The following is a 230,686-nucleotide window of genomic DNA, read 5'->3' as shown; positions in this document are numbered from 1 at the left end:
AATCGCCACCCAGCGGGGTGTCTACCGAGGTAATACGCTCGTTGAGTCGGAGCATACGGCTGACGTCATCAACCGGTTTGTCCAGTTGTTCAGCAATCTCTTCTGCGCTCGGTTCGTGGTCCAGTTTATGCGACAACTCACGCGCGGTACGCAGATAGACGTTCAGCTCTTTTACAATGTGAATTGGCAGTCGGATCGTACGGGTTTGGTTCATAATCGCCCGTTCGATCGTCTGGCGGATCCACCAGGTTGCGTATGTTGAGAAGCGGAACCCGCGTTCCGGGTCAAACTTCTCGACTGCACGGATCAGTCCCAGATTGCCCTCTTCAATCAGGTCCAGCAATGCCAGACCACGATTGCCATAACGACGAGCAATTTTCACCACCAGACGCAGGTTACTTTCAATCATGCGACGGCGGGATGCGACATCCCCACGCAGTGCGCGACGCGCAAAATAAACTTCTTCTTCGGCTGTTAACAGTGGTGAATAACCAATCTCACCAAGGTAAAGCTGAGTCGCGTCCAACACACGCTGTGTGGCCCCCTGCGATAACAGCTCTTCTTCAGCCAGGTCGTTATCACTGGGTTCCTCTTCACTCAAGGCTTTTTCATCAAAAGCCTCTACTCCGTTCTCATCAAATTCCGCATCTTCATTTAAATCATGAACTTTCAGCGTATTCTGACTCATAAAGGTGGCTCCTACCCGTGATCCCTAACGGAACTAGCACGTGAAAGCCTGGTTCCGCCGAATTATCGCTGCGGTAAATAACGCAGCGGGTTTACGGATTTCCCCTTGTAACGAATTTCAAAATGCAAGCGTGTTGAACTGGTTCCGGTACTACCCATGGTAGCTATTTTCTGCCCCGCCTTGATTTCTTGTTGTTCCCGGACCAGCATTGTATCGTTATGGGCGTAGGCACTCAGGTAATCATCGTTATGTTTGATGATAATAAGATTACCGTAACCACGCAGCGCGTTACCGGCATAGACGACGCGTCCATCTGCGGTCGCGACAATAGCCTGTCCCTTGCTGCCTGCAATGTCGATCCCTTTATTGCCACCTTCGGTAGCCGCAAAGTTTTCGATCACTTTGCCGTCGGTCGGCCAGCGCCAGGTAGAGATTGGCGAGCTGGTTGACGTTGAGCTTGCAGTTGATTCGGTTGCGCTAACTGCTGGAGCCGTTACGGGCGCTGTGACCACAGTCCCAGCAGGCTTGTTGTTCGGCAACATTTTATTAGCACTTTGTTCACCTGAATCCTCAGAATACGTAATTGTTGGTTTCGAAGCAACAGCAACGGTGGAATTTTGTGCAGGGTTGGTCACAACTCCTTGCTGTGCTGCATCCGCCTGGGTGATGGCATTTCCACCGGTAATCGGTGCGCCAGACGCATTGCCCACTTGCAGAGTTTGACCGACATTCAGGCCATACGGGGCCGGAACGTTATTGCGTTGTGCGAGATCACGGAAATCGTTCCCGGTAATCCAGGCAATATAGAAAAGGGTATCGCCTTTCTTAACAGTATAGGTACTGCCGCCCGTATAGCTACCTTTCGGAATGTTCCCATACTGACGGTTGTACACAATACGACCGTTTTCCATCTGCACAGGTTGTTCCGCAACAGGCTGGATCTGTGTTGACTGTGTGGTCGGACGCTGCACCGGCTGGATCTGCGGCGTTTGCTGTACTGTCGACGTCGAGCCCATTTTTGGTGGAGGCGTAATCAGCATACCGGAATTGGTGTTCGTTGATGCACCGCCATCAACGGAACTGACCGGTGCAGGTGGATTCGAGGTATTTGAACAACCTGCCAGCCATAATGAAACCAGTGACAATGCCGCAATGCGGCGAACGGTAAATTTGTGGCTTCCCGCGCTCATTTATCCCCCAGGAAAATTTGGTTAAAACCAGTGACGTAATCACCGTGCAAGGCATCGGACTGGGCACTGGAAACATGACCACGATACGCTTACTAATTCCAGAATATCCAGGAAAACTCCAGGTATTCAGAGCCTGTATCTACGCAAGCTCCCCTTTTACTAAGGGAACGAAGCGTACGGCCTCCACGGTATCGATAATAAATTCGCCTCCCCGACGACGCACCCGTTTCAGAAACTGGTGCTCGTCACCCACGGGTAAGACGAGAATGCCGCCTTCATCCAACTGCATCATCAATGCGGTTGGGATCTCAGGCGGCGCTGCCGTAACAATGATAGCGTCAAAAGGGGCTCGCGCTTGCCAGCCTTGCCATCCATCACCATGACGGGTAGAAACATTATGTAAATCAAGCTGTTTAAGTCGACGACGCGCCTGCCACTGCAAACCTTTAATGCGCTCAACAGAGCACACATGGTGCACCAGGTGCGCCAGAATTGCCGTTTGGTAGCCAGAGCCGGTACCAATTTCCAGCACCCGGGACTGTGGCGTTAACTCCAGCAGCTCGGTCATCCGTGCAACCATATAGGGCTGCGAAATCGTCTGCCCCTGACCAATCGGCAGGGCAATATTGTCCCAGGCCTTATGTTCAAACGCCTCATCAATGAATTTTTCACGCGGCACGGCGGCGAGTGCATCGAGAACAAGCTCATCTCTGATGCCCTGCGCACGTAATTGTTCAAGAAGAGTGTGTACGCGTCTGCTTACCATTGCGTGTCGGCTCCCACGCTGTCTAACCAGTCAGAAACAACTTCATGCGCGCCGTATGCGGTTAAATCGACATGCAGCGGCGTGATGGAAACATAGCCTTCATCGACGGCGGCAAAATCAGTATCCGGTCCGGCGTCGCACTTTTCGCCCGGTGGCCCGATCCAGTACAGCGTATTACCGCGCGGGTCCTGCTGTGGTATCACCTGATCCGCAGGATGGCGACTACCGCAGCGGGTGACGCGGATACCTTTAATCTGATCCAGCGGTAAATCCGGCACGTTGATATTCAAAATGCGCCCGGTGCGCAGCGGTTCACGACTCAGCGCCCGTAAGATACGGCAGGTTACTGCGGCAGCAGTATCGTAGTGTTTATGCCCATCAAGTGAGACAGCCAGCGCAGGGAAGCCCAAGTGACGACCTTCCATCGCTGCCGCAACGGTACCGGAATAGATAACATCATCGCCGAGATTAGGACCTGCGTTAATACCAGACACGACAATGTCCGGACGCGGACGCATTAATGCGTTAACGCCCAGATAGACGCAATCGGTAGGTGTACCCATTTGTACGGCGATATCACCGTTATCATAGGTGAACGTGCGAAGTGAGGATTCCAGCGTCAGCGAGTTGGACGCGCCACTGCGGTTACGATCCGGGGCAACCACCTGTACGTCAGCAAACTCACGCAGCGCTTTCGCCAGCGTTTGTATACCGGGTGCGTGAACCCCATCATCGTTACTCAGCAATATACGCATAATCACCCATTGTGTTAATAAGTTCCCTTACAACACTGGTGGCGAAGCTACCTGCCGGTAGCCAGAAACGTAACTCAACGGTTACGTCATCCCACCAGTTCCAGCTTAATTGTTGTGGATACAGCAACATAGCGCGACGCGACGCGTCGACTTTCTCGCGCAATAACAGAGACTGCAGCGCGGTTTCATCAGCAACAGCGGCTTCTTCAAACGCCAGCGCGTCGCGTTGAGTTCCCCACTCACCGCTGCCCGGCAATGCCGCTGTAATCATCAATTCTTTCTCATCGACGCGACGCTGTAATTCAGTTTGTTCTTCCTGTGCGGCGACAAACCAGCTTCCGCGCCCCGATAATTGTAGCGCATCGCCGTCAACAACTTGATTAAAGTCTGTTTTTTTCAGGCGTTCACTGACTATCTGATTAAACAACGCGCTACGGGCCGCCGACAACCAAAAACTGCGTTTATTGCGATCGCGCACCGGCGCATCGCTTTGCGCCCAGCGCAGCGCCCCTTGCAGGTTGCTGCCGCCGATACCAAAACGCTGAGCGCCAAAATAGTTCGGAACGCCGCGCTCGTTAATTGCCTGCAAACGCGCTTCAACATCATTTCGCTCGCTCACTTCACGCAACACCAGCGTAAATTCGTTGCCTTTCAGCGCCCCTAAACGCAGCTTACGCTTGTGGCGCGCGTACTCCAGCACTTTACAGCCTTCAAGCTCAAATTTGCTTAAATCAGGCATCGCATTGCCCGGCACACGCGCACACAGCCACTGTTCCGTGACCGCATGCTTGTCTTTCTGACCAGCAAAGCTCACTTCGCGGGCATGAATTTTCAGGAATTTCGCCAGCGCGTCAGCCACAAAACGGGTGTTACAACCGTTTTTCAGGATACGCACCAAAATGTGCTCGCCTTCGCCATCGGGTTCGAAGCCTAAATCTTCGACGACGACAAAGTCTTCCGGATTCGCTTTCAGAACGCCATGGCCTTGTGGTTTGCCATGGAGATACGTCAGATCTTCAAACGCAGTCATTTCGTTGCCTTAATGAGTAACGCCACCGCTTCACAGGCAATCCCTTCCCCACGCCCGGTAAAACCGAGTTTTTCCGTGGTGGTCGCTTTCACGTTAACATCATCCATATGGCAGCCGAGGTCTTCGGCAATAAACACTCGCATTTGTGGAATGTGCGGCAGCATCTTCGGCGCCTGGGCAATAATTGTCACATCCACATTACCAAGCGTATAGCCTTTGGCCTGAATACGCCGCCAGGCTTCACGCAATAATTCACGACTATCTGCACCTTTAAAGGCTGGGTCGGTGTCCGGGAATAGCTTACCGATATCCCCCAGCGCAGCCGCGCCCAGCAGAGCATCGGTTAACGCGTGTAACGCCACGTCACCATCAGAATGCGCCAGCAATCCTTTTTCATACGGGATGCGCACACCACCAATGATAATTGGGCCAACTCCTCCAAAAGCGTGTACGTCGAAACCGTGTCCAATTCGCATTATGCCTTCTCCTGATATACACAGCGTCCTCCAGGCAGCCTGAAGGATGATGTATCTAGATAGTTCGGGTCAGATAAAATTCCGCCAGCGCCAGATCTTCCGGGCGGGTGACTTTGATGTTGTCAGCACGCCCTTCGACCAGCTGCGGATGAAAGCCGCAATATTCCAGCGCCGAAGCTTCGTCTGTAATAGTTGCACCTTCGTTGAGTGCACGCGTCAGGCAATCGTGCAATAACTCGCGCGGGAAAAACTGCGGCGTCAACGCATGCCATAAATCGGTACGATCGACCGTATGGGCGATGTCTGTTCGCCCCGGCTCCGCGCGCTTCATTGTGTCACGTACCGGTGCGGCAAGGATCCCGCCGGTACGGCTGCACTCGCTAATTGCCAGCAAACGGGCCAAATCATCCTGGTGCAGGCACGGACGCGCGGCGTCATGCACCAGCACCCAACGGGCCTCCCCTGCGGCTTGCAAACCGGCAAGGACAGAATCGGCACGCTCGTTGCCGCCATCCACCACCGTAATTTGCGGGTGCGCAGCAAGTGGAAGTTGGGCAAAGCGACTGTCGCCTGGGCTGATAGCGATGACGACTCGCGTCACCCGGGGATGAGCCAGCAGCGCATCAACCGAGTGTTCAAGAATGGTTTTATTGCCAATAGAGAGGTACTGCTTAGGACACTCTGTTTGCATTCGGCGGCCAAACCCGGCAGCCGGCACCACGGCGCAAACGTCCAATAAAGTGGCTGCCATGTTAAATCCCTGGACGGTTTATCGATTGTTTTGCCCTGCAGTCTGAGCGCGTTTAGACGCGTCAGGCACCAGACGATAAAAAGTTTCGCCCGGCTTAGTCATACTGAGTTCGTTGCGCGCACGCTCCTCAATAGCCTCTTGTCCGCCATTGAGATCGTCAATTTCGGCAAAGAGCTGATCGTTACGCGCTTTAAGTTTCGCGTTTGTAGCTTGCTGCGCAGCAACATCATCGTTGACGCGACTATAGTCATGTATGCCGTTCTTACCGAACCACAGCGAATACTGCAGCCAGACTAATAAAGCCAGCAACAGCAGCGTTAGTTTACCCATCCTGCCCCCTGAAAAACGGCATTAATATCCCATAACTTCCGCAGACAACTTTACATCAACGGTCGGGAATGCCGCGACAACGCGGGCAAATGTACCACATTTGCCCGTTGTTACGTATACCCCGTGTAAGGAGAACATAATCTCATTGTTGGTTACGGTTTGAATTATGACCAGAGAGTGAACAACGTCGGCGATTGTTAAAAAAAAGCGTTTGCCTAACCCAATAACCATAAAAATAGGGCGCCAAACATCGCCCCAACCACCAGCAGGGTACAGGTAATGCTCAGCAGCAACCTTCCCTTCAATAGCGAGTGTAAGGCAATACCCGCGACAATCGCCACGGGCAGCAACGCGAGGAAAAAGGGCCAGGTATAAATGAAGAAAAACAGTGTATTAGGGCCATACATCAGACACGGGAATCCCAGCGCCAACAACCACGCGATAAAACCGACCACGGCCCCCGGTAGTGACCAGGTGGTTTCGTCGTCGGCGGCGAAGGTATCTGACTCTGTAATAGTAATGTTATGGCTGTTACGCATATCTAATCCTGTGACCGTGACTGACCGGGCATGTGAGCTCGGGTGTCTCAGGATCTGATAATATCTTCCTGCCTCAGCAGGTCTAATAATTGGGGTACCAAATTTGTTACCAATTGTTCACCATCAAGATGAATCTCTGGCGATTCAGGCGCTTCGTATACCGAATCAATTCCGGTGAAATTGCGTAACTCACCCGCCCGCGCTTTTTTATACAACCCTTTTGGATCGCGTGCTTCACACGTTGCTAATGGCGTATCGACAAAAACTTCAATAAAACGCCCTTCGCCAACCCGCTCACGAACCATTTTGCGCTCAGCGCGATGCGGTGAGATAAAGGCGGTCAACACCACAAGCCCCGCATCCACCATCAGGTTAGCCACTTCACCAACCCGGCGAATATTCTCCTTACGATCGGCATCACTAAATCCAAGATCGCTGCACAGACCGTGACGCACGTTATCGCCATCCAAGAGATAAGTACTCACCCCCTGCTTATGCAACGCTTCTTCAAGCGCCCCTGCTACCGTGGATTTACCGGAGCCTGACAGCCCGGTAAACCACAGCACAACACCACGATGACCGTGGCGTTGTTCCCGCTGTTGCGGTGTAACAGGATGGGCATGCCAGACGACGTTTTCGTCATGCAGCGCCATTATTTTCCTCCCAGCAGATCGCGCGCACCCCAGTGTGGGAAGTGGCGACGCACCAGTGCATTAAGCTCCAGCTCAAACGCGCTGAACTGGGAAGCCGCGGCGTGCTCCTGAACAAGTGGCTCACGCACCAGTCCCGCGCCAACGGTAACGTTGGTCAGGCGGTCAATAATTATCAGCCCGCCCGTCACCGGGTTCTGCTGATAGGTATCCAGCACCAGCGGTTCATCAAAAGTCAGATTAACCAGACCGATGCCGTTCAGCGGTAGCGCTTCAACGTCACGTTGGGTCAGGTTGTTTATATCGACCTGATATTGCACGCTATCAACGCGTGCGCGGGTCTTCTTGCCTGCGATTTTTATGTCGTAGCTCTGCCCTGGCGACAACGGTTGTTCCGCCATCCACACCACATCAACGGCAGCGCTTTGTACTGTCGGCAGCGTTTCACCGGCATCAAGTAACAGGTCGCCCCGGCTGATATCGATCTCATCTTTTAGCACCAGGGTGATCGCTTCACCTGCATGCGCTTCCTGTAAATCGCCATCAAAGGTCACGATCCGCGCTACGCTCGACTCAACGCCGGACGGCAGAACTTTGACGCGCTGCCCGACCTTCACGCTACCGGAAGCCAGCGTTCCGGCATAACCACGAAAATCCAGATTCGGTCGGTTCACATACTGCACCGGGAAGCGCATCGGCTGAGTATCAATACTGCGCTGGATCTCAACGGTTTCCAGCACTTCCAGCAGCGTCGGACCGCTGTACCACGGCATACTGGCGCTTTGCGAAGCCACGTTATCGCCTTCCAGCGCAGAGAGCGGCACAAACCGGATATCCAGGTTACCCGGAAGTTGTTCAGCAAAAGTAAGATAGTCTTCGCGAATGCGATTAAATGTCTCTTCGCTAAAGTCCACCAGATCCATTTTGTTGATCGCCACCACCAGGTGTTTGATCCCAAGCAACGTGGAGATAAAGCTGTGACGACGAGTCTGATCCAGCACACCTTTACGCGCATCGATCAATAGGATCGCCAGGTCGCAGGTCGACGCACCGGTCGCCATGTTACGGGTGTACTGTTCATGCCCGGGAGTGTCCGCAATAATAAATTTACGCTTCTCGGTAGAGAAATAACGGTAAGCCACGTCGATGGTGATGCCCTGCTCGCGCTCGGCCTGCAAGCCGTCAACCAATAACGCCAGATCAAGCTTTTCGCCCTGAGTGCCGTGACGTTTACTGTCATTGTGCAGCGATGAAAGCTGGTCTTCATAAATCTGACGCGTGTCGTGCAGCAGGCGACCAATCAGGGTGCTTTTCCCGTCATCCACGCTACCGCAGGTTAAAAAGCGCAGCAGACTTTTGTGTTGCTGGGCAACCATCCAGGCTTCAACGCCGCCTTCATTAGCAATTTGTTGTGCAAGTGTCGTATTCATGGCGGCTCCTTAGAAATACCCCTGACGTTTCTTCAGCTCCATGGAGCCCGCCTGGTCGCGGTCAATCACGCGGCCCTGACGTTCACTGGTGGTTGAGACCAGCATCTCTTCGATAATTTCCGGCAGCGTCTGCGCATTCGACTCCACCGCGCCTGTCAGTGGCCAACAGCCGAGCGTACGGAAACGCACCATGCGTTTTTTAATCACTTCCCCGGGTTGCAGATCGATTCTGTCGTCATCAATCATCATCAACATGCCGTCGCGTTCAAGCACCGGACGCTCCGCCGCCAGGTACAGTGGCACGATGTCGATGTTTTCCAGCCAGATGTACTGCCAGATATCCTGTTCGGTCCAGTTGGAGAGCGGGAAGACGCGAATACTTTCGCCTTTGTTAATTTGTCCGTTGTAGTTGTGCCACAGCTCCGGGCGCTGATTTTTAGGATCCCAGCGATGAAAACGATCGCGGAAAGAGTAAATACGCTCTTTGGCACGTGATTTCTCTTCGTCACGACGAGCACCGCCAAACGCGGCATCAAAACCGTATTTATTGAGCGCCTGCTTCAGCCCTTCGGTTTTCATAATGTCGGTATGCTTGGCGCTGCCGTGGACGAACGGGTTGATGCCCATCGCCACCCCTTCCGGGTTTTTATGCACCAGCAGTTCGCAGCCGTAGGCTTTCGCCGTACGGTCACGAAACTCGTACATTTCGCTGAATTTCCAACCGGTATCAACGTGCAGTAATGGGAACGGCAGCGTGCCAGGATAAAACGCTTTACGCGCCAGATGCAGCATTACGCTGGAATCTTTGCCGATGGAATACATCATCACCGGATTAGAAAACTCGGCGGCCACCTCACGAATGATATGGATGCTTTCCGCTTCCAGTTGCCGCAGGTGGGTAAGTCGTTTTTGATCCATAACCGTTCCTATGTAATGCCGTTATTTTGCTAACGATGCTCAGATAACCTGACTATAGGGAGGGCAAGAGGGCGAATGAAATTACGAATTGGAATGAGTAGTTCCTCAAAGGAATAACGATCCGGAAAAGCAAATATCAAAAAGTGCTTAAGCTACCGGATTTCGGGCATTTAGGAGCAAATGAAATTGTTTTACCTCGATCACAGTTTCATACTAGCGGCTGAAAATTTCTGCTTGGTATTTAAGGACTCATTATGTTTTCCGCAACGCGCCACCTTATTGCTGCCATGGCGCTCGGCGCGTGTTTTATCCTTCCTGCACAGGCAACATCCTCCAAACCTGGCGATATCGCAAATACCCAGGCTCGATATATCGCAACGTTTTTCCCGGGCCGCGTGACGGGATCTCCGGCTGAAATGTTATCCGCTGATTATATACGTCAGCAATTTCAGCAGATGGGCTACAGCAGTGATATTCGGACGTTTAATAGCCGTTATGTTTATACCGCCAAAAATAACCGTAAAAACTGGCATAACGTAACGGGAAGCACCGTTATTGCAGCACATGAAGGCAAAGCGCCGCAGCAGATTATTATTATGGCGCACCTCGACACCTACGCCGCACAAAGCGATGCCGATTCAGATGCCAATCTGGGTGGATTAACCCTGCAAGGGATCGACGACAACGCTGCAGGTGTTGGCGTGATGCTGGAACTGGCGGAAAAACTCAAAGACGTGCCGACGCAGTACGGCATCCGATTTATCGCCACCAGCGGCGAGGAAGAAGGCAAACTGGGCGCGGAGAACATCCTGAAGCGAATGAGCGCCGCCGAGAAGAAAAACACGCTGCTGGTTATCAACCTCGATAACCTGATTGTCGGTGATAAGCTCTATTTCAACAGCGGTAAGAAAACCCCGGAAGCGGTGCGAAAACTGACGCGCGACCGGGCACTGGCTATCGCGCATAGTCGCGGCATTGTAGCCAGCACCAATCCAGGCCTGAACAAAGACTATCCGAAGGGAACAGGATGTTGTAACGATGCGGAGGTCTTCGACGACGCGGGTATTGCTGTGCTCTCCGTTGAAGCGACCAACTGGAACCTGGGCAAGAAAGATGGCTACCAACAGCGCGCCAAAAGCGCCTCGTTCCCGTCTGGCAACAGCTGGCATGATGTGCGACTGGATAACCAGCAGCATATCGATAAAGCCTTACCGGGCCGGATAGAGCGCCGTAGCCGCGACGTAGTACGCATTATGCTGCCGCTGGTAAAAGAACTGGCGAAAGCAGGTAAATCCTGAAGAAGAAGCCCGGTAATAAGTAAACGTTACCGGGCTTTTAACAGTTAGCCTTCGTGCAGCCCGCACTCTCTTTTCAGCCCAAAAAACCGCGTCTCTTCTTCCGCCATTCCCGGCTCCCATTTGCGGGTGGTATGGGTATCGCCGACTGACAGATAGCCCTGATCCCACAGTGGATGGTACTTCAGACCATGCTTTTGCAGATACTGGTAAACCGTACGGTTGTCCCAGTCGATGATCGGCAGAACTTTAAACACACCACGCTGAATAGCCAGCACCGGTAAATGCGCACGACTGCCCGATTGCTCACGGCGCAGACCGGCAAACCAGGTCTGCGCTTTCAGCTCCTGCAATGCCCGGTTCATCGGCTCGACTTTGTTGATGTCATTGTATTTTTCAATGCCCTCAACGCCCTGCTCCCACAGTTTGCCATAGCGCGCTTCCTGCCAGGCCGCACTTTCCTTCGCCCGGTAGACTTGCAGATTAAGCTTGAGCTTGTCCGTTAACTCGTCAATAAATTGGTAGGTTTCCGGGAACAGATAACCGGTATCGGTGAGGATCACCGGGATATCCGGGCGAACCTGATTTACCAGGTGCAGGCTCACTGCCGCCTGAATACCAAAACTTGATGACAGTACATATTCGCCAGGCAGGTTTTCCAGCGCCCACGCCACGCGATCCTCGGCGCTCAATTTTTCCAGTTGGTCGTTGGTTTGCGCCAACGCCATAACGCGTTCAACTTTCGGCAGTTCGTTCAACGCGTTGAGATCGAGTTTGGACATAAGTTCCTCACTGTTTGCCTTGCCTGATGGCGCTGCGCTTATCAGGTCTGCCGATTCAGCAGACCCGATAAGTCAATTTCACATTATTCCCAGAAATCCCGGGCAGGATCGAGCACCGGGCGAATAATGCCCGCACGCACCGTAAAGTCACCGAAGCCTTCACCCGCTTCGCGCTCTTTCGCCCAGCGCCCAATCAGTTCATCCAGCGATGCCAGAATTTCCGGCTCGGTGATGTTCTCTTTAAACATCCGGGGAATGCGAGTTCCAATACGGTTGCCCCCTAAATGGAGGTTGTAACGTCCGGGCGCTTTCCCCACCAGACCAACTTCCGCCAGCATCGCGCGGCCGCAACCGTTCGGGCAGCCAGTCACACGCATGACAATATTTTCATCACTCAGGCTGTGCTTCGCCATCAGAGTGTCGATGTTGTCGATAAACGTTGGCAGGAAGCGCTCGGCCTCAGCCATCGCCAGCGGGCAGGTTGGGAACGACACGCAGGCCATCGAGTTTTCACGCTGCGGAGTGACCGCATTCATTAAGCCACTCTTCTGCGCAATCTTCTCGATCTTCGCCTTTTCACTCTCAGGAACACCTGCAATGATCAGGTTCTGGTTCGCGGTAATACGGAACTCACCTTTGTGGATCTTCGCGATCTCAAGCAGACCGGTTTTCAATGGACGGCCCGGATAATCCAGGATACGGCCGTTTTCAATAAACAGCGTCAGATGCCATTTATTGTCGATCCCTTTCACCCAGCCGATACGATCGCCGCGACCGGTGAACTCGTACGGGCGGATAGGCTCAAACTTGATCCCCGCGCGGCGCTCAACTTCAGCTTTAAAGGTCTCAACGCCTACGCGTTCCAGCGTGTATTTGGTTTTGGCGTTTTTACGATCGGTACGGTTACCCCAGTCACGCTGAGTCGTCACCACCGCTTCCGCCACGGCCAGTGTATGCTCAAGCGGCAGATAACCAAATTCGCTTGCCGTCCGGGCGTAAGTTTTCTTATTGCCATGCTCAATGGACAAACCGCCGCCCACCAGCAGGTTAAAGCCCACCAGCTTGCCGTTTTCCGCAATCGCCACGAAGTTCATGTCGTTGGCATGCAGATCGATGTCGTTCTGCGGTGGGATCACCACCGTGGTTTTAAACTTACGCGGCAGATAGGTTTGACCGAGGATCGGCTCCTCGTCAGTGGTCGCAACTTTTTCCTGATCAAGCCAGATCTCTGCATAGGCGCGGGTGCGCGGCAGCAGATGTTCGGAGATCTTTTTCGCCCACTCGTAGGCTTCGGCGTGCAGCTCAGATTCATACGGGTTGGAGGTACACAGCACGTTACGGTTCATATCGTTGGCGGTCGCCAGTGCGTCCAGGCCGACGGAGTGCAGCATCTGGTGTACCGGTTTAACGTTCTTCTTCAGAATGCCGTGAAACTGGAAGGTCTGACGGTTGGTCAGACGAATGCTGCCGTAAATAGTGTTGTCATGGGCGAACTTGTCGATCGCCTGCCACTGTTTGGTGGTGATCACTCCACCCGGCAGACGACAGCGCAGCAGCATCGCGTGACGCGGCTCCAGCTTTTGCTCGGCACGTTCAGCGCGGATATCGCGGTCGTCCTGCTGGTACATACCGTGAAAACGGATCAGCAGGAAGTTGTCGCCTTTAAACCCGCCGGTCAGGCCGTCGTTTAAATCTTCGGCAATGGTACCGCGCAGATAGTTGCTTTCCAGCTTCATACGCTCAGCGTCGGACAGTTTGCCTTCGACCACCAATGGTCCTGGATGTTTTTCGCTCATTAGTAGACATCTCGCTGATAACGGCGCTCAATGCGCAGCTCACTTAAAAATTCATCCGCCGCTTCGATATCCATACCACCGAATTCGGCAATCACTTCCAACAACGCCTGCTCAACGTCTTTCGCCATACGATTGGCATCGCCGCAGACATAAATGTGGGCACCGTCGTTAATCCAGCGCCACAGTTCCGCGCCCTGTTGGCGCAGTTTATCTTGTACGTAGACTTTTTCTTTTTGATCGCGGGACCAGGCGAGATCGATACGGCTCAGTACGCCCTCTTTGACGTAACGCTGCCATTCCACCTGATACAGGAAATCTTCGGTAAAGTGCGGGTTACCGAAAAACAGCCAGTTTTTGCCTTCGGCTCCATCAGCCGCACGCTGCTGCATGAAGGCACGGAACGGTGCAATTCCCGTACCCGGGCCAATCATAATCACCGGCGTCTGCGGGTTTGACGGCAGGCGGAAATTGTCGTTGTGTTCAATGAACACGCGAACTTCACCTTCTTCTTCCACGCGGTCGGCGAGGAAACTGGAAGCACCACCAGCACGGGCGCGACCTTCTATCTCATAACGCACCACACCCACGGTGACGTGCACTTCGCTTTCCACTTCCGCCTGAGAAGAGGCAATGGAGTACAAACGCGGCGTCAACGGACGCAGAAGATCAACTAACGCCTGAGCATCCAGTTGCGCCGGGGAAAAGCGCACCATATCGACGATAGGCGTGGTGGCGGCATAATGCTGCAACTGTGCTTTGTCACCCACTAACGGCAGCAATGTTTCGCTGCGGGTTAAGGTGGCATAGTTCTCCACGATATTGCCGGTATTCACCGTCAGCTCGAAATGCCACTGCAACGCTTCAGCGAGCGACAAGGTTTTGCCTTCAACCGTCACCGGTTCATCACCTTTCAGCCACAGCAGTTCAACCAGTTCTTTAACCAGATCCGGGTCATTCTGATACCAGACGCCCAAGGCATCGCCCGGCTGATAACGCAGGCCGGAATCGCCTAAATCAATTTCAATATGGCGTACGTCTTTTTCAGAGTCACGGCCGGTAATTTTCTGATTCACCGCAAGCGACGCCGTCAGCGGCGCTTCTTTGGTGTACGGGCTGGTGTGTACTTCATTTACCGCACCGCTCGCGGCAACTTGCACAGACGGTACTGCAGGCGTACGTGCTTTCAGGACATCAATCAAACGGGCACGCCACTGCGCGGCGGCGGCCTGATATTCGACGTCGGCATCTACACGATCGAGCAGACGTTCACCGCCCAGCTCAGCCAGTTTCGCATCGAAGTCTTTTCCTGACTGACAGAAAAACTCATAGGAGGTGTCGCCAAGACCAAACACGGCAAAAGCGGTGTTATCGAGCTTTGGCGCTTTTTTCGAGAACAGGAATTTATGCAACGCCACGGCTTCTTCCGCCGGTTCACCTTCCCCTTGCGTCGACGCCACCACGATCAGCAGTTTTTCATTGGCGATTTGTTTGAATTTATAGTCGCCAGCGTTGATCAGAGTGACGTTGAGCTTCGCAGCGATCAGATCATCGCGCAGGGCTTCCGCCACACGACGCGCATTACCGGTTTGCGAGGCGGAGATAAGCGTAATGCCTGGTATTTCAGCGACAGGCGCAAGCGCCGCTGCATTGCTACCAGGCTGCTGATTCAGCACGCCCCAAAAATAGCCAGAAACCCACGCAAGCTGTGCGGGAGTGAAATCGGTCGTGGCTGCCTGAAGGCGTGCCAGTTGCTCCGGGTTTAGCGGTAGCAGAGCGGAAGGTGGGGCCTGTGTCGTCATGCGTTGTCATGTTCCAGTAAGCAAAGCGGATTTCAGCAATAAAACCCAAACTGAAGATAAGGTTAACGGCGGGGATAGTAACAATTAAAGAAGGGATAGAAATAACAAATAACCAAATGGACTAACCTGTTTTAGTTATAGTCATTAACGACAAAAACGATTTAATAACTATATGATATATAAATAGTTATTAAACATTAACAGCGTAAATATGACGTTCTGATGCTTAGCGCCCTTTTAACTAATGATAAAAATTGTGCTTTACGGTACCCTACGGCGGTTTTTCGCATTCTTGAGAGTAAATAATGTCCACCACCTTGTTTAAAGATTTCACCTTCGAAGCCGCTCACCGCCTGCCGCACGTACCGGAAGGGCATAAGTGTGGCCGCCTGCATGGTCACTCATTTATGGTGCGTCTTGAAATTACCGGTGAAGTCGATCCGCATACCGGTTGGATCATGGATTTTGCTGAGTTAAAAGCCGCGTTTAAGCCGACTTACGACAGACTCGATCACTACTATTTGAACGATATTCCTGGCTTAGAAAATCCAACCAGTGAAGTGCTGGCCAAATGGATTTGGGATCAGATTAAACCTGTGGTCCCTCTGCTAAGTGCTGTAATGGTGAAAGAAACCTGCACAGCAGGCTGCGTGTACCGCGGCGAGTGATTGTAGGCTTGCCGGATGACAATGCGTCTTATCCGGCCTGCAACAAGCAACAAACTCTGGCCGGGTAAGCGAAACGCTCCCGGCACAGTTATCAGGCAATATTCAGATATTTATGGGTTTGCATCGACAGACGCCAGTTGCGCGCAATACAGGTATCAATACACAAACGCGTCGCATCTTCTTTCTGGCTGATTGGCTGTAAGGCGATGATTCGTGGTTTGTCGTCGCTCAACGTCGCCAGCAGTTCATCCAGCGCTTCAATATCGCGAACGCGACCAACCGGATGTTTGATTTCATTCGCGCGCTCCAGCGCCTGCGACAGCACATCATAACCGCCACGCATATTTACCTTCGGCGATACGGTCACCCAGGTATTCGGCGTACAGCGTACTTCGTGGGTACCACTAGTTTCAATCTGGCAGCTAAAGCCGTTCTTTTCCAGCAGGTCAGTCAGCGGCATCAGGTCATGAATGCAGGGCTCGCCGCCGGTGATCACCACATGACGGGCGGTATACCCCTGACGCGAAATGACCGCCAGCAGATCCTCACTGCTCGCCGCCCCCCATTTGTCGCTTTCTTTGGTCTTGGCCAGGATGCTGTACAGGGAGACTTCCCGATCCTCAAGCTTATCCCAGGTGTGTTTGGTATCGCACCAGGCACAGCCAACCGGGCATCCCTGTAAACGAATAAAAATGGCGGGGACGCCGGTAAAGTAACCCTCACCTTGCAGGGTCTGGAACATCTCGTTAATCGGGTACTGCATAGCGCTCTCAATATGGGGATAAACGATAATTATCGCAGATCCCCGCCAAAGTATCATGCCCCATCGATGCTTTACGAGGCGATCGCCGCGACAAAGCGTGCCGTTATCTGCTGCGGACGCGTGATAGCGCCACCAACCACCACGGTATGGGCACCTAATTCCAGGCATCGTGCGGCACGTTCCGGAGTATCGACGTTTCCTTCTGCCACGATAGGTACGCTGACCGCCGCCAATACCTCGCGTAAAAAACCGCAGTCGTTTTCCGCCAGCACATGCCCGGCAGTGTCAGCGGTATAGCCGTAGAGCGTGGTGCCCACGCAGTCAAAACCCAGACGCTCAGCTGTCACCGCTTCGTCTATGGTGGCGATATCTGCCATCAGCAGCACAGACGGGTAGCGAGCGCGGATTTGCATAACTAATTCTTCCAGCGTTTGTCCTCCTGGGCGCGGGCGCGCTGTCGCATCCAGAGCAATAATCTCCGGCTCAACGGTCATTAGCTCATCCACTTCCTTGAGGGTGGCCGTGATAAACACATCGCTACCCGGATAATCGCGCTTGATAATCCCAATCACCGGCAGGGAGACGCTCTCTTTGATCGCGCGAATGTCCACCACGCTGTTCGCACGAATACCTACAGCACCTCCCTGCGCTGCCGCCAGCGCCATACGCGACATAATAAACGGACTGTGCAGGGGCTCATTTTCCAGCGCCTGGCAGGAGACGATTAATTTACCTTTCAGGGAATCCAGTACAGTTTTCATTACGATAAGATCTCTTCGACTTCGTTTTTGATGATGGTGACATGCGGTCCATAAATCACCTGAACCCCGTTGCCGCGAATAATTACGCCACGCGCTCCGGTCGCTTTCAGCGCCGCTTCATCGACCTTGCTACTCTCTTTTACCGTCACGCGCAGACGTGTGGCGCAACAGTCCACCTCTTCCAGATTCTCTTTACCTCCCAGTCCGGCAATCACAGCCGCAGCACGCTCACTTTGCGGCAGGCCGGATTCAGTCGGTGCTGCGTTTTCACGACCAGGCGTCAACCAGTTAAAGCGGTTAATCAAATAGCGGAAGGTGAAGTAGTAAAGGAAGAACCACGGGATCCCCACCATAGGTACGTACATCCAGTTGGTTTTAGCTTCCCCCTGTAGCACACCGAAGAGGAGGAAATCGATAAGCCCCCCCGAAAAGGTTTGCCCGATGGTGATATGTAAAATATGCGCCATCATAAACGCCAGACCATCGAAGAAGGCGTGAATGACGTATAACACAGGTGCGACAAACAGGAAGGAGAACTCGATAGGCTCAGTGATCCCCGTCAGGAAAGAGGTCAGGGCCGCAGACAACAGCAGTCCGGCGACAAGCTTTCTGTTCTCTGGTTTTGCAGTATGGTACATCGCAAGACATGCGCCAAGCAGGCCAAACATCATGGTGATAAAGCGCCCGGACATAAAGCGCGAGGTGCCCGCATAGAACTGCTGCGTATTCGGATCGGCAAGTTGCGCGAAGAAAATACGCTGCGTACCTTCAACCAACTGGCCGTTGACGATTTCACTCCCGCCAAGCGCTGTGGTCCAGAACGGTAAATAAAAGATATGGTGTAACCCCAGTGGGCCAAGCATACGCAGGATGAAGCCGTACAACAGCGTACCCAGATAACCGGTCGCATCCACCAGACCACCCAGTCCAAAAATGAGTTTCTGGAAATGCGGCCAAACCACCGTCATGACCGCACCCACTACAATCGCGGCAAGGGAGCTAATAATCGGCACAAAGCGCGAACCGCTGAAGAAACCAAGGAACTGAGGCAGCGAGACTTTATTGAAACGGCTATGCAGCGCGCAGGTGACAAGCCCAATCACCACCCCACCAAATACGCCTGTTTCCAGCGTCTGAATACCCAGCGTCATCCCCTGGCCTACGGCACCGGGATTCTCGTGCGCCAGCGTTCCGTTGAGTGTCAATAAAGCGTTGATGGTGGCGTTCATCACCAGAAATGCCAGCAATGCAGCAAGCCCGGCGGTGCCTTTGTCCGTTTTCGCCAATCCTACTGCCACACCCACCGCAAAAAGCACCGACAGGTTGGCAAACACAATAGAACCTGCGCTGGTCATGATCGTGAAGATTGCCTGTAACCAGTCAACGTCCAAAAACGGATACGCCGTCAATGTGTTTGGATTCGACAGCGCACCGCCAATCCCTAACAACAGCCCCGCAGCGGGCAGTACCGCAATCGGCAGCATGAACGATTTGCCAAACCGCTGTGCCTTTTCAAACCATGCGCCCGATGAGGCGCCGCTAAACATTTGCATCATTTTTTCATCTCCCCGATTAATGATGAAAATTTTTACCATAATTAATTTCATAAATGAAAATTATCATCAAAAACCAGGAAGCCGATCATACTTTTTTAAAATGACTGGCATCTCTCCCCTGCTTTCCGCCACACTATCAGCAGAGAAACGCATTAAGGATTTTGCATGTCAGAAAATGAAAACCTGCTGCTGAGATTGCGCCAGGGCGTTGACGGATATAGCCGAACACAGCAGAAGCTGGGAGAGTTTGTGCTTAGTGATCCGGCAAAAGTTGTCTACCTGACGATTACCGAACTGGCGCGTGAAAGCGACACCAGCGAGGCGAGCGTCACACGTCTGTGCCGCACGCTTGGGTGTAAGGGTTATAACGAATTCAAAATGGCGCTGGCACTCGATCTCCAGCAAGGACAGCCGGTAGAGCACAGCGGGGATGAAATTGACAATGTGGTCAATGAATCCGTGCAAGCGCTGCAGGACACAGCAAAGTTACTCGACAGGACATTACTGGAATCCGCCGCTCTGGCGCTACATCAGGCTCAGTCGGTACAGATTTATGGCGTAGCGGCCAGCGCTATTCTGGGGGAGTATTTACATTACAAACTCCTGCGCCTCGGCAAACCCGCGCAACTGTTCAGCGACATGCACCGCGCAGCCATGAATGCCACTACGCTTAGCAAAAATACGCTCGTGGTAGCGATCTCCAGTTCAGGCTCCACGCGCGATCTGCTGCATGTCGTGAAACTGGCGCGTAAGCAAGGCGTGCGCGTACTGGCGCTGAGTAATACGCCGCGCAGTCCGCTGGCCTCGCTGAGCGATATTCAACTGGTCGCAGCCAAACCAGAAGGTCCGTTGAGTGCTGGTGCGCTAAACGCCAAGGTGGGTGTGATGCTGTTGGTAGAACTTCTCACCACGTCGCTGATTGCGCTGGATGAAAAGTACAGTGATGTGAGCCAGCAAACCGCCAGCGCAACACTTCCTCTACTGCTTTAAAAGCATAAAAAAACCCGCCGCAGCGGGTTTTTACGTTAAGAGTTAAAGAACAGGATTACGCCTGACCTTTGATCTCTTTACGACCGTTGTACGGTGCTTGTTCACCCAGAGCTTCTTCGATACGAATCAGCTGGTTGTACTTAGCAACGCGGTCAGAACGGCTCATAGAACCAGTTTTGATCTGGCCTGCAGCGGTACCAACAGCCAGGTCAGCGATGGTAGCATCTTCAGTTTCGCCAGAACGGTGAGAGATGACAGCGGTGTAGCCAGCGTCTTTCGCCATTTTGATCGCAGCCAGAGTTTCGGTCAGAGAACCGATCTGGTTGAATTTGATCAGGATGGAGTTAACGATGCCTTTTTCGATGCCTTCTTTCAGGATCTTGGTGTTGGTTACGAACAGATCGTCACCAACCAGCTGGATTTTGTCGCCCAGTACTTTAGTCTGGTATGCGAAACCGTCCCAGTCAGACTCGTCCAGACCATCTTCGATGGACACGATCGGGTACTGTTTGGTCAGTTCTTCCAGGAAGTGAGTGAATTCTTCGGAGGTGAATGCTTTGTTGCCTTCGCCAGCCAGAACGTATTTACCGTCTTTGTAGAATTCAGAAGCTGCACAGTCCATCGCCAGAGTGATGTCTTTGCCCAGCTCGTAGCCAGCTGCTTTAACCGCTTCAGCGATTACAGCCAGAGCTTCAGCGTTGGAACCCAGGTTCGGCGCGTAGCCACCTTCGTCACCAACTGCAGTGTTCATACCTTTAGCTTTCAGAACTTTAGCCAGGTTGTGGAACACTTCAGAACCCATACGAACGGCTTCTTTCAGAGTCTTAGCGCCAACCGGCTGAATCATGAATTCCTGGATGTCGACGTTGTTGTCAGCGTGCTCACCACCGTTGATGATGTTCATCATCGGAACCGGCATGGAGTATTTACCCGGAGTACCGTTCAGTTCAGCGATGTGTGCATACAGCGGCAGGCCTTTAGCAGCTGCTGCTGCTTTGGCGTTCGCCAGGGACACAGCCAGGATGGCGTTTGCACCGAAGTTGGATTTGTTTTCAGTACCGTCCAGATCGATCATGATCTTGTCGATGCCAGCCTGATCTTTAGCATCTTTACCCAGCAGAGCCTGAGCAATTGGGCCGTTAACAGCTGCAACAGCTTTCAGTACGCCTTTACCCATGAAACGGGATTTGTCGCCATCGCGCAGTTCCAGTGCTTCGCGGGAACCAGTAGAAGCACCTGACGGAGCTGCTGCCATACCAACGAAACCACCTTCCAGGTGTACTTCGGCTTCAACAGTCGGGTTACCACGGGAGTCGATGATTTCACGACCGATGATTTTAACGATTTTGGACATTAGATTTTCCTCAGTACAAGTTAAACTAAAACTCCAGACAAACAATGCACCCTGATGGGTGCATTGCCGTTCTAACTTATTTACTTCTTACTTCGCCTGACGCTTCTGATGTTCACTGGCGGCTTTCACAAAGCCGGCAAACAGCGGGTGCCCATCACGTGGCGTGGAAGTAAATTCCGGGTGGAACTGACAGGCCACGAACCACGGATGATTCGGTACCTCAATGATCTCGACCAACTGATCATCACCGGAACGGCCTGCAATACGCAGACCCGCAGCTTCAATCTGTTTCAACAGCATATTGTTGACTTCGTAACGGTGGCGGTGGCGTTCAACAATTGTCGGCGCGCCGTACAGTTGACGAACCAGGCTATCGTCGCTCAACTGACACTGCTGCGCACCAAGACGCATAGTGCCGCCCAGATCGCTCTTCTCGGTACGGACTTCGACGTTGCCGTCTTCATCGCGCCATTCGGTAATCAGGGCCACCACCGGGTACTTACAGTCTGGCACAAATTCCGTGGAGTTGGCGTTGTCCATACCCACTACGTTACGTGCAAACTCAATCAACGCAACCTGCATACCCAGGCAAATGCCCAGATAAGGAATATTGTTCTCACGCGCAAAGCGCGCCGTCGCGATTTTACCTTCAACACCACGGTAGCCGAAGCCGCCAGGGATCAGGATGGCATCAAGACCTTTCAGGATCTCAACGCCACGCGTTTCGACATCTTGTGAATCGATCAGCTTGATATTGACGGTGACACGATTCTTCAGACCACCATGCTTCAGCGCTTCGATAACTGACTTATAGGCATCCGGCAGTTCAATGTACTTGCCGACCATACCGATAGTCACTTCGCCTGCCGGATTCGCTTCTTCGTAGATAACCTGTTCCCATTCTGACAGATTAGCTTCCGGACAGTTCAAGCTGAATCGTTTACAAATATAATCGTCAAGGCCCTGAGATTTCAACAGGCCCGGGATTTTATAGATGGAATCGACATCTTTCAGAGAAATCACCGCTTTTTCCGGAACGTTACAGAACAATGCAATTTTTGCACGTTCATTAGCCGGAACTGCGCGATCGGAGCGGCAAATCAGGATATCTGGCTGAATACCGATAGAAAGCAGCTCTTTTACAGAGTGCTGAGTCGGTTTAGTTTTGACTTCACCTGCCGCCGCCATGTACGGAACCAGCGTCAGATGCATAAACAGCGTGTGCTCGCGGCCAATTTCTACGGCCATCTGGCGAATCGCTTCAAGGAACGGCAGAGATTCGATATCCCCAACGGTTCCGCCGATTTCAACCAGAACAACATCATGACCTTCACCGCCTTCCAGAACACGCTCTTTAATGGCATTCGTGATGTGCGGGATAACCTGAACGGTCGCGCCCAGGTAGTCGCCACGGCGTTCTTTACGCAGAACGTCGGAGTAGATACGACCCGTAGTGAAGTTGTTGCGGCGGCTCATTTTGGTACGAATGAAGCGCTCATAGTGACCCAGGTCCAGGTCGGTTTCAGCGCCGTCTTCGGTAACGAACACTTCCCCGTGTTGGATTGGGCTCATAGTACCTGGATCGACGTTGATGTACGGATCCAGTTTCATCATGGTTACATTGAGGCCACGGGCTTCAAGAATGGCTGCCAGGGAGGCTGCGGCAATGCCTTTTCCCAGAGAGGATACGACCCCGCCGGTCACAAAAATATAGTTCGTTGTCATGCTGGACCTGAGAAGTTAGGGTGAAACGATGGAATTACCAAGACGGGAAAGTAGTATACCCGAACATGACGAGCGCCACAAACTTTCATTATTCCTCCTCTTCACCAGGCTCACATTAACATCGGGAGTGAGAAAATAGCCCCTTTGGGGTAAATGTTTTTGACGTAAATCAAGCGCTTGTTATTTAAAAAATCACACAAATCGCCCTTGACCGACGAAATCCCTTAGAGATCAATTTCCTGCCGTTTTACCTGTTGCCAGACTTCTTCCATAGTTTCCAGATCAACACCAGTCATTTCCAGACCGCGAGCAGCCACAATTCGCTCAACCTCACGAAAACGTCGCTCAAATTTCTCGTTCGCTTTTTGCAAAGCAGTCTCTGCTTTAGTGCCTAAATGCCGGGCCATATTGACCGTGGCAAACAGCAGATCGCCCATTTCCTCCTCCAGTTTAGCCTGGTCGACAACAGCCTGCTTCGCCTCAAACATGACTTCGTCGATCTCTTCGTAAACCTTGTCGACAACCGGTCCTAATGTTTTCCAGTCGAAGCCAACATTTGAGCAGCGTTTCTGGATTTTTTGGGCGCGCATTAATGCCGGTAAACTACGGGGAATATCGTCGAGCGCGGAATGCTGTGCCTTCTCAGCACGTTCTTCGGTTTTGATTTGCTCCCAACGGGTAAGCACCTCGGTGCTGTTACTGGCAGAAACGTCAGCAAAAACATGCGGGTGGCGGCGTTCAAGCTTATCGCTTATCGCTGCGCAGATATCATCAAAGTTGAAGCGCCCTTCTTCCTGAGCCATCTGGGCGTAAAACACCACCTGGAACAGCAGATCCCCCAACTCTCCACGCAGGTCGTCGAAGTCTTCTCGCGCAATCGCGTCCAGCACTTCATAAGTCTCTTCGAGGGTGTAAGGAGCAATAGTGGCGAATGTCTGCTCTTTGTCCCACGGACAGCCGTTCTCCGGGTCGCGCAAGCGCTGCATAATACCGAGCAGTCGGTCGATTTGATTCATTGGAATATCCTGAAATTTCAATACAGTAGGCCGGATAAGGCAACATCCGGCAACATAGCAATGCCTGATGGCAACGCTAACGCGTCTTATCAGGCCTACAAGGTTATCCGGCCTACATAATGATTAATTACCGTGCAGACGACGTGCGTCGATCACATCCGGTACCTGGTTCAGCTTGCCGAGCACGCGCCCGAGCACCTGCAGGTTGTAGATTTCGATGGTCATATCAATGGTGGCAAGCTGTTGTTTGGTATCACTCCGGCTGGCAACTCCCAGCACGTTTACCTTCTCGTTGGCGAGAATCGTGGTGATATCACGTAACAAGCCACTGCGATCGTTGGCCTGGACGCGAACCACCAGCGAATACCCTGCAGAGTAACTTTCGCCCCAGACCGCATCAACAATACGTTCCGGCGCATGGGAGCGCAGCTCAGTCAGCTGTTCACAATCCGCCCGGTGCACAGAAATACCGCGTCCCTGGGTAATAAACCCGACAATCTCATCGCCTGGAATCGGCTGGCAGCAGCGAGCGATGTGGTGCATCAGGTTACCTACCCCTTCCACCACGACACGACCGTCGTCTTTACGGCGACTCTGCGGTGCGTGCGTTTTCTGCTGAAGCTGTTTCAGCGCGGCGGCATCCTGTTCGGCAGCGCTTGGCTTATTAAACTGCGCCTGCAGGAAATTCACCATCTGGTTGAGGCGGATGTCTCCTCCGCCAATCGCCGCCAGCAGTTCATCCAGCTCATTGAAACTGTAGCGCGGCAGCAGATGTTTTTCCGCTTCTTTCAGGCTGATGCCTAAATGCGCCAGTTCATCGTCGAGGATCTGGCGACCTGCAAGAATGTTCTTATCACGGTCCTGTTTACGGAACCAGGCGTGGATCTTCGAACGCCCACGACTGGTGGTTACGTAGCCAAGGTTAGGGTTCAACCAGTCGCGGCTTGGGTTTGGCTGTTTCTGGGTGATAATTTCAATTTGATCGCCCATCTGTAGTTGGTAGGTAAACGGTACGATGCGTCCACCAATTTTCGCGCCAATGCAACGATGCCCCACATCACTATGAATGTGGTAAGCAAAATCGAGCGGCGTGGAGCCTGCAGGCAGATCCACAACGTCGCCTTTCGGCGTAAAGACATACACGCGGTCATCAAAGACCTGGCTACGAACTTCATCCAGCATTTCACCGGAATCTGCCATCTCTTCCTGCCAGGCGATCAGCTTACGCAGCCATGCAATGCGATCTTCATGACCAGAGCGCGCCGCGCCTGAAGCGGTGCCCTCTTTGTACTTCCAGTGCGCCGCGACGCCCAGTTCGGCATCTTCGTGCATCTGTTTGGTACGGATCTGAATTTCAATGGTTTTCCCGCCCGGCCCCAGCACAACCGTATGGATTGACTGGTAGCCATTGGGTTTCGGGTTCGCGACGTAGTCATCAAACTCATCCGGCAGATGGCGATAGTGAGTATGTACTATCCCGAGCGCGGCATAGCAGTCCTGTAAACGCTCTGCCACGATACGCACTGCGCGCACATCGAACAGTTCATCGAAGGCCAACTGCTTTTTCTGCATTTTGCGCCAGATGCTGTAGATATGCTTCGGACGTCCGTACACTTCAGCTTTGACGCCTTCCGTTTTCATCTCTGAGCGCAAATGACTAACGAACTCATCAATGTAATGCTCTCTGTCGATACGACGTTCATGCAGCAGCTTGGCAATGCGTTTGTATTCAGCCGGGTGCAGATAACGGAAGCAATAATCTTCCAGCTCCCATTTTAATTGCCCGATTCCCAAACGGTTGGCCAGCGGTGCATAGATATTGGTGCACTCTTTTGCCGCCAGAACGCGTTCATCTTCCGGCGCGTCTTTCACTTCACGCAGATGGGCAATCCGCTCTGCCAGCTTGATGACCACACAGCGAAAGTCATCCACCATTGCCAGCAGCATGCGGCGGACGTTATCGACCTGCTCGGAAGAAACTGAATCGGTATGCGTGGCTTTAAGCTGGCGTATCGCCGCCATATCACGCACGCCGTGGATAAGATGAACAATGGATTTGCCCACGCTCTCGCGCAGGATGTCTTCACTTACCACGTTGGCATCAGCCAGAGGGAACAGCATTGCTGCACGCAGCGTGTCGATATCCATGCTCAACATGGAGAGAATTTCTACCATCTCCACGCCACGCCACAGCAGCAGATCCGCATCCGGATGCCCCTGTGTCTGCTGGAGGCAGTACGCCCAGGTTTCGGCTAAGCGTTCACACGACTGCTGGCTGGAGATCCCCAGACTCGCGATCCATTTCTTGGGATCAAACTCACCAGCTTTATTTAAATGTGCACTTCTTACCGCAACCATCGTCCTCTCCTTAAGGGGCATGGCCTGTCGAAGTCGACAAGCCGAACCCATTGTCTTTCACACAGCATTACAAGGCGAAATCCAATGGGTATTAAGTTCATTACAAACGCTCAAACAGGACCATTGATTCCAGGTGTCCAGTGTGCGGGAACATATCAAGCATCGCCAGCCGCCGGATGGCATATCCCGCATTGAGCAAAGCATCGCTGTCACGAGCCAGCGTTGCCGGGTTACAGGATACATAAACAACGCGTATAGGTTCTAATTTTATAATATGTTGCATCACACCAGCAGCCCCCGCACGCGCAGGATCGAGCAAAACTTTGTCGAATCCGTTTTTCGCCCACGGCTGCCGGGTAACATCTTCCTCAAGGTTCTCATGAAAGAATGTCACATTGTGTAATCCGTTATTCAGTGCATTTTCCCGACCTTTTCCAACCAGCGCCGGAACACCTTCCACGCCAACCACGCTTGCTGCTCGAGTTGCCAGCGGCAGGGTAAAATTCCCCATTCCACAGAACAGATCGAGTACGCGATCTTCAGGTTGCACATCGAGCCATTCCAGCGCACGGGCCACCATTTGTTGGTTTACCCCTTCGTTAACCTGAATAAAATCGCGCGGGCTGAAGGTTAACCGTAGTCCATTTGAGTCATACCAGGGCGATTCTTCTGATATTGATTCCAGTATCTCGCTTTGCGGGGCCAGAAACAAAGACAGCCCCTGAGAATGCGAAAAGCATTCCAGTTTTTCTTTATCCGCTGCACTTAATGGCGCCGTGTGGCGCAAAATCATCAGGGTTCCGCTCCCTGCCTGCACCAGTTCAACATGTCCAAGGTGGCGTAACCCTTGAAGACTTTCCAGACACGCCCTGAGATGGGGCAATAACGCTTCAAGCTGGGGCACCAAAACAGGGCATTGTTTGACATCGATAATGTCGCTGGAGCCTGATTTGCGAAACCCCATCTGCAATTTGTGTTCTTTTGGCCGATAGTTCAGGCTCAATCGGGCACGACGACGATAGCCCCACGGCGTATCAGCGATAACATCTGACACGTCACATTTCATTAAACGCGACAACGCCGCGCTTTTACTACGCTGCTGTAACGAGATGCTGGCATGCTGCTGCTGGCAACCGCCGCATACGCCAAAATGCGGGCAACGTGGCACTTCACGCTCATGGCTGTTGTTCAAACGTCGTTTTACTTGCGCGCGGGCGAACTGTTTTTTATCTTCGGTAATCACCACCTCGGCGCTTTCCTGGGGTAGCAATTCCGGTATAAACAACGCTTTTCCGTTATGGCGAGCGACGCCCTGACCAAAAGGATCGAGGTCATTGACGGTAACGGTTATGATCTGACGCGTCGTCACGCGTCGTTTTGCAGAGTAGAATTGCGCCATCGACGAGATATTTCTCTATTTAACAGTGTGACCCTAATTGTCCCATAACGGAACTCCATGACCAACTACAGCCTGCGCGCACGCATGATGATTCTGATCCTGGCCCCGACCGTCCTGATAGGTTTGTTGCTCAGTATCTTTTTTGTTGTGCATCGCTATAACGACTTGCAGCGTCAACTGGAAGATGCTGGTGCCAGCATCATAGAACCACTCGCGGTCTCCAGCGAATATGGCATGAACCTGCAAAACAGGGAATCTATCGGCCAGCTTATCAGCGTGCTGCATCGTCGCCATTCCGATATCGTGCGGGCAATTTCTGTTTATGACGAAAATAACCGACTGTTCGTCACCTCTAATTTTCATCTCGATCCGTCTGAAATGCAGTTGGCGACAGGTTCACCGTTTCCCCGTAAGCTGAGCGTCACCCGGCACGGGGATATCATGATCCTGCGTACCCCGATTATATCGGAAAGCTATTCACCAGATGAGTCCGCCGTAAGCGATGCGAAAAACACCAAAAATATGCTGGGGTATGTGGCGCTTGAGCTGGATCTTAAGTCCGTGCGATTGCAGCAGTACAAAGAGATCTTTATCTCCAGCGTAATGATGCTGTTTTGTATTGGTATTGCGTTAATTTTTGGCTGGCGTCTGATGCGCGACGTAACCGGCCCGATTCGCAATATGGTGAATACCGTTGACCGAATACGTAGAGGACAGCTCGACAGCCGCGTGGAAGGTTTCATGCTGGGCGAGCTGGATATGCTCAAAAATGGTATCAACTCGATGGCGATGTCACTTGCGGCTTACCATGAAGAGATGCAGCACAACATCGATCAGGCCACCTCTGACCTGCGTGAAACGCTGGAGCAGATGGAAATCCAGAACGTCGAACTGGATCTGGCGAAGAAACGCGCCCAGGAAGCGGCGCGTATTAAGTCTGAGTTTCTGGCTAACATGTCGCACGAACTGCGAACACCGCTGAATGGCGTGATTGGCTTCACCCGTCTTACGCTAAAAACCGAGCTCAACACCACGCAGCGCGATCACCTGAATACCATTGAACGCTCGGCTAACAATCTGCTGGCTATCATCAATGATGTACTCGACTTCTCCAAACTTGAGGCGGGCAAGCTGATTCTGGAAAGCATTCCCTTCCCGCTGCGCAGCACGCTGGATGACGTCGTTACGCTGTTAGCGCATTCATCCCATGATAAAGGGCTTGAGCTGACGCTAAATATTAAGAATGACGTGCCGGACAACGTCATCGGCGATCCGCTGCGCTTACAGCAGGTAATCACTAATCTGGTTGGCAATGCCATCAAATTTACCGAAGGCGGCAATATCGACATTCTGGTCGAGAAGCGCGCCCTTAGTAACACGAAAGTGCAGATTGAAGTACAAATCCGCGATACCGGAATTGGTATTCCTGAGCGCGATCAGTCACGCTTGTTCCAGGCCTTCCGCCAGGCGGATGCCAGTATTTCCCGCCGCCACGGCGGTACCGGGCTGGGTCTGGTCATTACGCAAAAACTGGTCAACGAAATGGGCGGGGATATCTCCTTCCATAGTCAACCGAACCGGGGTTCCACGTTCTGGTTCCATATCAGCCTCGATCTTAACCCTAACGTTCTCGTTGACCGCTCAACCACGCTCTGCCTGGCCGGTAAACGACTGGCCTACGTCGAACCGAACGCCACTGCCGCACAGTGCACGTTAGATATCTTGAGCGAAACGCCGTTGGAGGTGATTTACAGCCCTTCATTCTCTGGGCTGCCGAAGGATCACTACGATATTCTGCTGCTCGGCATTCCGGTCACTTTACGCGAACCGCTCACCATGCAGCATGAGCGGCTGGCAAACGCTGCGGCGATGACCGACTTTTTGTTACTGGCCCTGCCTTGCCATGCGCAGATTAACGCCGAAAAGTTAAAACAGGGCGGCGCGGCGGCGTGTCTGTTGAAACCTCTCACCTCAACTCGCTTACTGCCTGCGCTGACAGTGTATTGTCAGTTGAATCACAGCGCGGATCCGCTGCTGTTAGACGATAGCAAAATCGCGATGACCGTTATGGCGGTAGACGACAACCCTGCGAACCTCAAGCTGATTGGCGCACTGTTGGAAGATAAGGTTCAGCACGTCGTGCTCTGCGACAGTGGGCATCAAGCGGTGGATCGCGCCAGACAAATGCAATTTGATCTGATCCTGATGGATATTCAGATGCCAGACATGGACGGCATTCGCGCTTGTGAACTAATCCACCAGCTTCCTCATCAACAGCAGACACCGGTCATTGCGGTCACCGCACACGCCATGGCCGGGCAGAAAGAGAAGCTGCTCAGCGCCGGGATGAACGATTACCTGGCGAAGCCTATCGAGGAAGATAAGCTGCATAATCTGCTGTTACGTTATAAACCTGGCGCAAGCACAGCGCTTAGGGCGATCGCCGTTGAACCCGTTGAGCCGGTAGTCAATCCGAATACCACACTCGACTGGCAGTTAGCATTAAGACAAGCCGCAGGTAAAAACGATTTGGCGCGGGATATGCTGCAAATGCTGCTCGATTTTCTGCCCGAAGTACGTAACAAAATTGAAGAACAGCTGGTCGGTGAAAACCCTGAAGGGCTGGTGGATATGATCCACAAGCTGCACGGCAGCTGCGGTTATAGCGGCGTTCCCCGCATGAAAAACCTGTGTCAGCTTATTGAGCAGCAATTACGTAGCGGGACCAAGGAAGAAGAGCTGGAGCCTGAGTTTTTAGAGCTTCTGGATGAAATGGACAACGTTGCGCGCGAAGCGAAGAAGTTGTTGGGGTAATATTCGCAGGAAGGCGGCGTGACCGCCTTATCCAACCTACAACTCAGCGTAATTGCTGCCCGGCTTTAAGCGTTGCGGCCACGTTTCGCGCCGTCATTCGTACGTTGTCGCTCGCGTTCTTTAGCGCCTCATCCAGGGTACAGATGGTATAGATGACGCTGAAAACCGCATCCAGCCCATGCTCGTGGACCACACCGACATCCGCCGTCAGGCTACCGGCAATGCCGATAACCGGTTTGTTGTAACGCTTTGCGACCTTCGCCACGCCAACCGGAACCTTACCGTGAATGGTCTGACTATCAATGCGCCCTTCACCCGTGACCACTAAATCCGCATCCGCAACGCAGGCGTCAAGGTGCAACGCATCCGTTACTATCTCAATACCGCAGCGCAACTGTGCGCCGCAAAACGCATATAGCGCCGCCCCCATACCACCAGCGGCGCCACCGCCGGCCAGATCCAGCACGTTGACGTCCAGATCGCGGGCTATGAGTTGCGCATAGTGCGTGAGTGCCCGATCCAAGCGGGTAATCATCTCCGGCGTCGCCCCTTTTTGCGGGCCAAAAACCGCAGAAGCGCCCTCTTCACCGGTCAACGGATTAGTCACGTCGCAAGCCACTTCAATACGACACGCAGCAAGTCGCTGGTCTAACTGAGAAATATCAATCCGAGCGAGCGATTCGAGGCCAGCCCCGCCATGGGCAATATCGTTATTTTGCGTATCCAGCAATTTTGCTCCCAGCGCTTGCACCATCCCGGCACCGCCATCATTGGTGGCGCTTCCGCCAATTCCAATGATGATATGCTCAACGCCAGCGTCCAACGCATGACGGATTAACTCCCCGGTTCCCCAGGATGTCGTTTTCAGCGGATCGCGTAACCCCGCAGGAACCTGTTCCAGTCCGCTGGCAGCCGCCATTTCGATAAACGCCGAGCGCTCATCACCGGATAAACCATAAAATGCCTGAATTGTGTTGCCCAAAGGGCCGGTAACATCAACATGCACAAGGTGACCTTGCGTTGCGGCAACCATCGCTTCGACCGTTCCTTCACCGCCATCTGCAACCGGAATCTTCACGTAATCCGCATCGGGCCAGATCTCACGAAACCCCTGCTCAATAGCCGTTGCCACTTCAAGCGCACTCAAACTTTCCTTATAGGAATCCGGTGCGATTACTATTTTCATAAAGCATCCTTACGCATGTTGACTGTGTTAAGCATATACCAGGATAAAAACCGCCCCTCAATGGGAGCGGTCCCAGCTCACTTAGCGTACCATGCACGGACGCTTATTATCAAACGTCCAGTTCGGGATCAGATACTGCATTCCCATCGCATCATCACGCGCCCCCAGCCCATGTTGCTGGTACAGCTCATGCGCTTTCATGACCTGATCCATATCCAGCTCCACGCCCAGACCCGGTTTTGCCGGAACCTGCACCATGCCGCCTTTGATTTCAAATGGCTCTTTGGTCAGGCGTTGATTGCCTTCCTGCCAGATCCAGTGGGTGTCAATCGCGGTAATTTTGCCCGGAGCCGCTGCCGCGACATGCGTAAACATCGCCAGCGAAATATCAAAGTGGTTGTTGGAGTGCGATCCCCAGGTCAACCCAAACTCATGGCACATTTGCGCCACGCGGACAGAACCCTGCATGGTCCAGAAGTGCGGGTCCGCCAGTGGGATATCCACGGACTGCAGCGACAGCGTATGCCCCATCTGACGCCAGTCGGTAGCGATCATGTTGGTGGCGGTCGGCAGACCGGTAGCGCGGCGGAATTCCGCCATCACTTCACGACCAGAGAAGCCCTGCTCGGCGCCGCACGGATCTTCCGCATAGGCCAGAGAACCCTTCAGATATTTGCCGATCTTAATCGCTTCATTTAGCGACCACGCGCCGTTCGGATCCAGCGTGACGCGGGCCTGCGGGAAACGCTTCGCCAGCGCAACGATAGATTCTGCTTCCTCTTCCCCGGCCAGCACGCCGCCTTTCAGTTTAAAGTCGTTGAAACCATACTTCTCATACGCAGCTTCCGCCAGGCGCACTACCGCATCCGGGGTCATCGCCTCTTCATGACGCAGACGATACCAGTCGCATTTCTCATCCGGCTGACTCTGGTACGGCAGCGGCGTTGCCTTACGGTTACCTACGAAGAACAGATAACCCAGCATTTCTACTTCGCTACGCTGCTGACCATCGCCCAGCAAGGAAGCCACGTTCACGCCCAGATGCTGGCCGAGCAAATCCAACATGGCCGCTTCGATCCCAGTAACCACATGAATGGTGGTACGTAAATCAAAGGTCTGCAAACCGCGACCGCCCGCATCACGATCGGCAAAAGTATTGCGTACCGCATTCAGCACGTTTTTGTATTCACCTAACGTTTTGCCTACCACCAGCGGGATCGCATCTTCCAGCGTTTTACGGATTTTTTCTCCGCCGGGAATTTCACCCACGCCAGTATGACCGGAGTTATCTTTAATAATCACAATATTGCGCGTGAAGAACGGAGCATGTGCGCCGCTCAGGTTCATCAGCATACTGTCATGACCCGCAACCGGAATAACCTGCATAGAGGTAACCAATGGGGTAGAAAATTGTGCGCTCATAATTAAGTCCTTATTCAAAATTAGTGGCGGCCGAAAACGGGACGTTTACGGTCAAAAGTCCATCCGGGGATCAGATACTGCATTGGGCCTGCGTCATTACGCGCGCCGCCGGGCAGCGCCTTATAAGCCTCATGCGCTTTCTGTATCTGATCCCAGTCCAGTTCCACGCCCAGACCGGGCGCATCGGGTACCGCAATTTTTCCGTTTTTAATCTCCAGCGGATTTTTGGTCAGGCGGCAATCACCCTCCTGCCAGATCCAGTGGGTATCAATAGCCGTTGGATTACCCGGTGCAGCCGCACCGACGTGGGTAAACATCGCCAGCGAAATATCAAAATGATTATTAGAATGGCAGCCCCAGGTCAGGCCCCAGTCATCGCATAACTGTGCCACGCGCACCGCGCCGGAAAGGGTCCAGAAGTGCGGATCGGCCAGCGGAATATCTACTGAGTTCAGCATCACCGCATGGCCCATTTCACGCCAGTTGGTGGCTATCATGTTCGTTGCTACCGGCAGACCGGTTGCACGGCGGAACTCGGCCATCACTTCGCGGCCAGAAAAACCCTGTTCAGCGCCACATGGATCTTCGGCGTAGGTCAGAACATCGTTCAGCCCTTTACACAGGGAGATGGCTTCATCCAGTAACCAGGCTCCGTTGGGATCAACCGTAATACGCGCATCCGGGAAGCATTTTTTCAGCGCACGAGCGGTGTCGATTTCCTGCTCGCCAGGCAGTACACCACCTTTGAGTTTGAAATCTTTAAAGCCGTAGCGATCCTGCGAAGCCTGAGCCAGACGTACCACCGCCTCACTGTTCATCGCTTGCTGGTGACGCAGGTGATACCACTCATGGTTTCCCGGCGTGCTTTCCAGATACGGTAAATCGGTCTTTGTGCGATCGCCCACGTAGAACAGATAGCCGAGTACGGTGACCGCATCGCGCTGCTTGCCCGGCCCTAACAGTTCACAGACAGGTACGTTGAGCGCCTTGCCCAACAGGTCAAGCAGCGCCGCTTCCAGCGCCGCTACCGCATTGACCCGCAGTTCAAAGGTCCAGGCGCCTTTGCCGAAGGTGTCAAAATCAGCGGCCTGGTTGCCTTTATGCACCTGCTGTACCACCTTATTCAGGCGCGCAACCTCCTGACCCAATACCATCGGGATAGCGTCAACCAGCGTCTGATAAATCACTTCGCCGCCCGGCGCTTCACCGACGCCGGTATTGCCGGCGTTATCGGTAAGAACCACAATATTGCGGGTGAAATATGCATTGTGCGCACCGCCAATATTGAGCAGCATGCTGTCATGACCGGCCACCGGGATGACCTTCATATCGGTAATAACGGGACTCGATTGTGTTGTCATCATCATTGTCCTGCGACAGGTTTCAGTTCGATACGTTTAATATCGCCCACCAGTACCAGATAGCTCACCACCGCAATCAACGCATGCACCCCGACGTAAATCAACGCGCCGTTAAACGAGCCGGTGGTCCCTACGATGTAGCCGATAGCAATTGGCGTGACGATGCCGGAGATGTTGCCAAACATGTTGAACAAACCGCCGCTCAGACCGCTGATCTCTTTAGGTGCAGTATCAGCCATCACCGCCCATCCCAACGCACCGATACCTTTGCCGAAGAAGGCCAGCGCCATAAAGCCGATGATCATCCACTCCACGTTGACGTAGTTACAGAACACCATCACCATCGACAGCAGCATGCCGAGTACGATTGGCGTTTTACGGGCGATATTTAGCGAACCGGTACGGCGCATCAGCCAGTCGGAAATAATGCCGCCAAGCACGCCGCCGGCGAATCCGCAAATGGCCGGGACCGAAGCGACAAAACCTGCTTTCAAAATCGACATACCGCGAGCCTGCACCAGATAAACCGGGAACCAGGTGATAAAGAAGTAGGTCAGCGCGTTAATGCAGTATTGCCCGATGTAAATACCGATCATCATCCGTGAGCCCAGCAGCTGTTTGATTTGCCCCCACTTCACGCTGAACGGCACTTTAGCTTTGGCGGCCGCCTGATCCATATTGATCAGCGCCCCGCCTTCAGCAATGTACTCCAGCTCTTTTTGGTTTACGCCCGGGTGCTGGTTTGGTTCATGAATCACCTTCAGCCAGATAAAGCTGATAACAATCCCGAGGCCGCCCATAAAGAAGAACACATGCGACCAGCCCACTTCGTGGGTCAGCCACCCCATGATTGGCGCAAAAATAACGGTGGCAAAGTACTGCGCAGAGTTAAAGATTGCGACCGCCGTGCCCCTCTCCTGTGCCGGGAACCATGCCGCAACTATACGACTATTGCCGGGGAAGGAAGGAGCTTCAGCTAAACCGACAAGGAATCGCAACGTAAACAGCGCAACGATAATGCCGAAGCCGCTAAAGATATCGACGAAGCCCTGCAGCAGGGTAAACATGGACCAAATAAAGATGGACCAGAAATAAACACGTTTTGAACCGAAGCGGTCGAGCAACCAGCCGCCAGGGATCTGGCCGATAACATAGGCCCATGAGAAAGCGGAGAATACATAACCCATCCCTACCGCATCCAGACCAATGTCTTTGGCCATCTCCGAACCGGCAATGGATAAGGTGGCGCGATCGCCGTAGTTGAAGGATGTGACGATAAACAACATCACCACTATCCAGTAGCGAGCGTTAGTGCGTTTTTCCGCGCTGCTCGCCGCCTGACTTAATGAACTCATTGTTGCACTCCTGAATCTTGGCTGTCGCCAGTTCATTCTGTACAGCACCTGTAGGGTGATCAGAATGAGAGGTTAGTGTGTGGCAGTTTTGGTACAGCTCAGGGCCGTTTTATTCTGACTCGCTGCCTTTTCGGGAACTGACGGGAAAAGTATATGAAGGAGTGCCACTTACCCTCACCGTGCAAAAACACAACATTGCGAGAGGTGAATGAGGTTGTTTATGGCATAAGCCTAATGGAATGGAAGATGCTTCACGAAATTGGCGTTTGGTGGGCGTTTTGTTGCCGCGTGGCGGCAACATCTAACCGGCGGTACCCATCTGGGTTTAAGGCGCTACTGCTTATGATGACTAACAGTTTGGGAAGCTGATCTCTTAGATTGCGCGCCAACTCCTAACGTGAACTCAAATTTTTTTAGTGGGTTATCACCTGCCACTACTTATGATGAGATTGTTGTTCAGGAATATGGAGCATTGAAATAAAAAAGGACTCTAGTTTATTCGTGCCACTATTAACATTCAGTTTCTCAGAAAAAATAATAAAGGATCGCCAAAAAAGCCAGAACAATAAATTCAACAAACCAGAACGCCGCTTCAACTTTAAACCCCGTGGTTAACTCTTTGGGTAAGGAACGAATAAAATGATATACCTCAATACTCATATCATTATTAAAAACCCTATTATAGGGAAAAATCAGACTAGACATAATGAAACCTATCTTTGCAAAGTAGATACCGGGAGTACCAATTAAACTTGCTGTTCTCGCCAAACTTGCAGTGATAGGAAGACGACCAAGTTTGCCCTCGTATAATATTACTATTTTTTTATACTTCTCATCATTTATCACATAAGACATAAGTATTAAAATCAACGTTATAATAACCAGCATTATGCCAAGGCTAATATTAATGACATCTAGATTATCTGTTAAAAACTTTTTCATATATTAGAATATCTGCTGCTTCATTAAATGAATCTGGGTCATATAGTTTGAATTCTGAATTATCAAGTTCGTCATTCACTAATCCACCAAACCTATCACCTAGTTTCTCACCCACTTTTTCAAAATATATACCTCCTGCAATACTTGAAGCAATGCCACTTACCAGACATACACTTGCGCCAATACCTCCAGCTTCTGATGTAATCAATCCCAAAACCCATGTACAAGCGGCTCTTCCCATAATTCCCCTGGCAGCTCCGCCAGCAATACTTGCTGTTTGTTTGAGGCCGAATTTACTGTACTCCGTTATTGCTGCCTTTCTACATTCGCTTTCACGTCCTTTTGCGCAAGCCTCATAAACGTTAGTGGTATAACTCGTAAAATCAAGACCAATACCTATATAGCCTGTTGTTCTCATTATTTTTATCAGTTTCGCTGATGTTTCTATGTAGCTTGCATACCCCTCAATATCCTTTACACCTGTTTGATCCCAGTTATGCATAATCGATTTGGTTGATAAACCTAATGCCTTCTTTTATCTCACTTATTCATCTCATTAATTCATTCACAAAATCCAGTTTTTTGAGCCTGTTTTTTATTAAAACATGATAACTGGGTTATTTGTTTGTGCTTTTGATCTCATAAATGATAAAAAACCAGAATTTAATTTTTATAAATTAGTGTTACAAATAAGACCATGCAATTATATTTATAATACAGATAAATTAAAGCAAATTTTCCTTATTGATCACTTCATGTCCATCATTTGTTACAGGTCCGTACAAGCAAAACACCACCAGGCGAGAGATTATTTAAGCAAGGTTCCCTAGTTTATACCGAAGTCGCCAAAGACATTGACGAAGCCCTGCAGTAGGGTAGATCATAGCCAGATAATGTGTAGCAGTTTTGGTACACCTGGATTGTTGATTAAATACATGGCGAATTGAAATAAAAGTAAAGAAGGAACTCTACAAGAATCCCTTCTTTATTTTTACACTATATTCTCCATGAAAATCAAGCAAGATATTAAGATAATCAATATGAACCAAACAACCGCTTCCACCCTAAATCCTGTAATCAGATAACCAGGTAAACTCCGGATAAAATTATACCCTTCGACACTCATATCATTATTTGTAATGCGATTATATGGAAATATGAGGCTACCCATTATAAACCCAATTTTCGCATGATATGCAGCCGGCGAACTAATTAAACTTGCCCCCTTTGCCATACGTGCTGTTTGCGGTAGACGATCAAATTTCTTCTCATATAATTTTACTATTTGTTCATAATTGCATTTATTAATCACATATGAAATAAAAATCAAGATAACAAATCCAAACATAATAGCTATTATTAATAAAAATTTTAAATCATGGTAATTTTCTATCAAAAAGTTTTTCATAAATTAATAGACCTGATTCTTCATTAAACGTATCGGGATAATGGGTTAATTTATCTGGATTATTTTCAATAACATCATTAATAGCTTCTCCTAAGAATCCCCCCCATCCTTCACCTTCTTTCTCGGCTACTTTTCCCGCTACAATTCCTGTACTGATTCCAGTTGCCAGGCACAACCCCGCTCCAACTGCACCAATCTCTGATGTGAGAAGACCCAAAGCCCACATGCAAACTGCTCTTGCTGCTGGTCCAGCGACACCTCCCACAGTAATACCCACTGCTTGTTTACCACCAAATTTACTGTACTCCGTTATCGCTGCCTTTCTACATTCGCTTTCACGTCCTTTTGCGCAAGCCTCATAAACGTTAGTGGTATAACTCGTAAAATCAAGACCAATACCTATATAGCCTGTTGTTCTCATTATTTTTATCAGTTTCGCTGATGTTTCTATGTAGCTTGCATACCCCTCAATATCCTTTACACCTGTTTGATCCCACTTATGCATAATCGATTTGGTTGATAAACCTAATGCCTGCTTTATATCTTCATATTGTTTTAAATTTAGCCGTTCTTTTGAGAATTTATTCAAAATACCGTCTAATTTTTTAAATAGCCGTTCTCGTTGACCAAAAAACTCCTCTCCAGAAATACGACCAGAATTACTACTATATGTTTTCTTATAAAGCTCCTGTATTTCATTGAGTGTTTTATTTATTTCTTCATAATATCCACCACCAGCATCCTTTATGTAACCTAAGATATCCCCACTTTGTCCTAAAGCATCACTGTATAGTTGTGAAGAAAAAATATCCACGGAAGCTCTGTTTTCGTGTAACACACGGGCTTCTGGCAGTGTTAATGGTGCAAGCGCTTTATCAATTCTATCACGCGCTTTTTGCAATGTTTCAATCTGTTGCTGATCTTGCTTTTCAGGATCAACTACAAGCAGAATTGAACCCGGTTGTTTTTTTATATCTGGATTGAGCTTGTGATATAACTCACGTGTACCATCCGGAGGATTAATAAAAAACCTGGATTCGAAAGATGACGGTGTGGCCTCATAGGGCAGTACGCAAAATCCCGCATCTACAGGTTCACGGGACGATTTATCCTCTTCAACCGGACATGAAGGCCCTGGTACTACGGTAAGAGGTTTTAGTGTGGGTGCAATATAACCTGGTGCGCCATACTCAATCTTTTGAGTAGGTCTGGGTTTTCTCCCCTGCTCCCTGTCGAGCGTTTCCTGATAAGCTCTCCTTACGCTCTCTTCGAAGATGCTGTCGAATATATCGGGCATAAATGGTTCATAAACTAACTCTCCGTCCTCATCAAAATAAAAAGGATTTCTGTCCCAGGACCAATGCTCACCACAATCAATCGCTATTATCCCGCCCACATATAATTTGTGTTGTATCTCATCATAAATGGGATTACATCTACCAATGGGGGGTCTTTCATACGCAACGGAAGAATATCGGTTTACATTCCATTTTCTCTGTGGCAGGCCAACTATAGCTGAGCGCTGATTTTTATTATCATCAAGTTCATAATATATCCTTGCTAACCTAAGACCTTCTTTAGGTGACACTATTTTTTCAAAGACCTCTAATCTGGCACTTTGGCTAAAATCCCGAGTGTTATATAAAGTAAACAAGTTCCCCTCCTTAGCTTAATAATTTCCGTTATTATCATTTTATCTCATTTATTCATCTCATTAATTCATTCATAACTCTCAGTTGTTTGAGTCTGCTTTTTATTAAAACATGATGACTGGGTTACTTGTTTGTGCTTTTGATCTCATAAATAATAAAAAACCCGAATTTAATTTATATAAATTCGGGTTACAAATAAAACCATGCGATTGTATTTATAATACAGATAAATTAAAGCAATTTTTCCTTATTTATAATCAGATTGTTCTCTCCATGTCCATCATTTGTTACAGGCCCGTGCTAGCAAATCGCCGCCGGGCGAGAGATTATTTGAGCAAGGTTCCCCAGTTTTCTACCCAGGGGTTGGATTCGCTTTCCGGTTCAGGATGTTCGCTGGCATCAATCAGCAACATTTCACCCACGCGCTGTGCGCTTTGCTCCTGTAACAGCGCATCAAACTGTTTGCCACCATTGCAGAAATTAACGTAGCTGCTGTCGCCCAGCGCAATGACTCCGTAATGCAGATTTGGCTGGAAACCGAGATTATCTTTGATCCCCTGAAACAGCGGCACGATGCTATCGGGCAGATCGCCCTGCCCGGTCGTTGAGGTCACCACCAGCACATATTTATCCTGATATGCCTGCCAGTCGCTGAGCTCCGGATCTTCAAACACCGTGGCTTTATGACCCTGTGCCGTCAAAATGGCCTCGGCCTCTTCAGCAACCAGCAGCGCGTTTCCGTACATTGTGCCGACAAAAATTCCAATTTCCGCCATAACCGTAATCTCCTGGGACTTAAGAATCTATCTGCTCATCCTGACCTGACCGCTCGACGAACTCAACCCTTTCATTCTCAGGGAGAAGTCCACGCCAGCCAAATTGTGACAATGCCTGCATCCAGACGTCATCCAGCCCGGCGCGAATAACCAGCGGCTCACCGGTGAATGGATGCGTCAGCGCAAGCTGGCTGGCATGCAGCATTAATCGCTGACAACCGAAATGCTCCGCGGCGCTGCGGTTTTGCCGTAAATCACCGTGCTTGCTGTCGCCAATTATCGGATGACGTAAGTGGGCCAGATGGCGCCTGAGCTGGTGTTTCCGACCGGTTTTAGGATCCAGCTCCACCAGTCCATAACGGGTAGTCGGATAACGTCCGGTCGCTACCGGCATTTCTACCGTTGCCAGACCGCGATAATGGGTGACGGCAGGCTGCGGGCCTTTATCATCGCGGGCAAACTTATCGGCAATCTTATCCAGCTCTTCGACCAACGGGTAATCCAGCACGGTATCATCCATCAGCCAGCCACGCACAATCGCATGATAGCGTTTCTGAATTTGATGATGTTCAAACTGCTGAGACAACAAACGCCCGGCTTCGCTGGACAGTCCCATCAGCAGCACACCGGAGGTTGGTCTGTCGAGTCGATGGGCGGTAAAAACGTGCTGTCCAATTTGGTCTCGCACCGTTTGCATCACCACCACTTTCTCATCCCGGTCGAGCCAACTGCGGTGAACCAACCAGCCCGAAGGTTTATTGACGGCAACCAGCCATTCGTCCTGATAAAGAATTTCCAGCATCAGGCGTTATCACTGGTAAACAGCGCATCCAGCTCCTGCAATGCCGCCAGGAGAATGTCGCGTTGCGGATGATCGGCTGCTAGCGCCATTTCGTAATACGGTGCAACGGCAAAAGCCTGCGGAAGCGGCTGCGCGTTATCGAGTAGCGTATGCATGCGGGGAATCAACACCCACTGCAGCCACTCGACCGGCTCCATGGTATCCATACAAAAAGGCTGCGTACTGGTAAACAGATGCTCTGCTGGCTCATCCATCCGCCAGTGATTATGTTCACGCAGTAGCGCTTCAAGTGCGTGTAACTGCTGGCGCACACGGTCATGAGTCGTCATGAAATAAACCTCAATGATGAAAAATCTGGCGCGAAGAATAGCACTAGTGGAAGGAAATAAAAAAAGGGAGCACTGTAAAAAAAACAGTGCTCCCGGTTCGTTTCGCAGCATTCCAGCTACTTTTAGTGCTCCCTGCTCATCCGTGACAACTTTTCCTGTGGTCTTGCGACCGTGTTCATCCTGAACTTTTGCATCCTGCTCACATCACCCCGATGTGAAAACTTCATCCTGAAGTACCCTGGCCATCCAGACCCGCCGAACATCCTGACCGGCTCTCATTCTCCGTCCTGGAGGTGTCCTTTAACGCATCCAGCGTCTTCCTCTTTGCTTCGTCCTGAAGCCTGTCCTTGCAACACCATCCTGGTGTGTCCAGGTGAAGAGCCATCATCCTGATGTTCTCTTCGTTGTGCGACTCCTTGTCGACAGATATAGAATCGCCTGTTTCGCTTTGTCTTACAAGATGCTTACAGGCTTACCCTTACGATTATTTTCGTATGAAAGTTGACAATAAAATACTAACCAATTGAATAATAATAAATTATTATTTTATCAATTCATTAAGTCTTTACTTATCACCTGGCAATGTCCTACAGGGTATGTAAGAGATCTCTCACAAGATTCAGGGCAAACAGGATTACAGAACTGGCTTAAGTTGAGTGAGGAATTCCGCAAGTGAGGCCGCCAGCACCGTTCGTTTACGGGTTCCCAGCGTTTCTTTGCACACTTCACCGGACAGATTGCACACCGAAATGACGTCAAGCTCATTATCTTGTGTGGCAATAAAAAGCGTAGGCGAAAGCTTAAGTCGCTTTTGCGTAACCAAGTGACCAATCAGGTTTTCCTGAACGCGCCTGAAGTCATCTTCACTCCAGGTCTGCAGCAGCGTCAGCTTTTCATCCGCAAACTGCGCGTGCATATCCCCGGCAAACTGGGTGGTGTAAAAAGCGTGAACGGCAGGTTGTATCACAATATCAAATGCCCGTTCAACCGCATTGAGGTTTTTTTCGCCGACAAAAGGTTGAGGCTGCCAAAATACCGCATCGTCTGTGGAAGAAATGATGCACGGAGAAGGTACGCCATACAGCTCTTCACTGAGTGGCCAACTGTTGTTTTTTTCATGCCATGCGTCGCAATAACGCGTCGTAAAGGCTACCAACGCCTGCGCTGTCAATTCGTCCACTGATTTCTCTCTTCACAAAAGCCAGGATACACTTGTCGCATAGTGTATCTGGTTTATGACGGTGAAACATGTCCTCTTATGAAAATCATCAGGCGCTTGACGGCCTGACTCTAGGTAAATCAACGGATTACCGAGACAATTACGATGCAAGTCTGTTGCAGGGTGTTCCGCGCAGCCTGAACCGCGATCCGCTGGATTTAAAGGCCGATACCCTGCCTTTTCACGGTGCAGATATCTGGACGCTGTATGAACTGTCGTGGCTGAATACCAACGGCTTACCGCAGGTCGCAGTCGGTCACGTGGAACTGGATTACACCAGCGTAAATCTGATTGAATCGAAAAGCTTTAAGCTTTACCTGAACAGTTTTAATCAGACGCGTTTTGATTCCTGGGATGCGGTACGTCAGACACTGGAAAACGATCTTCGCGCCTGCGCTCAGGGCGATGTCAGCGTGGCGCTGTACCGCCTTGACGAACTGGAAGGGCAGCCGATAGCCCACTTTAACGGCACCTGTATCGACAATCAGGATATCGTCATCGATAACTACCAGTTCAGCACTGCGTATCTGGAAAATGCCGTGAGCGGTGAAAAGGCAGTGGAAGAGACACTGGTCAGTCATCTACTGAAATCCAACTGTCTGATTACCCATCAGCCCGACTGGGGCTCCATACAAATTCAGTATCGCGGACGGAAAATCGACAGGGAGAAGCTGCTACGTTATCTGGTCTCCTTCCGCCACCATAATGAATTTCACGAGCAGTGTGTGGAACGCATTTTCAATGACATTCTGCGCTTCTGCCAGCCGGAGAAACTGAGCGTTTACGCACGCTACACGCGACGTGGTGGCCTGGACATTAACCCATGGCGCACCAACACCGATTTCACTCCGGCAACCGGTCGTCTGGTGCGTCAGTAATCTTTTTTCTCAATTTTGCGTGTCGGATTCCGCGCACAAGGTTGTGAAAGGTCATAAGCCAGGGCTATTGTAATCACAGGGAATGACGTGTTGCGTCCCATAAGGAGTTTACTTGATTACACATATTAGCCCGCTTGGCTCAATGGACATGTTGTCGCAGCTGGAAGTCGATATGCTTAAACGCACGGCCAGCAGCGACCTGTATCAACTGTTTCGTAACTGTTCGCTTGCCGTTCTGAACTCCGGCAGTTTGACCGACAACAGTAAAGAACTGCTGTCACGCTTTGAAAGTTTCGATATTAACGTACTGCGCCGCGAACGGGGCGTGAAGCTGGAACTGATCAACCCACCTGAAGATGCGTTTGTTGATGGACGCATTATTCGTGCGCTACAGGCTAACCTGTTTGCCGTGCTGCGCGACATTCTGTTCGTCAATGGCCAGATCCATAACGCCGGTCGTTTTCAGCATCTGGATCTCGAAAGCTCGGTCCATATCACCAACCTCGTATTCTCGATCCTGCGTAATGCCCGGGCGCTGCACGTCGGTGAAGCGCCGAACATGGTCGTCTGCTGGGGCGGTCACTCAATCAACGAAAATGAGTACCTGTACGCCCGTCGCGTCGGCACCCAGTTGGGCCTGCGCGAACTGAACATCTGTACCGGCTGCGGTCCAGGGGCGATGGAAGCGCCAATGAAAGGCGCTGCGGTAGGCCACGCCCAGCAGCGATACAAAGACAGCCGCTTTATTGGCATGACCGAACCGTCAATCATCGCCGCTGAACCGCCTAACCCGCTGGTAAACGAACTGATCATCATGCCGGACATTGAAAAACGTCTTGAAGCGTTCGTGCGTATCGCCCACGGTATTATCATCTTCCCGGGTGGCGTAGGGACAGCAGAAGAGCTGCTGTATCTGCTGGGGATCCTGATGAATCCGGCCAACAAAGATCAGGTTCTACCACTGATCCTGACCGGACCAAAAGAGAGTGCGGATTACTTCCGCGTGCTTGACGAATTTATCGTGCACACGCTGGGAGAAGATGCGCGTCGCCACTATCGCATTATCATTGACGATGCAGCGGAAGTGGCGCGCCTGATGAAAAAAGCGATGCCGCTGGTGAAAGAAAACCGTCGCGACACAGGTGATGCTTACAGCTTTAACTGGTCGATTCGTATCGCGCCCGATCTGCAGATGCCGTTCGAACCGTCCCATGAAAACATGGCCAACCTGAAGCTGTACCCGGATCAGCCCGTTGAAGTACTGGCGGCCGATCTACGTCGCGCATTCTCCGGTATTGTGGCTGGTAACGTGAAGGAAGTCGGCATCCGCGCTATTGAAGAGTTTGGCCCGTACAAAATCCACGGTGACCGCGAAATGATGCGCCGCATGGACGATCTCCTGCAGGGCTTTGTTGCACAACATCGTATGAAGTTACCGGGCACTGCGTATATCCCTTGTTACGAGATCTGCGCCTAACCTTCTACACCCGCTAGCAGCACTATAGCGATGACAGTTTTGTCCATATCAAAGCCGGGTTTGGCGCATTTGCCTCCCGGCTTTTTTTAGTGATACCAGTCACATAGCTCTGACAATCACATAAATACCAGTGATGATTCATTAAAAACAGCGCGCCACGCAAACGATTACCTTGAAAAACCAACCGTGATTTATCTTAGTAAATTATTATTAGTCGCCGAAATCATCTAAAAACAACAGTTTTTACAGCTGAACACGCCTATCTTCGCGCCTTCGCTTTCATGAGATATGTCGTTAATGTTAGCCTTCGCGCCCGTAAATTCGCTTTGACTATTTTTTAACAGATTAATGGCCCAAATTTATCCACATAAAAGGTGGATTATTGCATTTGGGATCCCGATCACTGATACATTCATTACTAAAATGTATCTTTCCGCCCGAAAATTATTACGGCGAAAAATTATATAAAAATCGCTCAACGAATTTCGATTTACAGCCGGGTACTTTCTCATTGGATTGACCTCAAACCCGGCTTTTTAAGCTTCCTCCAGGAGAAATAGATGGAAAACACTCAAACCAGCACTATCGTTACGGGCCAGACCCGCAGCGCATGGCGCAAGACAGACACCATGTGGATGCTGGGCCTTTACGGCACGGCGATTGGCGCGGGTGTATTGTTCCTGCCGATCAACGCAGGCGTAGGCGGTATGATCCCGCTGATCATCATGGCAATCCTTGCCTTCCCAATGACCTTCTTTGCACACCGCGGTCTGACTCGCTTTGTGCTGTCCGGTAAAAATCCGGGTGAAGACATCACCGAAGTTGTAGAAGAACACTTCGGCGTTGGCGCAGGTAAACTGATTACCCTGCTCTACTTCTTCGCTATCTACCCGATTCTGTTGGTTTACAGCGTAGCAATCACCAATACCGTTGAAAGCTTCCTGACCCATCAGCTGGCGATTACTCCTCCGCCGCGTGCAATCCTGTCTCTGATCCTGATTGTCGGCATGATGACCATCGTGCGCTTCGGTGAGCAGATGATCGTTAAGGCGATGAGCATCCTGGTATTCCCGTTCGTTGCGGCTCTGATGCTGCTGGCGCTGTATCTGATCCCTCAGTGGAGCGGTGCGATTCTGGAAACCATGTCTTTTGACTCTGCGGCAACCACCGGGAACGGCCTGCTGTTGACCCTGTGGCTGGCGATTCCGGTAATGGTGTTCTCCTTCAACCACTCCCCGATCATCTCCTCCTTCGCCGTGGCGAAGCGTGAAGAGTACGGTGATGAAGCTGAGAAGAAATGCTCCAAGATTCTGGCATTCGCTCACATCATGATGGTACTGACCGTTATGTTCTTCGTCTTCAGCTGTGTATTCAGCCTGACCCCGGCGGACCTGGCAGCAGCAAAAGAGCAGAACATCTCGATTCTGTCTTACCTGGCGAACCACTTTAACGCGCCGATTATTGCCTGGATGGCACCGATCATCGCGATTATCGCTATCACCAAATCCTTCCTCGGCCACTACCTGGGCGCACGTGAAGGCTTCAACGGGATGGTGATTAAGTCTCTGCGCGGCAAAGGCAAATCCATCGAAATCAACAAACTGAACAAAATCACTGCACTGTTCATGCTGGTAACCACCTGGATTGTGGCGACACTGAACCCGAGCATCCTCGGTATGATTGAGACCCTGGGTGGCCCAATCATCGCGATGATTCTGTTCCTGATGCCGATGTATGCCATCCAGAAAGTACCGGCAATGCGTAAGTACAGCGGCCATATCAGCAACGTCTTCGTTGTGATTATGGGCCTGATCGCTATCTCCGCTATTTTCTACTCTCTGTTCAGTTAATTCCCCTGCGCCGCTCTTCGGGGCGGCGCATCTCGATACACAATGGACGCCTCATGATTAGCGTATTCGATATTTTCAAAATCGGCATTGGCCCTTCCAGCTCCCACACTGTTGGCCCGATGAAAGCAGGCAAACAATTCACGGATGACCTGATTGCACGCGGAATTCTCACTGACGTAACCCGCGTAGTGGTTGATGTCTATGGCTCCTTGTCTCTGACGGGGAAAGGCCACCATACCGACATCGCGATTATTATGGGCCTGGCGGGTAATCTGCCGGATACCGTAGACATTGATGCCATCCCTTCCTTTATCCAGGATGTGAATACTCACGGGCGTTTGCTGCTGGCAGACGGTCAACATGAGGTCGAGTTCCCGGTCGACAAGTGCATGAATTTCCATGCGGACAATCTGTCCCTGCACGAAAACGGGATGCGTATTACCGCACTGGCGGGCGAAAAAGCCATTTACAGCCAGACTTACTATTCCATTGGCGGTGGGTTCATCGTTGATGAAGAACATTTTGGTTTACCGAACAACTCTCCGGTAAACGTGCCGTATCCGTATAAATCCGCAGCTGATTTGCAACGTCATTGCCAGGAAACCGGCCTGTCACTTTCCGGTCTGATGATGCAAAACGAACTGGCCCTGCACAGTAAAGAAGAGCTGGAACAGCACTTTGCTAACGTCTGGGAAGTGATGCGTAGCGGGATTGAGCGCGGCATCACCACCGAAGGTGTATTGCCGGGCAAACTGCGCGTTCCGCGTCGTGCTGCTGCGCTGCGTCGCATGCTGGTCAGCAGCGACAAAACCACCACTGACCCGATGGCGGTTGTTGACTGGATCAACATGTTCGCGCTGGCCGTGAACGAAGAAAACGCTGCTGGTGGACGTGTGGTTACCGCGCCAACCAACGGTGCATGCGGGATTGTTCCTGCCGTACTGGCGTATTACGACAAGTTTATCCGTGAAGTGAACGCTAACTCTCTGGCACGCTATATGTTGGTCGCGAGCGCCATTGGTTCACTGTATAAGATGAACGCCTCTATCTCTGGTGCCGAAGTCGGCTGTCAGGGTGAAGTTGGCGTGGCCTGCTCCATGGCAGCGGCTGGTCTGGCTGAACTGCTGGGTGGTAGTCCAATGCAGGTGTGCATCGCAGCGGAAATCGGTATGGAACATAACCTGGGTCTGACCTGCGATCCGGTTGCCGGCCAGGTACAAGTACCGTGCATTGAACGTAACGCGATCGCGTCCGTGAAAGCGGTGAACGCCGCACGTATGGCGCTGCGCCGTACCAGTGAGCCACGCGTGTGCCTCGATAAAGTTATCGAGACCATGTACGAAACCGGTAAAGACATGAATGCCAAATACCGCGAAACATCTCGCGGCGGTTTGGCAATGAAAATTGTCACCTGCGATTAAGTCCCACCCCATTGCCGGATGGCGCAAGCTTATCCGGCCTACAGTGCCGTATTCATTTGTAGGCCGGATAAGGCTTCAGCCGCCATCCGGCAAAATGTTGTATCAGATCTTCGCCTCCACTCGCCGTGAATGTTACCCTACAGACTGATTTGTTAGGGAGAACACCGTGGCCGTCCATCTGCTCATTGTCGATGCACTGAATCTTATCCGCCGAATTCACGCCGTACAGGGCTCACCCTGCGTGGAGACGTGCCAGCACGCGCTCAATCAGTTGATTGTGCACAGTCAGCCCACACACGCCGTGGCGGTATTTGATGACGAAGCGCGCAACAGCGGCTGGCGTCACCAACGCTTACCTGACTACAAAGCCGGTCGCCCGCCAATGCCTGACGATTTACACAAGGAAATGCCCGCCTTACGCGCCGCTTTTGAACAGCGCGGTGTCTGCTGCTGGGAATCCAGCGGGAATGAAGCCGATGATTTAGCCGCAACTCTGGCGGTGAAAGTTAGCCAGGCCGGACATCAGGCAACCATCGTCTCAACCGATAAAGGCTATTGTCAGCTACTCTCCCCAACGCTGCGTATTCGCGATTATTTCCAGAAACGCTGGCTGGATGCGCCGTTTATCGAGAAAGAGTTCGGCGTACTGCCGCAACAGTTGCCTGATTACTGGGGACTGGCAGGGATCAGCAGTTCTAAGATACCTGGGGTTGCCGGTATTGGTCCTAAAAGCGCCACACAATTGCTGACGCAGTTTCCAACGCTGGAAGCACTGTATGAACATCTGGATGACGTACCGGAGAAATGGCGTAAGAAACTCGAAGAACATCGGGAGATGGCGTTTTTGTGCCGCGATATCGCGCGGCTGCAAACGGACTTACATATCGACGGAAACCTACAGCAGCTACGGCTGGCACGGTAGTCTTATTTTCGGATGGCGCTGCGCTTATCCGGCCTACTTAACGTATAACCCTGTAGGCCAGATAAACGCCAGGTGATTACCAGGCAGTATGGTACAGCTCGACGATATCCCCAAGGCTCGCTTCACGCGGATTTCCCCCGGTACAAACATCGTCAAATGCGGCTTGCGCCAATGCAGGAATATCCTCTTTACGGACGCCAACATCGCGTAAGTGCAGTGGGATCCCTACATCGCGATTAAGGGCGAAGACAGCATCCACTGCCGCTTTGCGTGCTTGCGCCAACGTCAGTCCTTCAACCTTAACCCCCATTACCCGGGCAATATCGCGGAATTTTTCCCCAGTGAATTCGGCGTTATAGTGCATCACGTGCGGCAGCAAAATGGCATTCGCGATGCCGTGCGGCGTGTTGTAGAACGCGCCTAACGGGTGTGCCATGCCATGCACTAATCCCAGACCAACGTTGGAGAAGCCCATCCCGGCAACGTACTGGCCCAGGGCCATCGCTTCACCCGCCTGGCTGTCACCCGCAACGGAACCGCGCAATGACCCGGCAATAATTTCGATGGCTTTAATGTGCAGCGCATCGGTAAGCGCCCACGCTGCCCGGGTGATGTAACCTTCAATGGCATGAGTCAGTGCATCTACCCCAGTAGCCGCTTTTAATGCAGCAGGCATGCCGTCCATCATATCCGCATCGATGAACGCCACCTGCGGGATGTCATGTGGATCGACACAAACAAACTTACGCCGATTCTCTTCGTCAGTGATCACGTAGTTAATGGTCACTTCCGCCGCTGTTCCCGCGGTGGTTGGGATAGCCATAACCGGCACGCTCGGGAAGCGTGTCGGCGATAACCCTTCAAGGCTACGTACATCCGCAAACTCCGGGTTATTATTGATAATGCCAATCGCTTTACAGGTATCCTGCGGGGAGCCTCCGCCGATGGCTATCAGATAGTCTGCGCCGCTTTGCTGAAAGACACTCAATCCCTCCTGCACTACCGCAATGGTTGGATTAGGAATAACGCCTGAATAGATTTCCCATGCCAGACCTGCAGCATCCATTCGGGAAGTCACTTTCTCAACAACGCCGCACTGCACCAGATTTTTATCAGTCACAATCAACGCCTTGCGATAACCGCGACGAATAACTTCATCGGTTAATGCGCCAACAGCCCCCCGGCCAAACCATGCCGTTTCATTCAGAATCATTCTGTTCGCCATTGTATTTCTCCTTTTCGCTATGCGAAATTACTCTTCAATGCGTAATCCGTAAGATTTGAATTTCTCCAGCACAATAGCGATCTCCTCGTCATCCAGCACCGGCACCGGGTCAACAATCGCCAGCGTGCTCAGGTACAGACGGGCCAGAACTTCCACTTCATGCGCCAACCACAGTGCTTTTTCCAAATTCGCTTCGCAAGCAATCAACCCATGGTGCTGTAAAAGCGTTGCCTTACGGTTTTTCAGGGCGACGCTCACATGCTCTGACAGCTCTCGTGTACCAAACGTCGCATAAGGCGCACACGGAATAGAGTTCCCCCCCGCCGCTGCAATCATGTAGTGAATTGCCGGGATAGGGCGATTAAGAATTGAAACGGCCGTGCAGTGTACGGCATGGTTATGGACAACCGCATTGGCATCCGGACGCGTCTGGTATGCCGCCAGGTGAAAACGCCATTCACTGGAGGGTAATTGTCCTTTATCATATTTCCCGTCGTTATCTACATACACGATCATGTTTTCAGTAAGTCTTTCGTAAGGAATACCGCTGGGCGTGATCAGCATCCCGTTTTCATAACGCGCACTCACATTTCCCGCCGTCCCCTGATTCAATCCAAGGCTGGTCATTTCCAGACAGGTTTCAATGATTTCTCGCGACAAACGCATTCTTTCCATAATGATTCTCCGGGTACAGTTTCCCCTCGTCTTTATTGCGAAAAATGCAGCCGCAGAATAAGACGGGTCAGGTTTCAGGTACAGGCAGCCACTGAACGTATTTATTCAGATTCAGTTGGCCGATTTATTTATAGCGACATATTAAGGTTGTCTTACGCGCTTAATAAGTTTCATCTCAACTTTTACAGTTTCTTTAATTGGGTGATCATCAATAGCACTCATCATCATATCGAATGCTTTTTCCGCCCAGACATTTTCATCCTGTTGCATTGACCAGACATTATTGGCGAGGAATCCCAGCATTGGGTGTTCATCGAATGTCCCAATATTAATTTCCGGTGGAATTGTGCCCAAACGATTACGAATAGCGTTAATGGCCCCCTCCAGTACCGGTAATGATGAGGCGATAAACGCCTGCGGACAGCCCTGTTCGCCGATCAACTCATCCATCAGTCGATAACCACCTTCAGGTGTGTTGTCCGGACCTTCACGCACCCAATCTCTATGTGAAATACCATTATTGTTCAATGCATTAAGATAACCTTGCAAACGATCACCAATGCTGGGTAATCCGGTATCCCCCACTAAAAACCAGATTGGCGACTTTCCAGCGTCAAACAGACTCTGCGTCAATTTCTCGCCGCCCAAGATGTTATGACTTTCTACCAGTGCGTTATCGGTATACTTAAAATCACGGTCAAGTAACACCATCGGTTTTCTGACCTGACGTAAATGGTGTTGCTGATTCTCTAACGTTGAGGGAACAATAAAAAGGCCATCGACATTACGGGCGATTAACGCTTTGGTCAGTTTATTTTCGTAATCAACATCGTCATAGGTACAGCTAATCGTTAACTGATAACCTGAACGACGACAGCGTTGCTCAAGTTTTTCTGCGAGTGTGGCAAAAAAGACGTTGGAAATATTGGGTACAATCAATCCCAAAGTATCCGTTTTATTTAATTTCAGGCTACGTGCTGAATGGTTAATGACGTAACCATAGCGCTCGACATATTCATTAATACGCGTTTGGGTTTTGACACTGATTCGATATTGCTCTGCTTTCCCGTTCAGCACCAGTCGTACGGTCGTAACCGATAAATTCAGATCGCTGGCTATCTGTTCTACTGTTTTAGCCATCTATATGCCCCAGTCCACATCCAAAAACGTCAATCTACAATCATAAAAGTATTTTAAACTTTTGTCTTACTGCATAAGTTGGTTAATCGCCTGCTGCTGCTCCCACAACATCAGATAAGCCTGGTATTTGCGATCATAGAAGTTCCGCCGCGCCGGGTTCGCCTTAATCACCTCGCCCGAACGAACCATCGCCCGGCATGCGGACGGTATAGTTGCCCACGCGCCGCATGCTACCGCGCCAGTGATAGCCGCACCTAACGTCACCGCATCCTCTTCCTGCATAAGATGAATATCGCATCCGGTAGCATCGGCATATTCCCTCATCCACAGTGGGTTATGCGTTGCGCCGCCGCACAGCGTCAGTCGGGAAATGGTGTGACCGTTTTCACGCATCACTTCCATAATATGCCGCGTACCGCAGGCGATCGCCTGTAATGTCGCCAGGTACAGACGAGCTACCTGCATCTCACCTCGTTCCAGCGTCAAACCACAGATGCTGCCTCGAGCATCGGGCCGTGCGCGCGGCGAACGATTACCGTGGTGATCGGCAAGCACATGCAGATAACGACCAGGCTCAGACTCCTGCTCCTCAAGTGCGGCAACCCATTCATTAACTAAAACAATGGGATGGCAGCCCCGGGCCTCAGCTTTGTGAAACAGCTCAGCACTGGCTCCTGATTCCTGAAGCGTCCAGTCGACTAACGCCCCAGCAGCACTCTGCCCTCCTTCCGTCAGCCAGTAGCCTGGCAGCATGGCTGACCAATAAGGCCCCCAAACACCTGGCGTATGAATTTCCTGCTCGCTGCACAGCATATGGCAATTTGACGTTCCGCTAATCAGCGCCAACGTCCCCTCAGGCTCAACCCCGGCAAGCGCAACTCCGCCGGCATGGGCATCAATCATACCGCTGGCGACGACCACTGCAGTCGTCAGCCCCAGCGCCTGGGCCGAATCGCTGCTAAGCGTTCCAACGCCAGCGCCTGGCGGAAGAATACGCGACGGGATTTTGCCCAACAAATCCGTTAATTCAACGGCGTCGAGCAGGGAGTGGCTAAAGCGTTGTTCATGTGCCAGATAGTTCCATTTACAAGTCAACGTGCACAAACCGGCAACATCAGTGGCGGTAGCTTTAGAGACCAGAAAGTCCGCAAGATCATAGAAACGATGTGCACTCTGCCACGTTGCGGGAAAATGATTTTTCAGCCACAGCACCTTGGGAAGTTCCATCTCTACGCTGACTTCGCCGCCGACATAGCGCAGAGCCGGATCTTGCGTGGCATTAATGCGTTTGGCCTCATCTACCGCGCGATGATCCATCCACATGATGATGTTATGGTCTGGCGATTCACCAGGTGAAACCGCCAGTCCCTGCCCGTGTTCATCGAGGGCAACTAAGGAGCAGGTGGCATCAAATCCCAGTGAACGAATCTTCTCGACGGGAACCCCCGCTGACGACACCGCTCCTCTCACCGCATGGCAAACCTGCTGCCAGATTTCTGCAGATGACTGCTCAACCCGCTCAGGACCGGGTCGAAACTGCGAGATGGGGCGTGTCGCAAAAGCCAGCCGTGTGCCACTGGCATCAAAGACACCAGCCCTGACGCTGGCGGAACCGACATCCACACCGAGGAAATATCCACTGCCCATAGTAACTCCCTGACGCTGGCTAATGATGGGGCGAGCACCTCGCCCCAACGGTCTTATTTTTTACCGAATGGGTGTAACAATTTGTCAATTTCTGGGGTATCAATGTTCTTCGCACTGACAAATTTCACCGGAATATCAATCTCTTTCGGTACAGACTGACCCGATACCGCTGCATTCAGCGTCTTGATACCCTGGTAGCCAATCTGATAAGCGTCCTGCACCACAAATCCCTGAATCACTCCGGACTTCAGGAAGGCAATGATTGCCTCTGTGCTATCAAAACCAATCACCTTCACTTTGCCTTTCAGATTTTGGCTATCAATAGCGTTTGCTACGCCAAGCGTTGAGCCTTCATTTGTGCCATAAATTCCTGCAATATCCGGGTTGGCCTGGATCATATCGATGGTTTTATCCATCGCTTTTTGCGGATCGCCATCGCTGTACTGGACCGGTAGCACCTGAATATCCGGATATTTCTCCTTCATACGGGCAATAAACCCTTCCGAACGTTCAATCGCAGAAGAGGTCCCTGCTACGTGCGCAATAATGCCCACTTTCCCTTTACTGCCCACTTCCGCTGCCAGCGCGTCTGCGGCTTCTGCACCGGCTTTACGGTTATTCGTGGCGACAAAGCTCACCGGAATATCGGAATTCACGCCGGAGTCAAACGTCACAACTTTAATACCGCGTGAATTTGCGGTCTCAACTAATGGCGCAAGCGCATTGGCATCTAACGCGGCCAGTAATAGCCCATTAGGTTTTTGCGCCATCGCGTTTTCAACTAGCTGAATCTGCTCGGCAATCTGAGTTTCATCCGCCGGGCCAACATAGCTGGTTTTATCGCCCAACTCTTTTGCTGCTGCTTCCGTCCCCATTTTTACGGTTTGCCAGAATTCATGCTGGAAACCTTTACTGACCACCGGAAGGTTCATATCTTTAGCCAATACGCTGGATGTCATACAGGCCAGCAGGGATAACGCATAGACAAAATTCCTGGTTCTCATTGTTTTACTCCGTTCTGAGTGAGTCACCCTAAACGTCAGGGTTATGATGCCCCGTGACTTCCGGGAGCGTAAATCAACGAATTTTTTTGCGTAATGTATCGAGATAAACCGCGGCAATGACCACCACGCCCATGGCTACCATTTGCCAGAACTGGGAAACGCCCATCAGGTTCAGACCATTCTTCAGCACGCTCATAATGAATGCGCCGATGATCGTGCCGCCGATGGTACCAATTCCGCCCATCAAGCTTGTACCGCCAATAACAACCGCTGCAATGGCTTCCAGCTCATACCCCACGCCGACCGTTGGTTGTCCTGAGTTCAAGCGAGAGGCCAGAATCACCCCGGCAATCCCAGTCAGCAGACCACAAAAGGCGTAGACGAAAATTTTGACGCGCTGAACTTTAATACCGGAAAGATGTGCGGCTACCTCATTGCTACCCACGGCGTAAACATAGCGACCAATCACCGTTTTCTTCAGGATGTAGGCGGCAATTAACGCCACCACCACCAGGTAAAAAACGGGATAAGGCAGCACATCAAACAAACGTCCCTGGGCCAGCATTTTGAAGGTGGGGTAATCAGCGAAATAAATCGCACGACCATCGGTCATCACCATATTGATGCCTCTGACTGACATCATCAGGCCCAGCGTGGCGATAAAAGGCGGGATAGTCATTTTGGTGACCAGAAGGCCGTTGATATAGCCGCATAATCCCCCGGCCAGCACCCCCGCCAGAATACATACAGGCAGAGGCAATCCCAGCGTGGCGCTGATGCCTACCGCAACACCAGAAAAGGCCACTACCGAGCCAAGAGAAAGATCGATTCCTGAAGTGATAATGACAAAGGTAACGCCAATTGCCATGATGCCAATCACTGACGTTTGCAAGGCAATTGTCATGATGTTTTCAGTGTTAAAGAAAAATGGCGAACCAAAACTAAAAAATATTACTAAAATAATCAGACTCAAAAGCGGCGCAAGGCGCATTAAAAGTTCTTTGTTAATTTTTATTTTCTTATTATTGCTGTCTGAAGAGGTTACAGAGATAGTCATAAATTAGTCCTCTAACGTCGCATATTGCATGATTTTTTCTTGTGTGGCGTCATCAGAAGCTAACTCCCCGGTAATACGTCCATTACGCATAACCAAAATGCGATCGCACATACCCAGCACTTCCGGTAATTCAGAGGAAATCATGATAATTGACTTCCCTTTTGCCACCAGTCGATTCATTAATTCATAAATTTCAAGTTTGGCCCCCACATCAATACCGCGAGTGGGTTCGTCAAAGATGAGAATATCGGTATCTTTACATACCCATCTGGCAATAATAATTTTCTGCTGATTACCGCCACTTAAATTCAGTGCCGCCTGCTCTAAATGTGGTGTTTTAATCCGTAGGGCTTTAACCTGTTCCTCGCTGGTTTTCTGACAACGTTTGCTGTCCACATTGCCATAGCGGTCGGAATATTCAGGATAATTGCCCAACATAATATTACGCTCAACGGACAGTCCTAATGCCAGCCCCTCTTTTTTTCTGTCCTCGGTTAAATAGCTGATACCCTGTTGGATAGCATCAGGAATATCTTTAATTACCGTCACTTTTCCGTTTAGCTTGAGGGTACCGCCATCAATGGGATCCGCGCCAAAAATCGCCCGCGCCAGCTCGGTACGCCCTGCGCCCATCAGACCGGCAAAGCCCAATATTTCGCCCTGATACAGGGTGAAATCAATGTTGTTCAGTACACCATTGCGAGTCAGACCGCTGACTTCCAACACCGGCTTACGTTGAGCCAAAGGTCCACGACGAGGATAGATATTGCCGAGGTCCCGCCCAACCATCATGGCAATCAGGTCGCTAATTTTAACCGCATCATAATCTACAGTGGCAATAAACTGACCATCACGCATCACCGTCGCACGATCGGCTATCAGCGCCAGTTCCTCCAGCCTGTGCGAGATATAAACAATGCCCGTCCCCTGTTCTTTCAGCAAACGGGTTACCTGAAATAAACTGTCGATTTCCGTTTCCGTCAGTGCCGCCGTCGGTTCATCCATAATAAGGATCTTAGCATTCACCGATATCGCTTTAGCAATCTCAACCATTTGTTGTTGCGCGACGGTCAGATCGGCCACCAGCGTTTCTGGGGAGATATTCAGGTTTAATTTTTGCAAAATATCGATAGCAGCCTGTCGCTGTTGTTTTTCATCCAGACGCCAGCGGTTATTTTTGCAAAACTCCCTGCCAATAAAAATATTTTCTTCTACCGTGAGTTCAGGGAAAAGATTAAATTCCTGGTGAATAATCGTGATACCTGCGCTTTGTGCGCTCAACGGGTTCGCAAAAGAAACAGGTTGCCCTTCAAAAATAATATCTCCTTCATCAGGCTGATAAACACCGGATAAAATCTTCATCAACGTAGACTTTCCTGCGCCATTCTCACCCAGCAGCGCATGAACCTCGCCTTTGCGTAAAGCAAAATCCACATTACTCAACGCTAATACGCCGGGAAAACGTTTCGTAATATGACTCATCTGTAAAAATGTTTCAGACATTGCTGCTTTCCTCAATATACAGAAACTGCAATCAGTGAATCAGGCGAAAAAACGTTGCCAGGAAGCCATCGTCACCGTTAATGCGAATACTACCTATACGTTCATATGCGTTTTATCAATTATGCTAACTCGAGTTAGCGAAGTGCCTTTTAAAGCTATTTTAGCTACTCAAATTAGCCAAATCATTTGGTTTAAATCTGTGACGCTGAACAAACATTTTATTGCAAATACTTAATTTAAAAGGATTTATACAAAAATATGCGTTCTGGTTTATTTGACGCAGATCGAATTTTAACCACTTCTCGTGAAGCCTCTCACAGTTCCACAACAAAAAAGTTGTGCAAAAAACTCTCTAATACCTAAGCTAACTCGAGTTAGCAAAAATGAGTTATTCAGCCAACTGCGACGGTGGTGTTCAACATCCGCTTTTGCAGCACGGCATAAAGTGAGATGAGGAACCTCGAATGAAAAAAAATAGCTTACCGAAGATTGGCATTCGTCCGGTGATAGATGGGCGCCGTATGGGTGTTCGTGAATCGCTCGAAGAGCAAACCATGAATATGGCTAAAGCCACCGCTGCGCTGATCGCTGAGAAACTTCGTCACGCCTGCGGAGCGAAAATTGAATGTGTCATTGCCGACACCTGTATCGCCGGGATGGCGGAATCTGCCGCCTGCGAAGAAAAATTCAGCAGCCTGAATGTGGGCGTGACCATCACCGTGACCCCATGCTGGTGCTACGGTAGCGAAACCATCGACATGGATCCAATGCGGCCGAAAGCTATCTGGGGTTTCAACGGTACAGAACGTCCGGGGGCCGTTTATCTGGCTGCCGCGCTGGCTGCGCATAATCAAAAAGGACTTCCTGCCTTCTCTATTTACGGCCATGACGTACAGGACGCCGGCGACACCACGATCCCTGCCGATGTGGAAGAAAAATTGCTGCGCTTTGCCCGCGCGGGCTTAGCCGTCGCCGGTATGAAAGGCAAAACCTACCTGTCCGTAGGCGGCGTTTCAATGGGCATTGCTGGCTCTATTGTCGATCATAACTTCTTTGAATCCTGGCTGGGAATGAAAGTTCAACCCGTTGATATGACCGAACTGCGTCGTCGCATCGACCAAAAAATCTATGACGAAGCTGAGCTGGAAATGGCGCTGGCGTGGGCGGACAAAAACTTCCGCTACGGCGAGGATCAGAACGCGCAGCAATATAAGCGCAACGCAGAGCAAAGCCGTGCGGTGCTGAAAGAGAGCCTGCTGATGGCCATGTGCATTCGCGACATGATGCAGGGTAACCAGAAGCTGGCCGACAAAGGTCGGGTTGAAGAGTCGCTGGGATACAACGCGATTGCCGCAGGCTTCCAGGGCCAGCGTCACTGGACCGATCAATATCCGAATGGTGATACCGCCGAAGCGCTGCTCAACAGCTCCTTTGACTGGAATGGCATACGCGAACCGTTCGTTGTCGCCACCGAAAACGACAGCCTGAACGGCGTGGCGATGCTGTTTGGTCATCAACTTACCGGCACGGCGCAGGTCTTTGCCGATGTGCGCACCTACTGGTCGCCAAAGGCGGTGGAGCGTGTCACGGGTAAACCGCTGACCGGGCTTGCTGAGCACGGCATTATTCACCTGATCAACTCGGGATCGGCTGCACTGGATGGTTCCTGCAAACAGCGCGACGACGCAGGGAAACCGACCATGAAACCGCACTGGGAAATCTCGCAAAAAGAGGTCGATGATTGCCTGGCGGCAACCGAATGGTGTCCGGCTATTCACGAATACTTCCGCGGCGGCGGCTACTCCTCTCGCTTCCTGACCGAGGGCGGCGTGCCGTTCACCATGACTCGCATCAACATCATCAAGGGCCTGGGGCCGGTACTGCAAATCGCAGAAGGCTGGAGCGTGGAATTACCGGAAGATATGCATGACCAGCTCGATGCGCGCACCAACTCTACCTGGCCGACTACCTGGTTTGCCCCGCGCTTAACCGGTAAAGGCCCGTTCAGCGATGTCTATTCGGTTATGGCTAACTGGGGTGCAAACCACGGAGTGCTGACGATTGGTCACGTGGGCGCAGACTTTATCACTCTGGCCGCCATGCTGCGTATCCCGGTTTGCATGCACAACGTGGAAGACGAGAAAATTTACCGTCCTTCAGCCTGGGCAGCCCACGGTATGGATAGCGAAGGCCAGGATTATCGAGCCTGCCAGAACTACGGTCCGCTGTATAAGCGTTAAACATCGAGCAATTGCCTGATAGCAACGCAGACGCGTTTTATCAGGCCTACGAAGCGCACGGTTTTGTAGGCTGGATAAGGCGAAGCCGCCATCCGGCAATAGGTAATCTCCCAGGAGCAATTATGAAACAAGAGGTTATCCTGGTCCTCGACTGTGGCGCGACCAACGTGCGGGCCATAGCCGTTGACCGTCAGGGAAAAATTATCGCCCGCGCCTCTACGCCCAACGCCAGCGATATTGCCGCGGAGAACGGTACCTGGCATCAGTGGTCGCTGGAAGCCATTTTGCAACGCTTTGCCGGCTGCTGTCAGCGGCTCTCCACGCAACTGGCCAATTGCCGTATCTGCGGGATCGCCGTCACCACCTTCGGCGTAGACGGTGCGCTGGTCGATCAACACGGCAGGCAGTTATATCCGGTAATCAGTTGGAAGTGCCCGCGAACCGCAGCAGTAATGGAAAATATCCATCGCTACATGTCACCGCAGCAGTTGCAGGAAATCTCCGGCGTCGGCGCGTTTAGCTTTAACACGCTGTATAAACTGGTGTGGCTAAAAGAAAACCATCCACAATTACTGGAACAGGCGCACGCCTGGCTGTTTATCTCATCGCTTATCAACCACCGTTTAACCGGCGAGTTCACCACAGATATCACCATGGCGGGCACCAGCCAGATGCTGAACATCCAGCAGCGCGATTTCAGTGATGACATTTTGCAGGCGACCGGCATACCGCGCCGACTGTTTCCACGTCTGGTGGAAGCGGGCGAACAAATTGGGGTACTGCAACACGAGGCCGCCAGCCTGCTCGGGCTACCAGTGGGTATTCCTGTGATATCTGCCGGGCACGACACGCAGTTTGCGCTCTTTGGCGCGGGAGCTCAGCCAGACGAACCGGTGCTCTCTTCCGGTACATGGGAAATTCTGATGGTACGCAGCGCACAGGTGGACACCTCTCTGCTCAGCCATTATGCGGGTTCCACTTGTGAATTAGACAGTCATGCCGGGCTGTATAATCCCGGCATGCAGTGGCTGGCTTCCGGCGTGCTTGAATGGGTGCGTAAGCTGTTTTGGACTGCCGAATCGCCCTGGCAAACGCTGATTGACGAAGCCCGGTCCATTCCTGCTGGCGCAGAAGGCGTCAAGATGCACTGCGACCTGCTGACCTCTCAGAATGCGGGCTGGCAAGGGGTTACGCTCAATACCACCCGCGGGCATTTTTATCGCGCCGCACTGGAAGGACTGACAGAACAGTTGCAGCGGAATTTACACACGCTGGAAAAAATCGGTCATTTCCAGGCCACTGAATTGTTATTGGTTGGCGGGGGAAGCCGTAACGCATTGTGGAACCAGATTAAAGCTAATGTTCTCGGGATCCCTGTCAAAGTGCTGGATGACGCCGAAACCACCGTCGCAGGCGCCGCGATGTTTGCCTGGTCAGGCATTAGAGAATTTACCTCACCGGAACAGGCCCGTGCACAGGTGCGCTACCAGTACCGTTACTTCTATCCGCAAACCGAATCCGAACTGACAGGAGTCGAGTAACATGCTCAAAACAATATCCCCCTTAATTTCCCCCGACCTGCTGAAGGTGCTGGCTGAAATGGGTCACGGCGATGAGATTATCTTTTCTGATGCTCATTTTCCGGCTCATAGCATGGGACCGCAGGTGATTCGCGCCGACGGTCTGCTGGTCAGCGACCTGCTGCAGGCGATTATTCCGCTTTTTGAACTGGACAGCTACGCCCCACCGCTGGTGATGATGGCCGCAGTAGAAGGCGACGCTCTCGATCCTGACGTCGAGGCTCGCTATCGACAGGCGCTTTCATTGCAGGTCCCCTGTCCAGACATCACGCGTATTGACCGTTATGCCTTTTACGAACGAGCGCAAAAGGCGTTTGCGATTGTTATCACAGGAGAGCGGGCAAAGTACGGGAATATTCTTTTAAAAAAAGGGGTAACGCCGTAATCTCTGGTCAGAATGCCCGTCTGGTACGGGCATTTATCATCAGATGAGGATCTGAACATGAAAGCGGCGCGCCAGCAGGCAATCGTAGATCTGCTTACCCACCACAAAAGCCTGACAACTGAAGCCCTGTCTTTGCAGCTAAACGTTAGCAAAGAGACCATCCGCCGCGATCTCAGTGAATTACAAACCCAGGGCAAGGTGCTACGCAATCATGGGCGGGCCAAGGCTATTCATCGGGAAAATCAGGACAGTGGCGACCCGTTCCATATACGACTAAAAAGCCACTATGCCCACAAAGCAAATATTGCCCGCGAAGCGCTGGCATGGATCGAAGAAGGTATGGTGATAGCTTTAGACGCCAGCTCAACCTGCTGGTACCTGGCGCGACAGCTACCGGACATCAACATTCACGTTTTTACCAACAGCCAGCCCATCTGCCAGGAATTGGCTAAACGTGAACACATTCAGCTTATCAGCTCCGGCGGTCGCCTTGAGCGCAAATACGGTTGCTACGTTAATCCCTCGCTTATCTCGCAGCTTAAATCCCTCGATATTGACCTGTTTATTTTTTCCTGCGAAGGGATCAATAGCGACGGCGCGCTCTGGGACTCAAATGCAACCAACGCAGACTTCAAATCCATTCTGCTTAAGCGCGCATCGCAATCTTTATTGTTGATCGATAAAAGTAAATTTAATCGTTCGGGAGAGGCCAGAATTGGGCATCTGGATGATGTGACGCATATTGTTTCAGATACACAGCTGATTGAATCAATCCAGGCCGAATAGGGCAATTTCGCCGCCATCCGACCTGGATTGTAGCCTTATCGCTCGTCGCGACGACCGCCGACGGCCGCCCACAGACGACGTACGTGAACGGTTACTTCTTCACGGTCATGATACAGCTGACGCGCCTGAATTTGGGCATTTACGCCATGTTCATCAAGCTGGGCCTGAATGTAAGCCAGGTTCTGTGATACCTCTTCGTAGCGTTTTTTCATCGGCAGCTTGAGGTTGAATATTGTCTCACGACACCAGCCGTTGACCAGCCATTGTGCCATCAGCGCGGCGACCTTCGCCGGCTTCTCCACCATATCGCAGACCATCCACGAAATATTGTTGCGATTCGGACGGTATTTAAATCCGTCTTCACGCAGCCAGGTGACCTGTCCGGTATCCATCAGGCTTTGTGCCATTGGACCGTTATCCACGGAGTAAACCCACATGTTGCGTTTAACCAGCTGATAGGTCCATCCGCCCGGGCAGGCCCCTAAATCCACCGCATACATTCCGTTCGCCAGACGCTCATCCCATTCATCGGCAGGGATAAACACGTGCAGCGCTTCTTCCAGTTTCAGCGTTGAGCGGCTCGGCGCATCGGCCGGGAATTTCAGTCGCGGAATACCCATGTAGAACGGTGAGTTATTGTCAGGCCAGGAATAACCGGTATAACAACAGCCAGGGGCGATAAAGAAAACATGAACCACCGGACGTTTCGGCGTTTCATATTTTGCCAGTACGCCCGCTTCACGCAGCGCCGCGCGCAGCGGTACGGTAAATTTACGGCAGAACTTAACCAGCTCTTTGCTTTCATTGGTGTCGGCGACTTCGACACGCAGATCTCCACCCTTTTCCACCACGCCCTGCAGCATGCCAACGATCGGCGTAATGCGGTCTTCCGGCGGTAAATATTGCAGCAGTTCGCCCACCACAAACATTTGACGGGCAAAAATCAGTGAGCTAAACGGCAGCTCTTTCACTAGCTTTTCGGCATCATCCTGCTGATAGCATTCGAAGATGACGTAACCCGCATTGTCTTTCACACGGGCAAAACCGAAGATTTCCCGGCGCCCTGCTTTATCCGTAATTTCTGCGGCGCACTCTTTTTCAAAACCCGGGCGACACAACAACACAACCTTATTCATGGCTAACGCCCTTACGTTTCAATCTAATAGCACCCACTAACATCAGCGCCCAGCCCACAAGGAAGCTGAAACCGCCGACGGGGGTAACAAACGCCCACAGGCGTAAATGAGAGAGTGCAAGGCAATACAGGCTGCCGCTAAACAGCACCGTTCCTAATGCCAGAAACACGCTACTCCAGTAAAACCAAATGCTAATGCGTCGCTGCATGGCGACGGCCAGGCCAAAGATAGCCAACGTATGGAACGCTTGATACTCAAGGCCAGTCTGGATCCACCCCATCTCAACGACACCGAGGGTTTTACTCAGAACATGTGCCCCAAAGGCACCCAACGCCACAAAGATAAAGCCACTTACGGCGGCAAAAATCAGCATAAAACGGCTGGTCATGTGAATACCCTACGTAAATTATTGTTCATAACGAAAGCGGAATTTTTCTTGTTCCGTGGCCGCTTTAGCCAAAATCCACTGACGGAAGGCGGCTATTTTACCCAGTTCTGCCTGACTGTCATGACAAACCAGATAAAATGCGTTTTTGCTGACCAGAACATCGTTAAACGGACAGACCAGACGTCCGGCTTCTATTTCGGACTGCGCCATGACGTTATTCGCCAGCGCAATCCCCTGTCCGTGGATAGCAGCCTGTAGCACCATGGCGCTATGGCTGAAGATAGGTCCCTGCTGTACGTTGATATGATTCAGGCCAAGCTGGCGCGTATAGGCTTGCCAGTCACGGCGCGACGCATCGTGCAATAATGTGTGTTTAGCCAGATCGTCGGGCGTCTTCAACGGTTTATCACCGGTGAGTAATAGCGGCGAGCAGACCGGCAATAAATATTCTGCGTACAATTTTTCAACGCGCAGACCCGGCCAGTTGCCGCGTCCGTAGAAAATCGCCACATCTACATCGTCCGCCAGTTTGTCTTCCTGACGGTCCACCGCCTGGATCCTGACATCGATTCCCGGATAAGCTGAGTTAAAGCTAGAGAGTCTGGGCACCAGCCATTGGATCGCAAAACTGGGCAATAAACTGACGGTAAGTGCACCTTTTGCACTACGTGCCTGAAGTTTACGCGTCGCGTCGGTTAATTGCGAAAAAATCTCTTTGATGTCGAGGAAGTAGCTTTGACCTTCTTCCGTTAACAGCAAAGATCGATTGCGTCGACGAAACAGCTTCAGCCCCAGGAAATCCTCAAGAGACTTGATTTGATGACTTACTGCGGCCTGCGTCACAAAAAGCTCTTCTGCTGCGCGAGTAAAGCTCAAATGACGCGCTGCAGCATCAAAAACACGCAACGCATTTAAGGGTGGTAATCGTTTTGACATGACTTTTAGGCTTTGATGTTAAATGAATTTAACAATTGACTAACAGGCTGTAACCTATTAGTTTTTTTTATCTGAGCCATTATAAATTGTCCGTTGAGGTTCTACCAGCAAATACCTATAGTGGCGGCACTTCCTGAAGCCGGAACGAAAAGTTTTATCGGAATGCGTGTTCTGGTGGGCTTTTGGCTTACGGTTGTGATGTTGTGTTGTTGTGTTTGCAATTGGTCTGCGATTCAGACCATGGTAGCAAAGCTACCCTTTTTCACTTCCTGTACATTTACCCTGTCTGTCCATAGTGATTAATGTAGCACCGCCAAATTGCGGTGCTTTTTTTTGTCCGACTCTTTGTCGATGGATGACCGGTTAGTTATCCAGTTCTACCATCTCTTTCACGTCAGTGCGGTTAATCTGCTGTTTGTTGCCGTTAGCGTCTTTATACGAAATCATCCCCGTTTCACTATCGGTCTGTGGCTTACCGTCAGCTACGATTGATCGACCATCGTTGGTGTGCATCACGTAATTCGAACCGGAACAAGCGCTCAGGGCAAAAGTCAGCATACAGGCAGAAATTATGGCGGCAGTCTTTTTCATCTTCTTCTCCTTAAAGCGATTTATGCTATTAAAAACATACTCCGTAACAGGCAAAATTGTTCGCCTAACGCTATTTAGCATAAGACACTGAGCGGGCTTTGCCAGGATATCCAGAGTATTCCGATGATTAGCGCAACCCTTGTATCAATGCCCTTTTTGCGCCACGATCGGTTTACTGAACTGAGGAATACCATGAACGCTTTTAACCCCGCGCAGTTTCGCGCACAATTTCCCGCACTCAACGATGCTGGCGTCTATCTCGACAGCGCTGCTACGGCGCTGAAGCCACAGGCGGTGATTGAGGCTACCCACCAGTTTTATAGCCTGAGCGCCGGAAACGTCCATCGCAGCCAGTTTGCTGAAGCCCAGCGCCTGACCGCACGCTATGAAGCCGCGCGGGAAAAAGTCGCAAGCCTGATTAATGCGCCGGATGACAAAACCATCGTCTGGACCCGCGGCACAACGGAAGCGATCAACATGGTTGCTCAAAGCTATGCGCGTCCACGCCTTCAGCCGGGTGATGAGATTATCGTTAGCGCAGCGGAACATCACGCCAACCTCGTGCCCTGGCTGATGGTCGCGGAGCAAACGGGGGCTAAGGTCGTCAAACTCCCACTCACCCCCGATTTATTGCCAGACGTTGAGCGCCTTACGCAACTCATTACCCCGCGCAGCCGCATTCTGGCACTCGGGCAAATGTCGAACGTCACCGGTGGCTGCCCGGATCTGGCCCGCGCCATCACGCTCGCCCATGCGGCTGGCATGGTGGTGATGGTTGATGGTGCCCAGGGGATTGTCCATTTTCCTGCCGACGTACAACAGTTAGATATTGATTTCTATGCGTTCTCGGGCCACAAGCTGTATGGCCCAACCGGTATTGGCGTGCTGTACGGTAAGCCTGAATTACTGGAAGCTATGTCACCGTGGCTCGGCGGCGGAAAGATGATTAGCGAAGTCAGCTTCGACGGTTTCACCACCCAGGCAGCCCCATGGAAGCTGGAGGCCGGTACGCCTAACGTTGCTGGCGTTATCGGGCTAAGCGCAGCGCTCGAATGGCTGGCGGACGTCGACGTTGCACAGGCCGAAAACTGGAGCCGGGGTCTGGCGACGCTGGCAGAAGATGCGCTGGCGAAACGCCCCGGCTTTCGGTCCTTCCGCAGCCAGGATTCCAGTCTGTTAGCCTTTGATTTCTCGGGTGTTCATCACAGCGATATGGTTACGCTATTGGCCGAATATGGCATTGCGCTGCGCGCGGGGCAACACTGCGCGCAACCGCTACTGGCAGAACTGGGCGTATCCGGGACACTACGCGCCTCATTTGCCCCTTATAATACACAAAGCGATGTGGATGCGTTGGTCGCAGCCGTCGACCGCGCGCTGGAAATATTGGTGGATTAATGACAAGCCCTTTGTTCGCCGGACACCCGTTTGGCACAACCGTAACCGAAGAGACGTTACGCAATACCTTTATCCCGCTCACTCAGTGGGAAGATAAATATCGTCAGCTGATACTGCTGGGTAAGCAGTTGCCGGCGCTTCCGGATGCGCTAAAAGCACGGGCCAAAGAAATCGCGGGCTGTGAAAACCGCGTCTGGCTGGGGCATACTCTTCATGAGAATGGCACTCTGCATTTCTTTGGTGACAGCGAAGGTCGAATAGTACGCGGGCTGTTGGCGGTATTACTCACCGCGGTCGAAGGTAAAACGGCCGCCGAGTTACTGGCGCATTCACCAATGGAATTATTTGACGAGCTGGGTTTACGCGCGCAGCTCAGCGCCTCGCGTAGCCAGGGGCTACATGCTCTTAACGAGGCGATTCTTGAGGTTGCTCAGAAAGCCGGATGACGGCGCTGATACGTCTTATCCGGCTTACAACACCGCACAAACCGTAGGTCGGATAAGCATAGCGCCATCCGACACAATCAGAGCTGGCGCGCCGCTTTGGCCATCATCTTCTTCAGCGCATGGGAGACGGCAACAAAACCAAAGGTGGCGGTCACCATCGTGGCCGCGCCAAACCCGGATGCGCAATCCATACGTTTCGGCCCTTCCGCCGTCGCTTTCATCGCACATACCGAGCCATCTGCCTGCGGGTACACCAGCGCTTCGGTCGAGAACACACAGTCCACGCCCAGCTTGCCTTTGCTGTTTTTCACCACGCCAAAATCGCTTTTCAGCCGCTCACGTAGCTTGGCCGCCAACGGATCCTGGATGGTTTTTGCCAAATCAACGACCTGAATCTGCGTAGGATCGATCTGTCCGCCCGCACCACCGGTGGTCACCAGCGGAATTTTGTTACGCCGACAGTACGCGATCAGTGCCGCTTTTGGGCGCACGCTATCAATCGCATCAATGACATACGAAAATCCCGCACTCATATATTCAGCAACGTTATCCGGCGTGACAAAATCATCGACCACGTTCACCCGGCACTCCGGGTTAATCTGGCGGATACGTTCAGCCATCACTTCAGCTTTTGCCAGGCCGACGTTATCGCGTAAAGCATGGATCTGGCGGTTAGTATTGGTGACACACACATCATCCATATCGATGAGCGTGATGGCGCCAATGCCGGTTCGCGCCAGCGCTTCCGCCGCCCATGACCCCACTCCGCCAATCCCAACCACGCAAACGTGCGATTGAGCAAACAGTTGCAGCGCATTTTCGCCATACAGACGCGCCGTACCGCCAAAACGCTGACGCCAGGCATCACTTATAACCACAGACATAGAACCTCAGATATAGAAAACAAAAAGGGCGGACAAATACCGCCCTTGATGACTGCATCACTGCCTGATGGTGGCTACGCCTTATCAGGCCTACTCAATAATTCAGGCTTGATAAGCGAAGCGCCATCCGGCAATTAACCGCTGAACACGTTACCCGCACCCGGCGCTGTTTTTAGTACCCATACGCGACCGTAATGATTATACCACCCGGCACGGTGTCCGGCGTCTGCGCCAATACCCTGATAGATGTCGAAGTGCTGTCCTTTTATCGCCCCGCCCACATCCAACGCCACCATCAGACGCAGTTCGTACTGGCCGGTAAACTTGCCGTTATTGTCCAGTAACGGGACTTCCGCCAGTAACGTTGTGCCCGCAGGAATGATACTGCGGTCAGAAGCCACGGATGCGCGGCCAATCAACGGTACCGCGCTGGCCCCTTTCACCGGAGCAAAAGATTGTGGTTTAAAGAAGACAAACGATGGGTTCTGCTCCAGCAGCTCACGCACTTCGGCTTCGCTGTGTGTTTCACCCCAATGACGAATAGCCTGCATCGACATATCTTCTTTTTTCACTTCGCCACGGTCGATAAGCACTTTACCGATACTGCGATAGGCGTGGCCGTTTTTCCCGGAATAGCTAAAGAAGTTGAGCGGGCTGCCATCGCCAAAATCGATGTAACCACTGCCCTGAACATCCATAATGAAGTTATCCATCAGGGAGTTACTGTATGCCAGAATATAATTGTCGCTTAGCGCGCCCGCGTAGATCTCGGCACGGGATGGTAAGCGCCCACGTTTTGGCGGCATACGATAGATAGGATACTGAAACTCGCCCTGGCGCGTATGCCGCGCCTGGATAACCGGCGTGTAGTAACCGGTAAACTGGACGTTACCGTAGTTATCAGCCCCTTCCATTTGCCATGCATCAATACCAAACTGACGCATACTGCGCGTATCACCGCCCGCGCGTAACCATTGCTGGATAGCGTTGTAGACGTTGCTCTGGTTACCGTACAAACGTGGCGAAGCGCTACGAATTTGATTAACCTGCTCGGCGAAATCACCGGCATTGATTGGTGCGCCAACCGCATCAGGCTGGTTCACCAGTGAGAAAGGCTGGGTAAATTTCCCGTCTTTATACTGCTGCCCACGATCGGTGGGTTTTGAGGAACACGCGGCGAGCATCGCAACTACTGCTCCCGCCAGAAGATATTTTGCCCAACGTCCTTTCATTGTTCTCGTCTTATGTTGCCTGAATGCGAGACGAAGATAACAAACCCCCGAACCTAATGAAATGCGTATACATACCCGAACGCAAATTTTGAGCAAAAAATAATCCAGAATGCGTTGTTTTTGTTCATTTTCACCCTAAAAACGTGATCAAGGTGAAAAAAGGGTTGCATGAAAATGCGAGCAGAGTATAGTGCGCATCCACGGACGCGGGGTGGAGCAGCCTGGTAGCTCGTCGGGCTCATAACCCGAAGGTCGTCAGTTCAAATCTGGCCCCCGCAACCAATTAAAATCAGAAGCAGTAACGTTACTCGATGGAAGAGTAATGACGGACGCGGGGTGGAGCAGCCTGGTAGCTCGTCGGGCTCATAACCCGAAGGTCGTCGGTTCAAATCCGGCCCCCGCAACCAATATAATCTGATACAAGTTTACTCGATGAAGAGTAAAGACGGACGCGGGGTGGAGCAGCCTGGTAGCTCGTCGGGCTCATAACCCGAAGGTCGTCGGTTCAAATCCGGCCCCCGCAACCAACATTATGAACACCCTGACGGGTGTTTTTTTGTATCTGCGGTCCGTAAAAAAAGCGCTTTTCAGCGCTTTTTTGTTATCCCCTTCTCGCCAGTGTCGCCCCATCGGCAAAATAGGCTTTAATCCCTGCCAGAATCGACTCTGCAACTTCCTGCTGGAAGGTCGCCGTTTTGAGTTTGCGCTCTTCCTCAACGTTACTGATAAATGCCGTTTCGACCAGAATGGACGGGATATCCGGCGCTTTTAGTACCGCAAACCCGGCCTGTTCAACCTGATTCTTATGCAGGTTGTTGATTTTACCAAGCTTATTCAATACCGCTTTACCAAACTTCAGGCTGTCGGCGATGGTCAGCGACTGCACCATGTCAAACATGGTGTGGTCGACGTAACGGTCACCGCTCTTACTGACGCCACCGATGAGATCCGAGGCGTTCTGGGTCTGCGCCAGATATTTCGCTGCGGTACTGGTCGCACCTTTGGTCGAGAGCGCAAACACCGAAGAACCGCTGGGTTGTCGACTGGTAAAGGCATCAGCGTGAATAGAAACAAACAGGTCTGCACGCTGCTTCTGCGCTTTCGCCACGCGGACTTTAAGCGGAATGAAGATATCTTCATTTCGTGTCATAAAGACCTTCATGTTGCCCTCTTTCTCTATGAGGGCTCGCAGGCGGCGGGCAATCTGCAGCACCACATCCTTTTCACGCGTCTTGTATTTCCCCACCGCACCGGAGTCTTCTCCGCCGTGGCCCGGATCCAACATAATGACAATGGGACGATCGCGCCCCGCTTTACCCGGCTGCGGGCCACTTTGTGCAGGTGGCACCTGTTTATCCAGATCGCCCTTGTTGTAATCTTCCAGCAATGCCAGCAGCGGGTCCTGAACGTCCTGGGCATTCGCGGGATAGAGATCCATCACCAGACGTTCTTTAAAGCCTGCCACCGGAGCCAGCGCAAAAAGTTGCGGCTTCACATTCTGTTTCAGCTCGAACACCATCCGCACGGTCTTTGGATCAAACTGGCCAACGCGCGCCGACTTAATATACGGATCGTCAGGACGAATCTGCGTCCCAATGCCCTTGAGCACCGAGTTCAAATTAACGTCTTCAATATCCACAACCACACGCTCAGGATTACTCAGGGCAAACTGTTTGTATTTCAGCAGACGGTTAGATTCTACCGTGACGCGAGTGTAGCTGGACGCAGGCCAGATACGTACGGCAACGACCTGACTCACGGCCGCCAGACCCACCTGGCTGACGCTCAAAAGCCACATAGCACCCGCACCTTTCAATAAACGGCGGCGACTGATTGCTGAATTGGATCCCGACATGCTTCTCCCGAGCAAAAGAAATCTTTTTAGAGGTAATACGTAAAACGTCCGAATTGACCGGAAACTTTAGCGAATGACGCATAATCTGTCATCTATAAAAGGGTAAACATTCTTTTTATATTCACGGTATTACTGATAAAAATCTTCAGCATGGGTAAAAATTACGCTTGCGCACAGAACCAAAACAGAATAAAAATACACAAATTACGAATAATCATGCAATGAGGGTGTGCCGTGGTGAAGGAGCGTAGAACCGAACTGGTACAGGGATTCCGCCATTCTGTTCCCTATATTAATACCCATCGGGGAAAAACGTTTGTCATTATGCTGGGCGGCGAAGCCATAGAGCATGAAAACTTTTCCAGTATCGTCAATGACATTGGTCTTCTTCATAGCCTCGGCATCCGCCTGGTCGTAGTCTATGGCGCACGACCGCAGATTGATGCCAATCTTGCGGCGCATCATCATGAGCCGGTGTACCACAAAAATACGCGCGTCACCGATGCGAAAACTCTGGAGCTGGTCAAACAGGCTGCGGGGCTACTTCAGCTTGATATTACCGCCCGCCTGTCGATGAGCCTGAATAATACGCCATTGCAGGGTGCACACATCAATGTGGTCAGCGGTAATTTTATTATCTCCCAGCCGCTGGGCGTTGATGACGGCGTAGATTACTGCCATAGCGGGCGTATTCGTCGCATCGATGAAGATGCCATTCACCGCCAGTTAGATAGCGGCGCGATTGTGCTGATGGGCCCAGTCGCCGTTTCCGTCACTGGTGAGAGCTTTAATCTGACGTCAGAAGAGGTCGCCACGCAGCTGGCTATCAAACTGAAGGCAGAGAAAATGATCGGTTTTTGCTCGTCTCAGGGTGTCACCAACGATGATGGCGATATTATTTCCGAGTTGTTTCCTAACGAAGCTCAGGCTCGCGTTGAGTTGCAGGAAGAGAAAGGCGATTACAGCTCCGGTACGGTGCGCTTCCTGCGCGGAGCAGTGAAAGCCTGTCGCAGTGGTGTACGCCGCTGCCATCTGATCAGCTATCAGGAAGATGGTGCATTGCTGCAAGAACTGTTCTCCCGTGACGGCATCGGTACGCAGATCGTGATGGAAAGCGCCGAGCAGATCCGTCGCGCTACCATTAACGATATCGGCGGGATTCTGGAGCTTATCCGCCCGCTGGAACAGCAAGGTATTCTGGTCCGCCGCTCGCGCGAGCAGTTGGAAATGGAGATCGACAAATTCACGATTATTCAGCGTGATAACCTGACTATCGCCTGTGCCGCTCTGTACCCTTTCCCGGAAGAGAGAATTGGCGAAATGGCATGCGTAGCGGTACATCCGGACTACCGTAGCTCGTCGCGCGGGGAAGTGTTGCTGGAACGGATCGCCGCGCAGGCCCGGCAAATGGGGCTGAGCAAGCTGTTCGTGCTGACCACGCGCAGCATTCACTGGTTTCAGGAGCGAGGCTTCACGCCGGTAGATATCGACCTGCTGCCGGAAAGCAAAAAAGAGATGTACAACTATCAGCGGCGGTCAAAAGTGCTGATGGCGGATTTGGCATAGGCGTGGTTGCCGGATGCGGCATAAAGTTCGCTGGCACATCTTTGGTATGCAGATCGTAGGCCTGATCAGACGCGATAGCGTCGCCATCAGGCACACAGCCGGATGGCGCTGACGCTTATCCGGCCTACATCATGCCATCATTAAACAACGCCGACAATCCGCTGCGGCGTTCGGTTCGGGTGGCAATGGCGCCACTCAATATCCGCTCATCGGCATACAGCGACAAACGACGGCGCGCGCGGGTAACGGCGGTATAGACCAGCTCGCGAGTCACCACAGGTGAATGCTGGTTGGGTAAAATCAACGCCGCGTGGTCAAACTCAGATCCCTGCGATTTGTGCACCGTCATTGCCCAGGTGGTTTCATGTTCAGGCAAGCGGCTGGGCTGGACCGATTTGATAGAACCGCCCGGCAGCGCAAACCACACCCTCAGACCCTGCCCACGATCCAGGGCAATGCCAATATCACCGTTAAATAATCCCAGCGAACTGTCATTGCGCGCGATCATCACTGGCCTTCCCTCATACCAGCGGCTATGCGTCGAACGGTGAATTTTGCGTTTTTGCGCCATCACCTGCTCAATGCGTTCATTCAAACCACCCACGCCAAACGGACCTTCCCGCAGGGCACACAATAGCTGATACTCATTGAAGGCCTGAATGACAGCATCCGGCTCGGCGCGCTCGCGCAGTAAATCCAGATAGTGACCATAACCCGCCAGCGCTTCCTCCAGCATCGCAGCGTAATCTTCGCTGCTGTGCAGAGCGCGTTTTTCGATGTCGCCAAATCCCTGCTGGAAGACCGTTTTTATCGCGGCTTTGTCACCACGATTAATCGCCGCAGCCAACTGACCGATTCCGGAATCGCTACCGAAACGGTAGCTCTTTTGCAGCAGGCACAAACTGTCGCGCAGAGCAGCCGCCTGAGTTCCCGAACCAGCCGGAATAGTGGTTTCAGTCAGGCGACTAAGCTGGCGGGCACGCTCCGGGGTAAAACCATCACCGACGAAAGCACAGATATCCCCCAGTACCGCCCCCGCTTCAACAGAAGCGAGCTGGTCGCGATCGCCCAGAAAAATCACCCGCCCGTGTGGCGGTAGCGCATCGATAAGGCGCGACATCATCGGCAAATCGATCATCGAGGCTTCATCCACTACCAGCACGTCAAGATGCAGCGGGTTTCCTGCATGATGCCGCAAGCGTTGGCTACCAGGCTGAGCGCCTAATAATCGATGCAGCGTACTGGCATCATCGGGAATGCGCTTCTTTTGCTCATCGGTCAGCGGCAGTTCACGCAACGCCGCGCCCAGCGAGGCGGTCAGACGTGCTGCTGCTTTTCCCGTGGGCGCCGCCAGGCGAATACGACAGCGTTCACCGTCCGCCATCTGAATCAACGCCGCCAGAAGCCTCGCCACCGTTGTTGTTTTTCCGGTCCCCGGTCCGCCGGAGATCACCGATATACGACGGGTCAGCGCGACAGCAGCGGCCACTTTTTGCCAGTTAACGCCTTCAACGGGCGGAAACAGCGCTGCCAGCGTGTGGGTCAGCCGTTGTTCATCCACCTCAATGGCGTAGTTAACTTCACCGAAAAAGCGCGCCACCGCGCGTTCGTTATGCCACATCCGGTTCAGATACAAACGATCGCCGTACAGCACCAGCGGTGTGGGCTGCTCGCCACGGCTTACCGCCCCGGAGGCCAGCAGGCATTCCGCCCAGTCTTCGGGCTCTCCCGCTTCAGCGAGCCAGGCGCTTAACAGAGGATGGGCGTCCTCACTTCGGGATAGACGCGAAAGCGGTAAGCAGACGTGCCCTTCTCCTGCTTCACGGCTGAGCAACGCCGCTGCCAGCGCAACGGCAGGGTTATCATTTCCGGCAACCGCCAGCGCGAACTGGGCATCCAGAGGGCGGAGCTGCTTTTGCTCAACGGCTTCCAGTAATCGTTTCTGGATTGTCATGACATCTCCTCCAGCGGCACACCGGCAAACAACTCGTCCATCAAAGCGATCAACTCTCCGTCAGGTCGGGTCGCATAAATTCCCTGCTGCGGATTTTCACGGTCAACGCCACGCAGGAAGAGATAGATAACGCCGCCAAAATGGCGTTCATAATCGTAATCAGCAATGCGATGGCGCAAGTAGCGATGCAGCGCCAGGGTATAAAGTTGATATTGCAGGTCGTAGCGATGCGCCTGCATGGCAGAGGCCATCGCCTGCTGCGTATAGGCGGAGCTGTCTTCACCCAGCCAGTTCGATTTGTAATCGAGCAGGTAATAGCGCCCCTGGTGGCGGAATACCAGGTCAATAAAGCCTTTTAGCATGCCGCGCACCTGCATAAAGTCCAACGCAGGGCACCCCGCCGAGAGCGGATCGTACTGACGAATCAACGCATCAAGTTGACTGGCCATCAGCGGCTGCGAAATCGGCAGATAAAACTCCATCTCCACCTGTTTTTCTCGCGCGGAAAGCTGACTCAAACTCACGCCCGTCTCGTTGAGAGGTGCCTGCAAAATGGCGTCCAGCCATTCGGTCAAAACCGGCGTCCAGTGCGCGTCATAACCGCCCAACGCCAGTTGCTCCTCGACCCAATGCGGATCCACCGGTTGCGTAAAATCGAGATTTTCAAACAGGCTATGCAAGAACGTACCCGGCGAAGCACCGCGCGGGAACTGATGCGGTGTGAGTCCTGATTCTTCAATAACCTCACCGACGCCTGCGGCATCGATATCCAGTCGTGGGATCAGATCCTGCGCAATACCATGTCCACGCTGTTGCAGACCGGAATAACTGGTCACGCGCCAGCTATCGCCGGGCGTACGCTGCAGTATTTTTGCACTCAGTTCACTGCTAACAGACTGCGCAACCTGCCAGGGTTCGCCGTCAGGCTGCCCGGGAGTCTGGCAGGCAATATCGTTGCTGCAAAGCGCTTCAATCGCGCCACGCAGACCCGCGGCATCCATCGGCTCACCTTTTTGTAACAGGCGACCAAGGGCGCTCTGATGCACATCGGTATCCCCTTTTTTATCGCCCCGACGTCGTACCAACGGCGCAACGCCAAGGCTGCAGTGCCATACCGAACGGGTTAGCGCGACATACAGCAAACGCAGGTCTTCCGCCAGACGTTCCGCTTCTGCCAGCTCAACGCTCTCCTCGGCATCGCTGAGATCCAGCACCGCTTCAAAGGAGCTGCGATCGTGGTAGAAAGCCTGATCCTGGACGCGGAAATTGGTGATAAATGGCAGCCAGACCAGCGGATATTCCAGCCCTTTCGATTTATGGATGGTGACGATTTTAACCAAATGCTTGTCGCTTTCGAGCCTGAGCTGCTGACTGGACGCATTGCTGTCGGGTTCAAGAATATGCTGGGACAACCAGCGCACCAGCGCATGCTCGCTTTCCAGCTGCGAGCCCGCTTCCTGCAACAGTTCGCTGATATGTAAAATGTCGGTCAGTCGACGTTCGCCCCCCGCCGTCGCCAGCAGGTTCTCCGCAATCTGGCGGGCAGCCATCAGCGCGCGCAGCATCGGCATCACGCCGCGTTTATGCCAGATCTGACGATAACCATCGAACTCCTCGACCACCGCATCCCAGGCATTTTCGTCGTTATTTAACGCTTCAAGATCCTGCGCATTCAGCCCCATCATTGAGGTCGCCAGCGCGCTACGCAGCGTGTTCTCACGCTCCGGCGTCATCACCGCCTGCAGCACCCACAGCAACTCCTGCGCTTCCAGCGTTTCAAATACGCTGTCACGGTTAGAGAGGTAGACGGAGGGAATGGCCAGTTGCGTCAGCGCATCGCGGACCAGCGCCGCTTCCTGGCGGCTACGTACCAGTACGCTGATGTCCGACGCGCGTACCGGGCTGGATGCTTTGCCACTGACCAGTTGCGCAGCGCCAGAATGTCCGGCCTTAAGCCAGTCGCGAATTTGCGTGGCGCACACCTGCGCCATGTAGTTCTGATAGTCGCCTACGCCACAGCTTTCCCCTTCCATCAGCCACATACTCATGGCTGGCTGCGTTTCACCGTGTAAAACAAACTGAAGCGACTGGTTTTTTTCTGCGAATTTTACCGGGCTGAAGGGGATTTCGCGGAACATAAAGGCGTCGTCCATCTGGCTGAAAAGCGTATTCACGCTATTGACCATGCCAGGGGCCGAACGCCAGTTGGTATCAAGCGTATAGTGTGCGCTGACTTCGCTGCGCGCCTTCATATAGGTGAAGATATCCGCACCGCGAAACGCGTAAATCGCCTGTTTTGGATCGCCAATCAGCAGAAGTGCGGTATCCGGCTGATGCTGCCAGATCCGACGAAAAATACGGTACTGCTGCGGATCGGTATCCTGGAATTCATCGATCATGGCAACCGGAAAACGGGTGCGAATAGCCGTCGCCAGCGCATCGCCGCTTTCACTGCGCAACGCTGCATCCAGACGGCTGAGCATATCGTCAAAACCCAGCTCGCCGCGGCGGCGTTTCTCCTCGGCAACCGCCGCGCGGATCTCCGCCAGCGCCCGGGTGATCACCAGATCGCGCAGGGTTAACGGTTCGCTAAGCAGTTCATCAATAGCGACGAAAAGCGGGTGCTGAGGAGTTATCCCGCCCGCTTTGGTTCGCTCTTCTAAAAAGCGCTGGGAGAATTTCTCCAACGCATCAGGCAACTGATAGCTTTGGGTTTCTTCCTGCGCCCATGCGCTGATCTTTTCGATCCACTTACCCTGGTTAGCGCGATTAAATTTACGCCGATCGATCCCGGAGGCTTCCAGCAGACCATCCAGCTCATCAACAGAATCACGCCATTGCTGCTTGATCTGGTTAATGCGTGCAAGAATTTGTTCATGCCGGGAGGCCAGCGTTTCGTCATCGGGCGGAGGAGCCTTGATAACCGGTGCTTCCCCTTGCAGATAGCGATCGATATCTCTCAGCAGCGCCTGCGGCCCTTTCCACGTTTCAAAAACCACCTGCGCAATGTCGCGGGGCAACGGGTAGCAGTGCCGACGCCAGAAGTCCGCGCAGGCCTGATAGCGCAGCAGCGATTCATCCTCTATCAGCTGCTGTTCGAACAACATGCCAGACTCAAAGGCGTTAAGGCTGAGCATACGCTGACAAAAACCGTGGATGGTAAACACCGCCGCTTCATCCATCTGTCTTTCAGCCAATAACAGCCACTGAGCAGCCTGTTTTTTATCGGCAATTTCATCTAACAAACGGGCATATAGCGGGTTGTCGGTGGTTTCACGCAGGCAGGCAATTCGCAGTTCATGAATGTTGCTACGAATTCGACCGCGCAACTCTTCGGTAGCCGCCTCAGTGAAGGTGACTACCAGCAGTTCTTCGACGGTCAGAGGACGAGGAAAGGCGGCAGAGCCGCCCAGTCCAAGCAGTAAACGTAAATACAGGGCGGCGATGGTAAAGGTTTTACCGGTGCCCGCAGAGGCTTCAATCAGACGCTCGCCCGTCAGGGGCAAACGCAGTGGATCAAGGGACTCAGCGGCATCATTCATTCTTATCACTCATCAGGGGTAAGGTTTGCTGCAACGCGCTGACGGTCTGCCACACTTTCCAGCCTTCCGGGTGCACATATTCTGCTTGCCCGTTCTGACTGCCGGAAACCTGTGACAATATCGCCATGCCTTGCGGCTCAACCACCGCCTGATGGAAGAAGTCGGCAAGTTTTTGCGGCGTCAGCAGTTTAATCTGAGCCACTATTTTATCACGTGAATCGAAGCGCATATTGCCGCGATCAAAATCTTTGCTTAACTGTGAGGCTTCTGCCCCCAGCGTTTGCGGCGCCTGCAGCATTTGCGCAATAATCGCCTGCTGAATTTGCGCGAACTCTTCAGGTTTCATCGCCCGCAGCTTCGCTTCCGCCGTCGGGAAGAACGCTTTATAACGCTCCCAGAGGTAAGACGGCTGCTTATCACTGCTTTGCAGCAAGAACCCCATTCCCCACTGACGGCCAACGCTCATCGGGAAAGCAAATACGGCGTAACCTAACTGTTCTTCAGTACGCAGCTGATTGTAGAACCACGGCTGAACAATCTGCCCCAACATGGCGCTGTAGGCTGAACTGGTGTATTCATCGTATCCGGTTGGCACAAATACCGCCGCCAGTGCTGAATCCGTGCTGCTGCCTGCTTTTTCAAAGATGACGGACTGCTTCTTGTCCACCACCACATCTTTGTTACGACACCACTGTGACCCGTTCGCACCAAGCTGTTTTTGGATATCCCGCGCCATGCTCGTTGTCTGAGCTTCGCTCATATTTCCAATGACCAGGAATTCAGGTCGCGCACCGGTTTTTAAGGCGTCGCGGTAGGTCATCACCTCTTTCAGGGTGATGGAAGGCAGCAACTGACGGCGCTCATCACGTGAAAAATAAGGCACCTGAGAAAGCATCTGCACCGGCATAATAGCCTGATCGTAGGCTTTACCCTTTTCTGCGGAATCCATCATCTGGGCATACCAGGATTTCGCCTGTTCCAGTTGTTCATCCGTTGAGGTATAGCTGAAATAGCCGCTCAGCAGCGCCTGAAAAAGCTGCGGCAAACGTTGGGTGTAGCCGTTGGCGTTAAGCATCAACCCATTGTTAGCGTTGGTAGAGAAACCAATTCCACCTACCGATGCCTGGTTACTTAACTGATCGAGCGCAATCCCCGCCAGGTAATCGTTAAGTGCGAATAAGACCTGGTTGCGGGCGCTGTCCATGGCTTTCGGGTTACGCAGGATCACGCTGACGTCAGCCTTCGGCTCGCTGGCAAAATACTGGCTCGGGGCATACACCACGCGTAAATCCGGCTCATCAACAATCAGCTCCGGATGAGCGTATTTTTTATCCGTCTTAATCAGCGTGAAATCATCCGGAATGTAGGGGTTCACCTCCGGTAACGACAGCGCAATGCCCTGTGCTTTTTGCTGCCAGTCGGCAAAGGTTTTGTCACTGATTTTATCCACCTGGTAAGGCGCATCGACAAAATAAGCGGTTTTATTATGCGGCTCTTTCGCGCTGATATACCAGATACGCGCATTCTGCGGCGTCATCATTGCCAGACGTTGCTCAACAGCTTTCGCATCGTACTGGTCAGCAATATTCACCGCATCCAGCGTATGCTCGACGGGAACGCGGATCATGGTATCAGCCAGCCATTCCACGTAGTCCATATCACGGGTGATGGAGGGATAACGGAAATCGAGATCCAGCACATGCGCCAGCTCGTCAAAATAGCGTTTATCGACGCCTTTCTCGCGTAACAAATTGAGGTAGCTAAAGATTGCCGCGACAACTTCATTGCGATTCGCCAGCCCCTTGTCGGTTAACGTCGCGGAAATGGCTAACACGCCGCTGTTCCCGTTGACCACCGGATCGGAGTCTGCGCGAATACCTTCAACCAGGCCCTGCTTTTGCAGCCAGTCAGACAATGTGCCCGGACTACGATTGCCAATCAGGTAGGTCACCAGCTCATCGGTTTTACTGCGGAACTGCGCGCTGTTGTTATCGATACGAAACTCGACGCGCAATACTTTACGCGGCATTGCCGGAACATAGTGGATGATGATGCCCTTTTGCGCATCAGTGACGACCGGTACGGTAATTTCAGGCTTTTCGATATTTCTGTTCGGCACGCGCCCAAAGGTGTCAGCCGCTATACGCGCCAGCTCTGGCAGCGGTTTATTGCTATAAATCACCGCCTTCATCAGGTTCGCGGAGTAGTACTTTTCATGAAATTTTTGTAACGCCTGTACCACCGGGTTGCCCGGTTTGTCGCTTAATGTCTCTAGATTCCCGCCAGAGAAACGAGAGCCAGGGTGCGCCGGGTTGATAGTCTCAGCGCTCACCTGCGCCATACGCATCCCGTCTCGGGTACGCGCCAGCGTCAGCTCGGAGTTAACCGCGTTACGCTCACGGTCGGCATATTTTTTATCCAACAATGGATCGGCAATAGCATCCGCCAGGCGATCCACCGCCCCCACCAACGCGTCGTTTTCGACTTCAAGATAGAAGGCCGTACGATAAGGCGCAGTGCTGGCATTGTGGCTACCGCCGTGCATTTTCAGAAATTCAGCCAGGCTGTCCGGCTGCGGGTATTTTTTCGAGCCCATCAGGCACATGTGTTCGAGATAGTGTGCCAGCCCCTGATGATCGTCCGGATCTTCCAGCGAGCCCACGGGGACTACCAGTGCAGAAAGGGATTTCACGGCCTGAGGATCGGATACCAGCAGCACAACCATGCCGTTATCAAGGCGCACGGCCTGATACTGACGGGTATCTTTATCGCTTTTACGGATGGTTTCAGCTAAAGGCTGCCAACCGGTATCTGCCTGACTTACGGGAACCCAAAGGGCGACGAACAACAGTAATGCGCTGAACCAGGTGCTGCGGGGCATTCACAAACCTCATCATTAACGTATTCACCTGTTCACTACAAACCACGCATAAATACATGGTCTGAACAGGGCAAGACTATGTGCTGAACGAGCCAGCATCTTCTCTTTGTAAGAATCAGTCCGTGACAGAATGCGCATCATAGTGGAAGCTATCGAATTGCGCAATTTTTATACAGCCATCATGACTGATTGAAGCGAAAAATCGGTAACAGGTAGCGTTGAGACTGTAAAACAATAGTCTCCAGCGTATCAGCATCCAGTTGACGCCAAAGACGTTGATACCAGATATCATCACCTTCGCCACGTACTATCATGTTGCCTTCATAGGCTTGCAGAAACTTACTGCGCGCTTTTTGCAACGTTGCATCGTCATCTAACATGGCATCATTTGCGGCGTCATAACAGGTTTTTATCCATGCACCGCCGCTTTCGGGCAATACCAGCAATGGTGACGACATGCCTTCCCGATACCCCTCAATGAGTTGCGACAGATACAGCAACGCCTGTTCTGCATCCAGCGGCGGAAAACGCCATTCCCCGTCTTTACGCAGGAATAATCGGCTCTCTCCCGTACCGCCACTCGCACAATAGACAAGATGTTCCAGCCAAAGTTGCACGCCCTGCGCAATGCTGATCAAAGATGGGCGCCAGCGCAACAAACCGTCCTCTTGAACCTGCGGCAACCAACCGGTGATTTGTACGCCGTTACAGTTAAGATCGATTTCCATGCTCTGACAGGGCTGACGACAGGCGATAATACGCTCAGCCAGCGACTGCATCTCCTGACGCTGCGTATCCCACAGAATTTCGCCAAACGGCCCATAGGGTAGCGTGCCCGCCGCACGAAAACGACGAAACAGTCGTTCAACGTCGTTCTCTTCAACCAGTGTATTAAGTAATTGCTGATTAAGCTGATAGCGGGTTAATCCTTCAAGGGTGAAAGGCTCCGTGTCCGGGATCTCACTCTCTTCAGAGCGGAAGTTGACCCTCAAACGCATCTGGAAAAAGGCCCGCACCGGGTGAGCCCAAAATCGCTGCAGCGTTTCCAGAGTCAGTGTTTCTGGCATTTCAAAAGGAAGAGGCTGCACAAAATCCGTGTGCGCTTTTCCTGACAGACTCGCCGCAGGCAGCCATTCCCGGGCATAGCTTTGCTGTTCGCCCGGCAAATAGTTTTGTGCATCAAAGGGCATACGGGTATGCAAACGGGTAATGTGCGCTTTTACCCTTGCCTCGCTTTGATCGCAGGTCAACAATTCGTCACCCGGCAGATAATGGCTTTGCCCGATGTAGTCCATCAGTTCTTGCACCAGCACCGACGGGAAGCGCTCGCTGTTATCCTGGATAGAGCGGCCAATGTAGCTGATGTAGAGCGTCTGCTGTGCCGAAATCAATGCTTCGAGGAACAGATAGCGGTCATCATCACGACGGCTGCGATCGCCCCGCATCGGTTTTTGACTCATTAAATCAAAGCCCAGCGGCGCAAGCTGGCGTGGATAAACCCCATCGTTCATACCCAGCAGGCACACCACTTTGAACGGAATGGAGCGCATCGGCATCAGCGTACAAATGTTAACGGGACCCGCCAGGAAGCGCTGGCTGATGCGTTCCTGATCAAGGCGCTGGGCCAGCTCATCACGTAACAGAGAGAGCGGTATAGCATCGCCGTACTCGGCCCCTAAACCTTCGGTGATAATAGCCTGCCACTGCTGTTCAATCAGCGTCATCGCCGCTTCGGTATCCGCGTCCGGCAGGAAGAAATCATTAAGCATTTCCCGACAAACAGGTAGCCACTCTTCCAGCGGTCGTTCCTGCGCTAAGCCTCTACGCCAGAGATTAAGCTGCATCAGCAACGAGGCCAGATGCCCTACCAGCTCGGCAATCAAACCGCTGGACTCATCGTAAGGCAATACCGATTGCCACTCGCCCTGCGCACTTTCCATCGCGTAGCCGAGCAGCATACGCGTTAAACCAAATTGCCAGGTATGCTGACCTGTAGGCGGAAGTTCCAGTTCACGCACGTTATCGTCGTCAATTCCCCAACGAATCCCGGATTCATTGACCCATAAGCGAAGATAGCGCAACCCTTCTTCATCAATGTTGAAACGCGCCGCCAGCACGGGGACATCCAGTAACGCCAGAACATCCTCTGAGACAAAACGGCTATCCGGTAGAGACAGCAGACTAATAAAAGCCTGTAAGACGGGATGAGACTGACGTGCCCGACGGTCGGAAATCGCATAAGGTAAGTAACGCTCGGCTGGTGCACTGCCAAAGACCGACTGAATGAATGGGCTGTAGCTGTCGATGTCCGCCACCATCACGATAATATCGCGCGGCGTCAGCGTTGGGTCCGCTTCCAGCATGGCCAACAGCCGGTCATGCAGAATTTCCACCTCGCGCTGTGGGCTATGGCAGACATGGAAAGTCACGCTGGTATCGTTCAGATCAAGCCGGCGTTTATTGTCACTACGGGAATATTCTTTCAGCGTGACGCCCGCCACGGCATGACTTTCGAGTTCCAGAATATCTGATTGAATATTATGCAAAAGGTTGTCAGGCGTAATGTCGACAAACGCATCCAGTTCCTGACTATTTTCCAGCTCCGAAAGCAAATAAATGTAATCACGCCCCAGTTTGCCCCACGAGGCCAGCATCGGGTTGCCCACATCCTGTTCGCCATCGCTGTTAAATAATCCTTCGGCTTTCTGGTTATCACGAAACAGCGGCAGGTGCCGTTCTTCAAAGCTGTGCCGACGCTGACGCGCCATCAGCTTCGCCAGCCAGGCAGGATCTTTAATATCTCCCCAGTAGTAGCGACAAGGGTTGGTAAACAACAGATGAATATCGATGTGCTTACCCAGAGCCTGCAATGCCTGCAAATAAACCGGCGGCAGCGCCGAAATGCCGCAAATAAAGACGCGAGAAGGCAGTCCCTGCGGGCACTCGGACGCGTTTTCCAACGTCTGAATAAATCGTTGGTATAAATTGGCACGATGCCAACGCGGCTGGCCCAACTCCGCGGTGTATTCCACCAGCGCTTTCCACAACGGTGCCTGCCAGGCCTGAGACTCGCCGAGTCCCTCAACCAGTCGCCCCGCTTCCCACTGGGTCAACCAGTCAGGGCGGTAGACTAAATACTGGTCGAAAAGGTCAGCCGCGCGCGAGGAAAGCTGAAAAAGCTTACGTTTATCGGTGTCGTCCGTCAGATAGTGGCGCAGCAATGCAAAGTCATCGCCATCCAGCAATTGCGGCAACAGCGTCATCAACTTCCAGCTCATGCTCTGTTTGCTGAACGCGCTCTCTTTCGGGATATCCGGCAGCACACGCACAAACATATCCCAGATAAAACTCGCGGGCAGCGGAAAATCGATATTGGCGGCAATACTAAACTTCTGTGCAAGAGTCATTTGTAACCACTGCGCCATACCGGTACTTTGAACCAGGATCATCTCAGGCTCAAAGGGGTCGTCCAGCCGCTCGCGCTCAACGATAAACTCCATTAACGCTTCCAGCACATCCAGACGGTTGGAGTGGTAGACCCTTAACATAGCGACTCCTGACTACTGACGATTCGGGCAATGCAGACGCGTCATCTGACCCTGCCTGCCGAGGGGTGAAGAAATTATGACGTTGATGCTGACACATCCCGCTCTCGTTGTCTGCATTCGGTTAACCTGCCAGTTCACAGGCGATGAAAACTGGTACAGCTGGCTTTGCTGCCAGGCGTGACGCCAGAGTTGTTGATACTGGTTTCTGATAATAAAGCTGTTCATTAGCACCCGCTGGTATCCTGACAACGCGGTCACAATCATGATCATCAGTACCATTGCCAGCATAACTTCCGGCAGACTAAAGCCACGCTGACTGTTCAGGGGATCTGGCATAACGTCTGCTCCTTAAGCGGACAAAAATCGCTCCAGCCATGCGCCGAGAATTCTATGTTGCCATCAATAACCGCCCCCTGACGCCATAAAAATACTCCTTCATAGTGGGCGATTAGCAGCACGAAATTATTGGTAAGCAGGCGCAGGCAAACCGCGGCATTCTGCGTGGGATCGCGCCGACACTGTACGACGGGTTGTAAGCGCCAGGGTTGTATACGCCCCCATTCCATCGCGGATTGCACTACCGCCTGACGCTGCAGCGCCTGACTTTGTGTGACCACACGCGCAGCAAAACTAGCCTCCTGTCTGATAACGCCTTGCAGCAGCAGACTACCGAGCACCAGTAGCAACAGGACCATTGCCAGAGAGGATACGCCTCGCTCACGGTTCACAGGTTAAATCCCGTAACGCTGTAGACCGCTTCAACAACTTTTTGTGGTTCGTCATTGCTCACTCCACGCAAACGCAGCGTAAGAAGCGGGGAATATCCGCTAAAATTCAGCCGTTCAACCTGGAATGCCTCAATCTGGATGGTAGTCTGATCGGTCATTTTCTCCCATCCTTTTCCAGTGCAGCCGGTGGCTCCACGCAGGGTTTCCAATACCTTGTCCTGTAAACGAAACCCGATAGAATCAGCCTCTTTCGCGGAACTGCTCTCCCAAACGCCGTTGCCGTTGGCATCCCAGCGTGCAATGACACAGTCCCCCTTAGCCGATATCACCAGTCCCTCTCCGACACAGTTTCCCCGGCAATACCCCGCCCGTTGAAGATGCTTCGCCACGGTGTAGGCTCGCTGCCATATTTCATCTTCCAGCGCTAACTGGCGCGTGTTACGCAGAATCTCTCGCTGTAGCGCCGGTAAAAATCGTGCTGAGCTAAGTAATAAAATACTGCTAATCGCCATGGCAATGAGCACCTCCAGCAGTGAAAATCCCCGTTCGTTTACTGACATAATCTGGCCTCATCGCGCTCACAAAGCCTGATTCGCCCCCAGCCAGACACCACCACGCGCCATTCCCCTGCCGCATTTTTCAGGCGTATATGTCCGGCCCATGCCGTATTGCGCAGTCCAAAAAAAGCCAGTGAAGGCGTGATATCTGCCATTTCGACATCAGCCCAAAGTGGCGCAAATATCAACGGTGAAACAGGCTGACACGAAGCTTGTGATGTCGCTGAGCTTGCCAGACACCATGTCCCCCCTTCGCGGAGTACGTTGATGACGTGATCACGATTGCGCCAGTTAGCATCTTCACGCAGTTGCAGCAGGTAGTCCCGCACCTGGCAGGCGGTCTGCCACAGCCGCTGTTGCTGCTGCCAGCGCTGCCAACCATACAGCCCAGATGCACCAAGCGCCGCGACGATCAGCATCGCAATCAGGGTTTCGAGAAGCGTGTAACCTTGTTGTTTTTTCATGTCGCCAGTATGGCGCGAGGAAAATGAATAACGAGCGGGAAATTCGGTTTCTACGGCGAGCTACGGGAAATATTTGTCGCGTTGCAGACCGTTGCACTATTTCAGGAATGTTCGCCGAAGAACGTGATTTTAGACAAAAAAAACCGACGCGCACGGGCGTCGGTTGTGTCAGCATGAAGCTGGTTAGATAGCCACCGGCGCTTTAATACCCGGGTGCGGATCGTAGCCTTCAATTTCAAAGTCTTCGAAGCGATAGTCAAAGATAGATTCAGGCTTACGTTTAATAACCAGTTTCGGCAACGCGCGAGGTTCACGGCTAAGCTGCAGATGCGTTTGATCCATATGATTGCTGTACAGGTGCGTGTCGCCACCGGTCCAGACAAAATCACCCACTTCCAGATCACACTGCTGCGCCATCATGTGTACCAGCAAAGCGTAGCTGGCAATGTTAAACGGCAGGCCGAGGAACACATCGCACGAACGCTGATACAGCTGACAGGAGAGCTTGCCATCCGCGACGTAAAACTGGAAGAACGCATGGCACGGTGCCAGCGCCATTTTATCCAGCTCACCGACGTTCCATGCAGAAACGATAATGCGGCGAGAGTCCGGGTCATTTTTAAGCTGGTTTAACACGGTGGTGATCTGGTCAATATGGCGACCATCTGGCGTAGGCCACGCGCGCCACTGTTTACCATAAACCGGGCCTAAATTACCGTTTTCATCCGCCCATTCGTCCCAGATTGAGACGTTGTTTTCATGCAGGTAGGCAACGTTAGTGTCGCCCTGCAAAAACCACAGCAGCTCATGAATGATCGAGCGTAAATGGCAGCGTTTCGTCGTAACCAGCGGGAACCCTTCCTGCAGATTAAAACGCATCTGATGACCAAAAATGGAAAGCGTTCCGGTTCCGGTACGGTCGTTTTTCTGTGTGCCTTCATCCAGCACTTTTTGCATCAGTTCTAAATACTGTTTCATGGTTCCTCAGGAAACGTGTTGCTGTGGGCTGCGGCGGTACGCCCAAACCATCATAATAATGCCTGCGACAATCATCGGGATAGAGAGGATCTGCCCCATGCTGATGTACTGTACCCAGGTGCCAGTAAACTGCGCATCCGGCTGGCGGAAGAATTCAACGATAATACGAAACGCGCCATAACCAATCAGGAACAGACCGGATACCGAGCCCATTGGACGCGGCTTACGAATGTACAGGTTGAGAATGATAAACAGCACAACACCCTCGAGCGCCATCTCATAAAGCTGTGAGGCGTGGCGCGGCAGCGAGCCGTAGGTATCAAAAATAGACTGCCATTGCGGGTTAGTTTGCAGTAGTAAAATATCTTCGGTACGAGAGCCCGGGAACAGCATGGCGTACTTGAAGTTCGGGTCAACGCGTCCCCACAGCTCACCATTGATAAAGTTACCCAGACGCCCTGCACCCAGACCAAACGGAATCAGCGGGGCAATGAAATCAGAAACCTGGAAGAACGAACGTTTGGTGCGTTTGGCGAAGATAATCATCACCAGGATCACACCGATAAGTCCACCGTGGAAGGACATACCGCCGTCCCAGACGCGGAACAGATACAGGGGATTATCGAGGAATAACTCGAAGTTATAGAACAGTACGTAACCAATACGCCCACCGAGGAAAACCCCGAGGAAGCCCGCATACAGTAAGTTTTCTACTTCATTTTTGGTCCAGCCACTGCCCGGGCGATTCGCTCGGCGCGTCGCCAGCCACATCGCAAAAATAAACCCCACCAAATACATTAAGCCGTACCAGTGAAGCGCGACGGGTCCGATTGAGAAAATGACCGGATCGAAATCCGGAAAATGCAGATAGCTACTGGTCATCTGTCACCACAAGTTCTTGTTATTTCGCTGAAGTCAGACAGCAATTGATAAGCGCGCCTGCATAATGCAGGCGCTCCAAAGGTGCGAATGATAGCACAAGGGGTTAGAAGCGGATGCCGGGAAGATGTAAAAGATCTGTATAAGTAATCTTTACCCCGTAATGCCTGATGACGCTACGCTTATCAGGCCTACAATCCCCCGCGAATCAACCCCCCCATGCCGCGGCGCTCCATAAAGGCCGCTACCTGATGGCGTACCTCTGCTGCCATCTGCGCTTCCAGGCTGCGCTGCGCCAGCGTTTGCGCCTCATCAAAATCGATATGACGCAGCAGATATTTAACGCGAGCGACAGAACGACCGTTCATCGACAAATGACGGAAACCCAGGCCGATCAGAATAGCCACGCACATCGGGTCGCCCGCCATTTCACCGCACAGGCGTAAATCGATACCGCTTCTTTCGGCTTCCTGCGCAATCATCGCCAGCGCACGTAACATCCCCGGATGCAGACTGTCATAAATGCTGGCTACCCGTGTGTTGTTACGATCGACGGCCAGTATGTACTGGGTAAGATCGTTGGTTCCGACCGAGATAAAGTCAATCCGGTTTGTCAGATGCGGCAGCATGAACACCATCGACGGAACTTCCAGCATGATGCCAATGCGCGGTTTCGGGATCTCGTAACCGATCATCTCCTCCACTTCGCGTCCGGCGCGTTCAATCAAACGTCGCGCTTCGTCCACTTCATCAATGCTGGTTACCATCGGCAGCAAAATGCTGAGGTTACCGGTTGCCGCGTTGGCACGCAGCATGGCGCGAACCTGGATCAAAAAGATCTCTGGTTGATCGAGCGTTATGCGGATCCCTCGCCAGCCAAGGCACGGGTTCTCTTCACTGATCGGCATGTAGGGCAGCTGTTTATCGGCACCAACATCCAGCGTACGTAGGGTCACCGGCTTGTCGTTAAACATTTGCAGCATGCCCTGATACTGCGCAACCTGTTCTTCTTCCGAAGGAAAACCGCTTTGCAGCATGAACGGGATTTCGGTGCGATACAGGCCAATACCGTCGATCCTGCTACCCAGCTTTTCTTCATGTTCCGGGCTGAGACCCGCATTGAGCATCACCTTCACGCGCTCGCCGCTTTTCAACTGTGCTGGCTGGTTGACGTCATCTTCCGCCAGGCGGCTCAGCTCAATTTCTTCACTGATAAGACGCTGGTATTCCTGAATCAATACCGGTTCCGGATCGACCAGCAGTTCACCGCGATAACCGTCCACCACCAGCGTGCGGCGATGCAGCACCGACGGCTGGATATCGGCCCCCATAACGGTAGGGATACCCAGCGCACGAACCATAATTGCCGCATGAGAGTTGGCTGCGCCGTCCCGGACAACCACGCCGACTAACCGGTCCTGAGGAAGCTCCGCCAGCGTGGTCGCCGAAAGTTCATCCGCCACCAGTACGAAGCGTTCCGGCCAGGCATTCGGCCCCTGGATAGAGTCGTCAAGGTGGAACAGCAGACGCTGGCCGAGCGCGCGTAAATCTCCGGCCCGCTCTTTGAGGTAGTTATCGCTCAGCGCGGCAAATTGTTCGGCAAACTTTTCAATGATCGTTTTAACCGCCCACTCGGCCACTGAACCGTTATCCACTTCCGCAAACAGCTCGCGGCGCAGACGGGTATCGGAAAGCAAGTGCGAGTAAAGATCAAAGATCGCCGCCGTTTCTTTCTGCGCCCCAGCGGTAAAACGCTTGCTGTAGCGGCGGAATTCGTTCGCCGCCTCTTCCAACGCACCGGTCAGTCGCTCGCGCTCAAGCACCGGATCCAGCGTTGAAGCCTGATAGACCTGCTCCATCAGCGGTAGCGTCGCATCCTGCCAGCCTTCAGCTATTGCCACGCCGGGGGCGGCAGGCAATGCACGGATGCGCGTTTGCCGGTATTGACCGAACAGCGCGTTTAGTTGCGACTGCGAAAGTATGGCCGCCATTTGCGTGGCGAGCGTGACGAGGAAAGACTCTTCACTTTCATCGTACTGACGCAGTTCACGCTGCTGCACCACCAGCACACCTAAAAGCTGGCGACGCTGAATGATCGGTACGCCTAAGAATGCACGAAAACGCTCTTCTTTTACCGAAGGTATGTATTTAAAGCTGGGATGTTTTTGCGCATCGGCGAGGTTGATAGGTTCCGCCAGCCTGCCAACCAGGCCAACGATACCTTCATCAAACGCGAGTGCGACAGTGCGACCACGTGGTTTTTTCAGTCCCCGGGTCGCCATGAGGTAATAACAACGTCGATCGTGATCGGCCAGATAAACCGAACAGACCTCTGTATCCATCGCAAGACAGATGTCGGTAACCAGTATATTGAGCGCTTCATTCAGACGCGGAGCACTGGCCACCTTTTCGACTATTTCGCGCAGGCGGGTGAGCATAATTTGCGTAGCTTAACCTCTTTTACGTCTGTACGCAGGTGTGCTTTGCGGCTTAGGAGTGCTCTCCTGAAGCGCCATGACAACACTTGCGAATTCTTTCATCACCCTGCGATAGACATCGCGTTTAAATGACACCACCTGTCGAACCGGATACCAGTAACTCACCCAGCGCCAGCCGTCGAACTCAGGTGTACTGCTGGTTTGCATATTGATTTCAGCATCGCTGCTGACCAATTGCAGAAGAAACCACTTTTGTTTCTGGCCGATACAAACCGGCTTCGTGTCCCAACGCACCAAACGTTTCGGTAACTTGTAACGCAACCAGTTACGAGTAGAAGCAAGGATCCGTACATCTTTACGACTGAGACCCACTTCTTCAAAGAGTTCCCGGTACATCGCCTGCTCTGCTGTCTCTCCTGCGTTGATCCCACCTTGTGGAAATTGCCAGGAGTGCTGACCAAATCGCCGGGCCCACATGACCTGCCCCTGGCGGTTACAAATTACTATCCCTACATTCGGGCGGTAGCCATCGTCATCAATCACCGGACTACCTCAACATAAACCTTATATACAAACGATTGTTTCACACTCCTGAGGGGCGGTAAACCACTCTGTTAAGGGTGCGATATTCTAATAACAATTGAATAACTCACAGTTAAAGGCCGAGTTATAAACAGAAGAAGGGCAAGCAAGGCGATTTTATTCACCTTTTCTGTGGATATAGTTGTGAAGAAGTACGGAATTACTATGGGAAAACCCAGAACAGTCCGAATAAGACATTCGTCACAGAGTAAAAATAGTCTTATACATTCATAAAGTTAAAACTGATCCACGCAGATAAACACACAGAAATGTGATGTACATCACTCATACGATCTTCACGCTGATGAAAGATCGACCAGCGTCGGTTTTATCCACAGATTATGCCAATAAGTTAGGCACAATTTGTGTGAAAATTCGATTTTCGTCGCACGTCAAGGCTGTAAATTGAAACAGTAGTGGGGGTTTTTCACAGTTATCCCATCTTTCTGTGGATAACATGGTGTAAGATCCTGTTCATTGTCAGTGACCAGAATTGGAAAACCCGCTTCGCTGTTGCGCAACTCTGCAAACGTGAATCTAAAAACCAATATAAATCATATAATTGAATAAAGCATGTGGAAAAAGATAAACTCTGTCCACACGGTATAAAATCATTGCTTATTTTTTCACCTAAGGGTTAACCCGATGCCAGAACTCCGTCCATTGCTTTCTCCCCCTGAATCTGAAACCCAGTTGCTGAGCCAGGCACGACAGCTTTCGGGCTACGCGTTAGGAGAATTAGCGGCAATGGCGGGAATCGTTACGCCGAAGGACCTTAAGCGCGATAAAGGCTGGATTGGCGTGCTACTGGAAATCTGGCTCGGTGCCAGCGCGGGCAGTAAACCAGAGCAGGATTTTGCGGCGCTGGGCGTGGAGCTGAAAACGATCCCTGTGGACAGTCTTGGCAGACCGCTGGAAACCACTTTTGTGTGCGTGGCACCGTTAACCGGCAATACCGGCGTCACCTGGGAAACCAGCCATGTACGGCACAAACTCAAACGCGTTCTGTGGATCCCGGTAGAAGGCGAACGCAGCATCCCGCTGGCTGAGCGCCGCGTCGGCTCTCCCCTGCTGTGGAGCCCGAATGAAGAAGAGGACCGGCAATTGCGTCTGGACTGGGAAGAATTAATGGACATGATTGTGTTAGGTCATGTCGAACGCATCACCGCTCGCCATGGGGAAGTACTGCAACTGCGTCCTAAAGCCGCCAACGCCCGCGCGCTTACCGAGGCCATTGGCGCCAACGGCGAGCCCATCCTGACCCTGCCACGCGGCTTTTACCTGAAAAAGAACTTCACCCGCGCATTGCTTGAGCGACATTTCTTGTTCCAGGCGCAATAGGCACCGCCCGGCCTTTCACCCGCCGCGTTACGGGCCTATAATTACCGCTTCTTTTTTTTGGCAGGACTTTGTTCGATGTTATTTGCATGGATAACCGATCCTAACGCCTGGCTTGCGCTCGGTACACTGACGCTGCTGGAGATCGTTCTTGGGATCGACAATATTATTTTCCTTTCTCTGGTTGTAGCCAAACTCCCGACAGCGCAACGCAATCATGCCCGACGTATTGGGCTGGCGGCGGCGATGATCATGCGTCTGGCTCTGCTGGCTTCTATCGCCTGGGTAACGCGACTGACAAACCCGCTATTCGAGTTGTTTGGCGAGGCAATATCAGCACGCGACCTGATCCTTCTGCTGGGGGGATTGTTCCTGATCTGGAAAGCCAGCAAGGAGATCCACGAATCCATTGAAGGTGAGGAAGAGGGGTTAAAAACCCGCGTATCTTCTTTCCTGGGCGCGATTGTGCAGATCATGTTGTTAGACATTATCTTCAGTCTGGATTCCGTGATTACTGCGGTTGGTTTGTCCGATCATCTGTTTATCATGATGGCGGCAGTAGTGATTGCCGTAGGCGTGATGATGTTTGCTGCTCGCCCAATTGGTGAGTTTGTCGATCGCCACCCTTCAGTAAAAATGCTGGCGCTCTCGTTCCTGATTCTGGTCGGTTTTACGCTGATTCTGGAAAGTTTCGACGTCCACGTTCCGAAAGGATATATCTATTTCGCCATGTTCTTCTCTATCGCGGTAGAGACCCTGAACCTGTGGCGTAATAAAAAAAATCCGCTCTGATGAAATCCATCGCTCCCTGCAAGGGGAGCGAATGCCCACCACACCTACCCCTTCTCACAGTTTAAGATTTTACTGCTTTCACCCTGCACAACTTCGCGTTATTACTAAACTATTGTCAGACGCAGGCCATGTGAGGATAAGCAGATGAAAAAATGGGCAGTTTTGATTTCCGCCGTAGGACTGGCTTTTGCCGTTTCCGGATGCAGCAGCGATTATGTAATGGCAACAAAAGATGGTCGAATGATCCTGACCGATGGAAAACCAGAAATTGACGATGATACCGGTCTTGTGAGCTATCACGACCAGCAGGGCAATGCGATGCAGATTAACCGCGATGATGTGTCCCAAATCATTGAACGCTGATGGTTGAGGTCAGCAGCGCGCTGGCCTTAACAATTTTACTTTCCTTTTTCGCTTCCCTCAGCCATTTTTATAATCCTTATGTCGTGATTATAAAAAGGAAACGGCTATGCAATATCACCGTATACCCCACAGCTCGCTGGAAGTCAGTACACTGGGGCTGGGCACAATGACGTTTGGTGAACAAAACAGCGAAGCCGACGCACATGCACAGCTCGATTATGCCGTAGCACAGGGCATTAATTTGATCGACGTTGCCGAGATGTATCCGGTACCGCCGCGTCCTGAAACCCAGGGTCTCACCGAAACCTACGTAGGTAACTGGCTCGCCAAACACGGCAGCCGCGAAAAGCTGATCGTCGCTTCTAAGGTCAGTGGACCATCACGCAACAACGACAGCGGCATCCGCCCGAATCAGGCGCTGGATCGTAAAAATATCCGTGAAGCGCTGCACGACAGCCTGAAAAGACTGCAAACCGATTACCTGGATCTGTATCAGGTTCACTGGCCGCAGCGCCCGACCAACTGCTTTGGTAAGTTAGGCTACAGCTGGACAGACTCCGCGCCGGTCGTTTCCCTGCTGGACACGCTGGACGCATTGGCAGAGTTTCAGCGCGCCGGGAAAATTCGCTACATCGGCGTTTCTAATGAAACCGCTTTTGGCGTGATGCGCTATCTGCACCTGGCGGACAAACACGATCTGCCACGCATCGCCACCATCCAGAACCCCTACAGCCTGCTGAACCGCAGCTTTGAGGTTGGACTGGCAGAAGTGAGCCAGTATGAAGGCGTTGAGCTGCTGGCCTACTCTTGCCTGGGCTTCGGTACATTAACCGGGAAATACCTGAACGGCGCGAAACCTGCCGGTGCACGCAATACGCTGTTTAGCCGTTTCACGCGCTACAGCGGCGAGCAGACGCAGAAAGCCGTTGCGGCCTATGTGGATATCGCGAAACGCCATAATCTGGATCCTGCGCAAATGGCGCTGGCATTCGTGCGTCGTCAGCCGTTTGTCGCCAGCACTTTGCTGGGCGCCACGACCATGGAGCAGCTAAAAACCAACGTTGAAAGTCTGCATCTGGAGTTGAGCGAGGAAGTGCTGGCAGAGATTGAAGCGGTGCATCAGGTGTATACCTATCCTGCACCTTAACAGTTAGCGCCTGATGGCGCTGCGCTTATCAGGCCTACAGACAGCGTTCCCTGTAGGCCTGGTTGCAACAGCATATAACAGACTAATGGCGGCGCTGCCAAATCCACAGCGCCGCAATCGCCAGCGCAAACAGCGCACCGAACCCAATACCAATCGCTACCGCCGGAATCCCCACCAGCACCGCCAGTGAGTAAATACCCAACATCAACAGCATCGCGCTGTTTTCACCCAGGTTTTGCACCGCAATCGCATTACCTGCGCCGACGCTTTTCTTACCCCGCTCCTGCAGTAACGCATTCAGCGGCACCACAAAGAACCCACCACACACGCCGATAAGCATCAGCAATGCGTAGGCCGGAAGCAGCGAATGTTGAAGAGAAAAAATCAGCACCACGACGCCGATCAGGATCCCCGCAGGCATACAGCGCGACACAGTTTCCAGCGTCACCAGCTTCGCAGCCGCCCCCGCGCCGACGACAATCCCGATCGCTACCATGGCATTGAGATAGGTCGGCGTGGCGTTATCGGTGATGCCGAGCGCCACCGGAACCCACAGTACCAGCAGAAAACGCAGCGTAACGCCCGCCCCCCAAAAAAGGCTGGTTCCCACCAACGAGAAGCGTGTTTCACCGTTGCGCCACAGCGAAGAGGCGGCACAGAAGAAACTGCGCGTCATTTTCCCCAGATGCCAGGACTGGCCAGGGCGAGCCGCGGCCAGTTTCGGGATATACAGGTTAGCGACCACTGCGCCAGCATAGGCCAGCGCACAGGCAGAAAGCGCGGCAATCACGTGCCAGTCGGCCAGAACGCCGCCGGCGACAGAACCGAGCAAAATCGCGGCAATGGTGGAAGCTTCCATCAGGCCGTTGGCTTTCACCAGTTTGTCGCCGGTGGTCAGTTCACCGAGAATGCCATACTTGGCCGGTGAATACGCCGCCGCGCCAATCCCCACTAGCGTATACCCGAGAAACGGATTAATGCCGAAGCAAATACTTGCCGCACCCAGCAGTTTCAGGGAGTTCGCGAACATCATCACTCTGCCTTTGGCAAAGCTATCCGCCACCTGTCCAACAAACGGCGCAAACAGAATGTAAGCACCCACAAACACCATTTGCAGGATAGGCTGGCTCCAGTCCGGATAAAATTGCTCCTTCAGCAACGCCAGCGTAGCAAACAGCAACGCGTTATCGCCAAACGCCGACAGAAACTGCGCGGCGATAACGGACATCATCCCTTTGGACCAGATTGACGTGTTAGTGTGCACTGACTCACTCATGTTGTTTTTCCGGCTCATCGACCCAGCTTTTCAGCGTAACAAAATCCGGCTTACCGCTGCCGAGTAATGGGAGTTGCTTCAGGTGGCGTATATCACGCGGTACGGCGAGTTCAGGTACGCCGTGCGCCCGCGCATACTGCTGTAGTTTTTCACGCGTGAGTTCGCTATCGGTGGTAAACAGCACCAGCGCCTCACCTTTGCTGGCATCGCTCTTGATCGCCGTGGCGTGCATTTTGTCTGCTGATACCGCCAACGCCAGTTGCTCAACCATTTCCAGCGACACCATCTCTCCGGCAATTTTAGCAAAACGCTTAGCACGCCCCTGAATCTGTACAAAGCCGTTTTCATCAAAGCGCACGATGTCTCCGGTGTCATACCAGCCGCGCTCAATCTCACCTTGCGCATTCTCTGCCGTCGGCACTTCCAGCACCCCAGGTTTTTCGACGCGCAAATAGCCGCTCATAATATTAGGGCCTTTCAGCTGTAAACGCCCACCGTCCTCAATTCCCGGAACGGCCAACAGTCGAGCATCCATACCAGGCAAGATGCGCCCTACCGTTCCCGATTTTGCCGCCATCGGTACGTTAATCGACACCACCGGCGCACATTCCGTCACCCCATAGCCCTCAAGGACACGCAGGCCAAATTTCTCCTGCCACAGTTGCTTTGTGCTGTCCTGCAGTTTTTCCGCTCCCGCAACCACATAGCGCAGGCGATGGAAATCGTATGGATGCGCGAAACGCGCGTAGTTGCCGAGGAACGTTGACGTACCAAACAACACGGTGCAGTTCCGGTCGTATACCAGCTCTGGCACAATGCGGTAATGCAGCGGGCTGGGATAAAGAAACACTTCTGCGCCAGTTAGTAGCGGCGTGAATAATCCCACCGTTAGCCCAAAGGAGTGGAACAGCGGCAGCGCCGACATAAAGCGGTCATCGGCGGTGAAATCGGCAATCGTTTTAATCTGCTCAACGTTCGCCAGAATGCTTTTATGACTGTGAACCACGCCTTTCGGATGGCCTTCTGAACCGGAGGTAAAGAGGATCACCGCAGCGTCTTCCGGCTGCTGCTTCACCTGCGCCAGATGCGGTGCCAGCAGATGTGAGAAAATCCACAGCTTATCGCTAAAGGTCACATCAGCTTTCAAGTCTTCCAGATACACCCAACGCACCTGGGTGAGCTGTTCCGGTAAATGCCAGAGTTTGCCTTTATCGAGAAACTGTCGGGATGTGAAGATCGTCTTTATTTCAGACGCAGTAATGGCGCTGGTTAATCCTTTTACACCCGCGGTGTAGTTCATCATGGCTGGAATGCGTCGACGCGCAATGGCGCCAAAAATGACCGCCGCGCTGATTCCCGCATTTGGCAGCATCAGGCCGATTCTTTCACCCTCGGTGCTGTATTTTTCCAGAATACGCGCGACAAACAGCGTTTTCGTCAGCAGTTTACGGTAGCTGTCCGGAGTGAAATTAATATCTTCAATGCAGTTTTTGCCTGCGCCAAAACGGTATTTCGCCGCCAGCAGCGACTCGTAGAGCGTCTCACGCGGACGAACCGCCATGCGTGCTTCCATCATAATTTGATGCAGCATCTCTCCGGCGATTTTACGGCGATCGCGAGCTCGCGGTGCTTCCGGCATCGGCAGTTGTGTCGGCGGTAGGATGTGTAAGCGGATGCACGGGAAGAATCGCTGTTTAACCAAACCTTTCAGGCGGCTAAAGCGGGAAAGCTCCGCGCCCTCAATGCGCACAGGTACGACCGTCGCTCCCGACTTAGCGGCGACAAACCCGGCACCGTCATAGATTTTCATCAACGAACCGGTGGTCGAAATACGCCCTTCCGGGAAGATAACCACCGGGCGGCCCTGTTCGACCAGACGAACCAGATGTTTAATCGACATCGGTTTGGTTGGATCTAACGGTACGAAATCAATCAGCGGGGTTAGCCAGCGCATATACCATTGCTGGCTGATCGAGGTGTAAACAGCGAAGACGGGACGAATCGGTAAAAAGAGCGCCAACAGGATGCCGTCTATAAATGAGACGTGGTTGGGAGTGATTAGAACGCGTTCTCCCTGTAGCGCGCTGACATTGCCCGTGACGCGAACGCGGAAAAGCACGCGAAACAGATTACGAAAAAAGCCAAATAGCATCTCAACTCCCTGTGCCATTAATTATATAAACATCAATGGTGGGAGAGTATACGAGTTGGGGAGTGGACGCGACAGGAAAGGGGTAAATTGAATCCGAAAAAAAACCTGCGCATCCGCGCAGGTTGGTGCAAGAGACAGGTACGAAGTGCGTACCGAATAATCTCACCAATCAATACCTCTGGGATCTTGATTGTGGTCGTCAGCAGCCAGATACGCCAGTGCGAAAACGCAAAGGAATGAACCCAAATGCAACGAGTTGTGTAAATTATCGGTTACTGTTACAGATAGGCTGAAGGTAAAAAAAAACCTGCGCATCTGCGCAGGCTGGTGTAATTCTAGTGATCAACCCGAAAGTTGATTTCACCTATCAATACCTCTGGGATCTCAACTCTAGCAATCTGCTCAGTTCCCTCACCAGCGAACAATCGCAACAGCACATCGCAAAGTGTAAGCAAAAATTAGCATTTTCTATTTTCTGTCTTACTTCGCTCGTGTGCGCTCACATTTGCGACGTTCTGACGGGCAATCTGCTTGAACAGCCAGCCATTTTCCGTAACACTGACGGAATGTAAGCGTTTACCCACAACAGGTACTATCATGGCGACCATAAAGGATGTAGCCCGACTAGCAGGTGTATCAGTCGCCACCGTTTCTCGAGTGATTAATGATTCCCCTAAAGCCAGCGAAGCATCGCGCCTGGCTGTAACGAGTGCAATGGAATCACTCAGCTACCACCCCAACGCCAACGCGCGTGCGCTGGCACAACAATCCACAGAGACCATCGGTCTGGTAGTTGGTGATGTGTCCGATCCATTCTTTGGGGCAATGGTTAAAGCTGTCGAGCAGGTGGCCTATAACACCGGTAATTTTTTGCTGATTGGCAACGGCTACCATAACGAACAGAAGGAACGACAGGCGATTGAACAGCTCATTCGCCACCGCTGCGCAGCCCTTGTTGTCCACGCAAAAATCATCCCGGATGCTGAGCTGGCATCACTAATGAAGCAAATCCCCGGCATGGTATTAATTAACCGAATTCTGCCAGGATTCGAACAACGCTGCGTTGCCCTTGATGACCGTTTCGGCGCATGGCTGGCGACCCGCCACCTCATTCAACAGGGCCATACGCGCATTGGCTATCTGTGCTCCAATCACACAATCTCAGATGCGGAAGATCGTCTGCAAGGCTATTACGACGCGCTGGCAGAGAGCAATATACCGGTCAGCGATCGCCTGGTAACGTTTGGTGAACCGGATGAAAGCGGCGGTGAACAGGCGATGACCGAGTTACTTGGTCGTGGCAAAAACTTCACTGCGGTAGCCTGCTACAACGACTCAATGGCGGCTGGTGCCATGGGCGTATTAAATGATAACGGCATTGATGTACCGGGAGAAATCTCGCTGATTGGTTTTGATGATGTGCTGGTTTCCCGCTACGTGCGCCCGCGTCTGACCACGGTGCGCTATCCGATCGTGACGATGGCAACCCAGGCTGCCGAACTGGCGCTCGCGCTGGCGGAGAAGCGCCCCGTGCCTGAAATTACCCACGTTTTTAACCCAACTCTGGTGCGTCGCCATTCCGTTTCGACGCTGACAGAGCCGGGGAATTCATCGTCAAACGATTAACCAGGATAGCGTTATGACTACGATGTTGGACGTTTCACGACACGCAGGCGTCTCAAAAGCGACCGTTTCGCGCGTACTGAATGGCACGGGTCAGGTAAAAGAGAGCACGCGCCAGAAAGTGTTTAAGGCCATGCAGGCACTTGATTATCGGCCTAATTTTTTAGCGCGATCTTTGGCAAACCGCACCAGCAACAGCATTGGTCTGGTGGTTTCTACATTTGATGGATTCTACTTTGGCCGGCTGTTGCAACAGGCTTCACGCCAGACGGAATCTCACGGCAAGCAGTTGATCGTCACTGACGGACACGACACACCAGAGCGTGAGCAGGAAGCCGTGCAAATGCTGGCGGACAGGCAGTGCGACGCTATTATTCTCTATACCCGCTATATGAGTGAAAAAGAGATAATGTCGCTGATGAACAGCATCGCTATGCCCTTGCTGGTCATCAACCGTGATGTCAGCCAGGCCCGCGATCGCGCGATTTTCTTTGAACAGGAAGACGCGGCCTATCAGGCGGTCAATTATCTTATCTCCCAGGGCCATAGAGATATTGCTTGTATCACTGTGCCAGGCCATACCCCGACCGGTAAATCCCGCCTGATGGGGTATCGTAAAGCGCTGGAAAAAAACGGTATTCCCTGGAATCCCGACAAGGTCAAATACGGCGATTCCACGATGACACGAGGCTATGAAGCCTGTCGTGAACTGCTGGAGGAAGGGGTTAAATTCAGCGCACTGTTCGCCTGTAACGATGACATGGCATTAGGCGCATCAAAAGCGTTACATCAGGCCGGGCTGAGGATCCCAACGGACGTCTCACTGTTTGGTTTTGATGATGCACCCAGCGCCAAATGGCTGGAGCCGGGGCTGTCTACTGTTTATCTGCCGATTGATACCATGATAACCACGGCAATCGACCAAGCTATCCGGCTGGCCAACGGCGAGAGCGTCGAGCCAATCCCACCGTTTACCGGCAAACTGGTACTACGTGACTCAGTAACGCTCGGGCCGTACTTTAAGTAATTAAATGCCGGATGGCGGCACAAGTGCCTTATCCGGCCAACAGCGCCCACAGTTAATTTCGTAGGCCGGATAAGCGTAGCGCCATCCGGCATTTCACCACGCTGTAATCAGATTAATTCCAGCGCTAACAGCTCATCAATGGTCTGGCGACGGCGAATCAGCCGCGCCACGCCGTTATCGAACAAAACCTCCGGCAGCAGAGGACGGCTATTGTAGTTTGACGACATAGACGCGCCGTACGCCCCGGTATCATGCAAGACCAGATAATCACCCGGCACCACCGCAGGCAACAGACGGGTTTCCACATTTCCGCCCTCCTGCTGGGTAAACACGTCGCCAGATTCGCACAGCGGCCCGGCCACCACGGTTTCCCGTTGCGGGGCGTGTTCCAGAGAGCGACTATCCCCAGCCAGCGCGGAGATATGGTGATAGCTGCCGTACATCGCCGGGCGCATCAGATCGTTGAAGCCCGCATCGATCAGCACAAAGTGACGGCTACCCATCTCTTTTACGCTGCGTACCTGTGCTACCAGCACGCCGGCTTCCGCGACCAGAAAACGACCCGGCTCTATCTCAAGCGCGACCGGGTGCCCCAAGTATTTAGCAATCTGCTCACGCGCAGCGTTCCACAATCCAAAGTAGTGATCGGTATCGATCGCCTCTTCACCTTCGCGATACGGGATTGATAAACCGCCGCCCGCAGAGATCGCCTCCAGATCCTGATCAAATTCAATCACCTGACGCACCATCGCACCGCACACCTGCTCCAGATGCGCGTAGTCCACACCGGAGCCAATATGCATATGAATCCCCACCAGCTTCAGCTTGTAGCGCTGAATCACCTCCAGCGCCGCGGGAAGATCGCTATACCAGATCCCGTGCTTGCTGTTTTCGCCGCCGGTATTGGTTTTCTGACTGTGCCCATGCCCAAAGCCAGGGTTTACGCGTAGCCACACGCGATGGCCCGGCGAGACCTGACCCAGTTGTTCCAGCATATCCACTGAACCGGCATTTACCGGAATGCGCAATTCATGCACCCGCGCAAGCGTAGCTTCATCAATCATATCGGCGGTAAAGACGATTTCATCTTTCCCCGGTACAAAACCTGCCGCTAGCGCACGTTCAATTTCGCCAAGCGAGACGGAATCAACCTTTACGCCCTGCTCGCGCATCAGGCGCAGAATATGAATATTCGAGCATGCCTTCTGGGCAAAACGCACCACGTCAAACTGACTCAGTTTGGCAATCTGGGCGCGTATAATCTGCGCATCATAGACCCACACCGGGCAGCCGAATTCGGCAGGCAGGCGCAGCAGGTTGTCGGCGGTCAGGTCAGTGTCTGTGTTGTTGAGTGGGCGTGGCATGGTGTACTCCGGTATTGGCTTTTTTATGATTACGCCACAGCCCGAAAAGAATAAAAAATATCGTTTTATCGTGAGTCTATGCAAAAATGATATGGATTGGTTCATTCGAGGATTGCCCATGCCCGCCGTTAACCTGCGACACATCGAAATTTTTCACGCCATCATGACGGCAGGCAATCTGACGGAAGCCGCGCGCATGCTACATACCTCGCAGCCCACCGTCAGTCGGGAACTGGCCCGATTCGAGAAAGTACTGGGATTAACGCTGTTTGAACGCACGCGTGGCCGGCTGCACCCAACCGTGCAAGGGTTACGTCTGTTTGAAGAGGTGCAACGTTCGTGGTATGGCCTGGACAGAATTGTGAGCGCCGCCGAAAGCCTGCGCGAGTTCCGCCAGGGCGAATTGTCGATTGTTTGCCTGCCGGTATTCTCACAGTCCTTTTTACCGCCACTACTGCAGCCATTCCTCGCACGCTATCCGCAGGTCAATATTCAGATAGTGCCGCAGGAGTCACCGCTACTGGAAGAGTGGCTGTCAGCGCAGCGCCACGATCTGGGGTTAACGGAAACGCTGCATACGCCTGCCGGAACAAAACGCACCGAATTGCTGGCGCTGGATGAAGTGTGCGTGCTGCCCCAGGGGCATCCGCTGACTAAGAAAGCGGTGTTAACGCCGCAGGATTTTCAGGGAGAAAACTACATCAGCCTGTCACGGACCGACAGTTACCGTCAGCTACTGGATACCCTGTTTAATGAGCACCAGGTGAAGCGCCGTATGGTGATTGAAACCCATAGCGCCGCTTCAATTTGTGCAATGGTGCGGGCAGGCGTGGGGATCTCGGTGGTAAACCCACTGACCGCGCTGGATTACGCCAGTAGCGGGGTCGTCATCCGCCGCTTCAGTATTTCGGTACCCTTTACGGTCAGCCTGATTCACCCACTTCATCGCCCCGCCTCGGCGCTGGTTGATGCTTTTACGGCGCATCTGCAGGACCATCTACCAAGTCTTATTGACCCGCTGGAGGCTATTTTGCATCCACAACCGAAAGCATAAATGCCACCGCATCTTGCGCATGGATTGCCGCGGTGTCGAAAACCGGTAGTGGGCTTAGCTCGGCGGGAACCAGCAGACCAATCTCAGTACAGCCAAATATCACCCCTTGCGCCCCCTGTTTCGCCAGTTGGTCGATGACGCCCAGGTAATAATCGCGGGAAGCCTCGCTGAACTCACCGAGACACAGCTCATCGAAAATAATCTGGTTTATTTTCTGACGGTCATCAGCTTCAGGAATCAGCGTGCTAATGCCAAATTCAGTCTGTAAACGACCGCGGTAAAAATCCTGTTCCATGGTGTAGCGCGTACCCAGTAGCGCCACGTTGCTCATCTGCTGCTTTTGTATCGCCCGCCCCGTCGCATCAGCAATATGCAGGAACGGCACATCACAGGCGCTTTCAATCGCCTCAGCAACCTTGTGCATGGTGTTGGTACACAGCACAATCCCTTCCGCACCCGCCTGCTGTAACCCCAGCGCCGCCTGCGCCAGAATATCGCCTGCTTTATCCCACTCACCGCGACTCTGGCACAACTCAATCTCATGAAAATCCACGCTGTGAAGCAGGATCTGCGCAGAATGCAGGCCACCCAGACGCTGTTTTACCCCTTCATTAATGAGTCGATAATAAGGAATGGTAGATTCCCAGCTCATACCGCCTAACAGACCGATCGTTTTCATCATTTCCCCTGACTCGTTGTTGTCTCTCCAGTGAACCAAAGATGTGATCAACTTTCCACATCTGTTGGCGTGCATTTCTTTTTTTAATTTTCTGATATAGGTTTAATGAAACACTGTTTTAATTAATTACAGGAAGGCCGGATGTTTATTTTTCATAAAGAGACCACGCTTGACGATCTGGGCAATGGCGTTACCCGGCGCATTCTTGCTCACGACGGTAACATGATGGCGGTTGAGGTGAACTTCGAGCAAGGCGCGATAGGCCCGATGCACAATCATCCGCACGAGCAGCTGACTTACGTGTTGTCCGGTGAGTTTGAATTTACCATCGGCGAAGAAAAGCATGTCGTTAGGGCGGGCGATACCCTGTATAAACAACCCAACATTATGCATGGCTGCGTCTGTTTAAAACCGGGAACGCTGCTGGATACCTTTACGCCCATACGCGAAGATTTTCTACACGGGTAAAGCGCTAAATAAAAAAGCCGGGTATCGCTTACCCGGCCTACATGAGATGTCATCCGACACTCCATCTCAACATTTACATCCCAATATCTCTTAACTTCTCACCTGCCATCAGCTTACGTTCGATATGCTCAAGCGTGACGTTTTTGGTTTCTGGAATCAGCCAGAACGTAATACCGATAAACACGACGTTCAGCGCAGTATATAGCCAGAACGTGCCGGCGGCGCCAATGCTATCGAGCAGCGTCAGGAACGTTGCGCCAATGATCATGTTCGACACCCAGTTGGTGGTGGTGGAGCAGGTAATACCAAAATCACGGCATTTCAGCGGCTGAATTTCCGAACACAGGATCCACACCACCGGCGCGGCGCTCATCGCATAGCCTGCAATACACATCATCGTCATGCCAACTGACAGCCAGGATAGTCCACTGGAAGCCGTGCCGTTATCAAACTGCATCAGGCAATATCCGAGCACCAGCGTCCCGATGGCCATTACGCTGAACCCAATTTTCAGCGCCGGTTTACGTCCTGCTTTGTCGACCGTGAAGACGGCAATAAAGGTAGCGAACATAAACGTTAAGCCAACCACCAGCGTGGCAATCATCTGCTGCTCTGTGGTGGTAAAACCCGCCATTTTGAAAATGCGCGGCGCGTAATACATGATGATGTTCATCCCGGTGAACTGCTGCATCGCCTGCAGTAACATCCCAAGAAAAACTGCGCGGCGCACGTTACGGTTAATTTTAAACAGCGCCCAACCACCCTGCTTCAGCTTCAAGCTTTCACGGATTTCGTTCAGCTCATCGCGGGCCTTTTCTGACGTATCGCGCAGCATGCGCAATACTTCTTCAGCTTCAATGTGGCGACCTTTTTCCGCCAGCCAGCGCGGGCTGTTGGGCAGGAACACAACCAGAATAATCAGCAATACAGCCGGAAGCGCCAGCACGCCCAGCATAGCGCGCCAGTTACCGCTGTAGCTGAACGCGGTATCAGACAAAAAGGCCAGAACGATGCCCAACGTCACCATCAGCTGATACATACTGATCATCTTGCCACGCACGTTTTCGCTTGCCATTTCAGAGAGATAGAGCGGTGCGGTGTAAGAGGCGATCCCCACCGCAACGCCCAGTACCACGCGGGCAAAAATGAGCATTTCTACGCTGGAGGCAAACGCCGAGCCCAGAGATCCGACGACGAAAAGGATCGCCCCCGCCATCAGACTGTATTTACGTCCCAGGCAGAATGACAGCCAACCGTTAAACAGCGCACCAATTGCCGCGCCCAGCATCATGCTGCTGACCACCCACTCCTGCAGGCGGCTGGTCAACACAAAGTGATCGGTGATGAAAGGCAACGCCCCGGCAATCACGCCAATATCCAGGCCGAATAACAACCCTGCGACAGCCGCAGAGATAGAAACAAACATATTCATACGTCGCGTATCGCGCACTGGGCGCGGTGCTAAAGCAGCATCATTATTTATTGAGACCATTTTTTCCTGCCAGATACAGAGTAACCATGCCATTGAAAGTAAGGGATCCCTTGCAGGAAGCGTCAGGCGGGAAACGGCAAAAACATGGATTAAATAGCTACACCACATCGTTATGTGATGGATATTCCAATTTTAAAATTTACCGACAATCACTCAATTAAATTTAATTAATTGATATTAAAGAATATTAAAAATAATAAATTGATACACATGAAATTTAATATGGAATAATTTATAACCACAATATGGATTTTAATGATTCAAAAGTAAAAAAAACCCTGCCATTTAGCAGGGTTTGTTGGCTCTGGAAAGCAATTAACGCGCCAGCCAGCCGCCGTCTACCGCAACGGTATAGCCGTTGATATAGTCAGATGCGCTGGACGCCAGGAACACGACAGGACCCATCAGGTCGCTCGGCAGACCCCAACGCCCCGCCGGAATACGATCGAGGATTTCTGCGCTACGCTGCTCATCAGCACGCAGCTGTTGAGTGTTATTCGTCGCCATGTAACCCGGTGCAATCGCGTTGACGTTGATGTTATGTTTTGCCCACTCGTTCGCCATCAGACGGGTAACACCCATTACGCCGCTTTTAGACGCGGTGTAAGACGGCACGCGGATCCCGCCCTGGAAGGAAAGCATAGAGGCGATGTTGATAATTTTACCGCCGTTACCCTGGGCGATAAAGTGCTTCGCCGCGGCCTGAGACATAAAGAACACGCTCTTAATGTTCAGGTTCATCACGTCATCCCAGTCTTTTTCGCTGAAATCGATCGCATCGTCACGACGGATAAGACCCGCGTTGTTGACCAGAATATCGATATGGCCGAATTCTGCCACTGCGCGCTCCAGCAGCGCCGGAATACCGTCGATTTGACGCAGATCGGCGGTCAGGCTTAAAAAACGGCGGCCCAGTGCGGTCACACGTTCGATGGTTTCTGTCGGTTCAACAATGTTGATACCGACGATATCGCAGCCCGCTTCCGCCAGGCCCAGCGCCATACCCTGACCCAGACCGGTGTCACAACCGGTCACAACGGCGACTTTACCTTCAAGAGAGAATGCATTCAAAATCATTGTAAATCCTTAATTTTTATAATGCCCGCCGCAGCAGGCACGGCTGTCGCCCGCAACTAGCGCAGATCTTTTACTGCAACATGGTCCATATCATCAAAGACCTGGTTTTCGCCTACCATGCCCCAAATGAACGTATACGCTTTTGTACCGACACCGGAGTGAATAGACCAGCTTGGAGAAATCACCGCCTGCTCGTTGTGCATCACAATATGACGCGTTTCCTGAGGCTGCCCCATCATGTGGAAGACGCAGGTATCTTCTTCCATATTGAAGTAGAAATAGACTTCCATACGACGTTCATGGGTATGACACGGCATGGTGTTCCACAGGTTACCCGGTGCCAGTTCAGTCAGACCCATGCTCAACTGGCAGGTTTCCAGAACATCCGGCACAAAGTATTTGTTGATGGTACGACGGTTACTGGTGAGGTTATCGCCCAGCGTCACTGGCGCAACGTCTGCAGGCGTGACTTTCTTAGTTGGGTAAGTCGTGTGGGCCGGCGCGCAGTTGTAGTAAAACTTCGCCGGTTTTGTCGTATCAATACTGGCGAATACCACTTCTTTTGCCCCTTTTCCGACGTACAGCGCGTCGCGATGGCCAATTTCATAGCACTGGCCGTCAACGGTAATCGTGCCCGGGCCGCCGATATTGATCACACCCAGCTCACGACGTTCGAGGAAATAGGTTACGCCCAGCTGTTTGCCGACTTCGCCACCCACAGAGACGGTTTTGGCTACTGGCATAATGCCGCCAACAATGATGCGGTCGATGTGGCTGTAGACCATGGTGTATTCATCTGCGACAAACACTTCTTCGACCAAAAACTCATTACGCAGCCCCTGAGTGTCCAGGGTTTTCGCATGCGCACTATGGATGCTTTGTCTTACGTCCACATTTACCTCCAGTGATAAATTGACCGTGAATGCTTAAACGAATAGCAAAACGCTGTTCCGTTTTATCTTATGCACTCATGATATTCCTCCCTGAATGTGTTTTCAATTATAAATAAAACGATGTTTCACTTTTTTCGCATCTTATTATCAAAAGTGTAAGTGCGATCACGCTAGCGCGTATGAATAGCGAAATGGACCTTAATAAAATGATTGAATAACAATACGATAAATTTATTTATTCATTAGGGGCGGGGATAAAAAATGGAAAATTCAGCCGCGATGATCAGTCGAAAAGACACCTTTTCTAACAAAGTGCGCAGTTAATCACATGAAATGAAACAATGTTTTGATAAGTTGACTGTGTTTAGAGTGTATGTTTCTGTAACTGGCCTTGCCCTCCTGCTGGAGGGCTTTTTTACAGGTGCAGGGAAAACACGTAGAAAGGCGTTTAAGACGGTAAATGTAAGATCGTTAATCTCGTTCGATAGCGAGCGCCACACCCTGACCACCACCGATACACAGCGTTGCCAGGCCCTTATGCGCCCGACGCTTCACCATTTCATGCACCAGCGAAACCAGAATTCGGCAGCCAGACGCACCAATCGGATGACCGAGCGCAATGGCTCCGCCGTTAACATTCACCCGCCGTTCATCCCACTCCAGCATTTTCCCAACGGATAATGCCTGCGCGGCGAAGGCCTCATTAGCTTCGATAAGATCAACATCAGCCAGTTGCCAGCCCACACGCTCAAGGCAGCGGCGGGTCGCATACACTGGCGCAATCCCCATGAGCGCAGGGTCGACCCCGACGCTGGCAAAGGCGCGAATACGGGCCAGTACAGGTAAGTTCAACTCTTGCGCCTTGGCCTCGCTCATCATCATCACCGCAGCGGCGCCGTCATTGATGGATGACGCGTTACCTGCCGTTACCGAACCGAGCCTGTCAAAGGTAGGATCCAGACGCGCCAGCCCTTCGGCGCTGGCATCGGTACGCGGCTGCTCGTCGGTATCCACCACCAATGATTGCCCATTACGCTGTGTTACCACCGGCACGATTTCATCTTTAAAGCGTCCAGCATCAATTGCCATCCGCGCTTTGTGCTGCGAGTGCAGCGCGTAGGCATCCTGCAATTCGCGGCTAATGCCGTATTCTCGCGCCAGGTTTTCCGCGGTAACGCCCATGTGATAATCGTTGAAGGCATCCCACAGACCGTCATGTACCAGGCTGTCGACCAGTTGGCTGTTCCCCAGCTGTGCGCCGGTGCGGCTATCGGTAAGGACATGCGGGGCACGGCTCATATTCTCTTGCCCGCCCGCAATCACAATGTCGGCTTCGCCGCACTGGATAGCCTGGGTCGCCAGATGCAGCGCTTTCAGGCCCGAACCGCAGACATCGTTAATGGTGATGGCGGAAACGGTATTGGGTAGCCCACCATTGATGGCAGACTGACGCGCCGGATTCTGCCCGGCACCTGCGGTAAGCACCTGACCGAGGATCACTTCATCCACAGCATGAACGTCCACGCCCGTGCGTTCCAGTAACGCCCTGACCACCATGCTGCCTAATTCAACGGCAGAGTGGCGCGCCAGCGTCCCCTGGAAGCAGCCAATCGGTGTCCGTAACGCCCCGACTATCACAACCTCTTTCATCACCACCTCAGCGCAAAATAACACCGCAATAGTAGATGATTGTTAAAAAGAGTTATCAAGGTTGTTTAAAAACGGTGATTTTTATCACAAAGGAAATTCGTATCATTTATTGGTCATCTGAACGCCACTCTGCTGTAAATGGTCGCGCAGCCAACTTCCCGCCACGCCAGGCGGTGATTTCTTATTCCACAACAGATCGATAGAGATAGCCTTTGGCCAGCCGGGCAGCTTTAATTGAACCAATGGTTTTTCTGCCGCAAACTCCTCCACCAGCGCACACGGGAGCGCGCACCAGCCGAATCTCTGAACAGCCATACTTAGCAATAACAGGTAGTTAGGAGCCGACCAGACGGGACCGCGCGCCACGTTAGTCCCGCTTTCCAGATAGGTATTCAAACGCAACTCGCGCCAGGTGTGTAGCTGCTCCCACTGCAGTTTTTCTTGAGCCGCCAACGGATGCGATGCCGCCACGTATAATCCCATCCAGGTTTGCATCGGCAGACGCGTAACGCCCATGTCGGTCGGGTAATCCTCCCGCGCTTCGATCAACCCCACCTGAGCACGTCCTTTTTGCAGCAGATCGATCACGTCCTCGTCTTCGCCAATCAGACATTCAAACTCGGTATGGGGAAACTTGCGATCAAACTGCACCATCAACTCTTCCAGCACATCCGGATGCAGCGTGTCTGACAACACGAAGGTCAGACGCGCTTCCGTTTCACCCGACAGCGAAATCGCCGCTTCATCCAGTCGTTCGCTGGCCGTCAGAATCGCCTGCACATAACCCAGCACCCGCTTACCTTCTTCGGTCAGCGTTGGCTGGCGTGATGAACGGTCAAACAGCGCAAAACCAAGGTCGGCTTCCAGATGCGCAATGGCCGTACTGATAGTGGACTGGCTTTTACGCAGCCGACGAGCCGCAGCAGAAAATGAGCCGCAGGAAACGGTCTCTACAAATGCCGTTAACGCTTCAGGAGAGTAACGCATGAACTATCTACTTTATCGATGGATACTATCTTTTAGATATCACATTAAACGATAAAATTGCCACCATTCCGTTATCCGGGCATCAAAGAAGGTTTTAGGTTATGCAACACGATACAGTCCAACGCCGCTCGTTAGTAGAGCGTATTTTTCATGCCGTCTGCTTTGAAGGCATTGCCACCGCTGTTCTCGCACCAACCACCGCATGGTTGATGCAGCGCTCGGTGCTGGAAATGGGCGGACTGACCATTCTTCTCGCCACTACAGCGATGATCTGGAATATCATTTATAACGCCCTGTTTGACCGTCTGTGGCCGTCGCACCTGGTAAAACGTACGGCGAAAGTGCGAGCATTTCACGCCTTAGGTTTTGAGAGCGGTTTTATTGTGATCGGGGTGAGCATCGTGGCGTATGTGCTGAACGTCAGCCTGCTTCAGGCATTCACGCTGGAAATAGGTTTCTTCCTGTTCTTCCTGCCGTATACCATGTTCTATAACTGGGCTTATGACACGTTACGCGAGCGTGTTATGAAGCGCCGCCAGCAGCGCGTTACTGCCTGATTATTCAAACAATAGTCGGAATTTTCTCGGTTCCGGCTATTCATCCATTCACCAGCCCGCTTGTTCACATCTCCCCCAGCCCCTGCCATTTGTGGTAAATTGCGCTTCTTTTTGTTTATTTTATAGTTGATACGTTCAAATAATGTCGAAATTTTGGTCAAAAGAAGAGACTCTCTGGAGCTTCGCACTATATGGGACTGCCGTCGGCGCAGGAACCCTCTTCCTCCCCATACAGCTGGGTTCTGCAGGTGCGGTGGTACTGTTTATCACCGCTCTCGTCGCCTGGCCTTTAACCTACTGGCCGCACAAGGCACTGTGCCAGTTTATCCTGTCTTCAAAAACGTCGGCTGGTGAGGGGATCACTGGCGCGGTTACACACTACTACGGCAAGAAGATTGGCAGCCTGATCACCACCCTCTATTTTATTGCCTTCTTTGTGGTGGTGCTGATCTACGCCGTGGCGATAACCAACTCACTCACTGAACAGCTGGCAAAACATATCACTATCGACCTGCGGATCCGCATGCTGGTCAGTCTGGGCGTGGTACTGGTGCTGAATTTAATTTTTCTGATGGGTCGACAAGCCACCATCCGGGTCATGGGCTTTTTGGTATTCCCGCTCATCGCGTACTTTTTGTTCCTTTCGCTCTACCTGACCGGAAGCTGGCAGCCAACGCTACTCACCGGCCAGATGTCTGTCGATCAGCACACGCTTCATCAGGTTTGGATATCTATTCCCGTGATGGTTTTCGCTTTTAGCCATACGCCAATTATCTCTACGTTCGCCATCGACAGAAGAGAGAAATACGGCGAGCAGGCCATGGGTAAATGCAAAAAAATCATGAAGGTAGCCTACGTTATCATCTGCCTGAGCGTACTGTTTTTCGTCTTCAGCTGTTTGCTTTCGATTCCGACAAACTATATCGAGGATGCAAAAAATGAAGGTGTGACCATTCTTTCCGCGCTGTCGATGATGCCTAACGCACCGGCATGGCTGTCGATTTCCGGGATCATCGTTGCCGTCGTAGCGATGTCAAAATCGTTCCTTGGCACCTACTTTGGCGTGATTGAAGGGGCAACGGAGGTAGTAAAAACATCGTTGCATCAGGTGGGTGTGAAGAAAAGCCGGGCCTTTAACCGCGCTTTGTCCATCATGCTGGTCTCGGCTATCACGTTTATCATCTGCTGCATTAATCCTAATGCTATTTCAATGATTTACGCGATTAGTGGGCCGCTGATTGCCATGATTCTGTTTATCATGCCGACATTGTCTACCTATCTGATCCCGGCGCTGAAGCCGTACCGTTCAGTGGGTAATCTGATCACCCTGATTGTCGGTCTGCTGTGCGTATCTGTGATGTTTTTTGGCTAGAACGTGTTGCTTAACGGCTCATTCCATCACGTGGATGAGCCGTTAAACTGGCTTATTTGATGTACGAATCCAGTACTTTCAGAATCACATCCAAATCTTCTTCGCGCTTAATTTCATCGCCCTGATGCACAATGTGCTCGGTCAGATGACCTTTAATCACTTCGCGCATTAATCCATTTACCGCCCCGCGGATCGCCGCTATTTGCTGCAATACCGCCGCGCATTCATGCGGTTCATCCAGCATGGTTTTCAACGCCGCTACCTGCCCCTGAATCTTGCTGGTTCGGGCTTTCAGCTTTTGTTTGTCGCGGATCGTATGTGACATAACTTTACCTTTTTAACGTCTGGCTATAGGGACAATACCATCGACATTCTACTGGGGGGTAGTATTTGATACTGGGGGGGAGTAGAATCAGGCGAAATTAAACAACTAAGAATCATTCTCATGGGTGAGTTTTCTACGCTTCTTCAGCAAGGCAACGCCTGGTTTTTCATTCCCAGCGCGATTCTATTAGGTGTGTTGCACGGTCTGGAACCAGGGCATTCCAAGACGATGATGGCGGCCTTTATTATTGCTATTAAGGGGACCATCAAACAGGCGGTGATGCTGGGACTGGCAGCGACGCTGTCGCATACCGCCGTAGTATGGCTGATTGCGCTCGGTGGGATGTATATCAGCAAAGCGTTTACCGCCCAGGCCGTTGAGCCATGGCTGCAATTTGTCTCGGCGATAATTATTCTCGGGACCGCATTCTGGATGTTCTGGCGAACCTGGCAGGGAGAGCAGAACTGGCTGGCCCAGACGCATCACGACCACGATCACGGGCATCACCACCACCATGATCATGACGACCATCACCACCATCATCATGACCACGATGACGATCATCACCATCATCATCACGAACACGAGCATAATCACGACCATGGCGCACTGGCCGGACTCACCGAAGGCTCAAAAGAATATCAGGATGCCCACGAACGGGCGCATGCCACCGATATTCAGCGCCGCTTTGCGGGCAAAGAGGTCACCAACGGCCAAATATTACTGTTCGGTCTGACCGGCGGGCTGATCCCGTGCCCAGCTGCCATTACGGTGCTGCTGATATGCATCCAGCTCAAAGCCTTCACGCTGGGCGCCACCATGGTGCTGTGCTTCAGCCTCGGGCTGGCGCTGACACTGGTAACGGTGGGCGTGGGTGCGGCAATCAGCGTGCAGCAGGCGGCCAAGCGTTGGAGCGGATTTAACACACTGGCACGCAAAGCGCCCTATTTTTCCAGCGTGCTCATTGCAATGGTCGGCTTATATATGGGGATTCACGGCTATATGGGGATCGTCGGTTAATATATGGGAGCGCAGCAGCGATAGCCGCTGCGCGGAAAACCAAGCTAGCTTGCGACATTCCCCCACACCAGTTGGCCTTTGTGGAAGGTCGCAGTGCGTGGGGAGATTCGCGCGACCGCTTCCGCTGAGCATGAGGCATCTACCAGCACAAAGCTGGCTTCATCCTGCGCTTTCGGCCAGACGCGCTCACCTTTATCGTTAAGCGGCAGCACATCACCGGTAGCGAGGAACAGCGCCCGCGACAGATTAAGTTCATTCGGGCGAATATAGAGCTGCGCGTACAGATTCGCCTTCTCCAGCATGTCTCCCAGCCCGTACGGCGACCAGTGGTCAATCACGCTGTCGGTTCCGGTAATCACTTCCACACCTTTGTCACGCAGCTGCTTGAGCGGCATGTGCATCGTGCCAATCGGCACCGTCGAGGCAATGGTAATCTGCTGCGCCGCCATGCGGGTTGCGAGTTCATCCACCTGCTGTTCGTTCAGCGTAGACAGCGCAAACGCGTGGCTGATGGTCAGTTTGCCCTTTAACTGCGGCGTTTTCTCCACCGTTTCTACCATGTAATTCACCGCCGCCACGCCCGCCGGACTGGTTTCATGCAGATGGATATCCACGCCTTTGTTGTAATCGAGCGCAATCTGGAACATGGTGTCGAGGGATTTTTCCATCGCCCCATCCACGCTGGTTGGGTCCAGACCGCCGACATAATGCGCTCCCGCCTGCATCGCTTCACGCATTAGCGGTTCAGATTTTGATAACAGCAGACCATGCTGTGGAAATGCCACAATTTCACAGGCAAAACCCGGCTGGCGACGCGCCAGCACCGCCTGCAGGTTCTCCAGGTTTTTCAGTCCGGAAACCGGTTCTATGTTGCAGTGGCTGCGGGCAATCGAGGTACCTTTTGATTGCAGCAGATCGATCAGCTTTTCCGCGCGCTCCTGGGTGTAAGGCTGGAGTTCAGGCAGCAGCTTTTGTTCCAGGCGGATCATATCCTGAATGGTGGTGCCCGCCGGACGGTTCAGCGAACGCCAGGGACCGCCGTAAAAGGTTTTATCCAGATGGATATGCATGTCGCGCATGGCGGGCAGCATCAGCTTTCCACCCGCATCGTAGTGCGGCAGCGTCGCATCAGGATGCTGCTTATTCTCGCGCAGCGCAACTATTTTCCCGTCCTGGATTTCAACGGTTTGCAGCGCGGTACGGGTGTGCACCACCACTGAGTTTTCGTAATCAAACCCCGCTTCCAGCAGGACGTTATCCAGGTAATAGTGCTTATCGTTAATCGTCATTGTGCTCTTCGACCCGCAGGTGTTCCCGACAGGATTAGCAGCATACGCGACCGGGGCGACTGCGCCAAACAGCGCGGCGGCAGTGACCATTTTTCCGCTCTGGCTTAAAAATTCACGGCGGCTGTTACTTTCCTTCATTCGCATCTCCTCTCAGGAATGGACAATATGGGTGCCCGTTTCGCCGCGCAGTGCGGCGGGCAGGCATTCCGGCGTGGTGATGATCACTCGTTTACCGCCACGCTCCAGAAACGCCAGGCTGGCAACAATCTTGGGTAACATGCTGCCCGGCGGGAAATGTCCCTCCTGCATGTAACGGGTCATCGTGGCGACATCCACCGTATCCAGCGCCTGCTGGTTAGGTTTGCCAAAATGAATACAGACCTGCTCGACGCCGGTGGTGATCACCAGAATGTCGGCGCGGATCTCCTGTGCCAGCAACGCCGTGGAGAGATCTTTATCAATCACCGCATCCACGCTCTGGTAATCCCCCTGATCGCTACGCACCACCGGGATGCCACCACCACCCGCACCAATCACCACGAACCCCTGCTGAGTCAGCGTTTTGATCGCCTCTGCTTCAACAATACGTTTTGGTTCAGGGGAAGCCACAACCCGGCGGTAGCCGCGTCCCGAATCCTCAACAAAGCGCCAGCCTGGATTGACCCGCAGCAACTCATCGCGCTGCGCTGCGCTAAAGAACGCCCCGATAGGCTTGGTCGGATTAGCAAAGCCCGGATCGTTTTTGTCGACCTCCACCTGCGTGACTACCGTGACTGCCTTCTGCTCGCCGCGCCGCGCCAGACGGTTGTTCAGCGCCTGTTGGATCAAATAGCCGATGCCCCCCTGCGTATCGGCGACGCAGTTTGCCAGCGGGGTAAGCGGCAACCCTTCACGCTCGTGCGCGATTTCCGCACGTCGGAGATCCAGCCCCACCTGCGGCCCGTTACCGTGCGTCAGCACAATGTTGTAGTCCGATGCCAACATCTCCAGCACCGTATCCGCCACCGCCTTCACCGCTTCAGCCTGGTGCTCAATCGACTGGCTGGCGTTATCTTTGATAATGCTGTTGCCGCCAATGGCAACGACCACAAGTTCTTTCATAGTGTTATCTTCCGCTTACAGGCGATTCAGGTCGTTTTCGTCGGTTCCTGCTCAGGCGCAGTCACCGCTTCACGGCTATCCAGAACATGCTTGAGGACAAACATGCCGCTCATCATCAGGTAGGCCACAACAAACATCATCGAGCTGCCCTCAGCAAAGCCAACTGCCGGGGAGTGGATCACGCCAAACAGCGATAACAGTGCCCCAAAGGCTGCGGCAATCGCCCCGCGCAGCGGCTTATTCATAATGGCGAAGATAGCGACGCAGCCCCACAGCATGCTGGCCAGCGGCGCGCCGCTTCCCAGATGCACCAGTCCGTCGTAATAGACACCTTTGCTGTGCAGTAAGTCGCTACCCAGTTTCCCCGCAGATGTTCCGGCGGCGCCCATCACGCTGTTAACGATGGTCAATGCCCAGTTAGCGATCCACGGGAACAGGCAGATGAAGATGACAGGAACCTCGACTTTGGGCGTTTCTCGCACCACCTGGTTGGCGGTCACCACGCCGATAAACACCAGAATCGGCACTATCGCAGTCATCGGAATAATGGCGAGCATAAACGCGCCCAGGCCAAACAGCGGTACCAGGAACATGGTGATGCCTGAAGCGAGGGTATAGCCGATGCTGGCGCCCATCGCTTTCCAGCCCGCATGCCCAACATATACGGTCACCGGGAACGGGTTGCCCAGCATGCAGCCGAGCATGGAGGCAAAGCCGTTCGCCATCATCACCTTACGGGTGTTGTACTCATCCCCCGCCGCGTGTGCACTTTCAATGTTCTCAAGGTCGAAAATGTAGTTCGCCAGACCCAGAGGAACCGCAGAAGCCAGATACGGCAGTGCATGCGGCAAACCTTGCAAGAAGCTGTCGACATGAATTTCCGGCGGGTTGAAGCCAAAGGAAGACATCGACGCTTTAATGGCTTCCGGGCTTTGTAAACCGGAGATCCACGCCAGGGCCGTACCGGCAATCAGCAGCAGCAAACCGGTAGGAATGCGGGCAAAAATCGGCTTCTTACCGAACCAGTTAATGAAGATCAGCAACAGGACGATGAAAGAGACGGTCGGCGCTTCGAATGCCTGCAGCATCGGGTTCATCGCCAGCAGCAACAGTCCCAGGCCGGACAGACAAGAAAGCAGTACCGTACGTGGAATCATCTTGCGGATGGTCTCGCCCAGGAAGGAGCCGCCGACCAGGATCAACGCTTCGACAAAGCACCACACCAGGGCTATCTGGATAGCAAAGTTGGCATCTTTGGTTTGCTGATAAACCGGCATCAGTACCAGGAAGGTTACGGTAAAGATTGACGGTGCGCTCGGTCCGGACGGCAGCGCCGTCACGTCTTTACGCCCGGTGTGTTTTGCCATCTGCAGGCCAAACCAGGCGTAGCAGACGCTGGCTACCAGCACCGCCAGACCAAAGGCAGGCGCAATGCGACCATAGACAATTTCAGTAGGGATCCCGACGACAAAAATGAGCAGCCCCATCATTGTCAGCAGGTTAGTCAGGTTGTTGGTCATCAGCCCAAAGTAAGCTGCCCAGTCACCACGTTTCCATTCTAGTTTTATGCTGTTCATGGAATATCCTTAACAGGTTAAGCATCGTTTGCGATCGCGGAGATCGCCCAGCCCTGCAGGTAAGCAACGTTTTTCGCTTCGCTACTGTGGGCTAACCGCGTTAGCCCCGATTGTTGTTATTGGCAGTAGCGGTCGCGCCAGTTGAGGATCGCCTTTTCAAAACAGGCGAACGGCGGGTGGACTATTCCGGCGCCGATCATGCCGATCCCCGCATCTTTGTGCGCAATGGCGGTGTTAATCACTGGCAGAATGCCGGTGCTGCCCACGCGCGTAATATCGATAGCAGTCGGTACGCCCATAAAACCCAGCAGCGGAATGGTGACGTTGGGGTTTTCGCCGAGAGTGATTTCACGCATCTGGCGCGAGAAATCAACGGCCTCTTCGACCGTACCACCCACCAGTGCCACGATGGCCGGTGCCGTCGCCATGGCGAAACCGCCAATGCCGTAGGTTTCGGTGATCGCGCTATCGCCAATATCACGTCCGGAATCTTCCGGCTTGTAGCCTGCAAACATCGGGCCAATCACCTGCTGCGCCGGACCGGTAAACCACTGACCCGGTAAGCCGCTGATGCGCAGACCGAACTCAACACCGTTTCGCGCCATCGTCGTCACCACGGTGCTGTATTCAATGCCGTGGGCGGCGTCCATTGCGGCTTTACACATCGCCATCCAGGTCGGCCCGGAGAAGTAATCGCTGCTGAGGACGAACTCGAACACCTCACGCTGCTGCTCAACCGGATAACCGGTCTGAATAATCCATGGCGTCAGCGCCTGAATCAGCAGCGCCGTCCCGGCGTTGTTACGGTTATGGCACTCATCGCCCATGTGTAGCGCCTGCGCCAACATCAGGCGCAGATCGATTTCGCCCGCCAGCTTCATGGCATCGCGCAGCATCGGTCCCAGCACATCACGCATCCAGTTCAGACGATCAATAACGCTCTGATCGTTCGCGCCCATACGCAGGATCTTCGCCATCTGCTCGCTCATATTGGTATATGCGCGGTTGCCGTAGGTTTTGTTCTCAACGATGTGCATAAACATCGACGCAGAGGTCACACCCGCCATCGAGCCAACGCAGTCATGCTCGTGACATGGTGAGAAGATAATTTCACCCGAGGCGGCCAGTTCGGCAGCTTCATCCAGATCTTTCGCCAGTCCTTCAAACACCAGCGCCCCGGTGACCGCGCCCTTCATTGCACCGCACATTTTTTCCCAGCGGATCGGCGGCCCGGCGTGCAGGATGGTGTTACGGGTCATACCCGGCACGACATTGATTGCCTGGTCATAACCAATCAGCACCGGATGCGACTGGATAATACGTTCCAGCGCCTGCTGGTTAGCGGCAGCGATTTTGTCTGCCAGCGGCGAATCGGCAATCTCGTCCAGTGCAGCAACCACCTGCATGTTGCCCTGACCCGGCGGCGTCCAGTCGAGCTGGGTCACGGGAACGTTCTGCTTTTTCAGGTCATCGCTGAACATCGCGATACCGACGTTAATCACGTTCAGTGGCTGGTTAAACAGTGTCTGGCTCATCAGGCTTCCTCCCCTTTACAGATAAATTCACGCGCCAGCAATCCGGTGTTGGTGCTACTGCTCGCCCAGATAACGCCCGCATCAGTCAGCATCTGACATTGTTTTTCCAGCGACGGCGTATCAAGATCGGTCCCCAGCACATAGCCGAGGATCTCAAGCGGACGACCGTCTGCGGCGGCGATCGCTTTGGCTTCAACGATCGCGTCGAGCATCACGCCAACCGGATCTTCATGCGATCCAAAACCAAGGACGAAGTCCATCACGATCACGCCGACTTCAGGATCGCGCGCTTCCTGCAACAGACGACTAATGCGGTTGGTGGGATCGATCATCGGGTGCGGTTTACCGTTGGTAAAATCGTCATCACCGAAATCGAGGAAGGTATGCGCCACGCTGCGGTTGAGATCTTGCAGGCGGAACGCCGGGTCCGGATGAATGTTGCTGTAAACTTCGGCATGTTTTTCCATGGCAGCAAACATCGCCTCATCGCACAACGTGCCACCGCAGAACAAGCCACGGATGTACTTTTGTTGCGGGGTCAGACGGGCGCGAACCTCTTCAATCAGCGGCCAGTTGAGCGGATGCAGATCCAGGCTCTCTTTTTTCACGCCGGTCAGCAGTACCGCTTTCAACGCCGCCTCTTTAGTACCGCGGGCAAACTGCAGGCCTTTTTCATCCGCAGGCGCGGCTTCACGTCCGAGGAAACACACCACCACGGGCTTATGACAGGCGCGCGCACGTTCCAGCACCTTGCGCGCCACCGCTGGCGCAGGAGGTTTGGAGATAAGCGCGATGATCTCAGTTTGCGGATCGGCCTCCAGCATGCCAATCGCGTCAAGCATCATCAGGCCGCCAATCTTCTCACTCAGATCGCGTCCACCGGTGCCAATCAGTTGGGAAATTCCGCCGCCAAACTCGTGAATGCGTACGCTCAGCTCCTGGCTACCGGTACCGGACGCACCAATAATTCCGATGTTGCCGCGACGCACTGCGTTGCCAAAACACAGCGCCGCGCCGTTAATGATGGCGGTTCCGCAGTCTGGCCCCATCATCAACAGCCCTTTTTCGTGCGCCAGTTGCTTAAGCGTCAGCTCGTCTTCAAGAGAGACGTTGTCAGAGAACAACATCACGTTGAGGTTATTTTGCAGCGCCTGACGCGCTTCACGCGCGGCAAACAGGCCGTTGACCGAGATCACCGCCAGGTTGCTGTCGGGAACGTGCTTCTTCGCGCTGGCCAGCGTGGCATAGCGCGCTTCGTGCTGGCCACCCTGCTCTTTATGCGTAAACAGATCGTCAATCGCCACCAGCGTTTGCGCGTTTGCTTCGTCGCTCGCGCCTTTAATGACAATCATCAGATCGCCACTCTTCGCATCTTCCAGTTCAGGCGTGAGCAGGCCGAGATTCTTCAGCACGCCCTTATTCATTTCTGTCGCCATAGCCACGAACGCCTGCTCAACACCATCGAGCTTATTTGCGCGCGTGGAGATAGACATCAGTGAGACAGAATCAAAATACGTGTTCTTTTTAACAACTATCCTGATCGACATAATTCCCTCCGGACCTGTAGCTCAGGGCGCAGGCATCCGCCATGCCATACAGCATGTCGCAGCCAGAACTTGAGCCAATATTTTTAATGTCAGTAATATATTGTGTAGAAACGGGTTGTTGCTCAGCAATAATATGGTTGAGCAGCCGTCCAACGCTTTCCCGATAACGCTGATGAAAAGCTTCCTCTAACGTTATTTTGCTAAGTAGCGTCGTATTATTTCCGGCACATTGTAAAGCTGCTAAAAAATCTTCACGATATTTCCTCAACGGATGTCCGGGAATAAATAGAATAGTGCTTAGGCCCACTAAATAATCATCCGATGAGGGCGTCAGACCAATCCCCAAACCAATTAAATGACTGACCGCTGTAGAGATATTTTCTCCTGTACGCAACGCCGTCAGTAATGTTTGTCGGCGGTTGTGTAATTGACGGGTGATTTCCTGAAAAAACGGATTGTCACCCTGATACAGAAATAATGTGTCGTCGCTTCTTAGCTGTTGGCGGATAACCTCTTCCCAATGCTGCCAGCCGACTGTGGCAAGACTTGCTGCATCAGATGTCCACCGTGGTATTCGCCACAGCAGGCAACCGGCGGTTTCTATCCATTTATCATTGCCAACAACTATTCCCGACCCGCTAAAATTGACCAGCTCACCGGAGTGAAACAGGTCTTCACAATGCGTCAGCGCCAGCCGACAGCTGTTAGGTGCGTTATCACAATCTTCACTCAGTAACGTCAGCAGCCGCTGCTGTTCAGGTATCAACAGGTTTACCGCGTGGGAAAAAACCTGTTCAACCCGTCCCGTTCCCCGGAAAGTGAGAAACGCGCTGTCTGCGGTTAGCGCCCGTACGCATCGCCGTGATGGCGTAGCGATAATGGCGCTCCTGTGTCAGGCTCCGGCCGCAATCAGCAGCTCGGCAATTTCGTGGTACCCTTTCTCTCGCGCCAGTTCCAGCGGGGTTTTACCGTATTTATCCGTCATGTGCGGATTTGCGCCATGGTCGAGCAGCAGCTTAACGATCTCCTGCTGCTTCGCGCCACCGTCATTAAGTACGATGGCTTCCAGGAGCGGCGTCCAGCCAACAAAATTAGTATGGTTGACATTGATATCGGTACGCAGCAGCAGCTCACGCACGATCTCGACATGGCCTTTTTCGCTGGCTGGCGTAATACCGACTCCGCCAAAACGGCTCAGACAATTAAGGTCTGGGTTAGCCGGTAATACCGTACGCAACAGCGTTAAATCATTCGTCAGGCAGCTAATCAGGAAGGGGTTAAAACAAGTTTGATCTTGTTTATTAATATCGGCACCCTCAGCAATCAATAAAGAAACACAGTCATAATGTTTATTCAGGCTGGCAATAATAATGGCAGTACGCCCCTGGCGGTTAGTGGCATTAATATCCAAATTTTTTGCCAGACAGGATTTTAATCCATCGGCATTGCCCTGTTCTGCCGCCAGCAGAAATTCAGTAATGAGTTCTTTCTCTGACATAATCGCTCTCCTGCAGTTTTTTAGACTTTTTAAATATCCGATAACCTGAGAATAGCAACAGAGTGCAGAGAATAACATCCGCTTAAATTTCATTCATCGTTAGCGCATCGATTATTGAATCAATTTTAACAATGAGAACAAAACGTGCTGTAGTGCAATCTTTCCCTTATGGCTGGGGCCCTTTTAGCCACTAATCAGTAGTCCGGTGAATCAGGCGGTATGCTGCACGGATAGCGGCCTGCAATTAAAATACAGAAGTGTGATTGCCTTCAAATCAAATGTAAAACTAGTGTTAAATTTTGTTCAAAACTGATTGCTCTGTATAAGGATTACAAATACATTCAACAATCATCGTGTTGCGGATGCGCATTGTCGCCGGAGGGGAGAAAGATGAATTCAATATTTACCGAGGAAAACCTACTGGCGTTTACGATGGCTGCCCGCTACAGCAGCTTTAGCAAGGCGGCTGAAGAGCTTGGCTTAACCACATCGGCAATTAGTTACACCATTAAGCGCATGGAAATGGGTCTCGACGTGGTGCTGTTTACCCGCAGTACTCGCAGCATTGAACTGACCGAGTCCGGGCGCTACCTGTTTCGCAAGGCGACCGACCTGCTCAACGATTTCCACGCCATCAAGCGCAGCATTGATACCATCGCTCAGGGCATTGAAGCCCGGGTACGCATCTGCATTAACCAGCTGTTGTATACCCCTCAACATACAGCGCGGCTGCTGCAGGTACTCAAGAAACAGTTTCCAACCTGCCAGATAACCGTCACCACCGAGGTGTATAACGGCGTCTGGGATTCGATCATCAACAACCTGGCTAATATCGCCATTGGCGCACCCGATACGTTACTGGACGGCGGCGGAATTGATTACACCGAGATCGGCGCGATCCGTTGGTCGTTTGCGATTGCCCCGGATCATCCCCTCGCCTTTATGCCGGAACCCATTTCTGAGAGCCAGTTACGCCTGTACCCGAACATCATGGTGGAAGACACCGCACACACCATCAACAAGAAGGTCGGCTGGCTGTTACACGGACAGGAGTCGATTCTGGTTCCCGATTTTAATACCAAGTGCCAGTGCCAGCTCCTGGGTGAAGGCATCGGTTTTCTGCCGGACTACATGGTGCGCGAGGCGATGGAAAAGTCGTTGCTGGTGACGCGGCAGATCCACAACCCGCGTCAGGATTCACGAATGCTGTTGGCCACCCAGCATTCGGCAACCGGTCGTGTAACTCAGTGGATTAAAAAAGAGTTTGGGCCACAAGGGATACTGACGGGGATTTATCAGGATCTGCTGCATCGGGAGTGATGAACCGGATGGCTGTTATACCTTCCGGTACACATAAGATGATCAGGCGCGGATATCGTCGTACTCGCGGGTTTTATCAAATTCATGTTTGGCAAACGGGCACAGCGGAATAACTTTGCGGTTTTCAGCGCGCATCTTCTCTACCACTTTCGCCACCAGCTGTTTGCCGACGCCCTGACCTTTCAGGCTGGGGTCGACATCGGTATGTTCAATGATGCTCAGATGCTCGCCCGTCGGCACAAATACTATCTCGGCAACCTGGTTGCCCTCAGCATCATTGACATAAAACTTGTTGTGGCCTGCAAGAATTTCCATGGTCCCCTCACTCATTTCTGGCGATATTTCAGCGCACCGCTCGGACAGGTATCGATGACCTTGATGACCGTCTCGACATCCACTTCATCCGGAATGATCCACGGTTTACGTTTCAGGTTAAACAGTTTCGCGCTTCCCCGCACGCAATTGCCCGAATGCTGACATATCGCCGTGTTGAAATAGACGTCAATCTTCTCGCCGGTATAGGCCCGGTAACCTGCATCCAGTAGTTCCTTATCCACGACATTGCCTCACATTTTTTTATTGTCTGGGTCTAATCATAGACCTATGCGAGGCTGAAGGAAGCTGCTGAAAGCAGAAATATCACTCGGGCCTGTTCTGCAACGACGGCTGCTGCTCTGGTGGCAAATACTCCAGCATCGCAGGCGTTGGCGGCGGGAGGCGGTTATCGGCAATATCCCTGTCCACATCGATATGACTGATTTCGCCATTCTCATGATGGTGGACCGTCAGCACCCTCGCCTTGTTCAGTTCCGTAACCAGCTCCCGGGTAATACGCAAACTTTCTGCCAGCTCATGGTCTTCCAGCCCGGGTCTGCGACTGCGTCGTTCCACCCGAAAACGAAACTGGTTGTACTTCGCCCAGCCAATTAGCACCAGGCCGTTGACCAGGGCGACAAGGATATAAAACGTGACCGTATCCAGCGTGGTGAAAAAGGGTCGCACCCCCATATACGGTGAATGCGCCAGGGCCGTGATCAACCCTTTATAGATCAGGTATAAGAAACCAACCCAGGCGATGAGCGTCAACAACACATCGATAATGCGAGGCAGCAGACGCCGCTCCGTAAAGATCAGTGGCTGATTCACGATTCGATCCTCCCAATTCCACGGTCAGGACTCACCCAACGCGCTCTGCCGCGTTTGCGTTTGAGCATCACTTTCGGGAACGCGACCAGCGTGGTGAACAGGCTTAGCATCCAGTACACCACCGGGAACCAGATAATCCAGAACAACGAGGCGCCAATGCCTTTTTCATAACGTCGTTCAATCATCAGGCTCACCGCAAACTGCAGCAAGCACACCACGCCGAGGATAAGTCCGGTAAAGGCTGGCGGGAACAGATGCTGCACATACAGCGAGTCCGGCATCGGGATCATCAGCCCTAACAGGAACAGCACGATACTGATCGCATAGGCAAACGACCAGGCGGTAGAAAAACAAAACTCAAGAAACAGCGGCCACATGCGACGGAACTCCCACGACCACAGACGACGCATGTTAACGATAAACACCTCTGCACCACCCTGCGCCCAGCGCAAACGCTGCTTCCACAGCCCTTTTAACGTTTCAGGCATCAGGATCCAACACAGTGCGCGCGGCTCAAAGAATACCGACCAGTGGCGCAATTGCAGCTTCCAACTGATATCGATATCTTCAGTGATCATGTCCGGGCTCCAGTAACCGACCTCGGCCAGCGCGCGACGACGAAACGCCGCAACTACGCCTGAAACGGTAAAGATCTGCCCATAGACTCGTTGAGTACGCTTAATTAAGCCGATAATGGAAGAGAACTCACCGACCTGCACACGGCCGATTAACGTAGAGCGGGTTCGAATACGCGGGTTCCCCGTCACCGCACCAACGCGCGGGAACTGGATCAGCGGAGCCACAATATAGGCAACGGCATCACGATCCAGTAACGCATCGCCATCAATGCACACCAGGTAATCGCTGCGCGCCGCGGCCGCACCGGTCTTGAGCGCCAGCGCTTTGCCCTGGTTTTCAGCCAGATGAATCACCCGCAGGCTGGGGTATTCCACTGCCAGTTGTTCCAGCACGTCGTGAGTGTCATCCGTTGAACCATCGTTGATGGCAATCACTTCGATATTCTTATATCGCTGTGCCAGTGCGGCCTCAATGGTTTCACGCGCGTTGATCCCTTCGTTAAAACAGGGGATCAGAATGGAAACCAGTGGATTCCCCGGCAGGGTCGGTGGTGGCGTGTCATCTCCCCATTTCCAGTGACGTTCACGGTAAAACCAGAAATAGACTCCGCCGCTTATCCACAAAGCAGACATGAACAAAGGCCAGAAGAAGACGAAGTTCAACATCACTTCACCTGTAAAGATGACAGCCACGCCAAACGGCAGGCTGAACATCAGGCAAAGTATCAGGAAAGCAATAATGCGATCGGTCATTTTTGCGGATACCAGTATGAGGAGAACGTCGAGCGAATCTCTGACATCTCAGGTTTGTCGCTGATGAAATCATCCGGGTAATAGCCGTAGTTACCTGCACCGCTTAATTTCAGCTGGCGCATCCATTCGGCTATTTGTTTTCCGCTGATTTCAGCCTGATCCCCGGATTTACGCCAGTCTCGTGCCTGCAGTTCAAACACGGTTTTATCCAGCGCCCCAGGGTTTTGTGCAACGGCATTCACCAGTCGGTCAAGCCATGCGTTGGCATCATTGGCCGGGATCTGTTCCATGAATGGCATCGCCATCGGCGCCGTCCAGTCATAGGTATTGAGGAAATCATTCAGGTTTTGTGCAAACCAGGCTTCACTTTCAGGCTCCAGTACCGGCATGGCGTAAATATTGCGCGCAGTTTGCACCTGTGGACCGCGAATATTACGCACAGACTGGGTCAGCTGTTTGGTGAAGTCGATCAGCATCTTACTTTTCAGGCGCGTCCAGCGCTCGAACGCCTGAGGATTATTACGTATTTGCTCGATACTGCCCGGAAGCCCTGCGGCACGGTAGGCGGCTAACGCCTCCGGTGACGCATCTTCAAAGTCCGTCAGGAAAGCATCGTCATGAAACAAAATACCTTTGAAACTGGCGTGCTTCGCCAGGTCTTCGTAGATTTCAGTGATGCGCTGACGCGCTTCGCTGCTCCAGGGTGAAAGGCGGACATAATTCTCGTGATTGATAGCAGTACGTCCCGTTTTCGGATCCCATGCGGTTACGCGTGGAATAGACGCGTCGAGATCGAAAGCCAGAACCGGCATCCAGGCATATACCGTCACCCCTGCCCGCGTTTGTAATTGCCAGGAGATATAGTTAAAGAGATCGGCACGCATCGGCAGCCAGCGGTTGGGGAAATAGACCTCACGAATATTCCCGTCACCTTTAGGGTCGGCATACGCCTGCAGGAAGACATGAGAAATACGCATGTCATAAACGCGCTGGATCAGCTTATCGATATTTCGCTTCTGCTGAGCAGGGTCCTTGTCATACACGTAATCCAGATCGACATGCATCACGCGCATCGTCTGTGGCTCACGGACCTGAGCGACCTGACTGGCAAAGCGCTTAAGGGATGGGTTATCAGAGATCAGCACGCGCGGAATATCATCGAGAAACGCGGCATTCGCCAACCCTTCATTAAGCGTAAAGGCCATCTTATAGCCATGCTCTTTGGCCAGGTTTAACGTCGTGCCGTTGGCTGCGCCGTACGGCCATACCCACGCGCGCGGCGATTTCCCGGTCACCGATTTGATCTTGTTAGTGATCAGAGAAATATCCGTGTTTATACGTCGCGTGTACTGTTCGTCCGTTTCGTAAGTGCCGGTTTTCTTATCATACAGGCGGTTCGCTACAGCTGGCTCTTTACTCCCCTGCGGATTGGCCTCAGCGCCAAAGTGCGAGTTCCAGGTGTGCGCACCGACTTCCACCAACGGCGATTTCCCCATTTCTTCGACCATTTTCCAGGTGGCGAATTTATCTCGCGCTGTCATTAAACCGCCAAAATCGACTTTTTTGTTGGCTGGCGCATCAACCCAACTGCCTACTGGCGCCCAGAGCGCAGGCCAGTTGTAGGCTTTCAGCAATGGCCAGACGCGGGTATAAAAACTGCTATACCCGTCATCAAAGGTGAGTAATACCGCTTTTTCCGGCAGTACAATTTTACCGTCATGGGCATCCAGAATTTGCTGCACGCTGATCGGCTGATAGCCATTATCACGCAGCCAGGCCATTTGGTCGCTCAACGCGCTGGTACGCACAGAGAGGTAACGCTGGTCGGCAGCACCATCTTCAACATCGTGATAGCCCAGTACCAGGAAACTATTTTTCGGCCACTGATGATCCGCCGTCAGCGGTGTTCTCTCCCCAGGAGGAACATAGCGAGGCGTTGTATTGTGCGCGCTGCTGCACGCGGTAATCATCAACCAGCCAGCGATTAATGCGCTAAGCCACAGGCATCTTTTCAGCATGAACAATCCTTAAAACCTGACATTTAAATCGAAAGCGAGGGAGATATTCCGCTCACGTTTACCGTCATAGGGGCGTTTATCCCAAATCAGCATCACCCCGCCATCTACGACGTTGTTCCATTTAAGCCGTTGTCCGTATCCTACCTGGACGATAGCGCCTGCATCTTCACCTTGCTGCCAGTAGCCACCTACGCCTGCCAGACCTTGCTGCGTCCAGACGGTATCATAGTGGCGGTAAAGAACCTGCTCAGCGCTCAGGCCAGGGACAACCGAAAAATCACTCTTTGGGTTGTAATACGGCACATTCTCTTTGGTGTTGGTGCTCCCGCCAATGCCCGGCGTAAAGTCCAGCGTGAAGCGAGGCGTGGTCCAGATGCGCTCTTTTCCGCTGAGTCCGTATTCGATGCGATCGTTACCGTCTGAGAAATGTGATGCAGCAAACGACAGTTGATATTCACGTCGTTCGTTTTGATACCAGCGAACGAACATATCGCCGCCGTTGGCATACACACCGCTACGCAGCGCGCGCAATGGCGTATTACGCGACAAGCGCTCGGCCGAACCGCCTACGCGCCAGTTGTCATTGAAGTCATGCCAGCCGGATAGACGCCCCCCAATCTTCTGACCATCGCCATAATTTCGGCCAGACACTTCCATTTCCGCCCAGTAATCACGGGAAGTCCATTCTGCACCCGCCGCCAGATCGCGGCTGATGCCCTTCCCTTCCTCAAATTCACCGGTAGCGAAGTTGAATCCAGTAAACAGTCGCCAGTTGTCATTAATCGGCGGACTGTAAATAGCCGTGTTGATGTTGAAGTCATTCTTACCGCTGACCGGGCTATCGGACGAGATCCCCTGCGTGCCGCTAATGCGCACTTCCGACATTTTGTGGACATCACGAATACGCGCGAGGCGCAGCGTCGCTTCATCATCCGGGCTACGGGCAATAACGTCATCCGTCAGTTCATCGGCCTGCTTCCATTCCTGGAGATCCAGCGCAACGTAAGCCTGCTGACGCTCCAGGTCCAGGTTGCTTGGCTCAATCACTTCCGCCAGCTTAAGCTCTTTCTCCGCCGCATGCGGCAATCCACGCGCTTCAAGCACAGAGGCATAGGAAATGCGCAGTCCCTGGTTACCGGAGCCTGTTCGTGCCAGATGCTCTGCGAGCTTTTCTGCCTGTGGCAGTTCATTGGCAGCGATATGATATTGCGTCAGCAGCGACTGTCCGAGCAGCCAGTTATCGTTAGGCTGCGGCGTTGGCGAGCCATAGATACGCCGCAGATACGGACTCTCTTTGATCAAATCATCGACTTGTTTTTTGGCAGCATCGAAGTTTTCATTATCAATGTGTGCATAGAACAGATCTTGTTGATCCTCTGGACTGAGCGGCGTCACCGGGATAGGCCCATTTGGGTAGTAGATGCTCGCCAACATCGCTTCGGTTTTTTCCGGCTGACGCTCGCTTAACCATGCTGATGCCACCCAACGTTTTGCGTAGTTTGGTACTTCGCCGCTTGCGGAAAGGGACTCATATTCCTCGATCACTTCGGCAGTACGCTTACGCACCAACAGGGCACCCATACGGTCTATTCTCGCCCGGCGGACATCATTCTGCGCAGACGGCTCATCTTTCCAGGCCGCCAACAACTGGTCATAACGGGCCAGCGCTTTATCTGCTACGATAAAACGTTCTTCTTCATTACGTGCGGACGTATAAGAGGATCGGACCATTTCAGCCGCCGCATCAAGCTCAAGGCGACGCTTCACAGGATCTGCCGTGGGTACGACTTCCGCCATATTTAAGGCTGGTCCGGAAACACGGTTCGCTGACAGCGCAGACAACAGCGTGGATTTTGCATTTTTGTTGCCAGGATCGACGTCATCCGCCTGGCTGGCAACCAACAGTGCATCCCAATTTTTCCCCTGAGAATGATATACATAGGCAAGCAATGCGTCGGAATCTGCGCCCGGATGTGCCTGAGCCCATTTATTCGCTTCGGTAAGGGCTTGCTGATTGTAGCGCGCATCTGCCAGCGTCATTATCCAGCCGGTGCGTACATCCACGTTATCAGGTTCTTGCTGTAAAACACTTTCCCACACCGCCAATGAATCATTCCAGTTTTTCTGGTTACGATACGCACGCGCTGCGGCGACTTTTCCCCGTGCAGGTACATCCATCTGCCCACGATACCGCTGCCAGATTTCAATTGTTGTTTTATCGTTGTTCTCAACCCAACTGGAAACTTGCAGCCAGTCGGCAACCTGATTTGGCGTTAGCGCACTTTTCTTTCCCTGATCCTCAAGGTAGCGCAATAGCGGCGCACTATTCCCCCCCCGCGCTTCAATAACCAAAGCATCATAATCTGATACCGCAGCAGAGATTTGCATAGGGAAAAGAATGCTGGCCGTAAATAAACAGCTTACAGACTTAAAACGTTTAATGAAGTTGGCATGTCGACGCATACTGAACATATCTGCCCTTATATCTTACATCAGAGTAAAAATAAGCGTTTTCAATAAGTTAAGGTCAATCCCTGACGATTGCCGACCATGTAAGATGCACTGCCGCTTATTTCGTAATAGGGTTATAAAGCAATTAATTCTTTCGTCTTATTGACTACCCGCACCGCGTCCCCTAATCGTTGAGCAGGAGGCATAAACTCGGGAATTTTATCACTCCATGTAGTTCGTGGCTACGGAATAAGAAAAGTCTTAGTCAAAAAAGTATTTTAGACTAAATAATCCTAATACTCTTGGGATTGAATTCTGGATTTAATCAAAGTTTGCCCGGTGACATCATGTGACGATGCTTACTATTGCTGGTTAGCATAGCTACACCGCGCAACTGTTTGCATGGTAACTATTTTGAGAGATGAATAGAGAAAAGTCTGATAATAGGCTCTCTGCTAACAACAAAATATAACTTAATTTTTAGGGCTCAAACAGGGCCAATGAAATGAAAATAATGGTACAGGCGCAAGAAGAATTAGATACAGAAACAACACATTGAAATCAAATAACTTTCTTCATCATTTTTCGAAACCTACCATAATTGGTATTTGGATACACGCTCGAAGACGTGCACAAATAATTGTGTATTACTCTACGCGTTAATGTATTTACCAACCTTGCGTATTATTGACAACATCAACCACAATCAATTATTTCCCCTTACAATATGAAAGCCTATTAGCATTGCAAGCAACTGATCGAAGCATAATTTTTTGCACTTACCTTCCCCTCAGTCTTTCAGGTAATCTGGGCAAAGACGCCAATGGGAGCCGGTCAATGAAAATCGTTAACGCAGAAGAAAAGCACATCCCCGCCATACGCGATATCTATGCACATCATGTTCTTCACGGTACCGGTAGCTTTGAAACCGAGCCGCCGGATGCTCACCAGATGTTTGCTCGTCTGGAAAAAATCCGCAGCCTCGGGCTGCCGTGGGTCGTCGCGCTACAGGAAGATAAGGTCATCGGGTATTGCTACCTCACCCGCTATCGCGAGCGTTATGCCTACCGCTATACCCTTGAGGATTCGATTTATATTGCTCCAACGGCTCAGCGTCAGGGTGTAGGAAAAGCTTTACTGCGTCATGTGATCGGCTGGGCTGAAGCACAGGGCTATCGGCAACTGATTGCCATCGTCGGCGACAGCAATAATCAGGGATCGTTAAAAGTCCATCAGCAGGCCGGATTTACGGAAATCGGCACACTGAAAAACATTGGCTTCAAACATGGACTATGGCTCGACACGGTATTGCTACTGAATCGCCACAGATAATCTAGACACTTCCGAGCCGTTGATAATACTGGTTTTCATATTCTGTCGGTGACATCTGATCGCTAGAACCATGCCGACGCTTACTGTTATAAAACATTTCGATGTAATCAAAAATATCACTGCGGGCTTCTTCCCGCGTTCCGTAGATCTTTTTCTTTATCCGTTCGCGTTTCAACAACTGGAAAAAGCTTTCTGCAACCGCATTATCATGGCAGTTACCGCGACGGCTCATGCTGCCCTCCAGGCCGTGTGATTTCAGGAAAGACTGCCACTCATGGCTTGTGTACTGACTGCCCTGATCCGAATGAACCAGCACCTGTTTTTGGGGATTACGCCGCCATACAGCCATCAGCAGTGCGTTCAGGACAATGTCCTTTGTCATCCGGGATTGCATGGACCAGCCGATAATTTTGCGTGAGAACAGATCAACAACCACAGCAAGATACAGCCAGCCTTCGTGGGTCCTGATGTAGGTTATGTCTGTTACCCAACGCTCATCAGGAGCATCCGGATTGAACTGTCGCTGGAGCCTGTTGGGCGACACGATACTGGCCTCGCCTTTACGTGCCCGCGGGCTCCGGTATCCGACCTGAGCCTTTATCCCGACACGTTTCATCAGTCGCCAGACTCTGTTCACTCCGCACTGTTGCCCGCTGTCCCGCAGATCCAGATGGATTTTGCGATAACCATAGACGCATCCCGATTCCAGCCAGAACTGTTTAATCTGTCCTGTCAGTCTCAGGTCTGCCTGATGGCGTTGAGAATGCGGCTGCTGAAGCCAGGCGTAAAAACCACTGGGATGAACATCCAGCACCCGACAGAGCAGGCGAACAGGCCAGCAACAGGTGTTGTCACGGATAAAGGCGTACCTCAGTCGGACAGCTTTGCGAAGTACGCCGCGGCTTTTTTTAATATGTCCCGTTCGTCGGTAACCCGCTTCAGCTCTTTCTGGAGACGACGGATCTCGGCCTGAGCATCTGACTGTTCTTTATTAGTGGAAGAATCCGGACCGTACTTCTTTATCCAGGCGTAAAGGCTGTGGGTGGTGATATCGAGACGTGTTGCCACGCTGGCAACAGAATAACCGCGATCAACAACCTGTTTGACTGCTTCAGTTTTAAACTCTTCGGGATAACGCTTACCGCTCATGGGCACCTCTCTTTAAGCCATCTTAAATGACTCTGAGGTGTCTGTTAAACCCGTGGCGATTCAGAGTGTGACGCTCGGTTCTCGCTTAGGGTCGCAGGCTTCCAGTTCTGGGCGTTCTCCTGCTCGTACTGCTCAATGAGAGACGCGAGGGTCAGGGCTTTAGGCTCAGGGACTTCAGGCTCCGATGATACAGATAGGGGAACGGACGGTCTTAGACTGCTGGTCGCAGGCTCAAGGTAAGACAAAAGGCCGGAACTATCGCCTTTGAGTCTATCCTGACAGGCTTTAAGTACACCGATAACGTCATTAATATAGCGGTGCTGGTCTACAGTCAGACGCTCAGTCGCTACAGCTTCCCGAAGGTTGGACTTAATGTCGTCGTACTGGTCAACGTAAAGCTGGTAGGACTCCGGGTCGTTCAGGTCATCACGGCTGACACTAAGTTCCCACTCGACAATGGTCTTCAGGTGCTCCCGTAGCTCCTCATAAGAAGCGTTAGGGTTGTCTGCGTGGATTGCTTTAAGTGCTGACTTGATGTGTCGAGAGTGAGCCATAGCGGTTCGTCTGTCCTTAGTCCGTAGTGATACTGACGCTAGTTTATAACGGTTATGAGAAGGAAGCGAAGCGGTCAGGCGACCAGTGGTCTTCATCCTAAGACGGATGTAAAAGACACCGTTACGCTGATAAAGGTAGGTTCTTGAGTTGAGCATGTACTGAGACCTTAGGTCTGCTCACTACTTCAACAAAGTTAGTCACAGTGTTGGTTACAGTGAGTAAAACTATCGGAAGGCTTTAAGCCATATCCCTTAGGATTCAGTAAGTTGAGATACTTTAAGAAGTGTCATGGAGCGGGCGAAGGGAATCGAACCCTCGTATAGAGCTTGGGAAGCTCTCGTTCTACCATTGAACTACGCCCGCATTGAAGTGCGTAAGGGATTATAAACCTTACGCTCTTCTTGGCAAGGGACTAACCGACTGACTGGCGATTAATTCACCGTCAGCATTTTGGCTTACTCCCCTGCGGCGGTAAATAACGCAGCGGATCGATAGCCGTTGCCCGGTAGCGGATTTGGAAATGCAGGCGCACCGTCGTCGCATCCGAGCTGCCCATCGTCGCTATCTTCTGCCCTGCCTTCACGTTTTGACCGTTGTTCACCAGCATGGTGTCATTATGCGCATACGCAGTGATGTAGTCCTCACTGTGCTTAATCATGATGAGATTACCGTAGCCCCGCAGCTGATTACCGACATAAACCACCTTCCCTGCTCCGGCCGCATAAATAGGCGTACCGCGCGCAGCCGAGATATCAATGCCCTTATTGCCGCCGTCCGCCGTAGAATAAGGCAGGACCACCTTACCGCTGGCAGGCCACTGCCAGCAACGTTGCCCTACTGGTGGCCAGGACGACTGCGGCACAGAAGAAGATGGTCTGACCGCCGCCGTTTTGGTTGAGGATTTCTTGGTTGTTTTGCCAGATCCAGAACTGGTTTTCGCGCCGCCGCTGACCTTCAGCTTTTGCCCAACTTCAATGGTATAGGGCGGTGAAATATTATTCAGGCGAGCGATCTCTTTCACGCTGGTACCGGTGGCGCGCGAAATACGGTATAGCGTATCTCCCCGCTTCACGGTATACACGGAGCCGGAATAACTTCCTGTATCAGACGACTTGCTCCCGGAACAGCCCGCTAACAGCAGACCGACACACAGCAGCATCACGATACCCAGGCCATTTTTCTTCAGGCGTCCTGCACTCAAAACAATACCTCGCAACATTTTCAGACGCTTTATCATAGCAGCCAGAAACCGGATGCCAAATCATATCGCGCAACGAACCGGCAGCTCTGGCATTTCACACCCTCTGTTAATCACTCTGACTTAATTAAGCATATAATGTGAGTGCTTAAGATTGATGGTGGACGCTATGCGACAGGAACATGTCATTTTATTGAATGAGCAGGACCAACCCTGCGGAACGCTGGAAAAGTATGCGGCGCATACCGCCACAACCCCCCTGCACTCCGCTTTCTCGTGCTGGATATTTAACGAGCAGGGCCAACTGCTGGTCACCCGCCGCTCGCTGCACAAAAAAGCCTGGCCAGGTGTCTGGACCAACTCTGTCTGCGGTCACCCGCAGTTGGGTGAAACCAACGAAGTCGCTATTGTCCGCCGGGCTCGCTTCGAACTGGGTGCAGATATCAACTTGCTCACCCCCGTATACGCTGATTTTCGTTATCGCGCCACGGACCCGAGTGGAATAGTTGAAAACGAAGTATGTCCGGTTTATGCCGCACATATCGTCAGTGAGCTACAGCTAAACCCAGATGAAGTGATGGATTGCCAGTGGAGCAATCTTGAGGATGTCTTAAGCGGGATTGACGCGACGCCGTGGGCTTTCAGCCCGTGGATGGTAATGCAGGTTGCAAACAAAGAAGCGCGTGCGCTGTTGCAGAATTACTGCCAACAAATTATTGCCTGATGGCGCTACGTTTATCTGGCCTACATTACGAATCGTAGGCCGGATAAGGCGTCAGCCGCCATCCGGCATTTCACATCTTACTTAACTGGGCGCATCGCCGGGAACAGGATCACGTCACGGATGGTGTGGCTGTTGGTGAACAGCATAACCATACGGTCGATACCAATGCCCAGACCCGCAGTCGGCGGCAGACCGTGTTCCAGAGCGGTAACGTAGTCTTCGTCGTAGAACATCGCTTCGTCATCACCCGCATCTTTGGCGTTAACCTGATCCTGGAAACGCTGCGCCTGATCTTCGGCATCGTTCAGCTCGCTGAAGCCGTTACCGATCTCACGTCCGCCGATGAAGAATTCGAAGCGATCGGTGATTTCCGGGTTTTCGTCATTACGACGCGCCAGCGGAGAAACTTCTGCCGGATACTCGGTAATGAAGGTTGGTTGAATCAGGTGCGCTTCTGCAACTTCTTCAAAGATCTCGGTCACAATACGGCCCAGACCCCAGCTCTTCTCAACTTTGATGCCGATAGATTCAGCAATCGCTTTTGCAGAGTCGAAGTTATCCAGATCGGCCATGTTGGTTTCCGGACGGTATTTCTGAATCGCTTCGCGCATGGTCAGTTTTTCAAACGGCTTACCGAAGTCGAAGACTTCTTCACCGTAAGGCACTTCAGTCGTTCCCAGAACGTTCTGCGCCAACGTACGGAACAGAGATTCAGTCAGTTCGATGAGATCTTTGTAGTCCGCATAAGCCATGTAGAGTTCCATCATGGTGAACTCTGGGTTATGGCGAACAGAGATGCCTTCGTTACGGAAGTTACGGTTAATTTCGAATACGCGTTCGAAGCCGCCAACCACCAGACGCTTGAGGTAAAGTTCCGGCGCGATACGCAGGTACATGTCCAGATCCAGCGCGTTATGATGGGTGATAAACGGACGCGCTGCCGCACCGCCTGGGATCACCTGCATCATCGGGGTTTCGACTTCCATAAAGCCGCGAGCAACCATGAACTGACGGATGCCAGCCATAATCTGTGAACGCACTTTAAAGGTATTGCGGGATTCATCGTTAGAGATGAGATCCAGGTAACGTTGACGATAGCGTGCTTCCTGATCCTGCAGACCGTGGAATTTGTCCGGCAGCGGGCGCAGCGCTTTGGTCAGCAGACGCAGTTCGGTGCAGTGGATAGACAGCTCACCGGTCTTGGTCTTGAACAACTTACCTTTCGCGCCGAGGATATCGCCCAGATCCCATTTTTTGAACTGCTCGTTGTAGACGCCTTCCGGCAGGTCATCGCGAGCAACGTACAGCTGAATACGGCCGCCAACGTCCTGCAGCGTAACGAATGATGCTTTACCCATAATACGACGGGTCATCATACGGCCAGCAACGGATACCTCAATGTTCAGCGCTTCCAGCTCTTCGTTTTCTTTCGCGTCGAAGTCAGCATGCAGTTGGTCTGAGGTATGATCGCGACGGAAATCGTTCGGGAACGGGATCCCCTGCTCACGCAGGCTCGCCAGCTTCTCACGGCGCGTTTTCAGTTCATTGTTAAGGTCGGCTACCGCGTCAGCGCCCTGTACGTGTTGTTCAGACATGTTGGTTCCTCATAACCCTGCTTTCAAACTTGCTTCGATAAATTGATCCAGGCTGCCATCCAGCACCGCCTGCGTGTTACGGGTTTCAACCCCGGTACGCAGATCTTTGATGCGGGAGTCATCAAGGACATAAGAACGAATCTGGCTACCCCAGCCGATATCTGACTTGGTGTCTTCCATCGCCTGTTTCTCGGCATTCTTCTTCTGCATTTCCAGTTCATAAAGCTTCGCTTTCATCTGCTTCATGGCCTGGTCTTTGTTCTTGTGCTGGGAACGGTCGTTCTGACACTGCGTCACAATCCCGGTCGGGATGTGGGTAATACGCACCGCAGATTCCGTACGGTTAACGTGCTGACCGCCTGCACCGGAGGCACGGTAAACGTCGATACGCAGGTCCGCCGGGTTGATATCGATATCAATATCATCGTCAACTTCCGGATAAACAAACGCCGAACTGAACGACGTATGGCGACGTCCGCCGGAGTCGAACGGACTCTTACGTACCAGACGGTGTACGCCGGTTTCAGTACGCAGCCAACCGTAAGCATATTCACCAGCAATTCTGATGGTCACGGATTTAATACCCGCGACTTCACCTTCAGACTCTTCAATGATTTCAGTCTTAAAGCCGCGCGCTTCAGCCCAACGCAGATACATGCGCATCAGCATGCTTGCCCAGTCCTGCGCTTCCGTACCGCCAGAACCTGCCTGAATATCGAGATAGCAATCCGCGCTGTCATATTCACCGGAGAACATACGACGGAATTCCAGCTGGGCCAGCTTATCTTCCAGCGTATCGAGTTCTGCTACGGCTTCGTTAAAGGTTTCTTCGTCGTCGGCCTCTACAGCCAGTTCCAGCAGGCCGGAGACATCTTCCAGGCCCTGGCTCATCTGATCGAGCGTATCAACGATGGCCTCAAGGGAGGAACGCTCTTTGCCCAGCGCCTGAGCGCGTTCGGGTTCGTTCCACACGTCCGGCTGTTCCAGCTCGGCGTTTACTTCTTCCAGACGCTCTTTCTTGGCATCATAGTCAAAGATACCCCCTAAGAACGTCAGAGCGCTCCGTGAGGTCCTGAATGCGGTTATTTACCGGATTAATTTCAAACATTGTCTGATTTCTTTTATTGGACTAGTCAAAATGCGGTGATAAGAGCGGGATTGTAACTAATCCACGCCCTTTTTTATAGCGATTAGTGACGCTAAAGTGGCCAGATATTGTCGATTATAATCTGCAAGCTGCGGTTGCCGCGAAACTCGTTAATATCCAGTTTGTAGGCAAGCTGAACTTCGCGCACGCCGTTGTCCGGCCAGCAGGTGGTATCGACATTAAACGCAATACCGTCCAGCAGCGGACCACCGCCCACGGGCTCGACCATCACCTTCAGATGACGCTCACCGACCAGACGCTGCTGGAGCAAACGGAAATGCCCGTCAAACAGCGGTTCCGGGAACATTTGCCCCCACGGTCCGGCATCGCGCAGCATTTGTGCGATCTCCATGGTCATCTCCGCCGCGCTCAGTGGGCCATCCGACACCACTTCACCTTGCAGTAAGGCAGGATCCAGCCACTCGGTTACCAGCTCGCCAAAACGCTGCTGGAAACGCTCAAACTGCGCCTCTTCAAGCGATAAACCCGCCGCCATGGCGTGACCGCCAAACTTGAGGATCATGCCCGGATAAAGGGTGTCCAGGCGCTCCAGCGCATCGCGCATGTGCAGCCCCTGAATCGAACGCCCGGATCCTTTGAGAGTACCGTCACCTGCCGGGGCAAACGCTATTACTGGGCGATGGAATCGCTCTTTAATACGCGATGCCAGAATCCCCACAACGCCCTGATGCCACTCGGGATGATACATTGCCAGGCCGCCCGGTAGCGTATCGCTACTGCGTTCCAGCTTTTCACACAAGGTCAGTGCTTCGGCCTGCATACCCTGCTCGATCTCTTTGCGCGTCTGGTTGAGCGCATCCAGCTCATTGGCCAGCACACGCGCTTCGCCAATGTTGTCGCACAGCAACAGCGCCACACCAACGGACATATCGTCCAGACGGCCCGCCGCATTCAGCCGTGGCCCGAGGGCAAAACCTAAATCACTGGCTGCCAGCTTTAGGGGGTCGCGATTGGAAATCTCCAGCAGCGCTTTAATACCAGGGCGGCACTTTCCGGCACGAATGCGGCTTAAGCCTTGCCACGTCAGAATACGGTTATTGGCATCCAGCGGGACCACGTCCGCCACCGTGCCAAGTGCGACCAGATCGAGCAAATCCGCCAGGTTCGGCGGTGCAATGCCCCGTTCATCAAACCAGCCTTTGTCACGCAGGAAAGTACGCAGCGCCAGCATCAGATAGAAGGCTACACCAACGCCTGCCAGCGATTTCGACGGGAACTCACAGTCGGGCAGATTAGGATTGATGATTGCCTCTGCGCCCGGCAGCGTATCCCCTGGCAGGTGGTGATCGGTCACAACGACCGGGATCCCCAACGTTCTGGCATGTTCGACACCCGCGTGAGACGAGATGCCGTTGTCTACGGTGACAATCAGCTGAGCGCCCCGGGCATGGGCCTGATCAACGACTTCCGGGCTTAAACCATAACCGTCTTCAAAACGATTTGGCACCAGGTAGTCAACGTTACTGCAGCCCAACGCACGCATCGCCAGGATGCTTAGCGCCGTGCTGGTCGCACCATCAGCGTCAAAATCGCCGACAACGATGATTCGGGTTCCTTCGCGAAAGGCGTTGTAGAGGATCTCAACCGCTTTTTCGACGCCGTTCAAATGTTGCCACGGCAGCATGCCTTTCACGCTACGCTCAAGCTCCTGCGCGCTACGTACACCACGGCTGGCGTATAAACGGCGCAGCAGTGGCGGCAAGTCGGCAGGTAGCTCGGCGGTCTCGTCGGCCTCACGCCGACGAAGTTGTATCTGTTGTTTCACGCGAATTATTTACCGCTGGTTTGTTTTGCATGTGCGTCGAGGAATTCTTTCATCTCTTTCGGGCCCTGATAACCAGGTACGACATAGCCATTGCTCAGCACAATCGCCGGTGTACCGCTGACGCCAAACTGTACGCCCAGCGCATAGTGGTTAGCGATATCCACATCACAGGTCGCCGCTTTTACACCCTTGCCAGTCATCGCGTCGTCAAAGGCTTTGTTTTTGTCCTTAGCACACCAGATAGACTTCATGTCCTGCTCAGCCTGGCTGTCCAGCCCCTGACGTGGGAAGGCCAGATAACGTACGGTGATCCCCAACGCATTGTAATCTTTCATCTCTTCATGCAGCTTGTGGCAGTAACCACAAGTGATGTCGGTGAAAACAGTAATGACGTGTTTTTCCTGCGGCGCTTTGTAGATGATCATCTCTTTTTCCAGCGCGTTCAGATGCTTCATCAGCAGTTGGTTGGTGACGTTCACCGGACTTGCGCCGCTCACGTCATACATCGGTCCCTGAATAATATGTTTACCGTCTTCAGTTACGTACAGCACGCCGCTATTGGTCAGTACGGTTTTCATGCCCACAACCGGAGCAGGTTGAATCTCGGTGCTCTGCACACCCAGCTTTGCTAATGACTGGCGAATTGCAGCGTCGTCTGCATGTACCATGCCGGAAAACGCCGTCGCCAGCAGGGTGAACATCATAAAACGTTTTTTCATAGCCTATCCTATCCTGTCAGCACTCACGCTCGCGGGTGATGCTGTTGATGTAGTTGCCGCAAGCGCTCCGTTGCGACATGAGTATAAATTTGCGTCGTCGAGAGATCGCTATGCCCCAGTAGCATCTGCACCACGCGCAGATCTGCGCCATGGTTGAGCAGATGCGTGGCAAATGCGTGCCGCAGGACGTGCGGTGACAGCTTTTCGCTGTCGATTCCCGCCAACACAGCATAGTGTTTGATACGATGCCAGAAGGTCTGACGGGTCATCTGTTGCGCCCGCTGACTAGGAAACAGCACATCAATCGATACGCCGTTGAGCAACCATGGACGCCCATGCTCCAGGTATGTTTCCAGCCAGTACACTGCCTCCTCTCCCAACGGGACAAGGCGCTCTTTGTTACCTTTACCGATCACCCGTACCACGCCCTGACGCAGGCTGACGTCACTCATCGTCAGTCCTACCAGTTCAGACACGCGCAGACCCGTTGCATACAACACTTCCAACATGGCTTTGTCGCGTAGCTCCAGCGGTTGATCGATAAGCGGCGCCTGCAGCAGTCGTTCTACCTGCGCTTCGCTGAGATCTTTGGGCAGACGCTGCGGAAGTTTAGGTGATGCAAGCGAGGCGCTGGGGTCATCTTCGCGATATTTTTCGCGGTACAGATGCTGAAAAAAACGTCGCGTCGCACTGAGCAAACGTGCAGAACTGGTGGCTTTATACCCTCCATCCATCCGCTCAGCCAGCAAGGCTTGCAGATCATCACTTTGCGCGGTCGCAAGCGAAGCGCCGCGGTGATGTAACCATTCCACAAGCATGGTCAGATCGCGACGATACGCACTTAATGTGTTTTCCGCCAGATTTCGTTCCAGCCACAGGGCATCAAGAAACTGCTCGATGCGCGCCAGATCCTGTTCCACTCGCGCCCCTTATTCCACTCTCATTTTTGATGCATTATGCCTCATTGTGCCGGGATTGCGGCGATTCTGTTACACTACCCGCAACGCTACAGCAGAATTGAGATGTTTACGTCATGAACATGGGTCTTTTTTACGGTTCCAGCACCTGCTACACCGAAATGGCAGCAGAAAAAATCCGCGATATCCTGGGTCCCGAACTGGTGACACTGCACAACCTCAAAGACGATTCCCCGACCCTAATGGAGCAGTATGACGTGCTCATTTTGGGCATCCCAACCTGGGATTTCGGTGAAATTCAGGAGGACTGGGAAGCGGTCTGGGAGCAACTGGACGACCTCAACCTGGAAGGAAAGATTGTCGCGCTTTACGGTATGGGCGATCAGTTGGGATACGGTGAATGGTTCCTGGATGCGCTGGGTATGTTGCACGATAAACTGATCACCAAAGGTGTAAAGTTTGTCGGCTACTGGCCCACCGAAGGCTACGAATTCACCAGCGATAAACCCGTCATTGCCGATGGGCAGCTGTTTGTTGGTTTGGCGCTGGATGAAACGAACCAGTACGATCTCAGCGATGAACGCATTCAGGCCTGGTGCGAGCAAATTCTTGGCGAAATGGCCGAGCACTGGTCCTGAATTTCTGCCGACTGACGGCTAAGGTCGCAACCTTACCGTCAGTACTACTTCTGCTTCGCCTTTTGCAGCATCAACCGCCGTAAATCCCGCCACTCTGCATCATCCATACTGTCTGCCGCCAGCCACAAATGTTGACGTTTTCCGGCATCAGAGCGCAAACGCAGCATCATGCCTGTTTTAACCATCCAAGGGGCGCTAACGATAGACCACTCTTGCCCTTGCCAGCGCAGACGGCCATCCATCAACAGCCTAATCTCACCCTGACAGGCGTTGATTCGACGCTGACTGCGAACGCTATCGAATACCACCAGAGAGAGCAAAACCAGCCATAATGGGGTGTAGCTCAATGGCCAGGGCATCAATAAAATAAACACCGCGACCAGCCCATGAATTAGCAGTGAAAGCCACTGCGCGCGCCATGATACGCGTAAATCAGATTGCCACTGGACCACGTTCCCGATTCCGTGTCTGGATAAGTCGCACCATCTGCTCCAGCTCAGCATCAGCTGGTTTCCCATGATTCATCAACCAGTTAAATAAATCTGGATCATCACATTCTAGCAGACGGATAAAGATACGTTTTTCTTCGTCACTTAAGCTGTCATATTCATGTTCGAAAAACGGCATGATCGAGATGTCCAGCTCGCGCATACCGCGGCGGCATGCCCAATGAATACGTGCTTTGTTGTTAATATCCATGTTCTTCTCCCTGTCTCGCGAAAACGAAGTATCCCGCTATTGTAACGTGTTTTTCCCGCTCTTTTACGGGAATATCAGTAAACTGAAGCTCGCTCGCTAAATAAAACCTTATTAAGCCAAAGGATTCACCATTTTTTGATGTTTCCTCGCAAAGCGCAATATATGGCACAAATAGCCTGTTTAAACCGCTTGCAATGGGCCATAGCTCTTTTACCATTAGTCATTATCACTGCGTTAAGCAAATCAGGACATTATTATGGCTTTTACATCTTTTCCTCCTCGCCAGCCTTTCGCGTCAACGCGTTTGCCTCTGACGCTAATGACGCTCGATGACTGGGCGCTCGCCACCATCACCGGTGTCGACAGTGAGAAGTATATTCAGGGTCAGGTCACGGCGGATGTCAGCCAGATGACCGAGCATCAGCACCTGTTAGCTGCACATTGTGACGCCAAAGGTAAAATGTGGAGCAACCTGCGTCTGTTCCGACAGGGTGACGGTTTTGCATGGCTTGAGCGCCGTAGCCTGCGTGATGCGCAGCTCACTGAGCTGAAAAAATACGCGGTCTTCTCGAAGGTGGCGATTGCCCCGGATGACGAGCGTGTCCTGCTGGGCGTAGCGGGATTCCAGGCACGTGCAGCGCTGGCCAATCTCTTTAGCGAATTACCGAACAGTGATAAGCAGGTCATTACCGAAGGTGCCTCCACGGTATTGTGGTTCGAACACCCTGCTGAACGTTTTCTGCTGATCGTTGATGCCACCACAGCAGAAACCTTGGTTGAAAAGCTGCGTGGCGAAGCAGAGTTAAATAACAGCCAGCAGTGGCTGGCGCTGGATATCGAAGCGGGTATCCCCGTTATTGATACAGCCAACAGTGCACAGTTTATTCCACAGGCTACCAATCTGCAGGCTTTGGGCGGGATCAGCTTTAAAAAAGGCTGCTACACCGGTCAGGAAATGGTTGCTCGTGCAAAATTCCGCGGAGCCAATAAACGCGCCATGTGGACTTTGGCGGGTGCCGCCGGTCGAGTACCGGAAGCTGGCGAAGACCTTGAATTAAAAATGGGCGAGAACTGGCGTCGTACCGGTACCGTACTTGCCGCAGTAAAACTGGCCGATGGTCAGGTACTGGTGCAAGTTGTGATGAATAACGACATGGAGGCCGACAGCGTGTTCCGCGTTCGTGACGACGCAAAAACTCTGCAAATCGTACCGCTGCCGTATTCGCTGGAAGAGTAAATGAATAATGCCTGATTGCGATGCGTCTATCAGGCATGCTGGCTTTTGTTTTGTAGGCCGGATAAGGCGCTAGCCTCCATCCGGCGTCAGTGATTACGCCTGACCAACGTACAGATAGATCGCCAGGAAGTGGCAAACGCTGCCGCCCAGCACAAAGCCGTGCCAGATCGCATGGTTATAAGGAATACGCTTACAGACGTAGAAAATTACGCCCAGGGAATACACCACACCGCCAACAGCCAGCAACGTCACGCCTCCCGCTGCCAACTTAACCGCCAGTTGATACACCACAATCAGCGATAGCCAGCCCATTGTCAGGTAGGTTACCAGCGACAGAACCTTAAATCGGTGCGCAATGGTCAGTTTGAATAAAATACCGATCAGCGCCAGGCTCCAGATAACAATCATCAGTCCACGTGCCAGCGGCGAATCAAGCCCCACCAGCAGAAATGGCGTGTAGGTCCCGGCAATCAGCAGATAAATCGCACAGTGGTCAAATTTTTTCAGCCAGACTTTCGCTCTCTGATGGGGGATCGCGTGATACAAGGTTGAGGCGAGGAACAGCAGGATCATGCTGCCGCCGTACAGGCTATAGCTGGTAATGGCCATAGCGCTGGCGTTGGTATCTACTGCCTGGACCAGTAATAACACCAGTCCGACAATCCCAAACACCAGCCCGATACCGTGACTGATGCTATTGGCTATTTCCTCTGCCAACGAATATCCCTGCGCGATTAATGGCTTCTGAACCATAAGTTACTCCCCAGAAACGAACACTTTCGTTATTGCGCCTCTAGCGTAACTGAGAATGGTTCCAGTGAACACCTGTTAGCTAAAATAAATATCACATTAATATTAATCCTTTAAAATCATTGTGTTGTAAGTGATTTTTCAACTAACAGATGTTTCTTTAAATCAAAGGCATTTAAAATCAATCACATAAAATTGCGTCTGATTCGGGTAAATCTCGGCAATCACATGTTTAAGTTCTTCAAGCGTCATGTTTTCCTGCTGGGCATGTTTATCCGTTAGCGTATCCAGCGTGACGGTTGAGGTGCCAACAACCTCAATCGTGCAGAAGTAACCGTCATCTTCGAAGCGCCCAACCCGTAAAATGTCCCCGGCTTTGAAGTGTGATTCGGACTCGTCACGAATGGTGATGGTCTTGCGTCCGGCCAGAATGTCATCCTGGAAACGCTGAAAAAAAGTGATGTCATTTGGCTGCATGTTATTATTCCCTGTAGATGAAGTCTGATGAGTGAGTTTTGCCATTGTGAGTATGTTCTCCCACGCTGCCATCGCCAGTCTCAACAATCTTGAGATGCTGGTCTACAACTATGTCATCAAAAACCGTGACAAAGTCATGTACATGACCATTCGCGAGCTGGCCGATGCCGTGGGTGTTTCTACTACCACCGTACTGCGCTTTTGCCGCAAGCTTAAATGTGAAGGTTACTCAGAATTTCGCGTGCGCTTCAAATTATATTTAGAGCAGAATGAACCGCAACAGGCTAATTTCGGTGCCAGCGAAATTATCAGTTTCTTTAAAGGCGTCAATAACGACGAGTTCGATAAACTGCTCGATCAGGCTGTTGATATTATATTATCGTCCGAACGTATTATATTCGTCGGAGCAGGAACGTCTGGAGCGTTGGCAAAATATGGCGCACGTTTTTTCTCAAACGTCGGTAAATTCAGTAATCACATTGACGATCCTTATTTCCCGGTCACTAACGACATGGCCAGAAACGCGCTGGCGATCGTGCTTTCCGTATCTGGTGAAACAGAAGAGATCCTGCGCTTTGCCAGCCAGTTCAGTCTGCACAACTGTAAGGTTCTGTCGGTCACCAGCCATGAACACTCTCGCCTGGCGAAACTCGCCGACTTTAACCTCTCCTGGCATGTTCCACAAACACGTATTGCCGGGGTATACGATATAACCACGCAGATCCCCGTTATTTATATTCTGGAATCACTCGGTCGCAAGCTGGCGAAAAGAATAGCGTAAAAAAACAATCTGTTTTTTTGATGTAACAAATCACATTTACGCTATTTTGTTATATCGTGACATTTATCTTTCCTTTGTTAGACTCAAAATCAGATTGTATTAATTTGAGACTGAGCGCAGATGAAAAAACTTACCTTACCAAACGATTTTTTATGGGGCGGCGCGGTTGCGGCGCACCAGGTTGAAGGCGGCTGGAACAAAGGTGGCAAAGGCCCCAGCATTTGCGACGTACTGACCGGAGGGGCACACGGCGTTCCGCGAGAAATCACTCAGGAAGTTGAGTCCGGTAAGTACTACCCCAACCACGAAGCTGTCGATTTTTACAGTCATTACAAAGAAGACATCAAGCTGTTTGCCGAGATGGGATTCAAATGCTTCCGTACCTCCATCGCCTGGACCCGTATCTTCCCCAAAGGGGACGAAACCCAACCGAATGAAGAAGGGCTAAAGTTCTACGACGACATGTTCGATGAACTGCTGAAGTACAACATTGAACCAGTCATCACCCTTTCCCACTTTGAAATGCCGCTGCACCTGGTTCAACAGTACGGTAGCTGGACCAATCGTAAAGTCGTCGATTTCTTTGTCCGTTTTGCTGAAGTCGTTTTTGAGCGCTATAAGCACAAGGTCAAATACTGGATGACCTTCAATGAGATCAACAACCAGCGTAACTGGCGCGCACCGCTGTTTGGTTATTGCTGCTCCGGCGTGGTGTATACCGAGCATAAAAACCCGGAAGAGACTATGTACCAGGTGCTGCACCACCAGTTCGTGGCCAGCGCGCTGGCGGTAAAGGCGGCACGTCGCATCAACCCGGAAATGAAAGTCGGCTGCATGCTGGCGATGGTGCCACTGTACCCGTTCTCCTGTAAGCCTGAAGATGTGATGTTCGCGCAGGAATCGATGCGTGAGCGCTACGTTTTCACTGACGTTCAGCTGCGCGGCTACTATCCATCATATGTACTGAACGAGTGGGAACGCCGCGAATTCAACATCCAAATAGAAGCCGGCGATGAGCAAATCCTGCGTGAAGGCACCTGTGACTATCTCGGATTCAGTTACTACATGACCAACGCGGTAAAAGCGGAAGGCGGCAGCGGCGATGCCATTTCTGGTTTTGAGGGCAGCGTACCGAACCCGCACGTAAAAGCCTCCGACTGGGGCTGGCAGATTGACCCCGTCGGTCTACGCTATGCCTTATGTGAGCTGTATGAACGCTACCAGAAGCCGCTGTTTATCGTTGAAAACGGGTTTGGCGCTTATGACAAAGTAGAAGAAGACGGCAGCATCAACGACGACTATCGCATCGACTATCTGCGCGCCCACATCGAAGAAATGATGAAAGCGGTGACCTATGATGGCGTAGACCTGATGGGCTACACGCCATGGGGCTGCATCGACTGCGTATCGTTTACCACCGGTCAGTACAGCAAACGTTACGGCTTTATCTACGTGAACAAACATGACGACGGCACCGGCGATATGTCGCGTTCACGAAAGAAGAGTTTTGACTGGTACAAAGAGGTGATTGCCAGCAACGGCGAGAATCTGTAATTTTTGCCGGATGGCGGCGTAAACGCCTTATCCAGCCTACAGGTTATACTCCCGTAGGCTGGATAAACGCAGCGCTATCCGGCAATCAAGTCCCTACTTCCCGCCCGCCAGTTCCAGAAAACTGCCCGTTACGTAAGATGCCTTCTCGCTCAACAGCCAGGTAATTGCCTGCGCGACTTCTTCCGGCTGCCCGCCACGCTGCATAGGCAACAGTGATTTCACGCGATCGACCCTTCCCGGCTCGCCGCCTGATGCGTGCATTTCAGTGTAGATAAGACCAGGTCGCACGCAGTTTACGCGGATCCCTTGCGCCGCAACCTCCAGCGCCAGGCCGGTGGTGAGCGTGTCCACAGCGCCTTTCGAGGCCGCGTAATCAACATATTCGAATGGCGCACCAAGCCGCGATGCCGCCGAAGAGACATTTACAATCGATCCACCCTGACCGCCGTGCTTGAACGACATGCGCTTTACCGCTTCCCGACAGCACAGAAAATAGCCGGTAACGTTGGTTGCCAGTACGCGATTAATTCGTTCGGCGGTTAAGTTTTCGACCGTGCTTTGCTCAAACAAGATCCCGGCATTATTCACCAGGGCAGTCAGTTGCTCGCCTTCACGGTCAATAGACTCAAACATTGCCACCACCTGGCTTTCATCACTGATATCCGCACGCAAAGCAAATGCTTTACCGCCTGCAGCGACGATGTTGTTCACCACCTCGGTTGCCGCACGAATATTGTGATGAAAATTCACGGCGACCGTGTAACCCTCTTGCGCCAGTTGCAGCGCGGTTGCTCGACCAATGCCACGACTGCCGCCCGTCACCAATGCTATAGCCATAACGTTTCTCCCAAAAAATAAAGGCGCCGAAGCGCCTTTAAAAGATAGTTGAATCAGCAGATTACTGATATTCGCTCATCGGTACGCAGGAGCAGAACAGGTTACGGTCACCGTAAACGTCATCAAGGCGTTTCACGGTTGGCCAGTATTTGTTCGCCACACCCGCCGGGAAGACGGCGATTTCGCGGCTATAACCGTGATTCCACTCCGCGACCAGCTCGTTTTGCGTGTGCGGTGAGTTAACCAGCGGGTTATCTTCCAGTGACCATTCACCGGCTTTCACGCGATCGATCTCAGAGCGGATTGCCAGCATCGCATTGATAAAGCGATCCAGTTCCACTTTGCTTTCAGATTCAGTCGGTTCAACCATCAGGGTACCCGCGACCGGGAATGACATAGTCGGCGCATGGAAACCGTAATCGATTAGACGCTTGGCAATATCCAGTTCGCTGATGCCGGTCTCTTCTTTCAGTGGACGAATGTCGAGAATACATTCATGCGCCACGCGACCATCGCGACCGGTATACAGTACCGGATAAGCATCTTTCAGACGGCTGGCAATGTAGTTAGCGTTAAGAATCGCCACCTGGCTTGCCTGCTTCAGACCTTCTGCGCCCATCATACGGATGTACATCCAACTGATTGGCAGAATGGATGCGCTACCGAACGGCGCCGCAGAAACTGCGCCCTGACGGGTCAGCATCCCTTCAATCTGCACTACGCTGTGGCCCGGTACAAACGGCGCCAGATGTGATTTCACGCCGATCGGTCCCATACCTGGGCCGCCGCCGCCGTGCGGAATGCAGAATGTTTTATGCAGGTTGAGGTGCGAGACATCTGCGCCAATAAAGCCCGGCGTGGTGATCCCAACCTGAGCGTTCATGTTCGCGCCATCCAGGTAAACCTGGCCGCCGAACTGGTGCACAACGTCGCACACTTCACGGATCGTTTCTTCATAAACGCCGTGGGTGGATGGGTAGGTCACCATGATGCAAGAAAGGTTGTCGGCATGTTGTTCTGCTTTTGCTCGCAGATCGTCCAGGTCGATGTTGCCGTTCTTATCACAGGCGACCACCACTACCTGCATACCCGCCATCTGTGCAGACGCCGGGTTGGTACCGTGGGCAGAAGCCGGGATCAAGCAGATATCGCGATGACCTTCGTTACGGCTTTCGTGATAATGACGAATAGCCAGCAGACCCGCATACTCGCCCTGCGCGCCGGAGTTCGGCTGCATGCAGACGGCATCATAACCGGTCAGTTTTACCAGCCACTCGGAAAGCTGGCCGATCATCTGGTGATAACCTTCAGCCTGCTCTGGCGGGCAGAACGGATGCAGCTCAGCGAATTCAGGCCAGGTGATAGGGATCATCTCGGCAGCGGCGTTGAGCTTCATGGTGCAGGAACCCAGCGGGATCATTGCCTGATTCAGCGCCAGATCTTTACGCTCCAGTGAGTGCATGTAGCGCATCATCTCGGTTTCACTGTGATAGCGGTTGAACACCGGATGGCTGAGGATCGCATCGTCACGCAGCATGCTTTCCTGAATAGAACGGCTGTCGAGCGCCACCTCTTTATCCAGCGTATCGATGTTAAGAGCGTGACTGTCGCCCAGCAGAACATTGAACAACTGCACCACGTTTTCACGGGTGGTGGTTTCATCGAGCGTAATACCTACCGCGTTATGGATATCGCTACGCAGGTTGATTTCTGCCGCTTCGGCACGCGCCAGCACTGCGGCCTTATCGGCTACTTCAACGCACAGGGTGTCGAAGTAATGTGCATGACGCAGCTTCAATCCTTTCTGTTGCAGACCAGCTGCCAGGATATCAGTCAGGCGGTGGATGCGATTAGCAATGCGTTTCAGGCCAACCGGACCATGATAAACAGCATACAGACTGGCGATGTTGGCCAGCAGGACCTGCGAGGTACAAATGTTGGAGTTCGCTTTCTCGCGGCGGATATGCTGCTCACGAGTCTGCATCGCCATGCGCAGTGCGGTATTGCCCGCCGCATCTTTGGAGACGCCGATAATACGGCCTGGCATGGAGCGTTTGAATTCGTCTTTAGCGGCGAAGAATGCCGCGTGTGGGCCACCGTAACCCATCGGTACGCCGAAGCGTTGTGCAGAACCGAAAACGATATCCGCGCCCTGTTTGCCCGGAGCAGTCAGCAGTACCAGCGCCATAAAGTCGGCAGCGACACTGACCACAACTTTACGGGATTTCAGCTCGGTAATCAGTTTGCTGTAGTCATGCACTTCACCGGTGGTGCCAACCTGCTGCAACAGCACGCCAAACACATCCTGGTGATCCAGTGCTTTCGCCGCGTCATCGACAATGACGTCAAAACCAAAGGTTTGTGCACGAGTACGCACAACATCCAGCGTTTGCGGATGAACATCAGCGGCCACAAAGAAGCGGTTGGCGTTTTTCAGTTTGCTGACGCGTTTTGCCATCGCCATCGCTTCAGCCGCCGCGGTGGCTTCATCCAGCAGAGAGGCGGAGGCCATGTCCAGACCGGTCAGATCCAGCGTCACCTGCTGGAAGTTGAGCAGCGCTTCCAGGCGCCCCTGAGAAACTTCTGGCTGATACGGCGTATACGCAGTGTACCAGCCCGGGTTTTCCAGCATGTTGCGCAGGATAACCGGTGGCAACTGCACGGCGGTGTAGCCCATGCCAATGTAGGACGTGAAGCGCTTGTTACGCCCAGCGATGGCTTTTAATTCAGCCAGCGCAGCGTATTCGGTCGCCGCCTCGCCCACCTGCGGCGGGGTTGCGAGCTGAATGTCTTTCGGCACAATCTGGCCGATCAGCGCGTTTAACGACTCGGCGCCAACCGCATTCAGCATCTCTTGCTGCTGCGCGGCGTCCGGTCCGATGTGGCGTTCAATGAAAGCGCCGCTGTTTTCAAGCTGGCTTAACGTCTGTGTCATGGGCGATGGTTCCTGAAACGTGCAGTGAATCGTGATTGTCTCTGTCTACGAGCCCGGCAGCGCTAGCGCTTACCGGGTCTACGCATGCTTTGTAGGCCGGATAAGCGCAGCGCCATCCGGCAAAAGCGTATTTACTCGTCTTCTAACAATGCTTCATATGCGGTCGCATCCAGCAGCGATTCAATTTCGCTTTCATCGCTGGCTTTGATTTTGAAAATCCAGCCGCCCGCATACGGCTCGCTGTTGACCAGTTCCGGGGAGTCGCTGAGCGCGTCGTTAACCGCCACAATCTCACCACCTACTGGCGCATAGATATCGGATGCCGCTTTTACGGACTCCGCAACGGCACAATCATCGCCCGCGCTCACAGTTGCGCCAACTTCTGGCAGGTCAACGAAAACCATGTCACCTAACAGCTCCTGAGCGTGTTCGGTGATACCAACGGTGTAAGAGCCGTCAGCTTCTTTGCGCAGCCATTCGTGTTCTTTGCTGTATTTCAGTTCTGCAGGTACGTTGCTCATCAATCAATCTCCAAAAAAGGATGAATTACGCGACGGCTTTGCCGTTACGCACAAAAACAGGTTTAGTTACTTTTACCGGCATTTCGCGGTTACGGATCTGCACGATCGCAGTTTCACCGATACCCGCAGGGACTCGCGCCAACGCGATGCTGTAACCAAGAGTTGGGGAGAATGTCCCGCTGGTGATAATGCCTTCCTGCTGGTTGCCGGAAGCATCGGTGAAGCGCACCGGCAGTTCATTACGCAGCACGCCTTTCTCGGTCATCACCAGCCCGACCAGTTGTTCGTGGCCTTTTTCACGCTGCATTTCCAACGCTTCACGACCGATAAAGTCGCGGTCAGCCGGTTCCCATGCGATAGTCCAGCCCATGTTAGCCGCCAGTGGAGAAATGCCTTCGTCCATCTCCTGACCGTACAGGTTCATGCCCGCTTCCAGACGCAACGTGTCACGCGCGCCGAGACCGCAAGGTTTAACGCCAGCCTGTACCAGCGCACGCCAGAAATCTGCCGCTTTTTCATTCGGCATGGCAATTTCATAACCTGCTTCGCCGGTATAACCGGTGGTTGCGATAAACAAGTCGCCCGCCTGAACGCCGAAGAACGGCTTCATGCCTGCTACCGCCTGACGCTGCTCGTCAGTAAACAACGTAGCTGCTTTTTCCTGTGCGTTTGGACCCTGTACCGCAATCAGCGACAGATCATCACGAACGGTGATGTCGATGGCGTAAGGTTCAGCGTGTTGGGTAATCCAGGAGAGGTCTTTTTCGCGGGTGGCGGAGTTAACAACGAGGCGGAAGAAGTCTTCAGTGAAGTAGTAGACAATCAGGTCATCTATCACGCCGCCCGAAGCGTTAAGCATACCGGAGTAGAGGGCTTTACCCGTCTTCGTTAGCTTCGCGACGTCGTTTGCCAGCAGATAACGCAAGAACTCCCGGGTGCGGCTACCGCGCAGGTCGACGATGGTCATATGCGACACATCAAACATTCCGGCATCGGTGCGAACAGCATGGTGTTCATCGAGCTGAGAACCGTAATGCAGTGGCATCATCCAGCCATGGAAATCGACCATGCGCGCGCCACATAGCGTGTGTTGTTCGTACAAAGGAGTCTGTTGAGCCATCTTTTCCTCGTTGAATAAGCGGGGCTACCAACTCTTTCGCGGTGAAATTTTCGCCACGAAACCCAGCACCGCAGCCGCTCCAGGGGCTACGACGCAAACGTTCTCTTTGTCCTGAACTTACCACCGAAACAGACGCTAAACCATAAGTCAAAATTAACCATCACATTAGCTTATGGCGAAAAACAGCCAGATCGGCAACAGAATAAAACTCCATGTATATAGTAAGAAATCAGAATAACAAACAAAGATAAGCGCAAACTTACAGCACCAATCCACATTAAATGTGGAAAAAATGTCAAAAATGGCGTTATGAAAAAAACGTGATATTAAAAAAACTAATGCGAAAAAAGGCGTGGAATTAGATTATTTCAAATGAGAGAAGCACCCCGGCGCGCAGGCCGGGAGAGGAAAGTGTGACGGGTCTCAAACTCTTAAGATTGTCCTTACGGACACTAACGTAACCACTCGGGAAGATCGTTCAGTCCCATCGCCTGACGGATGAGTTGTGGTTTTACGCCCGGGAGGGTATCGGCCAGCTTCAGCCCAATATCACGTAGCAGTTTTTTCGCCGGATTCTCGCCTGCAAACAGTTCACGGAAACCCTGCATCCCTGCCAGCATCAGCGCTGCGCTGTGCTTACGGCTGCGTTCGTAGCGGCGTAAATAGAGATACTGCCCAATATCTTTACCCTGACGCTGTAGCCGCTTAAGTTCATCGATCAGCTCTGCCGCATCCATAAAGCCAAGGTTAACCCCCTGACCCGCCAGCGGGTGGATGGTATGCGCCGCATCCCCCACCAGCGCCAGACGATGGGCGGCGAACTGACGGGCATAACGTCCCGTCAGCGGAAACGCCTGACGTTCGCTTTCAAGGCTGCACAGCCCCAGACGATTATCAAAAGCGATATTCAGCGCCTGATTAAACTCGTCAATGCTTGCCTGCTGCATACGTTCTGCTTCCTGCGGCGAGAGCGACCAGACGATAGAACACAGGTGTGGATCGCTGAGCGGCAGGAATGCCAGGATCCCCTCGCCGTGAAACGCCTGACGCGCAACCGCACCGTGCGCTTCCTGCGTACGGATAGTCGCCACCAGCGCATGATGACGATAATCCCAGAAGGTGAGCGGAATATCCGCTTTGTTGCGCAGCCAGGAGTTAGCACCATCAGCACCGACGACCAGGCGGGCCGTCAGCATTGCGCCATCTTTCAGGGTCAGAAATGCTTCGTTCTCACCCCAGGCCACCTGCTGTAATTCAGCAGGTGCCATCAGCGTAATATCCGCTGAACGCTGCGCCTTTTGCCACAGCGCATAATGAATCTCTGAGTTTTCGACAATGTGCCCCAAATGGCTGTAGCCCATGCTCTGGTCATCAAACGCAATACGTCCAAAGCTGTCTTTGTCCCAGACTTCCATGCCGTGGTAGCAGCAAGCGCGACGGGCAACAATGTCGGACCAGACGCCAAGACGGGTAAGCAGTTTTTCGCTGGCGGCATTAATGGCCGAAACACGAAGCTGAGGAGGTGCATCCGCCGCCAACGGCTGCGGAACATGTTGTTCTAATACAGCAACGCGCAACCCGCTGCCCTGTAAGCCGCAGGCAACCGCCAGTCCTACCATGCCGCCACCAACAATTGCTACATCAACACTTTGCACTGTTTGCTCCTGAAAATAGGACAATCAAAAACCGTAGGCCGGATAAGGCAAAGCCGCCATCCGGCATCAATTCCGCGACATTGCCTGATGGCGCTGCGCTTATCAGGCCTACTTAATTCGGCCTACAGGTTATATTTAGCGCGCAACCCAGCCCAGGGTCCGCTCCGCCAGCGCATCGCGCGCAGGGGGGAATAATTCCATCGCCATCAGCCCGGCATTACGCCCAACAACCAGCGGGGCCCAGTGATTGGCAAACAAATACACTAAATTATTGGTCACACCAATCGTCGTATCACGATCGCTTTCGCGGCGCTGCTGATAGCGTGCCAGCACCGCATAATCACCCACATCTTCCGCGCCGTTTTCCGCCTGCGTCAACGTCTCAGCCAGGCTCATTACGTCACGCAAGCCCAGGTTGAAACCTTGCCCGGCAATGGGATGCAGCGTCTGGGCGGCGTTCCCTACCAGCACGGTACGATGGGTAATCGCTTTCAGCGCTGTAGTTAACGAAAGCGGATAGGCGCTGCGTTTACCGGCCTGGGTAATACGTCCCAGTCGCCAGCCAAAAGCGGTTTGTAGTTCACGGCAAAACTGTTCGTCGGACCAGGCCATAATCTCATCACGCTGCTCCAGCGGATGGCACCACACCAGCGAGCAGCGACCGTCAGACATCGGCAGCATTGCCAGCGGACCATATTGCGTGAAGCGTTCAAACGCTCGCCCGTCGTGCGGTACAGAGGTCGTGACATTGGCAATTACCGCCAGTTGCTCATAAGGCTGTTGCAGCCAGTCAACACCGCAGGCGGTAGCCAGTGCGGAGCGCGTACCGTCGGCGGCCACCAGCAGGCGACCATCAATCACTTCGCCATTTTCCAGCGTAACTTCTACGCGCTCCTGTGTGCGCGACACGCTGGCTACGCGATCGGGGCAGTGCAATGTGACGCCCGGTGCTTTGCGCAGCAGCGCAAACAGACGCAGCCCGACGTCGTGCAGTTCTACCACCTGGCCCAGAGCCGGAATACGGTATTCCTGCGCATCCAGCGTCACAAATCCGGCATGACCGCGATCGCTGACGTGAACCGTTTTAATGGCCGTTGCGCAATCGGCAATCGCCTGCCATACGCCAATTCGCGCCAGCTGTTGGCAGGTTCCTGCCGCCAGAGCGATCGCCCTGGCATCAAACCCGGGATGGCGGTCAGTTTCAGGTTCGCTCGCTTCTATCAGATGAACCGGCAGAGTCCCATGGCTGAGCTGAGAAATGGCCAACGCCAGCGTCGCGCCAACCATACCACCACCAACGATAATCACGCTCATTGCAGTCGCGCCGCAGCCATTAAGGCTTCAATGTCATCCGCTTTCTTCACTACGCTGGCGGTCAGGTTTTCATTGCCGTCCTCGGTGATGAGAATGTCATCCTCAATACGAATGCCGATACCACGATAAGCCGGCGGTACATCGGCGTCTGGCGCGATATACAGTCCCGGCTCGACGGTGAGCACCATTCCCGGCTCAAGAATACGTGAGCGGTCCTGACCATAAACGCCGACGTCGTGCACATCCAGCCCAAGCCAGTGGCTTAGACCATGCATAAAGAATGGGCGATGTGCATTTTCGGTAATCAACTGATCGACATCACCGTGCAAAATACCGAGTTTCACCAGACCCGTAATAATGATGCGCACCACTTCGCCAGTGACTTCCTGAATGGACGTTCCGGGACGATACAGACGCAGGCTGGTCTCTAAGGATTCCAGCACGATATCGTAGATTTCACGCTGTGCTGGGGTAAATTTACCATTTACCGGAAAGGTACGCGTAATGTCGCCCGCATAGCCTTTGTATTCACAGCCAGCGTCGATCAGCACCAAATCGCCATCGCGCATTTCACTTTCATTTTCGGTGTAATGCAGGATACAGCCGTTTTCACCGCTGCCGACAATCGTGTTATAGGACGGATAACGCGCACCATGGCGGGTAAATTCGTGGTGAATCTCCCCTTCTAACTGGTATTCAAACATTCCCGGACGGCATTTTTCCATCGCACGGGTATGCGCCAGCGCGGTGATTTCTCCGGCACGACGCATGACCGCAATCTCTTCCGGTGATTTGAACAGGCGCATCTCATGCACCATTGGACGCCAGTCGATAATCGCGGCAGGTGCGTGCAGATTTTGTCTGGAGCCTTTACGCAGTTTATCCAGTGCCGTGCACACAATCTCGTCGGCCCAGGCATATTCGCCCTGTGCGTGGTAGACCGCGTCCAGGCCATTGAGCAACAGGTGCAGCTGTTGGTTGATTTCACTGAAGGCCAGCGCCCTGTCAACGCCAAGTTTTGCCGGGGCAGCATCCTGGCCCAGACGGCGACCAAACCAGATCTCCGCCGTCAGATCGCGAACCCGATTGAACAAAACGCTATGGTTATGAGTGTCATCGCTTTTAATCAGCACCAGCATGGCTTCAGGTTCGTTAAAACCGGTGAAGTACCAGAAATCACTGCTTTGGCGGTACGGGTATTCACTGTCCGCGCTGCGCGTCGCTTCAGGCGCGGCAAAAATCAGCGCGGCGCTGCCGGGCTGCATTTGTGCCAGTAAAGCCTGGCGACGACGCTGGAATTCTTGCTGAGATATCTCGCTCATCACACTCTCCTTTGCGTTTCGTTCTTAGTGCAGAGTCGGTTTACGAACTTCCGGCGCAGTCGGCTGCTGACGCGTAAACGTGTCATGACACAGCAAAGCGGCTACGCGCACGTATTCGATGATCTCTTCGAGCGACATTTCCAGCTCTTCCTGATCTTCGTCTTCGTCATACCCTAACTGCGCGATATTGCGCAGGTCGTCAATCGCTTCCCCGGTTTCGCCGGTTACTTTGTCGAGCTTCGGCTGCGTGACGCCAAGGCCCAGCAAAAAGTGGTTTACCCATCCCGCCAGCGCATCGGCGCGATCGAACACGCTGACGTCATCCCCTTCAGGCAGATAAAGCTGAAAAAGGAAGCCGTCGTCTTCGAGGGCATCGCTGGTGGCAGAGTGCATTTTCAGCAGCGCCTGAGCCAGCTCGTGACCAAAGGCCAGACCTTCGTTCGTCAGGTCGTGCAACAGCGGCTGCCATGAGCTGTCGTTGTTTCCACCGCAAATCATTCCGCTTATCAAGCCGTGCATTTCGGCCGGGGTTAATCCAGCCCCTTGTTGGTTCAAAAACTGGCTAACTTCGTTGTAACCAGGCATTTCGTTCTGTATAGACATAAGCATTCGTCATCAAAGGGAGGAATATTCATGGTATGCTACCACTTTGGACCCTGGTGGACCAGAAAAGGGCTTGTATCTTGATACCAGGGTAGCTATAGTGTCGCCCCTTCGCGGACCCACGGTCTGGAGACGAAGGCAGCGCAGTCAATCAGCAGGAAGGTGGCATGTCTGCACAACCCGTCGATATCCAAATATTTGGCCGTTCACTGCGAGTGAATTGCCCGCCTGAACAAAGGGATGCGTTGAATCAGGCTGCGGACGATCTCAATCAGCGATTGCAAGATCTGAAAGTTCGCACTAGAGTCACAAATACTGAGCAGTTGGTTTTCATCGCCGCGTTGAACATCAGCTATGAATTAACTCAGGAAAAAGCGAAGACGCGTGAGTACGCGGCGAGCATGGAACAACGTATTCGGATGCTACAACAGACCATCGAACAGGCGTTGCTTGATCAGGGTCGCATAACCGAAAAAACGGGCCAAAACTTTGAATAACACTTTTCGGTTTACTGTGGTAGAGTGACCGTGAAGACAAAATTTCTCTGAGATGTTTGCAAGCGGGCCAGTCCCCTGAGCCGATATTTCATACCACAAGAATGTGGCGCTCCACGGTTGGTGAGCATGCTCGGCCCGTCCGAGAAGCCTTAAAACTGTGACGACACATTCACCTTGAACCAAGGGTTCAAGGGTTACAGCCTGCGGCGGCATCTCGGAGATTCCCTTCTACCTGGCAACAGCCATGACATTACTTTCTGAACTCCCTTTATCCCGGCAAGAAATTCGTCAACTGATTCGGCAGCGTCGTCGTGCGCTTACCTCCGAACAGCAACGACAATACGGTCAGCAAGCCGCGACCCGAATGCTCAGCTTTCCCCCTGTTGTACTCGCTCATACGGTGGCAGTATTCCTCTCGTTCGATGGCGAACTCGATACCCAGCCGCTAATAGATCAGCTGTGGCGAGCGGGCAAGCGCGTTTATCTTCCGGTTCTTCATCCCTTCAGCGCCGGTAATTTGCTGTTCCTGCACTATCATCCGCATAGCGACCTGGTAACCAATCGCTTAAAGATCCAGGAACCACGACTTGATGTACGTGACGTATTACCGCTGCCACAGCTGGATGTACTGATTACGCCGTTAGTGGCGTTTGATGAATATGGGCAACGCCTGGGCATGGGCGGCGGATTTTATGACCGCACGCTACAAAACTGGCAGCAGCATAAGATCCAGCCCGTAGGCTACGCCCACGATTGTCAGCGAGTAGAAAAGCTGCCTGTTGAAGAATGGGATATCCCGCTGCTTGCGGTGGTGACGCCATCAAAAGTATGGGAATGGTAACTTTTTTGTCGATTGACAGCGCCGTTTTTTTAAACTAACTTTCTCGGTGAAGGGTGAGGGAGGCGAACCTCCCTCCTGCGTACTCTCTGTTAATATGCTGGCGAAGCGATGATTAACAGGATCAGCAGCATGATGACGTATCTCATCATCGTCCCTTTCCTTTTTAAAGCCCCTGCTTCGGTAGGGGCTTTCCCGTTTCAGCACGATGCTGAGCCCCTATCGTAAATTCCTTTTATTGATGTACAACGCAGAGCGCAGCCTTTAATTACCAATTGCGGCAAGGGTCGAAAACGGAATGCATGCGTTACACAAAGAGATAGTAAGGCAGGAAAATCAGAGGAAAGATGGGCAGGTCAACCGCCTGCCCATGTAGAGAAAATCAGTACAGCAGACGAGCACGAATAGTACCCGGGAGGGCTTTCATCGCCAGCAACGCTTTCTCCGCCACATCTTCATCCGCTTCAATATCAATAACCACGTAACCTACCTGTGCGGAAGTCTGCAGATACTGTGCGGCAATGTTGACGCCCTGCTCGGCAAAAATCTGGTTCAGCGCGGTCAGTACGCCCGGACGGTTTTCGTGAATGTGCATCAGACGACGACCGCCGTGTAGCGGCAGCGAAACTTCCGGGAAGTTAACTGCAGACAGCGTAGAGCCGTTATCGGAATACTTGGTCAGTTTCCCAGCCACTTCCAGACCGATGTTTTCCTGCGCTTCCAGCGTTGAACCACCAATGTGCGGCGTCAGGATCACGTTGTCGAAATCACACAGCGGCGAAGTGAAAGGATCGCTGTTGGTTGCCGGCTCGGTTGGGAATACGTCGATTGCCGCCCCTGCCAGGTGCTTGGTCGCTAACGCGTCGCACAGCGCAGGAATATCAACAACCGTACCACGTGCGGCGTTAATCAGCAGCGCGCCTGGTTTCATCAACGCAATCTCACGCGCGCCCATCAGATTTTTGGTGGAGGCATTTTCCGGTACGTGCAAACTGACCACGTCGCTCATATTGAGCAGGTCGGAAAGATGCTGCACCTGCGTGGCGTTGCCGAGTGGGAGTTTATTTTCTATATCATAGAAATAGACATGCATCCCCAGCGATTCCGCCAGAATGCCTAGCTGAGTACCAATGTGGCCGTAGCCGATGATCCCCAGTTTTTTGCCACGCGCTTCAAAGGAGCCGGTAGCCAGTTTGTTCCACACGCCGCGGTGTGCTTTGGCGTTCGCTTCGGGTACACCGCGTAGCAGGAGAAGCAGTTCGCCAATCACCAGTTCCGCAACGGAACGCGTGTTAGAGAATGGCGCGTTAAACACGGGGATCCCGCGCTTTGCCGCAGCGGTCAGATCAACCTGGTTGGTGCCGATACAGAAGCAGCCAATCGCGACCAGTTTCTCTGCGGCGTCAATCACATCTTCAGTCAGATGGGTACGGGATCGCAGGCCAATGAAGTGGGCATCACGGATGGACTCTTTCAGTTGTTCAGTGTCCAGAGCGCCTTTGTGAAACTCGATGTTGGTATAACCTGCTGCACGAAGGCTTTCGAGTGCTTTTTGATGCACGCCTTCTACCAGCAGAAATTTAATCTTATCTTTCTCCAGTGATACCTTTGCCATTTCCCCGACCCTGTCTTTTTTTGTTCAAACTGATGTGTTGTGTGTGGGATTTTCATCCGCCTCTTCAACATATCAAAAAATAATATTGCGGCAATATGAACGTTTGCGTCGCCGTGCTGAAGAAATGTCATTCAGAGAGAAATGTCAGAGGAAAATACTGGCGATAACTTTTTCTTTGGAGAGATCGGCAGGACAATATTATAAACGTGACACAAGTCACCAAATTTGCCCTGCCAAAATTTTTTTAACGGGAGAAGACACTCCCATCAGATCATTTTACGATAGTTTTCACGCCGTCTGGGGTACCGATCAGCGCGACATCCGCACCACGGTTGGCAAACAGACCGACGGTTACCACGCCCGGAATCGCATTGATGGCGTTTTCCATGGCCACGGCGTCAAGGATCTCCAGACCATGTACATCAAGGATCACGTTGCCGTTGTCCGTCACTACGCCCTGACGGTATTCAGGACGACCGCCCAGCTTCACCAACTGGCGAGCCACAGCGCTGCGCGCCATTGGGATCACTTCAACCGGCAGCGGGAAGTTGCCGAGAATGTCGACTTCTTTGGACGCATCCGCGATGCAGATAAATTTCTTCGCCACGGAAGCAATGATTTTTTCACGAGTCAACGCTGCACCGCCGCCCTTGATCATCTGCATGTGGCCGTTGATTTCATCCGCGCCGTCCACGTATACGCCGAGACTATCAACTTCGTTAAGATCGAACACGTGGATGCCAAGGCTTTTGAGTTTTTCGGTTGAAGCGTCCGAACTGGATACCGCACCTTCAATCTGACCTTTCATTGTGCCCAGCGCGTCAATAAAGTGTGCGGCTGTTGAACCTGTACCTACGCCCACAATGGTACCGGGCTGTACATACTGAAGTGCCGCCCATCCTACTGCTTTTTTCAGTTCATCCTGCGTCATGATCGTTTCGCCTGTGGTGTGAATATGGTGGGAAAATTCACGCGCATTATAGAACATTGTGCAGAAAAATGTCCCCACACCCGCTCGCAAGCGGCGGATTTCGTCTTTACCCAACCTAAATTTGTGTCATAGTGCAGAACAAGCAAAATTTTCAGGAGTGCGTCAAAGCAATGAAACGTCCGGACTACAGAACACTACAAGCACTGGATGCGGTTATTCGTGAACGAGGATTTGAGCGCGCGGCGCAAAAGCTGTGCATCACGCAATCCGCGGTTTCACAGCGCATAAAACAGCTTGAGAATATGTTCGGACAACCGCTGCTGGTGCGTACCGTACCACCACGCCCAACCGAACAGGGGCAGAAACTACTGGCGCTTTTGCGTCAGGTTGAACTGCTGGAAGACGAGTGGCTGGGTGATGAACAAACCGGATCGACACCGCTGCTGCTCTCACTGGCAGTGAACGCCGACAGTCTGGCGACCTGGTTGCTTCCGGCGTTAGCCCCGGTACTGGCCAATTCACCGATTCGGCTGAACCTGCAGGTTGAGGATGAAACGCGCACCCAGGAACGTCTGCGTCGTGGTGAAGTGGTCGGTGCGGTGAGTATCCAACATCAGGCGCTGCCAAGCTGTCTGGTGGATAAACTTGGCGCGCTGGACTACCTGTTCGTTGGCTCCAAACCTTTCGCCGAGCGTTATTTCCCTAACGGCGTCACCCGCTCCGCCCTGCTGAAAGCCCCGGCGGTAGCGTTTGACCATCTTGATGATATGCATCAGGCGTTCCTGCAACAAAACTTCGACCTGCCGCCGGGCAGCGTGCCGTGCCACATCGTTAACTCGTCTGAAGCCTTCGTCCAGTTGGCGCGTCAGGGCACCACCTGCTGCATGATCCCGCACTTACAGATTGAGAAAGAGCTGGAAAGCGGCGAGCTGATCGACTTAACGCCAGGTCTGTTCCAGCGTCGGATGCTGTACTGGCACCGTTTTGCACCGGAAAGCCGCATGATGCGCAACGTTACCGATGCGCTGCTGGAATACGGGCACAAGGTGTTGCGCCAGGATTAAACCGTTTATTGCTCCAGAGTGCCGGATGGCGGCGTAACGCCTTATCCGGCCGACAAGCCTTTACCCTCTATTCATGCTATTCCCGCCACGTCTTTGAAATAAATCACAAAATCAAACACGCCATGCGGCAAAAAACGACGCCCTGTTGGCTATTTTTTGCTGGCGACAAGCCAAATGAAAAAGCTCACCGTATCCGCAAAGATTCAACTTATTGCGTAATACGGAGCAAAAAATGGCAAATGTGCAGGAGTGGCAAACACTCGCTAATAAAGAACTCAGTCGACGGGAAAAAACCGTCGAATCGCTGGAAAGACAGACGGCGGAAGGAATTGCCATCAAGCCGCTATACACTGAAGCGGACCTCGATAATCTGGAAGTCACAGGCACTCTTCCCGGCCTACCGCCTTACGTGCGTGGCCCGCGCGCCACCATGTATACCGCGCAGCCGTGGACCATTCGCCAGTACGCTGGTTTCTCTACCGCCAAAGAGTCCAACGCCTTTTACCGCCGCAACCTCGCCGCCGGGCAAAAAGGACTTTCCGTCGCCTTTGACCTTGCCACCCATCGCGGCTATGACTCTGACAACCCGCGCGTGGCAGGTGACGTCGGCAAAGCGGGCGTGGCGATCGATACTGTCGAAGATATGAAGGTGCTGTTCGACCAGATTCCGCTGGATAAGATGTCGGTATCAATGACCATGAACGGCGCGGTGCTGCCGGTACTGGCGTTTTATATCGTGGCTGCAGAAGAACAAGGCGTAACGCCGGAGCAACTCACCGGGACCATTCAGAACGATATTCTGAAAGAGTACCTGTGCCGCAATACCTACATTTACCCGCCAAAACCTTCAATGCGCATCATCGCCGACATCATCGCCTGGTGTTCCGCCAATATGCCGCGCTATAACACCATCAGTATCAGCGGTTATCACATGGGGGAAGCCGGGGCGAACTGCGTCCAGCAGGTGGCGTTTACGCTGGCTGACGGCATTGAGTACATCAAAGCCGCGCTGTCTGCCGGGCTGAAAATTGATGACTTCGCGCCGCGCCTGTCATTCTTCTTCGGCATCGGCATGGATCTGTTTATGAACGTCGCCATGCTGCGTGCGGCTCGCTATTTGTGGAGTGAAGCAGTCAGCGGTTTTGGCGCAAACAACCCGAAATCTCTCGCTCTGCGTACCCACTGCCAGACCTCCGGCTGGAGTCTGACCGAGCAGGATCCTTACAACAACGTGATCCGCACGACCATTGAAGCGCTCGGCGCTACGCTTGGCGGCACCCAGTCTCTGCATACCAACGCCTTTGATGAGGCGCTCGGGCTACCCACCGATTTCTCCGCCCGCATCGCGCGTAATACACAGATCATCATTCAGGAAGAGTCAGAGATCTGCCGCACCGTCGATCCGCTGGCCGGATCGTATTACGTCGAGTCGCTCACCGATCAAATCGTGAAGCAAGCGCGCACGATCATCAAAGAAATTGATGAGGCAGGCGGCATGGCGAAAGCGATCGAAGCCGGGCTCCCTAAACGGATGATCGAAGAAGCTTCCGCGCGCGAGCAGTCGCTGATCGACCAGGGTAAACGCGTTATCGTCGGCGTGAACAAATACAAGCTGGATAAAGAAGACGAAACGTCGGTACTGGAAATCGACAACGTGAAGGTACGCAACGAGCAAATTGCCTCGTTGCAGCATATCCGCACAACTCGCGACACAGATGCCGTCAATGCCGCACTCGCGGCGCTGACCCACGCCGCGCAGCATAATGAAAATCTGCTGGCCGCCGCCGTTAACGCCGCCCGCGTTCGCGCCACGCTCGGTGAGATCTCCGACGCGCTGGAAACCGCTTTTGACCGCTATCTGGTTCCCAGCCAGTGCGTCACCGGGGTGATTGCGCAAAGCTATCACCAGTCCGACAAATCCGCCGATGAGTTCGACGCCATCGTTGCGCAAACCGAACAGTTCCTCGCGGAAAATGGTCGCCGACCGAGGATCCTGATCGCCAAGATGGGCCAGGATGGTCACGATCGCGGCGCGAAAGTGATCGCCAGCGCCTACTCCGATCTCGGCTTCGATGTCGATCTCAGTCCGATGTTCTCCACACCAGAAGAGATCGCCCGTCTGGCGGTAGAAAACGATGTGCATGTAATAGGCGCATCGTCACTGGCGGCGGGTCATAAAACGCTGATCCCGGAACTGGTTACCGCGCTCAAAAAATGGGGGCGTGAAGATATCTGCGTGGTAGCAGGAGGCGTTATTCCGCCACAGGATTACGCCTTCCTGCACGAGCATGGCGTGGCAGCCATTTATGGCCCCGGCACGCCAATGCTCGACAGCGTCCGCGATGTGTTAACCCGTATCAGTCAGCATCATGATTAACGCCGCCACGCTTGAGGATACCGTCCGTCGCTTGCGACTTGGCGAACGGGCAACGCTCGCCCAGGCGATGACGCTGGTCGAAAGCAGCCACCCGCGCCACCAGCCGCTGAGTACGCAGTTGCTGGACGCAATTATGCCGTTCACCGGTAACGCTCTGCGTTTGGGGATAACCGGTACGCCGGGCGCGGGCAAAAGCACCTTTCTGGAAGCATTCGGCATGCTGTTAATCCGTCACGGATTACGGGTGGCGGTGATCGCCGTCGATCCCAGCAGCCCGGTCAGCGGCGGCAGCATTCTTGGCGATAAAACCCGCATGACGGAGCTGTCTCGCGCCGAATCTGCGTTTATTCGCCCGGTCCCTTCCAGCGGTCATTTAGGCGGAGCCAGCCAGCGCGCCCGCGAATTAATGCTGCTTTGCGAAGCGGCTGGCTTTGACGTGGTGATTGTAGAAACCGTCGGCGTTGGGCAGTCAGAAACCGAAGTCGCAGGCATGGTGGATTGCTTTATCTCACTGCAAATTGCCGGCGGTGGCGACGATTTGCAAGGCATCAAAAAAGGTCTGATGGAAATGGCGGATCTGGTCGTCATCAATAAGGACGACGGCGAGAACCATGCCAGCGTGGCCATCGCCCGCCATATGTACGAATCCGCCCTGCATATTCTGCGCCGTAAATATGACGAGTGGCAGCCGCTGGTTCTGACCTGTAGCGCCCTGGAAAAACGCGGTATTGAGGAGGTCTGGCAGGCGATAACCGACTTTAAAACGTGCCTTAGCGCCAGCGGTCGACTGGAAAAAGTCCGCCAGCAGCAGGCGGTGGACTGGTTACACCAGCAGGCTGAAGAAGAAGCCCTACATCTGCTGTTTGCGCGGACTGATTTCGACCGCTATTTCCAGCAGACGCTACAGGCCGTCAAAAATAACGATCTGTCGCCGCGCACCGGTCTGCGGCACATCAGCGAATTTATCCAGCATCATTACTTTCAATAAAGAGAACATTATGTCTTATCAATACGTCAACGTGGTCATCATCCAGAAAGTCGCGGTTATTGAGTTCAATTACGCCCGCAAGCTCAATGCCCTGAGTAAAGTGTTTATTGACGATCTGATGCAGGCGCTGAGCGATCTCAATCGTGCGGACATTCGCTGCATCATTCTACGCGCTCCGAGTGGAGCCAAAGTTTTCTCTGCCGGGCATGATATTCATGAACTCCCGACCGGACGTCGCGATCCGCTCTCCTATGACGATCCGCTGCGTCAGATAACCCGCATGATCCAAAAATATCCAAAACCGGTGATCTCTATGGTTGAAGGCAGCGTCTGGGGCGGCGCATTTGAGATGATCATGAGTTCCGATCTGATCATCGCCGCTGAAACATCCACCTTCTCGATGACCCCGGTCAACCTCGGCGTGCCGTATAACCTGGTCGGCATCCACAACCTGACTCGCGACGCCGGTTTTCACATCGTGAAAGAGCTGATCTTTACCGCCTCACCTATCACCGCTCAGCGTGCGATGGCCGTCGGGATCCTCAACCATGTGGTTCCTGTAGACGAACTGGAGGATTTCACTCTGCAAATGGCGCACCACATCTCGGAGAAAGCGCCGCTGGCGATCGCTGTCATTAAAGAAGAGCTGCGCGTGCTGGGTGAAGCGCACACCATGAATTCCGATGAGTTCGAGCGCATTCAGGGCATGCGCCGCGCGGTGTACGACAGCGAGGATTATCAGGAAGGGATGAACGCGTTTATGGAAAAACGTAAACCTAATTTTGTCGGCCATTAATCACGTCTGAGGAAGGAGACGGCCATGAAACGGATGAGCGCCGAACAAGCGGCAGAAATTATCCAGCACGATGATATGGTGGCGTTTAGCGGCTTTACCCCCGCGGGTTCGCCAAAAGCGTTACCCACCGCAATTGCCCAACGCGCCTGCGAACAGCATCAGAACGGACAGCCTTTTCAGATCCGCCTGCTGACCGGAGCATCAATTGGCGCCGCCGCTGATGATGTACTATCCGCGGCGGATGCCGTTTCCTGGCGTGCGCCTTATCAAACGTCATCGGGCCTGCGCGACAAAATTAATCAGGGCCAGGTGAGGTTTGTCGATCTCCATTTGAGCGAAGTGGCGCAAATGGTTAATTACGGCTTTTTTGGCGAGATCGATGTTGCCGTCATTGAAGCCTCAGCCATCGCGCCGGATGGCCGGATTTGGCTGTCCAGCGGTATCGGTAATGCCCCCACCTGGCTGCTGCGGGCGAAAAAAGTGATCATTGAATTGAATCATTACCATAATCCGCGTGTGGCGGAGTTTGCCGACATCGTGATACCCGGTGCGCCGCCGCGGCGTAACAGCGTACCCATTTTTCATACCATGGATCGCGTAGGCAGTCAGTGCGTACAGATAGACCCCAAAAAGGTGGTTGCGGTGGTGGATACCGAACTGCCCGATGCAGGAAATGCATCGGATAAAATCAATCCGGTCAGCCAACAAATTGCCGATAACGTAGTCTCTTTTCTACTGGCAGAAATGGCGCACAAACGCATTCCAGCTGAGTTTTTGCCCTTACAAAGCGGGGTGGGCAATATCAACAACGCGGTAATGGCTCGACTGGGCGAGAACCCGGATATCCCGCCCTTTATGATGTATTCGGAGGTGTTGCAGGAGTCGGTTGTGCATCTGCTGGAAACGGGCAAGATTAGCGGTGCCAGCGCCTCCAGCCTGACCATTTCAGCCCCGTCGCTACAGAAGATTTACGACAACATGGACTTCTTCGCCAGCCGGATTGTATTGCGCCCGCAGGAGATCTCCAATAACCCGGAAATCATCCGTCGACTGGGGGTTATTGCGCTCAACGTCGGTCTGGAGTTTGATATCTACGGTCATGCCAATTCCACGCACGTTGCGGGGGTGAACCTGATGAACGGCATCGGCGGCAGCGGGGATTTCGAGCGCAACGCCTACCTGTCTATCTTTATGGCGCCGTCGATTGCCAAAGGCGGGAAAATCTCAACCATCGTACCGATGTGCAGCCATGTCGACCACAGCGAACATAGCGTTAAAGTGATCGTGACCGAACAAGGGATTGCCGATCTGCGTGGGTTATCTCCGATGCAGCGGGCGCACACAATTATCAATAACTGTGCGCATCCGCTTTACAGAGATTACTTGCACCGCTATCTGGAAAAAGCGCCCGGCGGGCATATCCATCACGATCTCAGCCATGCGTTCGATCTGCATCGCAACCTTCTCGAAACAGGCTCGATGCTAGGTTAACTTGCACTACCGTCACGATCTTCAGCAATATGCTGGAGCATGGTGGCGGTATAGCGATGATTTTTCAGCGAATAGAGAAACTCCTGCATATACATGGGACTGCCGGGCGCGTCGAAATATTTCAGCGTCGACGGGTTCACCAGCCGCCAGGCGAAGTGAGGGATCACCGTCAAAAACTGCCCGCGCTCCACCGCGCTAATCTTGGCCATAAAGCTGTACGGACGATAGATAATCGTCGGGTTGATCCCGCAGGGTCGCATGTATGCATCAAGCATCGCCTCAAAGTTGGCGCGATTCTGGAAGCGCATTTGCAGCCAGGGCAGCTCGCGCAGCAGATCCTGCGGCTGTTTTTCTTCATAGCGCCGGGAAACGAGAAACCCCAAACGCAGCGGAGGCAGTTCGCTGATCGCCAGATTTTCCAGCTCCTGCACGCGGGGGGAAACGTGCTGCGGCGAGATAATAAAATCCAGTTTGCGATCGAACAGGTTATCAATCACCCCATTCTCGCTGAATTCAACGGCCTGAGCCGTCACACCGTCATACTTGTCACCAAGGCTAATCAACTGGTCAAAAATAATCGTTGGGTAGGTATTGTCGATGCCGATAACAATTTCCCGCGAGCGGCGAGAGGCGTTATGGATTTCGTTATCAATGGCAGAGAGGCGCTGATAAACGGGAAACAGCTTCTGATACAGCTCTTGTCCTGCTTTATTCAGGCTGATGTTGTTATCTTTGCGGGTAAACAACGTATAGCCGATTTGATCTTCCAGTGCAGCAATGCTTTTACCGAAGGGCGATGCGGTCATATGTATTTTTTCTGCCGCTCTGGCGATGTTATTGGTTTGCGCCAGCAGAATGAAATTACGCATCTTTTTCGAGATAAAAATATCCATAGCGTCCCCTTAAAAATCGCTATGGCCTATCCTCATTACGGCGAAAAAAAAGACCGGATGTGAAGTCTCATTTTTACAGTTGCTCACAGAAAAAACCCGGCTGGAAAGCCGGGTCTGCAACAATTACTGAGTTTTGGCTGGCGTTGCAGCTGGTTGCCCCGCCGTCGGCTCAATCTGGAAGACGACATCAACCTGATCGTCAAACTGAATAACCGGCTGTTCGTAGGTTTCCTGAGCAGAAGCAGCAGGTGCGGCATCTGCTTTCATCATCCGAACCATCGGGCTAGGCTGATAATTGGAAACGTGGTAGCGCACGCTGTACACCGGGCCAAGTTTGCTATTGAAGCCCGCAGCCAGCTGTTCAGCCTGATGAATGGCATCATCAATTGCCGCTTTACGCGCTTTATCTTTGTAAGCATCCGGTTGGGCAACACCAAGCGATACCGAACGGATCTCATTCAGACCAGCCTTCAGCGCGCCATCGAGCAGAGCGTTAAGTTTGTCCAACTGGCGCAGCGTGACTTCAACGGTGCGCACCGCACGATACCCTTTGAGGATACTTTTACCGTTCTGGTAGTCGTAATCCGGCTGGGTACGCAGGTTTGCAGCGCTAATATCTTTCTTCGCTATCTGGTTCTGTTCAAGGAAGGACAGATATTGCGCCACGCGCTCATCGGCCTGCTTCTTCGCTGAAGCCGCATCCTTGGCAGCAACGTTCACTTCAATTGCCAGCGTAGCGATGTCTGGTGTCGCATCCACGCTTGCTGTTCCGGAAGTCACGATGTGCGGTCCATTTGGCAACTCATTTGCCTGTACCGATAGTGCGCTGAATCCGACTAATGCCGCCAGGGCCATTATTTTGAACTTCACGGTCGTTCCTCCATGTTTCAATAATTACCCCGAAACTCAGGGCACATGCAGGCAAGCTTAGACGATCTCGCTGCGTTGTCCATCAGACAACACTTAGTTGAACAACGCATGAACGTGCGCAACACCTTCTTTTGCCAGTTGAAAAGCAATAAACCACATCACTAATCCTACCAGCGTATTGATGATGCGCTGCGCTTTAGCAGTGCGCAGACGCGGAGCCAGCCAGGCCGCCAACAATGCCAGACCGAAGAACCACAGGAACGAAGCGCTGACGGTTCCCAGCGCAAACCAGCGCTTCGGCTCAACGTCCAGTTGCCCCCCCAGACTCCCCAGCACCACAAAGGTATCCAGGTAAACATGGGGATTGAGCCATGTCACCGCCAGCATGGTGGCGATGATTTTCCAGCGCCCCTGCTTCATCACCTCGGCACTGGCCAGTTCCAGATTACTGCTCATCGCCGTTTTTAACGCCCCGAAACCGTACCAGAGTAAAAAAGCCACCCCACCCCAGGTGACCAGCGCCATCAGCCATGGTGACTGCATCAACAAGGCGCTACCGCCAAAGATCCCCGCACAAATCAGCACTAAATCGCTGATAGCACAGAGTAAAGCAATCATGATGTGATACTGGCGGCGAATACCCTGGTTCATCACGAAGGCGTTTTGCGGACCAAGCGGAAGAATCATGGCCGCACCAAGTGCAAGCCCTTGAAAGTAATACGATAACACGTTAATCATCCCGAACTGTTTCTCTTAGGAGCAGACTATAGCGCGGGGAAAACATTAGCGGAAATGGATAATTTTAATCGCAGATTAGGGAAATTAATGGAAAGAAAGTTTTTATCGGCCCGGAAAGCAAAAGCGCCTCCGGGCGCGTAATTACTCTGCCGCGCGCTCTTTCACACGCTTGAAGTTCACATCCATCTGCGGATACGGGAAGCTGATGCCGTTGGCATCGAACTCGCGCTTAATACGCTCCAGTACGTCCCAGTAGACGCTTTGCAGGTCGCTGCTGTTGCTCCAGACGCGTACAACAAAATTAATTGAGGAAGCCCCCAGCTCATTGAGGCGTACCGTCATTTCACGGTCTTTAAGAATGCGATCTTCCGACTGAATGATATCGGTGAGGATTTTTTTCACCTGATCGATATCGGAGTCGTAAGCCACGCCGATAATAAATTCGTTACGACGAACCGGCTCACGAGAGAAGTTAATGATGTTCCCGGCAATAATTTTACCGTTCGGGATCACTACAATCTTACCGTCAACGGTACGCATGGTGGTGGAGAAAATCTGCACGTTGAGCACGGTTCCCGCTACGCCGCCGAGATCGACATACTCACCCGCACGGAACGGACGGAACATTACCAGCAGGACACCTGCGGCGAGGTTGGACAGCGAACCTTGCAGCGCCAGACCGACGGCTAAACCTGCGGCACCGAGAACGGCGATCACGGAGGCTGTTTGCACCCCAACGCGGCCCAGAGCGGCAATCAGCGTGAAAGCGATAATACCGTAACGCACCAGTGCAGAGAGGAAGTCGGCAACAGTGGCATCAATTTTACGCGCCAGCATCAGGCGGTTAACGGTATTTGATACAATGCGCGCCACGATCATACCGATAATGACAATCGCGATGGCCGCAACGATGTTGACGGCATAGCTCAACAGCAGTTCCTGGTTGCGCACCAGCCAGGTGCCCGCACCGTTTATGCTGTCGACAACATTCAAATCTTCCATTCAATATTCCTTTTTTGCTTACCCAAACGGGAGAAATAAAGCCGCCCTAACGGGACTGGCAACCTGACAAGGGTAAACAATAAACCTGGATTTTGCCAAACAGATCACAGAATTCTCTGCCAGCAGAACGTTGACATAGCAATAAAAAAGGCCCGCATTTGCGGGCCTCATGTCACGTGGAACTGCGTAAATTACAGAACGTCAACCGCGTTCAGTTCTTTGAAAGCCTGTTCCAGACGGGTGATCATGGTTGCCTGACCAGCACGCAGCCATACGCGCGGATCGTAGTATTTCTTGTTCGGCTGATCTTCGCCTTTCGGGTTACCCAACTGGCCCTGCAGGTAAGCTTCGTTTGCTTTGTAGTAGTTCAGAACGCCTTCCCAGGTAGCCCATTGGGTATCGGTGTCGATATTCATTTTCACTACGCCGTAGCTTACGGAGTCTTTGATTTCCTGAGCAGTAGAACCGGAACCGCCGTGGAAGACGAAGTTCAGGCTGTTGTGCGGCAGGTTATGTTTCTTAGAAACATAGTCCTGAGAGTCGCGCAGGATGGTCGGGGTCAGAACGACGTTACCCGGCTTGTAAACGCCGTGTACGTTACCGAAGGAAGCTGCGATGGTGAAACGCGGGCTGATTTTGCTCAGCTCGGTGTATGCGTAATCAACGTCTTCCGGCTGGGTGTACAGTGCAGAAGCGTCCATGTGGCTGTTGTCCACGCCATCTTCTTCGCCACCGGTGCAACCCAGTTCGATTTCCAGAGTCATGCCCATTTTGGACATGCGCGCCAGGTATTTGGAGCAGATTTCGATGTTCTCTTCCAGAGACTCTTCAGACAGGTCGATCATGTGAGAAGAGAACAGCGGTTTGCCGGTTGCTGCGAAGTGTTTTTCACCCGCGTCCAGCAGACCGTCGATCCACGGCAGCAGTTTCTTCGCGCAGTGGTCAGTGTGCAGGATAACCGGAACACCGTAGTGTTCAGCCATCTGGTGAACGTGATGCGCGCCAGAGATAGCACCCAGGATTGCAGCGCCCTGAGGAACGTCGGACTTCACACCTTTACCCGCGATGAAAGAAGCACCACCGTTGGAGAATTGTACGATTACCGGCGCTTTAACTTTTGCAGCAGTTTCCAAAACGGCGTTGATGGAGTCGGTACCCACGCAGTTAACAGCTGGCAGAGCAAAGTTGTTTTCTTTAGCTACCTGGAAAACTTTCTGTACGTCATCACCAGTGATTACGCCTGGTTTTACGAAATCAAAAATTTTAGACATTTTACGAGTCCTGTATCTTCGGCCTTGGAAAGGGCGCGCGCCCTAAAGCGCGCTAAAATAAGGGCAGGTTTCCCTGCCCATTAAATTCTTACTTTTTAGCACGCTCTTCGAGCATGGCTACTGCTGGCAGTACTTTGCCTTCCACGAATTCGAGGAACGCGCCGCCGCCAGTAGAGATGTAGGAGATTTTGTCAGCAATGCCGAACAGGTCGATTGCTGCCAGGGTGTCACCGCCGCCTGCGATAGAGAATGCTTCGCTGTCTGCGATGGCATTAGCAACGATTTCAGTACCTTTGCGGAAGTTCGGGAATTCGAACACGCCAACCGGGCCGTTCCACAGAATGGTTTTCGCATTCTTCAGGATGTCAGCCAGCTGCTGTGCAGAAGCGTCGCCGATATCCAGGATCTGCTCGTCTTCTTTTACATCGCTAACGGATTTCAGGGTAGCCGGTGCGGTTTCAGAGAATTCAGTCGCTACGCGAACGTCGGTCGGAACCGGGATGTCGCAAGTGGTCAGCAGACGCTTAGCTTCGTCAACCAGGTCAGCTTCGTACAGGGATTTACCCACATTGTGACCTTGAGCAGCAACGAAGGTGTTCGCGATACCACCGCCAACAATCAGCTGGTCAGCGATTTTTGACAGAGAATCAAGAACGGTCAGTTTGGTAGAAACTTTAGAACCACCAACGATAGCAACCATCGGACGAGCAGGTTCTTTCAGTGCTTTACCCAGTGCATCCAGCTCGGCAGCGAGCAGCGGACCTGCACAAGCGACATCGGCGAATTTACCGATACCGTGAGTAGACGCCTGCGCACGGTGAGCAGTACCGAAAGCGTCCATAACGAATACGTCGCACAGAGCAGCATATTTTTTGGACAGCGCTTCGTCGTCTTTCTTCTCGCCTTTGTTGAAGCGAACGTTTTCCAGAACAACCAGTTCACCGGCAGCGACTTCAACGCCGTCCAGGTAATCTTTTACCAGGCGAACCGGAGCAGACAGTTTGTCTTTCAGGTAGTTAACAACCGGCAGCAGAGAGAATTCTTCGTTGTACTCGCCTTCGGTAGGACGACCCAGGTGGGAAGTTACCATCACTTTAGCACCCTGTTTCAGGGCCAGCTCGATGGTCGGCAGGGAAGCACGGATACGCGCATCGCTGGTTACTTTCCCTTCTTTAACTGGTACGTTCAGGTCCGCACGGATAAAAACGCGTTTACCAGCCAGATCCAGATCGGTCATCTTAATTACAGACATGGTGAATCCTCTCGTTGATTCATAAAGTTTTGTCGACGCTCAAGCGTCGAGCCTGAAACCAATAGCAGCCATCGCTAACGTCGTGTCGAGCATACGGTTAGCAAAGCCCCATTCATTATCACACCAGACCAGCGTTTTGATCAGGTGAGCGCCACTCACGCGCGTTTGCGTACCATCAACGATGGCGCTGTGCGGGTCGTGGTTAAAATCTACTGAGACCAACGGTAATTCCGTATAGTCAACTATACCATGAAATGCACCTTGTGCTGCTTTTTGCAGCAACTGGTTGACTTCACTGGCTTTTACTGGTTTTTTCACCGTCACGCTTAAGTCGATCGCCGTCACATTTATGGTCGGTACACGCACCGCAATCGCTTCAAAACGATCGTTAAACTGCGGGAAAATTCGCGTGATGCCCGCCGCCAGTTTGGTATCAACCGGAATGATCGACTGGCTGGCCGCTCGCGTGCGACGCAGGTCAGGATGATAAGCATCAATAACCTGCTGATCGTGCATCGCGGAGTGGATCGTGGTGACTGTACCAGACTCAATGCCGTAAGCATCATCCAGCAATTTAATGACGGGTATTATGCAATTCGTGGTGCAGGAGGCATTGGAAACGATCCGGTGCTCAGCGCGCAGCTGATCCTGATTAACGCCAAACACAACGGTTGCGTCGATGTCGTGACTACCAGGATGTGAAAAGAGCACTTTCTTTGCGCCGGCGGCAATATGCGCCTCGCCGTGTTCGCGGCTGCCGAAGACCCCCGTACAATCCAGCACAACGTCGACACCTAGTTCGCGCCACGGAAGCGCATCGAGCGTTCGCTCATGCAGAATGCGGATCGCGTCATCGCCAACGATGAGCTGGTCTCGTTCCTGACGAACATCCCAGGCAAAACGCCCATGGCTGGTGTCATATTTCAACAAATGCGCCATGCCTGCAGCATCCGCCAGTTCGTTGATTGCCACCACGGTGATTTCCGCCCGACGCCCGGATTCATACAAAGCACGAACCACGTTGCGTCCGATGCGACCGAAACCATTAATCGCTACGCGTACGGTCATAGGTCTCCTGCAAGGATTTCTCAGAAACGATGTGGCAGACAGAGTAATGCAGCAAATCGCTCAGGGAAACCTTACCTGTCGCAAACTGCGACTAATTGGTTAATTGTCGAACATTTAATCGACTGAAACGCTTCAGCTAGAATAAGCGAAACGCGGAATAAAAGGAATGATTGTCCAGCAACAGAACACAGTTATCTGACTTACGTCACATTTTAACGTCCTTCAACGCGACTTTTATTCCATATTCCAGAATTACGAATAACCGTAGCAAGATTATTTCGTTGCCATGTCACAAATCCTGATTTATATCAGAAAGCTCCCTAACCCGCGTCTATATTATCAGCGCAACGTCCGAGTCTCGGAGTCCCTCAACTATGGCAACATTCTATCCCCAACCATCTGAAGCTCGCTTTCATGCGCTGCGTTTATTACCGGGCCAGGAAGTCTTTTCAGCGCTACACGCTTTTATCCAGCAGCATCAACTACAGGCAGCCTGGATAGCGGGTTGCACCGGCAGTTTGACCAACATTGCTCTGCGCTTCGCCGGACGTGAAGAAACCACATTACTTACGGGTACGTGGGAAATTATCTCTCTGAACGCCACGCTGGAACTTTCCGGCGAGCATCTTCATCTGGCGGTTGCTGACCCACACGGCGCGATGCTGGGCGGACACATGATGCCGGGCTGTACCGTGCGAACCACGCTGGAACTGGTGATTGGCGAGTTGACGTCTCTGGCATTCAGCCGTCAGCCCTGCGCCGTTTCCGGTTATGACGAACTGGTTATTTCATCCCGCTAACGATTCACTTATACGAGGTCTTTTATGGCGCGTCGCCAATTTTCCAGCCAGTCTCTGGTTCTTATTGTCATTGCTATCGCCATCAACATGGTCGGTGGGCAGCTTATCAGCATGTTGAAATTACCTATTTTTCTCGACTCGATTGGTACGTTGATCAGCGCGGTGCTGTTAGGTCCGGTTGTGGGGATGCTAACCGGATTACTCACTAACCTGTTGTGGGGGTTGCTGACCGATCCGATCGCCGCCGCCTTTGCGCCCGTCGCCATGGTTATTGGACTGGTCGCCGGTTGGCTGGCACGGGCGGGATGGTTTCGCACCTTACCCAAAGTCGTGGTCAGCGGCGTAATTATCACGCTTGCCGTGACCCTCGTTGCCGTGCCGATTCGCACGACTCTGTTCGGCGGTGTCACTGGCAGCGGCGCGGATCTTTTTGTCGCCTGGATGCACTCGGTCGGTCAGAACCTGGTGGAGTCCGTCGCCATCACCGTCATCGGTGCAAATCTGGTCGATAAAATCCTCACGGCAATCATCGTCTGGGTGCTGCTGCGACAGCTTCCGCTGCGCACCACGCGCCATTTCCCTACGATGTCTGCCGTGCGCTAAATGCATCCGTTTACGTCGTTAACTCTATGGGTGCTTGCCGCCTGCTCCACGCTCCTGCTGCCAGCCGGAGTGCCGCTCAGCTTGTACAGCGCCGCGACGTTTGTCGGTTTGCTATGTATGAAGGCTACGCGGTCGCGGGCGAAATACGTACTCTGGCTGATGATCCCCTTAGGACTGGGGCTATGGCTGGTACACGGCGGATGGCTTACCGAGTGGATTAGCGGGCAGCCGCGCACACCAGAACGCTGGGTCGATGCCGTTACGCTCTGGCTGCGGATCCTCGCCATTGTGTCGACATCGCAGATGTGGATGCAGTACGTGCCGGTTGCGCGCTTTATGCGCGCCCTGTTTGCTTCACGCCTGCCGCCAGGCGTTGCCTATCTGTTCGCAGGCCCTCTGCTGGTGGTTGAACAGCTCAAACACCAATTGGCGATTATTCACGAGGCTCAGCGCGCACGCGGCGTACCGCTGGATGAGTCCTGGTACCAACGTTTACGCGCTATGCCGGCATTGATTGTGCCGCTCACCCATAACGCGCTCAATGACTTGGCCGTTCGCGGTGCAGCGCTCGATATGCGGGGATTTCGCCTGCATCGCACTCGCACCACGCTATGGGCGCCGCCAGACAGCACCTTACAACGTCTGGCCCGCTACGGTATGGTGGTTCTGATGGCAGTTGAGACAGGAATCTGGATATGGTTACGTTAGAGCAGTTTCGCTATATTCCGACGCACGCTATGCGGCCATCCGCCTGTTACGATTTCCATTACGCCAGGCCTGGTATGGTGGCTATTTTTGGTGAGAACGGCAGCGGGAAAAGTACGCTGGCACAGCTGATGGCTGGCTGGTACCCCGACTTCCTTCCGGGAGAAATTGAGGGCACTGGTACGCTACTGGGTAATCCCATCGGGCAACTATCGCTGGTCGAGCAGTCGAGTACCATCCAGCTTGTGCAGCAGTCACCTTACCTGCAGCTTTCAGGTTGTACTTTCAGCGTGGAGGAAGAAGTGGCGTTTGGCCCGGAAAATCTCTGCCTTACCGAGACTGAAATTATGCAGCGCATAGATGCCGCCCTTACGCTGACAGAATGTCAGCCCCTACGCTATCGTCATCCCGGCACCCTTTCCGGCGGGGAAACCCAGCGGGTAGTCATTGCCAGCGCACTCGCCATGCAGCCGAAAATATTGATTCTGGATGAAGCGTTCAGTCGCCTGACGGCGCAAGCCACGGCAATGCTGCTGGCGCGACTGCAACAGTGGGCACAGGAACAGCATGCTTTGGTGATATTTTTCGAACGCAACCCTTCACCTTTTCTCAGCTACTGCCAGCAGGCATGGCAGCTGCGCGACGGAGCATTATCATCACTATGCTAACGCTAAACCAGGTCAGCTATCGCTGGCCGAACGCCGCCGATGACTGTTTACGCAATATTTCGCTGGAACTTCTGGAGGGGGAATGGCTGGCGCTAACGGGCGATAATGGCGCAGGAAAATCCACGCTTTTGCGCATCATGGCCGGGCTACTGACGCCCTCATCCGGCACAATAACCGTTCAAAATCGTGCGATTGCGCAACTGAAAAACCGGGAGCGCGCCAGGGTGCTCGGCGTACTGTTTCAGGAAGCGGAGAATCAAATCTTTCACAGCAAGGTTGCAGAGGAAGTGGCCTTCGGATTACGGCTACAGAAGCTTCCGGCGACTGAAATTGCGCAACGCACGACGGCGGCGCTGCAATTATGTCAGTTAGAGGATGTCGCCGACTCGCACCCGCTCGATCTACATACTGCACAACGACGTATGGTTGCCGTCGCCAGTCTGGAAGCCCTCAAACCCGCTATTCTACTGCTGGATGAGCCCAGCCGGGACTTTGATGCACACTGGCTTGGCGTCTTCGAAAACTGGCTGGCAGTGTGTCGTACACGTGGCGCCAGCGTTGTAGCGATCAGTCATGACGCTGCATTTACGCAGCGCCATTTTTCGCGCATAGTACGGCTACACAACAAAAATCTCATGCCGTCCGATATGCCCCCTCAAGCGTCATCTCCAGCATAAGGTCTGCTGACAGGCTATCTTCCAGCACCCGACGAACATTCGGTCCGTCGGTACGCTCATAAAATGCCTCAGCGTCAGCTTGTGAGAGTCCGCCAGCCAGTTTACGGCCTACCAGTCGCGTACGCAGCGCATTGGCTGGAGCGCGAATAAACAACGAGTAATCACAAAACTCAGCTAACGCTCGCCATCTTTCATCATCGCGCAATAGCCAGTTTCCCTCCACAATCACCATCGGCGCAGTCACCCGTATGGCCTCTTCGACCGGATCGTGCTTTTGCCGATCATATTGCGGCCAGAATCCTTCTCCTTCCCTTATCTGGCGTAGATTCTGCGCAAGCTTATCCACATCAAAGGTTTCCGGCGCACCTTTGTATGCCCTCAGATTATGGGCATCCAGCCAGCTGTTGTAGTGATGGAAGCCATCCATCGGCAGTGTCTGAATCTCCGGCAGACAAGGATCCTGAGCGCAGAGATATTCCCAGAAGGTGGTCAGCGTCGATTTACCCGTACCCGGTGGCGCGCAGAGAAAAACTATCGTACGTCGCTGCGGATTAGCAGCGTGTATTTTTGCCAGTTGCTGTAATAACGGTTTGTGGACGTTCTCTATCTCATCATCATGGTAATGTGCTTCAACCTGTAGCCCATTCACCGTTAGTTTGATTTTCACGGCGTTAATTCCTTTAAAATCGCCGTCACTGCCAGCGTCATTGCCGTCTTGACCATTGCACTAAAGCGCACCTCAGACCACGCAGCAAAGTCGGCAAATTTCATTGACTCCAGTGCGCCGTAGAGCGTTGCGTTGTGGGTAATACTGTTCACGTTGCTGATAAAATCCCAGGTGATGTCATCGGCAAAACCGGGGATAGTATCCTGCTCGTTCAGGTACTGATAAAACTGGGAAAAATGGGTGATATCGGCGTAAAGCCATTTATCCATTTTTCCCAGCGCATAAATCAGACGTAGCGCAACGTCGATATCGTCAAGCGGTCCACTCTGGGCGAGCAACGGCTTCACTGCATATTCCACGATCTCTTCATCGTTATTAACGAACAGCGACGGCAGAAAGCGCTTAATGCCCTGGAGCAAAATGTTATGTGCCGTCGTCATAAACGAAAGTAAATTATTTTGAGCATCCAGTTGCTCAAGCACATCGTCTTCTGTCAGCGTCGTCATTAGTTATCCGATAAATCACCATGAATGCAGAGAGTCTATTATATTACACGTTCGATCCGCGCCGCCGATCAGTAAAGTTTGCGTGCGCACACCATTCGCAACCTGTTGGATCCCTTTCACAAGATCGCCGCCCGTAACCCCCGTCGCGCTGAAGAGGATCTTATTTCCCCCTACCAGTTCGTCGAGCGCATAGATACGGTTGATCTCAACGCCCATTTCCCTGCAGCGCTGACGTTCCTGTGCCGCAATCAGACGATTATCTGCGCTATCACCTTTCGCCGCGCAAAAATCAATCAGTTCAGCCTGCATGTCGCCCCCCAGCGCTTTAACTGCGCAAGCTGAAATAACCCCTTCAGGTGCCCCGCCAATGGTGTACATCAGGTCATAGGGATTTTCCTGCATACAAGCCAGCACGCTGGCGGCCACATCACCATCGGGCAGCGCAAAGACTTTGACCCCAAGCCGTGTCGCTTCGGCAATCGCCGGTTGAAGACGCGGTTTATCCAGCGTCACCATCCGCAGTCGCTCCAGCGGTTTGCCCAGTGCCTCAGCCACATTGCGCAGATTGTCTGCCAACGGCAGCGCCAGATTAATCGCCCCTTTTGCATACCGATTAACAACCAGTTTTTTCATGTACATATCAGGGGCGTGTAACAAACTGCCGCGAGGGGCAAACGCCATGACGGCCAGCGCATTGCATTGCCCCATCGCCACCATTCGCGTACCTTCAATAGGATCGACAGCGATATCGACCTCTGGTCCGGCGCCGGTTCCCACTTCCTCACCAATCCACAGCATCGGGGCTTGATCAATCTCCCCTTCGCCAATGACGATTCGTCCGCGGATGGCAATACTGTTCAATGCTTCGCGCATTGCCGTCACGGCCAGACCATCAATCTTGTTTTTATCGCCGCACCCGGTTTGCGGCCAGGCTGCCAGCGCAGCCTGCTCCGTGATACGAAATAGCGGCCATGCCAGCGACATCATATCGCCGCCTCCCCGATATCAACGCCGAAGTGTGCCAGCAGGTATTTTTCTGCCTTTTCGTTCCAGATGCCGTGCGTTTCCTCCACCAGCAGCGCCAACTCTTTGAATAATGGGTCAGTTTTCCCTTTCTCGGCAAAATCAGCAATGGCGGTTAGCGGCATGGTAACGCCGTTATAAATCAGCTTCTTACCGCCAGGAATTGCCGGTAAATTCAATACGGTTTCCGGAACCGCATCAAGGCCGCCAATGTGCGTCACCATAAACGACGGCTGTAGCTGTCCGGTTGCACTGAGTGCAATAGCCTCTTTCATATCATCCGTTGATCCACCGGAGGTCCCGACCACGTGAGTGCTGTTGTAGTGCACGTTATAAAAATTAAACGGCACTTTAAAGTTGCTGTCCGTCGGACCGGCAAAGAAATTCAGGCAACCATCTTCCGCGAGTAAATCGTCAGCCATTTCAATGACGGCTGGCACTGCCGCATACACAAAGACATCATCAAAACCTGCGTCATTAGTAAGGGCGCGCAGCATCGCGGTCGGGGAGTCCATACCGAAGGTATTCACATAGATAAGTTCAATCCCTTTTTCTGCCGCGAGCTCAACCGGCAACAATTTTTTAGCCTGCGTCAGTCGTGCTTCGTCAATGTCGACCACCACCACGCGTGACGGCTGAATACTGCCGTTAATGGCATAATCTATTGCGCCGATACCCATCGGCCCGGCGCAGGCCAGAAGCGCAATGCTTCCCCCCGGCTTAATCCCCATGCGATGCTCATAGACGTAAGGCGTGGTGTGAAAATTCGCGTTATACGCGCCAATAATGCAGCACATCGGTTCTGCCAATGAGGCGGCGGCAAAATAAGAGCCGTGGTAAGGTAGAACGCATCCCAGATTAATCGCCACTTCCGGGATAATCATATATGTTGCATTACCGCCAAAATATTCGTAGCTGTATCCCGCGGAATATCCACTTGGCAATCCCATCGCGGGTTGCAACACAAAACGCTGACCTTTCTTATATTTATCCGTAAGGTTTTTTCCCACCTCAACAATTATACCTGCACATTCATGTCCGGTAATGACCGGATGATTTTCCAAATCGTCCGGCACGCGTTTATGATCGCTCCCCAATGCCGCCGCTTTCCAGGTGGACAAACAAACGCTATCGGATATTACGCTTACTAACAATTCGTTATCTGTAATTTCAGGCAGATCAAATTCGCGGATACGAATATCCTGCTTGCCATATATGGCAGCCACTTTCGTTTTCATACTTACTCCCAAAATAGAAGAAGGTTAGTTCGCAGTAATGCGTTTAAATAAATCATCCAACAGTGGATCACCAATATAGTTCTTAATAAGTACTAATGGCTTTTCACTCACTCGTTTAACACGACCTTCAAGACTGGCATGGGTGACAATAATATCGGCATCTTGTGGAACGTTTTCGATAGCATAGTGCGTGACGTTAATATTTAATCCCGCTTTCTCCAGACGCTTACGAAACGTGGTTGCCCCCATCGCACTGGAACCCATTCCCGCATCACAGACAAAAGCGACGCGTTTAATATTTTTATAAGAGAATTTACCTTCCTGCTTCATCGCTTTGACGGTTCTGGCTGATTCAGCAAAGTCATCCTCACTTTCTGTTTCTACGCTCTTTTCCATTTTCAGGATTACAGATGTAATCACAAAAGTAACAATTGTTCCCGCTGTAACGCCTGCAATGGTCGCGAGGAAAGATCCTTTTGGCGTTAATGCCAGATAGGCGAATATTGATCCTGGGCTCGGTCCTGCAACCAACCCACCGTCCAGCAGGTGGAATACCCACGTCCCGGTCATTCCCCCGGCAATCATCGCAATCAGGGTTAAAGGCTTCATCAGCACATACGGGAAATACAGCTCATGAATACCACCGAGGAAGTGGATAATCATGGCACCTGGCGCGGATTTTTTACTCATCCCTTTACCGAAAATGGCAAAGCCGAGTAACAGGCCTAACCCCGGCCCTGGGTTAGATGCCACCATGAAGAAAATCGATTTTCCCGTTTCAGAAGCTTGTTGCATTCCCAGCGGATAATAGACGCCCTGATCGATAGCATTATTCAGAAAGAGGATTTTCGCGGGTTCATTGATTACGGATAGCAACGGCAGATAACCCGCATGAACCAACGCTTCAATACACTCTTTCACAAAGTTATTGGCAATGAGAACCGCCGGGCCAATGACTTCAAATCCCAGCAAACATAAGAGCATTCCCGCAATACCCAGGGAGAAGTTATTGATAACCATCTCGAAACCAGCGGGGATGCGTTTTTCCAGCAGGCGGTCGATATGCTTAATCACCCAGCCGCCAAGTGGTCCCATCACCATCGCGCCAAGGAACATCGGGATATCCGCGCCCACAATAACGCCAATAGAACCAATGCCTCCCATTACCGCGCCACGTTTCCCGCCAACCAGATGTCCCCCTGTGGAGCCAATCATGACAGGCAGTAAATAGGTAATCATCGGACCGACAATTTTGGCGAAATGCTCATTCGGCATCCAACCGGTAGGAATAAACAATGCGGTTATAAAACCCCAGGCAATAAAGGCACCGATATTGGGAATGACCATTGCAGTCAAAAAACCACCAAAAGCCTGGACTTTGGCACGAGCAGACTTGTTTTCCATAATATTATCCTGAAAGGAAACGATGAATTATGCAAAGGCGATAATATCCGCCAGCTGTTTTTCTGATTTAGCCGCTAACAAAGCGCTTAGCGTTTCCTCTTCACATAATAATTCGCTTAAAGCCTGAATAGCGCCAATGTGAGAGTCAGCATTTGCCGCCGACAACCCGATTAATAATCTGATACCTTCATCATCATCGGCAAATTTCACTTCCTGTTTAAGAAGCGTTAATGACATTCCGGTTTTTAACGCGCCACATTCCGGACGAGCGTGTGGCATGGCGACACCAGGCGCTAAAATATAATAAGGGCCATTGTTAATTGTTGAGTCTTTGATCGCCTGAATATAATCTGAATTGACATAATGATTGGCGAGTAAGGATGACATAGAAAAGTCAATTGCTTCCTGCCAGTTCTTTGCTGAATCTTTTATTGAGATAGATGATTCGGGAAAGTAATCAATCAGCCGCATACATTTTCCTTATTTTATTTTTAGGGTACGAGTTAGCGTTAAAAATAAAATACGCGTGCGGCAAAATGAAATCAATCGAGGGGGAAAATACGTATGGCGCGGAATGTCTTTTTGTGAAGTCTTTAAAAACAATGAATTGAGCCATTGAAAATAAAAAGCAACACTAATTGTGTGATGTGCATCGCAAATACCAAACAACACTAAATATCATATTTGTGATTCAGATCTAAATTTACTGATTGCGCAATGTGAATTATATTCAGCTAAGTTAAAAACGGGCCGCCTGAGCGACCCGTTTTCACCTGTAATCGAAATTACAGCAGTTCTTTTGCTTTCGCGACCACGTTGTCTACGGTGAAGCCGAATTCTTCAAACAGCAGTTCTGCCGGTGCAGACTCACCAAAGGTAGTCATACCGACAATAGCGCCGTTCAGGCCCACGTATTTGAACCAGTAGTCAGCAATGCCAGCTTCGATAGCGACGCGAGCAGAGACGGCTTTCGGCAGTACGGATTCACGGTAAGCCGCATCCTGCTTGTCGAATGCATCGGTAGACGGCATGGAAACCACGCGCGCTTTCACGCCTTCAGCGGTCAGTTTGTCCCAGGCAGCCACGGCAAGTTCAACTTCAGAACCGGTGGCGATGAAGATCAACTCCGGCTGACCCGCGCAATCTTTCAGCACGTAGCCACCGCGAGCGATGTTCGCCAGTTGCTCTGCAGTACGTTCCTGCTGTGCCAGGTTCTGACGGGAGAGGATCAGCGCGGTCGGACCGTCCTGACGCTCAACACCGTATTTCCATGCTACTGCGGATTCAACCTGGTCACACGGACGCCATGTGCTCATGTTCGGGGTCACACGCAGAGAAGCAACCTGCTCTACCGGCTGGTGAGTCGGGCCATCTTCACCCAGACCGATGGAGTCGTGAGTATAGACCATCACCTGACGCTGTTTCATCAGCGCAGCCATACGCACCGCGTTACGGGCATATTCCACGAACATCAGGAAGGTGGAGGTGTACGGCAGGAAACCACCATGCAGGGAAATACCGTTTGCGATAGCGGTCATACCGAATTCACGTACACCGTAATGGATGTAGTTACCGGCAGTATCTTCGTTGATGGCCTTAGAACCAGACCACAGAGTCAGGTTAGACGGTGCCAGGTCAGCAGAGCCGCCGAGGAATTCAGGCAGCAGAGGACCGAAGGCTTCAATCGCGTTCTGAGACGCTTTACGGCTGGCGATTTTCGCCGGATTAGCCTGCAGCTTAGCAATGAACTCGTTGGCTTTCGCGTCGAAGTCAGACGGCATTTCACCTTTCATACGACGGGTGAATTCAGCAGCTTCCTGCGGGAAAGCTTTGGCATAAGCAGCGAACTTCTCGTTCCATGCGGCTTCTTTTGCCTGGCCGGCTTCTTTTGCATCCCACTGCGCGTAGATTTCAGACGGGATTTCGAACGGCGCGTATTTCCAGCCCAGCTGTTCGCGGGTCAGTGCGATTTCTGCATCGCCCAGCGGTGCACCGTGAGAGTCGTGGGTACCGGCTTTGTTCGGAGAACCGAAACCGATGATGGTTTTGCACATCAGCAGGGACGGTTTGTCGGTCACTGCGCGTGCTTCTTCAACAGCGCGTTTAATCGCGTCAGCATCGTGACCATCTACACCACGAATCACGTGCCAGCCGTAAGCTTCGAAACGCTTCGCGGTGTCATCGGTGAACCAGCCTTCAACGTGGCCATCGATAGAGATGCCGTTGTCATCGTAGAACGCAACCAGTTTACCCAGTTTCAGCGTACCAGCCAGGGAACATACCTCGTGAGAGATACCTTCCATCATGCAGCCGTCGCCCATGAAAGCATAGGTGAAGTGGTCAACGATGTCGTGACCAGGACGGTTAAACTGCGCCGCCAGCGTTTTTTCAGCGATAGCCATACCCACTGCATTCGCAATGCCCTGACCCAAAGGACCGGTCGTGGTTTCAACACCCGCGGTGTAACCCACTTCCGGGTGACCCGGCGTTTTGGAGTGCAGCTGACGGAAGTTCTGCAGCTCGGACATCGGCAGATCATAGCCGGTGAGGTGCAGCAGGCTGTAAATCAGCATTGAACCGTGGCCGTTAGACAGCACGAAACGGTCACGGTCAGCCCAGGACGGGTTAGTCGGGTTGTGGTTCAGGAAATCACGCCACAGGACTTCGGCAATGTCAGCCATACCCATCGGGGCACCCGGGTGGCCGGATTTGGCTTTCTGTACTGCGTCCATGCTCAGCGCACGAATAGCATTGGCAAGCTCTTTACGTGAGGACATTTTGACTCCAGATCGGATAATGAAGGCCACGCCCTAAACGACTTGACGACAGCGCGTTTTGGGCTACGCCGGAAAAAAGTGCCAACAATGTAACCCAAGCCGCGTGTCATGTACATGGAGCATCCTTTTACCGCTTCAGAAATCTCTGGATCATGCGCGCAAGTTGCGCAATCTTCTCGCCCGCTTATTGTTCTTTTCTTTATACTTATGCCGAGCGTCGGTTCACCTGCAAACGACGCATTTTTTAGAATAATCCTGACTTTGTGCGGAAGAGAAAAAATGAAAATTCGCGCTTTACTGCTTGCTACGAGCATGGCGGCGGCATTGACCGGCTGCCAGAACATGGACTCAAACGGACTGCTTTCCTCAGGCGCAGAGGCTTTTCAGGCCTACAGTCTGAGCGATGCGCAGGTAAAAGCGCTGAGCGATCAGGCCTGTAAGGATATGGACAGCAAAGCTACCATCGCCCCGGCTGGCAGCGAGTATGCAACGCGTCTTGGCAAAATCGCCGCCGCGCTTGGCGATAACATTAACGGCCAGCCGGTGAACTACAAAGTCTATATGGCGAAAGATGTAAATGCCTTTGCCATGGCGAACGGCTGTATCCGCGTATACAGCGGCCTGATGGATATGATGACCGACAACGAAGTCGAAGCGGTGATCGGCCACGAAATGGGTCACGTTGCGCTGGGTCACGTGAAAAAAGGGATGCAGGTTGCGCTGGGTACGAACGCCGTGCGGGCAGCTGCGGCTTCCGCTGGCGGGATTGTCGGCAGCCTGTCGCAATCGCAATTGGGCGATCTTGGCGAGAAACTGGTGAACTCACAGTTCTCCCAGCGTCAGGAATCCGAGGCGGATGATTACTCGTATGATCTGTTGCGCAAACGTGGGATCAATCCGGCTGGCTTAGCCACCAGTTTTGAGAAACTGGCAAAACTGGAAGCAGGACGTCAAAGCTCAATGTTTGACGATCATCCGGCATCCGCAGAACGTGCGCAACATATTCGCGATCGCATGAGCGCAGACGGGATCAAATAATCTTCGAACAGTGCCGGATGGCGGCGTGAACGCCTTATCCGGCCTACAGAATTACAAATTTAGTCCAGCGATCGGGCGTTATTGGCGAAGCCAGTTTGAGACCGGACAGCGCACAGCCACCGGAGCGTACACGTAGTACGTGAGGATGGCGAGCACTGCCCGGGTTCAAAATGGCGAGTAAAATAGCCCGAAACCGTTACTCGCCTTTTTTCGCCGCCTGGATATAGAGCATTTCTAATGCTAACGTTGCCGCCGCCAGTGCGGTGATCTCTGACTGATCGTAGGCCGGAGCCACTTCAACAACATCCATCCCGACGATGTTCAGATCTTTCAGACCACGTACCAGTTTAATAGCACGATCGGAAGTCAGACCGCCGATCACTGGCGTACCGGTTCCTGGTGCAAACGCCGGATCCAGACAGTCGATATCAAAAGTCAGGTATACCGGCATATCACCGACAATCTGCTTAACCTGAGCGATAATGTCATCAACGCTGCGGTCGTTAACCTGGCACGCATCCAGTACGGTAAAGCCGTTGTCTTTGTCAAACTCGGTACGAATACCGATCTGCACAGAGTGATTCGGATCGATCAGACCTTCGTTCGGCGCAGTGTAGAACATGGTACCGTGGTCGAATTCGCAGCCGTTCGCGTAGGTGTCGGTATGAGCATCAAAGTGCACCAGCGCCATTTTACCAAAGTGTTTAGCGTGTGCGCGCAGCAGCGGCAGCGTGACGAAGTGGTCGCCGCCAAAGGAGAGCATGCGCTTACCAGCAGACAGCAGCTTCTCAGCATGCGCCTGCAGTTTTTCACTCATTTCACGCGCATCCCCGAACGCATAAACCAGATCGCCGCAGTCCACCACGTTCAGGCGCTCGCGCATATCGAAGTTCCACGGGAATCGGTTGTGCTCCCAGGCCAGGTTGGTGGACACCTGACGGATTGCCGCCGGACCATGACGCCCGCCCGCACGACCAGACGTTGCCATATCAAACGGTACACCGGTGATCACCCAGTCGGCGTCGCTGTCGTACGGCATGAAGTTCATCGGCAGACGTAAAAAACCAAAGGCGTTAGAAACCAGGGAGTTGTCGTATTGATGACCTAAGGTGCTCATGTACTGACCTCTTTAAAAATCGATGAAAAAAAATCCCCTCCGCGTCGTTAAGCCCGACGAGGAAGGGATTGATTTGGTAACTGCATATTTACGGCAAATTATCGCCGTTATTTTGTACGGATTCAAGTGAGTGCCACAAATGCTGCCCCCGCGGATTCCGACTGCCGGATGGCGGCTTCGCCTTATCCGGCCTACTTTCGTAGGAACGGTAAGCGCAGCGCCACCAGGCATTTATCGTTACTCATCTTCCAGATAAGTATAACCGTACAGACCGGCTTCAAACTCTTCGAGGAACTGCTGTTGCAGCTCAGCGTCCAGATCGGTGTTTTTCACCTGGTCACGGAACTGCGTCAGCAGGGTGTTCGGATCCAGCTGCACGTATTGCAGCATATCCGCCACGGTATCCCCTTCGTCGGACAGCTCAACTTCTACGCTGCCGTCAGGGAAGACGAACACGTCAACCGCTTCGGTATCACCAAACAGGTTGTGCATGTTGCCGAGGATCTCCTGGTACGCACCCACCATAAAGAAGCCCAGCATCGGCGGGTTCTCAGGGTCATATTCCGGCATCGGCATGGTGGTCGCAATGCCATCACCGTCAACGTAGTGGTCGATAGCACCATCAGAGTCGCAGGTGATATCCAACAGCACCGCACGGCGTTCAGGCACCTGATTCAACCCTTCCAGCGGCATTACCGGGAACAGCTGATCGATCCCCCACGCATCCGGCATCGACTGGAACAGTGAGAAGTTGACGTAAATCTTATCCGCCATACGCTCCTGCAGCTCGTCGATAATCGGACGGTGCGCACGGTTGCTCGGGTCGAGTTGTTTCTGCACTTCATGGCACATGTTCAGATACAGCTGCTCTGCCCACGCACGCTCCTGCAGGCTAAAGGTGCCTGAAGAGTACCCAACGTGAATATCGTGCAGATCCATCTGGCTGTCGTGCAGCCATTCACGCAGCGAACGACGGGTTCCCGGTTCATGCATCTCTTGCCAGGTTTCCCACATGCTTTGCAGGGCACGTGGCGCATCGTCAGCCGGAGGCGTGGCTTCGGTGTGTTCACTACGCTCAACGCCGATAATGTTAGATACCAGCACGGTATGGTGCGCGGTTACCGCGCGGCCAGACTCGGTGATTACCGTCGGATGCGGCAGACCGTGTTCTTCACAGGCGTCGCCAATAGCCCAGATGATGTTGTTGGCGTATTCGTTCAAACCGTAGTTTACGGAACAGTCAGACTGCGAACGGGTACCTTCGTAATCTACGCCCAGACCACCGCCCACGTCGAAGCACTGGATATTAACGCCAAGCTTGTGCAGCTCAACGTAGAAACGCGCCGACTCACGTACGCCGGTGGCGATATCACGAATGTTCGCCATTTGGGAGCCGAGATGGAAGTGCAGCAACTGGATGCTGTCCAGACGACCACGCTCGCGCAGAATTTCTACCAGTTGCAGCACCTGGTTTGCCGCCAGGCCGAATTTTGATTTTTCACCGCCGGAGGACTGCCACTTGCCAGAGCCCTGCGACGCCAGACGCGCACGCACGCCCAGACGCGGAACGACATTCAGGCGTTCAGCTTCATCCAGCACGATAGCGATTTCAGACATCTTCTCGATGACCAGATAGACCTTATGGCCCATCTTCTCGCCAATCAGTGCCAGACGGATATATTCGCGGTCTTTATAACCGTTACACACGATCACGCTACGGGTCATTCCGGCATGGGCCAGAACGGCCATCAATTCAGCTTTGGAACCAGCTTCCAGCCCCAGCGGTTCGCCGGAGTGGATCAGCGATTCAATCACGCGACGATGCTGGTTGACCTTGATCGGGTAAACGAGGAAATAGTCACCGTTGTAACCGTAAGATTCACGGGCTCGTTTAAACGCGGCGTTAATCGAACGCAAACGATGTTGCAGGATCTGCGGGAAGCAGAACAATGCAGGCAGACGCTGGCCCTGCGCTTCACGGGCTTTCACCAACTCAGCAAGGTCAACGCGCGCTTCGGGTACGTCCGGATCCGGGCACACGCTGATGTGGCCCAGTTCATTGACGTCGTAGTAGTTATTACCCCACCAGGCAATATTGTAAGTACGCAGCATCTTGCTGGCTTCCTGGGAACTCATTGCAACCTCCTGCATGGAGCGTAGTACACCGTGTTCGCCTGCTGACGAAGGCGAACCCAAAGAAATGTCGTCAGACATAGCGAACCTCAAATTTTATTAACAAGTGTAAAACAGTTGACTACTATCGCAATCCGAAGACGCGATAACAACCCAAATACAGGCAGAATTTGCAGCAGATAGTGCTGACGCTCCGACTGTGCGACCGGTTTCTTTTTCATATCAATGTAAACACGTAACCGAACTTAATGCTGACGGTTCGGCGAAACCACGAGAAAACTCTTGTTTACCAAGAGCGCCCTTGTTCAGTTCTTAGTGACCGTTACCGGCCCTGGAGTCCTGAGAAGCGCCGAGATGGGTATAACATCGGCAGGTATGCAAGATGCAGATTGCGGGGAACATATGTACACCAGAACGGTGCGACAGATTCAGCAGAATACAACGGTTCATTATCTCGTATCACCTCCACGGTTGCTCCTGACGGAACGAACCCACAAGCCAAAGCTAAAGTCTTAACCCGGCTGGAAGTGGCAACACGATGAAAACGTCGTGTGCTTTTGTATGAGCCGCGCGCCGCGTTTTATACCCATAAGGAAGTCAAAAAGCAAAAGATAAATGCGTGCATTGCCAGCACCGTCAGGAAAAATTTCCAGTTACATTTTCAGTACAATGCGACCTCAATCAAAAAAAGCTGGAAATCAGGCGAAGAACTGTCCTAAAATAGCCGTCCAGATGTTAATCCATCTATACCGATTAACACTCAGACTGCCAGTGTCCGTCATCTGCAGACTCATGGTAGAATCTTCTACACATGGCTATTCCACTCGACAGTTTGAGCTAACCAAATTCTCCTTAGGTGAAATTAAATATGGCAAAACACCTTTTTACGTCCGAGTCCGTATCAGAAGGGCATCCTGACAAAATCGCTGACCAAATCTCTGACGCCGTACTGGACGCAATCCTCGAGCAGGATCCGAAAGCACGCGTTGCCTGCGAAACCTACGTCAAAACCGGTATGGTTTTAGTTGGCGGTGAGATCACCACCAGCGCATGGGTTGATATCGAAGAGATCACCCGTAATACGGTTCGCGAAATTGGCTATGTGCATTCCGACATGGGCTTTGACGCCAACTCTTGTGCGGTACTGAGCGCGATTGGTAAACAGTCTCCGGACATCAACCAGGGTGTTGACCGCGCCGATCCGCTGGAACAGGGCGCAGGCGACCAGGGTCTGATGTTTGGTTATGCAACCAACGAAACCGATGTGCTGATGCCAGCCCCGATCACCTATGCTCACCGTCTGGTGCAGCGTCAGGCTGAAGTGCGTAAAAACGGCACCTTATCCTGGCTGCGTCCGGATGCAAAAAGCCAGGTTACCTTCCAGTATGACGACGGCAAAATCGTCGGTATTGATGCGGTTGTTCTGTCGACTCAGCACTCTGAAGACATCGATCAGAAATCGCTGCAAGAAGCAGTTATGGAAGAGATCATCAAGCCGGTACTGCCTACTGAATGGCTGACTGCTTCGACCAAGTTCTTCATCAACCCAACCGGTCGTTTCGTAATCGGCGGTCCAATGGGCGACTGTGGACTGACAGGTCGTAAAATCATCGTTGATACCTACGGCGGCATGGCGCGTCACGGCGGCGGTGCATTCTCTGGTAAGGATCCGTCTAAAGTTGACCGTTCCGCAGCCTATGCAGCTCGTTACGTCGCGAAAAACATTGTTGCCGCTGGTCTGGCTGATCGCTGTGAGATTCAGGTTTCCTACGCAATCGGCGTGGCTGAACCGACCTCTATCATGGTGGAAACGTTTGGTACTGAAAAAGTGCCTTCTGAGCAACTGACCCTGCTGGTGCGCGAGTTCTTCGACCTGCGCCCGTATGGTCTGATTCAGATGCTGGATCTGCTGCACCCGATTTACAAAGAAACCGCTGCTTACGGTCACTTTGGTCGCGAACATTTCCCATGGGAAAAAACCGACAAAGCCGCTCTGCTGCGTGAAGCTGCCGGTCTGAAGTAATTCCCTCACGGCTCAACGCTTATGAAGACCAGCCTCGCGCTGGTCTTTTTTATGTCCTTTTCTCTTCCATACCCCATAGCCAAAGCTACGCTAATCTCCCTTGTTGCAAACAGCAAATGAAAGCGATTACATATCGTAGAATTTCGATCCAACATGAATCAACATCTCTTCGTTACTGTGATTGCATCACTGTTACATTATATTTCAGCATTATCTTAAACTCAGACAATCAATGTTATTCATGTGAAATAAATAACGTTATTTTTCAATCAAATAACCAATAACTTACATGAATGCTAGTGTAACCGATTACACTAATGTGATGTGATTCGCATTTTTTTACCCCGTACTCACCTACCCTTAACATCAACAAAACTAGCTACCCAACCGGAGGGCATCATGCCTGACAATAAAAAAACGGGGCGTTCCAACAAAGCTATGACATTTTTTGTCTGCTTTCTTGCAGCCCTGGCTGGATTACTTTTTGGCCTGGATATCGGTGTTATTGCCGGAGCTTTACCGTTCATCACCGACGAGTTCCAAATTACCCCCCACACTCAGGAATGGGTGGTGAGTTCGATGATGTTTGGTGCTGCCGTGGGTGCCGTCGGCAGCGGTTGGCTCTCCTTCAAACTGGGGCGTAAAAAGAGTTTGATGATCGGCGCAATCCTGTTTGTTGCCGGTTCACTGTTCTCCGCCGCGGCACCAAACGTTGAAGTGCTGTTGGTTTCCCGCGTGCTGCTCGGCCTTGCGGTAGGCGTTGCGTCTTATACCGCGCCGCTTTACCTGTCTGAAATTGCCCCGGAAAAAATTCGTGGCAGCATGATCTCTATGTATCAGTTGATGATCACTATCGGTATTTTGGGTGCGTATCTTTCCGATACGGCGTTTAGCTACAGCGGCGCATGGCGCTGGATGCTGGGCGTGATCATCATCCCTGCCATACTGCTACTGGTTGGCGTTATCTTCCTGCCGGACAGCCCACGCTGGTTTGCTGCTAAACGTCGTTTTGTCGATGCTGAACGTGTTCTGTTGCGTTTGCGTGATACCAGCGCAGAAGCCAAACGCGAGCTGGATGAAATTCGTGAAAGTCTGCAGGTGAAGCAGAGCGGCTGGGCGCTGTTTAAAGAAAACAGCAACTTCCGCCGCGCGGTATTCCTTGGCGTCCTGTTACAGGTGATGCAGCAGTTCACCGGGATGAACGTCATTATGTATTACGCACCGAAAATCTTTGAGCTGGCGGGCTACACCAACACCACCGAGCAGATGTGGGGGACTGTTATCGTCGGTCTGACCAACGTGCTGGCAACCTTTATCGCCATTGGCCTGGTTGACCGTTGGGGCCGCAAGCCTACGCTGATCCTCGGCTTTATCGTCATGGCCGTCGGTATGGGCGTGCTGGGTACGATGATGCACGTGGGTATTCACTCGGCGGCCGCGCAATACTTCGCTGTACTGATGCTGCTGATGTTTATCGTTGGCTTTGCCATGAGCGCCGGTCCGCTGATTTGGGTTCTGTGCTCTGAAATCCAACCGCTGAAAGGCCGCGATTTCGGTATCACCTGCTCTACCGCAACCAACTGGATTGCCAATATGATCGTCGGTGCAACCTTCCTGACGATGCTGAACTCGCTGGGAAGCGCCAATACTTTCTGGGTCTACGGTGGTCTGAACGTCCTGTTCATCTTCCTGACCCTGTGGCTGATACCTGAAACTAAAAATGTCTCTCTGGAACACATTGAACGTAACCTGATGAAAGGTCGTAAACTGCGCGAAATTGGCGCACACGACTAATCACGAAAAGCTTCCTCCCCCGCGGGAGGAAGCCTTCCTCTTGCAGTCCCTTCCCTGTCGCACTATCCTCTGGCGTTATGAAAACCTCCCGTCTCCCTATCGCCATCCAGCAAGCCGTTATGCGTAGCCTGCGGGAAAAACTCGCTCAGGCCAATCTCAAGCTAGAACGCAATTACCCGGAGCCAAAGCTGGTTTACCAACAGCGCGGAACCGCCGCGGGTACCGCGTGGCTACAAACCTACGAAATTCGTCTGAATCCCGTCCTGCTGATGGAGAACGTTGACGCGTTCGTTAACGAAGTGGTGCCCCATGAACTGGCGCATTTACTGGTGTGGAAATACTTTGGCCGCGTGCCGCCGCACGGCAAAGAGTGGAAATGGATGATGGAAAGCGTGCTGGGCGTGCCAGCCCGACGTACGCATCAGTTCGAACTGCAATCCGTGCAGCGTAAGACCTTTACTTACCGCTGCAAGTGTCAGGAACACCAACTGACCGTACGCCGCCATAACCGCGTGATACGCGGCGAAGCCACCTACCGCTGCGTTCACTGCGGCGAACCACTGATTGCAGAATAATCTTCAGAATTATCAGGAACTTTTCTGATCTAACTGATTGCATACAGGAATGACTTTCGCTACGTTGCGGGCTCGTTTTGACACGGAGTTCGTGATGTACCGTAATTTTTCTTTTGCTGCGGCCTTGTTAGCCGCAGCATTTTCAGGCCCGGCTTTAGCCGAAGGCATCAACAGTTTTTCTCAGGCAAAAGCGGCGGGCGTCAAAGTTAACGCCGATGCACCAGGCGATTTCTACTGCGGTTGTAAAATTAACTGGCAAGGCAAAAAAGGGGTCGTGGACCTCGAATCCTGCGGCTATAAAGTGCGAAAAAACGAAAACCGCGCCAGTCGAATTGAATGGGAGCACGTTGTCCCCGCCTGGCAGTTTGGTCATCAGCGCCAGTGCTGGCAGGACGGTGGGCGTAAAAACTGCGCTAAAGATCCGGTCTATCGCAAAATGGAAAGCGATATGCATAACCTGCAGCCTGCGGTAGGTGAAGTGAATGGCGATCGCGCTAACTTCATGTACAGCCAGTGGAACGGTGGCGAAGGCCAGTATGGACAGTGCGCGATGAAGGTTGATTTCAAAGAGAAAGTTGCCGAGCCGCCTGCCCGCGCCCGTGGCGCCATCGCGCGTACCTATTTTTATATGCGCGACCAATACAACCTGACGCTCTCTCGCCAGCAAACCCAGCTTTTTAATGCCTGGAATAAGCAGTATCCGGTCACCGACTGGGAGTGTGAGCGCGACGAACGCATCGCGAAGGTACAGGGGAATCATAACCCCTATGTGCAACGCGCTTGCCAGGCGCAAAAGAGCTAACCTACACTAGCGGCAATATTTTTAACCATGCCCTGGCCTGTTGCAGCCCAGGGCCATGACGCGGATGTTTAACTATGCGCATTCCTCGCATTTATCACCCAGAGCCACTCGCTTCCGGTAGCCAAATTTCACTGTGTGAAGATGCTGCCAACCATATCGGCCGTGTACTACGTATGGGGCCAGGCCAGCCGCTACAGCTGTTTGATGGCAGCAATCAGGTATTCGACGCCGAAATTACCCACGCCAGTAAGAAAAGCGTGGAAGTGAAGGTGCTTAACGCTGAACTCGACGATCGGGAATCACCGTTGCATATCCACCTGGGCCAGGTAATGTCGCGCGGTGAAAAAATGGAATTTACTATCCAGAAATCGATTGAACTGGGTGTAAGCCTCATTACGCCACTTTTTTCTGAGCGTTGCGGCGTTAAACTGGACAATGAACGCCTGAACAAGAAGCTCCAGCAGTGGCAGAAAATCGCTATTGCCGCCTGCGAACAGTGCGGTCGTAATCGGGTGCCTGAAATTCGCCCGGCAATGGATCTGGAAGCATGGTGCGCAGAACAGGACGAAGGACTGAAGCTCAATCTGCATCCTCGCGCCAGCGCCAGCATTAACACGCTGCCGCTCCCGGTGGAACGTATCCGCTTGCTGATTGGCCCGGAAGGTGGGTTGTCGGCAGATGAAATTGCCATGACCGCACGGTATCAGTTTACTGATATTCTGTTAGGACCTCGCGTTCTGCGTACTGAGACAACTGCGCTCACCGCCATTACCGCGCTTCAAGTGCGTTTTGGCGATCTGGGCTAAGGCATAAACGGAGAAGAACATGATCAAGCTCGGCATCGTGATGGATCCCATCGCAAGCATCAACATCAAGAAAGATTCCAGCTTCGCAATGCTGCTGGAAGCGCAACGCCGCGGTTACGAAATTCATTATATGGAGATGGCCGATCTTTATCTGATCAACGGCGAAGCCCGCGCCCATACGCGTACCCTGAGCGTAGAGCAGAACTACGACAAATGGTATGAGTTCAAGAGCGAGCAGGATCTCCCGCTGGCAGACCTGGACGTTATTCTGATGCGTAAGGATCCGCCGTTTGATACCGAGTTCATCTACGCGACCTATATTCTGGAACGTGCAGAAGAGAAAGGAACGCTGATCGTCAACAAACCGCAGAGCCTGCGCGACTGCAACGAAAAGTTGTTCACCGCATGGTTTGCCGATCTGACGCCGGAAACTCTGGTCACACGTAACAAAGCGCAGCTGAAAGCCTTCTGGCAAAAACACAGCGACATCATACTTAAGCCGCTGGACGGCATGGGCGGGGCCTCTATTTTCCGCGTGAAGGAAGGCGATCCGAACCTTGGCGTTATTGCGGAAACGCTGACCGAGCACGGTACCCGCTACTGCATGGCGCAGAACTATCTGCCAGCCATTAAAGACGGCGATAAACGCGTGCTGGTGGTCGATGGCGAACCCGTTCCTTACTGCCTGGCGCGTATTCCGCAGGGCGGCGAAACCCGTGGCAACCTGGCCGCAGGTGGTCGTGGCGAGCCGCGTCCATTAACCGACAGTGACTGGGAAATTGCCCGTCGCATTGGGCCAACGCTGAAAGCGAAAGGTTTGATTTTTGTCGGTCTGGATATCATTGGCGATCGTCTGACGGAAATTAACGTCACCAGCCCAACCTGTATTCGTGAAATTGAAGCGGAGTTCCCGGTTTCGATTACCGGTATGCTGATGGATGCCATTGAGGCGCGCCTGCAAAAATAAAAGAACTCGCCGGTAGAAGGGACCCTACCAATACTAATAGTGACAGCGCTCCTGTTTGTACGCATACTGGGCGCTGTTGCTTTTTTGAACCAGGAAACAGAACCTCTGACAATGAATTTACAGCATCACTTTCTAATTGCCATGCCTGCTCTCCAGGATCCAATTTTCCGCCGTTCCGTGGTGTATATTTGCGAACACAATGAGAACGGAGCAATGGGGATTATCGTCAATAAGCCTCTGGAAAACTTACAAATTGAAGGGATTCTGGAAAAGCTGAAGATTACTCCAGAAGAACGCGATCCGGCCATTCGTCTGGATAAGCCCGTGATGCTCGGCGGCCCGCTGGCAGAAGACCGTGGATTTATACTTCATACCCCACCGTCGCGCTTTGCGTCCAGTATTCGCATTTCTGATAACACCATCATCACAACCTCCCGCGATGTATTAGAAACTCTGGGCACGCAGGAGCAACCATCCGAGGTGCTGGTGGCATTAGGCTATTCATCATGGGAAAAGGGCCAACTGGAACAAGAGTTACTGGATAACGCCTGGCTTACGGCCCCTGCCGATCTCAACATCTTATTCAAAACGCCGATTGCCGACCGCTGGCGCGATGCGGCGAAGCTTATCGGGATAGATATTCAGACCATGCCCGGCGTGGCGGGACACGCATGATGAACGGAACATTACTCTCTTTTGATTTTGGTACGAAAAGTATCGGCGTCGCCGTGGGTCAGCGCATTACCGGTACGGCCAGGCCATTGCCCGCCATCAAAGCACAGGACGGTACGCCAGACTGGAATTTGATTGAACGCCTGCTGAAAGAGTGGCAACCGGATGAAATCATTGTCGGCCTGCCGCTCAACATGGATGGCACCGAACAGCCCCTTACCGCGCGCGCACGTAAATTCGCTAACCGCATTCATGGTCGCTTTGGCGTAACCGTAACGCTGCACGATGAACGTTTGAGCACCGTCGAAGCCCGCTCAGGTCTGTTTGAGCAAGGCGGTTACCGGGCGTTGAATAAAGGCAAAGTGGACTCCGCTTCTGCCGTTATTATCCTGGAAAGCTATTTCGAGCAGGGCTATTAAAGCCGCCCCTGCGCCTGTCGCTGCTGTAAACTTTGTGCAAACGTCTGCATACCTGTCTGCTGCCCGGTTTGAATCACGCCGGGTAGCTGATGCGTTTTCCCTTCGCGGATCAAATTGCCCACGGCGGGCGTGTTGACGAGCAGTTCGAATAGCGCCACGCGTCCCCCCTGCTTATCCTCCTCCAGTTTTTGCGAAAGAACCGCCCGCAGGCTATCTGCCAGTTGGTTACGCACAGGATCTTTCTCTGTTGCTGCAAAGGAATCCACCAGCCGCGCGATGGCCTGTGCCGCACCTCGCGTATGTAACGTTGCCAGCACCAGATGTCCGGTCTCCGCCGCCGTTAATGCCAGCCGAATGGTTTCCACGTCGCGCAGCTCACCCAGCAAAATAACGTCGGGATCTTCGCGTAGCGCACCGCGCAAACCGGTGGCGAAAGAGGCGCAGTGTGCGCCCACCTCCCGCTGTTGAATCAGACAATGTCGGCTGGTGTAGCGATATTCAATAGGATCTTCCAGCGTCAGAATGTGCCCCTCAATATGCTGATTAAGATACTCCACCATCGCAGCCAGGGTCGTAGATTTACCGCTGCCGGTAGCGCCTGTCACCAGAATCAACCCGTTTTCACTGTGAAGCAGTTCAGGTATGACCGCGGGAGGCTGAAGATCGTCTAAATGGGGACAATCCAGCGGTAGCAGTCTTAGCGCCAGCGAGGTTCCCTGCAGATGGACAAATGCGCTGGCGCGCAGCCGCCGGGAGTCCGTCAGGGTAACGGCAAAATCAATCTGCCCTTGCTCCTGCAACTGTACCTGTTGTTGCTCACTGAGCCAGCACATCAGCAGATTCTCTACGTCAGGCGCGGTAAACGGTGCGCTTTCGACTTTTCCATGTCTGCGCCAACGCGCAGGCCATGCATTGCGCAGGTGTAGATCCGACACGTTATGCTTTACACTAAGGGCCACTATTTCTTCCATATTCATATGAACATCCTCGGAAAATGAACGATATCGCGCATAACCTGGCACATGTCCGGGACAAAATCTCAGCCGCCGCGACGCGTTGCGGGCGGTCTTCAGAAGAAGTTATATTGCTTGCAGTCAGCAAAACCAAACCTGCGAGCGCCATCGAAGAAGCCATTACCGCAGGGCAGCGTGCCTTCGGTGAAAACTATGTCCAGGAAGGGGTGGATAAAATCCGCTACTTTCAGGAAAAAAGCGTCAACGATCTGCAGTGGCACTTTATCGGCCCGCTGCAGTCCAACAAAAGTCGTCTGGTCGCTGAACATTTTGACTGGTGCCATACGATCGACCGTCTACGTATCGCTGCCCGTCTGAGCGAACAGCGCCCGGCAGACCTGCCGCCGCTGAATGTGCTGATCCAGATTAATATCAGCGATGAGAACAGTAAGTCAGGGATTCCGCTGGCAGAGCTTGATGCCCTGGCCGCTGAAGTCGCTGCGCTGCCGCGTATTACCCTGCGTGGTTTGATGGCTATTCCCGCTCCTGAGTCAGATTATGTAAGGCAGTTTGAAGTTGCACAGCAAATGGCTGTAGCATTTGCCGGGTTGAAAACACGCTATCCAAATATCGATACGCTCTCGCTGGGGATGTCTGATGATATGGATGCCGCTATCGCGGCGGGTAGCACGATGGTGCGCATCGGCACTGCCATTTTTGGTGCTCGTGATTACACTAAAAAATAAGGAAAATTAAGGAACACCATGAATACGTTGACCTTCCTGCTCTCAACGGTAATTGAGCTGTATACCATGGCGCTGCTGCTGCGCGTGTGGATGCAATGGTCTCGCTGCGATTTCTACAACCCGTTCTCGCAGTTTATTGTGAAAATCACTCAGCCCATTATTGGGCCGTTACGCCGTATTATTCCGCCAATGGGGCCCATTGACAGCGCATCAGCATTAGTCGCGCTCGTTCTCAGCTTTATCAAAGCCATCGTGCTATTTAAGGTGGTCACGTTCCAGCCGATCATCTGGATCGCCGCCGTGCTGATTGTCCTGAAGACCATTGGGCTGCTGATTTTCTGGGTGCTGCTGGTAATGGCAATTATGAGCTGGGTCAGCCAGGGTCGCAGCCCGGTGGAGTACGTGCTGATTCAACTGGCGGATCCGCTGTTGCGTCCTATCCGTCGCATACTTCCAGGCATGGGCGGGATCGATTTCTCCCCAATGATTCTGGTTCTGCTGCTCTATGTCATTAACATGGGTATCGCAGAAGTGTTACAGGCGACAGGCAACATACTGCTGCCGGGGCTGTGGATGGCGCTATGAGTGCCGTTACACCCTGCGACGACGGTCTGGTTTTACGGCTCTATATTCAGCCGAAAGCCAGCCGTGACAGTATTGTGGGTTTACATGGCGACGAAGTTAAAGTCGCCATTACCGCCCCGCCGGTCGATGGACAAGCCAACAGCCATCTGGTGAAGTTTCTCGGCAAACAGTTCCGCGTAGCGAAAAGCCAGGTCGTTATTGAGAAGGGCGAGCTTGGTCGTCACAAACAGGTTAAAATTATTCATCCGCAACAGATCCCGCCCGAAATTGCGGCGCTAACTGATTAGGTATCCCATGCAAAAAGTTGTCCTCGCGACCGGCAATGCCGGTAAAGTGCGTGAACTCGCCTCTCTTCTGAGTGATTTCGGTCTTGATGTTGTTGCCCAAACGGATCTGGGAGTTGATTCTGCAGAAGAGACCGGACTGACGTTTATTGAGAACGCCATTCTGAAGGCGCGTCATGCCGCGCAAATTACGGGTTTGCCAGCCATTGCTGATGACTCCGGCCTGGCAGTAAATGCCCTTGGCGGCGCGCCGGGTATCTATTCAGCCCGCTATTCCGGCGAAGATGCGACCGATCAGCAGAACCTGGAAAAACTGCTGCACACCCTGCGGGATGTCCCGGATGACCAGCGTCAGGCGCAATTCCACTGCGTGCTGGTGTATATGCGCCATGCGGACGATCCCACGCCTTTAGTGTGCCACGGAAGCTGGCCGGGCGTGATTACCCGTGAACCGGCCGGAAACGGTGGTTTTGGTTACGACCCAATCTTTTTTGTGCCGTCCGAAGGAAAAACAGCTGCTGAGCTGACCCGCGAAGAAAAAAGTGCGATTTCTCACCGCGGACAGGCACTGAAGCTGCTGCTGGATGCCCTGCGCAATGGTTAACCTTCCGCCGCTAAGTCTTTATATTCACATCCCCTGGTGCGTGCAGAAATGCCCGTACTGCGACTTTAACTCGCATGCGCTTAAGGGCGAGGTTCCTCATGACGACTATGTTCAGCACCTGCTGAACGATCTGGATACTGAGGTGGCCCACGCCCAGGGGCGGGAAGTAAAGACAATTTTTATCGGTGGTGGTACGCCGAGCCTGCTTTCTGGCCCGGCAATGCAAACGCTGCTCGACGGCGTGCGCGCACGGCTGAATCTGGCCGCAGATGCAGAAATCACAATGGAGGCGAATCCCGGGACGGTGGAAGCCGATCGCTTTGTTGATTATCAACGCGCTGGCGTAAACCGTATCTCGATTGGCGTACAGAGCTTTAGCTCCGCCAAACTCGAGCGTCTGGGACGTATTCACGGGCCGGAAGAAGCCAAACGAGCAGCACACCTGGCGAGCGGTCTGGGGCTACGCAGCTTTAACCTCGACCTGATGCATGGTTTGCCAGATCAGACGCTGGAAGAGGCGCTGGGCGATTTACAGCAGGCCATCGCGCTCAACCCACCGCATCTTTCCTGGTATCAGTTGACCATCGAACCCAACACGCTGTTCGGTTCCCGACCGCCTGTTTTACCAGACGATGATGCGCTGTGGGATATTTTTGAGCAAGGCCACCAGTTGCTGACCGCCGCCGGGTATCAACAGTACGAAACCTCAGCCTATGCGAAGCCGGGCTATCAGTGTCAGCACAACCTTAATTACTGGCGTTTTGGCGACTATCTCGGTATTGGCTGCGGCGCGCATGGCAAAATTACGTTCCCGGACGGGCGCATTCTGCGTACCACCAAAACGCGGCATCCGCGTGGCTACATGCAAGGGCGTTATCTCGAAAGCCAGCGTGATGTCGCCGAAGCCGATAAGCCGTTCGAGTTCTTTATGAACCGTTTCCGGTTGCTTGAGGCCGCGCCTCGAGCGGAGTTCAGACAATATACCGGGCTTACCGAGGACGTTATTCGTCGACAGATCGATGAGGCTATTTCCCAGGGCTACCTGAGTGAATGCGATGAATACTGGCAGATTACTCAACAAGGTAAGCTGTTTTTGAACTCTCTGTTGGAGCTGTTTCTGGCGGAGTAATACGGTAACGATGTAGGCCAGATAAGGCCTTGAGCCGCATCCGGCAAATTGCCTGATGGCGCTGCGCTTATCAGGCCTACAGGGTTAGGTCGATGAGCGCAGCCACCTTCAGTCATTAATACTGATTAAACATTTCCTGGATCTGTTTAGGATCCTTGGTTTGAGTCAGCGCAAGCTGCAGCAGAACACGTGCTTTTTGCGGGTTCAGGGAACCTGAAGCCACAAATCCGTATTTTGCATCATCAACTTCTGCATCCTGCGTGGTGGCACCCGTTGGTACACGAGATGAACGCACCACAACGGTACCTTTATGCGCGGCGGTTGCCAGCGTATCGAAAATGGTTTTATACAAGTTACCGTTACCTACACCTGCACTAACGATCCCTGCGTAACCCGCATCTACCAGTGCTTTTGCCGGCAGATCGGAGGCGTTAGCATAGTTGTAAACAATCCCAACTTTCGGCAACTCGGTCAGCTTAGAAACATCGAACGGAGTAGACGTGGTGTGCTTACGCGCAGGCGTACGCTGGTAGTCGATTTTACCGTTATGAATGTAACCCAACGGGCCGTAGTTAACGGATTTGAAGGTAGCAACGTCGGTAGTGTTGGTTTTAGTCACGTCGCGACCATCCATAACGGTGTCGTTCATCACCACCAGCACTCCGCGGTTGGCAGAGGCTTTGTCTGCGGCAGTTACCACTGCGTTATACAGGTTGAACGGGCCATCAGCACTCATACCCGTAGATGGACGCATGGCGCCGACCAGCACGACCGGCTTGTTGCACTTGACGGTCAGGTCGAGGAAATAGGCGGTTTCTTCCATGGTATCCGTACCATGTGTCACCACGAAGCCGTCGGTTTTATCACACTCGGTATTAATCTTTTTGGCCAGCGTTAACCAGACTTCGTCATTCATATCCTGGGAGCCGATGTTCACCACCTGCTCGCCTTTAACGACAGCGATATCTTTCAACTGAGGAACGGCCTCAACCAGATTTTCTACGCCAACCTTGCCTGCCGTGTAGTTAGATTTTGTCGCGGAATCACCGCCACCAGCAATCGTCCCGCCGGTCGCTAAAATAGTGATATTTGGCAGTGCAAGCGCCGCGCCGCTGAAACCCATAACCAGTGCGGCAAGCGCCGTTTTCTTGAAAAACTCCATGTTATTTCTCCAGTTACTTGAATTTGCAGCATTATGTCTATCCTACAGATGAATAATGTGACGAGTTCCAATTAACCAGATTTATATCTCCATCAAATTGTTATTCTTAGAGATGGATATCAAAAAAACAGAAAAGTACAAAATAAAACGGCGCAGAATGTTTCTGCACCGTTAAAAAGAGGTGAAGATTATTTCAGAGTGCTAACCAGCGTTTTACGATCGTTTTCCAGCGTCACGACGCGGGCACAAACATCTTTGCCAAACTGTTGGAAGTCTTGTTCCTGATTCTTCCATTCGTTTTGAATTGAGGTTTGCAAGCCACCAAGGCTACCGAGCACGCCCTGCAACGGATTACCACCACCTTTGAGTACGGCTTTGGCACCCATTTCGTTGATGCTGTCCTGCAAAATACCGCCCATCGCCTGATTAACCAGCTGTTGTCCGTCCGCGCGAACTTGATCAATCGCCTTATAATGGAAGGTCAGGCCATCAGTTCGATGCTCGATGATACGGTTCATCTGCTCTTTCAATTGCGCATCCAGCTTGGTTAAGCGGCCACGCATGTTGCTGCTTTCACCGACCTCTTTGGCGATGATTTTATCCAGCGCCACGCGACCTTTCTCTACGCGCGCTCTGGCACCTTCGTCAATCCACGGCAGGCTGCTACGCAACGCCGCCTGATAATCTTTGGCCTGCTCACGCTGTGCGGCGTTCAGGCTGTACTGTTTACCGTTGAAGGTGACATCGCCGGTCTGGGTAATAATCAGGTCGCCGTTCTCGCCCTTCACCTGCACCGTTTGTGGGCTCAAAATCACATCGTCACGCGGGGTGACGCTGCACTGGTAATCTGCATGTGCGGCCATCGCCGTGAACGTTAGGACTGCCGCCAGCAGCGTTTTGCGCATCATATCTTTCCCTCAAGACAAATCGGGCCGGCATTTGCCGACCCTGTGCTACTTAGTCCCACCAAATATCGAAAAGTTCGCTGGTACGCACTTCTTCTAGTTTGTGCTCTTCCAGCCACTTACGCACGATTGCCTGGTGTTCTTCGGTGCATTTGCCGATTTCCTGCAGACAGATCAGACCTTCCCAGGCCAGATAGCCGCTGCCGTCAAAAGCCAGCTTGTTCGGTTCGATAACTTCATTGATAAAGTCATCAACGATTTGATCGACCTGCTCTCCAGATGTACCTTCCGGGAAACGCCATGCAACCGAAAACCCTACTTCCTGGAATTCTTCGATGTGCATCTTTTTACGCAGACGACGGCTACGGTTCTTTGCCATTATTTCACCCTCTCGAACATTAAGTCCCATACGCCGTGGCCAAGACGATGACCACGTTGTTCAAATTTGGTTACCGGGCGCGATTGTGGGCGCGGTACATAATCGTTACTCTCAGACTGGTTTTTATACCCGTCAATGGAGGACATCACTTCCAGCATATGTTCCGCATAAGCTTCCCAGTCGGTTGCCATGTGGAATACGCCGCCCAGCTTCAGCTTACTTAAGATATGCTCAGCAAACGGTACCTGAACGATACGGCGTTTATTATGACGTGCTTTATGCCACGGGTCAGGGAAAAACAGCTGAACCATAGATAAAGAATTGTCAGGAATCATTTTATGCAGGACTTCAACGGCATCATGGCACATGACGCGCAGGTTCTCGACCCCCTCTTCATGGGCTGAAGCCAGACACGCACCAACGCCCGGCGAGTGAACCTCAATGCCAAGGAAATTCTGTTCCGGACGCGCTTTCGCCATTGCGACCAGCGACGCTCCCATACCAAAACCGATTTCCAGCGTGACTGGCGCATCACGGCCAAACAGTTCTGCGAAATTTACAGGCTCTTCGCTGAACTCAACGCCCATCACCGGCCAGTAGTTTTCCAGCGCGTGCTCCTGCCCTTTCGTCAGTCGCCCCTGGCGACGAACAAAACTACGAATCCGGCGCAGAGGGCGGCCGTTTTCATCAAATTCCGGTGAAATGACGTCGTTCTTCATAAAAGTTTAGTCTGCTGTGTTTGAGTTCTGAAAACGGGCATTATCCAAAGTTAGTTGCCGGATGCAAGTAAAGGAAGAAAGTGAGCAGCGGAAAGTTCCGGTTTACACCCCGTTGCCGCTGTGCTGCAATCTTGCCCCCGGCAATAATGAAACGGTAATCATGCAAGCGTCTCAATTCTCGGCTCAGGTTTTGAGCTGGTACGACAAATACGGGCGGAAAACGCTGCCCTGGCAAATTGATAAGACGCCTTACAAAGTATGGCTCTCTGAGGTAATGCTGCAACAAACTCAGGTTGCGACCGTTATCCCTTATTTTGAACGCTTTATGGCGCGCTTCCCAACGGTAACGGATTTAGCCCATGCGCCGCTGGATGAGGTTCTGCATTTGTGGACCGGGCTGGGTTATTACGCCCGAGCGCGTAATCTGCATAAAGCCGCGCAGCAGGTTGTCACGCTGCATAGCGGTATATTTCCGCAAACTTTTGATGAGGTGGCCGCCCTACCTGGCGTCGGTCGCTCAACCGCAGGCGCGATCCTTTCCCTCTCTCTGGGTCAGCATTTTCCGATTCTCGACGGTAACGTCAAACGCGTGCTGGCTCGCTGTTATGCTGTAAGCGGCTGGCCGGGTAAAAAAGAGGTCGAAAAGAAGCTGTGGGAGTTGAGCGAGCAGGTGACGCCCGCCCATGGCGTTGAGCATTTTAATCAGGCGATGATGGATTTAGGCGCCATGGTCTGTACGCGCTCAAAACCTAAATGTTCGCTGTGTCCGTTGGAAAATGGCTGTGTGGCCAGCGCCAATGCAAGCTGGGCGTTGTACCCGGGTAAAAAACCCAAGCAAACGCTGCCGGAACGAACGGGCTATTTTTTACTGATGCAGAATGATGACGAAGTGCTGCTCGCACAGCGACCGCCCAGCGGCTTATGGGGTGGTTTATACTGTTTTCCACAGTTTGACGGCGAAGATGGACTGCGCAACTGGCTGGCGCAACGGCAAATTAACGCAGATAATCTGACCCAACTTAATGCGTTTCGCCATACCTTTAGCCATTTCCACTTAGACATTGTGCCTATGTGGCTTCCTGTGTCTTCATTCGGCGCATGCTTGGATGAAGGCAACGCGCTCTGGTATAACTTAGCGCAACCGCCGTCGGTCGGACTGGCGGCTCCCGTGGAGCGTTTGTTACAGCAATTACGTGCCGGTACACACGTTTAACGTACCGGTCGATAGAGAGGATTTTTTATGAGCAGAACGATTTTTTGCACTTTCCTGCAACGCGAAGCAGAAGGCCAGGATTTTCAGCTGTACCCGGGCGATCTGGGGAAACGCATCTACAACGAGATTTCTAAAGAAGCATGGGCGCAATGGCAGCATAAGCAAACCATGCTGATTAACGAGAAGAAGCTCAATATGATGAACGTTGAGCATCGTAAACTGCTTGAGCAGGAGATGATCAACTTCCTGTTTGAAGGCAAAGACGTGCATATTGAAGGCTATACACCAGAGTCTTAAGAACCGTTGCCGGATGGCGCTGCGCTTATCCGGCCTACGATTTACTCTGGTCCTTGCAAATAACAAACACAACACGCACTCCCGGAATGATGAAAAAATTTCTCGCGCTTGCCGTTATTGCGCCGTTGCTCATCTCCTGTTCCAGTTCGACCAAAAAAGGCGATTCCTATAACGAAGCCTGGGTCAAGGATACCAACGGTTTTGATATTCTGATGGGGCAATTTGCCCATAACATTGAGAATTTGTGGGGATTTAAGGAAGTGCTGATTGCGGGTCCAAAGGACTACGTAAAGTATACCGATCAGTATCAAACCCGCAGCCATATCAACTTTGATGACGGTACGATAACCGTCGAGACCATTGCCGGGACAGATCCCGCCGGACACCTGCGTCGGGCGATTATCAAGACATTGCTGATGGGGGATGATCCAGGTTCTATCGACCTCTATTCCGATGTCGACGACATTAAGATTTCCAAAGAGCCGTTCCTGTACGGGCAGGTGGTCGATAATACCGGCAAGCCCATTCGTTGGGAGGGGCGTGCCACCAATTTCGCTGACTATCTGCTGAAAACACGCCTGAAAAGCCGCAGCAATGGTATTCGCATCATCTATAGCGTGACGATCAACCTGGTACCGAACCACCTTGATAAGCGCGCGCATAAATACGTCGGCATGGTGCGTCAGGCTTCGCGTAAGTATGGCGTCGATGAGTCGCTGATTCTGGCCATCATGCAAACCGAATCCTCATTTAACCCATATGCGGTCAGCCATGCCGATGCACTGGGACTGATGCAGGTGGTACAGCACAGCGCCGGGAAAGATGTGTTTCGCTCGCAAGGGCGCTCCGGCACACCGAGCCGTAGCTTCCTGTTTGACCCGGCCAGCAACATTGATACCGGTACCGCCTATCTGGCTATGCTCAACAATGTCTATTTAGGCGGCATTGATAATCCAACATCCCGTCGCTACGCGGTGATCACGGCATATAACGGCGGTGCGGGCAGCGTACTGCGCGTTTTCTCGAACGATAAAATCCAGGCAGCGAATATTATCAACAGCATGACCCCGGGGGACGTTTATCAAACGCTGACTACCCGACATCCGTCGGCTGAATCACGCCGATACCTTTACAAGGTCAATTCCGCACAAAAATCATATCGACGCCGCTAATATATCCCCTCTTCTGCCCCGGGAAACGGGGTCCGGAAGAGGGTAAAGTGTTAACTCCATCACTCTTTTGCTTTGCAATCAGAAATTGTTTGCAAATATTTGTCACAGGTAACAAAAAAAGAGTGTCCCTCGTTGATAGAATCACATCATCAAGCCCCGGCAAATGTGCCTTTTAAAACATTCATCCGCATTACGGTGTGAGGAAATTAACATGAATCTTAAGCTGCAGCTGAAAGTGCTCTCGTTTCTGCAGTTCTGCTTATGGGGTAGTTGGCTCACTACCCTCGGCTCCTATATGTTTGTCACCCTAAAATTCGATGGTGCATCCATTGGCGCAGTGTATAGCTCGCTGGGGATCGCCGCCGTGTTTATGCCTACGCTGTTAGGGATCGTGGCCGACAAATGGATCAGTGCGAAATGGGTGTACGCCATTTGTCACCTGGTCGGTGCAGCAACGCTGTTCGCCGCAGCCGAAGTCACCACCCCAGGCGCTATGTTCTTTGTGATCTTGCTTAACTCTTTGGCCTATATGCCAACGCTGGGGTTAATCAACACCATTTCTTACTATCGCCTGCAGTCAGCCGGTATGGATATCGTAACGGACTTCCCGCCAATCCGTATCTGGGGCACTATCGGCTTTATCATGGCGATGTGGGGCGTGAGCTTCTCCGGCTTCGAGCTGAGTCATATGCAGCTGTATATCGGTGCAACGCTGTCCGTTGTTTTGGCGCTGTTCACGCTGACGCTGCCGCATATTCCGGTGGCTAACCAGCAGAAAAACCAGAGCTGGTCGTCCATGCTGGGCCTGGATGCTTTCGCGCTGTTTAAAAACAAGCGCATGGCGATTTTCTTCATCTTCTCCATGATGCTGGGCGCGGAGCTGCAGATTACCAATATGTTCGGTAATACCTTCCTGCACAGCTTCGATAACAACCCGCTGTTCTCCGGTAGTTTCATCGTTGAACACGCCTCGGTGATGATGTCGATCTCGCAGATTTCCGAGACGCTGTTTATCCTGACCATCCCGTTCTTCTTGAGCCGTTACGGTATTAAGAATGTAATGCTTATCAGTATTGTGGCGTGGATGCTGCGTTTCGGCCTGTTTGCCTACGGCGATCCGACACCGTTCGGTACCGTGCTGCTGGTTCTGTCGATGATTGTTTACGGCTGCGCCTTCGACTTCTTCAACATCTCTGGCTCGGTATTCGTGGAGAAAGAAGTTCGCCCTGAAATCCGCGCCAGCGCACAGGGTATGTTCCTGATGATGACCAACGGCTTCGGTTGTATTCTGGGCGGACTGGTGAGCGGTAAAGTAGTTGAACACTATACGCTGAACGGTATTACCGACTGGCAGACCGTGTGGCTGATCTTCGCAGGTTACTCGCTGGTTCTGGCTTTTGCCTTCGTGGCGCTGTTTAAATATAAACACGTACGCGTTCCGGCAGGCACCCAAACTATCGCGCACTAACGTTTACGCAGAGAAAAGCGGGTTGCCAAAAGGTAACCCGTTTTTTTTGCGCTTACTTCACAACATATCCATACAGACGCTTAATACCGTCTGCATCCGTTTCACTGTAAACACCTTGCAGCTCCGGCGAGAAGCCCGGCAGCAGGTTAACACCCTCTTCCAGCGCCAGGAAATAACGTTGCACCGCCCCGCCCCAGATTTCGCCCGGTACCACGCACAGAACGCCTGGAGGATAAGGCAGCGCACCTTCTGCCGCAACGCGACCTGCGGCATCACAAATACGCACCAGTTCGACATCACCACGGATAAAGGCGCTGTTGGCATCCTGCGGGTTCATCGCCACGGCAGGCAAACTCTCCTGTCGGAACATCGCTTTTTGCAGATCCTTCACATCAAAGCTGACGTATAAATCGTGCATCTCCTGACACAGTTCACGCAGCGTGTAATCCCGATAGCGTACCGGATACTTGTTGAAGATGGTGGGCAGCACATCTGCCAGCGGCGTATCGTCCTCAATATGCTGCTCAAACTGCGCCAGCATCGCCACCAGTTGCGCCAGTTTCTCGGTGCTTTCTGCCGGGGTCAGCAGGAACAGAATCGAGTTAAGGTCGCATTTCTCCGGAACAATGCCGTTTTCACGCAGGTAATGCGCCAGAATCGTCGCCGGAATACCAAACTCGGTATATTGCCCGGTTTGCGCATCAATGCCCGGAGTAGTTAACAACAGCTTACAGGGATCAACGAAGTACTGGTCGCGCGCGTAGCCGGAAAAACCATGCCATTTAGCACCCGGTTCAAAGCTAAAGAAGCGGCGCTCGCTGGCAATCACCTGCGTCGGATAGCTTTCCCACGGCTTACCATCAACTACCGGAGGAATAAACGGCTGAATCATCTTACAGTGGGTAAGAATCGCTTTACGGGCCTCAATGCCCAGCGCTACACACTCCGCCCATAGCCGACGCCCGCTCTCGCCTTCATGGATTTTGGCGTTAACATCCAGCGCCGCAAACAGCGGGTAAAACGGACTAGTGGAAGCATGCAGCATAAATGCATTGTTCAGACGCTTATGCGGACAGAACCGCGCCTGACCGCGAATATGGTTATCCTTTTTGTGGATCTGCGAGGTTTGCGAGAATCCGGCCTGCTGTTTGTGTACCGACTGGGTGACAAAGATCCCCGGATCGTCAGCATTGAGCTCCAGTAGCAGCGGTGACCCATCGGCCATCATCGGAATAAATTGCTCGTAGCCAACCCAGGCAGAATCAAACAGGATGTAATCGCACAGGTGACCGATCTTGTCGATCACCTGCCGGGCGTTGTAGATCGTCCCGTCATAAGTACCAAGCTGAATGATTGCAAGACGGAACGGGCGCGGTTGGTCAGCCTTGTGCGGCGCAACGTCACGCAGTTGCTGGCGCAGATACGCCTCATCAAAGCAGTGCTCGTCAATACCGCCAATAAAGCCAAACGGATTACGCGCCGCTTCCAGATAAACCGGCGTCGCACCGGCCTGGATCAGCGCACCATGGTGGTTGGACTTATGGTTGTTGCGGTCAAACAGCACCAGATCGCCGCGCGTCAGCAGCGCATTGGTCACCACTTTATTCGCCGCAGAGGTTCCGTTCAGCACAAAGTAGGTTTTATCCGCGTGAAAAACTTTCGCGGCAAATTTCTGCGCATGTTTCGCTGATCCCTCATGAATCAGCAGATCGCCCAGCTTAACGTCAGCGTTGCACATATCCGCGCGGAACAGGTTCTCGCCAAAGAACTCATAGAAATGTCTGCCCGCCGGATGCTTCTTAAAAAACTCACCGTGCTGGTGTCCCGGGCAGGCAAACGTGCTGTTTCCCATTTCGACATACTGTGTAAGCGTGTCATAGAACGGCGGCAGCAACTCTTCCTCATACTGACAGGCAGCAGACTCCAGCTCCAGCCAGTCCTGAGCCTGACCGCAAATCACCGCGTTAACGCCCGCAGGTACATCGACATCAGACTCTGCGAACAAAAACACCGGTATATGAAAACCAGTGCGTTTCAGCAAAGCCAGGATCCCACTGCGGCTGTCCGCAACGGTAATGACGACTGCCGCGACGTCAGTAAAATCGGTGCTGTCCAGCGCAACCACCTGGCGATGGCTGGAAAGACGAGAAGCCAGTTCACAACTGGCGGCAATTTTCATTGATTTCATAAGCGCAATAACCCGTTTCGGGAAAATCAAAAGTCCCGGGCAAAGCCGCATTGCTTTGCCCACGAAATGACGGGTCAAACTGTTTACCAGCCCCGACCGCCAGACATCAGTAAAAGCAGATAGCCTCTGATCTTACTGTTATCCTGCAGTGAGCGTACGCTGCCCTCACCGCATGGTGAGAGCGTGAAGATAAGTCGCAGGAAGGGGCGAACGTCGCGCAAAAAGGCGATATTGAAGGCGATGTAGGGGGAGTAAGATCATCCCAAGCAGCCTCATTCAGACAGGAGAAAATTCGCGCAATCATGGCACCTTTCACCTACTGGCGCAAGATAAAATCCTGTGCTTAAACCTCACAGATAAACAAGCATTTCGTCTGACAATAGCGGCATAATAATGCAATCTGAAACATAATTTCACCCAAACAGTTGCCTTTAACATCAAGACGATAATGGGTATGCAGGAGCAAACGTGGTAATCGGACCCTTTATTAATGCCAGCGCCATTTTATTAGGCGGTGTTCTCGGCGCGCTGCTCAGTCAGCACTTACCCGAACGTATTCGGATCTCAATGACCTCAATATTCGGGTTGTGCTCGTTGGGAATTGGTATCTTGTTGGTTATCAAATGCGTTAACTTGCCGGTGATGGTTCTGGCGACACTGATCGGTGCATTAATTGGCGAATTCTGCCATCTGGAAAAAGGAATCAATGCCGCGGTTGCCAAAGCGCAACAGCTTTTCACCAAATCGGATGCCAATGCAACACACGAATCCTTTATCCAAAGCTATGTGGCGATCATCGTGTTGTTTTGCGCCAGCGGGACCGGGATATTCGGGGCGATCCATGAAGGGATGACCGGCGATCCTAATATTTTAATCGCCAAGTCATTTCTCGATTTCTTCACCGCTATTATCTTCGCCTGCTCGCTAGGGATCGCCGTGTCTGCCATTTTCATACCGATGCTGGCAATTCAGTTGACGCTTGCCACCTGTGCAGCTCTGATTTTACCGCTGACAACCCCAGCCATGATGGCCGATTTCAGCGCTGTAGGCGGACTGTTGCTACTTGCAACCGGTTTGCGGATTTGCGGCATTAAAATGTTTGCGGTGGTGAATATGCTTCCTGCCCTTCTACTGGCAATGCCGCTTTCCGCAGCGTGGACGGCTTTTTTTGCCTGAGAATGCGTGCAATAGCAACAATGTGGTGATAGATTGTGCAGTCTGCATTGATTTGAAGAAATTTCGTTGACGAAACGAAGTGAATCGGGTTTAATGCGCCTCGTTGCCCGGATAGCTCAGTCGGTAGAGCAGGGGATTGAAAATCCCCGTGTCCTTGGTTCGATTCCGAGTCCGGGCACCACTATTTAGAAGAACCCGCCTATGGCGGGTTTTTCGCTTTTGGTGAAGCGGACTCTCCATCGAACTTCGTTCGATTATTCGCCGCCAGCGGCTCACCCCTTCGGGGCCAGCGCGACGAGCGCGCTGTTCAACGCTTACAGCGTTAGCCCGAGTCCGGGCACCACTATTTAGAGAAACCAGCCTTAGGGCTGGTTTTTTGCTTTTGGCGAATAGTCACTATTCTCTCTTCACCGAACTTTGTTTCAACAGCGCATAACGATTAAGAAGCTGATTAATCCGCATATCGAGTTGCTGATACAAAGCGGGTGATACTCTCCCCTGCATTTTGAATTCTTCATCTATTTGACGTAATAACTCTTCTGTCGGCGGCGTTTGGTCAAGCTGACGAAGGATAGTGAAAATGGCTGATTTCAGCTCCGAACCCGTCAGATATTTACCTTTGCGTTCATCAAGCGAATTTAGCTGGGCAGTTAATGCCTCCAGCCCCTGCTGGGCATGATGCCAGTTTTGCAGTGCGCTTTCCGGCAACGCTTCCGTGGTTAACTGTTTTTGTAATCCGCTTGTGAATTCCGTAGTCAGCGATTCTTCCGGCCACAGGGTGGCTAGCTGCTGCGCTAATGATGCGGCATACTCCCTCGACCACAGAGGTGACAGGCGGGATATAACATCCAATTGCCCTTGCGCAGCGACGAAAAATTCCTGTTTCCGCTCCCCCAAATCTGAGGATTGCTTCAACGTGGATAATTGTTCAGGCGTCAACACCTGCGGCAATGGCCTGATCAGTTCATATTCATCAGCTCGCATATGCTTAATACCAAGAAAAGCGCCTGTACTCACTAGCGCAGTCACCATGACTCCGATGACAAACCCCAACCACATCCGTCGGGTTCCGTGATCGGTTTGAGTAGCAAAAACCGCTGTGCTTGATTGCCCGGACGACGCGGGTTCATTCACCACAAAGATCAGCTGGGGCAAAGCGATCTCAGCGTTATTGGCTGAGCCAGAAGCCGGTATCATCACAACGGCTGAGCCCGAATCCGCCTCTGACTTCTCAAGGCGTAAAGCGGCATTATGCATCCAGGTAACGACAACCTCCAGTTTACTCAGCGCTTTCAGTTCAAGCCGTTGCAGCACTTCGCAGGCATGTTTTAAACGCTGTTCAATCCGATAAACCACTGATAAATCAGCATATGACAGCGTTAGCGTACGCAATTCTTGCTGTAAACGGGCTGACAGCCATGTCAGAATTTCAACGCGAGCATGGGTTTGCTGCGGCCATATGGCACTCCAGTGATGCGTCAGTAACGCCTCCAGAAGCTCGGCACCTTCGGCAAGTCCCAGCAGCCCGGCATTACGCATTCTACTGACGGTATACCAGGCCAGGGTTTGCAATTCGACACCGTTATGGCGAAACAAAGTCAGGCTTAACTGTTCAACCTTTTGCCAGTCAACGTCCGGGCGCGCGGGATGAGTCAGCTTGCTGATTTCATCGCGTAGTTGCCCGAACTCCGTGAAAGCACGCGGGTCGCCACCGGTGCTGATGCGATTCGTCTCCATATCAGTACGCTCCTGTCTCAAGCCAACCCTGTTTTTTCAGGTGGCGGATGAGCACCCGTCCCTCGGGGGTAAAATCAGTGCCATAACGAACAACGCCAAGGTCCTGAAGTTCGGCATCGATGGAGTAGCGTAAATGCCCTGGCGTTTCCTGCTCCTGCATTGTGACCTGAATACTTTTCAGTCGCGGTTCATACTTCAACAAAACCTGAGAAAGCGTACTGATAAGTTGATGTGCCGTTCCCGGCATACCTTGGAGGATTTTGGTCATATCCGGCAGACCGTAGTCGGGTAAATGTTTAAGGCTACCGGCGCGCGTATTCAAAATGCGCTGCATATTATCCAAAACGGATAAGATGACCTGCGTGTTTTCACCAACTGCATGCAAAGGCAAACCACCGGAGAAATTACCCAACAAGATGTCATAAAGAGAAGGTCGTTTAATCATTACTCGTCCTCCGGCTTCAGGAGAACCAGAGCCTGAGAATTTAATTCAATCACTCGCGCTTTATCAGAATCGAGATCTTCTCGACGTATTACCACGCGCCATGAATCTTCAGACTGTTCGGGAGAAATAAACATTCCCGCCACGGCAACATACTGCGTTTCCTTTTCGAGTGGAATATCGATAGTTACGCTTTCACCAGGACGAACCCAAACATCTTTCTGAGCCAGTAAATCCGCTTTTACCACCGTGCTGTCTTGCGCAAATAAAGACTGATAATTCGCTGAGTCAAATGCTTTACGATCGTTGAGTTGGTAAATACGTACGACCGTTGAAAGCGCGATGCCCTGAGCATTTTTATTAGCGGCTTCTCTGGCGCAAAGATCCAAATGCAGCGTTTTAATTTCCTTATAAAAAATTGACTTCGTTAATGACACCGTGCCTTCAGATACTTTTTGTGTCAGACCACACCCTGTGATCAGGCTGGTCATGCCGGTTATTACGACAAAATTAATAGCGATAATCGCCAGCCTCATCGGCTTCCCTCCGCTGATCGTGTTGGCTAAGGCTCTGCCAAAGCCCAAGTTTAATGGTGATAAGTTGGTTCAGAGCTTTCGGGTTATTCAGACGCATAACAGCCGTGCGACCGAGCTGTACTGCATGTTCGCTTTTATTACTGGTAAGTTGAGCATCCGGAAGCACCGAGCGAGGAATACGTAATTGCAGCCTCGCATTCACTCTGGCACCTAAATAAACGTGCAGGAGCGCGAGAAAATCATGGTAAAGCTGACCGCCGGGTAACCAGTCGCAAACCCCATCAGGAACCTCCGTGGTTAGCGTAATGAGCACCTGACTGTTAATATCTACGGCGCTATGTCCCATCACCGGACGAGAATGAAGGCTAACGGGGTGCCGCGCACTCATTTTTAACGCCTTATCCAGCAGGACGAAGCGTTTATCATGTGGCGTCACGGTGATATTTGTTGTTGGCGATAATAAAGATACCAGCGCGGATATTCCTTCTGCCGTACGCGTTGGCATTCTCATTACTCCTAACAGCGCCAAAAAACGCGATAACGGGGCTTGCGTTTGCGTGGCGCATCCCTGAATGCCGAGCCCAGTCAGCCCCAGTAAATATTGTGAAGTCTCATCTGTACCGCCAGGGCGAAAAGTCGCTGGATAGCTGTATTTACGCCAGATTCGATAAAACTGCGTAATTAAGCGATGGTTGAAAATATCCAGAAACTCAGCGGCAACGTCCGAGCCTTCCTGACACTGGGCAATATCATCCTGATAGGTTGTCGGCAGCGGCGATTCCACGCCATACAACCCCATAAATGTGACACTGACCGTTGGTGGCAGTGTGGGTTTTTGCGGATCATATTCTGTACTTTTTAGCTCCCCCGCCGGGAACCCCATCCCCGGATGAGGACGAAAACGAATAGCATCAAAGCGCGGACTTTGTTGGCTTCCTGGAGCTGGCGCTTGCGGATTCCACTGTTCCAGCAGTTGGCAAAAACGATAAAAATTGGTACGAGGCAGGTTATCGCCAAGGCTATTTAGCAACCAGGCAGTCGCTGATTGTGATTCTCTTTCCATCGCAAGCTTTTCCCTGCCGGCTGGATAATTAACGTAAGCTGATTAAACAAATGAATATCCGCATACAATGCAAAAAAGCGGTTAAGCATTTCACCAAACAGATGAATGTCGCCCTCACCGGTAAATCCGTTCTCATCAAGCGTTATTTCGATATCTACTCCACGAAGTAAAAATCCTTTTTCAAAGCGTTGTATTTCATGCTGCTGAACATCCATGATCGCATCCAGACGACGATAATTCAGCTCATCATCCTGCCAGTTATAGAGAGATAATGTTCCTTTGAGCACTTCTGCGCTGGCCATCATATTCAGAAAGCTGGACCCGAGGTGGCTTAAGACGCGCCAGTGAAAACGATCCTCGGCGGGAGGATAAGCCGGTAGCGTCGGTTTACACAGATTACGCACGGCAAGCGGCGTCTGGAGGATCTGCTCGCAACGATTAAGCAATGAACTCTGCAAAGCTCGCCTGGGTAGCTGACCGTTTGTTCCGGTCACTTTCAATGAGACGGTTTCATACTCAGCAAGACGATCCCGCTCCCAAGCGTCACCGCCGAGGATCAGCCAGGTGTCATACAATCCTGAGACGCCGCGCCTGACGCGTGTATGGTAGTAACGTTCGGGGGCATTACGGCGCATCATGCCTCCCTTGTGGCGAAAGCTGGTGAATGGGGCATAAACGGCATTACGCGCGCGCTGCGAACCAGAAACCGCATCCACCGAATAAATTTCCATGTGACCATCCTGCAATCTGCGCGGACGCAGCAAATATTCGCTTTCCAGTCCATTAACCACCAGCGGATCGGCTTCCAGAGTGAAGAGATTAATAACTGGAACGCAGTGCAGACGTATATTTTCGCTACCCACGGGAAGCTCAGAATTCCACTGTTGAGTCAGTACCGCTTCGATTTCAAAGCAGTCGATGCCCGCAGGAAAGGTTATTTTTTCCAGACCGTTAAGATGGACAAACATAAATTTTTCGCGGAACGTAAAATACTCAAGCAATAATTGCCAGCCGCCAAACGCCGTATCGCCTTTTGGCCACAAACTGTCTTCATCGGCAAATCCGCCCGGGGAAAAGTAACCCTCCAGTCGAATACGTTCTACGCTGTTGGGGAGTCTCAAATAAAGAGAGGCCAGACGCTTTGTCAATGCAAGGTGCAGTGCGTGGGTCACCGGCGCGTCACCGCTCAGGTAAAGGCTGAGACGCGTCAGTTCGGTTTGCGACCAGTCCATCTGTGGATTGCACTTTATTCGCATACGGATGACTGAGCGTCCGTCAGGTTCAGCATCGATATTCACCGCCGTAACAGACAGTGGGCTGAGCGTGACGGGCTGGGTAGTACGATACTGACATACCGTTTTTTTAGGGCCAACGGGCTGGGACAATACGCCAAACCCCGCATTAATCCGCTCGCTCATTTTCAGCACATCAGTATCAGGTAAAAGCTCGACAATGCTTAAGGAGGGAATAGTGCGTAAATAATGTGGCCATAGCAGACTCATCAAGCCTTCGGTAAATTCAGGAAGATGATCGTCTATTTTGGCGCGCAACCTCCCCATAGAAAATGCAAAACCTTCGAACAGCCGCTCCACATAGGGATCGGGGATACCGGCTTTGTCCAGATCCAACATAGCGGCACGATCCGGATGCGCCTGCGCAAACTCTTTTGCCGCTTCCCTTAAATAACGCATTTCCGCGTCATAATAACGCAGAGTTAAATCTTCCATTTTACAGTTCGCTTATTTTGTTTTTGCTTTAGCCGCATAAAACGGCGGCTCTGGCGGGATCAATGGCGACCAGCCCAGACAACAGTGACTCCATCTCTGACGCCAGACGCGCTTTGTCGCTTTCACTGCGATTGGCTTTCAAACGCAGAAGCTTTAGCCGCCGCGCTTTAACTTCAAACAGCAGTTCAGGCTCCCATTGTTTGAGAGTGAGAGAGTGCGCTGTGGTATTCAATTCACCAAGCAAATGCAGCGCGAGATCGTTGCGCCCACACTGTTCCGTCAGACGGGCCATCAACAGCTGGCGTAACCAACGCTGTCGACATGAAATAATGCCCGGGCGAGCCTGAAGCCAGGCGAGCGCTGCTTCAACGCCTTCGCTGTCCGCCAGCGTCAGGGCCTCGCTTTCAAGCAGCAGGATATCGTCATCCTTCCCGACGGTAGCCGCCGCGATTTTATCCGTCTGCCAGTCGCTTTCCTGCAGCACGTCACGGGCAATCCATTCACGCGTGACGTCATCGGCAAAGGGCGTTCCGTCATTAAATGCCAGCGTTTCCAGACCCGGCATCCGATGCAGCAACATTTTCAGATCGCTGATGATAATGGCGGCATGTTTATCCCATGGCGATCCCGCCCTGGTTAACGCCTGATGAAGGTACCACTGCACGTCCAGCCAGAAATGATTCACTCCCTCAACAAATAAGCTGTCAGTTAGCTCAATCAGTTCAGTCCAGCTTTGCTGCAAATACAGACGCTTGAGCTGGGCGCGGTAATCACTTTTAGGTGGTACCAGGCGTGTACGCCCTGCGCCATCTGGCGGTGGAAGCTGGCTAACCGTATCGAGCCGCACGCTTTTCATCAAATGATGCGCCGCCAGCCAGCCGTCCGGCTGGTCGCTTAAGTATTTCGCCAACACCCGTGCCTGCTCGAGCAGCTCCCGGCCAGAGGCAATACTTTTTAGGACGGGAGTTTCTGCGCTGTACCGACCGGTTTGCGGACTGACATTTTGTGGAACCAGCGCCTGAGCGCCGCCAGACTGTGCCAAACGATTTTCCAGTGCGCTATATAGCGCCCCAAGCCCTGGACGAATGCTATCTTCATGCAGAACAAACTGCTGCTCCAGCAGCATCAGCGCACCGGCGATCCGCTGTGCGTCAGGCCGTGAAACTTCGGGGAAACGTGCCAGACTATCCAGCATCCGCCCGCCGGCCAGCCATTCAAGGGCGGCCTTATGGCTATTGGCCCTTAGGGGATGGAGAGAATTGCCATACTGCTGCATCAGGCCAGCCAGCAAAATCAGACCATCCGCCAGGCCGGGCTCGCCATCCTGATGCAAACGCGCCCAAGTGTAGTAGGTGACAACACGGACATCCTTACAGGTGTGGATCAGCAGTTTTTCCGCAAGCTCAACGATGAGATCCGTTTGTGCGCCAGAAAGTTTATTCACCTCCTCTCGCATGCGCTGAAAATCATCGTCATAGCCGGGATCTTCCCCGCCCGGGTTGGCTGCGGAAACGGGCAATAACCAGTTTTGCCATAGCGCAGTTTGCGTTTGCGCCTGTTCCATCAGCTGCTGTTGTTCATCTGGCGAAGCCGTGCTGGCGGCCAGTAGACGTTGCAGAGCGCTCATTCTTCTTCCTCAGAGGGGGACTGGCTGACAACAAAAATGGTTTCTGGTAGTTCGAAATCGCGGAGTTTCAGTAACGCGAGCGGGCCTTCACCGGCCTCCGTTCGCAGGGTGTAGTTCAGCGGCAATCCATCCTGCGCAGTCCAGCGCAGGTTAAAACCGCTGCTCACGCCGGCGTTATCGCTGATCTCCGCTTTCTCAAGCAGTCTTATCCAGCCCCAGGTGCCGGGGTTATCTGAGTAGATTCGGGTTCCCGTATTCGTACTCACCCAGCTTAGGGTGGCCCCTGACGCTGACGTATCGGCTGGCCAGACAAGGTTTTTCCAGGTTGGCATCTGATTAACGTAGGTGAGTTTTTGCCCATCCAGTACAAGATCGGTTTGCATCACATCCCGCGCCGTTCCAGGGCGCAGTTCAAAACGCATCCCAGCTTCTCCACGAATAAATGCGACATCCGCAATCTGACTGAGCTGGTCCAGCGCCTTAAGGAACGCCGGATTAAACTCCAGCCCCTGCGCATTCACCGTGTCGGCAACCCAGTGACTTCCCTGTTTATGCAATACACCGCTTAAATGACTTTCGAGAAAATGCGGGATCCGGCCATTATCGCTTCGCAGATATTGCGCCAGCAGCGGCAGAGAAGCCTCGCTACCGACATCGCGAAACGGATAACGTCCGCCGAAAGCGCTGTTCCAGTCATTCACAATCAGCGCCTTCCATTGCGCATTCAGGCCCGCTGCGGTTGGTTGCAACACCTGCTGCCATGACTGCTCCAGCGGCTGAACAAACATAGTTTGACCAAATCCACTCCATGCCTGGCCTAAGCTTGCCGCTACCAGATTGCCATAGTCACGCGTGGTGGTGAGATCGACGGTTTTGCCCTGAAACACCGTTTGCGCCAGGGCCTGACTCATGCCTTGTGGATCGGCAGCGTTAGTAATCTGCTGGAGTTTCAGCCTGACCTGCGTTACCCGGGTCAGGTAGGTTTGCAAACTCAGATGGCTGATATCCTGCCCGCCCGATTGTTCATCCATCAATGCCAGGATTGGCGAGAAGGTACTCGCCATAGGGCCTTCTTCCCGCGCATGCTGGTCAATCGTCTGATTTTCTTTGGTGTTAAACAGATCCTTTGCCGACTTCACCAGTGAGTCCGACAGCGCTTCTCCGGTTAACCCTGTGCGTCCCTGAACGGCGAGCGTATTCATTAGCGCAACCAGAGGAGACTGACGGATATCTGCAATCAACGTGAGCTGATCGATGGCATCACTCAGCGTTTGGGTGCGCTGCCAGCGAATACTGTTGAGAAAATCCAGCCAGCTGTCGGCAAAATCCGTGAAGTAACGCTCGCTAAGACGCGCCTTTAAGGCCTGTGGAGAGAGAGGGTCGCTTGCAGAATGCGTATCATCTCCCAGTACCTGATCCATTTCTTCCCGGCGGTTGTTTACGATTTTCTCTATGGCGGGCAAAACCTCCTCTTCCCAGGCTTTGCGGGTATACACCCCAGCAACCGAATTCCGGGTATAAAATACGTGATCTGCCCGGGTATCGCCGGTCATGTCTTCCAGACGAAGAGCGGTGTAATGCGGCGTTACCTGTTCAATGATTTTCTGATACAGAGCGGCTTCGCCATTGCGGATCCCCATCTGACGAATTAACAGCGTTCGCACCTGGTTAATAAGATTTTTATCCGCTGTTATTTTCCATTCAGGATGCGCCTGAAGGTTTTCGCCCCAGAACTGCCAAAGCCCAGGCCCAACGCCCTGCCATGATGCGCGCGAAATACCCGCTCTCTCCGGCCAGTCTTGCATCAGCGCCTGACTAAAAAATGATGCCTCCATCTGCTCAGGCCGGGAGAGCATCAGATACATTTTCAGCTGGTTGTAGGCGATCTTTGCCTGGGCGGAAAACTGCGGACTGTCTGGAGCCAGTCGGGTTAACGCCGTTAATTCCTGAGTGAGATGTTGCGCGGCTTCATCACGCAGGAGCGGAATAGCGATACGCGTATAACGTGGCCATAGCGCATCCAACAGAGCATCATTTTGGCTTAAGCCGAAGCGGTAGTACCACGGCGCCCCATTCAGCTGACGCCAGCGAAGCATGCCTGGGGTTTGCTGAAGCGCGGACAGCGCCGTAAGACGCTCGGCGAGCGGTTCATCCGCACCACCTGCCAGTCTCGCCTGATCCAGACTTTCGCCGATCAGATTGCGATTCGCTAGGAAAGACACCACCATTCCCGCGCCCCATAGCAACATCAAACCAGCGGTACCGACTGCCAGCACTCGCATCCCTGAACGGCCTGTGCGCTGTGCCTTTAGCTCAGCAGGTAACGCAGGGAGCGAATCAAGCAGCGCGCGCCAGCGCTCATCACGCGCCCAGGCATGCGCCACGCGCGGTGAAGTACTTTCCACATGCTGACTCAAGATGACCGCCGCCAGCGGCAGAGGCCGATGCAGGCTGAAAAAAGTGGCTAACGCGTCGCTGATGGCTTCTGCGTTTTGCGTGAGCGCATTCGCCATTTTCAGTAAGAAGTTACTGTGGATATTGCGCGTAACCTGCTGCGAACCCTGTTCCGCCAACTGCATGACCAGCGCGGCCAGCTGCGAACGACATAACGCCGTTGTACATCCAGCAGGGAATAAACACGTCGCAGACTGGGCCATCGCGGCATTCAGAACGGATTGTGCGCCATGCAGCGACCAAAGGTATAACGGCACTCGCCAGCGAAGCGTGGTAAAAACAGCCTGAAGATGGCGGGCAGCATTATCTATTTGTTCTGCGGTTAAAGAGACAACAGGTGCCGATTGAACCAATGAATCCTGGTGCCGAAAAGTGGGGGTTACCCATACAATCCCATCCAGCGGGCGCCGATGCAGCTTGCGTATCGCATCAAACAACGAAACATCTGGCGGTTCAGTGAGCGTACCTCCCCAGATTAACACCACGCCATCCCCTTCAACCCAGCGCAGAGAGGTGAGTTTTGGTACCAGTAACTCAACCTGAATGACATCCCCCATCACCAGCAGAATACGGGTTTTGGCGCGCCAGCGATGGCCGTAATTATCTTTAAGTGTAGAGCAGAAGTTAATGAATATATTATTATCCAATGCAGGCGCCGTATTATTTCCAACATTTGATTTAGAAGCTGACTTCCATGGCAAAAAAAAATAAAAAATAGATTTATATTTAACTAATGAGGTATACGACATTAGTGTTGATTTCAAAGCATTCATTTGCCATATTTTGAAAATATAGCACAGTGCTAATAAAACGGTTATAACAGCTATTACTCTTGTTGCTTGGGTGCTCACCCCCAAATACTCTCCGTAGTAAAAAAGCACTACGTAACATGTTAAACCAACAACAACCAAAATACATAACAAACCAAGCAACCGCAGCAAACTGGACTTTTGCATATATCTATTCCTGACTTCTATTTTTTTTAACCCTCGATAATATAATCCTACCATTCGACTCTGAAAATATTATATCAACAGCACTCACGTTTTTTCCATTTAATAAAGAAAACATCAACATCATCCAGATATCAAACTCTCCCTGAATGCCGATATATAACTCAGCGTAATACTGTTCAAGATTGTTATTATGTTCGTTAAGAAGAATTGCTGCCTTAGCTACATCTTTTTTATCACTATGTTTTCCTATCAATAAATTGTTGATCATCCCGGTTCTGGCCTGATAAAAAATCAAATCGTTAAGATCTTTGATCAGATGATTTTCATCTGTAGAAATAGACCTGTACAATCGTGCCTTCTCAGAAATATTATTTTGATTAACTAAAACAGTCGGAGCAAAAAGAAAAGCACACAAACCATCGCCCGTTCCATGGTGATTATCTTTGATTTCTTTTGATTTTTCTCCTACAATAATTAATCTGAATTTATTCTCCGTAACACTTAGCCATTCATTAATATTTAATACATAATCGTGCAAGATAATTTCACTGTTATTAATTATGTCATCAGAAAGCCCAAGTCGTTTCCAGGCCAATAAAAAAGACTGCCATGCCGAAGTCCCATACATCTGACCAACAATAAAATTAATAACCAAACCTTTTTTAGAAGTAATATCAATTAATCTAGCTCTCATTGGAACTAATAACTCATGGAATAAAATAGTATAATCAATCGATTCTGGAAAATGTAATGCCCTGGTTCCAATGGCATTGAACTCACTTCCTTCACGTAAATTGGGTATCTGTGATTCTTCAGGAAAGAGATAGCTGTAATCTACAATACTTATATAACCAGACGCCCATTCAGACCACTCATAATCAATATTAGAACTTTCCGTTGATATCATTTCATTTTTTTCAAGAGACACGCCGAGCTGAAATAATCGAAGCCCTATGTATATAATAAATAACAAAGAAAAAATTAACGATATTACAAAAGCACAATATATTGAATTACTATTATGAGTAATATAATAAAACAAACCAAATAGCAGAACAACAGTTATTAACAATGAGAAAAAAACACCACTATCTCGCCCCCACCTAATAGAAGGTACAGGTTGCATTGCCTTTTTATCAGGAATATTCCAACTCATTTTAACTTACCAGATCCCCGTACAGGGAAGTGTTGAAATAACATAGCAACCGCATTGACACATGCATTTATGCACAGCTACTGGTTTTCCATCTGAGATCCATTCTGTAGACCCCTGGATTATCTTATTTACGCCATGAAATGGAATTGGACATATAACAGTATCACCAAGCAATGCGACGCCTAAACCATCGATAATCATCGTTGACGAAACAGAAATTACTTTGCCACCACTACTTAATGGATCATTGAGTCTGACTAAGCCTAGAAACATAAATCCTCGCTATAAAAGAATATAACTATCCAGATATGTTTTTTTCCAAAAAAAAACACTTACCAAACATATCTATATGATTAGATAAAGATCAGATAATAACACCTTATCTGTTAAAAATATTAGCTTTGAAATTTAACCTACAAAAAAATCGTCTAATAGTAATAAAACCACCATCCTGATGTCATTACTCGAACAGATTTTCCCTTCTTTTTAAATTCTTTAATTCTTCTGCGCTTTAATCTCCGCAAATCAATATTGGTCACATTTTCCCAGCCAGCAACAGTCAATATCTCCTCCGTCAGCTGTTCTTTCGGAAAGGGATGCCGTCGCCAGATCGTCCATATTGCGGGGAAGATATACAGAAAGGTTCCCGTAACCAAAAATATCGTTATCACTTGCCGTAATCCTTCACTAAGAACCCAATCTTCTTTATACAATCCCACTACCAGCAGCAGAATAGCCAGAAGAATAACGACCGAAATGGGGACTTTCATCGCGTCTATTCGCGCCCGTCGTATTCCCTGGTAACACCACGGTGGCATGGTCAGCGAACGCGCATGCGGCCGGACAAGGGCATATACCAGGTACTCCTCTCCCACTGGCGCGGCAATCAGTTCCACTTCCTCACCTTCCCGGCAATAGGGCGCGCCCAGCCACCCTGAAAAGGACCGGCCGTTGATTTCGCCCGTGACGTACCACGCCGATGAAGGAACCCTGTCTTCATTGCTCGCCACCATGCCCTGTGCCGTTGCTGCTGACCCCGTCGAGGCCAGCACCATCGCGGCAGACGCCATGTTCTCATCCTGCCTGCTGAAATATTCCCACGTCTGCGGATAGGCTTTGGTGTCAAAATAGTGCGTCAGGCAGCGCTGGTGGTAGTTTGTCACCACGCCACTGACCTTTATCAGCGGGGCTGGCGGAGGCAGTACCGGGTCCGGTGGCATATCGGCCAGCGCTTTTGCCCGCTGCTTTTCTTCACGGTACAGTTCTGCCAGCCGTTTTTTATGCTTCTTCTTGCCGTCCGATTCATAGTACGCAATGGTTTGTCTTAATTTTATCCACTCTCTGCGCTCCCGGAGATAGTTTTCTTCCACATACCCTTTTCCCTTCTCCAGTCCCCGGATATAGGCCCGGGGCATATCGGCAAACAGTTCGTCATCTTCTGTCATAGTATTTCGCTGCTCCACAATTAAACCACAACAGGGACTTCCGGCTCATCATAGATAATAAATGGCCAGTAAATTATTGGTTTCCCACGTTGTGGTTTTTTACCTGAAGATAATTGACGTAAGCTTTCTTGCAGTGAATTTCGGGTCTCATCAATAAATATATTGATTCTTTCCGGCGAATAACTGTCGATATCAATCGAACAATCATCACCAAACAAGCCATTCTCAATCCACGACTGTAACGCATCACGTGAATAATATTCCGTCAAAATATATTCTGCGACCATCAATAACAGAGCCACCTCCCACGAGGCCAACAGCCCCACCCATTCGACGCCTAATTTTGTTAATTGAGGCGCAGCTGCCCTCCCCAGCCATACGGCTAATTCCCCTTCAGGAGTCTTCCAGCCAAAGCGTTCAATCAGCACCGTCATCAATTTTCCTTCCGCTTTGGCAATAATGGCAACATCACTAAGAGTCTTGACTGAATATAAGCCGGTAAATGCCCATTTTTTACTGGAATTCGGTAAATTAACTTTATTCAATAATGTTGAAATATCTAACCCCAGCGAAAGGCCCGCACTTATCAACGAGCATCCTGCGCCAAACATTTTCATGTAGTGGAGGCTATTTTTCTCTTTAAGAATGACCTCCGTCGCAGGGGTCGCAATATCAATTACCCCGCTCGCCGTTGCCGATATTGCGCTGATTACCTTCGCGTAGTCAGCAGGTTGATTGTTAAAGTTATCGAGTTGGTTATACAGTTCGACCACATTGAAAAATAAAACAAAAATCCTAATACTGGTCACCGCATAACCAGAAGATCCCGCAGGCTGGCTAAGATAATTGGCATACGCTTTTTCAAGTGCGGCATATTTCTTACTCGCCCCCCGGAGAAGATCGGCCCGGATGACTCTTTGCGGGCTGTAAAAAACAGTGCCGGCAATGTAAGCCCTGCGTTCCGTGGCCCAACCAAAATATTTGCTGAACAATGTTTTGGTTTCTAACTCTGACTTTCCGGAAGATAGCGAGAAAAGGGTTCGAACAATAAGGTCATTCATGGTATTGAGAACAGGTCCAATCCGTGATACGGAAAAAAACCTGGCCCCTACGGTTGCCATGTGCTGGTCCATTTGATACAGCACTCTTTTCGAGAATACGACATTGCCAGCCAGTGGTTTTGAAATTTCACTCGTTGCCTTTTCAAAACCTTTAAATATTTTATTAAGTTTAGCACCATTCTTCTCAAAAAAGTAGAGCACATCATTTTCAGAAACCGGAGAAATACTACACTGGTGCAAACTAGCCAATAACGGCTCCACATCTGCCATGATCTCTGGATTATTATAAAAATGTGTTCTCCAGACGAGATTAGCTTCACTTTTCGTAGTATATGCGTCTATCCAGTCATCCAGCAATTTTATACCTGATGGCGACTCACCAAGACCAGCCATTGCGAAGGCAGCAATTTCACGATAGTTCGCATTATCAACAGGATCGTTAGAAAAAAAATCCTGTAATATTGTTATAAATAACGAAGCCTGTAACCATCCACAGCGATAGCTAATCAGCTTAGCGAGCTGTTTATCAATTTTTGGTGTTAGATCAGCACAACATTGATTAAAAGAGTCCCATTTACTCTGATTGATCATTCGGGCATATTTAGACCAATCATTAGCTACCTGTTGTTTCTTATAAACTTCGTTTTGTTTTCCCTTTACCTGCTTTTCGAATTCTTCGCGAGTTAGTATATCCTTCGGGTCTGTACCTTTAGATTTCTCATTCTGGACATACATATCATAAGAATAATCCATTGCCGGTGGAGAAATATATGTTTCCTGCGGTAATTCAGCAAGTTGGGCTGCAACATTCTGTTCCGAGCTTTTGTTAACAATCTCCTTAACTCCGTTAATTAGACTCTGGGTACAGAACTCCAGGGCGCGTTCTTCACCAAATATCTTCGCCATCGCCAGGACATCATTCGTCCATCCCGTCAGCTCATGCGTTATCCCTGCTGAATCATGCAGCGCCATCAGCAACGGTGTAACGGGGGTACCGTCTGGCTTCACACCCCGTTCCTTCATCTGCCGGATTGTGTTTCCGGCCACTCCGCTCTTCCACGGGTACAATGTCTCCTGCGGCCCCGGCTCTTTGACTATCGCATAGCGTTCACTCACACACTGGCTGACGCGGATTTTAGTATGGGTGCCATATGGTAACCGCATTGCCGGACTCAGCTGGCTGCCCTGCGCCGGGATGTAATCCAGAACCCTGGCGAGATTTGCTGTGGTTGCCTCTGTTATTTGCTGTGAAGCCTGGGGCGCCGTCCAGTTCGATGAACTCAGACACTGCATTCTGCTCTGCCGTTGCCCTGCATCGCCCGCGTAACGCTCCAGCGTTTTTTCCGTCCAGGGACACTGCGTGAATGCTATCCAGATATCATTCTCCAGGACTTCATAAGGCAGCGTCAGAAAATCCTTTCCGCCATCACTGTACGTTCCCTGCCGACAGTCCGGCTCTGATTTCTCCAGAACATTTTTCGCCGACAGCTGTTTCCACAAACTGCCGTCATCACACACCGACCACGCTTCCCAGTCCGT

General features: G+C 52.3%; 205 protein-coding genes, 5 tRNA genes, 1 other RNA gene and 1 pseudogene (2 of these 212 only partly in view). 70 read left to right on the top strand and 142 right to left on the bottom strand.

Translation table 11 applies throughout. The features are described 5' to 3' along the window. The 12 genes from rpoS to cysD all read right to left on the bottom strand — a co-directional run. A protein-coding gene (gene rpoS, locus SK33_RS04975; RefSeq protein WP_000081498.1) for an RNA polymerase sigma factor RpoS crosses the window boundary here: on the bottom strand, window positions 1-688 show its 5' portion. It extends 305 nt beyond the left edge of the window; only the first 688 of its 993 coding nucleotides appear in the window; the start codon lies at window positions 686-688; its stop codon lies beyond the left edge, outside the window. 62 nt (window positions 689-750) lie between these two features. Beyond that, a complete protein-coding gene (nlpD, locus tag SK33_RS04970) occupies window positions 751-1,833 on the bottom strand; it encodes a murein hydrolase activator NlpD (protein WP_247751699.1) in 1,083 nt (360 codons plus the stop codon). A 184-nt stretch (window positions 1,834-2,017) separates the two neighbouring features. Beyond that, the gene (locus SK33_RS04965; protein WP_003034172.1) at window positions 2,018-2,644 is read right to left on the bottom strand and encodes a protein-L-isoaspartate(D-aspartate) O-methyltransferase; all 627 of its coding nucleotides are present in this window, start codon (window positions 2,642-2,644) and stop codon (window positions 2,018-2,020) included. Further along, a complete protein-coding gene (gene surE, locus SK33_RS04960; protein ID WP_003825728.1) occupies window positions 2,638-3,399 on the bottom strand; it encodes a 5'/3'-nucleotidase SurE in 762 nt (253 codons plus the stop codon). Before surE ends, SK33_RS04965 begins: the two co-directional genes overlap by 7 nt. Beyond that, entirely contained in the window at window positions 3,380-4,429 is a 1,050-nt protein-coding gene (truD, locus tag SK33_RS04955; RefSeq protein WP_016150904.1) for a tRNA pseudouridine(13) synthase TruD, read from the bottom strand. The genes surE and truD overlap by 20 nt, the downstream gene beginning before the upstream one ends. Further along, window positions 4,426-4,905 carry a 2-C-methyl-D-erythritol 2,4-cyclodiphosphate synthase gene (ispF, locus tag SK33_RS04950; RefSeq protein ID WP_003034167.1) on the bottom strand — a complete coding sequence of 160 codons (480 nt, stop codon included), beginning with the start codon at window positions 4,903-4,905 and terminating at the stop codon, window positions 4,426-4,428. Before ispF ends, truD begins: the two co-directional genes overlap by 4 nt. A gap of 55 nt (window positions 4,906-4,960) precedes the next feature. Then, the gene (gene ispD, locus SK33_RS04945; RefSeq protein WP_003034165.1) at window positions 4,961-5,656 is read right to left on the bottom strand and encodes a 2-C-methyl-D-erythritol 4-phosphate cytidylyltransferase; all 696 of its coding nucleotides are present in this window, start codon (window positions 5,654-5,656) and stop codon (window positions 4,961-4,963) included. A gap of 18 nt (window positions 5,657-5,674) precedes the next feature. After that, on the bottom strand, window positions 5,675-5,986 hold the full coding sequence (gene ftsB, locus SK33_RS04940) for a cell division protein FtsB (RefSeq protein WP_003034163.1): 312 nt from the start codon (window positions 5,984-5,986) through the stop codon (window positions 5,675-5,677). A gap of 215 nt (window positions 5,987-6,201) precedes the next feature. Next, window positions 6,202-6,525 (bottom strand): DUF3561 family protein, encoded by a 324-nt coding sequence (locus SK33_RS04935; protein WP_003034160.1) that lies wholly within the window; start codon window positions 6,523-6,525, stop codon window positions 6,202-6,204. Window positions 6,526-6,572: 47 nt separating this feature from the next. Continuing rightward, entirely contained in the window at window positions 6,573-7,178 is a 606-nt protein-coding gene (gene cysC / locus SK33_RS04930; RefSeq protein ID WP_048218504.1) for an adenylyl-sulfate kinase, read from the bottom strand. Next, entirely contained in the window at window positions 7,178-8,605 is a 1,428-nt protein-coding gene (cysN, locus tag SK33_RS04925) for a sulfate adenylyltransferase subunit CysN (protein WP_003034155.1), read from the bottom strand. Before cysN ends, cysC begins: the two co-directional genes overlap by 1 nt. A gap of 9 nt (window positions 8,606-8,614) precedes the next feature. Beyond that, entirely contained in the window at window positions 8,615-9,523 is a 909-nt protein-coding gene (gene cysD, locus SK33_RS04920) for a sulfate adenylyltransferase subunit CysD (RefSeq protein ID WP_003034152.1), read from the bottom strand. A 254-nt stretch (window positions 9,524-9,777) separates the two neighbouring features. On the opposite strand from cysD, the gene SK33_RS04915 reads away from it, so the two are divergent. Beyond that, entirely contained in the window at window positions 9,778-10,821 is a 1,044-nt protein-coding gene (locus tag SK33_RS04915; protein ID WP_003034151.1) for an aminopeptidase, read from the top strand. Window positions 10,822-10,865: 44 nt separating this feature from the next. Here the strand turns inward: SK33_RS04915 and cysH are convergent, their stop codons facing one another. From cysH to cysJ, 3 genes are all read right to left on the bottom strand, one after another. Beyond that, window positions 10,866-11,600 (bottom strand): phosphoadenosine phosphosulfate reductase, encoded by a 735-nt coding sequence (gene cysH, locus SK33_RS04910; protein WP_003846550.1) that lies wholly within the window; start codon window positions 11,598-11,600, stop codon window positions 10,866-10,868. 83 nt (window positions 11,601-11,683) lie between these two features. Beyond that, window positions 11,684-13,396, bottom strand: a complete 1,713-nt coding sequence (cysI, locus tag SK33_RS04905; protein WP_003034148.1) for an assimilatory sulfite reductase (NADPH) hemoprotein subunit — start codon at window positions 13,394-13,396, stop codon at window positions 11,684-11,686. Beyond that, complete coding sequence (gene cysJ / locus SK33_RS04900; RefSeq protein WP_048218505.1) at window positions 13,396-15,195, bottom strand: NADPH-dependent assimilatory sulfite reductase flavoprotein subunit; 1,800 nt, start codon at window positions 15,193-15,195, stop codon at window positions 13,396-13,398. Before cysJ ends, cysI begins: the two co-directional genes overlap by 1 nt. 305 nt (window positions 15,196-15,500) lie before the next feature. Here cysJ and queD point away from each other — a divergent pair, with 305 nt between their 5' ends. After that, on the top strand, window positions 15,501-15,863 hold the full coding sequence (queD, locus tag SK33_RS04895) for a 6-carboxytetrahydropterin synthase QueD (RefSeq protein WP_003034142.1): 363 nt from the start codon (window positions 15,501-15,503) through the stop codon (window positions 15,861-15,863). Between the two features lie 91 nt (window positions 15,864-15,954). Here the strand turns inward: queD and queE are convergent, their stop codons facing one another. The 3 genes from queE to SK33_RS04880 form a co-directional block, all read right to left on the bottom strand. Continuing rightward, the gene (queE, locus tag SK33_RS04890) at window positions 15,955-16,626 is read right to left on the bottom strand and encodes a 7-carboxy-7-deazaguanine synthase QueE (protein WP_003034139.1); all 672 of its coding nucleotides are present in this window, start codon (window positions 16,624-16,626) and stop codon (window positions 15,955-15,957) included. A 71-nt stretch (window positions 16,627-16,697) separates the two neighbouring features. Beyond that, window positions 16,698-17,387 carry an N-acetylmannosamine-6-phosphate 2-epimerase gene (locus SK33_RS04885; RefSeq protein WP_048218506.1) on the bottom strand — a complete coding sequence of 230 codons (690 nt, stop codon included), beginning with the start codon at window positions 17,385-17,387 and terminating at the stop codon, window positions 16,698-16,700. After that, window positions 17,387-18,943: a maltose/glucose-specific PTS transporter subunit IIC gene (locus SK33_RS04880; protein ID WP_003034134.1), complete on the bottom strand. Its 1,557-nt coding sequence runs from the start codon at window positions 18,941-18,943 to the stop codon at window positions 17,387-17,389. The genes SK33_RS04885 and SK33_RS04880 overlap by 1 nt, the downstream gene beginning before the upstream one ends. A 165-nt stretch (window positions 18,944-19,108) precedes the next feature. On the opposite strand from SK33_RS04880, the gene SK33_RS04875 reads away from it, so the two are divergent. Further along, a complete protein-coding gene (locus tag SK33_RS04875) occupies window positions 19,109-19,933 on the top strand; it encodes a MurR/RpiR family transcriptional regulator (RefSeq protein WP_003034131.1) in 825 nt (274 codons plus the stop codon). Window positions 19,934-19,988: 55 nt separating this feature from the next. Here SK33_RS04875 and eno read toward each other — a convergent pair whose 3' ends face one another. From eno to rlmD, 5 genes are all read right to left on the bottom strand, one after another. Next, a complete protein-coding gene (gene eno, locus SK33_RS04870; protein WP_003034129.1) occupies window positions 19,989-21,287 on the bottom strand; it encodes a phosphopyruvate hydratase in 1,299 nt (432 codons plus the stop codon). 87 nt (window positions 21,288-21,374) lie between these two features. Further along, entirely contained in the window at window positions 21,375-23,012 is a 1,638-nt protein-coding gene (gene pyrG, locus SK33_RS04865) for a glutamine hydrolyzing CTP synthase (RefSeq protein ID WP_003034127.1), read from the bottom strand. Window positions 23,013-23,236: 224 nt separating this feature from the next. Then, complete coding sequence (gene mazG, locus SK33_RS04860; protein WP_003840346.1) at window positions 23,237-24,028, bottom strand: nucleoside triphosphate pyrophosphohydrolase; 792 nt, start codon at window positions 24,026-24,028, stop codon at window positions 23,237-23,239. A 123-nt stretch (window positions 24,029-24,151) separates the two neighbouring features. Next, a complete protein-coding gene (gene relA / locus SK33_RS04855) occupies window positions 24,152-26,386 on the bottom strand; it encodes a GTP diphosphokinase (RefSeq protein ID WP_048218507.1) in 2,235 nt (744 codons plus the stop codon). A 100-nt stretch (window positions 26,387-26,486) separates the two neighbouring features. Further along, window positions 26,487-27,785 carry a 23S rRNA (uracil(1939)-C(5))-methyltransferase RlmD gene (gene rlmD, locus SK33_RS04850; protein ID WP_048218508.1) on the bottom strand — a complete coding sequence of 433 codons (1,299 nt, stop codon included), beginning with the start codon at window positions 27,783-27,785 and terminating at the stop codon, window positions 26,487-26,489. A 57-nt stretch (window positions 27,786-27,842) separates the two neighbouring features. On the opposite strand from rlmD, the gene barA reads away from it, so the two are divergent. After that, window positions 27,843-30,599 carry a two-component sensor histidine kinase BarA gene (barA, locus tag SK33_RS04845; RefSeq protein WP_048218510.1) on the top strand — a complete coding sequence of 919 codons (2,757 nt, stop codon included), beginning with the start codon at window positions 27,843-27,845 and terminating at the stop codon, window positions 30,597-30,599. 43 nt (window positions 30,600-30,642) lie between these two features. Here barA and SK33_RS04840 read toward each other — a convergent pair whose 3' ends face one another. The 12 genes from SK33_RS04840 to syd form a co-directional block, all read right to left on the bottom strand. Beyond that, window positions 30,643-31,785: a glycerate kinase gene (locus SK33_RS04840; protein WP_048218511.1), complete on the bottom strand. Its 1,143-nt coding sequence runs from the start codon at window positions 31,783-31,785 to the stop codon at window positions 30,643-30,645. An 81-nt stretch (window positions 31,786-31,866) separates the two neighbouring features. Beyond that, a complete protein-coding gene (gudD, locus tag SK33_RS04835) occupies window positions 31,867-33,207 on the bottom strand; it encodes a glucarate dehydratase (protein WP_003034111.1) in 1,341 nt (446 codons plus the stop codon). A 20-nt stretch (window positions 33,208-33,227) separates the two neighbouring features. Further along, the gene (locus SK33_RS04830) at window positions 33,228-34,568 is read right to left on the bottom strand and encodes an enolase C-terminal domain-like protein (RefSeq protein ID WP_048218513.1); all 1,341 of its coding nucleotides are present in this window, start codon (window positions 34,566-34,568) and stop codon (window positions 33,228-33,230) included. A gap of 2 nt (window positions 34,569-34,570) precedes the next feature. After that, a complete protein-coding gene (gene gudP, locus SK33_RS04825) occupies window positions 34,571-35,923 on the bottom strand; it encodes a galactarate/glucarate/glycerate transporter GudP (protein ID WP_003034105.1) in 1,353 nt (450 codons plus the stop codon). A 525-nt stretch (window positions 35,924-36,448) separates the two neighbouring features. Then, window positions 36,449-36,865: a hypothetical protein gene (locus tag SK33_RS04820; protein WP_048218515.1), complete on the bottom strand. Its 417-nt coding sequence runs from the start codon at window positions 36,863-36,865 to the stop codon at window positions 36,449-36,451. Further along, the gene (locus tag SK33_RS26370; RefSeq protein WP_075262474.1) at window positions 36,843-37,367 is read right to left on the bottom strand and encodes a hypothetical protein; all 525 of its coding nucleotides are present in this window, start codon (window positions 37,365-37,367) and stop codon (window positions 36,843-36,845) included. The genes SK33_RS04820 and SK33_RS26370 overlap by 23 nt, the downstream gene beginning before the upstream one ends. Before the next feature lie 489 nt (window positions 37,368-37,856). Beyond that, on the bottom strand, window positions 37,857-38,273 hold the full coding sequence (locus tag SK33_RS04810; protein ID WP_003035066.1) for a hypothetical protein: 417 nt from the start codon (window positions 38,271-38,273) through the stop codon (window positions 37,857-37,859). Further along, window positions 38,242-39,927 (bottom strand): hypothetical protein, encoded by a 1,686-nt coding sequence (locus SK33_RS04805; RefSeq protein WP_075262475.1) that lies wholly within the window; start codon window positions 39,925-39,927, stop codon window positions 38,242-38,244. Before SK33_RS04805 ends, SK33_RS04810 begins: the two co-directional genes overlap by 32 nt. Window positions 39,928-40,251: 324 nt before the next feature. After that, window positions 40,252-40,701, bottom strand: a complete 450-nt coding sequence (locus SK33_RS04800; RefSeq protein ID WP_003034096.1) for a flavodoxin — start codon at window positions 40,699-40,701, stop codon at window positions 40,252-40,254. Between the two features lie 19 nt (window positions 40,702-40,720). Next, window positions 40,721-41,503, bottom strand: coding sequence for a tRNA pseudouridine(65) synthase TruC (gene truC, locus SK33_RS04795; RefSeq protein ID WP_003034092.1), 783 nt, complete (start codon window positions 41,501-41,503; stop codon window positions 40,721-40,723). Beyond that, entirely contained in the window at window positions 41,503-41,832 is a 330-nt protein-coding gene (locus tag SK33_RS04790; protein WP_003034091.1) for a YqcC family protein, read from the bottom strand. The genes truC and SK33_RS04790 overlap by 1 nt, the downstream gene beginning before the upstream one ends. Before the next feature lie 634 nt (window positions 41,833-42,466). After that, a complete protein-coding gene (gene syd / locus SK33_RS04785; protein WP_003034087.1) occupies window positions 42,467-43,012 on the bottom strand; it encodes a SecY-interacting protein in 546 nt (181 codons plus the stop codon). A gap of 68 nt (window positions 43,013-43,080) precedes the next feature. Between syd and queF the strand changes: the two genes are divergently transcribed. The 5 genes from queF (at window position 43,081) to xni (ending at window position 49,599) form a co-directional block, all read left to right on the top strand. Next, entirely contained in the window at window positions 43,081-43,929 is an 849-nt protein-coding gene (gene queF, locus SK33_RS04780; RefSeq protein WP_003034084.1) for an NADPH-dependent 7-cyano-7-deazaguanine reductase QueF, read from the top strand. 112 nt (window positions 43,930-44,041) lie between these two features. Then, window positions 44,042-45,406 (top strand): nucleotide 5'-monophosphate nucleosidase PpnN, encoded by a 1,365-nt coding sequence (gene ppnN, locus SK33_RS04775; protein WP_003034076.1) that lies wholly within the window; start codon window positions 44,042-44,044, stop codon window positions 45,404-45,406. Window positions 45,407-45,966: 560 nt separating this feature from the next. After that, window positions 45,967-47,256, top strand: a complete 1,290-nt coding sequence (locus SK33_RS04770; protein WP_003034073.1) for an HAAAP family serine/threonine permease — start codon at window positions 45,967-45,969, stop codon at window positions 47,254-47,256. A gap of 53 nt (window positions 47,257-47,309) precedes the next feature. Beyond that, entirely contained in the window at window positions 47,310-48,677 is a 1,368-nt protein-coding gene (locus SK33_RS04765; RefSeq protein ID WP_003034070.1) for an L-serine ammonia-lyase, read from the top strand. A gap of 166 nt (window positions 48,678-48,843) precedes the next feature. Beyond that, window positions 48,844-49,599 (top strand): flap endonuclease Xni, encoded by a 756-nt coding sequence (xni, locus tag SK33_RS04760; protein ID WP_048218519.1) that lies wholly within the window; start codon window positions 48,844-48,846, stop codon window positions 49,597-49,599. Window positions 49,600-49,675: 76 nt separating this feature from the next. Here the strand turns inward: xni and fucO are convergent, their stop codons facing one another. The 7 genes from fucO to SK33_RS04725 all read right to left on the bottom strand — a co-directional run bounded on the left by fucO (window position 49,676) and on the right by SK33_RS04725 (window position 57,850). Further along, window positions 49,676-50,824, bottom strand: a complete 1,149-nt coding sequence (fucO, locus tag SK33_RS04755; RefSeq protein ID WP_003034064.1) for a lactaldehyde reductase — start codon at window positions 50,822-50,824, stop codon at window positions 49,676-49,678. 27 nt (window positions 50,825-50,851) lie between these two features. Beyond that, window positions 50,852-51,499 carry an L-fuculose-phosphate aldolase gene (fucA, locus tag SK33_RS04750; RefSeq protein WP_003034062.1) on the bottom strand — a complete coding sequence of 216 codons (648 nt, stop codon included), beginning with the start codon at window positions 51,497-51,499 and terminating at the stop codon, window positions 50,852-50,854. A 141-nt stretch (window positions 51,500-51,640) separates the two neighbouring features. After that, the gene (locus tag SK33_RS04745; protein ID WP_003034060.1) at window positions 51,641-52,639 is read right to left on the bottom strand and encodes a LacI family DNA-binding transcriptional regulator; all 999 of its coding nucleotides are present in this window, start codon (window positions 52,637-52,639) and stop codon (window positions 51,641-51,643) included. 66 nt (window positions 52,640-52,705) lie between these two features. Then, window positions 52,706-54,286, bottom strand: a complete 1,581-nt coding sequence (locus SK33_RS04740) for an FGGY-family carbohydrate kinase (RefSeq protein WP_044699749.1) — start codon at window positions 54,284-54,286, stop codon at window positions 52,706-52,708. Between the two features lie 53 nt (window positions 54,287-54,339). After that, window positions 54,340-55,290 carry an ABC transporter substrate-binding protein gene (locus SK33_RS04735; RefSeq protein ID WP_003034057.1) on the bottom strand — a complete coding sequence of 317 codons (951 nt, stop codon included), beginning with the start codon at window positions 55,288-55,290 and terminating at the stop codon, window positions 54,340-54,342. A 73-nt stretch (window positions 55,291-55,363) separates the two neighbouring features. Next, window positions 55,364-56,347 carry an ABC transporter permease gene (locus tag SK33_RS04730; RefSeq protein ID WP_003034055.1) on the bottom strand — a complete coding sequence of 328 codons (984 nt, stop codon included), beginning with the start codon at window positions 56,345-56,347 and terminating at the stop codon, window positions 55,364-55,366. A 3-nt stretch (window positions 56,348-56,350) separates the two neighbouring features. Then, window positions 56,351-57,850: a sugar ABC transporter ATP-binding protein gene (locus SK33_RS04725; protein WP_048218521.1), complete on the bottom strand. Its 1,500-nt coding sequence runs from the start codon at window positions 57,848-57,850 to the stop codon at window positions 56,351-56,353. A gap of 464 nt (window positions 57,851-58,314) precedes the next feature. Between SK33_RS04725 and fucI the strand changes: the two genes are divergently transcribed. From fucI to fucR, 4 genes are all read left to right on the top strand, one after another. Further along, entirely contained in the window at window positions 58,315-60,090 is a 1,776-nt protein-coding gene (gene fucI, locus SK33_RS04720) for an L-fucose isomerase (protein WP_048218523.1), read from the top strand. Between the two features lie 122 nt (window positions 60,091-60,212). Beyond that, entirely contained in the window at window positions 60,213-61,631 is a 1,419-nt protein-coding gene (gene fucK / locus SK33_RS04715; protein WP_048218524.1) for an L-fuculokinase, read from the top strand. Window position 61,632: 1 nt separating this feature from the next. Then, a complete protein-coding gene (gene fucU, locus SK33_RS04710) occupies window positions 61,633-62,055 on the top strand; it encodes an L-fucose mutarotase (RefSeq protein ID WP_048218525.1) in 423 nt (140 codons plus the stop codon). Window positions 62,056-62,112: 57 nt separating this feature from the next. Further along, on the top strand, window positions 62,113-62,841 hold the full coding sequence (gene fucR / locus SK33_RS04705) for an L-fucose operon activator (RefSeq protein ID WP_003034043.1): 729 nt from the start codon (window positions 62,113-62,115) through the stop codon (window positions 62,839-62,841). Between the two features lie 35 nt (window positions 62,842-62,876). Here fucR and rlmM read toward each other — a convergent pair whose 3' ends face one another. The 4 genes from rlmM to SK33_RS04685 form a co-directional block, all read right to left on the bottom strand. Continuing rightward, window positions 62,877-63,977 carry a 23S rRNA (cytidine(2498)-2'-O)-methyltransferase RlmM gene (gene rlmM / locus SK33_RS04700; RefSeq protein ID WP_003034040.1) on the bottom strand — a complete coding sequence of 367 codons (1,101 nt, stop codon included), beginning with the start codon at window positions 63,975-63,977 and terminating at the stop codon, window positions 62,877-62,879. After that, the gene (locus tag SK33_RS04695; RefSeq protein WP_003034037.1) at window positions 63,970-64,365 is read right to left on the bottom strand and encodes a DUF423 domain-containing protein; all 396 of its coding nucleotides are present in this window, start codon (window positions 64,363-64,365) and stop codon (window positions 63,970-63,972) included. The genes rlmM and SK33_RS04695 overlap by 8 nt, the downstream gene beginning before the upstream one ends. A gap of 18 nt (window positions 64,366-64,383) precedes the next feature. Then, entirely contained in the window at window positions 64,384-65,301 is a 918-nt protein-coding gene (gene gcvA, locus SK33_RS04690; RefSeq protein ID WP_003034035.1) for a glycine cleavage system transcriptional regulator GcvA, read from the bottom strand. A 363-nt stretch (window positions 65,302-65,664) separates the two neighbouring features. Continuing rightward, complete coding sequence (locus SK33_RS04685; RefSeq protein WP_003034032.1) at window positions 65,665-65,892, bottom strand: YgdI/YgdR family lipoprotein; 228 nt, start codon at window positions 65,890-65,892, stop codon at window positions 65,665-65,667. Between the two features lie 192 nt (window positions 65,893-66,084). On the opposite strand from SK33_RS04685, the gene csdA reads away from it, so the two are divergent. Next, a complete protein-coding gene (gene csdA / locus SK33_RS04680) occupies window positions 66,085-67,290 on the top strand; it encodes a cysteine desulfurase CsdA (RefSeq protein WP_048218526.1) in 1,206 nt (401 codons plus the stop codon). Beyond that, a complete protein-coding gene (gene csdE / locus SK33_RS04675; RefSeq protein WP_048218527.1) occupies window positions 67,290-67,736 on the top strand; it encodes a cysteine desulfurase sulfur acceptor subunit CsdE in 447 nt (148 codons plus the stop codon). Before csdA ends, csdE begins: the two co-directional genes overlap by 1 nt. Before the next feature lie 77 nt (window positions 67,737-67,813). Here csdE and tcdA read toward each other — a convergent pair whose 3' ends face one another. Next, window positions 67,814-68,620, bottom strand: coding sequence for a tRNA cyclic N6-threonylcarbamoyladenosine(37) synthase TcdA (gene tcdA / locus SK33_RS04670; protein ID WP_048218528.1), 807 nt, complete (start codon window positions 68,618-68,620; stop codon window positions 67,814-67,816). A 134-nt stretch (window positions 68,621-68,754) separates the two neighbouring features. Beyond that, the gene (gene mltA / locus SK33_RS04665; RefSeq protein WP_003034021.1) at window positions 68,755-69,852 is read right to left on the bottom strand and encodes a murein transglycosylase A; all 1,098 of its coding nucleotides are present in this window, start codon (window positions 69,850-69,852) and stop codon (window positions 68,755-68,757) included. A gap of 205 nt (window positions 69,853-70,057) precedes the next feature. Here mltA and SK33_RS04660 point away from each other — a divergent pair. From SK33_RS04660 to SK33_RS04650, 3 genes are all read left to right on the top strand, one after another. Next, window positions 70,058-70,134: transfer RNA gene (locus tag SK33_RS04660), tRNA-Met, on the top strand. Window positions 70,135-70,182: 48 nt separating this feature from the next. After that, window positions 70,183-70,259 (top strand) — tRNA-Met (locus SK33_RS04655). Between the two features lie 43 nt (window positions 70,260-70,302). Further along, window positions 70,303-70,379: transfer RNA gene (locus SK33_RS04650), tRNA-Met, on the top strand. A 74-nt stretch (window positions 70,380-70,453) separates the two neighbouring features. On the opposite strand, the gene amiC is transcribed toward SK33_RS04650, so the two are convergent. Continuing rightward, window positions 70,454-71,707 (bottom strand): N-acetylmuramoyl-L-alanine amidase AmiC, encoded by a 1,254-nt coding sequence (gene amiC, locus SK33_RS04645; RefSeq protein ID WP_003034016.1) that lies wholly within the window; start codon window positions 71,705-71,707, stop codon window positions 70,454-70,456. A gap of 234 nt (window positions 71,708-71,941) precedes the next feature. On the opposite strand from amiC, the gene argA reads away from it, so the two are divergent. Next, window positions 71,942-73,273, top strand: a complete 1,332-nt coding sequence (gene argA, locus SK33_RS04640) for an amino-acid N-acetyltransferase (RefSeq protein WP_003034012.1) — start codon at window positions 71,942-71,944, stop codon at window positions 73,271-73,273. A 124-nt stretch (window positions 73,274-73,397) separates the two neighbouring features. On the opposite strand, the gene recD is transcribed toward argA, so the two are convergent. The 12 genes from recD to rppH form a co-directional block, all read right to left on the bottom strand. Next, window positions 73,398-75,227 (bottom strand): exodeoxyribonuclease V subunit alpha, encoded by a 1,830-nt coding sequence (gene recD, locus SK33_RS04635; protein WP_003034009.1) that lies wholly within the window; start codon window positions 75,225-75,227, stop codon window positions 73,398-73,400. After that, on the bottom strand, window positions 75,224-78,769 hold the full coding sequence (gene recB, locus SK33_RS04630; RefSeq protein ID WP_048218529.1) for an exodeoxyribonuclease V subunit beta: 3,546 nt from the start codon (window positions 78,767-78,769) through the stop codon (window positions 75,224-75,226). Before recB ends, recD begins: the two co-directional genes overlap by 4 nt. Further along, the gene (gene ptrA / locus SK33_RS04625) at window positions 78,762-81,650 is read right to left on the bottom strand and encodes a pitrilysin (protein WP_048218530.1); all 2,889 of its coding nucleotides are present in this window, start codon (window positions 81,648-81,650) and stop codon (window positions 78,762-78,764) included. Before ptrA ends, recB begins: the two co-directional genes overlap by 8 nt. Before the next feature lie 179 nt (window positions 81,651-81,829). Beyond that, the gene (recC, locus tag SK33_RS04620; protein ID WP_048218531.1) at window positions 81,830-85,198 is read right to left on the bottom strand and encodes an exodeoxyribonuclease V subunit gamma; all 3,369 of its coding nucleotides are present in this window, start codon (window positions 85,196-85,198) and stop codon (window positions 81,830-81,832) included. A gap of 12 nt (window positions 85,199-85,210) precedes the next feature. Further along, entirely contained in the window at window positions 85,211-85,534 is a 324-nt protein-coding gene (locus tag SK33_RS04615) for a prepilin-type N-terminal cleavage/methylation domain-containing protein (protein ID WP_003846470.1), read from the bottom strand. Next, window positions 85,519-85,926: a DUF2509 family protein gene (locus tag SK33_RS04610; RefSeq protein ID WP_048218532.1), complete on the bottom strand. Its 408-nt coding sequence runs from the start codon at window positions 85,924-85,926 to the stop codon at window positions 85,519-85,521. Before SK33_RS04610 ends, SK33_RS04615 begins: the two co-directional genes overlap by 16 nt. Continuing rightward, window positions 85,923-86,486, bottom strand: a complete 564-nt coding sequence (locus SK33_RS04605) for a prepilin peptidase-dependent protein (RefSeq protein WP_048218533.1) — start codon at window positions 86,484-86,486, stop codon at window positions 85,923-85,925. Before SK33_RS04605 ends, SK33_RS04610 begins: the two co-directional genes overlap by 4 nt. Further along, entirely contained in the window at window positions 86,477-86,947 is a 471-nt protein-coding gene (locus SK33_RS04600) for a prepilin peptidase-dependent protein (RefSeq protein WP_003033993.1), read from the bottom strand. The genes SK33_RS04605 and SK33_RS04600 overlap by 10 nt, the downstream gene beginning before the upstream one ends. A 183-nt stretch (window positions 86,948-87,130) precedes the next feature. Next, complete coding sequence (thyA, locus tag SK33_RS04595) at window positions 87,131-87,925, bottom strand: thymidylate synthase (protein WP_003033990.1); 795 nt, start codon at window positions 87,923-87,925, stop codon at window positions 87,131-87,133. Between the two features lie 6 nt (window positions 87,926-87,931). Next, complete coding sequence (gene lgt, locus SK33_RS04590) at window positions 87,932-88,807, bottom strand: prolipoprotein diacylglyceryl transferase (protein ID WP_003846461.1); 876 nt, start codon at window positions 88,805-88,807, stop codon at window positions 87,932-87,934. Between the two features lie 188 nt (window positions 88,808-88,995). After that, the gene (gene ptsP / locus SK33_RS04585; RefSeq protein WP_003033984.1) at window positions 88,996-91,242 is read right to left on the bottom strand and encodes a phosphoenolpyruvate--protein phosphotransferase; all 2,247 of its coding nucleotides are present in this window, start codon (window positions 91,240-91,242) and stop codon (window positions 88,996-88,998) included. Between the two features lie 12 nt (window positions 91,243-91,254). Continuing rightward, a complete protein-coding gene (gene rppH / locus SK33_RS04580) occupies window positions 91,255-91,785 on the bottom strand; it encodes an RNA pyrophosphohydrolase (protein ID WP_003033982.1) in 531 nt (176 codons plus the stop codon). Window positions 91,786-92,469: 684 nt separating this feature from the next. Between rppH and mutH the strand changes: the two genes are divergently transcribed. The 4 genes from mutH to SK33_RS04560 all read left to right on the top strand — a co-directional run bounded on the left by mutH (window position 92,470) and on the right by SK33_RS04560 (window position 95,464). Further along, complete coding sequence (gene mutH / locus SK33_RS04575; protein WP_032949959.1) at window positions 92,470-93,165, top strand: DNA mismatch repair endonuclease MutH; 696 nt, start codon at window positions 92,470-92,472, stop codon at window positions 93,163-93,165. A 75-nt stretch (window positions 93,166-93,240) separates the two neighbouring features. Beyond that, a complete protein-coding gene (locus tag SK33_RS04570; protein ID WP_003033961.1) occupies window positions 93,241-93,954 on the top strand; it encodes a TerC family protein in 714 nt (237 codons plus the stop codon). 144 nt (window positions 93,955-94,098) lie between these two features. Further along, entirely contained in the window at window positions 94,099-94,317 is a 219-nt protein-coding gene (ygdR, locus tag SK33_RS04565) for a lipoprotein YgdR (protein WP_000758660.1), read from the top strand. A 106-nt stretch (window positions 94,318-94,423) separates the two neighbouring features. After that, window positions 94,424-95,464, top strand: coding sequence for an NADP(H)-dependent aldo-keto reductase (locus tag SK33_RS04560; RefSeq protein WP_003033954.1), 1,041 nt, complete (start codon window positions 94,424-94,426; stop codon window positions 95,462-95,464). A gap of 82 nt (window positions 95,465-95,546) precedes the next feature. Here SK33_RS04560 and lplT read toward each other — a convergent pair whose 3' ends face one another. Both lplT and aas read right to left on the bottom strand, forming a co-directional pair. Next, window positions 95,547-96,740, bottom strand: a complete 1,194-nt coding sequence (gene lplT, locus SK33_RS04555; protein WP_003033951.1) for a lysophospholipid transporter LplT — start codon at window positions 96,738-96,740, stop codon at window positions 95,547-95,549. Continuing rightward, window positions 96,733-98,892 (bottom strand): bifunctional acyl-ACP--phospholipid O-acyltransferase/long-chain-fatty-acid--ACP ligase, encoded by a 2,160-nt coding sequence (aas, locus tag SK33_RS04550; RefSeq protein ID WP_048218535.1) that lies wholly within the window; start codon window positions 98,890-98,892, stop codon window positions 96,733-96,735. Before aas ends, lplT begins: the two co-directional genes overlap by 8 nt. Window positions 98,893-99,489: 597 nt before the next feature. On the opposite strand from aas, the gene galR reads away from it, so the two are divergent. Together galR and SK33_RS04540 are read left to right on the top strand one after the other, a co-directional pair. Next, on the top strand, window positions 99,490-100,518 hold the full coding sequence (galR, locus tag SK33_RS04545; protein WP_003033945.1) for an HTH-type transcriptional regulator GalR: 1,029 nt from the start codon (window positions 99,490-99,492) through the stop codon (window positions 100,516-100,518). 13 nt (window positions 100,519-100,531) lie between these two features. Then, window positions 100,532-101,542: a LacI family DNA-binding transcriptional regulator gene (locus tag SK33_RS04540; RefSeq protein WP_032949969.1), complete on the top strand. Its 1,011-nt coding sequence runs from the start codon at window positions 100,532-100,534 to the stop codon at window positions 101,540-101,542. A 107-nt stretch (window positions 101,543-101,649) separates the two neighbouring features. On the opposite strand, the gene lysA is transcribed toward SK33_RS04540, so the two are convergent. Then, complete coding sequence (gene lysA / locus SK33_RS04535; RefSeq protein WP_048218536.1) at window positions 101,650-102,906, bottom strand: diaminopimelate decarboxylase; 1,257 nt, start codon at window positions 102,904-102,906, stop codon at window positions 101,650-101,652. A gap of 118 nt (window positions 102,907-103,024) precedes the next feature. Between lysA and SK33_RS04530 the strand changes: the two genes are divergently transcribed. Next, entirely contained in the window at window positions 103,025-103,960 is a 936-nt protein-coding gene (locus SK33_RS04530; RefSeq protein ID WP_003033937.1) for a LysR family transcriptional regulator, read from the top strand. Here SK33_RS04530 and SK33_RS04525 read toward each other — a convergent pair. Further along, entirely contained in the window at window positions 103,932-104,639 is a 708-nt protein-coding gene (locus tag SK33_RS04525) for an aspartate/glutamate racemase (RefSeq protein ID WP_032933518.1), read from the bottom strand. The two genes, SK33_RS04530 and SK33_RS04525, sit on opposite strands and share 29 nt — an antisense overlap. A 141-nt stretch (window positions 104,640-104,780) precedes the next feature. Between SK33_RS04525 and SK33_RS04520 the strand changes: the two genes are divergently transcribed. After that, window positions 104,781-105,107 (top strand): cupin domain-containing protein, encoded by a 327-nt coding sequence (locus SK33_RS04520; RefSeq protein WP_003033932.1) that lies wholly within the window; start codon window positions 104,781-104,783, stop codon window positions 105,105-105,107. 73 nt (window positions 105,108-105,180) lie between these two features. On the opposite strand, the gene araE is transcribed toward SK33_RS04520, so the two are convergent. The 5 genes from araE to SK33_RS04495 form a co-directional block, all read right to left on the bottom strand. After that, complete coding sequence (gene araE / locus SK33_RS04515; protein WP_048218919.1) at window positions 105,181-106,599, bottom strand: arabinose-proton symporter AraE; 1,419 nt, start codon at window positions 106,597-106,599, stop codon at window positions 105,181-105,183. A gap of 315 nt (window positions 106,600-106,914) precedes the next feature. Next, window positions 106,915-107,676: a 2-dehydro-3-deoxy-D-gluconate 5-dehydrogenase KduD gene (kduD, locus tag SK33_RS04510; RefSeq protein WP_003033923.1), complete on the bottom strand. Its 762-nt coding sequence runs from the start codon at window positions 107,674-107,676 to the stop codon at window positions 106,915-106,917. Between the two features lie 56 nt (window positions 107,677-107,732). After that, window positions 107,733-108,569: a 5-dehydro-4-deoxy-D-glucuronate isomerase gene (gene kduI / locus SK33_RS04505; protein WP_003840972.1), complete on the bottom strand. Its 837-nt coding sequence runs from the start codon at window positions 108,567-108,569 to the stop codon at window positions 107,733-107,735. A 471-nt stretch (window positions 108,570-109,040) separates the two neighbouring features. Beyond that, on the bottom strand, window positions 109,041-110,219 hold the full coding sequence (locus tag SK33_RS04500; RefSeq protein ID WP_003033912.1) for an acetyl-CoA C-acetyltransferase: 1,179 nt from the start codon (window positions 110,217-110,219) through the stop codon (window positions 109,041-109,043). A 102-nt stretch (window positions 110,220-110,321) separates the two neighbouring features. Beyond that, window positions 110,322-111,206: a LysR family transcriptional regulator gene (locus SK33_RS04495; protein ID WP_048218538.1), complete on the bottom strand. Its 885-nt coding sequence runs from the start codon at window positions 111,204-111,206 to the stop codon at window positions 110,322-110,324. A 101-nt stretch (window positions 111,207-111,307) separates the two neighbouring features. On the opposite strand from SK33_RS04495, the gene SK33_RS04490 reads away from it, so the two are divergent. Next, on the top strand, window positions 111,308-111,763 hold the full coding sequence (locus tag SK33_RS04490) for a multidrug/biocide efflux PACE transporter (RefSeq protein WP_003846445.1): 456 nt from the start codon (window positions 111,308-111,310) through the stop codon (window positions 111,761-111,763). Window positions 111,764-111,905: 142 nt separating this feature from the next. Then, complete coding sequence (locus SK33_RS04485) at window positions 111,906-113,135, top strand: amino acid permease (RefSeq protein WP_048218539.1); 1,230 nt, start codon at window positions 111,906-111,908, stop codon at window positions 113,133-113,135. A gap of 52 nt (window positions 113,136-113,187) precedes the next feature. Here SK33_RS04485 and rcnR read toward each other — a convergent pair whose 3' ends face one another. Continuing rightward, window positions 113,188-113,460: a Ni(II)/Co(II)-binding transcriptional repressor RcnR gene (gene rcnR / locus SK33_RS04480; RefSeq protein WP_003033900.1), complete on the bottom strand. Its 273-nt coding sequence runs from the start codon at window positions 113,458-113,460 to the stop codon at window positions 113,188-113,190. Between the two features lie 120 nt (window positions 113,461-113,580). On the opposite strand from rcnR, the gene SK33_RS04475 reads away from it, so the two are divergent. Further along, window positions 113,581-114,480 (top strand): nickel/cobalt efflux protein RcnA, encoded by a 900-nt coding sequence (locus tag SK33_RS04475; protein WP_048218540.1) that lies wholly within the window; start codon window positions 113,581-113,583, stop codon window positions 114,478-114,480. Between the two features lie 44 nt (window positions 114,481-114,524). Here SK33_RS04475 and SK33_RS04470 read toward each other — a convergent pair whose 3' ends face one another. The 7 genes from SK33_RS04470 to SK33_RS04440 all read right to left on the bottom strand — a co-directional run bounded on the left by SK33_RS04470 (window position 114,525) and on the right by SK33_RS04440 (window position 123,027). Beyond that, window positions 114,525-115,907, bottom strand: a complete 1,383-nt coding sequence (locus SK33_RS04470; RefSeq protein WP_048218541.1) for an amidohydrolase family protein — start codon at window positions 115,905-115,907, stop codon at window positions 114,525-114,527. A 12-nt stretch (window positions 115,908-115,919) separates the two neighbouring features. After that, window positions 115,920-116,870 (bottom strand): carbamate kinase family protein, encoded by a 951-nt coding sequence (locus SK33_RS04465; RefSeq protein WP_046670326.1) that lies wholly within the window; start codon window positions 116,868-116,870, stop codon window positions 115,920-115,922. Window positions 116,871-116,896: 26 nt separating this feature from the next. Next, a complete protein-coding gene (locus tag SK33_RS04460; protein ID WP_003840986.1) occupies window positions 116,897-118,447 on the bottom strand; it encodes a hypothetical protein in 1,551 nt (516 codons plus the stop codon). A 116-nt stretch (window positions 118,448-118,563) separates the two neighbouring features. Continuing rightward, on the bottom strand, window positions 118,564-119,982 hold the full coding sequence (locus tag SK33_RS04455) for a DUF1116 domain-containing protein (RefSeq protein ID WP_003033887.1): 1,419 nt from the start codon (window positions 119,980-119,982) through the stop codon (window positions 118,564-118,566). Then, window positions 119,982-121,529: an acyl-CoA synthetase FdrA gene (gene fdrA / locus SK33_RS04450; RefSeq protein WP_048218543.1), complete on the bottom strand. Its 1,548-nt coding sequence runs from the start codon at window positions 121,527-121,529 to the stop codon at window positions 119,982-119,984. The genes SK33_RS04455 and fdrA overlap by 1 nt, the downstream gene beginning before the upstream one ends. After that, on the bottom strand, window positions 121,507-122,295 hold the full coding sequence (locus SK33_RS04445) for a DUF2877 domain-containing protein (RefSeq protein ID WP_048218544.1): 789 nt from the start codon (window positions 122,293-122,295) through the stop codon (window positions 121,507-121,509). Before SK33_RS04445 ends, fdrA begins: the two co-directional genes overlap by 23 nt. Before the next feature lie 126 nt (window positions 122,296-122,421). Further along, window positions 122,422-123,027: an ankyrin repeat domain-containing protein gene (locus SK33_RS04440; RefSeq protein WP_048218546.1), complete on the bottom strand. Its 606-nt coding sequence runs from the start codon at window positions 123,025-123,027 to the stop codon at window positions 122,422-122,424. A gap of 390 nt (window positions 123,028-123,417) precedes the next feature. Between SK33_RS04440 and SK33_RS04435 the strand changes: the two genes are divergently transcribed. Next, window positions 123,418-124,347, top strand: a complete 930-nt coding sequence (locus SK33_RS04435; protein ID WP_048218547.1) for a LysR substrate-binding domain-containing protein — start codon at window positions 123,418-123,420, stop codon at window positions 124,345-124,347. 42 nt (window positions 124,348-124,389) lie between these two features. Here the strand turns inward: SK33_RS04435 and SK33_RS04430 are convergent, their stop codons facing one another. The 6 genes from SK33_RS04430 to pgaA all read right to left on the bottom strand — a co-directional run bounded on the left by SK33_RS04430 (window position 124,390) and on the right by pgaA (window position 131,314). Then, window positions 124,390-124,662, bottom strand: a complete 273-nt coding sequence (locus tag SK33_RS04430) for a GNAT family N-acetyltransferase (RefSeq protein ID WP_003033869.1) — start codon at window positions 124,660-124,662, stop codon at window positions 124,390-124,392. An 11-nt stretch (window positions 124,663-124,673) separates the two neighbouring features. Continuing rightward, a complete protein-coding gene (gene yjdI / locus SK33_RS04425; protein WP_003033864.1) occupies window positions 124,674-124,904 on the bottom strand; it encodes a 4Fe-4S mono-cluster protein YjdI in 231 nt (76 codons plus the stop codon). Window positions 124,905-124,986: 82 nt separating this feature from the next. Then, the gene (pgaD, locus tag SK33_RS04420; RefSeq protein WP_003033860.1) at window positions 124,987-125,493 is read right to left on the bottom strand and encodes a poly-beta-1,6-N-acetyl-D-glucosamine biosynthesis protein PgaD; all 507 of its coding nucleotides are present in this window, start codon (window positions 125,491-125,493) and stop codon (window positions 124,987-124,989) included. Next, window positions 125,490-126,824 carry a poly-beta-1,6-N-acetyl-D-glucosamine synthase gene (gene pgaC, locus SK33_RS04415; protein ID WP_003033859.1) on the bottom strand — a complete coding sequence of 445 codons (1,335 nt, stop codon included), beginning with the start codon at window positions 126,822-126,824 and terminating at the stop codon, window positions 125,490-125,492. The genes pgaD and pgaC overlap by 4 nt, the downstream gene beginning before the upstream one ends. Next, the gene (pgaB, locus tag SK33_RS04410) at window positions 126,821-128,842 is read right to left on the bottom strand and encodes a poly-beta-1,6-N-acetyl-D-glucosamine N-deacetylase PgaB (protein ID WP_003846429.1); all 2,022 of its coding nucleotides are present in this window, start codon (window positions 128,840-128,842) and stop codon (window positions 126,821-126,823) included. The genes pgaC and pgaB overlap by 4 nt, the downstream gene beginning before the upstream one ends. 9 nt (window positions 128,843-128,851) lie before the next feature. Then, window positions 128,852-131,314, bottom strand: coding sequence for a poly-beta-1,6 N-acetyl-D-glucosamine export porin PgaA (gene pgaA, locus SK33_RS04405; RefSeq protein WP_048218548.1), 2,463 nt, complete (start codon window positions 131,312-131,314; stop codon window positions 128,852-128,854). An 816-nt stretch (window positions 131,315-132,130) separates the two neighbouring features. On the opposite strand from pgaA, the gene SK33_RS04400 reads away from it, so the two are divergent. Next, a complete protein-coding gene (locus SK33_RS04400; protein WP_048218549.1) occupies window positions 132,131-132,625 on the top strand; it encodes a GNAT family N-acetyltransferase in 495 nt (164 codons plus the stop codon). A gap of 1 nt (window position 132,626) precedes the next feature. Here the strand turns inward: SK33_RS04400 and SK33_RS04395 are convergent. From SK33_RS04395 to actS, 4 genes and pseudogenes are all read right to left on the bottom strand, one after another. Beyond that, window positions 132,627-133,774 (bottom strand): IS3 family transposase gene (locus SK33_RS04395; protein WP_113772681.1). Its coding sequence is split into 2 segments (ribosomal slippage): window positions 132,627-133,537 and window positions 133,537-133,774, totalling 1,149 coding nucleotides; the frame shifts between segments, so codons are not numbered across the junction. 62 nt (window positions 133,775-133,836) lie between these two features. Next, window positions 133,837-134,484 (bottom strand): annotated as a pseudogene (locus SK33_RS04390) (integrase); the annotation flags it as partial. A 134-nt stretch (window positions 134,485-134,618) separates the two neighbouring features. Next, window positions 134,619-134,692 (bottom strand) — tRNA-Gly (locus SK33_RS04385). A gap of 79 nt (window positions 134,693-134,771) precedes the next feature. After that, window positions 134,772-135,530: an amidase activator ActS gene (gene actS / locus SK33_RS04380; protein ID WP_048218921.1), complete on the bottom strand. Its 759-nt coding sequence runs from the start codon at window positions 135,528-135,530 to the stop codon at window positions 134,772-134,774. A 166-nt stretch (window positions 135,531-135,696) separates the two neighbouring features. Between actS and idi the strand changes: the two genes are divergently transcribed. After that, complete coding sequence (gene idi / locus SK33_RS04375) at window positions 135,697-136,251, top strand: isopentenyl-diphosphate Delta-isomerase (protein WP_048218550.1); 555 nt, start codon at window positions 135,697-135,699, stop codon at window positions 136,249-136,251. Window positions 136,252-136,328: 77 nt separating this feature from the next. On the opposite strand, the gene lysS is transcribed toward idi, so the two are convergent. The 5 genes from lysS to xerD all read right to left on the bottom strand — a co-directional run bounded on the left by lysS (window position 136,329) and on the right by xerD (window position 142,418). After that, on the bottom strand, window positions 136,329-137,846 hold the full coding sequence (gene lysS, locus SK33_RS04370; protein WP_003026911.1) for a lysine--tRNA ligase: 1,518 nt from the start codon (window positions 137,844-137,846) through the stop codon (window positions 136,329-136,331). A gap of 9 nt (window positions 137,847-137,855) precedes the next feature. After that, a protein-coding gene (prfB, locus tag SK33_RS04365) for a peptide chain release factor 2 (RefSeq protein WP_096878465.1) occupies window positions 137,856-138,954 on the bottom strand; the annotation gives its coding sequence in 2 pieces (ribosomal slippage) (window positions 137,856-138,878 and window positions 138,880-138,954; 1,098 coding nt in all). A gap of 91 nt (window positions 138,955-139,045) precedes the next feature. Continuing rightward, the gene (gene recJ, locus SK33_RS04360; RefSeq protein ID WP_016150943.1) at window positions 139,046-140,779 is read right to left on the bottom strand and encodes a single-stranded-DNA-specific exonuclease RecJ; all 1,734 of its coding nucleotides are present in this window, start codon (window positions 140,777-140,779) and stop codon (window positions 139,046-139,048) included. Window positions 140,780-140,784: 5 nt separating this feature from the next. Next, entirely contained in the window at window positions 140,785-141,498 is a 714-nt protein-coding gene (dsbC, locus tag SK33_RS04355; RefSeq protein WP_003026923.1) for a bifunctional protein-disulfide isomerase/oxidoreductase DsbC, read from the bottom strand. A 23-nt stretch (window positions 141,499-141,521) separates the two neighbouring features. Further along, window positions 141,522-142,418 carry a site-specific tyrosine recombinase XerD gene (gene xerD / locus SK33_RS04350; RefSeq protein WP_003026928.1) on the bottom strand — a complete coding sequence of 299 codons (897 nt, stop codon included), beginning with the start codon at window positions 142,416-142,418 and terminating at the stop codon, window positions 141,522-141,524. Window positions 142,419-142,531: 113 nt separating this feature from the next. Here xerD and fldB point away from each other — a divergent pair, with 113 nt between their 5' ends. Further along, window positions 142,532-143,053 carry a flavodoxin FldB gene (gene fldB / locus SK33_RS04345; RefSeq protein WP_003026933.1) on the top strand — a complete coding sequence of 174 codons (522 nt, stop codon included), beginning with the start codon at window positions 142,532-142,534 and terminating at the stop codon, window positions 143,051-143,053. A gap of 44 nt (window positions 143,054-143,097) precedes the next feature. Here the strand turns inward: fldB and SK33_RS04340 are convergent, their stop codons facing one another. Both SK33_RS04340 and sdhE read right to left on the bottom strand, forming a co-directional pair. Continuing rightward, complete coding sequence (locus SK33_RS04340) at window positions 143,098-143,505, bottom strand: protein YgfX (protein WP_003026936.1); 408 nt, start codon at window positions 143,503-143,505, stop codon at window positions 143,098-143,100. Then, the gene (gene sdhE / locus SK33_RS04335) at window positions 143,486-143,752 is read right to left on the bottom strand and encodes an FAD assembly factor SdhE (RefSeq protein WP_003026938.1); all 267 of its coding nucleotides are present in this window, start codon (window positions 143,750-143,752) and stop codon (window positions 143,486-143,488) included. Before sdhE ends, SK33_RS04340 begins: the two co-directional genes overlap by 20 nt. 256 nt (window positions 143,753-144,008) lie before the next feature. Between sdhE and ygfZ the strand changes: the two genes are divergently transcribed. Further along, window positions 144,009-144,989 (top strand): tRNA-modifying protein YgfZ, encoded by a 981-nt coding sequence (gene ygfZ / locus SK33_RS04330; RefSeq protein ID WP_003026944.1) that lies wholly within the window; start codon window positions 144,009-144,011, stop codon window positions 144,987-144,989. Window positions 144,990-145,082: 93 nt separating this feature from the next. On the opposite strand, the gene trhA is transcribed toward ygfZ, so the two are convergent. Then, on the bottom strand, window positions 145,083-145,742 hold the full coding sequence (trhA, locus tag SK33_RS04325; RefSeq protein WP_003026947.1) for a PAQR family membrane homeostasis protein TrhA: 660 nt from the start codon (window positions 145,740-145,742) through the stop codon (window positions 145,083-145,085). Between the two features lie 162 nt (window positions 145,743-145,904). Continuing rightward, window positions 145,905-146,216, bottom strand: a complete 312-nt coding sequence (gene yqfB / locus SK33_RS04320) for a N(4)-acetylcytidine aminohydrolase (protein ID WP_003026949.1) — start codon at window positions 146,214-146,216, stop codon at window positions 145,905-145,907. Between the two features lie 52 nt (window positions 146,217-146,268). Here yqfB and SK33_RS04315 point away from each other — a divergent pair, with 52 nt between their 5' ends. Together SK33_RS04315 and bglA are read left to right on the top strand one after the other, a co-directional pair. Next, on the top strand, window positions 146,269-146,997 hold the full coding sequence (locus tag SK33_RS04315) for a MurR/RpiR family transcriptional regulator (RefSeq protein ID WP_003838265.1): 729 nt from the start codon (window positions 146,269-146,271) through the stop codon (window positions 146,995-146,997). A gap of 120 nt (window positions 146,998-147,117) precedes the next feature. Further along, entirely contained in the window at window positions 147,118-148,551 is a 1,434-nt protein-coding gene (gene bglA / locus SK33_RS04310; protein WP_048218552.1) for a 6-phospho-beta-glucosidase BglA, read from the top strand. Between the two features lie 93 nt (window positions 148,552-148,644). Here bglA and SK33_RS04305 read toward each other — a convergent pair whose 3' ends face one another. From SK33_RS04305 to SK33_RS04270, 8 genes are all read right to left on the bottom strand, one after another. Further along, on the bottom strand, window positions 148,645-149,388 hold the full coding sequence (locus SK33_RS04305) for an SDR family oxidoreductase (protein WP_032937431.1): 744 nt from the start codon (window positions 149,386-149,388) through the stop codon (window positions 148,645-148,647). A gap of 61 nt (window positions 149,389-149,449) precedes the next feature. Beyond that, on the bottom strand, window positions 149,450-152,323 hold the full coding sequence (gene gcvP, locus SK33_RS04300) for an aminomethyl-transferring glycine dehydrogenase (protein ID WP_048218553.1): 2,874 nt from the start codon (window positions 152,321-152,323) through the stop codon (window positions 149,450-149,452). 131 nt (window positions 152,324-152,454) lie between these two features. Further along, window positions 152,455-152,844 carry a glycine cleavage system protein GcvH gene (gcvH, locus tag SK33_RS04295; protein WP_003026965.1) on the bottom strand — a complete coding sequence of 130 codons (390 nt, stop codon included), beginning with the start codon at window positions 152,842-152,844 and terminating at the stop codon, window positions 152,455-152,457. A gap of 25 nt (window positions 152,845-152,869) precedes the next feature. Beyond that, a complete protein-coding gene (gcvT, locus tag SK33_RS04290; RefSeq protein ID WP_003026967.1) occupies window positions 152,870-153,964 on the bottom strand; it encodes a glycine cleavage system aminomethyltransferase GcvT in 1,095 nt (364 codons plus the stop codon). Window positions 153,965-154,416: 452 nt separating this feature from the next. Beyond that, entirely contained in the window at window positions 154,417-155,619 is a 1,203-nt protein-coding gene (gene ubiI / locus SK33_RS04285) for an FAD-dependent 2-octaprenylphenol hydroxylase (RefSeq protein WP_003026970.1), read from the bottom strand. A gap of 135 nt (window positions 155,620-155,754) precedes the next feature. Further along, the gene (gene ubiH / locus SK33_RS04280) at window positions 155,755-156,933 is read right to left on the bottom strand and encodes a 2-octaprenyl-6-methoxyphenyl hydroxylase (RefSeq protein WP_003838251.1); all 1,179 of its coding nucleotides are present in this window, start codon (window positions 156,931-156,933) and stop codon (window positions 155,755-155,757) included. After that, window positions 156,930-158,255: a Xaa-Pro aminopeptidase gene (gene pepP, locus SK33_RS04275; RefSeq protein ID WP_048218555.1), complete on the bottom strand. Its 1,326-nt coding sequence runs from the start codon at window positions 158,253-158,255 to the stop codon at window positions 156,930-156,932. Before pepP ends, ubiH begins: the two co-directional genes overlap by 4 nt. Before the next feature lie 24 nt (window positions 158,256-158,279). Beyond that, window positions 158,280-158,858, bottom strand: a complete 579-nt coding sequence (locus SK33_RS04270; protein ID WP_003026978.1) for a YecA/YgfB family protein — start codon at window positions 158,856-158,858, stop codon at window positions 158,280-158,282. Between the two features lie 167 nt (window positions 158,859-159,025). On the opposite strand from SK33_RS04270, the gene zapA reads away from it, so the two are divergent. The 3 genes from zapA (at window position 159,026) to SK33_RS04255 (ending at window position 160,196) form a co-directional block, all read left to right on the top strand. Then, a complete protein-coding gene (zapA, locus tag SK33_RS04265; protein WP_003026980.1) occupies window positions 159,026-159,355 on the top strand; it encodes a cell division protein ZapA in 330 nt (109 codons plus the stop codon). Window positions 159,356-159,396: 41 nt separating this feature from the next. Beyond that, window positions 159,397-159,580: non-coding RNA, 6S RNA (gene ssrS / locus SK33_RS04260), on the top strand. Window positions 159,581-159,599: 19 nt separating this feature from the next. Further along, the gene (locus tag SK33_RS04255; RefSeq protein WP_048218556.1) at window positions 159,600-160,196 is read left to right on the top strand and encodes a 5-formyltetrahydrofolate cyclo-ligase; all 597 of its coding nucleotides are present in this window, start codon (window positions 159,600-159,602) and stop codon (window positions 160,194-160,196) included. A gap of 379 nt (window positions 160,197-160,575) precedes the next feature. On the opposite strand, the gene serA is transcribed toward SK33_RS04255, so the two are convergent. Together serA and rpiA are read right to left on the bottom strand one after the other, a co-directional pair. After that, the gene (serA, locus tag SK33_RS04250) at window positions 160,576-161,808 is read right to left on the bottom strand and encodes a phosphoglycerate dehydrogenase (RefSeq protein WP_003026984.1); all 1,233 of its coding nucleotides are present in this window, start codon (window positions 161,806-161,808) and stop codon (window positions 160,576-160,578) included. Window positions 161,809-162,079: 271 nt separating this feature from the next. Beyond that, complete coding sequence (gene rpiA, locus SK33_RS04245) at window positions 162,080-162,739, bottom strand: ribose-5-phosphate isomerase RpiA (RefSeq protein WP_003026986.1); 660 nt, start codon at window positions 162,737-162,739, stop codon at window positions 162,080-162,082. 170 nt (window positions 162,740-162,909) lie between these two features. On the opposite strand from rpiA, the gene argP reads away from it, so the two are divergent. The 5 genes from argP (at window position 162,910) to SK33_RS04220 (ending at window position 169,455) form a co-directional block, all read left to right on the top strand. After that, a complete protein-coding gene (gene argP, locus SK33_RS04240; protein WP_003026988.1) occupies window positions 162,910-163,803 on the top strand; it encodes a DNA-binding transcriptional regulator ArgP in 894 nt (297 codons plus the stop codon). A gap of 232 nt (window positions 163,804-164,035) precedes the next feature. Then, entirely contained in the window at window positions 164,036-166,180 is a 2,145-nt protein-coding gene (gene scpA / locus SK33_RS04235) for a methylmalonyl-CoA mutase (RefSeq protein ID WP_048218557.1), read from the top strand. Further along, window positions 166,173-167,168 (top strand): methylmalonyl Co-A mutase-associated GTPase MeaB, encoded by a 996-nt coding sequence (meaB, locus tag SK33_RS04230; protein WP_048218558.1) that lies wholly within the window; start codon window positions 166,173-166,175, stop codon window positions 167,166-167,168. Before scpA ends, meaB begins: the two co-directional genes overlap by 8 nt. 10 nt (window positions 167,169-167,178) lie before the next feature. Continuing rightward, window positions 167,179-167,964: a methylmalonyl-CoA decarboxylase gene (scpB, locus tag SK33_RS04225; protein ID WP_003026994.1), complete on the top strand. Its 786-nt coding sequence runs from the start codon at window positions 167,179-167,181 to the stop codon at window positions 167,962-167,964. A gap of 24 nt (window positions 167,965-167,988) precedes the next feature. After that, window positions 167,989-169,455, top strand: coding sequence for an acetyl-CoA hydrolase/transferase family protein (locus SK33_RS04220; RefSeq protein ID WP_048218559.1), 1,467 nt, complete (start codon window positions 167,989-167,991; stop codon window positions 169,453-169,455). Here the strand turns inward: SK33_RS04220 and srsR are convergent. The 7 genes from srsR to epd form a co-directional block, all read right to left on the bottom strand. Further along, window positions 169,452-170,348: a LysR family transcriptional regulator SrsR gene (srsR, locus tag SK33_RS04215; RefSeq protein WP_003026999.1), complete on the bottom strand. Its 897-nt coding sequence runs from the start codon at window positions 170,346-170,348 to the stop codon at window positions 169,452-169,454. The two genes, SK33_RS04220 and srsR, sit on opposite strands and share 4 nt — an antisense overlap. 123 nt (window positions 170,349-170,471) lie before the next feature. Next, window positions 170,472-171,218, bottom strand: coding sequence for an oxidative stress defense protein (locus SK33_RS04210; protein ID WP_003027002.1), 747 nt, complete (start codon window positions 171,216-171,218; stop codon window positions 170,472-170,474). A gap of 93 nt (window positions 171,219-171,311) precedes the next feature. Further along, window positions 171,312-171,947: an arginine exporter ArgO gene (gene argO / locus SK33_RS04205; protein ID WP_003027005.1), complete on the bottom strand. Its 636-nt coding sequence runs from the start codon at window positions 171,945-171,947 to the stop codon at window positions 171,312-171,314. 150 nt (window positions 171,948-172,097) lie between these two features. Further along, complete coding sequence (locus tag SK33_RS04200; protein ID WP_003027007.1) at window positions 172,098-172,958, bottom strand: small-conductance mechanosensitive channel MscS; 861 nt, start codon at window positions 172,956-172,958, stop codon at window positions 172,098-172,100. Window positions 172,959-173,149: 191 nt separating this feature from the next. After that, the gene (fbaA, locus tag SK33_RS04195) at window positions 173,150-174,229 is read right to left on the bottom strand and encodes a class II fructose-bisphosphate aldolase (RefSeq protein WP_003027029.1); all 1,080 of its coding nucleotides are present in this window, start codon (window positions 174,227-174,229) and stop codon (window positions 173,150-173,152) included. A gap of 88 nt (window positions 174,230-174,317) precedes the next feature. Then, window positions 174,318-175,481: a phosphoglycerate kinase gene (pgk, locus tag SK33_RS04190; RefSeq protein ID WP_003027032.1), complete on the bottom strand. Its 1,164-nt coding sequence runs from the start codon at window positions 175,479-175,481 to the stop codon at window positions 174,318-174,320. A 39-nt stretch (window positions 175,482-175,520) separates the two neighbouring features. Further along, window positions 175,521-176,549, bottom strand: a complete 1,029-nt coding sequence (gene epd / locus SK33_RS04185) for an erythrose-4-phosphate dehydrogenase (protein WP_003027035.1) — start codon at window positions 176,547-176,549, stop codon at window positions 175,521-175,523. A gap of 374 nt (window positions 176,550-176,923) precedes the next feature. On the opposite strand from epd, the gene SK33_RS04180 reads away from it, so the two are divergent. From SK33_RS04180 to SK33_RS04160, 5 genes are read left to right on the top strand one after another with little or no spacing between them, the layout of a single operon-like run. Further along, window positions 176,924-177,349, top strand: a complete 426-nt coding sequence (locus tag SK33_RS04180) for a PPC domain-containing DNA-binding protein (protein WP_048218561.1) — start codon at window positions 176,924-176,926, stop codon at window positions 177,347-177,349. Between the two features lie 24 nt (window positions 177,350-177,373). Beyond that, entirely contained in the window at window positions 177,374-177,952 is a 579-nt protein-coding gene (locus SK33_RS04175; protein WP_003027040.1) for an ECF transporter S component, read from the top strand. Then, window positions 177,953-178,660 (top strand): energy-coupling factor transporter transmembrane component T, encoded by a 708-nt coding sequence (locus SK33_RS04170; RefSeq protein ID WP_003838237.1) that lies wholly within the window; start codon window positions 177,953-177,955, stop codon window positions 178,658-178,660. It abuts the gene before it with no gap. Further along, complete coding sequence (locus tag SK33_RS04165; RefSeq protein WP_048218563.1) at window positions 178,648-179,325, top strand: ABC transporter ATP-binding protein; 678 nt, start codon at window positions 178,648-178,650, stop codon at window positions 179,323-179,325. The genes SK33_RS04170 and SK33_RS04165 overlap by 13 nt, the downstream gene beginning before the upstream one ends. Continuing rightward, the gene (locus SK33_RS04160; protein ID WP_048218564.1) at window positions 179,319-180,002 is read left to right on the top strand and encodes an ABC transporter ATP-binding protein; all 684 of its coding nucleotides are present in this window, start codon (window positions 179,319-179,321) and stop codon (window positions 180,000-180,002) included. The genes SK33_RS04165 and SK33_RS04160 overlap by 7 nt, the downstream gene beginning before the upstream one ends. Here SK33_RS04160 and SK33_RS04155 read toward each other — a convergent pair. The 7 genes from SK33_RS04155 to tkt all read right to left on the bottom strand — a co-directional run bounded on the left by SK33_RS04155 (window position 179,959) and on the right by tkt (window position 187,617). Next, on the bottom strand, window positions 179,959-180,669 hold the full coding sequence (locus tag SK33_RS04155; RefSeq protein ID WP_016150961.1) for a nucleoside/nucleotide kinase family protein: 711 nt from the start codon (window positions 180,667-180,669) through the stop codon (window positions 179,959-179,961). The two genes, SK33_RS04160 and SK33_RS04155, sit on opposite strands and share 44 nt — an antisense overlap. After that, window positions 180,666-181,175 carry an MltR family transcriptional regulator gene (locus tag SK33_RS04150; RefSeq protein ID WP_032950053.1) on the bottom strand — a complete coding sequence of 170 codons (510 nt, stop codon included), beginning with the start codon at window positions 181,173-181,175 and terminating at the stop codon, window positions 180,666-180,668. Before SK33_RS04150 ends, SK33_RS04155 begins: the two co-directional genes overlap by 4 nt. A 15-nt stretch (window positions 181,176-181,190) precedes the next feature. Beyond that, window positions 181,191-182,162, bottom strand: coding sequence for a class II fructose-bisphosphatase (gene glpX, locus SK33_RS04145; RefSeq protein ID WP_016150963.1), 972 nt, complete (start codon window positions 182,160-182,162; stop codon window positions 181,191-181,193). After that, window positions 182,159-183,436, bottom strand: coding sequence for a zinc-binding dehydrogenase (locus tag SK33_RS04140; RefSeq protein ID WP_048218565.1), 1,278 nt, complete (start codon window positions 183,434-183,436; stop codon window positions 182,159-182,161). The genes glpX and SK33_RS04140 overlap by 4 nt, the downstream gene beginning before the upstream one ends. 24 nt (window positions 183,437-183,460) lie before the next feature. After that, window positions 183,461-184,840, bottom strand: a complete 1,380-nt coding sequence (locus tag SK33_RS04135; protein ID WP_016150965.1) for a PTS mannitol transporter subunit IICB — start codon at window positions 184,838-184,840, stop codon at window positions 183,461-183,463. A 27-nt stretch (window positions 184,841-184,867) separates the two neighbouring features. Next, window positions 184,868-185,311: a PTS mannitol transporter subunit IIA gene (cmtB, locus tag SK33_RS04130; RefSeq protein ID WP_048218566.1), complete on the bottom strand. Its 444-nt coding sequence runs from the start codon at window positions 185,309-185,311 to the stop codon at window positions 184,868-184,870. 314 nt (window positions 185,312-185,625) lie between these two features. Further along, window positions 185,626-187,617, bottom strand: a complete 1,992-nt coding sequence (gene tkt / locus SK33_RS04125) for a transketolase (RefSeq protein WP_003027049.1) — start codon at window positions 187,615-187,617, stop codon at window positions 185,626-185,628. A gap of 279 nt (window positions 187,618-187,896) precedes the next feature. Between tkt and SK33_RS04120 the strand changes: the two genes are divergently transcribed. Next, the gene (locus SK33_RS04120) at window positions 187,897-188,655 is read left to right on the top strand and encodes a M48 family metallopeptidase (protein WP_003027053.1); all 759 of its coding nucleotides are present in this window, start codon (window positions 187,897-187,899) and stop codon (window positions 188,653-188,655) included. A 196-nt stretch (window positions 188,656-188,851) separates the two neighbouring features. Here the strand turns inward: SK33_RS04120 and speB are convergent, their stop codons facing one another. From speB to SK33_RS26620, 4 genes are all read right to left on the bottom strand, one after another. Then, entirely contained in the window at window positions 188,852-189,772 is a 921-nt protein-coding gene (gene speB, locus SK33_RS04115; RefSeq protein ID WP_003027056.1) for an agmatinase, read from the bottom strand. A gap of 237 nt (window positions 189,773-190,009) precedes the next feature. Beyond that, the gene (speA, locus tag SK33_RS04110; protein WP_003027059.1) at window positions 190,010-191,986 is read right to left on the bottom strand and encodes a biosynthetic arginine decarboxylase; all 1,977 of its coding nucleotides are present in this window, start codon (window positions 191,984-191,986) and stop codon (window positions 190,010-190,012) included. Between the two features lie 8 nt (window positions 191,987-191,994). After that, entirely contained in the window at window positions 191,995-192,126 is a 132-nt protein-coding gene (yqgB, locus tag SK33_RS04105; protein ID WP_003027062.1) for an acid stress response protein YqgB, read from the bottom strand. Window positions 192,127-192,217: 91 nt separating this feature from the next. After that, window positions 192,218-192,355 (bottom strand): hypothetical protein, encoded by a 138-nt coding sequence (locus tag SK33_RS26620; protein WP_269147429.1) that lies wholly within the window; start codon window positions 192,353-192,355, stop codon window positions 192,218-192,220. 418 nt (window positions 192,356-192,773) lie between these two features. Between SK33_RS26620 and metK the strand changes: the two genes are divergently transcribed. The 8 genes from metK to ruvX all read left to right on the top strand — a co-directional run bounded on the left by metK (window position 192,774) and on the right by ruvX (window position 199,963). Further along, a complete protein-coding gene (gene metK, locus SK33_RS04095) occupies window positions 192,774-193,928 on the top strand; it encodes a methionine adenosyltransferase (RefSeq protein ID WP_003027071.1) in 1,155 nt (384 codons plus the stop codon). Between the two features lie 399 nt (window positions 193,929-194,327). After that, window positions 194,328-195,722 (top strand): galactose/proton symporter, encoded by a 1,395-nt coding sequence (gene galP / locus SK33_RS04090; protein ID WP_048218567.1) that lies wholly within the window; start codon window positions 194,328-194,330, stop codon window positions 195,720-195,722. Window positions 195,723-195,799: 77 nt separating this feature from the next. After that, on the top strand, window positions 195,800-196,297 hold the full coding sequence (locus SK33_RS04085; RefSeq protein ID WP_003838223.1) for a SprT family zinc-dependent metalloprotease: 498 nt from the start codon (window positions 195,800-195,802) through the stop codon (window positions 196,295-196,297). Between the two features lie 94 nt (window positions 196,298-196,391). Further along, a complete protein-coding gene (endA, locus tag SK33_RS04080; RefSeq protein WP_016150969.1) occupies window positions 196,392-197,099 on the top strand; it encodes a deoxyribonuclease I in 708 nt (235 codons plus the stop codon). Window positions 197,100-197,173: 74 nt separating this feature from the next. Beyond that, complete coding sequence (gene rsmE / locus SK33_RS04075) at window positions 197,174-197,905, top strand: 16S rRNA (uracil(1498)-N(3))-methyltransferase (RefSeq protein WP_003027080.1); 732 nt, start codon at window positions 197,174-197,176, stop codon at window positions 197,903-197,905. A gap of 19 nt (window positions 197,906-197,924) precedes the next feature. Further along, window positions 197,925-198,872 carry a glutathione synthase gene (gene gshB, locus SK33_RS04070; protein WP_003027083.1) on the top strand — a complete coding sequence of 316 codons (948 nt, stop codon included), beginning with the start codon at window positions 197,925-197,927 and terminating at the stop codon, window positions 198,870-198,872. Between the two features lie 111 nt (window positions 198,873-198,983). After that, window positions 198,984-199,547 carry a YqgE/AlgH family protein gene (locus tag SK33_RS04065; RefSeq protein WP_003027086.1) on the top strand — a complete coding sequence of 188 codons (564 nt, stop codon included), beginning with the start codon at window positions 198,984-198,986 and terminating at the stop codon, window positions 199,545-199,547. Next, the gene (gene ruvX, locus SK33_RS04060; RefSeq protein WP_003027087.1) at window positions 199,547-199,963 is read left to right on the top strand and encodes a Holliday junction resolvase RuvX; all 417 of its coding nucleotides are present in this window, start codon (window positions 199,547-199,549) and stop codon (window positions 199,961-199,963) included. Before SK33_RS04065 ends, ruvX begins: the two co-directional genes overlap by 1 nt. Here the strand turns inward: ruvX and SK33_RS04055 are convergent. Then, on the bottom strand, window positions 199,960-200,940 hold the full coding sequence (locus SK33_RS04055) for a type IV pilus twitching motility protein PilT (RefSeq protein ID WP_048218569.1): 981 nt from the start codon (window positions 200,938-200,940) through the stop codon (window positions 199,960-199,962). The two genes, ruvX and SK33_RS04055, sit on opposite strands and share 4 nt — an antisense overlap. A gap of 17 nt (window positions 200,941-200,957) precedes the next feature. Between SK33_RS04055 and SK33_RS04050 the strand changes: the two genes are divergently transcribed. From SK33_RS04050 to hemW, 5 genes are read left to right on the top strand one after another with little or no spacing between them, the layout of a single operon-like run. Continuing rightward, complete coding sequence (locus tag SK33_RS04050; RefSeq protein ID WP_003027093.1) at window positions 200,958-201,662, top strand: YggS family pyridoxal phosphate-dependent enzyme; 705 nt, start codon at window positions 200,958-200,960, stop codon at window positions 201,660-201,662. A gap of 18 nt (window positions 201,663-201,680) precedes the next feature. Then, window positions 201,681-202,247 carry a YggT family protein gene (locus tag SK33_RS04045; protein WP_003027097.1) on the top strand — a complete coding sequence of 189 codons (567 nt, stop codon included), beginning with the start codon at window positions 201,681-201,683 and terminating at the stop codon, window positions 202,245-202,247. Beyond that, window positions 202,244-202,534, top strand: a complete 291-nt coding sequence (yggU, locus tag SK33_RS04040; protein ID WP_003027101.1) for a DUF167 family protein YggU — start codon at window positions 202,244-202,246, stop codon at window positions 202,532-202,534. The genes SK33_RS04045 and yggU overlap by 4 nt, the downstream gene beginning before the upstream one ends. 7 nt (window positions 202,535-202,541) lie before the next feature. After that, entirely contained in the window at window positions 202,542-203,135 is a 594-nt protein-coding gene (locus SK33_RS04035) for an XTP/dITP diphosphatase (protein ID WP_003027104.1), read from the top strand. Next, the gene (gene hemW / locus SK33_RS04030) at window positions 203,128-204,264 is read left to right on the top strand and encodes a radical SAM family heme chaperone HemW (RefSeq protein ID WP_048218571.1); all 1,137 of its coding nucleotides are present in this window, start codon (window positions 203,128-203,130) and stop codon (window positions 204,262-204,264) included. The genes SK33_RS04035 and hemW overlap by 8 nt, the downstream gene beginning before the upstream one ends. 115 nt (window positions 204,265-204,379) lie before the next feature. On the opposite strand, the gene ansB is transcribed toward hemW, so the two are convergent. The 4 genes from ansB to trmB all read right to left on the bottom strand — a co-directional run bounded on the left by ansB (window position 204,380) and on the right by trmB (window position 207,429). After that, window positions 204,380-205,426, bottom strand: coding sequence for an L-asparaginase 2 (gene ansB / locus SK33_RS04025; protein ID WP_003027108.1), 1,047 nt, complete (start codon window positions 205,424-205,426; stop codon window positions 204,380-204,382). Window positions 205,427-205,614: 188 nt separating this feature from the next. After that, window positions 205,615-206,334 (bottom strand): DUF2884 domain-containing protein, encoded by a 720-nt coding sequence (locus SK33_RS04020; protein ID WP_032950065.1) that lies wholly within the window; start codon window positions 206,332-206,334, stop codon window positions 205,615-205,617. Between the two features lie 49 nt (window positions 206,335-206,383). Next, window positions 206,384-206,710 (bottom strand): YggL family protein, encoded by a 327-nt coding sequence (locus tag SK33_RS04015; RefSeq protein ID WP_003027115.1) that lies wholly within the window; start codon window positions 206,708-206,710, stop codon window positions 206,384-206,386. Then, window positions 206,710-207,429: a tRNA (guanosine(46)-N7)-methyltransferase TrmB gene (gene trmB, locus SK33_RS04010; protein ID WP_003027117.1), complete on the bottom strand. Its 720-nt coding sequence runs from the start codon at window positions 207,427-207,429 to the stop codon at window positions 206,710-206,712. The genes SK33_RS04015 and trmB overlap by 1 nt, the downstream gene beginning before the upstream one ends. Window positions 207,430-207,589: 160 nt before the next feature. Between trmB and mutY the strand changes: the two genes are divergently transcribed. The 4 genes from mutY (at window position 207,590) to SK33_RS03990 (ending at window position 211,579) form a co-directional block, all read left to right on the top strand. After that, window positions 207,590-208,642 (top strand): A/G-specific adenine glycosylase, encoded by a 1,053-nt coding sequence (gene mutY / locus SK33_RS04005; protein ID WP_048218922.1) that lies wholly within the window; start codon window positions 207,590-207,592, stop codon window positions 208,640-208,642. A 27-nt stretch (window positions 208,643-208,669) separates the two neighbouring features. Further along, the gene (locus SK33_RS04000; protein ID WP_003027126.1) at window positions 208,670-208,939 is read left to right on the top strand and encodes an oxidative damage protection protein; all 270 of its coding nucleotides are present in this window, start codon (window positions 208,670-208,672) and stop codon (window positions 208,937-208,939) included. A gap of 86 nt (window positions 208,940-209,025) precedes the next feature. Further along, window positions 209,026-210,111 carry a membrane-bound lytic murein transglycosylase MltC gene (gene mltC, locus SK33_RS03995; protein ID WP_008321260.1) on the top strand — a complete coding sequence of 362 codons (1,086 nt, stop codon included), beginning with the start codon at window positions 209,026-209,028 and terminating at the stop codon, window positions 210,109-210,111. A gap of 211 nt (window positions 210,112-210,322) precedes the next feature. Beyond that, window positions 210,323-211,579 carry a nucleoside permease gene (locus tag SK33_RS03990; RefSeq protein WP_003027130.1) on the top strand — a complete coding sequence of 419 codons (1,257 nt, stop codon included), beginning with the start codon at window positions 210,323-210,325 and terminating at the stop codon, window positions 211,577-211,579. Window positions 211,580-211,631: 52 nt separating this feature from the next. On the opposite strand, the gene SK33_RS03985 is transcribed toward SK33_RS03990, so the two are convergent. After that, window positions 211,632-213,767 (bottom strand): ornithine decarboxylase, encoded by a 2,136-nt coding sequence (locus tag SK33_RS03985; protein WP_048218573.1) that lies wholly within the window; start codon window positions 213,765-213,767, stop codon window positions 211,632-211,634. Between the two features lie 468 nt (window positions 213,768-214,235). Here SK33_RS03985 and SK33_RS03980 point away from each other — a divergent pair, with 468 nt between their 5' ends. Together SK33_RS03980 and SK33_RS03975 are read left to right on the top strand one after the other, a co-directional pair. Beyond that, on the top strand, window positions 214,236-214,943 hold the full coding sequence (locus SK33_RS03980; protein ID WP_003838201.1) for a DUF554 domain-containing protein: 708 nt from the start codon (window positions 214,236-214,238) through the stop codon (window positions 214,941-214,943). Between the two features lie 105 nt (window positions 214,944-215,048). Next, window positions 215,049-215,124, top strand: a tRNA-Phe gene (locus SK33_RS03975). Window positions 215,125-215,339: 215 nt separating this feature from the next. Here the strand turns inward: SK33_RS03975 and SK33_RS03970 are convergent. The 11 genes from SK33_RS03970 to SK33_RS03920 form a co-directional block, all read right to left on the bottom strand. Further along, window positions 215,340-216,680 (bottom strand): ImpA domain-containing protein, encoded by a 1,341-nt coding sequence (locus SK33_RS03970; RefSeq protein WP_048218574.1) that lies wholly within the window; start codon window positions 216,678-216,680, stop codon window positions 215,340-215,342. A gap of 1 nt (window position 216,681) precedes the next feature. After that, window positions 216,682-217,125, bottom strand: a complete 444-nt coding sequence (gene tssE / locus SK33_RS03965; RefSeq protein WP_003027143.1) for a type VI secretion system baseplate subunit TssE — start codon at window positions 217,123-217,125, stop codon at window positions 216,682-216,684. Further along, window positions 217,125-217,658, bottom strand: a complete 534-nt coding sequence (gene tssJ / locus SK33_RS03960) for a type VI secretion system lipoprotein TssJ (protein WP_003027146.1) — start codon at window positions 217,656-217,658, stop codon at window positions 217,125-217,127. Before tssJ ends, tssE begins: the two co-directional genes overlap by 1 nt. After that, on the bottom strand, window positions 217,633-218,721 hold the full coding sequence (gene tssG / locus SK33_RS03955) for a type VI secretion system baseplate subunit TssG (protein WP_048218575.1): 1,089 nt from the start codon (window positions 218,719-218,721) through the stop codon (window positions 217,633-217,635). Before tssG ends, tssJ begins: the two co-directional genes overlap by 26 nt. Next, on the bottom strand, window positions 218,682-220,448 hold the full coding sequence (gene tssF, locus SK33_RS03950; protein ID WP_048218577.1) for a type VI secretion system baseplate subunit TssF: 1,767 nt from the start codon (window positions 220,446-220,448) through the stop codon (window positions 218,682-218,684). The genes tssG and tssF overlap by 40 nt, the downstream gene beginning before the upstream one ends. 28 nt (window positions 220,449-220,476) lie before the next feature. Then, window positions 220,477-222,075, bottom strand: coding sequence for a type VI secretion system protein TssA (gene tssA / locus SK33_RS03945; RefSeq protein ID WP_048218578.1), 1,599 nt, complete (start codon window positions 222,073-222,075; stop codon window positions 220,477-220,479). Next, a complete protein-coding gene (locus SK33_RS03940; RefSeq protein ID WP_048218580.1) occupies window positions 222,072-225,485 on the bottom strand; it encodes an ImcF-related family protein in 3,414 nt (1,137 codons plus the stop codon). The genes tssA and SK33_RS03940 overlap by 4 nt, the downstream gene beginning before the upstream one ends. A 4-nt stretch (window positions 225,486-225,489) precedes the next feature. Further along, on the bottom strand, window positions 225,490-226,641 hold the full coding sequence (locus SK33_RS03935; RefSeq protein WP_048218581.1) for a hypothetical protein: 1,152 nt from the start codon (window positions 226,639-226,641) through the stop codon (window positions 225,490-225,492). A gap of 6 nt (window positions 226,642-226,647) precedes the next feature. Beyond that, window positions 226,648-226,914: a PAAR domain-containing protein gene (locus SK33_RS03930; protein ID WP_008321243.1), complete on the bottom strand. Its 267-nt coding sequence runs from the start codon at window positions 226,912-226,914 to the stop codon at window positions 226,648-226,650. 155 nt (window positions 226,915-227,069) lie between these two features. Then, a complete protein-coding gene (locus tag SK33_RS03925) occupies window positions 227,070-228,086 on the bottom strand; it encodes a putative type VI secretion system effector (RefSeq protein ID WP_003024422.1) in 1,017 nt (338 codons plus the stop codon). Between the two features lie 20 nt (window positions 228,087-228,106). Then, window positions 228,107-230,686 carry the 3' portion of a T6SS effector BTH_I2691 family protein gene (locus SK33_RS03920; protein WP_247751692.1) on the bottom strand. Its footprint extends 180 nt past the window's final position, so 2,580 of the gene's 2,760 nt are visible here — the last part of the coding sequence; its start codon lies off the right edge, out of view; it ends in the stop codon at window positions 228,107-228,109.

Origin of the sequence: Citrobacter sp. MGH103 (genome assembly GCF_001034475.2) — a bacterium.
Taxonomy (GTDB): Bacteria; Pseudomonadota; Gammaproteobacteria; order Enterobacterales; family Enterobacteriaceae; genus Citrobacter; species Citrobacter freundii.
The sequence above is the reverse complement of the archived record's forward strand: the minus strand, read 5'-3'. Positions and strand labels throughout refer to the sequence as shown.

Coding starts and splice junctions, on each gene's coding strand:
- SK33_RS04790 (WP_003034091.1), bottom strand. CDS start 41,832: ATGACGACTCATGACCGTGTGCGCCAGCAGTTACACGCACTTGAAGCG.
- sdhE (WP_003026938.1), bottom strand. CDS start 143,752: ATGGATATTAACAACAAAGCACGTATTCATTGGGCATGCCGCCGCGGT.
- kduD (WP_003033923.1), bottom strand. CDS start 107,676: ATGATTTTGAATGCATTCTCTCTTGAAGGTAAAGTCGCCGTTGTGACC.
- bglA (WP_048218552.1), top strand. CDS start 147,118: ATGAAAAAACTTACCTTACCAAACGATTTTTTATGGGGCGGCGCGGTT.
- glpX (WP_016150963.1), bottom strand. CDS start 182,162: ATGATGTCGCTGGCATGGCCGCTATTTCGTATCACGGAGCAGGCTGCG.
- SK33_RS04000 (WP_003027126.1), top strand. CDS start 208,670: ATGAGCAGAACGATTTTTTGCACTTTCCTGCAACGCGAAGCAGAAGGC.
- SK33_RS04800 (WP_003034096.1), bottom strand. CDS start 40,701: ATGGCGGAAATTGGAATTTTTGTCGGCACAATGTACGGAAACGCGCTG.
- fucO (WP_003034064.1), bottom strand. CDS start 50,824: ATGGCGAACAGAATGATTCTGAATGAAACGGCATGGTTTGGCCGGGGG.
- pgaA (WP_048218548.1), bottom strand. CDS start 131,314: ATGTTCAGTATGCGTCGACATGCCAACTTCATTAAACGTTTTAAGTCT.
- SK33_RS04485 (WP_048218539.1), top strand. CDS start 111,906: ATGTCGAAATTTTGGTCAAAAGAAGAGACTCTCTGGAGCTTCGCACTA.
- gcvP (WP_048218553.1), bottom strand. CDS start 152,323: ATGACACAGACGTTAAGCCAGCTTGAAAACAGCGGCGCTTTCATTGAA.
- queF (WP_003034084.1), top strand. CDS start 43,081: ATGTCCTCTTATGAAAATCATCAGGCGCTTGACGGCCTGACTCTAGGT.
- SK33_RS04455 (WP_003033887.1), bottom strand. CDS start 119,982: ATGAGCCAGACACTGTTTAACCAGCCACTGAACGTGATTAACGTCGGT.
- trhA (WP_003026947.1), bottom strand. CDS start 145,742: ATGGTTCAGAAGCCATTAATCGCGCAGGGATATTCGTTGGCAGAGGAA.
- SK33_RS04085 (WP_003838223.1), top strand. CDS start 195,800: ATGAAAACCTCCCGTCTCCCTATCGCCATCCAGCAAGCCGTTATGCGT.
- araE (WP_048218919.1), bottom strand. CDS start 106,599: ATGGTCTCAATAAATAATGATGCTGCTTTAGCACCGCGCCCAGTGCGC.
- SK33_RS04430 (WP_003033869.1), bottom strand. CDS start 124,662: ATGGAAATTCTTGCAGGCCACAACAAGTTTTATGTCAATGATGCTGAG.
- SK33_RS04880 (WP_003034134.1), bottom strand. CDS start 18,943: ATGATGCAAATGTTTAGCGGCGCCTCATCGGGCGCATGGTTTGAAAAG.
- SK33_RS04540 (WP_032949969.1), top strand. CDS start 100,532: ATGACTACGATGTTGGACGTTTCACGACACGCAGGCGTCTCAAAAGCG.
- cysC (WP_048218504.1), bottom strand. CDS start 7,178: ATGGCGCTGCATGACGAAAACGTCGTCTGGCATGCCCATCCTGTTACA.
- yqgB (WP_003027062.1), bottom strand. CDS start 192,126: ATGAAAAAGAAACCGGTCGCACAGTCGGAGCGTCAGCACTATCTGCTG.
- rsmE (WP_003027080.1), top strand. CDS start 197,174: ATGCGCATTCCTCGCATTTATCACCCAGAGCCACTCGCTTCCGGTAGC.
- SK33_RS04175 (WP_003027040.1), top strand. CDS start 177,374: ATGGCGCGTCGCCAATTTTCCAGCCAGTCTCTGGTTCTTATTGTCATT.
- csdA (WP_048218526.1), top strand. CDS start 66,085: ATGAACGCTTTTAACCCCGCGCAGTTTCGCGCACAATTTCCCGCACTC.
- SK33_RS04810 (WP_003035066.1), bottom strand. CDS start 38,273: ATGAAAAACTTTTTGATAGAAAATTACCATGATTTAAAATTTTTATTA.
- truD (WP_016150904.1), bottom strand. CDS start 4,429: ATGACTGCGTTTGAAGATCTGACGTATCTCCATGGCAAACCACAAGGC.
- fdrA (WP_048218543.1), bottom strand. CDS start 121,529: ATGTCGATCAGGATAGTTGTTAAAAAGAACACGTATTTTGATTCTGTC.
- pgaB (WP_003846429.1), bottom strand. CDS start 128,842: ATGCTGAAAAGATGCCTGTGGCTTAGCGCATTAATCGCTGGCTGGTTG.
- gcvH (WP_003026965.1), bottom strand. CDS start 152,844: ATGAGCAACGTACCTGCAGAACTGAAATACAGCAAAGAACACGAATGG.
- SK33_RS04140 (WP_048218565.1), bottom strand. CDS start 183,436: ATGAAAACGAAAGTGGCTGCCATATATGGCAAGCAGGATATTCGTATC.
- cysD (WP_003034152.1), bottom strand. CDS start 9,523: ATGGATCAAAAACGACTTACCCACCTGCGGCAACTGGAAGCGGAAAGC.
- idi (WP_048218550.1), top strand. CDS start 135,697: ATGCGACAGGAACATGTCATTTTATTGAATGAGCAGGACCAACCCTGC.
- cysJ (WP_048218505.1), bottom strand. CDS start 15,195: ATGACGACACAGGCCCCACCTTCCGCTCTGCTACCGCTAAACCCGGAG.
- thyA (WP_003033990.1), bottom strand. CDS start 87,925: ATGAAACAGTATTTAGAACTGATGCAAAAAGTGCTGGATGAAGGCACA.
- SK33_RS04735 (WP_003034057.1), bottom strand. CDS start 55,290: ATGAGAACCAGGAATTTTGTCTATGCGTTATCCCTGCTGGCCTGTATG.
- pepP (WP_048218555.1), bottom strand. CDS start 158,255: ATGAGCGAGATATCTCAGCAAGAATTCCAGCGTCGTCGCCAGGCTTTA.
- gcvA (WP_003034035.1), bottom strand. CDS start 65,301: ATGTCAAAACGATTACCACCCTTAAATGCGTTGCGTGTTTTTGATGCT.
- scpB (WP_003026994.1), top strand. CDS start 167,179: ATGTCTTATCAATACGTCAACGTGGTCATCATCCAGAAAGTCGCGGTT.
- fucI (WP_048218523.1), top strand. CDS start 58,315: ATGAAAAAAAATAGCTTACCGAAGATTGGCATTCGTCCGGTGATAGAT.
- SK33_RS04020 (WP_032950065.1), bottom strand. CDS start 206,334: ATGATGCGCAAAACGCTGCTGGCGGCAGTCCTAACGTTCACGGCGATG.
- SK33_RS04530 (WP_003033937.1), top strand. CDS start 103,025: ATGCCCGCCGTTAACCTGCGACACATCGAAATTTTTCACGCCATCATG.
- tssJ (WP_003027146.1), bottom strand. CDS start 217,658: ATGAGGCTGGCGATTATCGCTATTAATTTTGTCGTAATAACCGGCATG.
- tcdA (WP_048218528.1), bottom strand. CDS start 68,620: ATGTCTGTGGTTATAAGTGATGCCTGGCGTCAGCGTTTTGGCGGTACG.
- SK33_RS03930 (WP_008321243.1), bottom strand. CDS start 226,914: ATGTTTCTAGGCTTAGTCAGACTCAATGATCCATTAAGTAGTGGTGGC.
- SK33_RS04615 (WP_003846470.1), bottom strand. CDS start 85,534: ATGCCAGATCCCCTGAACAGTCAGCGTGGCTTTAGTCTGCCGGAAGTT.
- SK33_RS04270 (WP_003026978.1), bottom strand. CDS start 158,858: ATGTCTATACAGAACGAAATGCCTGGTTACAACGAAGTTAGCCAGTTT.
- mutH (WP_032949959.1), top strand. CDS start 92,470: ATGCCAGAACTCCGTCCATTGCTTTCTCCCCCTGAATCTGAAACCCAG.
- ftsB (WP_003034163.1), bottom strand. CDS start 5,986: ATGGGTAAACTAACGCTGCTGTTGCTGGCTTTATTAGTCTGGCTGCAG.
- SK33_RS26620 (WP_269147429.1), bottom strand. CDS start 192,355: ATGAACCGTTGTATTCTGCTGAATCTGTCGCACCGTTCTGGTGTACAT.
- SK33_RS04935 (WP_003034160.1), bottom strand. CDS start 6,525: ATGCGTAACAGCCATAACATTACTATTACAGAGTCAGATACCTTCGCC.
- surE (WP_003825728.1), bottom strand. CDS start 3,399: ATGCGTATATTGCTGAGTAACGATGATGGGGTTCACGCACCCGGTATA.
- SK33_RS04470 (WP_048218541.1), bottom strand. CDS start 115,907: ATGAAGGAAAGTAACAGCCGCCGTGAATTTTTAAGCCAGAGCGGAAAA.
- speA (WP_003027059.1), bottom strand. CDS start 191,986: ATGTCTGACGACATTTCTTTGGGTTCGCCTTCGTCAGCAGGCGAACAC.
- SK33_RS03935 (WP_048218581.1), bottom strand. CDS start 226,641: ATGAGTTGGAATATTCCTGATAAAAAGGCAATGCAACCTGTACCTTCT.
- ubiH (WP_003838251.1), bottom strand. CDS start 156,933: ATGAGCGTGATTATCGTTGGTGGTGGTATGGTTGGCGCGACGCTGGCG.
- SK33_RS04135 (WP_016150965.1), bottom strand. CDS start 184,840: ATGGAAAACAAGTCTGCTCGTGCCAAAGTCCAGGCTTTTGGTGGTTTT.
- meaB (WP_048218558.1), top strand. CDS start 166,173: ATGATTAACGCCGCCACGCTTGAGGATACCGTCCGTCGCTTGCGACTT.
- truC (WP_003034092.1), bottom strand. CDS start 41,503: ATGCTGGAAATTCTTTATCAGGACGAATGGCTGGTTGCCGTCAATAAA.
- SK33_RS04165 (WP_048218563.1), top strand. CDS start 178,648: ATGGTTACGTTAGAGCAGTTTCGCTATATTCCGACGCACGCTATGCGG.
- eno (WP_003034129.1), bottom strand. CDS start 21,287: ATGTCCAAAATCGTTAAAATCATCGGTCGTGAAATCATCGACTCCCGT.
- SK33_RS04035 (WP_003027104.1), top strand. CDS start 202,542: ATGCAAAAAGTTGTCCTCGCGACCGGCAATGCCGGTAAAGTGCGTGAA.
- SK33_RS04255 (WP_048218556.1), top strand. CDS start 159,600: ATGACATTACTTTCTGAACTCCCTTTATCCCGGCAAGAAATTCGTCAA.
- SK33_RS04745 (WP_003034060.1), bottom strand. CDS start 52,639: ATGGCTAAAACAGTAGAACAGATAGCCAGCGATCTGAATTTATCGGTT.
- SK33_RS04305 (WP_032937431.1), bottom strand. CDS start 149,388: ATGGCTATAGCATTGGTGACGGGCGGCAGTCGTGGCATTGGTCGAGCA.
- SK33_RS04525 (WP_032933518.1), bottom strand. CDS start 104,639: ATGAAAACGATCGGTCTGTTAGGCGGTATGAGCTGGGAATCTACCATT.
- relA (WP_048218507.1), bottom strand. CDS start 26,386: ATGGTTGCGGTAAGAAGTGCACATTTAAATAAAGCTGGTGAGTTTGAT.
- tkt (WP_003027049.1), bottom strand. CDS start 187,617: ATGTCCTCACGTAAAGAGCTTGCCAATGCTATTCGTGCGCTGAGCATG.
- cysN (WP_003034155.1), bottom strand. CDS start 8,605: ATGAATACGACACTTGCACAACAAATTGCTAATGAAGGCGGCGTTGAA.
- SK33_RS04915 (WP_003034151.1), top strand. CDS start 9,778: ATGTTTTCCGCAACGCGCCACCTTATTGCTGCCATGGCGCTCGGCGCG.
- rcnR (WP_003033900.1), bottom strand. CDS start 113,460: ATGTCACATACGATCCGCGACAAACAAAAGCTGAAAGCCCGAACCAGC.
- SK33_RS04490 (WP_003846445.1), top strand. CDS start 111,308: ATGCAACACGATACAGTCCAACGCCGCTCGTTAGTAGAGCGTATTTTT.
- yggU (WP_003027101.1), top strand. CDS start 202,244: ATGAGTGCCGTTACACCCTGCGACGACGGTCTGGTTTTACGGCTCTAT.
- gudD (WP_003034111.1), bottom strand. CDS start 33,207: ATGAGCGCACAATTTTCTACCCCATTGGTTACCTCTATGCAGGTTATT.
- SK33_RS04570 (WP_003033961.1), top strand. CDS start 93,241: ATGTTATTTGCATGGATAACCGATCCTAACGCCTGGCTTGCGCTCGGT.
- lysS (WP_003026911.1), bottom strand. CDS start 137,846: ATGTCTGAACAACACGTACAGGGCGCTGACGCGGTAGCCGACCTTAAC.
- ispF (WP_003034167.1), bottom strand. CDS start 4,905: ATGCGAATTGGACACGGTTTCGACGTACACGCTTTTGGAGGAGTTGGC.
- SK33_RS04740 (WP_044699749.1), bottom strand. CDS start 54,286: ATGGGCAGTGGATATTTCCTCGGTGTGGATGTCGGTTCCGCCAGCGTC.
- SK33_RS04725 (WP_048218521.1), bottom strand. CDS start 57,850: ATGTCTGAAACATTTTTACAGATGAGTCATATTACGAAACGTTTTCCC.
- SK33_RS04150 (WP_032950053.1), bottom strand. CDS start 181,175: ATGACGACGCTGACAGAAGACGATGTGCTTGAGCAACTGGATGCTCAA.
- ispD (WP_003034165.1), bottom strand. CDS start 5,656: ATGGCAGCCACTTTATTGGACGTTTGCGCCGTGGTGCCGGCTGCCGGG.
- cmtB (WP_048218566.1), bottom strand. CDS start 185,311: ATGCGGCTGATTGATTACTTTCCCGAATCATCTATCTCAATAAAAGAT.
- SK33_RS04180 (WP_048218561.1), top strand. CDS start 176,924: ATGGCAACATTCTATCCCCAACCATCTGAAGCTCGCTTTCATGCGCTG.
- ptrA (WP_048218530.1), bottom strand. CDS start 81,650: ATGCCCCGCAGCACCTGGTTCAGCGCATTACTGTTGTTCGTCGCCCTT.
- srsR (WP_003026999.1), bottom strand. CDS start 170,348: ATGGATATTTTTATCTCGAAAAAGATGCGTAATTTCATTCTGCTGGCG.
- tssF (WP_048218577.1), bottom strand. CDS start 220,448: ATGGAAGATTTAACTCTGCGTTATTATGACGCGGAAATGCGTTATTTA.
- ygfZ (WP_003026944.1), top strand. CDS start 144,009: ATGGCTTTTACATCTTTTCCTCCTCGCCAGCCTTTCGCGTCAACGCGT.
- fucR (WP_003034043.1), top strand. CDS start 62,113: ATGAAAGCGGCGCGCCAGCAGGCAATCGTAGATCTGCTTACCCACCAC.
- SK33_RS03985 (WP_048218573.1), bottom strand. CDS start 213,767: ATGAAATCAATGAAAATTGCCGCCAGTTGTGAACTGGCTTCTCGTCTT.
- SK33_RS04435 (WP_048218547.1), top strand. CDS start 123,418: ATGAATTCAATATTTACCGAGGAAAACCTACTGGCGTTTACGATGGCT.
- cysH (WP_003846550.1), bottom strand. CDS start 11,600: ATGTCCAAACTCGATCTCAACGCGTTGAACGAACTGCCGAAAGTTGAA.
- speB (WP_003027056.1), bottom strand. CDS start 189,772: ATGAGCACCTTAGGTCATCAATACGACAACTCCCTGGTTTCTAACGCC.
- ygdR (WP_000758660.1), top strand. CDS start 94,099: ATGAAAAAATGGGCAGTTTTGATTTCCGCCGTAGGACTGGCTTTTGCC.
- tssE (WP_003027143.1), bottom strand. CDS start 217,125: ATGATTAAACGACCTTCTCTTTATGACATCTTGTTGGGTAATTTCTCC.
- SK33_RS04840 (WP_048218511.1), bottom strand. CDS start 31,785: ATGAAAATAGTAATCGCACCGGATTCCTATAAGGAAAGTTTGAGTGCG.
- gcvT (WP_003026967.1), bottom strand. CDS start 153,964: ATGGCTCAACAGACTCCTTTGTACGAACAACACACGCTATGTGGCGCG.
- SK33_RS04055 (WP_048218569.1), bottom strand. CDS start 200,940: ATGAATATGGAAGAAATAGTGGCCCTTAGTGTAAAGCATAACGTGTCG.
- galR (WP_003033945.1), top strand. CDS start 99,490: ATGGCGACCATAAAGGATGTAGCCCGACTAGCAGGTGTATCAGTCGCC.
- SK33_RS04315 (WP_003838265.1), top strand. CDS start 146,269: ATGTTCTCCCACGCTGCCATCGCCAGTCTCAACAATCTTGAGATGCTG.
- gudP (WP_003034105.1), bottom strand. CDS start 35,923: ATGAGTTCATTAAGTCAGGCGGCGAGCAGCGCGGAAAAACGCACTAAC.
- queE (WP_003034139.1), bottom strand. CDS start 16,626: ATGCAGTACCCGATTAACGAGATGTTCCAGACCCTGCAAGGTGAGGGT.
- lplT (WP_003033951.1), bottom strand. CDS start 96,740: ATGAGTGAGTCAGTGCACACTAACACGTCAATCTGGTCCAAAGGGATG.
- pyrG (WP_003034127.1), bottom strand. CDS start 23,012: ATGACAACGAACTATATTTTTGTGACCGGCGGGGTCGTATCCTCTCTG.
- rlmM (WP_003034040.1), bottom strand. CDS start 63,977: ATGAATAAGGTTGTGTTGTTGTGTCGCCCGGGTTTTGAAAAAGAGTGC.
- SK33_RS04015 (WP_003027115.1), bottom strand. CDS start 206,710: ATGGCAAAGAACCGTAGCCGTCGTCTGCGTAAAAAGATGCACATCGAA.
- SK33_RS04765 (WP_003034070.1), top strand. CDS start 47,310: ATGATTAGCGTATTCGATATTTTCAAAATCGGCATTGGCCCTTCCAGC.
- yqfB (WP_003026949.1), bottom strand. CDS start 146,216: ATGCAGCCAAATGACATCACTTTTTTTCAGCGTTTCCAGGATGACATT.
- SK33_RS04560 (WP_003033954.1), top strand. CDS start 94,424: ATGCAATATCACCGTATACCCCACAGCTCGCTGGAAGTCAGTACACTG.
- SK33_RS04050 (WP_003027093.1), top strand. CDS start 200,958: ATGAACGATATCGCGCATAACCTGGCACATGTCCGGGACAAAATCTCA.
- recB (WP_048218529.1), bottom strand. CDS start 78,769: ATGAATGATGCCGCTGAGTCCCTTGATCCACTGCGTTTGCCCCTGACG.
- zapA (WP_003026980.1), top strand. CDS start 159,026: ATGTCTGCACAACCCGTCGATATCCAAATATTTGGCCGTTCACTGCGA.
- serA (WP_003026984.1), bottom strand. CDS start 161,808: ATGGCAAAGGTATCACTGGAGAAAGATAAGATTAAATTTCTGCTGGTA.
- SK33_RS04820 (WP_048218515.1), bottom strand. CDS start 36,865: ATGAAAAAGTTTTTAACAGATAATCTAGATGTCATTAATATTAGCCTT.
- fldB (WP_003026933.1), top strand. CDS start 142,532: ATGAACATGGGTCTTTTTTACGGTTCCAGCACCTGCTACACCGAAATG.
- endA (WP_016150969.1), top strand. CDS start 196,392: ATGTACCGTAATTTTTCTTTTGCTGCGGCCTTGTTAGCCGCAGCATTT.
- SK33_RS04160 (WP_048218564.1), top strand. CDS start 179,319: ATGCTAACGCTAAACCAGGTCAGCTATCGCTGGCCGAACGCCGCCGAT.
- lysA (WP_048218536.1), bottom strand. CDS start 102,906: ATGCCACGCCCACTCAACAACACAGACACTGACCTGACCGCCGACAAC.
- SK33_RS04045 (WP_003027097.1), top strand. CDS start 201,681: ATGAATACGTTGACCTTCCTGCTCTCAACGGTAATTGAGCTGTATACC.
- SK33_RS04770 (WP_003034073.1), top strand. CDS start 45,967: ATGGAAAACACTCAAACCAGCACTATCGTTACGGGCCAGACCCGCAGC.
- SK33_RS04460 (WP_003840986.1), bottom strand. CDS start 118,447: ATGAACAGCATAAAACTAGAATGGAAACGTGGTGACTGGGCAGCTTAC.
- pgaC (WP_003033859.1), bottom strand. CDS start 126,824: ATGACCGATCGCATTATTGCTTTCCTGATACTTTGCCTGATGTTCAGC.
- tssA (WP_048218578.1), bottom strand. CDS start 222,075: ATGAGCGCTCTGCAACGTCTACTGGCCGCCAGCACGGCTTCGCCAGAT.
- mutY (WP_048218922.1), top strand. CDS start 207,590: ATGCAAGCGTCTCAATTCTCGGCTCAGGTTTTGAGCTGGTACGACAAA.
- ruvX (WP_003027087.1), top strand. CDS start 199,547: ATGAACGGAACATTACTCTCTTTTGATTTTGGTACGAAAAGTATCGGC.
- cysI (WP_003034148.1), bottom strand. CDS start 13,396: ATGAGCGAAAAACATCCAGGACCATTGGTGGTCGAAGGCAAACTGTCC.
- pgk (WP_003027032.1), bottom strand. CDS start 175,481: ATGTCTGTAATTAAGATGACCGATCTGGATCTGGCTGGTAAACGCGTT.
- SK33_RS04965 (WP_003034172.1), bottom strand. CDS start 2,644: ATGGTAAGCAGACGCGTACACACTCTTCTTGAACAATTACGTGCGCAG.
- SK33_RS04885 (WP_048218506.1), bottom strand. CDS start 17,387: ATGAAAACTGTACTGGATTCCCTGAAAGGTAAATTAATCGTCTCCTGC.
- recD (WP_003034009.1), bottom strand. CDS start 75,227: ATGACAATCCAGAAACGATTACTGGAAGCCGTTGAGCAAAAGCAGCTC.
- SK33_RS03925 (WP_003024422.1), bottom strand. CDS start 228,086: ATGACAGAAGATGACGAACTGTTTGCCGATATGCCCCGGGCCTATATC.
- fucK (WP_048218524.1), top strand. CDS start 60,213: ATGAAACAAGAGGTTATCCTGGTCCTCGACTGTGGCGCGACCAACGTG.
- SK33_RS04875 (WP_003034131.1), top strand. CDS start 19,109: ATGTCAGAAAATGAAAACCTGCTGCTGAGATTGCGCCAGGGCGTTGAC.
- fucU (WP_048218525.1), top strand. CDS start 61,633: ATGCTCAAAACAATATCCCCCTTAATTTCCCCCGACCTGCTGAAGGTG.
- queD (WP_003034142.1), top strand. CDS start 15,501: ATGTCCACCACCTTGTTTAAAGATTTCACCTTCGAAGCCGCTCACCGC.
- SK33_RS04065 (WP_003027086.1), top strand. CDS start 198,984: ATGAATTTACAGCATCACTTTCTAATTGCCATGCCTGCTCTCCAGGAT.
- csdE (WP_048218527.1), top strand. CDS start 67,290: ATGACAAGCCCTTTGTTCGCCGGACACCCGTTTGGCACAACCGTAACC.
- SK33_RS04520 (WP_003033932.1), top strand. CDS start 104,781: ATGTTTATTTTTCATAAAGAGACCACGCTTGACGATCTGGGCAATGGC.
- scpA (WP_048218557.1), top strand. CDS start 164,036: ATGGCAAATGTGCAGGAGTGGCAAACACTCGCTAATAAAGAACTCAGT.
- gshB (WP_003027083.1), top strand. CDS start 197,925: ATGATCAAGCTCGGCATCGTGATGGATCCCATCGCAAGCATCAACATC.
- mazG (WP_003840346.1), bottom strand. CDS start 24,028: ATGAATCAAATCGACCGACTGCTCGGTATTATGCAGCGCTTGCGCGAC.
- SK33_RS04120 (WP_003027053.1), top strand. CDS start 187,897: ATGAAAATTCGCGCTTTACTGCTTGCTACGAGCATGGCGGCGGCATTG.
- fbaA (WP_003027029.1), bottom strand. CDS start 174,229: ATGTCTAAAATTTTTGATTTCGTAAAACCAGGCGTAATCACTGGTGAT.
- SK33_RS04475 (WP_048218540.1), top strand. CDS start 113,581: ATGGGTGAGTTTTCTACGCTTCTTCAGCAAGGCAACGCCTGGTTTTTC.
- rpiA (WP_003026986.1), bottom strand. CDS start 162,739: ATGACGCAGGATGAACTGAAAAAAGCAGTAGGATGGGCGGCACTTCAG.
- galP (WP_048218567.1), top strand. CDS start 194,328: ATGCCTGACAATAAAAAAACGGGGCGTTCCAACAAAGCTATGACATTT.
- SK33_RS04465 (WP_046670326.1), bottom strand. CDS start 116,870: ATGAAAGAACTTGTGGTCGTTGCCATTGGCGGCAACAGCATTATCAAA.
- ansB (WP_003027108.1), bottom strand. CDS start 205,426: ATGGAGTTTTTCAAGAAAACGGCGCTTGCCGCACTGGTTATGGGTTTC.
- ptsP (WP_003033984.1), bottom strand. CDS start 91,242: ATGCTCACCCGCCTGCGCGAAATAGTCGAAAAGGTGGCCAGTGCTCCG.
- SK33_RS03970 (WP_048218574.1), bottom strand. CDS start 216,680: ATGGAGACGAATCGCATCAGCACCGGTGGCGACCCGCGTGCTTTCACG.
- dsbC (WP_003026923.1), bottom strand. CDS start 141,498: ATGAAAAAACGTTTTATGATGTTCACCCTGCTGGCGACGGCGTTTTCC.
- SK33_RS26370 (WP_075262474.1), bottom strand. CDS start 37,367: ATGCATAACTGGGATCAAACAGGTGTAAAGGATATTGAGGGGTATGCA.
- lgt (WP_003846461.1), bottom strand. CDS start 88,807: ATGACCAGTAGCTATCTGCATTTTCCGGATTTCGATCCGGTCATTTTC.
- argP (WP_003026988.1), top strand. CDS start 162,910: ATGAAACGTCCGGACTACAGAACACTACAAGCACTGGATGCGGTTATT.
- SK33_RS04495 (WP_048218538.1), bottom strand. CDS start 111,206: ATGCGTTACTCTCCTGAAGCGTTAACGGCATTTGTAGAGACCGTTTCC.
- SK33_RS04600 (WP_003033993.1), bottom strand. CDS start 86,947: ATGAAAAAACAACAAGGTTACACGCTTCTCGAAACCCTGATTGCGATG.
- barA (WP_048218510.1), top strand. CDS start 27,843: ATGACCAACTACAGCCTGCGCGCACGCATGATGATTCTGATCCTGGCC.
- SK33_RS04685 (WP_003034032.1), bottom strand. CDS start 65,892: ATGAAAAAGACTGCCGCCATAATTTCTGCCTGTATGCTGACTTTTGCC.
- SK33_RS04500 (WP_003033912.1), bottom strand. CDS start 110,219: ATGAAAGAGGTTGTGATAGTCGGGGCGTTACGGACACCGATTGGCTGC.
- SK33_RS04730 (WP_003034055.1), bottom strand. CDS start 56,347: ATGACTATCTCTGTAACCTCTTCAGACAGCAATAATAAGAAAATAAAA.
- hemW (WP_048218571.1), top strand. CDS start 203,128: ATGGTTAACCTTCCGCCGCTAAGTCTTTATATTCACATCCCCTGGTGC.
- mltA (WP_003034021.1), bottom strand. CDS start 69,852: ATGAAAGGACGTTGGGCAAAATATCTTCTGGCGGGAGCAGTAGTTGCG.
- SK33_RS04695 (WP_003034037.1), bottom strand. CDS start 64,365: ATGACCAGCCGTTTTATGCTGATTTTTGCCGCCGTAAGTGGCTTTATC.
- SK33_RS03940 (WP_048218580.1), bottom strand. CDS start 225,485: ATGCAAAAGTCCAGTTTGCTGCGGTTGCTTGGTTTGTTATGTATTTTG.
- metK (WP_003027071.1), top strand. CDS start 192,774: ATGGCAAAACACCTTTTTACGTCCGAGTCCGTATCAGAAGGGCATCCT.
- SK33_RS04220 (WP_048218559.1), top strand. CDS start 167,989: ATGAAACGGATGAGCGCCGAACAAGCGGCAGAAATTATCCAGCACGAT.
- SK33_RS04170 (WP_003838237.1), top strand. CDS start 177,953: ATGCATCCGTTTACGTCGTTAACTCTATGGGTGCTTGCCGCCTGCTCC.
- SK33_RS04400 (WP_048218549.1), top strand. CDS start 132,131: ATGAAAATCGTTAACGCAGAAGAAAAGCACATCCCCGCCATACGCGAT.
- aas (WP_048218535.1), bottom strand. CDS start 98,892: ATGCTATTTGGCTTTTTTCGTAATCTGTTTCGCGTGCTTTTCCGCGTT.
- recC (WP_048218531.1), bottom strand. CDS start 85,198: ATGTTAAGGGTCTACCACTCCAACCGTCTGGATGTGCTGGAAGCGTTA.
- epd (WP_003027035.1), bottom strand. CDS start 176,549: ATGACCGTACGCGTAGCGATTAATGGTTTCGGTCGCATCGGACGCAAC.
- fucA (WP_003034062.1), bottom strand. CDS start 51,499: ATGGAAAGAATGCGTTTGTCGCGAGAAATCATTGAAACCTGTCTGGAA.
- SK33_RS04440 (WP_048218546.1), bottom strand. CDS start 123,027: ATGTCAGAGAAAGAACTCATTACTGAATTTCTGCTGGCGGCAGAACAG.
- rlmD (WP_048218508.1), bottom strand. CDS start 27,785: ATGGCGCAATTCTACTCTGCAAAACGACGCGTGACGACGCGTCAGATC.
- mltC (WP_008321260.1), top strand. CDS start 209,026: ATGATGAAAAAATTTCTCGCGCTTGCCGTTATTGCGCCGTTGCTCATC.
- SK33_RS04830 (WP_048218513.1), bottom strand. CDS start 34,568: ATGACAACACAATCGAGTCCCGTTATTACCGATATGAAGGTCATCCCG.
- SK33_RS04200 (WP_003027007.1), bottom strand. CDS start 172,958: ATGGAAGATTTGAATGTTGTCGACAGCATAAACGGTGCGGGCACCTGG.
- tssG (WP_048218575.1), bottom strand. CDS start 218,721: ATGGAAAGAGAATCACAATCAGCGACTGCCTGGTTGCTAAATAGCCTT.
- SK33_RS04605 (WP_048218533.1), bottom strand. CDS start 86,486: ATGTCAGTAAACGAACGGGGATTTTCACTGCTGGAGGTGCTCATTGCC.
- amiC (WP_003034016.1), bottom strand. CDS start 71,707: ATGTCGGGATCCAATTCAGCAATCAGTCGCCGCCGTTTATTGAAAGGT.
- trmB (WP_003027117.1), bottom strand. CDS start 207,429: ATGAAGAACGACGTCATTTCACCGGAATTTGATGAAAACGGCCGCCCT.
- SK33_RS03990 (WP_003027130.1), top strand. CDS start 210,323: ATGAATCTTAAGCTGCAGCTGAAAGTGCTCTCGTTTCTGCAGTTCTGC.